The organism is Effusibacillus sp. SKA8, from assembly GCF_058273125.1.
Genome location: NZ_JBZCSF010000001.1, coordinates 56518 through 287203, shown reverse-complemented (window position 1 = coordinate 287203; position 230686 = coordinate 56518). Strand labels below are relative to the sequence as shown.

General features: G+C 54.1%; 226 protein-coding genes, 8 tRNA genes, 1 rRNA gene, 2 pseudogenes and 1 riboswitch (2 of these 238 running past the window's edge). Of the genes and pseudogenes, 29 read left to right on the top strand and 208 right to left on the bottom strand.

Going from position 1 to position 230686, the window contains the following annotated elements; translation table 11 throughout:
- The 20 genes from AC4ED1_RS01485 to AC4ED1_RS01390 all read right to left on the bottom strand — a co-directional run.
- Positions 1-59 carry the 5' end (the start) of a lipoate--protein ligase family protein gene (locus AC4ED1_RS01485; protein ID WP_490935622.1) on the bottom strand. Its footprint begins 769 nt before the window's first position, so the window shows 59 of its 828 coding nt (coding positions 1-59); it begins with the start codon at positions 57-59; the stop codon falls past the left edge of the window.
- A gap of 13 nt (positions 60-72) precedes the next feature.
- Complete coding sequence (gcvH, locus tag AC4ED1_RS01480; RefSeq protein ID WP_490935621.1) at positions 73-456, bottom strand: glycine cleavage system protein GcvH; 384 nt, start codon at positions 454-456, stop codon at positions 73-75.
- 93 nt (positions 457-549) lie between these two features.
- Positions 550-1590 carry an NAD(P)H-dependent glycerol-3-phosphate dehydrogenase gene (locus AC4ED1_RS01475; RefSeq protein ID WP_490935620.1) on the bottom strand — a complete coding sequence of 347 codons (1041 nt, stop codon included), beginning with the start codon at positions 1588-1590 and terminating at the stop codon, positions 550-552.
- Positions 1591-1612: 22 nt separating this feature from the next.
- Entirely contained in the window at positions 1613-2197 is a 585-nt protein-coding gene (gene plsY / locus AC4ED1_RS01470) for a glycerol-3-phosphate 1-O-acyltransferase PlsY (protein WP_490935619.1), read from the bottom strand.
- A 99-nt stretch (positions 2198-2296) separates the two neighbouring features.
- Complete coding sequence (gene der, locus AC4ED1_RS01465) at positions 2297-3616, bottom strand: ribosome biogenesis GTPase Der (protein ID WP_490935618.1); 1320 nt, start codon at positions 3614-3616, stop codon at positions 2297-2299.
- Positions 3617-3657: 41 nt separating this feature from the next.
- Positions 3658-5037, bottom strand: a complete 1380-nt coding sequence (locus AC4ED1_RS01460) for a DUF512 domain-containing protein (RefSeq protein WP_490935617.1) — start codon at positions 5035-5037, stop codon at positions 3658-3660.
- A 147-nt stretch (positions 5038-5184) separates the two neighbouring features.
- Positions 5185-5376 (bottom strand): capping complex subunit for YIEGIA, encoded by a 192-nt coding sequence (locus AC4ED1_RS01455; RefSeq protein WP_490935616.1) that lies wholly within the window; start codon positions 5374-5376, stop codon positions 5185-5187.
- Positions 5377-5381: 5 nt separating this feature from the next.
- A complete protein-coding gene (locus tag AC4ED1_RS01450) occupies positions 5382-6269 on the bottom strand; it encodes a YIEGIA family protein (RefSeq protein WP_490935615.1) in 888 nt (295 codons plus the stop codon).
- On the bottom strand, positions 6266-6901 hold the full coding sequence (locus tag AC4ED1_RS01445; RefSeq protein ID WP_490935614.1) for a YphA family membrane protein: 636 nt from the start codon (positions 6899-6901) through the stop codon (positions 6266-6268). The genes AC4ED1_RS01450 and AC4ED1_RS01445 overlap by 4 nt, the downstream gene beginning before the upstream one ends.
- An 81-nt stretch (positions 6902-6982) precedes the next feature.
- Positions 6983-8032, bottom strand: a complete 1050-nt coding sequence (gene fni, locus AC4ED1_RS01440; RefSeq protein WP_490935613.1) for a type 2 isopentenyl-diphosphate Delta-isomerase — start codon at positions 8030-8032, stop codon at positions 6983-6985.
- 19 nt (positions 8033-8051) lie between these two features.
- Complete coding sequence (gene rpsA / locus AC4ED1_RS01435) at positions 8052-9200, bottom strand: 30S ribosomal protein S1 (protein ID WP_490935612.1); 1149 nt, start codon at positions 9198-9200, stop codon at positions 8052-8054.
- Between the two features lie 129 nt (positions 9201-9329).
- Positions 9330-9923 (bottom strand): lysophospholipid acyltransferase family protein, encoded by a 594-nt coding sequence (locus AC4ED1_RS01430; RefSeq protein ID WP_490935611.1) that lies wholly within the window; start codon positions 9921-9923, stop codon positions 9330-9332.
- 1 nt (position 9924) lies between these two features.
- On the bottom strand, positions 9925-10617 hold the full coding sequence (gene cmk / locus AC4ED1_RS01425; protein WP_490935610.1) for a (d)CMP kinase: 693 nt from the start codon (positions 10615-10617) through the stop codon (positions 9925-9927).
- Positions 10618-10742: 125 nt separating this feature from the next.
- Positions 10743-11264 carry a hypothetical protein gene (locus AC4ED1_RS01420; RefSeq protein WP_490935609.1) on the bottom strand — a complete coding sequence of 174 codons (522 nt, stop codon included), beginning with the start codon at positions 11262-11264 and terminating at the stop codon, positions 10743-10745.
- A 105-nt stretch (positions 11265-11369) separates the two neighbouring features.
- The gene (gene ypeB / locus AC4ED1_RS01415) at positions 11370-12692 is read right to left on the bottom strand and encodes a germination protein YpeB (protein WP_490935608.1); all 1323 of its coding nucleotides are present in this window, start codon (positions 12690-12692) and stop codon (positions 11370-11372) included.
- 22 nt (positions 12693-12714) lie between these two features.
- Positions 12715-13476, bottom strand: a complete 762-nt coding sequence (gene sleB, locus AC4ED1_RS01410; RefSeq protein WP_490935607.1) for a spore cortex-lytic enzyme — start codon at positions 13474-13476, stop codon at positions 12715-12717.
- A 113-nt stretch (positions 13477-13589) separates the two neighbouring features.
- The gene (locus AC4ED1_RS01405) at positions 13590-13796 is read right to left on the bottom strand and encodes a hypothetical protein (RefSeq protein WP_490935606.1); all 207 of its coding nucleotides are present in this window, start codon (positions 13794-13796) and stop codon (positions 13590-13592) included.
- A 298-nt stretch (positions 13797-14094) separates the two neighbouring features.
- Positions 14095-15366, bottom strand: a complete 1272-nt coding sequence (locus AC4ED1_RS01400) for a Glu/Leu/Phe/Val family dehydrogenase (RefSeq protein WP_490935605.1) — start codon at positions 15364-15366, stop codon at positions 14095-14097.
- A gap of 122 nt (positions 15367-15488) precedes the next feature.
- On the bottom strand, positions 15489-16628 hold the full coding sequence (locus tag AC4ED1_RS01395; RefSeq protein WP_490935604.1) for a trans-sulfuration enzyme family protein: 1140 nt from the start codon (positions 16626-16628) through the stop codon (positions 15489-15491).
- Positions 16625-17785: a trans-sulfuration enzyme family protein gene (locus tag AC4ED1_RS01390; RefSeq protein ID WP_490935603.1), complete on the bottom strand. Its 1161-nt coding sequence runs from the start codon at positions 17783-17785 to the stop codon at positions 16625-16627. The genes AC4ED1_RS01395 and AC4ED1_RS01390 overlap by 4 nt, the downstream gene beginning before the upstream one ends.
- Before the next feature lie 153 nt (positions 17786-17938).
- A riboswitch (SAM riboswitch) is annotated at positions 17939-18075 on the bottom strand.
- Positions 18076-18316: 241 nt separating this feature from the next.
- Between AC4ED1_RS01390 and AC4ED1_RS01385 the strand changes: the two genes are divergently transcribed.
- From AC4ED1_RS01385 to AC4ED1_RS01375, 3 genes are all read left to right on the top strand, one after another.
- A complete protein-coding gene (locus AC4ED1_RS01385; protein WP_490935602.1) occupies positions 18317-19609 on the top strand; it encodes an MFS transporter in 1293 nt (430 codons plus the stop codon).
- Positions 19610-19715: 106 nt separating this feature from the next.
- The gene (comA, locus tag AC4ED1_RS01380) at positions 19716-20558 is read left to right on the top strand and encodes a phosphosulfolactate synthase (RefSeq protein ID WP_490935601.1); all 843 of its coding nucleotides are present in this window, start codon (positions 19716-19718) and stop codon (positions 20556-20558) included.
- A gap of 77 nt (positions 20559-20635) precedes the next feature.
- Positions 20636-21088, top strand: coding sequence for a DUF441 domain-containing protein (locus AC4ED1_RS01375; RefSeq protein ID WP_490935600.1), 453 nt, complete (start codon positions 20636-20638; stop codon positions 21086-21088).
- 85 nt (positions 21089-21173) lie between these two features.
- Here the strand turns inward: AC4ED1_RS01375 and AC4ED1_RS01370 are convergent, their stop codons facing one another.
- From AC4ED1_RS01370 to AC4ED1_RS01305, 14 genes are all read right to left on the bottom strand, one after another.
- Positions 21174-21770 (bottom strand): adaptor protein MecA, encoded by a 597-nt coding sequence (locus tag AC4ED1_RS01370; protein ID WP_490935599.1) that lies wholly within the window; start codon positions 21768-21770, stop codon positions 21174-21176.
- A gap of 99 nt (positions 21771-21869) precedes the next feature.
- A complete protein-coding gene (locus AC4ED1_RS01365) occupies positions 21870-22859 on the bottom strand; it encodes a substrate-binding domain-containing protein (RefSeq protein WP_490935598.1) in 990 nt (329 codons plus the stop codon).
- Between the two features lie 188 nt (positions 22860-23047).
- Positions 23048-23130 (bottom strand) — tRNA-Leu (locus AC4ED1_RS01360).
- A 232-nt stretch (positions 23131-23362) separates the two neighbouring features.
- A tRNA-Gln gene (locus tag AC4ED1_RS01355) sits at positions 23363-23437 on the bottom strand.
- A gap of 12 nt (positions 23438-23449) precedes the next feature.
- Positions 23450-23565 (bottom strand): 5S ribosomal RNA (gene rrf / locus AC4ED1_RS01350).
- Between the two features lie 6 nt (positions 23566-23571).
- Positions 23572-23647 (bottom strand) — tRNA-His (locus tag AC4ED1_RS01345).
- A gap of 25 nt (positions 23648-23672) precedes the next feature.
- A tRNA-Trp gene (locus AC4ED1_RS01340) sits at positions 23673-23748 on the bottom strand.
- A gap of 36 nt (positions 23749-23784) precedes the next feature.
- Positions 23785-23869: transfer RNA gene (locus AC4ED1_RS01335), tRNA-Tyr, on the bottom strand.
- Between the two features lie 7 nt (positions 23870-23876).
- Positions 23877-23952, bottom strand: a tRNA-Thr gene (locus tag AC4ED1_RS01330).
- A gap of 81 nt (positions 23953-24033) precedes the next feature.
- Positions 24034-24108, bottom strand: a tRNA-Asn gene (locus AC4ED1_RS01325).
- 206 nt (positions 24109-24314) lie between these two features.
- Positions 24315-26219 carry an ATP-dependent helicase gene (locus AC4ED1_RS01320; protein WP_490935597.1) on the bottom strand — a complete coding sequence of 635 codons (1905 nt, stop codon included), beginning with the start codon at positions 26217-26219 and terminating at the stop codon, positions 24315-24317.
- Positions 26191-26511 carry a hypothetical protein gene (locus AC4ED1_RS01315; RefSeq protein ID WP_490935596.1) on the bottom strand — a complete coding sequence of 107 codons (321 nt, stop codon included), beginning with the start codon at positions 26509-26511 and terminating at the stop codon, positions 26191-26193. Before AC4ED1_RS01315 ends, AC4ED1_RS01320 begins: the two co-directional genes overlap by 29 nt.
- On the bottom strand, positions 26478-27197 hold the full coding sequence (locus AC4ED1_RS01310; protein WP_490935595.1) for a hypothetical protein: 720 nt from the start codon (positions 27195-27197) through the stop codon (positions 26478-26480). The genes AC4ED1_RS01315 and AC4ED1_RS01310 overlap by 34 nt, the downstream gene beginning before the upstream one ends.
- 60 nt (positions 27198-27257) lie before the next feature.
- A complete protein-coding gene (locus tag AC4ED1_RS01305; RefSeq protein ID WP_490935594.1) occupies positions 27258-27722 on the bottom strand; it encodes a SprT family protein in 465 nt (154 codons plus the stop codon).
- A 67-nt stretch (positions 27723-27789) separates the two neighbouring features.
- Between AC4ED1_RS01305 and AC4ED1_RS01300 the strand changes: the two genes are divergently transcribed.
- A complete protein-coding gene (locus tag AC4ED1_RS01300; protein ID WP_490935593.1) occupies positions 27790-28476 on the top strand; it encodes a metallophosphoesterase in 687 nt (228 codons plus the stop codon).
- A gap of 5 nt (positions 28477-28481) precedes the next feature.
- Here AC4ED1_RS01300 and folE read toward each other — a convergent pair whose 3' ends face one another.
- The 3 genes from folE to AC4ED1_RS01285 form a co-directional block, all read right to left on the bottom strand.
- Complete coding sequence (folE, locus tag AC4ED1_RS01295) at positions 28482-29051, bottom strand: GTP cyclohydrolase I FolE (protein WP_490935592.1); 570 nt, start codon at positions 29049-29051, stop codon at positions 28482-28484.
- 115 nt (positions 29052-29166) lie between these two features.
- Entirely contained in the window at positions 29167-31638 is a 2472-nt protein-coding gene (locus AC4ED1_RS01290) for a transglycosylase domain-containing protein (RefSeq protein ID WP_490935591.1), read from the bottom strand.
- A gap of 312 nt (positions 31639-31950) precedes the next feature.
- Positions 31951-32148 (bottom strand): cold shock domain-containing protein, encoded by a 198-nt coding sequence (locus AC4ED1_RS01285; RefSeq protein ID WP_490935590.1) that lies wholly within the window; start codon positions 32146-32148, stop codon positions 31951-31953.
- A 102-nt stretch (positions 32149-32250) separates the two neighbouring features.
- Between AC4ED1_RS01285 and AC4ED1_RS01280 the strand changes: the two genes are divergently transcribed.
- Positions 32251-32853: a DsbA family oxidoreductase gene (locus AC4ED1_RS01280; protein WP_490935589.1), complete on the top strand. Its 603-nt coding sequence runs from the start codon at positions 32251-32253 to the stop codon at positions 32851-32853.
- 3 nt (positions 32854-32856) lie between these two features.
- Here the strand turns inward: AC4ED1_RS01280 and AC4ED1_RS01275 are convergent, their stop codons facing one another.
- The 4 genes from AC4ED1_RS01275 to AC4ED1_RS01260 form a co-directional block, all read right to left on the bottom strand.
- Positions 32857-33642 (bottom strand): SDR family NAD(P)-dependent oxidoreductase, encoded by a 786-nt coding sequence (locus tag AC4ED1_RS01275; RefSeq protein ID WP_490935588.1) that lies wholly within the window; start codon positions 33640-33642, stop codon positions 32857-32859.
- Positions 33639-34013, bottom strand: a complete 375-nt coding sequence (locus AC4ED1_RS01270) for a Lin0512 family protein (protein WP_490935587.1) — start codon at positions 34011-34013, stop codon at positions 33639-33641. The genes AC4ED1_RS01275 and AC4ED1_RS01270 overlap by 4 nt, the downstream gene beginning before the upstream one ends.
- Positions 34014-34089: 76 nt before the next feature.
- Entirely contained in the window at positions 34090-34761 is a 672-nt protein-coding gene (gene nth, locus AC4ED1_RS01265; protein WP_490935586.1) for an endonuclease III, read from the bottom strand.
- 153 nt (positions 34762-34914) lie between these two features.
- Complete coding sequence (locus AC4ED1_RS01260) at positions 34915-39492, bottom strand: glutamate synthase-related protein (RefSeq protein ID WP_490935585.1); 4578 nt, start codon at positions 39490-39492, stop codon at positions 34915-34917.
- A gap of 561 nt (positions 39493-40053) precedes the next feature.
- Between AC4ED1_RS01260 and AC4ED1_RS01255 the strand changes: the two genes are divergently transcribed.
- On the top strand, positions 40054-40392 hold the full coding sequence (locus AC4ED1_RS01255) for a hypothetical protein (protein WP_490935584.1): 339 nt from the start codon (positions 40054-40056) through the stop codon (positions 40390-40392).
- Positions 40393-40461: 69 nt separating this feature from the next.
- On the opposite strand, the gene AC4ED1_RS01250 is transcribed toward AC4ED1_RS01255, so the two are convergent.
- The 82 genes from AC4ED1_RS01250 to AC4ED1_RS00845 form a co-directional block, all read right to left on the bottom strand.
- Complete coding sequence (locus AC4ED1_RS01250; protein ID WP_490935583.1) at positions 40462-41055, bottom strand: MgtC/SapB family protein; 594 nt, start codon at positions 41053-41055, stop codon at positions 40462-40464.
- 95 nt (positions 41056-41150) lie between these two features.
- On the bottom strand, positions 41151-43535 hold the full coding sequence (locus AC4ED1_RS01245) for an FtsK/SpoIIIE family DNA translocase (protein ID WP_490935582.1): 2385 nt from the start codon (positions 43533-43535) through the stop codon (positions 41151-41153).
- A gap of 168 nt (positions 43536-43703) precedes the next feature.
- A complete protein-coding gene (locus AC4ED1_RS01240; protein ID WP_490935581.1) occupies positions 43704-43931 on the bottom strand; it encodes a YlzJ-like family protein in 228 nt (75 codons plus the stop codon).
- Positions 43931-44710, bottom strand: coding sequence for a ClpP family protease (locus AC4ED1_RS01235; RefSeq protein WP_490935778.1), 780 nt, complete (start codon positions 44708-44710; stop codon positions 43931-43933). The genes AC4ED1_RS01240 and AC4ED1_RS01235 overlap by 1 nt, the downstream gene beginning before the upstream one ends.
- A 136-nt stretch (positions 44711-44846) precedes the next feature.
- The gene (locus tag AC4ED1_RS01230; RefSeq protein ID WP_490935580.1) at positions 44847-46514 is read right to left on the bottom strand and encodes a ribonuclease J; all 1668 of its coding nucleotides are present in this window, start codon (positions 46512-46514) and stop codon (positions 44847-44849) included.
- Positions 46515-46768: 254 nt separating this feature from the next.
- Complete coding sequence (dapA, locus tag AC4ED1_RS01225) at positions 46769-47647, bottom strand: 4-hydroxy-tetrahydrodipicolinate synthase (protein ID WP_490935579.1); 879 nt, start codon at positions 47645-47647, stop codon at positions 46769-46771.
- Positions 47648-47682: 35 nt separating this feature from the next.
- Complete coding sequence (gene dapG, locus AC4ED1_RS01220) at positions 47683-48897, bottom strand: aspartate kinase (protein ID WP_490935578.1); 1215 nt, start codon at positions 48895-48897, stop codon at positions 47683-47685.
- Positions 48898-48909: 12 nt separating this feature from the next.
- Positions 48910-49947 (bottom strand): aspartate-semialdehyde dehydrogenase, encoded by a 1038-nt coding sequence (locus tag AC4ED1_RS01215; protein ID WP_490935577.1) that lies wholly within the window; start codon positions 49945-49947, stop codon positions 48910-48912.
- A gap of 30 nt (positions 49948-49977) precedes the next feature.
- Positions 49978-50571, bottom strand: coding sequence for a dipicolinate synthase subunit B (locus AC4ED1_RS01210; protein WP_490935576.1), 594 nt, complete (start codon positions 50569-50571; stop codon positions 49978-49980).
- A gap of 16 nt (positions 50572-50587) precedes the next feature.
- The gene (dpsA, locus tag AC4ED1_RS01205; RefSeq protein WP_490935575.1) at positions 50588-51466 is read right to left on the bottom strand and encodes a dipicolinate synthase subunit DpsA; all 879 of its coding nucleotides are present in this window, start codon (positions 51464-51466) and stop codon (positions 50588-50590) included.
- Positions 51467-51735: 269 nt separating this feature from the next.
- Positions 51736-52197, bottom strand: coding sequence for a dUTP diphosphatase (gene dut, locus AC4ED1_RS01200; protein WP_490935574.1), 462 nt, complete (start codon positions 52195-52197; stop codon positions 51736-51738).
- 73 nt (positions 52198-52270) lie between these two features.
- On the bottom strand, positions 52271-53479 hold the full coding sequence (locus tag AC4ED1_RS01195; protein WP_490935777.1) for a M16 family metallopeptidase: 1209 nt from the start codon (positions 53477-53479) through the stop codon (positions 52271-52273).
- A gap of 113 nt (positions 53480-53592) precedes the next feature.
- Entirely contained in the window at positions 53593-54522 is a 930-nt protein-coding gene (locus tag AC4ED1_RS01190; RefSeq protein WP_490935573.1) for a polysaccharide deacetylase family protein, read from the bottom strand.
- 86 nt (positions 54523-54608) lie between these two features.
- On the bottom strand, positions 54609-56828 hold the full coding sequence (gene pnp / locus AC4ED1_RS01185) for a polyribonucleotide nucleotidyltransferase (protein WP_490935572.1): 2220 nt from the start codon (positions 56826-56828) through the stop codon (positions 54609-54611).
- A 144-nt stretch (positions 56829-56972) separates the two neighbouring features.
- Positions 56973-57242, bottom strand: a complete 270-nt coding sequence (gene rpsO / locus AC4ED1_RS01180) for a 30S ribosomal protein S15 (protein ID WP_490935571.1) — start codon at positions 57240-57242, stop codon at positions 56973-56975.
- A gap of 75 nt (positions 57243-57317) precedes the next feature.
- On the bottom strand, positions 57318-57539 hold the full coding sequence (locus AC4ED1_RS01175; protein ID WP_490935570.1) for a hypothetical protein: 222 nt from the start codon (positions 57537-57539) through the stop codon (positions 57318-57320).
- A gap of 14 nt (positions 57540-57553) precedes the next feature.
- On the bottom strand, positions 57554-57784 hold the full coding sequence (locus AC4ED1_RS01170; RefSeq protein ID WP_490935569.1) for a hypothetical protein: 231 nt from the start codon (positions 57782-57784) through the stop codon (positions 57554-57556).
- A 144-nt stretch (positions 57785-57928) separates the two neighbouring features.
- Positions 57929-58876 carry a bifunctional riboflavin kinase/FAD synthetase gene (locus tag AC4ED1_RS01165; RefSeq protein WP_490935568.1) on the bottom strand — a complete coding sequence of 316 codons (948 nt, stop codon included), beginning with the start codon at positions 58874-58876 and terminating at the stop codon, positions 57929-57931.
- 11 nt (positions 58877-58887) lie between these two features.
- The gene (truB, locus tag AC4ED1_RS01160) at positions 58888-59802 is read right to left on the bottom strand and encodes a tRNA pseudouridine(55) synthase TruB (RefSeq protein ID WP_490935567.1); all 915 of its coding nucleotides are present in this window, start codon (positions 59800-59802) and stop codon (positions 58888-58890) included.
- Positions 59799-60773 (bottom strand): DHH family phosphoesterase, encoded by a 975-nt coding sequence (locus AC4ED1_RS01155; protein WP_490935566.1) that lies wholly within the window; start codon positions 60771-60773, stop codon positions 59799-59801. Before AC4ED1_RS01155 ends, truB begins: the two co-directional genes overlap by 4 nt.
- Positions 60774-60775: 2 nt before the next feature.
- Positions 60776-61129, bottom strand: a complete 354-nt coding sequence (rbfA, locus tag AC4ED1_RS01150; protein ID WP_490935565.1) for a 30S ribosome-binding factor RbfA — start codon at positions 61127-61129, stop codon at positions 60776-60778.
- 123 nt (positions 61130-61252) lie between these two features.
- Positions 61253-63682: a translation initiation factor IF-2 gene (gene infB, locus AC4ED1_RS01145; protein WP_490935564.1), complete on the bottom strand. Its 2430-nt coding sequence runs from the start codon at positions 63680-63682 to the stop codon at positions 61253-61255.
- Positions 63675-64001, bottom strand: coding sequence for a L7Ae/L30e/S12e/Gadd45 family ribosomal protein (locus tag AC4ED1_RS01140; RefSeq protein WP_490935563.1), 327 nt, complete (start codon positions 63999-64001; stop codon positions 63675-63677). Before AC4ED1_RS01140 ends, infB begins: the two co-directional genes overlap by 8 nt.
- Complete coding sequence (gene rnpM, locus AC4ED1_RS01135) at positions 63994-64272, bottom strand: RNase P modulator RnpM (protein WP_490935562.1); 279 nt, start codon at positions 64270-64272, stop codon at positions 63994-63996. Before rnpM ends, AC4ED1_RS01140 begins: the two co-directional genes overlap by 8 nt.
- A gap of 14 nt (positions 64273-64286) precedes the next feature.
- A complete protein-coding gene (gene nusA, locus AC4ED1_RS01130) occupies positions 64287-65369 on the bottom strand; it encodes a transcription termination factor NusA (protein ID WP_490935561.1) in 1083 nt (360 codons plus the stop codon).
- A gap of 43 nt (positions 65370-65412) precedes the next feature.
- The gene (gene rimP, locus AC4ED1_RS01125; protein ID WP_490935560.1) at positions 65413-65886 is read right to left on the bottom strand and encodes a ribosome maturation factor RimP; all 474 of its coding nucleotides are present in this window, start codon (positions 65884-65886) and stop codon (positions 65413-65415) included.
- A gap of 161 nt (positions 65887-66047) precedes the next feature.
- Positions 66048-70364, bottom strand: coding sequence for a PolC-type DNA polymerase III (locus AC4ED1_RS01120; protein WP_490935776.1), 4317 nt, complete (start codon positions 70362-70364; stop codon positions 66048-66050).
- 178 nt (positions 70365-70542) lie between these two features.
- The gene (locus AC4ED1_RS01115; protein ID WP_490935559.1) at positions 70543-71166 is read right to left on the bottom strand and encodes a glycosyltransferase family 2 protein; all 624 of its coding nucleotides are present in this window, start codon (positions 71164-71166) and stop codon (positions 70543-70545) included.
- Between the two features lie 78 nt (positions 71167-71244).
- Positions 71245-72954 carry a proline--tRNA ligase gene (locus tag AC4ED1_RS01110; protein ID WP_490935558.1) on the bottom strand — a complete coding sequence of 570 codons (1710 nt, stop codon included), beginning with the start codon at positions 72952-72954 and terminating at the stop codon, positions 71245-71247.
- Positions 72955-73062: 108 nt separating this feature from the next.
- Positions 73063-74214, bottom strand: a complete 1152-nt coding sequence (locus AC4ED1_RS01105) for a 1-deoxy-D-xylulose-5-phosphate reductoisomerase (protein ID WP_490935557.1) — start codon at positions 74212-74214, stop codon at positions 73063-73065.
- 8 nt (positions 74215-74222) lie between these two features.
- Complete coding sequence (locus tag AC4ED1_RS01100; RefSeq protein WP_490935556.1) at positions 74223-75020, bottom strand: phosphatidate cytidylyltransferase; 798 nt, start codon at positions 75018-75020, stop codon at positions 74223-74225.
- 13 nt (positions 75021-75033) lie between these two features.
- Positions 75034-75795 (bottom strand): undecaprenyl pyrophosphate synthase, encoded by a 762-nt coding sequence (uppS, locus tag AC4ED1_RS01095; RefSeq protein ID WP_490935555.1) that lies wholly within the window; start codon positions 75793-75795, stop codon positions 75034-75036.
- Positions 75796-75852: 57 nt separating this feature from the next.
- Positions 75853-76410: a ribosome recycling factor gene (gene frr / locus AC4ED1_RS01090; RefSeq protein ID WP_490935554.1), complete on the bottom strand. Its 558-nt coding sequence runs from the start codon at positions 76408-76410 to the stop codon at positions 75853-75855.
- Positions 76407-77135 carry a UMP kinase gene (gene pyrH / locus AC4ED1_RS01085; protein WP_490935553.1) on the bottom strand — a complete coding sequence of 243 codons (729 nt, stop codon included), beginning with the start codon at positions 77133-77135 and terminating at the stop codon, positions 76407-76409. The genes frr and pyrH overlap by 4 nt, the downstream gene beginning before the upstream one ends.
- Positions 77136-77232: 97 nt before the next feature.
- The gene (gene tsf / locus AC4ED1_RS01080; protein ID WP_490935552.1) at positions 77233-77883 is read right to left on the bottom strand and encodes a translation elongation factor Ts; all 651 of its coding nucleotides are present in this window, start codon (positions 77881-77883) and stop codon (positions 77233-77235) included.
- 155 nt (positions 77884-78038) lie between these two features.
- The gene (rpsB, locus tag AC4ED1_RS01075) at positions 78039-78740 is read right to left on the bottom strand and encodes a 30S ribosomal protein S2 (RefSeq protein ID WP_490935551.1); all 702 of its coding nucleotides are present in this window, start codon (positions 78738-78740) and stop codon (positions 78039-78041) included.
- 214 nt (positions 78741-78954) lie between these two features.
- Positions 78955-79425: an endolytic transglycosylase MltG gene (locus tag AC4ED1_RS01070; protein ID WP_490935550.1), complete on the bottom strand. Its 471-nt coding sequence runs from the start codon at positions 79423-79425 to the stop codon at positions 78955-78957.
- Positions 79422-79877 (bottom strand): hypothetical protein, encoded by a 456-nt coding sequence (locus AC4ED1_RS01065; RefSeq protein WP_490935549.1) that lies wholly within the window; start codon positions 79875-79877, stop codon positions 79422-79424. The genes AC4ED1_RS01070 and AC4ED1_RS01065 overlap by 4 nt, the downstream gene beginning before the upstream one ends.
- A 39-nt stretch (positions 79878-79916) precedes the next feature.
- Positions 79917-80225 carry a hypothetical protein gene (locus tag AC4ED1_RS01060; protein WP_490935548.1) on the bottom strand — a complete coding sequence of 103 codons (309 nt, stop codon included), beginning with the start codon at positions 80223-80225 and terminating at the stop codon, positions 79917-79919.
- A 46-nt stretch (positions 80226-80271) separates the two neighbouring features.
- Positions 80272-81690, bottom strand: coding sequence for a flagellar assembly protein A (locus AC4ED1_RS01055; RefSeq protein ID WP_490935547.1), 1419 nt, complete (start codon positions 81688-81690; stop codon positions 80272-80274).
- Positions 81691-81711: 21 nt separating this feature from the next.
- Positions 81712-82416 carry a FliA/WhiG family RNA polymerase sigma factor gene (locus AC4ED1_RS01050; RefSeq protein ID WP_490935546.1) on the bottom strand — a complete coding sequence of 235 codons (705 nt, stop codon included), beginning with the start codon at positions 82414-82416 and terminating at the stop codon, positions 81712-81714.
- A gap of 15 nt (positions 82417-82431) precedes the next feature.
- Positions 82432-82830 (bottom strand): hypothetical protein, encoded by a 399-nt coding sequence (locus AC4ED1_RS01045; protein ID WP_490935545.1) that lies wholly within the window; start codon positions 82828-82830, stop codon positions 82432-82434.
- A complete protein-coding gene (locus AC4ED1_RS01040; RefSeq protein WP_490935544.1) occupies positions 82827-83306 on the bottom strand; it encodes a chemotaxis protein CheD in 480 nt (159 codons plus the stop codon). The genes AC4ED1_RS01045 and AC4ED1_RS01040 overlap by 4 nt, the downstream gene beginning before the upstream one ends.
- Positions 83303-83923: a chemotaxis protein CheC gene (locus tag AC4ED1_RS01035; RefSeq protein ID WP_490935543.1), complete on the bottom strand. Its 621-nt coding sequence runs from the start codon at positions 83921-83923 to the stop codon at positions 83303-83305. Before AC4ED1_RS01035 ends, AC4ED1_RS01040 begins: the two co-directional genes overlap by 4 nt.
- Positions 83920-84411 carry a chemotaxis protein CheW gene (locus tag AC4ED1_RS01030; protein ID WP_490935542.1) on the bottom strand — a complete coding sequence of 164 codons (492 nt, stop codon included), beginning with the start codon at positions 84409-84411 and terminating at the stop codon, positions 83920-83922. Before AC4ED1_RS01030 ends, AC4ED1_RS01035 begins: the two co-directional genes overlap by 4 nt.
- Positions 84412-84427: 16 nt before the next feature.
- Complete coding sequence (locus tag AC4ED1_RS01025; RefSeq protein WP_490935541.1) at positions 84428-86518, bottom strand: chemotaxis protein CheA; 2091 nt, start codon at positions 86516-86518, stop codon at positions 84428-84430.
- A 13-nt stretch (positions 86519-86531) separates the two neighbouring features.
- The gene (locus tag AC4ED1_RS01020; RefSeq protein WP_490935540.1) at positions 86532-87611 is read right to left on the bottom strand and encodes a protein-glutamate methylesterase/protein-glutamine glutaminase; all 1080 of its coding nucleotides are present in this window, start codon (positions 87609-87611) and stop codon (positions 86532-86534) included.
- A 20-nt stretch (positions 87612-87631) separates the two neighbouring features.
- Positions 87632-88501: a MinD/ParA family protein gene (locus AC4ED1_RS01015; protein ID WP_490935539.1), complete on the bottom strand. Its 870-nt coding sequence runs from the start codon at positions 88499-88501 to the stop codon at positions 87632-87634.
- Positions 88494-89675: a flagellar biosynthesis GTPase FlhF gene (gene flhF, locus AC4ED1_RS01010; protein ID WP_490935538.1), complete on the bottom strand. Its 1182-nt coding sequence runs from the start codon at positions 89673-89675 to the stop codon at positions 88494-88496. The genes AC4ED1_RS01015 and flhF overlap by 8 nt, the downstream gene beginning before the upstream one ends.
- Positions 89675-91714 (bottom strand): flagellar biosynthesis protein FlhA, encoded by a 2040-nt coding sequence (gene flhA, locus AC4ED1_RS01005; protein ID WP_490935537.1) that lies wholly within the window; start codon positions 91712-91714, stop codon positions 89675-89677. The genes flhF and flhA overlap by 1 nt, the downstream gene beginning before the upstream one ends.
- Before the next feature lie 18 nt (positions 91715-91732).
- Positions 91733-92809, bottom strand: a complete 1077-nt coding sequence (flhB, locus tag AC4ED1_RS01000) for a flagellar biosynthesis protein FlhB (RefSeq protein ID WP_490935536.1) — start codon at positions 92807-92809, stop codon at positions 91733-91735.
- Positions 92806-93597 carry a flagellar biosynthetic protein FliR gene (gene fliR, locus AC4ED1_RS00995; RefSeq protein WP_490935535.1) on the bottom strand — a complete coding sequence of 264 codons (792 nt, stop codon included), beginning with the start codon at positions 93595-93597 and terminating at the stop codon, positions 92806-92808. Before fliR ends, flhB begins: the two co-directional genes overlap by 4 nt.
- 11 nt (positions 93598-93608) lie before the next feature.
- Entirely contained in the window at positions 93609-93878 is a 270-nt protein-coding gene (gene fliQ / locus AC4ED1_RS00990) for a flagellar biosynthesis protein FliQ (protein ID WP_490935534.1), read from the bottom strand.
- Between the two features lie 12 nt (positions 93879-93890).
- Entirely contained in the window at positions 93891-94643 is a 753-nt protein-coding gene (gene fliP / locus AC4ED1_RS00985; RefSeq protein ID WP_490935533.1) for a flagellar type III secretion system pore protein FliP, read from the bottom strand.
- A complete protein-coding gene (locus tag AC4ED1_RS00980; protein WP_490935532.1) occupies positions 94640-95203 on the bottom strand; it encodes a flagellar biosynthetic protein FliO in 564 nt (187 codons plus the stop codon). The genes fliP and AC4ED1_RS00980 overlap by 4 nt, the downstream gene beginning before the upstream one ends.
- Before the next feature lie 24 nt (positions 95204-95227).
- A complete protein-coding gene (locus AC4ED1_RS00975) occupies positions 95228-95590 on the bottom strand; it encodes a response regulator (RefSeq protein ID WP_490935531.1) in 363 nt (120 codons plus the stop codon).
- Positions 95591-95612: 22 nt separating this feature from the next.
- The gene (gene fliY / locus AC4ED1_RS00970; protein WP_490935530.1) at positions 95613-96905 is read right to left on the bottom strand and encodes a flagellar motor switch phosphatase FliY; all 1293 of its coding nucleotides are present in this window, start codon (positions 96903-96905) and stop codon (positions 95613-95615) included.
- Positions 96895-97893, bottom strand: coding sequence for a flagellar motor switch protein FliM (gene fliM, locus AC4ED1_RS00965; RefSeq protein ID WP_490935529.1), 999 nt, complete (start codon positions 97891-97893; stop codon positions 96895-96897). Before fliM ends, fliY begins: the two co-directional genes overlap by 11 nt.
- Before the next feature lie 52 nt (positions 97894-97945).
- Entirely contained in the window at positions 97946-98377 is a 432-nt protein-coding gene (locus AC4ED1_RS00960) for a flagellar basal body-associated FliL family protein (RefSeq protein WP_490935528.1), read from the bottom strand.
- Positions 98378-98382: 5 nt separating this feature from the next.
- A complete protein-coding gene (locus AC4ED1_RS00955; RefSeq protein WP_490935527.1) occupies positions 98383-98595 on the bottom strand; it encodes a flagellar FlbD family protein in 213 nt (70 codons plus the stop codon).
- 223 nt (positions 98596-98818) lie between these two features.
- Positions 98819-99640: a flagellar basal body rod protein FlgG gene (flgG, locus tag AC4ED1_RS00950; RefSeq protein WP_490935526.1), complete on the bottom strand. Its 822-nt coding sequence runs from the start codon at positions 99638-99640 to the stop codon at positions 98819-98821.
- Between the two features lie 77 nt (positions 99641-99717).
- Positions 99718-100104 (bottom strand): TIGR02530 family flagellar biosynthesis protein, encoded by a 387-nt coding sequence (locus AC4ED1_RS00945; RefSeq protein ID WP_490935525.1) that lies wholly within the window; start codon positions 100102-100104, stop codon positions 99718-99720.
- A gap of 16 nt (positions 100105-100120) precedes the next feature.
- Positions 100121-100525, bottom strand: coding sequence for a flagellar hook capping FlgD N-terminal domain-containing protein (locus AC4ED1_RS00940; RefSeq protein ID WP_490935524.1), 405 nt, complete (start codon positions 100523-100525; stop codon positions 100121-100123).
- Between the two features lie 12 nt (positions 100526-100537).
- On the bottom strand, positions 100538-101965 hold the full coding sequence (locus AC4ED1_RS00935; RefSeq protein WP_490935523.1) for a flagellar hook-length control protein FliK: 1428 nt from the start codon (positions 101963-101965) through the stop codon (positions 100538-100540).
- A gap of 68 nt (positions 101966-102033) precedes the next feature.
- A complete protein-coding gene (locus tag AC4ED1_RS00930) occupies positions 102034-103239 on the bottom strand; it encodes a magnesium transporter MgtE N-terminal domain-containing protein (protein ID WP_490935522.1) in 1206 nt (401 codons plus the stop codon).
- Positions 103240-103286: 47 nt separating this feature from the next.
- Positions 103287-103730: a flagellar export protein FliJ gene (locus AC4ED1_RS00925; RefSeq protein ID WP_490935521.1), complete on the bottom strand. Its 444-nt coding sequence runs from the start codon at positions 103728-103730 to the stop codon at positions 103287-103289.
- Positions 103727-105052: a flagellar protein export ATPase FliI gene (gene fliI, locus AC4ED1_RS00920; protein WP_490935520.1), complete on the bottom strand. Its 1326-nt coding sequence runs from the start codon at positions 105050-105052 to the stop codon at positions 103727-103729. The genes AC4ED1_RS00925 and fliI overlap by 4 nt, the downstream gene beginning before the upstream one ends.
- Complete coding sequence (locus AC4ED1_RS00915) at positions 105049-105849, bottom strand: FliH/SctL family protein (RefSeq protein WP_490935519.1); 801 nt, start codon at positions 105847-105849, stop codon at positions 105049-105051. Before AC4ED1_RS00915 ends, fliI begins: the two co-directional genes overlap by 4 nt.
- A complete protein-coding gene (fliG, locus tag AC4ED1_RS00910; RefSeq protein ID WP_490935518.1) occupies positions 105842-106855 on the bottom strand; it encodes a flagellar motor switch protein FliG in 1014 nt (337 codons plus the stop codon). The genes AC4ED1_RS00915 and fliG overlap by 8 nt, the downstream gene beginning before the upstream one ends.
- Positions 106856-106867: 12 nt before the next feature.
- The gene (gene fliF / locus AC4ED1_RS00905) at positions 106868-108394 is read right to left on the bottom strand and encodes a flagellar basal-body MS-ring/collar protein FliF (protein ID WP_490935517.1); all 1527 of its coding nucleotides are present in this window, start codon (positions 108392-108394) and stop codon (positions 106868-106870) included.
- Between the two features lie 45 nt (positions 108395-108439).
- A complete protein-coding gene (gene fliE, locus AC4ED1_RS00900; RefSeq protein ID WP_490935516.1) occupies positions 108440-108733 on the bottom strand; it encodes a flagellar hook-basal body complex protein FliE in 294 nt (97 codons plus the stop codon).
- 11 nt (positions 108734-108744) lie between these two features.
- Positions 108745-109227 carry a flagellar basal body rod protein FlgC gene (flgC, locus tag AC4ED1_RS00895; protein WP_490935515.1) on the bottom strand — a complete coding sequence of 161 codons (483 nt, stop codon included), beginning with the start codon at positions 109225-109227 and terminating at the stop codon, positions 108745-108747.
- Positions 109228-109229: 2 nt separating this feature from the next.
- Complete coding sequence (gene flgB, locus AC4ED1_RS00890) at positions 109230-109643, bottom strand: flagellar basal body rod protein FlgB (protein ID WP_490935514.1); 414 nt, start codon at positions 109641-109643, stop codon at positions 109230-109232.
- 263 nt (positions 109644-109906) lie between these two features.
- A complete protein-coding gene (gene hslU / locus AC4ED1_RS00885; RefSeq protein ID WP_490935513.1) occupies positions 109907-111295 on the bottom strand; it encodes an ATP-dependent protease ATPase subunit HslU in 1389 nt (462 codons plus the stop codon).
- 13 nt (positions 111296-111308) lie between these two features.
- Positions 111309-111851: an ATP-dependent protease subunit HslV gene (gene hslV, locus AC4ED1_RS00880; protein ID WP_490935512.1), complete on the bottom strand. Its 543-nt coding sequence runs from the start codon at positions 111849-111851 to the stop codon at positions 111309-111311.
- A 63-nt stretch (positions 111852-111914) separates the two neighbouring features.
- Complete coding sequence (gene xerC / locus AC4ED1_RS00875) at positions 111915-112853, bottom strand: tyrosine recombinase XerC (protein WP_490935775.1); 939 nt, start codon at positions 112851-112853, stop codon at positions 111915-111917.
- A gap of 104 nt (positions 112854-112957) precedes the next feature.
- On the bottom strand, positions 112958-114274 hold the full coding sequence (gene trmFO, locus AC4ED1_RS00870) for an FADH(2)-oxidizing methylenetetrahydrofolate--tRNA-(uracil(54)-C(5))-methyltransferase TrmFO (protein ID WP_490935511.1): 1317 nt from the start codon (positions 114272-114274) through the stop codon (positions 112958-112960).
- Positions 114275-114318: 44 nt separating this feature from the next.
- Positions 114319-116448: a type I DNA topoisomerase gene (gene topA, locus AC4ED1_RS00865; protein ID WP_490935510.1), complete on the bottom strand. Its 2130-nt coding sequence runs from the start codon at positions 116446-116448 to the stop codon at positions 114319-114321.
- Between the two features lie 221 nt (positions 116449-116669).
- Complete coding sequence (gene dprA, locus AC4ED1_RS00860) at positions 116670-117764, bottom strand: DNA-processing protein DprA (protein ID WP_490935509.1); 1095 nt, start codon at positions 117762-117764, stop codon at positions 116670-116672.
- 144 nt (positions 117765-117908) lie between these two features.
- A complete protein-coding gene (gene sucD / locus AC4ED1_RS00855; protein WP_490935508.1) occupies positions 117909-118841 on the bottom strand; it encodes a succinate--CoA ligase subunit alpha in 933 nt (310 codons plus the stop codon).
- Between the two features lie 23 nt (positions 118842-118864).
- Positions 118865-120022, bottom strand: coding sequence for an ADP-forming succinate--CoA ligase subunit beta (gene sucC / locus AC4ED1_RS00850; protein ID WP_490935507.1), 1158 nt, complete (start codon positions 120020-120022; stop codon positions 118865-118867).
- A 151-nt stretch (positions 120023-120173) separates the two neighbouring features.
- A complete protein-coding gene (locus tag AC4ED1_RS00845; protein ID WP_490935506.1) occupies positions 120174-120332 on the bottom strand; it encodes a hypothetical protein in 159 nt (52 codons plus the stop codon).
- A 429-nt stretch (positions 120333-120761) separates the two neighbouring features.
- On the opposite strand from AC4ED1_RS00845, the gene AC4ED1_RS00840 reads away from it, so the two are divergent.
- Positions 120762-121172, top strand: coding sequence for a hypothetical protein (locus tag AC4ED1_RS00840; RefSeq protein WP_490935505.1), 411 nt, complete (start codon positions 120762-120764; stop codon positions 121170-121172).
- Here the strand turns inward: AC4ED1_RS00840 and AC4ED1_RS00835 are convergent.
- Entirely contained in the window at positions 121159-121320 is a 162-nt protein-coding gene (locus AC4ED1_RS00835) for a hypothetical protein (protein WP_490935504.1), read from the bottom strand. The two genes, AC4ED1_RS00840 and AC4ED1_RS00835, sit on opposite strands and share 14 nt — an antisense overlap.
- A 101-nt stretch (positions 121321-121421) precedes the next feature.
- Between AC4ED1_RS00835 and AC4ED1_RS00830 the strand changes: the two genes are divergently transcribed.
- A complete protein-coding gene (locus tag AC4ED1_RS00830; RefSeq protein ID WP_490935503.1) occupies positions 121422-122960 on the top strand; it encodes a YifB family Mg chelatase-like AAA ATPase in 1539 nt (512 codons plus the stop codon).
- A gap of 65 nt (positions 122961-123025) precedes the next feature.
- Positions 123026-123340, top strand: coding sequence for a hypothetical protein (locus AC4ED1_RS00825; protein WP_490935502.1), 315 nt, complete (start codon positions 123026-123028; stop codon positions 123338-123340).
- A gap of 43 nt (positions 123341-123383) precedes the next feature.
- Here AC4ED1_RS00825 and AC4ED1_RS00820 read toward each other — a convergent pair whose 3' ends face one another.
- The 11 genes from AC4ED1_RS00820 to AC4ED1_RS00770 all read right to left on the bottom strand — a co-directional run bounded on the left by AC4ED1_RS00820 (position 123384) and on the right by AC4ED1_RS00770 (position 131978).
- Positions 123384-124172, bottom strand: coding sequence for an ABC transporter ATP-binding protein (locus AC4ED1_RS00820; RefSeq protein WP_490935501.1), 789 nt, complete (start codon positions 124170-124172; stop codon positions 123384-123386).
- Positions 124169-125167, bottom strand: coding sequence for a FecCD family ABC transporter permease (locus tag AC4ED1_RS00815; protein WP_490935500.1), 999 nt, complete (start codon positions 125165-125167; stop codon positions 124169-124171). Before AC4ED1_RS00815 ends, AC4ED1_RS00820 begins: the two co-directional genes overlap by 4 nt.
- Before the next feature lie 41 nt (positions 125168-125208).
- On the bottom strand, positions 125209-126165 hold the full coding sequence (locus AC4ED1_RS00810; protein WP_490935499.1) for an ABC transporter substrate-binding protein: 957 nt from the start codon (positions 126163-126165) through the stop codon (positions 125209-125211).
- A 109-nt stretch (positions 126166-126274) separates the two neighbouring features.
- Positions 126275-126640 carry a YraN family protein gene (locus tag AC4ED1_RS00805; RefSeq protein WP_490935498.1) on the bottom strand — a complete coding sequence of 122 codons (366 nt, stop codon included), beginning with the start codon at positions 126638-126640 and terminating at the stop codon, positions 126275-126277.
- A complete protein-coding gene (locus tag AC4ED1_RS00800) occupies positions 126637-126924 on the bottom strand; it encodes an EscU/YscU/HrcU family type III secretion system export apparatus switch protein (RefSeq protein ID WP_490935497.1) in 288 nt (95 codons plus the stop codon). The genes AC4ED1_RS00805 and AC4ED1_RS00800 overlap by 4 nt, the downstream gene beginning before the upstream one ends.
- Before the next feature lie 11 nt (positions 126925-126935).
- Positions 126936-128642 (bottom strand): TP0910 N-terminal domain-containing protein, encoded by a 1707-nt coding sequence (locus AC4ED1_RS00795; RefSeq protein ID WP_490935496.1) that lies wholly within the window; start codon positions 128640-128642, stop codon positions 126936-126938.
- A gap of 87 nt (positions 128643-128729) precedes the next feature.
- Positions 128730-129509 carry a ribonuclease HII gene (rnhB, locus tag AC4ED1_RS00790; protein ID WP_490935774.1) on the bottom strand — a complete coding sequence of 260 codons (780 nt, stop codon included), beginning with the start codon at positions 129507-129509 and terminating at the stop codon, positions 128730-128732.
- A 155-nt stretch (positions 129510-129664) separates the two neighbouring features.
- Positions 129665-130513: a ribosome biogenesis GTPase YlqF gene (ylqF, locus tag AC4ED1_RS00785; RefSeq protein WP_490935495.1), complete on the bottom strand. Its 849-nt coding sequence runs from the start codon at positions 130511-130513 to the stop codon at positions 129665-129667.
- A gap of 12 nt (positions 130514-130525) precedes the next feature.
- Positions 130526-131056 carry a signal peptidase I gene (gene lepB, locus AC4ED1_RS00780; protein ID WP_490935494.1) on the bottom strand — a complete coding sequence of 177 codons (531 nt, stop codon included), beginning with the start codon at positions 131054-131056 and terminating at the stop codon, positions 130526-130528.
- Positions 131057-131152: 96 nt separating this feature from the next.
- On the bottom strand, positions 131153-131500 hold the full coding sequence (gene rplS, locus AC4ED1_RS00775; protein ID WP_490935493.1) for a 50S ribosomal protein L19: 348 nt from the start codon (positions 131498-131500) through the stop codon (positions 131153-131155).
- 160 nt (positions 131501-131660) lie between these two features.
- Positions 131661-131978: a winged helix-turn-helix transcriptional regulator gene (locus tag AC4ED1_RS00770; RefSeq protein WP_490935492.1), complete on the bottom strand. Its 318-nt coding sequence runs from the start codon at positions 131976-131978 to the stop codon at positions 131661-131663.
- Positions 131979-132145: 167 nt separating this feature from the next.
- On the opposite strand from AC4ED1_RS00770, the gene AC4ED1_RS00765 reads away from it, so the two are divergent.
- Entirely contained in the window at positions 132146-133003 is an 858-nt protein-coding gene (locus tag AC4ED1_RS00765) for a carbon-nitrogen hydrolase family protein (protein ID WP_490935491.1), read from the top strand.
- A 33-nt stretch (positions 133004-133036) separates the two neighbouring features.
- Entirely contained in the window at positions 133037-133723 is a 687-nt protein-coding gene (locus AC4ED1_RS00760; RefSeq protein ID WP_490935490.1) for a GNAT family N-acetyltransferase, read from the top strand.
- Positions 133724-133891: 168 nt separating this feature from the next.
- Here the strand turns inward: AC4ED1_RS00760 and AC4ED1_RS00755 are convergent, their stop codons facing one another.
- Positions 133892-134365, bottom strand: coding sequence for a hypothetical protein (locus AC4ED1_RS00755; protein WP_490935489.1), 474 nt, complete (start codon positions 134363-134365; stop codon positions 133892-133894).
- Positions 134366-134513: 148 nt separating this feature from the next.
- Here AC4ED1_RS00755 and AC4ED1_RS00750 point away from each other — a divergent pair.
- The 3 genes and pseudogenes from AC4ED1_RS00750 to AC4ED1_RS00740 form a co-directional block, all read left to right on the top strand.
- Positions 134514-134891: pseudogene (locus tag AC4ED1_RS00750) on the top strand (transposase); the annotation flags it as partial.
- A gap of 259 nt (positions 134892-135150) precedes the next feature.
- The gene (locus AC4ED1_RS00745) at positions 135151-135723 is read left to right on the top strand and encodes an RNA polymerase sigma factor (RefSeq protein WP_490935488.1); all 573 of its coding nucleotides are present in this window, start codon (positions 135151-135153) and stop codon (positions 135721-135723) included.
- Positions 135720-136496: an anti-sigma factor domain-containing protein gene (locus AC4ED1_RS00740; protein ID WP_490935487.1), complete on the top strand. Its 777-nt coding sequence runs from the start codon at positions 135720-135722 to the stop codon at positions 136494-136496. Before AC4ED1_RS00745 ends, AC4ED1_RS00740 begins: the two co-directional genes overlap by 4 nt.
- Before the next feature lie 164 nt (positions 136497-136660).
- Here AC4ED1_RS00740 and AC4ED1_RS00735 read toward each other — a convergent pair.
- Positions 136661-138531 (bottom strand): annotated as a pseudogene (locus AC4ED1_RS00735) (UvrD-helicase domain-containing protein).
- A 231-nt stretch (positions 138532-138762) separates the two neighbouring features.
- Here AC4ED1_RS00735 and hyfB point away from each other — a divergent pair.
- Genes hyfB through AC4ED1_RS00695 form a run of 8 tightly spaced genes read left to right on the top strand, consistent with a single transcriptional unit; the run spans position 138763 to position 146702 of the window.
- Positions 138763-140793, top strand: coding sequence for a hydrogenase 4 subunit B (gene hyfB / locus AC4ED1_RS00730; RefSeq protein WP_490935486.1), 2031 nt, complete (start codon positions 138763-138765; stop codon positions 140791-140793).
- Between the two features lie 10 nt (positions 140794-140803).
- Positions 140804-141757 (top strand): respiratory chain complex I subunit 1 family protein, encoded by a 954-nt coding sequence (locus AC4ED1_RS00725; protein ID WP_490935485.1) that lies wholly within the window; start codon positions 140804-140806, stop codon positions 141755-141757.
- 13 nt (positions 141758-141770) lie between these two features.
- The gene (locus AC4ED1_RS00720) at positions 141771-142406 is read left to right on the top strand and encodes a hydrogenase (protein WP_490935484.1); all 636 of its coding nucleotides are present in this window, start codon (positions 141771-141773) and stop codon (positions 142404-142406) included.
- Positions 142407-142411: 5 nt separating this feature from the next.
- Positions 142412-143884 (top strand): hydrogenase 4 subunit F, encoded by a 1473-nt coding sequence (locus tag AC4ED1_RS00715; RefSeq protein ID WP_490935483.1) that lies wholly within the window; start codon positions 142412-142414, stop codon positions 143882-143884.
- A complete protein-coding gene (locus AC4ED1_RS00710) occupies positions 143884-145473 on the top strand; it encodes a hydrogenase large subunit (protein ID WP_490935482.1) in 1590 nt (529 codons plus the stop codon). The genes AC4ED1_RS00715 and AC4ED1_RS00710 overlap by 1 nt, the downstream gene beginning before the upstream one ends.
- Positions 145474-145512: 39 nt before the next feature.
- Positions 145513-145881: a 4Fe-4S binding protein gene (locus tag AC4ED1_RS00705; RefSeq protein WP_490935481.1), complete on the top strand. Its 369-nt coding sequence runs from the start codon at positions 145513-145515 to the stop codon at positions 145879-145881.
- A 4-nt stretch (positions 145882-145885) separates the two neighbouring features.
- On the top strand, positions 145886-146386 hold the full coding sequence (locus AC4ED1_RS00700; RefSeq protein ID WP_490935480.1) for an NADH-quinone oxidoreductase subunit B family protein: 501 nt from the start codon (positions 145886-145888) through the stop codon (positions 146384-146386).
- Complete coding sequence (locus AC4ED1_RS00695) at positions 146376-146702, top strand: ArsR/SmtB family transcription factor (RefSeq protein WP_490935479.1); 327 nt, start codon at positions 146376-146378, stop codon at positions 146700-146702. The genes AC4ED1_RS00700 and AC4ED1_RS00695 overlap by 11 nt, the downstream gene beginning before the upstream one ends.
- A 6-nt stretch (positions 146703-146708) precedes the next feature.
- Here the strand turns inward: AC4ED1_RS00695 and AC4ED1_RS00690 are convergent, their stop codons facing one another.
- The 5 genes from AC4ED1_RS00690 to AC4ED1_RS00670 all read right to left on the bottom strand — a co-directional run bounded on the left by AC4ED1_RS00690 (position 146709) and on the right by AC4ED1_RS00670 (position 152138).
- On the bottom strand, positions 146709-147803 hold the full coding sequence (locus AC4ED1_RS00690) for an S-layer homology domain-containing protein (RefSeq protein ID WP_490935478.1): 1095 nt from the start codon (positions 147801-147803) through the stop codon (positions 146709-146711).
- Positions 147804-147905: 102 nt separating this feature from the next.
- Positions 147906-148136, bottom strand: a complete 231-nt coding sequence (locus tag AC4ED1_RS00685) for a hypothetical protein (protein ID WP_490935477.1) — start codon at positions 148134-148136, stop codon at positions 147906-147908.
- Between the two features lie 10 nt (positions 148137-148146).
- The gene (locus tag AC4ED1_RS00680) at positions 148147-149238 is read right to left on the bottom strand and encodes a GerAB/ArcD/ProY family transporter (RefSeq protein WP_490935476.1); all 1092 of its coding nucleotides are present in this window, start codon (positions 149236-149238) and stop codon (positions 148147-148149) included.
- Positions 149239-149269: 31 nt separating this feature from the next.
- Positions 149270-150517 carry a Ger(x)C family spore germination protein gene (locus tag AC4ED1_RS00675; protein WP_490935475.1) on the bottom strand — a complete coding sequence of 416 codons (1248 nt, stop codon included), beginning with the start codon at positions 150515-150517 and terminating at the stop codon, positions 149270-149272.
- A gap of 22 nt (positions 150518-150539) precedes the next feature.
- Positions 150540-152138 (bottom strand): spore germination protein, encoded by a 1599-nt coding sequence (locus tag AC4ED1_RS00670; protein ID WP_490935474.1) that lies wholly within the window; start codon positions 152136-152138, stop codon positions 150540-150542.
- Between the two features lie 158 nt (positions 152139-152296).
- On the opposite strand from AC4ED1_RS00670, the gene AC4ED1_RS00665 reads away from it, so the two are divergent.
- From AC4ED1_RS00665 to AC4ED1_RS00655, 3 genes are read left to right on the top strand one after another with little or no spacing between them, the layout of a single operon-like run.
- Complete coding sequence (locus tag AC4ED1_RS00665; RefSeq protein ID WP_490935473.1) at positions 152297-153781, top strand: FMN-binding glutamate synthase family protein; 1485 nt, start codon at positions 152297-152299, stop codon at positions 153779-153781.
- 9 nt (positions 153782-153790) lie between these two features.
- The gene (locus AC4ED1_RS00660; protein ID WP_490935472.1) at positions 153791-155284 is read left to right on the top strand and encodes an FMN-binding glutamate synthase family protein; all 1494 of its coding nucleotides are present in this window, start codon (positions 153791-153793) and stop codon (positions 155282-155284) included.
- A gap of 55 nt (positions 155285-155339) precedes the next feature.
- Complete coding sequence (locus AC4ED1_RS00655) at positions 155340-156107, top strand: hypothetical protein (RefSeq protein ID WP_490935471.1); 768 nt, start codon at positions 155340-155342, stop codon at positions 156105-156107.
- A 16-nt stretch (positions 156108-156123) separates the two neighbouring features.
- Here the strand turns inward: AC4ED1_RS00655 and AC4ED1_RS00650 are convergent, their stop codons facing one another.
- From AC4ED1_RS00650 to thiO, 23 genes are all read right to left on the bottom strand, one after another.
- On the bottom strand, positions 156124-156870 hold the full coding sequence (locus AC4ED1_RS00650) for an exonuclease domain-containing protein (RefSeq protein ID WP_490935470.1): 747 nt from the start codon (positions 156868-156870) through the stop codon (positions 156124-156126).
- Positions 156871-156879: 9 nt separating this feature from the next.
- The gene (locus AC4ED1_RS00645) at positions 156880-157926 is read right to left on the bottom strand and encodes a DUF294 nucleotidyltransferase-like domain-containing protein (protein ID WP_490935469.1); all 1047 of its coding nucleotides are present in this window, start codon (positions 157924-157926) and stop codon (positions 156880-156882) included.
- A 132-nt stretch (positions 157927-158058) separates the two neighbouring features.
- A complete protein-coding gene (locus tag AC4ED1_RS00640; protein WP_490935468.1) occupies positions 158059-159456 on the bottom strand; it encodes an ammonium transporter in 1398 nt (465 codons plus the stop codon).
- Between the two features lie 44 nt (positions 159457-159500).
- Positions 159501-160088 (bottom strand): ANTAR domain-containing response regulator, encoded by a 588-nt coding sequence (locus AC4ED1_RS00635; protein ID WP_490935467.1) that lies wholly within the window; start codon positions 160086-160088, stop codon positions 159501-159503.
- Between the two features lie 235 nt (positions 160089-160323).
- Positions 160324-161538 carry an EAL domain-containing protein gene (locus AC4ED1_RS00630; protein WP_490935466.1) on the bottom strand — a complete coding sequence of 405 codons (1215 nt, stop codon included), beginning with the start codon at positions 161536-161538 and terminating at the stop codon, positions 160324-160326.
- A gap of 22 nt (positions 161539-161560) precedes the next feature.
- Positions 161561-163039 carry a methyl-accepting chemotaxis protein gene (locus AC4ED1_RS00625; RefSeq protein WP_490935465.1) on the bottom strand — a complete coding sequence of 493 codons (1479 nt, stop codon included), beginning with the start codon at positions 163037-163039 and terminating at the stop codon, positions 161561-161563.
- A gap of 125 nt (positions 163040-163164) precedes the next feature.
- Positions 163165-164400, bottom strand: coding sequence for a nitrate/nitrite transporter (locus tag AC4ED1_RS00620; RefSeq protein WP_490935464.1), 1236 nt, complete (start codon positions 164398-164400; stop codon positions 163165-163167).
- A gap of 101 nt (positions 164401-164501) precedes the next feature.
- On the bottom strand, positions 164502-165512 hold the full coding sequence (locus tag AC4ED1_RS00615; protein WP_490935463.1) for an anthranilate phosphoribosyltransferase: 1011 nt from the start codon (positions 165510-165512) through the stop codon (positions 164502-164504).
- Between the two features lie 45 nt (positions 165513-165557).
- Entirely contained in the window at positions 165558-165881 is a 324-nt protein-coding gene (gene nirD / locus AC4ED1_RS00610; protein WP_490935773.1) for a nitrite reductase small subunit NirD, read from the bottom strand.
- 24 nt (positions 165882-165905) lie between these two features.
- Positions 165906-168329 carry a nitrite reductase large subunit NirB gene (nirB, locus tag AC4ED1_RS00605; protein WP_490935462.1) on the bottom strand — a complete coding sequence of 808 codons (2424 nt, stop codon included), beginning with the start codon at positions 168327-168329 and terminating at the stop codon, positions 165906-165908.
- Positions 168298-170478, bottom strand: coding sequence for a formate dehydrogenase subunit alpha (gene fdhF / locus AC4ED1_RS00600; protein ID WP_490935461.1), 2181 nt, complete (start codon positions 170476-170478; stop codon positions 168298-168300). Before fdhF ends, nirB begins: the two co-directional genes overlap by 32 nt.
- A 277-nt stretch (positions 170479-170755) precedes the next feature.
- Entirely contained in the window at positions 170756-171412 is a 657-nt protein-coding gene (locus AC4ED1_RS00595) for a response regulator (protein ID WP_490935460.1), read from the bottom strand.
- A complete protein-coding gene (locus AC4ED1_RS00590) occupies positions 171384-172481 on the bottom strand; it encodes a sensor histidine kinase (protein WP_490935459.1) in 1098 nt (365 codons plus the stop codon). Before AC4ED1_RS00590 ends, AC4ED1_RS00595 begins: the two co-directional genes overlap by 29 nt.
- A gap of 66 nt (positions 172482-172547) precedes the next feature.
- Positions 172548-173651, bottom strand: coding sequence for a TIGR04053 family radical SAM/SPASM domain-containing protein (locus AC4ED1_RS00585; RefSeq protein WP_490935458.1), 1104 nt, complete (start codon positions 173649-173651; stop codon positions 172548-172550).
- Positions 173593-174102: a GAF domain-containing protein gene (locus tag AC4ED1_RS00580; RefSeq protein ID WP_490935457.1), complete on the bottom strand. Its 510-nt coding sequence runs from the start codon at positions 174100-174102 to the stop codon at positions 173593-173595. The genes AC4ED1_RS00585 and AC4ED1_RS00580 overlap by 59 nt, the downstream gene beginning before the upstream one ends.
- Positions 174103-174295: 193 nt before the next feature.
- Positions 174296-174985: a respiratory nitrate reductase subunit gamma gene (gene narI, locus AC4ED1_RS00575; protein ID WP_490935456.1), complete on the bottom strand. Its 690-nt coding sequence runs from the start codon at positions 174983-174985 to the stop codon at positions 174296-174298.
- Positions 174986-175000: 15 nt separating this feature from the next.
- Positions 175001-175558: a nitrate reductase molybdenum cofactor assembly chaperone gene (narJ, locus tag AC4ED1_RS00570; protein WP_490935455.1), complete on the bottom strand. Its 558-nt coding sequence runs from the start codon at positions 175556-175558 to the stop codon at positions 175001-175003.
- Positions 175506-177038, bottom strand: coding sequence for a nitrate reductase subunit beta (gene narH / locus AC4ED1_RS00565; RefSeq protein ID WP_490935454.1), 1533 nt, complete (start codon positions 177036-177038; stop codon positions 175506-175508). Before narH ends, narJ begins: the two co-directional genes overlap by 53 nt.
- Positions 177028-180714 carry a nitrate reductase subunit alpha gene (locus AC4ED1_RS00560; RefSeq protein WP_490935453.1) on the bottom strand — a complete coding sequence of 1229 codons (3687 nt, stop codon included), beginning with the start codon at positions 180712-180714 and terminating at the stop codon, positions 177028-177030. The genes narH and AC4ED1_RS00560 overlap by 11 nt, the downstream gene beginning before the upstream one ends.
- A 62-nt stretch (positions 180715-180776) precedes the next feature.
- Positions 180777-181991 carry a nitrate/nitrite transporter gene (locus AC4ED1_RS00555; protein ID WP_490935772.1) on the bottom strand — a complete coding sequence of 405 codons (1215 nt, stop codon included), beginning with the start codon at positions 181989-181991 and terminating at the stop codon, positions 180777-180779.
- A gap of 16 nt (positions 181992-182007) precedes the next feature.
- Positions 182008-183303: a NarK family nitrate/nitrite MFS transporter gene (locus AC4ED1_RS00550; RefSeq protein ID WP_490935452.1), complete on the bottom strand. Its 1296-nt coding sequence runs from the start codon at positions 183301-183303 to the stop codon at positions 182008-182010.
- A 542-nt stretch (positions 183304-183845) separates the two neighbouring features.
- A complete protein-coding gene (locus AC4ED1_RS00545; RefSeq protein ID WP_490935451.1) occupies positions 183846-184403 on the bottom strand; it encodes a hemerythrin domain-containing protein in 558 nt (185 codons plus the stop codon).
- A gap of 117 nt (positions 184404-184520) precedes the next feature.
- On the bottom strand, positions 184521-185669 hold the full coding sequence (gene thiO, locus AC4ED1_RS00540) for a glycine oxidase ThiO (RefSeq protein WP_490935450.1): 1149 nt from the start codon (positions 185667-185669) through the stop codon (positions 184521-184523).
- 252 nt (positions 185670-185921) lie between these two features.
- Between thiO and AC4ED1_RS00535 the strand changes: the two genes are divergently transcribed.
- The 3 genes from AC4ED1_RS00535 (at position 185922) to AC4ED1_RS00525 (ending at position 190671) form a co-directional block, all read left to right on the top strand.
- Positions 185922-187259, top strand: a complete 1338-nt coding sequence (locus AC4ED1_RS00535) for a radical SAM protein (RefSeq protein ID WP_490935449.1) — start codon at positions 185922-185924, stop codon at positions 187257-187259.
- 256 nt (positions 187260-187515) lie between these two features.
- Entirely contained in the window at positions 187516-188265 is a 750-nt protein-coding gene (locus AC4ED1_RS00530) for a YwiC-like family protein (protein ID WP_490935448.1), read from the top strand.
- A gap of 90 nt (positions 188266-188355) precedes the next feature.
- Entirely contained in the window at positions 188356-190671 is a 2316-nt protein-coding gene (locus AC4ED1_RS00525; RefSeq protein ID WP_490935447.1) for a nitric-oxide reductase large subunit, read from the top strand.
- Positions 190672-190732: 61 nt separating this feature from the next.
- On the opposite strand, the gene AC4ED1_RS00520 is transcribed toward AC4ED1_RS00525, so the two are convergent.
- The 35 genes from AC4ED1_RS00520 to AC4ED1_RS00350 all read right to left on the bottom strand — a co-directional run bounded on the left by AC4ED1_RS00520 (position 190733) and on the right by AC4ED1_RS00350 (position 221617).
- Positions 190733-191425 carry a Crp/Fnr family transcriptional regulator gene (locus AC4ED1_RS00520; protein ID WP_490935446.1) on the bottom strand — a complete coding sequence of 231 codons (693 nt, stop codon included), beginning with the start codon at positions 191423-191425 and terminating at the stop codon, positions 190733-190735.
- A 175-nt stretch (positions 191426-191600) separates the two neighbouring features.
- The gene (locus AC4ED1_RS00515; protein WP_490935445.1) at positions 191601-192032 is read right to left on the bottom strand and encodes a universal stress protein; all 432 of its coding nucleotides are present in this window, start codon (positions 192030-192032) and stop codon (positions 191601-191603) included.
- Between the two features lie 168 nt (positions 192033-192200).
- A complete protein-coding gene (locus AC4ED1_RS00510; protein WP_490935444.1) occupies positions 192201-192926 on the bottom strand; it encodes a SurA N-terminal domain-containing protein in 726 nt (241 codons plus the stop codon).
- Positions 192927-192955: 29 nt separating this feature from the next.
- Positions 192956-193312 carry a FixH family protein gene (locus AC4ED1_RS00505; protein ID WP_490935443.1) on the bottom strand — a complete coding sequence of 119 codons (357 nt, stop codon included), beginning with the start codon at positions 193310-193312 and terminating at the stop codon, positions 192956-192958.
- Entirely contained in the window at positions 193309-193980 is a 672-nt protein-coding gene (locus AC4ED1_RS00500) for an ABC transporter ATP-binding protein (protein WP_490935442.1), read from the bottom strand. The genes AC4ED1_RS00505 and AC4ED1_RS00500 overlap by 4 nt, the downstream gene beginning before the upstream one ends.
- The gene (locus AC4ED1_RS00495; protein WP_490935441.1) at positions 193977-194774 is read right to left on the bottom strand and encodes an ABC transporter permease subunit; all 798 of its coding nucleotides are present in this window, start codon (positions 194772-194774) and stop codon (positions 193977-193979) included. Before AC4ED1_RS00495 ends, AC4ED1_RS00500 begins: the two co-directional genes overlap by 4 nt.
- On the bottom strand, positions 194711-196084 hold the full coding sequence (nosD, locus tag AC4ED1_RS00490) for a nitrous oxide reductase family maturation protein NosD (RefSeq protein WP_490935440.1): 1374 nt from the start codon (positions 196082-196084) through the stop codon (positions 194711-194713). Before nosD ends, AC4ED1_RS00495 begins: the two co-directional genes overlap by 64 nt.
- Entirely contained in the window at positions 196081-196644 is a 564-nt protein-coding gene (locus tag AC4ED1_RS00485; RefSeq protein ID WP_490935439.1) for a hypothetical protein, read from the bottom strand. The genes nosD and AC4ED1_RS00485 overlap by 4 nt, the downstream gene beginning before the upstream one ends.
- 78 nt (positions 196645-196722) lie before the next feature.
- Complete coding sequence (nosZ, locus tag AC4ED1_RS00480; protein WP_490935438.1) at positions 196723-198582, bottom strand: Sec-dependent nitrous-oxide reductase; 1860 nt, start codon at positions 198580-198582, stop codon at positions 196723-196725.
- A gap of 16 nt (positions 198583-198598) precedes the next feature.
- Complete coding sequence (locus tag AC4ED1_RS00475; protein WP_490935437.1) at positions 198599-199039, bottom strand: c-type cytochrome; 441 nt, start codon at positions 199037-199039, stop codon at positions 198599-198601.
- 892 nt (positions 199040-199931) lie between these two features.
- The gene (locus AC4ED1_RS00470) at positions 199932-200222 is read right to left on the bottom strand and encodes an SEC-C metal-binding domain-containing protein (protein WP_490935436.1); all 291 of its coding nucleotides are present in this window, start codon (positions 200220-200222) and stop codon (positions 199932-199934) included.
- A 60-nt stretch (positions 200223-200282) separates the two neighbouring features.
- The gene (locus AC4ED1_RS00465; RefSeq protein ID WP_490935435.1) at positions 200283-201299 is read right to left on the bottom strand and encodes an AcrVA2 family anti-CRISPR protein; all 1017 of its coding nucleotides are present in this window, start codon (positions 201297-201299) and stop codon (positions 200283-200285) included.
- A gap of 150 nt (positions 201300-201449) precedes the next feature.
- A complete protein-coding gene (locus tag AC4ED1_RS00460) occupies positions 201450-202100 on the bottom strand; it encodes a zinc-ribbon domain containing protein (protein ID WP_490935434.1) in 651 nt (216 codons plus the stop codon).
- A gap of 144 nt (positions 202101-202244) precedes the next feature.
- Positions 202245-203963: a hypothetical protein gene (locus AC4ED1_RS00455; protein ID WP_490935433.1), complete on the bottom strand. Its 1719-nt coding sequence runs from the start codon at positions 203961-203963 to the stop codon at positions 202245-202247.
- 367 nt (positions 203964-204330) lie between these two features.
- Positions 204331-204417, bottom strand: a tRNA-Leu gene (locus AC4ED1_RS00450).
- A 153-nt stretch (positions 204418-204570) separates the two neighbouring features.
- A complete protein-coding gene (gene trmD, locus AC4ED1_RS00445) occupies positions 204571-205341 on the bottom strand; it encodes a tRNA (guanosine(37)-N1)-methyltransferase TrmD (RefSeq protein ID WP_490935771.1) in 771 nt (256 codons plus the stop codon).
- On the bottom strand, positions 205341-205868 hold the full coding sequence (gene rimM, locus AC4ED1_RS00440) for a ribosome maturation factor RimM (protein WP_490935770.1): 528 nt from the start codon (positions 205866-205868) through the stop codon (positions 205341-205343). Before rimM ends, trmD begins: the two co-directional genes overlap by 1 nt.
- Positions 205869-206015: 147 nt before the next feature.
- A complete protein-coding gene (locus tag AC4ED1_RS00435) occupies positions 206016-206243 on the bottom strand; it encodes a KH domain-containing protein (RefSeq protein ID WP_490935432.1) in 228 nt (75 codons plus the stop codon).
- A 28-nt stretch (positions 206244-206271) separates the two neighbouring features.
- Positions 206272-206535 carry a 30S ribosomal protein S16 gene (rpsP, locus tag AC4ED1_RS00430; protein WP_490935431.1) on the bottom strand — a complete coding sequence of 88 codons (264 nt, stop codon included), beginning with the start codon at positions 206533-206535 and terminating at the stop codon, positions 206272-206274.
- Between the two features lie 70 nt (positions 206536-206605).
- Complete coding sequence (gene ffh, locus AC4ED1_RS00425) at positions 206606-207967, bottom strand: signal recognition particle protein (RefSeq protein ID WP_490935430.1); 1362 nt, start codon at positions 207965-207967, stop codon at positions 206606-206608.
- A 30-nt stretch (positions 207968-207997) separates the two neighbouring features.
- Complete coding sequence (locus AC4ED1_RS00420) at positions 207998-208366, bottom strand: putative DNA-binding protein (protein WP_490935429.1); 369 nt, start codon at positions 208364-208366, stop codon at positions 207998-208000.
- A gap of 76 nt (positions 208367-208442) precedes the next feature.
- Positions 208443-209369, bottom strand: a complete 927-nt coding sequence (gene ftsY / locus AC4ED1_RS00415; RefSeq protein ID WP_490935769.1) for a signal recognition particle-docking protein FtsY — start codon at positions 209367-209369, stop codon at positions 208443-208445.
- A gap of 236 nt (positions 209370-209605) precedes the next feature.
- Complete coding sequence (locus tag AC4ED1_RS00410; RefSeq protein ID WP_490935428.1) at positions 209606-210004, bottom strand: YqzG/YhdC family protein; 399 nt, start codon at positions 210002-210004, stop codon at positions 209606-209608.
- 81 nt (positions 210005-210085) lie between these two features.
- The gene (gene smc, locus AC4ED1_RS00405; RefSeq protein WP_490935427.1) at positions 210086-213661 is read right to left on the bottom strand and encodes a chromosome segregation protein SMC; all 3576 of its coding nucleotides are present in this window, start codon (positions 213659-213661) and stop codon (positions 210086-210088) included.
- A 43-nt stretch (positions 213662-213704) separates the two neighbouring features.
- Complete coding sequence (rnc, locus tag AC4ED1_RS00400; RefSeq protein ID WP_490935426.1) at positions 213705-214394, bottom strand: ribonuclease III; 690 nt, start codon at positions 214392-214394, stop codon at positions 213705-213707.
- A 91-nt stretch (positions 214395-214485) separates the two neighbouring features.
- Entirely contained in the window at positions 214486-215730 is a 1245-nt protein-coding gene (gene fabF, locus AC4ED1_RS00395; RefSeq protein WP_490935425.1) for a beta-ketoacyl-ACP synthase II, read from the bottom strand.
- 144 nt (positions 215731-215874) lie between these two features.
- Positions 215875-216108 (bottom strand): acyl carrier protein, encoded by a 234-nt coding sequence (gene acpP, locus AC4ED1_RS00390; protein WP_490935424.1) that lies wholly within the window; start codon positions 216106-216108, stop codon positions 215875-215877.
- Between the two features lie 53 nt (positions 216109-216161).
- Positions 216162-216902, bottom strand: coding sequence for a 3-oxoacyl-[acyl-carrier-protein] reductase (gene fabG / locus AC4ED1_RS00385; protein ID WP_490935423.1), 741 nt, complete (start codon positions 216900-216902; stop codon positions 216162-216164).
- Entirely contained in the window at positions 216902-217843 is a 942-nt protein-coding gene (gene fabD, locus AC4ED1_RS00380; RefSeq protein ID WP_490935422.1) for an ACP S-malonyltransferase, read from the bottom strand. The genes fabG and fabD overlap by 1 nt, the downstream gene beginning before the upstream one ends.
- 12 nt (positions 217844-217855) lie before the next feature.
- Positions 217856-218842 (bottom strand): beta-ketoacyl-ACP synthase III, encoded by a 987-nt coding sequence (locus AC4ED1_RS00375; RefSeq protein WP_490935421.1) that lies wholly within the window; start codon positions 218840-218842, stop codon positions 217856-217858.
- Entirely contained in the window at positions 218839-219837 is a 999-nt protein-coding gene (gene plsX / locus AC4ED1_RS00370; RefSeq protein ID WP_490935420.1) for a phosphate acyltransferase PlsX, read from the bottom strand. The genes AC4ED1_RS00375 and plsX overlap by 4 nt, the downstream gene beginning before the upstream one ends.
- Entirely contained in the window at positions 219834-220418 is a 585-nt protein-coding gene (gene fapR, locus AC4ED1_RS00365) for a transcription factor FapR (protein ID WP_490935419.1), read from the bottom strand. The genes plsX and fapR overlap by 4 nt, the downstream gene beginning before the upstream one ends.
- A gap of 150 nt (positions 220419-220568) precedes the next feature.
- Complete coding sequence (locus AC4ED1_RS00360) at positions 220569-220760, bottom strand: alpha/beta-type small acid-soluble spore protein (RefSeq protein WP_490935418.1); 192 nt, start codon at positions 220758-220760, stop codon at positions 220569-220571.
- Positions 220761-220896: 136 nt separating this feature from the next.
- Complete coding sequence (gene rpmF, locus AC4ED1_RS00355) at positions 220897-221073, bottom strand: 50S ribosomal protein L32 (RefSeq protein ID WP_490935417.1); 177 nt, start codon at positions 221071-221073, stop codon at positions 220897-220899.
- A gap of 37 nt (positions 221074-221110) precedes the next feature.
- Positions 221111-221617: a YceD family protein gene (locus AC4ED1_RS00350; protein WP_490935416.1), complete on the bottom strand. Its 507-nt coding sequence runs from the start codon at positions 221615-221617 to the stop codon at positions 221111-221113.
- A gap of 126 nt (positions 221618-221743) precedes the next feature.
- Between AC4ED1_RS00350 and AC4ED1_RS00345 the strand changes: the two genes are divergently transcribed.
- The gene (locus AC4ED1_RS00345) at positions 221744-222964 is read left to right on the top strand and encodes a nucleotidyltransferase (RefSeq protein ID WP_490935415.1); all 1221 of its coding nucleotides are present in this window, start codon (positions 221744-221746) and stop codon (positions 222962-222964) included.
- On the opposite strand, the gene AC4ED1_RS00340 is transcribed toward AC4ED1_RS00345, so the two are convergent.
- The 8 genes from AC4ED1_RS00340 to AC4ED1_RS00305 form a co-directional block, all read right to left on the bottom strand.
- Positions 222957-224000, bottom strand: coding sequence for a SepM family pheromone-processing serine protease (locus AC4ED1_RS00340; RefSeq protein WP_490935414.1), 1044 nt, complete (start codon positions 223998-224000; stop codon positions 222957-222959). The two genes, AC4ED1_RS00345 and AC4ED1_RS00340, sit on opposite strands and share 8 nt — an antisense overlap.
- A 37-nt stretch (positions 224001-224037) precedes the next feature.
- Positions 224038-224835: a patatin-like phospholipase family protein gene (locus tag AC4ED1_RS00335; protein ID WP_490935413.1), complete on the bottom strand. Its 798-nt coding sequence runs from the start codon at positions 224833-224835 to the stop codon at positions 224038-224040.
- Positions 224836-224880: 45 nt separating this feature from the next.
- Positions 224881-225360 (bottom strand): pantetheine-phosphate adenylyltransferase, encoded by a 480-nt coding sequence (gene coaD / locus AC4ED1_RS00330; protein WP_490935412.1) that lies wholly within the window; start codon positions 225358-225360, stop codon positions 224881-224883.
- Positions 225357-225917 carry a 16S rRNA (guanine(966)-N(2))-methyltransferase RsmD gene (rsmD, locus tag AC4ED1_RS00325; RefSeq protein WP_490935411.1) on the bottom strand — a complete coding sequence of 187 codons (561 nt, stop codon included), beginning with the start codon at positions 225915-225917 and terminating at the stop codon, positions 225357-225359. The genes coaD and rsmD overlap by 4 nt, the downstream gene beginning before the upstream one ends.
- Positions 225918-226208: 291 nt before the next feature.
- On the bottom strand, positions 226209-226769 hold the full coding sequence (locus AC4ED1_RS00320) for a hypothetical protein (RefSeq protein ID WP_490935410.1): 561 nt from the start codon (positions 226767-226769) through the stop codon (positions 226209-226211).
- Between the two features lie 104 nt (positions 226770-226873).
- Positions 226874-228928, bottom strand: coding sequence for an ATP-dependent DNA helicase RecG (gene recG, locus AC4ED1_RS00315; protein ID WP_490935409.1), 2055 nt, complete (start codon positions 228926-228928; stop codon positions 226874-226876).
- 11 nt (positions 228929-228939) lie between these two features.
- Complete coding sequence (locus tag AC4ED1_RS00310; RefSeq protein ID WP_490935408.1) at positions 228940-230610, bottom strand: DAK2 domain-containing protein; 1671 nt, start codon at positions 230608-230610, stop codon at positions 228940-228942.
- Positions 230611-230620: 10 nt separating this feature from the next.
- On the bottom strand, positions 230621-230686 hold the 3' end of the coding sequence (locus AC4ED1_RS00305) for an Asp23/Gls24 family envelope stress response protein (protein WP_490935407.1). It continues 300 nt past the right edge of the window; only the last 66 of its 366 coding nucleotides appear in the window; its start codon lies off the right edge, out of view; the stop codon is at positions 230621-230623.

Below are 230686 nucleotides of genomic sequence, written 5' to 3'. Positions count from 1 at the left end.
AACGCCATGTTTTCCGCGGGCGAATAGCGGCCGGTCGGCAACAAACGCCAAGTCTCCAAACCGACCCCTCTGTCAGCCTTTGATCATTTCCGCGTATTGCTCGGCGCTCAACAAATTGTCGAGTTCGCCGGGGTCTTTCATCTCGACAGCGATCATCCAGCCGTCTTGGTACGGTGATTCGTTGACTTTCTCGGGGGAATCGGCCAAAGACTCGTTGACCTCGATAATCTTGCCGCTGACGGGGGCGTAAAGATCCGACACCGTTTTTACCGATTCCACCGTGCCGAAAGTGGAGTTTTGAACCACTTCGTCACCGACTTCGGGAAGTTCGACAAACACGATATCTCCGAGTTCCGACTGGGCGAAATCCGTAATTCCAATGTACGCTTTGTTTCCTTCGACACGAACCCACTCATGCTCTTTTGAATATTTTAGTTCCTGCGGCAAGTTGCCCATGCGGTTACCTCCTTACAACATGGATGTTTTACTCCGCGTTGGTTCAGCAAATTTTTGCTTCAGCCAAATTGTAACAGATTTTGCATCTGTCCGCTATGATTCCCAACTCATCGAAATCCGAGCCACTTCTTCCATTTCGTGGGTCTTTCCTCTGCCCATCAAATCCTCCACCGCCGCCCGCGGACTCTTGCCTTCAAACAAAACCCGGTAGATCTCGGATGTGATCGGCATCACCACCTGATGATTTTCCGCGAGCTTGCAGGCGGCTTGCGCGGCGTGAACGCCTTCGACCACCATGTGCATCCCCGCCAAAGCCTCAGCCAGCGTTTTGCCCTGTCCCAATTGATAGCCGGTTCTCCAATTCCGGCTGTGACGGGACGTGCAGGTCACAATCAAGTCCCCGATTCCGGCAAGCCCCGCAAACGTCATCTGGGCTGCTCCCAATTTGATCCCCAACCGCGAGATTTCCATCAAGCCGCGGGTCATCAAAGCGGCTTTTGCGTTGTCTCCGAATCCAAGTCCGTCAGACAACCCCACGCCTAGCGCTATGATGTTCTTTAAAGCTCCGCCAAGCTCGGTTCCCGTCACATCCGGGTTGGTATACACCCGAAAGTAAGAATTCATGAACAGGTCCTGAAACCATTCGGCGGTGGCCCGGCTCCTGCTTGCGACAACCACGGTGGTCGGACACCTGCGGGACACTTCTTCCGCATGGCTGGGACCCGACAACACCGCGAGATTTTTCGGATCCAAATGCGGAATTTCTTCCAGAACCACCTGGCTCATGCGTGCCTGGTTGTGCTTGTCTAGCCCTTTCGTCGCGTGTATGAACTTGGTGTCCGGCTTGATAAACGGAGCGAGTTGCCGCATCGTATCACGGAACGCCACGGACGGCACCACAACCAAAATCTGGCGATGCCTTCTGACGGCCTGTTCCAAATCGGCAGTCGGCAAAATCGATTCGGGCAGCCGAGCGCCAGGCAAATATTTTGAATTGGTGCGCTCTTCCAGAATTTCGTTCACCACTTCCCGCCGTCTCGCCCACATCGAAACTTTACAGCCGTTATCCGCCAACACCATCGCCAAAGCGGTTCCCCAACTGCCTGACCCAATGACTGCAACAGACTGATCCATAATCCCCTCCCGCGCCACACCGTTATCTGCCGACTCGGTTTTCTTTTCCCTGTAAGAGCCGGACAATGTTGGACCGGTGCCGCCAATACGACAGGATGGCCATGACAACCGACATCCAGAAAAACACCCCTGAATCTCCACTGACAAGGATCGTAAATGGCAGGGCCGTCAAAAACACCAGGGAGGCAAGCGAAACGATACGCGTCAGCAAAAGCAGCAGAATGGCAATGATCCCCGCGTAAAGAGCGGGAAGGAAAGCGACGCTTAACACGACACCGATCGTCGTCGCAACCCCTTTCCCGCCTCGAAAATCAAAGAAGACGGGCCAATTGTGCCCGACGATGGAAGCCAACCCTCCAATCGCCATCCCCGTTTCGGATCCTGTCAAGAGATAGCCTACAAAAACGGAAAGAACCCCTTTGAGGGCATCTGCGACAAAGACGATCGCGGCCGCTTGTTTTCCGAGCACCCGCAACGTGTTTGTCGCGCCGGCGTTGCCCGACCCGTAATTTCGGATATCAATTCCCGCTTTGTAGCGGCCGATCAAATAGCTGGACGAAATCGAACCCAAGAGATAACCGATCACTGCCGCGAAGAAGACCTGCACCCGTATCTCTCCCCCAAAATATTTATCCTCCAAACTGACGAACCGCTCCGCAGCATATTTCCAAATCCGTTAAGGGAGACCCAAAAGATATGTCCCGCGTCAATCTTTCGACTTTTTGCGAATGAACAGCCGGATTGGTGTCCCCTCGAACCCAAAGGCGTCCCGCAGCTTGTTTTCCAGGAACCGCTCGTAGGAAAAGTGCATCAGCTCCGGATCATTGACGAAAATCACAAACGAAGGCGGCTTCACCGCCACTTGCGTCGAATAGTTGATCCGCAGTTTACGGCCCTTGTCGGCCGGCGGCGGCGTCATCATAACCGCGTCCTGGATCACCGAATTCACCGTGGAAGTCGGGATGCGCGTCGCATGACTTTCGGCCGCTCTTGCAACAGCGTCAAGGATCCGCGGTACCCGCTGCTTGGTTTTCGCCGACACAAACAAAATCGGCGCCCAAGGCATGAAAGGAAATTCGCTGCGGATTTGCTGCTCGAACCGGTGTGCGGTTTTGTCGTCTTTTTCCACCAGATCCCATTTGTTCACGACAAATACCATGGCACGCCCTTCTTCCAGCGCATAGCCGGCAATCCGTTTGTCTTGCTCAATGATGCCTTCCGCCCCATTCAACACCAGTACGCAGACATCCGATCGTTCAATTGCCCGCAGGGCCCTCAGAACCGAGTATTTTTCGGTCGTTTCATAGATCTTTCCGCGCTTGCGCATGCCTGCCGTGTCGATAATGACAAAGTCCCTTCCTTCCCTTGAGAAAGGGGTGTCGACCGCATCGCGGGTCGTTCCCGCGACTTCGGACACCAGCACCCGTTCTTCCCCAAGAATTGCGTTGACCAGCGACGACTTCCCCACATTGGGCCTGCCGATCATCGCAAACTTAATCGTGTCGGGGCTGTATTCCTCTTCCTCCTCGTTGGGAAAGTGCTTGACAACCTCGTCGAGCAGATCCCCGATTCCAATGCCGTGTTCCGCCGCGATGGGAACCGGATCCCCCACCCCCAACTCGTAAAAATCGAACCGGTTATCCAACGTGTTGGGATTGTCCAGCTTATTGACCGCCAGTACGACGGGTTTTTGGGAGCGGAACAGAATTTCCGCCACCTCTTTGTCGGTGGCCGTGAGACCAGTTTGGCCGTCCACCAGAAAGATGATGACGTGCGCCTCGTTGATCGCCAGTTCCGCCTGTTCACGGATGCGCAACGCAATCTCGTCGTCGCTGCCGACTTCAATGCCGCCAGTGTCGATAATATGAAATTTGCGGTCCAACCATTCGGCACTCGAATAAATCCTGTCCCGTGTGATACCGGGTTTATCTTCGACAATCGCAATCCGTTCTCCTGCCAAACGGTTGAAAAGTGTCGATTTTCCGACGTTTGGTCGTCCCACGATTGCCACAACCGGCTTTGGCATAATCCGGATACCGCCTTTCCAAAAAAATTGGCCTGCAAGCGTTACATTGCGCCTGCACAGCCGAGCATTCCCGAACGCGGCAGAGTTGCTTCATAACGCCTGCGCGGCGGAAGATTTCCCGTTATCCCCAACGCACCTTTAATCAAGCCCGTAGCGTTGGCAGGGAGCACCAACACCGGCTTGCCCAATTCGGAAGATACCCGCTCAACCGTGTAATCGTCAAGGAAAACATCCGCATCATCTTTTAGCATGATATCCGGAATCATGACGATGTCCGCTGTGCAGGATTCTTTCAATTGAGCGACGATGTCGGACCCGGTAACAAGTCCGGCAACCGTCACCATGTGTCCGTAAAAGTCGTTTCGGATCACGTGCAGCTCCACTTTCAGGTTCTCGACCTTCTCCAAAAGTTCGATTCCGCGCCGGATGGTTTTGGCGGGAGAGACTGCCGTTACCACCGCGACGTGGCGGCGTTCGTCAAGCGCCGCCGGTATCTGCCGCTTGAGGTCCGCCAATTCGTCCAAAAAATTCCGGATCAAACCGACGCCGTTTTCCGTCTGCGCAAACTCGTCGTAACGATCCGCAGGCGGCACCTCGCGGTCGGCCAACACGTAAAATTCGTCAGCCGCATGAACAAACGAAGCTCCTTTTTCTGTCAGAAACCGTTTCTGCCAGGATTCCACCTGATCAATCACGCGGGCGGCCTCTTCCGGAGTCACGCAGCGAAGTTCCGCTAAGCCCCTGCGGTGCTTCGTCAGGCCCACCGGAACCACGGACAGCGTGCGGACATACGGCCAAAAAGGCGCCAGATCCCTGACTGTCCGCTCCAGTTCCGGCCCGTCATTTATTCCCGGACAGAGTACGATCTGGGTGTTCATCTCGATCCCGTGTTCCGCCAGATACGCGATTTGGGTCATGATCTCGCCGGCTTTTTTGTGTCCGATCATGAAGGTGCGAAGTTCCGGATTTGTGGTATGAACAGAAATATTCAGCGGCGACATCTTTAACTGGACAATCCGTTCCAGATCCGCCTGTTTTAAGTTTGTCAACGTCACAAAATTTCCATGCAAAAAAGAAAGGCGGTAATCATCGTCGCGCATATTGAGGGTGTGCCGCATATTGCCGGGAATCTGATCGACGAAACAAAACACGCACTTGTTATGGCACAGCTTGATGCGGTCGACAGTCGGATGTTCCCACTCGACGCCAAGCGACTCGTCATATCTTTTTTTTGCCTCGATCAGCCATTCTTCCCCGTTCGCCTTGAGGACTTCCAGTTCAATCAACTCGTCCGTAATCGCAAACTGATAATCTATGATATCCTGAATCGGCTGTCCGTTGATCGTTTTGATCTCATCGCCGGGTTCCAGTTCCAGTTCCTCCGCCAGCGAACCGGGACGGACGGCTTGAATTTTCGGCATGTTCTCACCCGCTTTCAAAACGTGGATGTTTGGCCACTTGAATTTATATTATCTTATAGAAACAGGGTGCAAGTCAATCTTACGTCTTACGCGTCTTACGCGTCTTACGCATCTTACGCCTTACGCTTTCTTTTTCCTTATGATTTTTTAATGGCGCACGACGATCATGATATCGGGTTTTACCTCATGAGCAATACCGTCGAGGATTTTTTCCAGGGTAAACGCCGTAAATTGAAGGTCCTCCTTGTCCGTCGCATAAAAAATGGGGCTGCTGCCGCCCACTTTTTCCGGCGATGTGGTCACGATCGCCAAAATGGTTTTTTCCAGAGTCGTTCCCATCCGTTTCACCTCAAGCGTTGTAAAACTTTCGACCTCAGCGGTTTCCGGATCGAATTTTCAAGCACCGGCGATCTCGCGATGATCGCTTTGGCCAGCTCGATGTCCTTTTCAAGCGGCAACAGAAAAAAAGCGATTCTCCCCGTTGCCAGATCCCTTTTCGACAAGGGGACGAAGGACGGGGTTCCGCTGTCGCGATAAATCCCCAGGACCGCCGCCACGTCATGATGGATCGCCTGCCGTTGCCCCAGATGGGCGAGTGTGGTTTTGCCATTGGCGTTTTTCGGTATCAGAATCAAACCGAGACCGTGTTCCAAAATATGTTTCTTCGAGTCTTCCAATCCGATATTCATGATGTGAATATCGTCCACGTAAAGATTGGGGCCGTCAAACCGCAAGCGACCCTCCTGAATATCCGCCACATCCTCCACAACATTGCCCGACATAAAGCGGACACTGACCGCAATGGCGATGAAACCGCCTATCAAACCTCCATACCAATTGAAAAAGTAGGTGGTGAGGGAAGAAACGAAAGCGGTAAAAATCACAAGATAATTTCTCCCCTCAAACACCATGGCAATCCCTTCTATGTACGTAACCCCCCGCGGAACGAGTTCGTTCTGGTCGACATTTGTCAGCATTTGCCGCTCCATGTTGCGGACATCGCGGAACTGCTGGGCAGCCAGCGCCAGAAACGTGACAGCCGTATAGTTTTTTTCAAAAAGGGACGGTACCGCTACCGCCCCCAAGCCTGACGCTATCACGCCCAACGCAATGTGAATGACGCGACCGGTCGGATACGTCGGATACTGACGATAATCGGTCCGCAACATATAGATTCTGGCAATGACCCCCAATATGACACCGACCAAAATCATTTTGGTATAAAGGCTCATACCGGATCTCCTTCCAGTTTCCCTTCCTGCCTGCGATTTGATTTCGCCAACACGTATCCGGCCGCTTGTGCCGCATGATCCGTGAGAAACGATGCAATCACGGCGCCGGCGACAAAATCCATCCATTCGGAACCGCCAAGATGAACCGCTCCCGTTCCATCCGGCAACCGGTTGTCGTAAACGGTTCCCGCCAACAGAATGGCCCCTGCGGCAGCGCTCAGGCAAAAAAGCGGCTCCCGCGAAAACAGATAGACGGTCAAAACGGCGGCAATCGGGTACAAATACTGTTCATCCAGCAAATAGAAAGCAGGATCGCGCGGGACCAAATTCATCAAGATCAGGCAACACGCCGCCGAAGTGATAATGGCTGATAAAAAATGGAGTTTCTGCCCCGGCTTTTGTATCGCTCCGGTATAGACGCCGAGCAACAGTGCGAGCAACACGGAACCGATGTTCACAATGAAACGGTGCACCGCAACATCCAGACAACCCAACAATCCCATTGACACAAAAAGCAAAACCCACTGCCGAGTCCGCAACCCGCTCCGCTCCGTGTACCGGGCTCCCCATCCGGTTGCAAACAAGATCGCCGCCACCGTGAACGTCATCAGACCAAAGACCCCAGGATTCATGCCTTTCCCTCCCTAACAGGTCATTGTTTCCCGCCACCTCCGACTCTATACTCCAACACAAAAAACCCCGTTTCCGGGGTCTTACGGCCTGCGTGCCATCCGGCGAAAATCGATTCCTCTCGCCTCGCACCAATCTTTGGTTTTCCCGGTCACCACGATCGGAACAGAAGTCAGTTGATCAATCGAAACACATCCCAACAGAGTCATCACCGTGCACAGCTGGTCGTGCCAACTCCGGATCGCGCCAATGACTCCCTTTACTCCTTGTTCCGTTAACAGCCGCAAAATCGGTCCCGCCAGGCCCACCGCTTTCGCTCCAAGCGCGAAACATTTCGCCATATCAAGCGAGTTGCGTATACCACCGGAAGCGATGGCCTGCAAATCGTCAAATTCCTGCAACTCCAACAGGGACACAACGGTCGATTGCCCCCAGCATGCCAAATGGGAGTACTCATGCAAACGCCGCCGCTGATTCTCAATGGCAATAAAATTGGTGCCGCCCCGTCCCCCCACGTCGACCACGGATACGCCAACGCTTCGCAGTTGTGCGTACGTTTCGCGGGACATCCCAAAACCGACTTCTTTCACGATCACCGGGACGCCAACCGCTTCCTTCACATGCTGAATCGCCTCCAGCATCCCCTTGAAATTCCGGTCTCCTTCAGGCATCACCAGTTCCTGTGGCACATTCAGATGCAATTGCAGCAGATCCGCTTCAATCATGTCGATCACGCGATTGGCGTCGTCAACCGAAGCGCCAGCGCCCAAATTGGCGATCACTATCCCGTTTGGATTCACTTCTCTGACGACCCGGTATGTATCGGCGAGCTCCGGATTCACCAGAGCCGCCCTTTGCGAACCGACAGCCAGTGCGACGCCGGCTTCCTTGGCCGCCTCGGCCAGGCCGATGTTGATGTCTTTTGTGAAAGCTGCGCCGCCTGTCATCGCATTAATAAAAATCGGCGAACTGAGAGCCAGCCCGCCGATATCGGTATTTAAACGACATGCATCGACACTCGCTTCCGGAAGTGAGCGGTGAACGAATTGCAAATCGTCAAAATCGGAGTCCGTAACCGTTGCGGATGACAGAGCCAATCTTACATGATCCGCCTTGCGATTTTCTCTCAGCACTGTAACCGCCACTCTCTGTTTACTGTTTTTTGAAAAGGTCTCCGAACATTTCGCCCAGAGTCACGCCGATCCTCTGGTTCTGCTGCTTTTCCACGTATTTATCCACTTCTTTGCGGCGTGTGTCGCCTTCCGCCTCGCGTATCGACAAAGAAATCCGTTTTTCTTGCTCGTTGACGTCAAGCACTTTCACTTTGACTTCCTGTCCGACTTCCAACACCTCTTGCGGCGTGGCAATATGGCGGTTGGCGATCTGTGAAATGTGAACGAGACCCTCGACACCCGGCTGGAGTTCAATAAACGCTCCGAAGGAAACGAGCCGTTTCACCGTTCCGGTGACTATGTCACCCGGGTGAAACCTGGAAGCGACTCCTGACCAGGGACCGGGTTGCGCTTCTTTGATCGATAAAGAGATCCGGCCTTTTTCGGGATCGACTTTTAACACTTTGACTTTCACTTGATCCCCTTCCTTTACGACTTCGGAAGGAGTTTCCACCCGGTGCCAAGCCATTTCGGAGATATGCACCAATCCGTCAATGCCGCCCAGATCGACAAAAACGCCAAAGTCGGTGATCCGGCGCACCGTGCCTTCACGGATTTCGCCGGGCTGGATGGAAGCGAGCAGGTTCTGCTTTTGCCGTTCGAACTCCTCGTCCAATACGGCTTTTTGCGACAGGATAACTTTATTTTCCTTACGGTCGAGTTCCACCACTTTGACGCGTAACGTTTTGCCTTTGTAATCGCTGAAATCTTCCACAAAGCGCCTCTCGACAAGCGAAGCCGGAATGAACGCTCGCACCCCCACGTCTGCCACAAGGCCGCCTTTTACAATTTCCGCCACTTTCACTTCAAACACTTCTCCGGCTTGCAGGCGTTGTTCCAACAAATCCCAAGCTTTCACGGCATCCACCGCTTTTTTTGACAGAACCAGCTTGCCTTCGTCATCATTGATTCGCAGCACCTTGACTTCGACTTCGTCCCCCTCCGATACGGCATCCGCCACGCTTTCGACACGAAGCGCGGACAGCTCCCCGATCGGAATCACTCCTTCATATTTGTAGCCGACGTCCACAATCGCCTGGCCGTCTTCGATTTTTGTAACTTTGCCCTTCACGACGTCACCTTTATTTAATGTCAAGACGTTTGTCATTTCGTTCATTTCTTCCACCATGAATTTTACCTCCCTGACCTGTGTCCCCAAACACGGATTAAATAATTTATTGGCAAGAATGAAGGCAGTGTATTTTGCTTTCATCCCCGTTCCCGGATCGTTTCAACTATAGGTAGTATGTAAATCGCGCTACCGTTCGATACTTTCGCTTGCCAATCTTCGAATGTGCTCCATAATCAGGTTGCTGATTTCTTCCAACACCACGGAACTGGATTTGGCGTCACGGTAACGGCTTAAATCGACAGGCGGACCGTATATGATTTTCGTCTTTCTGAACAAGCGGTAAGGTCCGATAATCGCCGCGGGAATCACCGTGGCTCCACTGCGGAGAGCGAAGAAAGCAGCCCCTTTTTTCGCCTGTTCAACCATTCCCGATTTGGCACGGGTTCCCTCCGGGAAAATTCCGACCATTCCGCCTTGTTTCAGCACTTCCAGCGTAGCGTTCAGCGCTTTGCGGTCGCTGGCGCCCCGTTTCACCGGGATCGCGCCAAGTTGACGAATCATCCACCCCAACAAAGGGATTCGGAACAGTTCTTCTTTCGCAAAGAAAGAGATTTTTCGATCTAGCCAGATTCCGACAGCGGGCGGATCCAGACTGCTGATATGATTTGCGCAGAGGAGCACAGGGCCTTCTCTTGGAATATGTTGCAAGCCTGTGATTTCCAGAGGAAACAAGATGGAATATAGAATTCGCAACAGCCCTCTAGCAAACGTATATAGCATTTTACTCTTCTCCCCGCTGTTTCGTGCCTGTTTGTGTCTGACAAATCGAAACGACCTTGTCGACAACCTGATCGATCGTCAGCCCGGTTGTGTCTATCAGATGGGCGTCATCCGCCATGCGCAATGGAGCAAACTCCCGCGTGCTGTCCAACTCGTCGCGCTTGGCAATGCTCGCCTTCAGTTCAGCCGGATCGACCGAAAAGCCATTGCTTGCCAACTCCTCCATTCGCCTGCGGGCCCGCTCTTCCAGCGATGCCGTAAGAAACACTTTCACTTCGGCATCTGGAATCACATGGGTCCCGATGTCCCGTCCATCCATCACAACGCCGTGCTGTCTCGCCATTTTTTGCTGAAGTTTCACCAACTGAGCCCGCACACCGGGAATGGCCGACACTTTCGAGACGTTGTCCGTCACTTCCTTTGAACGTATTCGATCCGTCACGTCGACACCGTCGATCCACACAAGCTGCCGTTCTTCCCCCGGCTCTAACACGATATGTAAACGGGAAACCATTTCAACCAAATTCTTTTCGTCCGTCAGATCAATTCCGGAGTCAAGCGCTTTCCAGGTGACCGCCCTGTACATGGAGCCGGTGTCGACATAGGGCAATCCCAATCGTTTGGCAACCCGTTTCGCCACCGTACTCTTTCCCGCTCCGGCCGGCCCGTCGATTGCAACACGTATTCCGTTCATTGCCGCGACCTCCCGCAGTACCCGCTGTCATGCCCCAAAAGGATCAAAGGCACTGAAATGCCAATGGCGTTATGAAAAGAAAGAGCAGGCAGCGCCCGCTCTCCCTCATACTACCATATGCAGGTTCAGTGTGCAAGGGAATAACTGTCAATCAACACCCGTTCGATAACGGCAGCATGGTTTTCGCTGGACTCTACCAAAGTTCCGGGAGTCGGACTGGTGATGGAAGGGTCATTATGGTCGATCTCAAAACGAAACACGCCGCTTTGCGCCGATGTATCAATCTCGATCCGGTCATTGTTCCTCACTTTGATCGTCACGCCGGACGGACCGATCTGCGCGACAGGCGTGCCGTTCACTTTCACCCAAGCCGACAATCGGCCGGCTTCGTTTAGTACCGAGCGTATCGCCAGATCCCGCGGGGGCGTGTTTTGCGGCAGCATTCGTCCGTCGCCTTGCGGGATTTTTTGTCCCTCCAAGCGGTCCGTCGGCGCAAAAGCCTGTCTGAACACAGGCAGCAAAAGGGCGGCCTGGCTGACGACAATTCCCATGAACCCAATCATTGCAAGCCGGTAAAGAAATCGTTCCCATTTTGTCGAAACGGCCAAAAAACGTTCTTCATACGGTTGCGGCCGGCGATATTCCATGGGTACACCTCCACGCTACTCATCGTATGCTCGTTCAAGCCGTTTCATACATTTTACTTGCCTGCGAACAGGAGCAAGGAATAACCCCGCTCCCTGCCACAGGACCTACAATTGCTTCAATTTCTCCACTTTTTCCTCGTCGCCGTTGTCAACGTTGATGTAAATGCGATACGTATCATGGTCCATCGTGCCGGTAAATTCATAAGTCAAAATTTCTTTGCCCAGATCGTTCTCGATTAGAGCCAGCGCCGCCTCCTGCACATCGGTATGTTGGGAGACGAATTTTCTCGCTTGTTCCTGCGAGAGTTTCGGTTTGCCGATGGATCTCTGCTTGTGGTGGAACAAATAATCCTGACCGTTAAACCCGATCACTTCCCCGTTGTCAAGGGCCACCTTGATGGAGACGGTGTCGGGATAGAGCAACACGTCTCCCTGTTTCGGGACAAAGGTGTAAACGGCCGTATTATCGATTTGCTCGCTTTTGGTCAGACTGAGGTTTTGGTATCCGTGATCGGCCAGCCACCGCTCGCCCTTTTGCTGACCGGTCACCAAATCCAAAGACGCGTCTTTGACTTCCCGGTCTTTTACCGCCCAGGTGACGTGGCCGCCTTTTATCGTCATACCCATATAGGATTTGGGACCGTTTGGTTCTTCGACCGTAATCGAATAAGCCGGATACTGCATTCCTTTGCCGTTTTTCTGCACCCTAATCCCTGAAGTGTCGCTTTTTCCAAGAAACGCCGCCGCTTTTCTGGCCGCTTCCTCTTCGGACACCTCGTTCCCCGATACATTGTTGATGTGCGGTTGGGTACGGGTTTTTGCGGCAGTCAGGGTATCGGACTGAATTTCCGGAAAATCGGACACTCTTTTTTCCATGGCCTTGAAGCCGTCAACAATCTGGTTGTCGGTTTTCTTGCGGGTTTGCGACAATGCCAGCTCCGCATCCATCCAGCGGAGATTGTGGGCCAGAACATCTGTTTGCAGTTTTTGCAAATCCTGTTTGATTTCACCCGCCTCGTTGTACAGGGTCTGCAGCGTTTTCCATTCGCCGGCGCCAAGCGGTTCTTTGCTCTGGTCGCGAATCGCCACCCGGTACGAGAACTCGCCGATATCCCGCAAAAATTCCTGCGTCCGATTAAACGGCATCATGCTTAACGGAAGCTGGCCGACATCCGATTGGGCGGCGTAAGAAATCCTCCAGATGTTGGACAGACAAGGGGTCAATTGGCGCTGGGTATTGATCGCCAACGCCTTTCCCAGTTCGTCATGCAGCACTTCCAAATTGGACGACAGGTCGTGAAACGCCCGCTGATACTGATTTTCCGCTTTCAGAAGCAGCGCCTGCTTTTGCTGATGTTCCCGGTATCCCCAAAAACCTGTAACGATCAGAGCCAATACGGCCGTGACGGTGATCATTCTCCTAACCATGGTAAGCCTCCTCGCACGAAACTTAACGGCAGAAAATATGTTTTCCGATTCTCTTGATCTGCGGGCGTGACCAAATCCATTTGGATGTTGCCGTCGCCGGATTGAAATAGTAGATCGCCCCACCGGAAGGGTCCCAACCGTTTAATGCGTCAATTACCGCTTTTTTCGCTGTTTGGTTCGGAGTCAACCAGATCTGTCCGTCGGCCACCGCCGTAAACGCACCGGGTTGAAAAATAATGCCGGGAATCGAATGGGGAAATTGGGGATGTTCCAGACGGTTCAGGATCACTGCCGCGACAGCCACCTGACCGATATAAGGCTCCCCCCGCGACTCGCCATAGACGGCGTTGGCCATGAGATTCAGGTCTCCCTGGGAGATCCGGCTTGAAGAATGCGCGATTGGAGCCGGGGAACTCCCTTTTCTTGCGGTTTGTCTATAGGGCGGATTCCAGGGATTGTAATTCGGTGTGGCGCGTACCAGCCTTTCCCTTGTATTGGTGCCGACCTTTCCGTCTACCCTCATCCCGAATCGGTATTGAAAATTGCGCACGGCCCAGTACGTCTGCCACCCGAAGATTCCGTCCACATTGCCTTTGTAAAAACCGAGGAGTTTCAACCGGCCTTGCAGTTCCCGGACGTCAATTCCCGTACTGCCTTTCACCAAGATCCGATTGGTAAAGGTCGGGACCGCTTTCCCATCCCATGGCTGCGGATTTGCATAAAGCACCGCAACAGCCAGGAATGCGGACACAACGGCTGCCAACACGCTCCATTTTCGCTTCATACGTTCCCCCTCCTGTGGAGATTTCTCCCTTGTATTTTGAGGAAGGGAATCCGCGATTATGCCCATTTTTGGAAGGAAAAAAAATACAGGAGCTGACGCTCCTGCCGAAGGTGTCACCGGAAAGTTTCGATTTCAAAATCCCGTTCGTTATCACATAAGCAACGCTTGAAGCCGGTGTCAATATGTCCCTTAAAATCGCGAGAACCACGAAGAATAAAGCTTTCGCCACATTTTCTGCAGCGGATGTGCACTTTCACGCGATTGTTGTTTTCCACAGCGGCATCATCTCCCTGCCATACGGATTCGACTCCCTCTCGCATAGGATGCCCCCTTTCCGCAAACTCCATAGCTCATTATTGTCAGACACCACGTCAGTTCATACTCATTGCGTCAATCTTTCGGTTTGAACGGAACGATTGCACCCCCGAAAATCTCGCGGTTTCCAGAAATCAAGACTGAAAACAAAAAACTCCCTCCCGTTTAATACAACATTCGCGAGGGGATACGATTTTCCTGCAAAATTTGACAATCCGTGCAAAATAAAAGGCCGGCACGTGTTCATACCGGCCTGGCGGAAAATTGTCCGCTTTCAATATCGCATCGCTTGCGCAGAGTCTTCTATACCCAACCCCGCAGTTTGCAGGCTTCCGCCATTCGGCGAATTCCCACCATGTACGCCGCCAAACGCATGTCGATCTTGCGGATCCGGGCGGTTTCGTAGACCGTGTGGAACGCCTTGACCAGGATTTCCTTCAGGCGCCTGTCCACTTCTTCTTCCGACCAATAGAGTCCCTGATTGTTTTGCACCCATTCAAAATACGATACAATCACGCCGCCAGCGTTGCCCAACACGTCAGGCACAATCAAAATTCCGCGCTCGGTGAGAATCTTGGTTGCCTCCAAGGTTGTCGGACCGTTGGCGGCCTCCACCACGATTTTCGCTTTGATGTTATGCGCATTTTGCGATGTGATTTGATTCTCGATTGCGGCGGGAACCAGGATGTCGCAATCCAGTTCCAGCAGCTCCTGGTTCGTGATGGTGTTCTTGAAAAGCTTGGTCACCGTGCCGAAAGAATCGCGGCGATCCAACAAATAATCGATATCCAGGCCATTCGGATCGTACAGGCCGCCGTATGCATCGGAGATACCGATCACCACAGCTCCCGCATCATGCATAAACTTCGCAAGATATCCGCCGGCGTTGCCAAACCCTTGGACAACCACCCGGGCGCCCTTCAAATCGATCCCTTTCACTTTGGCGGCCTCCTGGATCGCGATGGTCACGCCGCGTGCGGTTGCCGCGTCGCGGCCGAGAGAGCCGCCGAGCACCAGCGGTTTCCCGGTGATGAAGCCCGGCGAATCGAATTCGCGGATTCTCGAATATTCGTCCATCATCCAAGCCATGATCTGCGAGTTGGTGAATACGTCCGGCGCCGGGATATCCTTTGACGGACCGACAATCTGGGAAATCGCGCGGACATATCCGCGGCTCAAACGCTCCAATTCGCGGAACGACATCTCGCGGGGATCGCACACGATGCCGCCTTTTCCCCCGCCATACGGAAGTTGCGCGATGCCGCATTTCAAGCTCATCCAGATCGCAAGAGCTTTGACTTCTTCTTCCGTCACGTCCGGATGAAAGCGAATGCCACCTTTTGTCGGTCCGATCGCGTCATTATGTTGCGCCCGGTATCCGGTGAACACCCGGATCGAACCGTCGTCCATCCGCACCGGGATTCTGACGGTTAACATCCGTAGCGGTTCTTTCAGCAGCTCATACATTTCATCGCCGTAACCCAACTTGTTCAACGCTTCTTTGATCACCATCTGGGTCTGGGTCAGTACGTTCAAAGTCTCCCCTTGATTTTTCGCGCCGATTTGAATGCTCATCTTTTGACCACCTTTTTGCAAACAGTTAAAACAACGACATGCAAAAATAGTATAACCCGCCGCCTTTTAATATGAAAGCATGTCTTGCCAAAAATTCACGCTTCTTTTTTTGCTATCCGTAGCTATATTCCCTTGAGAGCCTGTTCGATATCCCCGATCAGGTCATCCGGATTTTCCAAGCCGACCGACAGCCGGAGCAGCCCGTCGGTGATTCCCCTCTTTTTCCGTTCGTCTTCCGGCATCGACGCGTGGGACATCCTGGCCGGATAAGATAAGATGCTCTCGACGGCGCCAAGGCTGACCGCAAACAGAGGAAGTTTCAGTTTCTCGACAAAGCGCCGCACCTGTCCGGCATCCGCCAGCTCAAAGGACAGAACCGCTCCGGGACCGTCCGCTTGCCGCATGTGAACTTCCCTGCCCGGATGATCAACGAGTCCGGGGTAATAAACCCGTTTTATTTTCGGGTGCTGCGCCAGATAATCCGCAACCGCGACCGCCGTTTCCTGGCTTTGCTTCATCCGGACCGGCAAGGTCTTGATCCCCCGCATCAGCAACCAGCAATCGTGGGGTCCCAAAACGGCGCCAAATCCGTTTTGAATGAGATAAATTTCGTTTGCCAGCGCCTCGTCCCGCACCGTCACCAGCCCGGCCACAACGTCCGAATGGCCGCCCAAAAATTTCGTCCCCGAATGAACCACCACATCGATTCCCAACTGGTGCGGCCGCTGCAAATAGGGAGACATGAAAGTATTGTCGGCGATGGTCAACACCCCTTTGCTCCTGGCGATAGCCGCAGCCCGCTTTAAATCGGTAATCCGCAGCGTCGGGTTTGAGGGGGTTTCCAGCAGCAGTGCCTTTGTGTCCGGGCGAATCGCGGCCTCAATCTGATCCGGGTCCGTCGCGTCGACAAAAGTCGTTTCAATCCCCAACCGCGAAAAAACCCGCGTCAAAGCGCGAAACGTTCCCCCGTAAATATCTTCGCCCGCCACAATATGCGATCCGGAAGACAAGGTAAGCAGGGCTCCGGTAATCGCGGCCATGCCGGAAGCAAAGGCAAAACCGTAGTTGGCCTCTTCAAGCCGGGCGATGATCTGCTCAAGCGCTTGCCGGGTGGGATTGCCGGAGCGGGCGTAATCGAATTCCGGCGCCGCGTCCCAATCGGCCTGATGAAAAGTCGAAGCTTGGTAAATCGGAACGCTGGATGCGCCGGTATTAGCGTCGATTTCAACGCCGGTGTGAACCGCCAAAGTGTCAAATTTCACTTGACAGCCACCCCGCTTCCGGCAGTTTCCAAAGCTTGCGCCAAATCTTCAATGATGTCCTCATGGTGCTCGATTCCGACGGAGAGACGCAGCAACCTGTCGGTGACTCCATAAGCTTCCCGGACTTCTTTCGGGATGTCAAAATGGGTTTGCCGCGCCGGATAGGTGATCAAGGATTCAACGCCGCCAAGGCTTTCCGCAAACGTGACCATTTTGACATTGGCAAGCAGCGGTTCGACCATCCTTTCATCCGCCACTTCGAAAGACAGCATGCCGCCATAACCGGACGATTGCCGTTCGTGAACGGATTTGCCCGGGTGACCGGGCAACCCCGGATAGTACACCCGAGTCACTTGCGGATGGCGGGACAACCATTCGGCGACTAAACGCGCATTTTCCTGATGCTTCTCCATCCGCAAGGCCAGCGTTTTCATCCCGCGAATCATCAGCCAGCAATCCTGCGGCCCCAGAACCGCTCCGATCGAATTTTGCAAAAAGAACAGCTTTTCGCCAAGCTCCTCATCCTTTACAACCGCCAGACCGCACAAGACGTCATTGTGACCGCCGAGGTATTTGGTGCCGGAATGCACGACAATATCCGCCCCCAGTTCCAACGGTCGCTGCAAATAAGGAGTCATGAACGTGTTGTCGACAATCGTGAGCAGTCCATGCTTGCGGGCAATGGCGGAACAACCGGCGATATCCGTGATTTTCATTGTCGGATTGGTCGGTGTTTCGATAAACAGCGCTTTTGTGTTTGCCTGCACGGCGGTTTCCACTGCCGCCAGGTCGCCGGTGTCGACATAGGTAACCGCAATGCCGTACCGGCGCAAAATTTGTTCCAACAGCCTGTAAGTCCCGCCGTACAGATCGTTTGACGCGATCAAATGATCTCCCGGTCCGAACAGCCCGGACAGGCAACTGATGGCCGCCATGCCGGAAGCAAACGCAAACCCCCTCTGCCCGTTCTCCAGTTTCGCAATCGCATTCTCTAAAACTTTGCGGGTGGGATTCGAGGTTCTTGTGTAATCGAATCCCGTGCTTTGTCCCAATGCGGGATGGGAAAATGTCGCCGAATGATGCACCGGCAGCGAAACGGCTCCCGTTGCCGGATCTTGACGGTTTCCAGCCTGCGCCAACCGCGTTTCAATCCGCATCTCAATTCCTCCCTTAAAACAAAACATGGATGTTTTACTCCGCGTTGGCCGCACAGATGCGGACGTTCTTGGCGGAGTGAGTTCGTAGCGGAGTGATTTAACAAAAAAAGTCTTTCTCCAAAGAGAAAGACCGGATGATTTCAGCAAGTCCTCCTCTTATCTGTCAGGAAAACATCCTGCAGGAATTAGCACCACAAATTCTGGCTTCGGTTTGAAAATCGTCCCCGAAAGACAAAATTCAGGTTGCCGGGCTTCATCGGGCCAGTCCCTCCGCCAACTCTGGATAAGAGCCATGAAATTTTTCAATTCCCGTTATAGAATACACTTTACTATGATTTATTCCGGTTCGTCAAGAGCAAACATTGCAGAGCAAACATTGCAGAGCAAACATTGCAAACAAACATTGCAAACAAACATTGCACGCTTGCGGGCAAAACATCGCCGCACGCGGATGGCTTGACAACAACTGCCTGCATCAACAAACAGACCGGGGACACACTACTTGTACAAAGAAGAAAGGACTGAAACAGAATGTCGCAAACGGCATCCGGCAGTTCCAAGCTTTCACTGCCGCCATTGATCGCTTTGGCAAGCGTTCCGCTGATTATGGTACTGGGGAACTCGATGTTGATCCCCATTCTCCCGACGATCCAGCAAGAACTTCACATATCCAAATTTCAAGCGAGTCTGGTTATCACTTTGTTTTCCATACCAGCCGGAATCATCATCCCGTTAGCCGGTTTTCTTTCCGACCGTTACAGCCGCAAAATTGTCATCATTCCCGCATTGATCCTGTACGCCCTGGGCGGCCTCATTGCGGGGCTGGCGGCATGGTTGCTGGCCAAACCGTTTACGGTTATCATGGCGGGACGAATCCTGCAAGGCATCGGCGCGGCCGGGACCGCACCCATCGCAATGGCTTTGGCCGGGGATATTTTTAAAGGGGGGAGCCGCAGCCAAGCGCTCGGCCTGATGGAAGCAGCAAACGGACTGGGAAAGGTGCTCAGCCCCATCCTTGGCGTGCTGATTGCGCTGATCATCTGGTACGCGGCTTTTTTTGCTTTTCCGGCCTTATGCATACCTGCTGCACTGGCGATTTGGCACTTTGTCAAAGAGCCGAAGAAACACGGCGAATCGCAAAAAGTAAGCCAATATTTGCATTCCCTCAAAACGATTTTCCGGCGCGAATGGAAATGGTTGCTCACCGCTTACTTCGCAGGTGCAAGCGCACTTTTTATCTTATTTGGGGTCCTGTTTTACCTGTCCCAAATTTTGGAGGACACTTATAAAATCAACGGCTTGCTGAAAGGCGCCATTCTTGCCCTCCCGTTGCTTGCCATGTCATCCGCCTCATATATAACCGGCTCGAAAATCAAAAAGAAAAAAGCGCTGATGAAGACTTTGATCGTAACGGGCATGTTGATGATCGCGCTGCCGCTGGCACTGGCTTCTTTCAGCAAAAACACCTATGTCCTGCTCGCTCTGCTGGTGGTAAGCGGGATCGGCACCGGTCTGGTGTTGCCCTGTCTGAACATGCTGATCACCTCAGCCGTCAATATGGAAGAACGGGGCATTGTCACATCTTTTTACGGATCGGTACGCTTCCTGGGAGTGGCGGTCGGTCCCCCCGTCTTCACTTGGCTGATGGAAATCTCCCCTGCCGTTATGTTCCTGGCGGTTGCCGGATTGTCCGTCGTATCCGCCGGGTTGTCCACGTGGCTGATCCGGATCCCCAAGGATGAACTCCCCCCTTCACCCGCTCCGGGTACCGTTCCCTCCGAAACGATCCGCAAGCGGTTGGCAAAAAGAAAAGCGCGGGCGTAACACCTACGTCCGCCTTTCGCATACGATAATGAAGCCCAGCCTGATGAAATCGCCCAGGCGATGAGACCCTGCGGGGATTCCCTGTGAAGAGAAAGGAGTTTTCAAAATGACCGATTTTCTGCCGCAAAAACCGTGGGATGCGGTCCTGACCGACCCCTTGCCTGGGAGAAACGTCAAGCCACGCACTTGCGGTTTGAGCATGGTGATCGATAAAGGTCTCGGGATCCGGGAAACCTTGGATCTCATTGAAATCGCCGGTCCCTACATCGATTTCTTGAAACTCGGCTTTGGCACGTCCATGCTGTATTCAAAATCCCTTTTGCAAAACAAAATCAACATCCTGCGGGAATATGACATTCACGTCTATCCGGGCGGGACGCTGTTGGAAGTGGCGGTTCTTCAGGGAAGGTGGAAAGAATTCTACCGCACGGCGAAAAAATTGGGCTTCACGGCAATTGAAGTGTCCGACGGGACGATCCCGCTCGCCCCGAATCTGCGTAAAGAATTGATCCAAGCGGCAAAAAACCTCGGATTCCTGGTCCTCAGTGAAGTCGGCAAAAAAGAAGCGGACGTACATCTGCCTGTTGACAAACAGGTGGAAATGATCCAGCGGGATTTGGAATGCGGCGTTTTTAAAGTGATCATCGAAGGGCGGGAATCCGGCAAGGCAGTCGGCATCTACGAAGCGAACGGCTCCATCCGCAAAGACGACATGGAGCGGCTGGTCGAAAAACTCGAGTCGTACGATTCCATCATTTGGGAAGCGCCTTTAAAACCGCAGCAGGAAGAGCTGATTGCACGATTTGGCGTCAACGTCAATCTGGGTAACCTTGCGCCCGAAGAGGTTCTGTCCGTTGAATCGCTGCGCAGAGGCCTGCGCAGCGATACCCTCCGACTGGCCATGCGAAGTGAAGCGGAGATCGATGAACCATTTCCCGCTGCATTATAGCAGATGCAGAAATTTGATCCGCATATGCCCCTTCACCTGTCCATATATTGTAGGGATAAGACAAGGGGTGGAAGTTTATGGTCGGGGAAATCATCCTGGTATTGCTGATTGTCGTCGGGATCGTCGGCAGGGCAAGCATTCTCGCAACCGCCGCAAGCGTGCTGCTGATCTTGAAACTGACCAATCTACAGCGGTATTTTCCGACTCTGGAAAGACGCGGGCTTGAACTCGGCCTGTTGTTTTTGATGATTTCGGTCTTGGTGCCGCTTGTCAACGGAAAAATTCAATCGAAAGAATTGTGGGGAACTTTTTTTACAATCCCGGGGGTATTCGCGTTGCTAGGCGGTATGCTTGCCACCTATCTCAACGGTCTGGGGCTTGCGATGCTGCGCCTGGAACCTCAATTGATGTTGGGGCTTGTGCTCGGGTCGATTATCGGCATCGTCTTCTTCAAAGGAATACCGGTGGGCCCTTTAATGGCAGCCGCGATAGCGGCCTTGTTGATGAAAATCTGTGAATGGTTTTCCTGAACGCACAAAACCGCGTACAAAAGACGAGTGCCGTTGAGCACCCGTCATTTTTTCACGCGATGTTTTGGTTTTCACCCGATGTTTTTTAAGAAAAATAACGGGTGAGAGTTTCAAGCGCCGTGTCGCGTACGATCAATTTTCCGTATTCATCGAGCACCGCTTTTGTCACATTCGACAAGGCCCCATATTCGTGAAAAATCGACCACAAAGCATCCATCTCTTCCTGATCGAGATTGTTTTCCTCGATGTAAAGGAAATAATGATCCTTGTAAAAATACAGAGACGTTTTCAGATCGAACGACGCGGAAACCACCTTTGCCGCCGACAGCGCATGTTCAAAGTCGTCAAACTCATATGTGATGGCAACGCAAGCGTCGACTGTAATGAGCGGCTCGTCCGATACGTTTTCCTCTCTATTTTTGTCGGTTTCATCCGGGACGGACGGAACTTGCGTGACGATTACGACCACGCCTTCCGTCGGCATGGTGAACGCTTCCACCGCAATCGGACCCATCACCTCAAAGCCGACTTCCAAATAGGCGCGTTCCATCATGTCCCAAAAAAGCTCTTGCACTTTCCGGCCGTTTTGCCATATTTCGTCCCGGTCAATTCCGCGCTCTTCAAGATCCTCGTAACTGATAAAGATCCTCACTTTATTGTGGCCAAGTCTTTCGACTACCATTCGAATCACTCCTTTCAATGGAGTTCTCTATACCCATTATGCTTATGCGACCGCGAAAAAACGGTGCTACTTGTGCGCCGGTCCGATTCGGAGCCAATCTTACGTCGACTTGCGAACCACCATGTCATGGGGCAGGATCACCGAAAACTCATCCACCGGTTCGTCATGGATCAGTTTCGTCATAAACCGCATCGCAACAGCTCCGATATCGTAAATCGGCTGAGCGATCGTTGTCAGTTCCGGCCGCACCATGCTTGCCAGCCGTGTATTGTCAAAAGCAACCACTTTCACCTGTTCCGGAACCCTAAGGCCCGCATCCAAACACGCGTGAATCGCCGCCACACCAAGTTCGTCGCTGACCGCCACCACGCCGTCCGGAAGCGGATTGGTTTTCAGTTCGTCCTGCAGGAGCTTGAGTCCGTCTTCATATCGGAGACTGTGACATTCGAGAATGCGCGGTTCAAGGCCCGCTTGCTCCATCGCTTGCAGATAGCCTTTTTGCCGCGGCTTGCCGACGACAGGATGATCGGCAGGAGCACTGAGCAGCGTCACCCGTCGGCATCCCCGCCCAATCAAAAAACGGGTTGCGTCAAAAGAAGCCCGCCGTCCGTTGATATTAACCGACGGAATTCGTCCTTCCGGATCGACAGTGGCACAAAGAACAACCGGTAACTGCGCTTGTTCAAACGCTTTTAACAACTCCTGCGTCAGATGGTCTCCCATGAACAGGATTCCGTCGACTTGCTTTTCCCACATGGTACCGATCAGGTCGACTTCTCTCTCCGGTTGTGCGTCCGAATTGCTGAGGATGACCTGATAGGCGTACATGGTCGCTATATCTTCCATGCCGCGTACCATTTCGGCGACAAAAGGAGCCGAAACGTCGGGAACAATGATTCCGATCGTTTTAGTCCGCTTGCTTGCAAGACCGCGGGCCACGGCATTCGGGCGATACCCAAGCGCCTGAATCGCATCGAGCACTTTTCTCTTGGTCTCTTCTTTTACAACGGCCGTGCCGTTAAGCACCCGGGAAACGGTTGCCATCGACACGCCCGCTTGTCTCGCGACATCATAAATCGTTACGCTCACAGTAACCCCACCTAGTTTTAGGATCGGCTTCGTGATGCATGCTAACTACCTACCACGGTTTACTTTTATCATAACATAAGACAACGCAAAAAACACAGGAACTTTAAAATCCCTGTGTACCGGAAATTTACGCGGTGCCATGGCCCCAAAAGCGACTTATTCTCCCCAGATAGTCATTCCTGAAATGGTGGTGCGGATGGAGGGACTTGAACCCCCACGGTTGCCCGCTGGAACCTAAATCCAGTGCGTCTGCCAATTCCGCCACATCCGCATCAGACAAACTTCTTCCCGTTTCATCGTTCCCATTTGCACAAGTCCCTGTCCTCATCTTCCCCCTGTCGCATCGCATTGCAATCCGTATGTTGGCGACGTAAAAGATATTATCACGGGCGGACATTATTTTGCAAGCCTGACTTATCGGTAAACAGATCCATTTTTCCAGGTGGCAACAAGAATCCCCTCCGTCGGCCGTCACCGGCTGATGAGGGGATTACATCCGTTATTGGCTGGGGAGGTAGGGATCGAACCTACGCATGACGGAGTCAAAGTCCGTTGCCTTACCGCTTGGCGACTCCCCAAAACAAGAATACGCCTAGCAACGACCTACTCTCCCGGGGCTCCGTGCCCAAGTACCATCGGCGCTGGAGAGCTTAACTTCCGTGTTCGGGATGGGAACGGGTGTATCCTCTCCGCTATTGTCACTAGACGAAAATGGGGTGAGTGATGGGAATCGAACCCACGAATGCCGGAGCCACAATCCGGTGCGTTAGCCACTTCGCCACACCCACCATGGATCAAATATTTGTTAAAAAATGGCAGGGGCAGCAGGATTCGAACCCACGACATGCGGTTTTGGAGACCGCCGTTCTACCAACTGAACTATGCCCCTATAGCATACCCCAAAAAGTGATGGTAAAAAACTATCTGGTGGAGGGAGAAGGATTCGAACCTTCGAAGGCGATGCCAACGGATTTACAGTCCGCCCCATTTGACCACTTTGGTATCCCTCCAAGAAACTGGAGCCAGCGACAGGAATCGAACCCGCGACCTACTGATTACAAGTCAGTTGCTCTACCTGCTGAGCTACGCTGGCAAATGCGGCTTTTCCCCGGATTCCCACCAAAGTGCCGGGAATACGCTTCCGCGCTTGCCCTCACTTTGGTGGGTTGTGTAATGGCTCCTCGAGTAGGGCTCGAACCTACGACCCTCCGGTTAACAGCCGGATGCTCTACCGCTGAGCTATCGAGGAACAATCAGGACACCGTGTAGAATACCACAGGGATCGGCTTATCGTCAAGCGAACGCGTCCGTTTCGGTTGTTTGACTGTTTCACCCCCGCTCCGGAAGCAACCTCCATAGGGACGGAATTTATGGTACCATGGACAACGAATCATCTCAACACGATTTTCGACTTCGAATCAAACAAAATTCCGCAAAGCGCCTTTTTATTCGACCCTATCTCGCGGTTACGCCGATTTCAGCCAGAAATGGACTTTGCTCGGCTTTTTCGCCCTGATATTTCTGCGGCGCGGACAAATACAGCCGCTCCTTCGCCCGGGTGATCCCGACATAAAACAACCGGCGTTCCTCTTCCAACGCTTCGTTGCGGTTCTTGTCCTTAAGCGATTTGCCGTGGGGAACCATGCCGTTGACCAGGCCGATCAAGAAGACGGTTCCAAATTCCAGCCCTTTTGCTTTGTGCAAAGTCATCAACTGGAGCCCAAACCCGGACTTGGCAGATTGCCGCAGGACTTCTTTCACCTTGTCGACATGCCGCAAAAAATCGCTCAACGTTTCAAACGAACACACTGCCTGTTCCAAAACCTCGACCGGCTCGAACACATACTCCTTATTCTGCCCCGTACGGCGTGCATAATCCTCCAGAAATTCATTGTAACCTACCTGTTTTCGGATAAACCGCAAAGCCTCGCGCGGTGTCATGGACGCAATTTTTTTCAAATCCCAAGCCAGTTCTTCCAGTTTCCTGCGTTTCCAACTCTCCAACCCGGGCAGTTCCGCCAAGAGTTGCAGGCATGAACCGCCAAAACCGCGCATTCCGGCGGCCAGCCGCGGCATCCAGGCATCCGGATATATATAGCGTTTAGGCCGGTTTATAATTTGCGCCAACGCATCGAGATCGTCGGGATGCAAAGCGAGCTGAAAATAACTTAAAATGTCGCGGATCTGCCACTGTTGATAAAAACCGCCTTCCGAATCCCTCATGCAAAAGGGAATCTCCCGCCGGACCATTTCGTCCACCAAAACGTGCGCCTGAATGTTGGTGCGGTACAAGACCGCGATGTCGTCAATGCTTTCGCCGTTCTGCAGACTTTCTTGGATGCGTTCCAAGACGAAGGCAGCCTCTGAACGCTCGTCAGCCGGCCGTTGGACTACAGGCGGTTCCCCTTGCCTGCCGGTACCGTATAAATTTTTCCATTCCCGTTTCCGGTTGCGGTTGATCACTGCCAGAGCCGTTTCGATAATGGCGTCGGTGGAGCGGTAGTTTGTCGCCAGAATCACTTTCTTCGCTGCCGGAAACTGCTCCTGAAATCCCAACAGAAAATCAACGCGCGAACCCCTGAACCGGTAGATCGACTGGTCGTCGTCGCCAACAATGCACAACTCTTTGTCGTCCGCCAGAATTTTCAGCACTTCATATTGCACAAAATTGGTGTCCTGGAATTCATCGACCAAAATGTGCCGGTACCTGCCGGCATATTCCTGCCGGACGTCCGGTCGGGTCGTCAATAACCGGTGGCATTCCACCAGGATGTCGTCATAGTCCCAGCGGCCGTTCGTTTTTTTCCAAGCCTCATATCGTTCGTATCGTCTTTTAAAATCCCGGTATTCTTGCTTTTGGGCCTTGATTCTCTCCGGGAGGATCAGGTTGTTCTTGCAAAGACCGATTTTTGTCAAAAGGTCCCCGGCTTCTTCCTCATCTCCGTTTTGTCCTTCCGCGCGCAAAAGTTCCCGGACGACTTGCCGCTGTTCCCTTTCCTCAAGCAGTTTTGGCACATTGCCGTATGCGCGGAGCAAAATGCGGAGAAACACTGAATGAAATGTCCCCGTATCGCAAGAATGCGCCCGCAATTTTCCGATCCCGGGGAGACCCGCAAGCCGATTGCGCATCTCTGCCGCCGCCGCTTTCGTAAACGTCACGATCAGAATGTCCTGCGGCTGCACCTTCGCAACTTGCATCAAATAAGACGCCCTGCAAGTCAGCACGGTCGTTTTTCCGCTGCCCGGACCGGCAAAGACGACAAGCGGCCCGCCAACATGGGTGACCGCTTCTTTTTGGGCGGGGTTTAACACGATTCCCGCCTCTTTCAATTCACCGAAAAACTTGTCTTGTTCGTTCATCTTCGAACTTGGTTACCCCCAAAATCGTTTCAAAACCGGAATCTTCCCATTTCCGAACAAAGCCGTTCAGCAAACGAACGCGTTCCAGCAGGAGCCTTCTTTCTTCCAACAACTCGCCGATTCCCGCCAGGTCCTCCCGCTCGAAAAGTTCCACCGCCAGATCCGGCAGCTCCGCAAGCCGCCGTTCCCAATTCTGAACGATCCTGCGCAGGCGGTGAAACCTTTCGTGCAGACGGTCCCCCACAATTTGCGAGACGGCTACACGCTGACGGGTTCTTTCTGTTGACTCCATTTGGCCACCAGTTCCTGAAGGTCGTTCATCAAACCGGCAATCCGCTTTTTCTCTTCCATCAACCGTTCAATCGATTTCAAGTCTTCCGAATTGAATTTTTCCACCACTTCTTGCGGAATTTCCCGACTTCTCTGCTGCAGTTGCGACATATATCCTTCCAGTTCCGCCGCGATTTGCGCCACCAAGTCCGTCTGATCGCTCATGACAGGCTCCTCCTTTACCATCTGTACAGATTCGTTTATCGTATCCAAATCCCATTCGGTCAACACCCATTCGCCGTCTTCCAGCCTTGCGAATCTCCAGTCCCTTTCCAAATCGACTCTTGACATCAATTCCCCTTTGCTCCTGTGCGTCCTTTGCTGCAGCAAGCGGAGAATTTCCCCCTGCTTTAACGGACAACGGCGAATTAAAAAAAGGTTGTATACTTCATCATGCAACACATCATGTTCCGTTTTCCGCAGTGTCCAATTCGTCCCTTCCGAAACGAAAGCGCCATGCGGCGCCCGCAGAGCCTTTTGGACGCGCGTTCTGAGGTTTTCCCTTGAACGCGGATCGCGGAATGCGTACTCTTGCGTCAAAGCGGTTTCCAGTTCCTCCTCCGACAACGGACGCGCGTTTATATGCAAAATTCGCTTGAGAGCCCCTTCCAAACTGTAGCCCAGCGACCACATCACCTGTTGCAGCACGATAGCCCCCCTCGCAAAAAGTTTCGTATCCCTCTTCGACAAAAAACCGGGAGAATCCTTCTACGGCGGGCTGTTTTGGGAGATCAATCTGAGGCGTCCCCGGCATGCTCCGCAGCAATATCTTCGTGTATCGATTTTTCGCTTCCGCCGATATTGCATTTCGCACGCGACACATTTGTAAACATACCGGAACGTTGCATTCCGGCGCGCCCCCGTGTCTTTGCAGTACCGGCTCCCGCCCACCTGTTGCAACAAATTCTTAAAATCCGCGTCTTTGTGTCTGAACCCTTTACCCTCAAGATGCAGGTGATAATGGCAAAGTTCGTGCTTGATGATCCCGATCAGTTCGCCAATGCCGTGGATTTGCAACTGTCGGGGGTTGATTTCGATCTCGTGGGATCCCAAAAGATAGCGCCCTCCCGTGGTTTGCAGGCGGGAATTGAACCGGGCCGAATGGCGGAACGGTTTGCCGAAACTGGTCAACGACACAGTTTCCACCAAATGTTGCAGCTCTTGATCCGTCATACCGCATCCTCTTACTTTTTTCAAAATAAAAAATCATGTACAATCGGAAATGAAAGGGTGTGTACAGTTGCGTATCTTTGCTTTGGGCGACCCCCATTTGTCATTTTCCGTGGACAAACCGATGAGCGTTTTTGGCAGCCGGTGGGACAACCATCCCGCGAAAATCCGGGAAAAATGGAGCAAAACGGTCACTCCTGACGACTGGGTGCTGATTCCCGGGGACATTTCATGGGCGATGCGCCTTGACGAAGTCAAACAGGATTTGGAATTTCTCGGACAACTGCCGGGAAGAAAAGTCATCATTCGCGGCAATCACGATTACTGGTGGTCCACCATCTCAAAAGTCCGCAAGATTCTGCCGCCAACGATGCATGCCCTGCAAAATGATTCCATCCGCATCGGTGACATTGCGGTCTGTGGAACGCGGGGCTGGAATTGCCCGGGCGGCCACGATTTTGATGACCACGATCGGCTCGTTTATGAACGGGAAGTGGCCCGCCTTGAACTTTCGTTGAAAAGCGCCGACCCCCATGCGAAAGAACGGTGGGTCATGCTGCATTATCCACCGACCAACGAAAAACATCAAGCCTCCGGATTCATCGACGTAATGCGACAGTACGAAGTGTCTGTCTGCATTTACGGCCATCTGCACGGCAATGGGCACCGTAACGCATTGCTCGGCGAACGCTTCGGGATTCGCTTCCATCTCGCGGCATGCGATTTTCTGGATTTCAAACCGCTCCAAATCCGCTAAAGGTCTTACTGGCATTGGCGGATCAGCGACAACACTTCTTCCCGGGCGTCCTTGTCCCGCTGGTAAATCCCCCTTACGGCGGTTGTGATCGTCCGACTGCCGGGCTTGTTGACGCCCCGCATCGACATGCACAAATGTTCCGCCTCGATCATCACGACAACGCCGTGAGCCTCCAGCTTGTTCATCAGAGTATCCGCAACGGTGGTGGTGATCCGTTCCTGCAATTGCGGCCGTCTCGCGACGGTTTCCACCAGGCGTGCCAGTTTGCTGAGTCCTGTGACACGGCCGTTTCTTGGCAAATATGCGACATGCGCTTTCCCAAAAAATGGGACGAGATGATGTTCACACATCGAATAAAACTGAATGTCCCGCACCAATACGACTTCCTCGTGCAATTCGTCAAAAATCGCGCTTAATTCGTCTGCCGGATCTTTATGTAAACCAGAGAACACTTCTTCATACATCCGGGCCACCCGTTTCGGGGTGTCCAACAATCCTTCGCGGTCCGGATCTTCCCCTATCGCTTCAAGGATCATGCGCACGGCTTGTTCCAGCTTGGCCTGATCAAATGACATGTTCATACCTCCAACCAGATGCGACATCGTTCAACAATTTGTCCAGATCACTATATCATAATTATTCTAAACTGTCTAAGAAGGAAAGACCCCCGACTCGCATCGGGGATCCTTGCTACCTGCCGGTTGGGTTGCCGGTTCCGGGAACGACCAGCGTGCCGCCGGAGTTTCCGCCGGTCTGGCCCGCGGGCGGGCCGCCGTTGCCGCCAGAAGTTCCTCCTCCGCCCGAACCGCCCGGTGTTCCCCCGGTTCCTCCCGGAGTACCGCCGGATGTCACCCCTGTACCACCGGAAGTTCCTCCCGAGGCATTTCCGCCCGGTGTTCCCCCGGGTCCGCTGCCCGTCCCGGTTCCCGGTGTTCCGGGTTTGACAGGATCGAGGGGTTTTTCCTTATCGTTTTGGTCCTGTTTTTTCTCGGTCTTGACCGCGATTTTGTTGGACTCCGCCAGCTGTTTCGACTTGTTGTTCGGGTCTACGGCACTGATTGCGTAGTAATAGGTTTTCCCTGGCTGCACGTCCGTATCGACAAAAACTGTAGCGTCCTTCGTTTCAAAAAGCGGCAATCCCGCTTCCGGATGTTCGATATTTTCCACCCGGAACACATAATACACAGCGTCTTCTTTTAACTTGTTCCAGCTCAACATGACGCTTTTCCCGTTCCATTCGCCGGTGAGCTGAATCGTTTGCGGTTCTTCCTTCTTCTCTTCGGCCGGCAGCGCTGAAAACGAACCGGCAGGATATTTCTTGAGCGCCTGCGACATCACGCGGCTGAAAAGCTGGGCCGGGTAACTGCTGGCGGTCATTTGCCTGCTATCCTTCAAAACATGCTGATTGTCCGGCTTGTCAAACCCCATCCAGACGGCCGCCACCATTTCCGGAGTGTAGCCGACAAACCAAGCGTCCCGGTTCGCCCCCAACATATTTCCGTACTCCGTGGTGCCCGTTTTTCCCGCTACCTGGCGACCGGCTATGACAGCCTTCGTACCGGTCCCTTCTCTGACGACAACCTGCAGGAGAGATGTAATCGTATGGGCGGTCGATTCGTTCATCACCTGAACCGGTGCCATCGTTTCCTGCGCCAACACATTGCCGGATGCCGTTATAATTTTCTGGATCGCATGCGCTTCGATACGCTGCCCTTTATTGTCAAAAGCTTGGTAAGCGTCTGCCATGTTGAGCGGCGATACCCCTTCTTCGAACCCGCCGATGGCGATGCCCAATCCCACATCGTTTTTATGGAACGGGATGCCGGCTTTTTCGGCAAATTTTTTCCCTTTATCAATTCCAATATCGTGCAGGACCTGAACAGCCGGAATATTGAATGACCATTTGATCGCCTCCCGCATCGTCACCTGATCGCCACGGGGAATTTGCTTGTGATCGTCCCAGTCCTGCGGTGCATAGGGCGGATTGCCGAAGGATGTTCCCTTTTTGTCGTTCAACAGCGTAGACGGGTTATAGGTTTTGGGATCCAAGTCGATCGCCGGCCCGTAAGCGATCAAAGGCTTGATTGCGGAACCGGGCTGCCGTTTGATCTGGAAGGCGCGGTTCAGGTTCATGAAAGAATTCGGATCCCTGCCCCCCACGAGAGCCCGGATTCCCCCTTTTTTCGGGTCGACAAGCACCATCGCGCTCTCCACACGCACATTGTCAGGAGCATTGGGAGGAAAATTTGCCGCGTTTTGAAATTGCGCCTCGACGGCCTGCTGGGCATCGACATCGAGATGGGTATAAATCTGCAAGCCGCCCCGTATGACCTGCTCCCTCGGGATTTGGTACCGTTGTTCCGCTTCGTGCAAAACATATTCCACGTAATGCGGGTATTTAAGGCTGCTCGGGTCTCTTTTCTTGTAGTCTTCCGTGACTTTTTCCTGCTTGGCTCTTTCCGCTTCCTCCTGGGTGATGTACCCTTCCTTCACCATGTTGTCGAGTACGATCGCACGCCGTTTCAAGGCCTCGTCCAGATTATTGTAATAATAGGACGGCGCTTGCGGCAATCCCGCGAGAAAAGCGGCCTCACCCAACGTAAGCTGAGTGGCGGAATGATTGAAATATATCTTGGCTGCCGCTTCGATTCCCAAAGCTGACGGGTGAAAATTCACTTTGTTCATGTACATTTCCAAAATGTCGTCTTTGGTGTACTGCCGTTCGATTTGGGCCGCCAGCGCAATTTCCTTGATCTTGCGAGTGAAGGTCTTGTCTTGGTCGAGAAACGCATTCCTTGCCAGCTGCTGCGTAATTGTGCTGGCGCCCTCCGCTTTGCTGCCGGAAAGAAGATCCCTGTAAACGGCCCGTAAAATCGAGCGGTAACTGATTCCGTTATGTTCATAAAATTGACGGTCTTCAGTGGCGATAATCGCCTGTTTGACATATGGTTTCAAATTGTCGTAGTCCACCGGACGCCCTTTGTCCAACTGCAGTTCGGTGGCGAGTTTTCCGTCTTTATCGAAAATTTTGGTAACCGTATCAGGCATTTCCAACTTGGCAGGGTCAAGTGCGGGCAGCGCAATCGCACAACCGACGCCCAGCACGATTGTTCCCGCGAAAATCAAAGCGAGGACAATGCTGCGAACAACTTTTTTCCCCATTCCCGTCTCACCTCTCCCAGCCATTCTACTGCATTCCGGCCCATCCTTCGAATCCCCGGACCGCCCAATATTTCTTCAATCTCGCGATATTTCGCCGTATTCTCTCATTTAAGCACGTTCTTGCTTTGTTGACAACCGGCAACCGGCAACGCGGAAAAAACGTCCCGCATCATAACGACTCGTTTCGGCTACACTCTCCCCGTTTTTCTTAAATCGTTTCCATCCGGAAATCAAAACCCCGAATCGCAACGATTCGGGGCTGTCATTTTCACTTACCCACCCATACAAGGAAAGTAAGCGATCGTTTTCGGTTTACAGTTTTACCACGTTCGCAGCCTGCGGTCCACGGTTCCCTTCAACGATGTCAAAAGAAACGAGTTGACCCTCCTCGAGAGTCTTGAAACCTTCAGCCTGAATTGCCGAATAATGGACAAACACGTCGCCGCCGTCTTCACGCTCGATGAAACCGTAGCCTTTTTCAGCATTGAACCATTTTACTTTTCCTTGCATGGGAAACCTCCTAAAGGTACATTAAAAATAAGATGCTACACCAAATATTCTACCAACTGCAAGAATCGAAGTCAAATTCGGATTACGGGGGAAGATTGCTTTATGGATCATCGGTTAACCTATTTTTACGATTACAATTGCCCTTATTGTTACCTTAGCCACGTGATGGTTGATCAATTGTTGCAAGAATTTCAAATCGAAGTGGAATTGGTCGCCTGGAAGCTGCCGGACAGCGCCGAAGTCCCCCCAAAACCCGCAGGCTACAGGGAAACGGGCATGCGGATGGCAACGGAAATGGCAGCAAAACTCGGAGCGCCAATCCGTTTTGATTCCCCCGCTACGGGAACCCGCGCCGCCCATGAGGCGACCAAGATCGCATCTTTTATGGGGTGCGGGTTCGCATACAGCCGGGAAGTGTTTCATCGCAAATGGGGACAAGGCGAAGACATATCAAACCGCGAACTGTTAATCGAAATTGCGGGTCAGACGGGGCTCGACCGGGAGCAATTCGGAGCGGCGCTGGCAACACGGGAAGGACGGCAGGCGGTTGCAGCAGATTTTGCGCGAAGCGCCCTGGAAAAAATCTGGACGATCCCGTCTTTCAAGGCTCATGGCGTGGAAATTCAAATCCACCACTTTAAAGACATGCCTACATTGGAACAATTTCGGAATTTTGTCAAGCTAGGGAAATCTTTTCTGGTTTGAGCTTTATTTCTGTTTGCGGTAAAATCTGCCGGCTCCACGGGCGAAAGCTGTGGGCATCAGCGCTTTAAACTTCAGAAGCGGCGCGATGCTTCCGGGAACCATCACCTGTGGGATTTCCTGCTCAACGGCCCGCACGATCGCTTGTGCCACCTGTTCCGGTTTTAGCATAAAACGCTGGGCGATTTTCGGAATTTTGTTCAGATCCGCCCGGTCGAAAAACGGGGTATCCACCGGTCCCGGATTGACGGTTGACACTTTGACCCCATAGTCGCGCACTTCTTCTCGCAACGCCTCTGACAATCCGATCACGGCAAATTTTGTGGCGGCGTACCCACCGTGCGTCGGCGCCGCCACAAAACCGGCCATGGAGCCGACGTTGACCACACAGCCCGATTTTTGCCGTACCATGTGCGGAACGACTGCCTGGATACAACGGACCGTCCCGAAATAATTGACGTTCATCATCGCTTCGATGTCCCGCATGTCAGCTTCCAAAACCGGTGCAAAAATGCCGAAACCGGCGTTGTTTACCAGTACGTCGATCCGCCCGTAACAATCCAACACCTTTTCCGTCATGGCCGTAACGGAATCCGGATCGGCAACGTCAACGGGTACGGTCAAACATTTTCCGCCGCTGTTTTGAATCGTTTCCGCCACCTCCCGGAGTTTATCGTCCGAACGGGCAGCTACTGCCAGCAAGGATCCTTTCGCCGCGAACGCAAGCGCCGCCTCCCGCCCGATGCCGCTGGAACTTCCGGTAATCAAGACAACCCTGTCCCTGACATTCATATTGATTCACCTTTGTCATAACCGACTTCAACCGCCGCGTTCACGACGTACACCTGGTCGGTGCGGTCCCCTTTGTCGGGCAGAATGACTCCGCTTGCACACAACAGCCCGCCCGGAACCACTTCAACCGACACATGGCCGTAGGGGAAAACGGCCTTGACCCGCTCGATGTCCACCTTGTCGGCATCAGCCGGCACGCCCAGTTTGACGCGCACTTTCATGTTGTTGATGTCCTGGCCGGGTAGCAGTTCCCTGAGACCTGGCATTGAATTGTGCTGGATCGCGTTTCGTGCGGCCCGCACACAAGCGACTGTAATGTCTTGCCCGTGCAAATCCACACCCATGCCGATTTCAACAAACATGACTTTCATACCTGTACAGCCTCCCGAATCGAACAAATGTCTCGCAAATGTCTCGGTTTCAGCAAAAAACATCGCCCTATCCGCGTCACGCCTGGTTCCGCCTGTCAGCCCTTCGCTTTTTCCTCTTGTCCTGCCGCTTGTAGTATGCGCAGATTTCTTGCATCGGACAAATCTGGCATTGCGGATTGCGGGACGCGCATACCCTTCGTCCGTGCCAAATCAGCGCATGGTGGACGAATGTCCATTTTTCCTTGGGCAGCTTTTTCATCAGGTCCTTTTCGGTAGCAAGGACATTCGCCGCTTTTGTCAGCCCCAGCCTGTGCGCGAGACGGTTGACGTGGGTATCGACTGCGATGGCAGGTACCCCAAACGCCGTACTCATTACGACATTCGCCGTTTTTCTCCCGACTCCGGGCAGCGCCACCAGAGCGTCGTAGTCGCTTGGCACCTCTCCTCCGTATTTTTCAGTTAAAATCCTGCACGTTTCAAGGATATGCCTGGCTTTCGAACGAAACAAGCCGATTTTGCGGATTTCTTTCGCCAGTTCCTCCTGTGTCAATGAAAGGAAACTTTCCGGTGTCGGATACTTTGCAAACAAATCCGGCGTGATCTCATTGACAAGCTTATCGGTCGATTGCGCTGACAAAATGACCGCGATCAACAGCTCGAAGGGATTGCGGTGAACGAGCTCGCAGCTTGCGTCAGGATACAGATTTTCCAGGTGTTGCAACAGGATAGGGATCTCAGTCTTTTTCATACTGTAAGTTTGACCCAAAGGAAGATTTTTTGTCAATCACCCGGTTACAATTTTGTTCGGTACGGTACATATGCGGATGTTTGATGGCGGCTGTCCGCAAACGATTTTGACGTGCCAAAGAAAAAAGACGGCATTATACCGTCTTTTCCTGAATTATTCGGTCGCGATGTCTTGGTCGGTTTGATCGACACCCGGCTTGATCATCATAAAATGATGTTCTGGTTGTTCCAGCAAAGCTTCCACCTGATCGGCTTCCTCATCCTGCCCGCTTTTTCTCAGTTCTTTGACATAGGTGCCAAGCAATTCCACAATATCCCGTTTGCCCTGTACATCCAGTTTGAGAAGCGACACCTTGGCGCCTTTTGCAATTCTTCTGCGCAGCGCCCCTTCATCCAGCCCCATCTCGGGCTGTACACGCAAGTATACGACACCGCCCGTCATCCCGGAGCAAATCCACGGACCCGGGTCACCCAGCACGACAGCGCGGCCGTTTGTCATATACTCAAACGCGAATCCTTTAATATTCGCTCTCGCTCCAATCGTTCCAAGGGAGTCATCAATTGGTTCTTTCAATTGACCGCCAATTACAATATCCGCGCCGGACAAACGGATGCCCGCTCTGGAATCGGCGTTGCCCTGAACAAGGAACAATCCGCGCTGAGCACCGTATGCAAGCCCTTTTCCGACGGAACCATCGACGAATTTGCCATACTTGTTCTTGCCTTTCAAAACGATGATCTTGCCGCCGTAAGAGGTTTTTCCGACGCCATCCTGAGCGCCGCCTTGAATCCGGATATGCACTCCGGTCGCGTTATATGCGGCAAAACCGTTTCCACCGACAGATCCGTTGTCAAAATTGACTTTTGCCTTCTTGAATGACGTGATTTCACCCCGATTTTTACCGCGGGTGACCGACCCGGACAGATAGCTGCCGACGACCCGATCATGCGCCGAGGTTGTACCGGCGTGACGAATCACGGAATCCGAACCGGCCGCAACTTCCATCACCGTTTCCATCGCCAATCGCTCGGTCAGAGAATTGATGCCGACCGACGACAGCCGCAGTTCGGGAACCCCTTTGAGAGCCGGTGTCTGCATTTGCACAGGCGCCAACAGGTCAGACAGGTCTACGCGATCCAATTCGCGAGTCTGTTCAAGCAAATCCGATCTTCCCACCAGATCCTGCAAGCGTTTCGCACCAAGCGCTGCGGTAAGCTGCCGCAAATGTTCGCCGACGCCGTTGAAGTAACCGACCAAGCTGGATACAGCCAGATCGAATTCGCGCGGTTTGAACATTTTCAGGCCTTTCTCTTTCGCTTCTTCGACCGATTCCATCTGAGTGGCGATTCCGACCGGACACGTATCCTTGTGGCAAGAACGGCAGCTGATACAGCCGATTGCCACCATCGCCATCGTTCCAAAACCGACGCGATTGGCTCCCAGCAGGACCATCTTCAGCACATCCGCCCCGGTCTTGATGCCGCCGTCCGCCCAGATCTCGACTTTATCCCTGAGGCCGGACTCCACCAGCTCTTTATGGGCCAGTTTCACGCCAATCTCCACCGGCAGGCCGACATATTTCAGCGCGTGGGCACGAGCGGCTCCAGTTCCGCCGTCGTATCCGCTCAATGTAATGATATCCGCCCCTGCCTTGGCAATCCCTACGGCAATCGTCCCGATACCCGGCACCACAGGCACTTTTACCGACACCCGCGCTTGCGGGTTGGCCGTCTTCAACTCGTCGATCATTTGCGCCAAATCTTCAATCGAATAAATGTCGTGGTTGTTCGACGGCGAAATCAGGTCCGTTCCCGGTTGTGCATTACGGGCTGCAGCGATCTTGTGGGTGACCTTCGAGCTCGGCAAGTGACCACCTTCGCCGGGCTTTGCGCCTTGACCGATCTTAATCTCCAATAAATTGGAGGAATTTGTAAGCTCGATGTTTACGCCAAAACGCCCCGATGCAATCTGCATACCCCGATGTTTCGGGTATTTTCCAATCAGATCTTTGATTTCTCCGCCTTCACCGTTCATGGAAATCATGTTGAGCCGGTAAGCCGCTTCCGCATACGCACGGTAGGCCGTCTCGTTCTGGGATCCGAACGACATCGAAGCAATCAGGAACGGCAGGCTGTGTTCGCCGATTGTAATATCGACTTCGGAAGGATCGACCTGCGTGTCATCGTCAATTTTGAGATCCAGCAGATGGCGCAGCGAAATCGGGTTGGAAGCTTCCAACTCGGCCATTTTGTCGGCAAAGGCGGAGAAGGGCTTCAAACCTTGCGCAACGTCGCCCGCCAATTTCCAAATCCGCGGGAAATAGTGGAACGTTTTCGCCACTTTGGCGGCAGCTTCACCGTTGGCGATTTGCAAGCGTTCCTCCGAATCGGATTGCAGTTCGTTCCAACCAAGTCCGGCCCGTTCGGAACCGAAGAAGTTTTTCGTACCCAATACATCCGCAATCTCCGGCCGGATGCCGATGGAGGAGAACAGCCGGTCGTAACCGCGAAGCTCGTGAATGCCCAGTGTGGAAATCACTTTTTCCAGACCTTTGTGCAACGCCTGGTACAGATTTTTGATTCCCGCATGCGATTCGACTAAGCTTGCCATTTCCCACATCATATAAGGATTGACCGCGTCCGCTCCCAATCCGATGGCAACGACAATGTCGTGCAAATTGCGCACGGCGCCGGAACGCAAAACGATCGACGTGCGGCGGCGGAGATTCTCCGCACCCGCAGCTACCGGATATTCTTTCAAAGCGTTATGAATTGCCGACACCAACAGAGACGGATCGATATATCCGTTGCCGTGACGGAAGACAAACCGGTCGTCGATCACCAGCAGGTGCGCCCCTGCGACAACCGCTTCCACCGCTTCCGACCTGAGCCTTGCAACGGCGGTTTTGACGGTTTCCCCTTCCCGGTACGCCGCATCCATCACAAAAATCGAGTACGGCCCCGCGTTAAACTGGTGCAGCAAGTCTTCGAACAGGTAAGTTCCGAGTTCGTGCGCCATCGGCCGGTATACGTCAAGCGCCAAAGGAGACGCGTTGCGGTGTCCGCCCAGCAGCAAAGGAGTGTGAAGCTCAAGGCGGCGGATTACGTGTTGGTCGTGACCGCGCAGGGAAGGACGCGGACCCAGCACGACGCGGGTCGAGAAATGTTCGATTTCCCGCTCGCGGTCGATTGCCGGGTTGGTTACCACCGCCACCGTTTCCTTGAAGTAATCGGCGACGTTTTGCCGCTCTCTGGAAAGAGCAGCCAACGGACCGTCAAATCCCAGGGAGCGGATCGGTTCCGCACCGGTGCTGGCTTCTTGTTCAATCAACTCGAGATCTGACGCATCCCAACCGAAAGCGGCCAGCAGGCGGTCTCTGGTTTCGGCATCGTCCGCTCCCGCTCCGGTCTTTATCGGCAACAAAAATTCGCCTTCTCCCCACTCCAAGGCGGGAGTGCCAAAACCGATCGCCTTTCCGAAATCCTTGAACTGGTAGCGCTGTTTGGCCGATGCAAGGACGATTTGCTGCAGCTCGTGATAAGGAATCACAGTAACCGTGCGGCCCGCCCGGTCAATCCGCACTCCCACTTTTTCCCCCGGCGCGATCGATTTCGGATCGTCGACCATATCGGTGACCGAAACGACTCCCTGCTCGGAAGAGAAGTAAAGTGATGTTTCCGTTTCCACCATCCACAGCGGACGAAGCCCCAGCGCGTCAACCGAATAGAGACATTCATCCCCGTAACGGGAGACGATCCCGGCAGGTCCTTGCGCGAAGGGCCCCCATGCCGAACGGAAAAACATATACAAATCCTGCAGATCTTTTGAAAATTTTTTGATTTCGTTGAGGATCGGCGGAAAAATCATCTCCAGCGCCTCGAAGAAACCGATCCCGTATTTGTGGATCATCCCTTCGATCGTGCGGTTCATATCCTGGGAATCACTGCCGCCGTCAACCAGTTGAATGCCAAGCATTTCCGCTTCTTCGCGCAGTTTTTGAATCGTGTTGATTTCCCCGTTATGCCCCAGTATCGAGAACGGCTGAACGCGTTCAAACACCGTCGTCGTATTGGTCGAATACCGGTTATGGCCGATGCTGATCGCCGAACGGCAGTCCTTGTTTTGCAGATCCGGGTAATATTCCGGCAAGATGTTGGCCGAACCCCGCACTTTATAAATTGTGATATGGGAACTCAGCGAAACGACATGGAACGGCAATTCCGCCTCCACTTTGCACTGCAGTTCAAACAACAGGCTCTCCAGTTCCCGGCCGGATTTTTCTTTATGGTACAGCGCAAACTGGACAAACAAAGGCTCATCCGCCCGTCCCTGCGGGCCAAGGACATCCGAATTGACGTTTCCTTCCGTCCAAAGAAGAACGGCAAGTCCCGCCTCCTCGCAAAATTCACGCAATTTTTGCACCCAAAGCTCACTGTTGTGCTTTTCTTCCTTCAAAAGAAAGAAATGCCCGACAACAAATCCCGGCTGTTCCGCCAGGTTCGCCGGCAAGTCCTGACGAACCAGATTTTTCGCCCACAGCTTGCGGGGGATGTCCATCTGAATGCCGCAACCATCTCCTTCACCTTCGACAAAGCCGGCACGGTGAGACATTTGAATCAGCGCATCAAACGTTTTTTGGATGTTTTCATGGGTTGGCGTTCCGTTTTTCTCGATAACGGATACTATGCCGCAAGCATCGTGTTCTTCTCTGATTCTCCGATTTCTCCACACAGGTTCCACCCCCACTGTCTGTCTAAACAAAAAAGACCCCGCGCCAAAAACGCAGGGAACCTCTCCGCCGGGTCTTTTATCCCCACGGTGTAGCCAGAATGGCTCTGGCTTGCCCCGCTCGGTCCTGTCCCGTAAGGGTCGGATCCCTAGGTGCACTTCCACTGTTTAAATAAACTATACAACATAATGAATGATAATACAATACAATAATTTTGATGGAATTGTGATTTTTTGATCCATATATTTTAGCGCGTTTTAGATCAACCTGATGAAAGCGCTATCAATGGACTATTTAAGCCAAAAATGGATCAGTCCATTTAATCCATTTTTCAAATCCATTGGCGGTTTACCCCTCTGTTTGACCCTCCGCTTTGGACTCGTTGTGAAAAACGTGAGCGAAGACAACGGTATGCACATTGAAACAGAACACGTTGCCACAGAGGATGCGGGAGGTATATGCTCCCGCAAATGCGCATATGATGGATTATGAGTCTTTTTCGGGGGCTCATTGGGTTGCCGGCGGGAACTGACAAACAGATAATATAGAAGAGGTGTTGAAAAATGATGTCAGGTTCCGAAAGCGAAAAAGAAGTGGCCAAAGCGTTCCTGCAGTTGGACTTTTACCTGAAAGCTCTGCGATTGCCATTCACCGTCAAGGATTTGTACCGCCGGGCCTACAAAAAGCGTCTCGGCGATTATTATTACGACCGATGGATCGATCTGCTCGCCGAGGATCCGGAATTCGAAACGGCTCTGGAAGAACCTTTCACCGCTTATACGATCATTCAAACCCTGAAAGAACACGGTCACGAACCGGTCATTTACGCCCTCTACCGGTTGACGCGCCGCATGGAAATCGGATATTCGCACGCATATGTTATAGGGATCACACAGGAATAAAAAGGCCCGTCGTACAGGGGCCTTCTTTTGTGTTTGCTTTCAGCTTGCGGCGCATGAAAGAAATGGTGTTCACCGCTGCGGTTTGCGGGAAATCCGCCGGTATCCGTGCCGCACACCGGGTTGTCCGAGACTGCGGGTGCGCCGTGTATAGCGTTCTTCCAATTCGAGAACACTCGTGTTGTTTTTTTTCGGCACGTTTTTCCACTCGGAGAAAAAACGCGGAAACAAATGGTGAAAATCGAGTATCACATAGGCGAACAATGCGGCCACCAGTGCAGGAATATACATTCCCGCCGCCAACATCAGGCCGATCGCGCTTGCCGTCCACATGCCGGCCGCCGTCGTCAGCCCTTTTACCTGCGAACCGTTTTTAATGATGGCCCCGGCACCCAGAAAGCCTACACCCGCAACAACTTGGGCCGCAATGCGGCCTGTATCCTGAAACGCCGATCCCAGCGCGGGAAATCCGTAAATGGAGGCCAAGCCGAAAAGACAGGAACCGAAACACGTCAGCGTGTAGGTCCGAAAACCTGCCCCTTTTTGATGGTTCAAGTCTTTGAAACGGCGTTCCCGTTCCAGTCCCATAACCGCTCCGGCAAGGAACGCCAAAAACAGCCGGAGCAAAATGTCTGTCAACGTTTCGGGAAACCATTGAGTGAACATCACATGACCCGCCTTTTTCTTTTTATCGTACTATTCGTCCGGCACCAACGGATTCCTGTTCCCTTTGCCTGTGCGAAACAGCCGGCCGCTGGACTCTATGGCAGCCCATTGCGTTGCATCGCTTCCCATTGTTCCTTCGTCAAGATGACCTCCCGCGGTTTGGATCCCTCAAAATGCCCCACAATTCCCCGTTCCTCCATCTGATCGATCAGCCGGGCGGCCCGGGAGTACCCGACTTTCAGCCGCCGTTGAATCATGGAGACGGACGCCTGTTCCGACTCGACAACGAGTTTGACCGCTTCCCAGAAAAGCGGGTCCAGGTCCGCATCATCCGCGGCTGTTTCGTCTTTCGGCGCCGTCAGGTCAAGATGGTAGGCGGCAGACTGTTGATTTTTGGCGTATGCGACCAGCCGTTCCACCTCGGTTTCCGACAAAAAGGCACCTTGCAGCCGGATGGGCTTGGATTCTCCCACCGGCAAATACAGCATGTCGCCGCGGCCCAGCAATTTTTCCGCCCCTCCCATATCGAGAATCGTTCGCGAATCCATCTGGGAAGAGACGGCGAACGCGATACGGGACGGGATGTTCGCCTTGATGACGCCGGTGATGACGTCGACCGAGGGACGCTGCGTCGCAAGGATCAGGTGTATGCCGGCAGCCCGCGCCATTTGGGCCAATCGGCAAATCGCATCTTCCACGTCAGCGGGAGCGACCATCATCAAATCGGCCAGTTCGTCGATAATGACAACGATGTAAGGCAAAGGCTGTTGCGTCCGTTCCCGCATGATCGAGTTGTACCCTTCGATGTTGCGGGTGCCTGCTTCCGCGAACAGCTCATAGCGATGCTCCATTTCCTGCACCACTTTTTTCAGGGCGTAAGCGGCTCGCCGCGGGTCGGTGACCACCGGCGCCAGCAAATGGGGAATGCCGTTGTAAACGTTCAGTTCCACCATTTTCGGGTCAATCATGATAAATTTCACTTCGCTCGGCTTGGCCTTGTACAAAATCGATGTGATGATGCCGTTGATGCAAACCGATTTACCGGACCCGGTTGCCCCCGCCACCAAAAGATGCGGCATTTTCGCGAGGTTGCCAACGATCGGAACACCGGAAATATCCCTCCCCAACGCGATCGACAATTTTGACGGGGCGGACTGGAATTCGGTGGATTCGATCACTTCCCGCAGCGTGACGATCGCCACTTCCCGGTTGGGCACTTCGATTCCGACCGCCGATTTTCCAGGAATCGGCGCTTCAATCCGAATATCCCTGGCGGCAAGCGCCAACGCCAGATCATCGGCCAGATTGACGATTCGCGCCACTTTGACGCCAATCGCCGGTTGGATTTCGTACCGGGTTACCGTTGGGCCGCGGTGGGCTTCCGTGACTTTCACCTGCACTCCAAAACTTGCAAGGGTTTCCTGCAGCTTCAGCGCATTGGCCTCCAAATCCCTGCGATCTCCGCCCACTCTCGGCCCGTAAGGAGCTTCCAGCAGCGTCAACGGCGGAATTTCGTAACTGCCGTCTTGCGTTTGCATTTCAAGCACCAGCGGATCCGTGGTCTCGTAATCGGGAACCGGTTCTTTTTGCAGTTTCGGGAGCTGCCGTTCTTTGTACCTGACGGTGATCTGCGCCGGAATCGAATCGCTTGCCGCCGGCCGCTTTTGTTGATTTTGCGTGTTTTCCTCCATCCATTGGTCGGCGAAATCTTTGATTTTCAAAACCGTTTGCGCATCCGGCTCCGCCTCCGCCGTTGCGGCAACTGTCCGTTCAACGGCGGTAACCGTTTTCCTGGCGTTGGCTTTCCGGTTCGTCTCCGTTTCGGATGCGTCCCGTTTCAAAAGTTTCCAGGCTTCTTTCATTTCTGACCCGATTTTGCCGAGCCGGAAGGCCATCGCCCGAGGGATTTTGCCCAACACCGCCACCATCGATTTGCCGGTGATCAAAATCAGGGAAATCGCTCCGGCGATCGTCAGAACAAACAAAGTTCCGGCCGAATCGAACAATTTGCGCATGATCGTGAAAACCAGGTACCCGACCAATCCGCCGCCCGCACTCCTCGGGGCTGGAGCGGTCGATCCGGTAACCGTGCCCGCAAAAGCGTCATGCAGGGTTCGGATTCGTTCGGTCGTTATTTTAAATATATCCGGTTCGGACGCGGAATAGGACTTCAAAGACGTGTAGAGGTTCAAATGGCTCCAAGTAAGCAGCACCACCAGCAACAGAAAAAATCCCGTCAGCCGGAAAGATCCGCGCGGCAGTTGCCGTTTGACCATCATGTACAAAGCGGCGCCGGTTAAGTACACACCGATCATCCAGTGCCAATCGCCGGCTGTCCACATGAACAGGTATGCGATCCCTTTTCCGACCCGTCCCATTCCGGCCAGCGCCAGACCGGCGACAGCCAACAGGAACAGTCCGGCAATTTCGTGTTTGATCGTTTCTTTCACGCGAGCTGTCCGGCTTTTTTGCTTCCCCATGTTTCTCTCTCCCAATCAAGAAACTCCGCCTTTGCCAGGCGAACGAAAGGTCAATACCTTGCAAAGAAAGAGCACCCGGAGGGTGCTTTGTACGATCCATCTTAAGTAATTCTTTCTTCGCAAAACTTTATTTTCCTGCAGAGCGAAAACATTTCAACGGGATTCGGATTATTTTGGCCGCCCAAACAACGGAACCAGCGAACCTGGAGCCAGTTCGGCTTTCAGGTAATCGTAAGGGTCTGGAGACAACAGTCGCACCACTTTGCCATATCCCTGTCCGGCAGGCTCGACGACCATTTTCACCCCCCGGTATTCACTCTCGATCCAATTGAACTGCATCGAATCATATCCTGCAAGAACCGTTTCCAGCGGAATCGCCGTCCACAGCACTGACATTATTGGACAACCCCCGTTGTTTTGTTCTGCCGGTGCTTCTCAATCAGCTGATTGAGCTTGTTGATCGCTTGTCCAAGCCCGCCGATCTCGTCGATCAGACCGTATTCAACCGCATCCTTGCCGACAACCGTCGTACCGATGTCGCGGGCCAGTTCGCCCGTTTTCAGCATCAGTTCCCTAAACTTGCTTTCGCTGATCCGGGAATGTTTGGTAACGAACCGGATCACGCGCTCCTGCATTTTTTCAAGATACTCAAAGGATTGAGACACCCCGATCACCAAGCCCGTCAACCGGATCGGATGAATGGTCATCGTCGCCGTTTCGCTGATAAACGAATAGTTGGAGGCCACCGCGATCGGAACGCCGATCGAATGGCCGCCGCCCAGGACAAGGGATACCGTCGGTTTCGACAAGGAAGCGATCATCTCCGCAATCGCCAAGCCCGCCTCGACGTCTCCCCCCACCGTGTTGAGTATAATCAGCACCCCTTCGATTTTTTCGCTTTGTTCCGCTGCCACCAGCTGCGGAATGATGTGCTCGTATTTCGTTGTTTTGTTCTGCGGCGGCAAAACGATATGACCCTCCACCTGTCCGATTACGGTAATGCAAAAAATATTCGTCTCGTCGCTGGTTACCACGCGGGTTTGGCCCAGATTTTCGATATTTTCGAGGGTGGGATCCGCTTTTCCCTCTTTCGGTTGCGTGGGCTGTATGGGTTGCGAGGGCGCTGCAGGCTGCATCGGAGCCAGCGGCGGTTCCGGTGCGGGCGGCGTATCCATCCGCGGAAACATCGGGTTCTGATTGCGCATGCGACTGTCACTCCTTCGACACGTTTCGGGTCTAGTATGATTCACACGCCTCAAACGCATGCAAAAAAGCCTGATAGTTCCCCTATCAGGCTTGTCTGATTCGAGTCTAGACTTCCATGATAATCGGCAGGATCATCGGCCGACGGCGGGTCTGTTCATACAGATAGCGCCCTAATGCGTCTCTCACGCCATTTTTTAAGGAAGACCACTCGTTGACGTTTTCCGCCACCAATTTGCTGAGCGTCTGCATGACGATTTTGTTCGCTTCATCCAGCAGTTCCTCCGATTCCCGCACGTAAACAAAGCCGCGGGAAATAATATCGGGACCGGACAAAATCGTGCCGTCCTGTTTCGAGAGGGTGACAACCACCACAAGGATGCCGTCTTGCGAAAGCAGTTTCCGGTCTCGCAAAACGATATTGCCGACATCCCCGACCCCCAAGCCGTCGATCAAAACGGTTCCGGCGGTGTATTTCGGACCCAAACGCCCTTTTCCGCCTTGAAACTCAACCGAATCCCCAATATCGAGGATAAAAATGTTGTCAGGGTTGACACCGGTCGCGACAGCCAGCTCGGCATGCCGCTTTAACATGCGGTATTCGCCGTGAACCGGAATGAAATATTTGGGGCGGATCAGGTTCAGCATCAGCTTGAGCTCTTCCTGGCTGCCGTGACCTGACACATGGATGCCGGAGACAGACTGGTAAATGACGTTGGCGCCAATCCGGAACAATTGATCAATTGTACGGGAAATGAATTTTTCGTTGCCTGGAATCGGGGAAGATGCAATGATGACAGTATCCCCCGGCATGACTTCCACTTTGCGGTGCGTTGCACGCGCCATCCGGGTCAGGGCGGACATCGGTTCCCCTTGGCTGCCGGTGGAAAGAATCGCGATCCGGTCTGCAGGCAGCTTGTTCACTTCGTCCAGATCGACAAGCGTTCCCGGTTTGATTCGCAAGTATCCAAGATCGTGGGCAATCGTGATGTTGTTGACCATGCTGCGGCCGACAACGGCAAGCTTTCTGCCGAATTTCTCGGCAGCGTCGACAATTTGCTGAATCCGATGCAGATTGGAAGCGAAAGTCGCAATGATGATGCGCCGTTCAGCCGTGGCAAAACAATCGTGAATCGTCTGCCCCACCACGCGTTCCGACATCGTGTATCCGGGACGCTCGGCGTTGGTGCTGTCGGACAACAACGCAAGCACCCCTTTTTCCCCGAGTTCCGCAAGTTTGAAAAAATCGGCGGGGCGTCCGTCTACCGGCGTATGATCGAACTTGAAATCGCCCGTATGAACGATCACGCCTTCCGGCGTATCGACCGCAAAACCGACCGTGTCCGGAATGCTGTGATTATTGTTAAAAACGCTGACTGAAAACTCTCCCAATCGGATCACGCTTCGGTTGGTAATCACGTTGAGTTTGGTCGTTTCCAGCAAACCGTGCTCCCGCAGCTTCCCTTCCACCAGTCCCAGCGTAAGCTTTGTTCCATAAACCGGAACATTGATGTTTTTTAAAAAATAAGGGAGTCCTCCAATATGGTCTTCGTGGCCATGCGTCAGGAAAACTCCCCGGACCTTTCCCTTATTCTCAATCAAGTACGTGATATCAGGAATGACAATGTCGATGCCGAGCATTTCCTCTTCCGGAAACTTGAGTCCCGCATCAATCACGATGATGTCGTTGCCATACACATAAGCAGTCATATTCTTGCCGATCTCTCCGACTCCGCCCAACGGGATGATCGACAATTTGTTATGTGCCTTGCTCAAAACCACACCTCCATGTTCAGTTGTAAATTTGTTTCGTACATTTCCTCGATCTTTGCCCCAGTTCGTGTTCACCAAACCCGCACCAGTCACTTGCCATCATTATACATGAATCCCTGTTGCTGACACAAGGTTCTTTCGACACTAGTATGCACAGTTGCAACGGCCGTGACGAAAGCAAAAAAAGAGCCTGTGCGCAGGCTCAAACTCATTCCGCCAACTTCCGCCAAACGGGTAAATATCGGAATGTTTCAGCGTCACTCTGCCGGAATCCGATCAAGCAGTTCGCGCAGAATCCCGATCATTTTTTCGTCCGCTTCCACCAGCGGCAAACGGACTCCGCCGGCAGGAATGCCTTTTAATGCCAAGGCCGCTTTGACGGGAGCGGGGCTCGGCAGCAAAAACAACGCTTCGAAAATCGGCAGCAACCGGTTATGCCACTCCACGGCTTTTCCCGTATTCCCCGCGACAAACGATTCGATCAACTGTTTGATCTGCAACCCCACCACATGGGAAGCGACCGACACCACTCCGTAACCGCCCAGCGCCAAAAACGGAAGCAGCGTTTTGTCATCGCCTGTATATACCGTAAACCCTTCCGGTTTGTTGGCGAGCAGTTTCAAGACTTGATTGAAATCCCCCGTCGCTTCTTTCATCGCGACGATGTTTGGAATCTCGGCCAGCCGCAATTGCGTTTCCACTTCGATGTTGACGGAACTCCGCCCCGGAATGTTGTAAAGCATATTCGGGAGCGGTGTCGCTTCGGCGATTGCCTGGAAGTGTCGGTACAAACCTTCCTGCGAAGGCCGGTTGTAGTAGGGAGCGACCACAAGCAGCCCGTCAACCCCGCACTGTTCCGCCTCTTTGGAGAGACGAACGGATGCCGCCGTATCGTTGGTTCCGGTACCGGCGATCACCTTGCCCCTGCCGTTCACCAGTTCCACCACTTTTTTGAACAGCCGCAATTTTTCTTCGTGTGAGAGCGTCGGAGATTCACCCGTCGTACCGGCCACCACGATGGAGGTGGTCCCCGTGTCCAACAGGTGGTTCACCATTTTCTCCAGCCGGCCGTAATCAATTTGCAAGTCATCGTTGAAAGGTGTGACCATGGCGGTCACGATTCTGCCAAAATCCAATACGTCCACCACCTAAACAAATACTGTAGCAGCAACTATGCGTGCAGGTTGAATTTTTTATGGAGGGCACGCACAGCTTTCGCCATGTCTTCTTCCCGCACCAGACACCAAATGGTGGTATGCGAGTCTGCCGATTGGAGGATTTCGATGCCTTCGGCTGTCAACGCATCCAAAATCATGGCCATCACGCCCGGCACTCCCGCAATGCCGGCCCCCACCGCGGACACTTTGGCACAATCGGATAGCAGTTCCGGCTGAAAGCCGAGTTCCCTGAGAATCCGGGCCGCCTTTTCACTGTCCCCGTTCGCAACCGTAAAGGCCACACCGGCAGGCGTCACGGAAATGAAATCGACGGAAATGCCGTTATCCGCCATCGCTTTGAATACTTTCAACTGATTGCCTCCGGTCGGCGGACAGGCGACTTTGATCTGCGTTAAGTTCGCGGTTTGCGTGATCCCCGTCAAAATCTGGTCCCGCATTGCCCGGGATTCCAGCCGGTCCGCTTCGGCCTGGCTGACGATCAACGTGCCTTCATCTTTTGACAGGGTGGATCGTACACGCACGGGAATATTTTTCTGCATGGCGATTTCCACCGACCGCGGATGGATGACTTTCGCGCCTTGATGAGCCAGGTTGCAAATTTCCGTATAGGTCACGGTGCGCAGTTTTTTGGCGTCGCTTACGATGCGGGGATCGGCCGTCATAATGCCGTCAACATCGGTAAAAATGTCGACGATTTCCGCGTTTAAAGCAACTCCCAGCGCCGTCGCGGTGGTGTCGCTGCCGCCGCGGCCCAAAGTGGTGATGTCGCCGTTTTCCGTTGCGCCTTGGAAGCCAGCGACAATCACAACCTTGCCTCGTTCCAATTCCTGTACGATGCGTGCCGGGTTGACCGTGATAATTTGCGCATTTGAAAATTCGTCATTGGTCAGAATGCCCGCTTGCGCTCCCGTTAAAACGCAATTATCGTATCCGCGGCCGCTCAGCATCGAGGAAAAGACAACGGCGGAAATCAGTTCGCCGCAGGACATCAGCAAATCGCGTTCGCGTGCCGCGCATTTTTCCTGCGGATCCAACAAACTCAGCAGCGTGTCGGTCGCGTAAGGTTCGCCTTTCCTGCCCATCGCCGAAACGACCACAACCACCGAATAGCCGGCTTTTAACGAGTCTTCTACATGCTCCATCGCAAGCGTTCGATTCTCTCGGGTTGCCACAGAGGTCCCGCCGAATTTTTGAACAATGATGCGCATGGAAACCCTTCTTTACTTTGATTTTACCATATGTTCAGCGATCTGCACCGCGTTTAAGGCGGCGCCTTTCAAGACGTTGTCGGAAACGATCCACATGTTCAGGCCGCGCGGATGGAACAAATCGCGGCGAATCCGTCCGACATACGTGTCGTACTCCCCTTCGGCATCGATTGCCATCGGATACTCCTGTTCTTTCAAATTGTCGACCACTTTGACGCCCGGAGCGGATTCCAGCAGCAAACGCACCTCCGAAAGGTCGAAGGGCTTGCGCGTTTCCACGTACACCGCCTCGGAATGGCCAAAAAACACGGGAATCCGGACGCAAGTCGGAGTGATCTGAATCGAATCGTCGCCGAAAATTTTGCGGGTTTCGTTGACCATCTTCATCTCTTCGCGGGAAAAACCGTTTTCCTCAAACACGTCGATCTGAGGGATTGCGTTAAATGCGATTTGATGATATTTCGGCAGAGATTTCACCGGCAACACCTTCGGGTTCGCCGGTTCGCCGGCGAGAACCGCCCGCGTTTGCTCCCGCAATTCGTCGATTGCCGCCTGGCCGGAACCGGAAACCGCCTGGTAGGTGGAAACAACGATTCGCTCGATCCCGTATGCGTCATAAATCGGTTTTAAAGCGACCACCATCTGGATGGTGGAACAGTTCGGGTTGGCGATGATGCCTCTGTGCTGCGAAATGGTATGGGCGTTGACTTCAGGTACCACGAGAGGAACTTCCGGGATCATCCGGAAGGCGCTGGTGTTGTCGATCACCACCGCTCCCCGTTCCACCGCCGCGGGTGCCAGTTTTTCGGAAATCGAACCGCCGGCGGAAAAGAGGGCAAAGTCAATCCCGGTAAAAGCTTCCGGAGTCGCTTCTTGAACGGTGTATGTTTTGTCTTTGAAGGTCACCTGTCGCCCCGCAGATCTGGCCGATGCCAGAGGTCGCAGTTCTCCGACCGGAAAATTGCGTTTTTCCAGCGTCTCCAGCATCTTTTGTCCAACCGCGCCTGTAGCCCCAACCACTGCCACATTGTAAAGCTTTTTCCTCTCCATCGTAAGCAGCTCCTTACCCAATTCATTTGCTTATTGTTTATATCTTTCGATCAAAACCGGCTGAAGTTGCTTCTTCTCCAACGCAGCTTCCAGTGTGGCGTACACGAGATCCATTTTCGCCACAAGCGAATTGATTTTATTGAACGGATCGTCCTGTCCAAATGGTACCATAAAAATATTCTTTGCGGACATTAATTTTGCGATGTTCGACAGGTTGAGACCCAGACCGTCGTTTGTGGAGATGGCGAGCACCACAGGGCGGTCGTTTCGCATCGTGGCTTTGGCGGCCATCAGGACGGGAGAGTCTGTGATCGCGTTTGCCAGGCGGGCAATCGTGTTGCCGGTGCACGGCGCAATCAGAACCGCGTCCAATTTCTTGCTGGGACCAAGCGGCTCCGCCTCGACGATCGTGGTGATCGGCTTTTGACCCGTAATCCGTTCAATTTCGGCGACCCAGGCGTCCGCTTCGGCAAACCGGGTACTGGTCGTTTGTACGGTATAGGAAAGAATCGGAACTACGGTTACACCCATTTCGACGAGATTTTTTAACACCGGACGGATTTCGCCATAGGTACAGTGCGAACCGGTAATCCCGAAACCGACTGTTTTGCCTCTCAATTCCATGTTGTTACCTCCAGGATTATGCGTGATCCAAAACGAGACGGCAGATTGTTCTCGCGATAATCTGTCCCGCTGTTTTAGGCGCAACGATTCCTGGCAAACTTGGAGCAAGCAACGCTTTGATTCCCCTTTTTTCGGCAAACCGAAAATCCGTGCCACCGGGACTTGAGGCGATGTCGATGATGACGCACGATTTTCGCATGCGTGACAAAACTTCCGAAGTCAGGATCAAGGCCGGGATGGTATTGAAAACGATATCGGCGCTTTGCAGTTCGGAAGCGATGTTCGACAAAGGAAAGGCTTCAAATCCCATTTCAAAAATTCTCGCCAGATCGGCTTCTTTGCGGGCGCCGACTTTGACCCGGGCGCCGATGCCTCTCGCCATCCGGGCGATCGTCATGCCGCAGCGGCCGAATCCGAGAACCGTCACATCGGAACCGTGGATGGTAAAGTCGGTATTTTCCATTGCCATCTGAATGGCTCCTTCGGCAGACGGAATCGAATTCAAAATCGCCACTTCGTCAAGCTCCATCAGCTTGATCAAACGCAAGCCGTGGCGGCGGCACGCTTCCGTCAGAGCGGTCCGCGAAATCCCGGTAAAAATCTTGCATTTTTTGGGAAGATTTGAAAAATGATCGTCGGTTAAAGCAACCGGCCGTGCGGAATATTTGGAAGCGATTGTCCAGTCGTCGCCCATGCCGGTGACCGGCAGGATCAACGCGTCCAAATCCCGCAAAATTTCCGGCGACAAGTCGGCTTTGACCGCATCGGCCACTTTAAATTCCAGGTCGTCAAATCCGATCAGGTACACGGTGGCGTCCAAGTCCAGGGCATGCTGAATCACTTGAATCATTCGCGCATCCCCGCCGGCAAGCGCCATCTTTATACCTGTTAGCATGGGTGCTTTACCCCTTTCAAATCATTGTACGCAAAACCTGTGAAATTTCAAGGTAAATCCGTTTTAACCAAAAGAAAAACGGGCTTGCTCCTTGCCAGATCGATGCACGTGCTACATCCTATGCAGAAGCCCGGATGTCTGTTACCGCACGGGGTGTCAGAAGATTTCCGGATCCCTTGCGCGATCGAAGTCGATCAGAATCACAACAAAAAAGACCGCCCTGTTGGGCAGCTTTTTGTTATCGATCCCTCCGATATTTCCTTCCAAAGTCATTTTCCCGTCGAGCCGAATCCGCCGGGGCCCCGGTCGGTCGGCTGCAGTTCGCCTACGACTTTCAGTTCCGCTTGAAAAACCGGTACAATCACCAGTTGAGCGATCCGGTCGCCGGGATTCACAACGTAGTCGGACGCTTCCTCGTTCAACAAAACGCATTGGATTTCACCCGTATAATCGCTGTCAATAACCCCCACGGAGTTTGCCAAATTGATCCCGTGTTTGGTTGCCAGCCCACTCCGCGGGAATACCAGCCCGACATACAGCGGGGAAGGCAGTTGAATAGCAATGCCGGTCGGGATGCGGGCTTTTCCCCTGGCCGGAATCAACAGCGATTCTTCAATGCAAGCGCACAAATCCATCCCCGCCGCACCGGGAGTCGCATAGTAAGGCAAAGGAAAGCGATTCCCGATCAGCGGTGACATTTTTTTGACTAAAACCACAAGTTTGTTTTCCACCAGCGACACCTCACATTTCCCGCAACGGGAAAAAGCTTCGAAACTTCCGGATACTTTACGGAAAATTTTTCAATCACTCCGGAAGCTTCAGGTCATCAAAGGGGCCGATCGCGGACATCGCCAGCGGGCCGCCGCACACCCGTTTGGCGATCTCACGGATCGAATCCGGCGTCACCTCATTGATCCGGCGAATCGTTTCATCAAGGGGAATTTGCTTGCCGAGTAGTAACTCGTTTTTCCCCAAACGGCTCATGCGTGAACTGGTGCTTTCCAGCGACAGCATGAGCGAACCTTTGACCTGTTCTTTTGCCTTGCGGAGTTCCTCCACAGTAACCCCTTTCGCGGCAAGATCAGACAGAATCTTGCCGATCAGGTTGACGACTTCCTGCGCCTGATCGGGAGAAGTGCCGGCATACACGCCGAAAGTTCCGCTGTCGCGGTAAGAAGAATAGAAACTGTACACCGAATACGCCATGCCCCGTTCTTCCCGGATTTCTTGGAACAATCTCGAACTGGAGCTGCCGCCCACAATGTTGTTTAGCAAAATAAGGGGGTACACCGACGGATCATCGAAGGCGAATCCTTCGGAAGCCAGACAGATGTGAGCTTGTTCGGTCTCTTTTTGCCGGATCCGTTTATTGGCCCGGAAAACGGGCGGAAACTGTGGAACTGCGGCCCGCTGCCCGCCCAAACCGGCAAAAAATCGCTCGGCCGCTTTGTGAACCGCATCCGCTTGCACGTGGCCCGCGACGGCAAGCACCATATTGTCAGGCGTGTAATGGTCGCCAAGGTAGGTGACCAGATCGTCTCTGGAGAACGCCAGAAGATTTCTCTCCTGCCCTAAGATCGCAAATCCCAGGGTATGATCCGGATACATGGCGGATGCCAGCAAATCATGCACCTGATCGTCCGGTGTATCCTCGTACATCTTGATCTCTTCAATGATGACTTTCCGTTCTTTCGCCAACTCCTCCTGGGCGAACTTTGAATTCAGCAGCATATCGGCCAATGTGGCCAAAGCCAGTTCAAAATGTTCGTCCAAAACTTTGGCGTAATAGCACGTGTATTCCTTCGATGTGAACGCATTGACCTGACCGCCGATTCCGTCGAACAGTTCGGCGATCTGGCGGGCCGTCAGCTTTTCCGTTCCTTTGAACATCATATGTTCGATGAAGTGCGACATGCCGTTGGTCGATTCGCTTTCGTAACGTGAGCCCGTGCCGATCCACACTCCCAAAGAAACGGATCGCACGGAAGGAATTTCTTCCACGACGAGCCGCATGCCATTTGACAATCTTCCGGTATAGAACAAAACAATCCTCCTCTTAACACTGCCTCCCATCAACTATAGCAAAGGAAGGCACTTCCCACAATGCAATTTATTCCACTTGCAATTTATTCCACTTTACGGACAGGTGACAGGAGTTCGCTGACCGTAACGAGTTGAAACCCCCTTTTTTTCAACTCTGGTACCAGAGTACGCAAAGCGCCAAGGGTCGGTTCAGTCGGATGCATGAGCACCAACGCGCCGTTTTTGGCTTTCAGCAAAATGCGGTTGACGATTTGTTCGCGTGGAGGCCGCCGCCAATCGACGGTGTCAAGCGTCCAAAGAACCGTCCCCATCCCTTGTTCCCGGGCGATTTTAACAGTTGTGTCGTTGTATGAGCCGGATGGCGGGGCAAACCATTTGCTTCTCACACCCAGCGTTTTTTCGATCTCTCTTTCGGTTTTCACGATCTGCTCCCGCTGGCGTTCGGCCGACAGCGCCGCCATATCCGGATGCGTGTAGGCGTGATTGCCGATTTCATGTCCTTGTGCGGCGATTTTTTTGGCGGTATCCGGATGTTTCGCCAGCCAGGAACCGTCCAGAAAAAAGGTGGCTTTCGCTTGATTTTCCTGCAACACCTGCAGAATGCCGTCTATGTATTCGGTCCCCCACGCCACGTTAACCATCAAAGCGATTTCGTTCTTTCCGGGATTGCCTTGGTACACGGGCAGATTGGGAAAATCACTCATTTTGACTTTCGGCGGTATCTGTTTGTACACGTAGGAAACCGCCGTTTGACCGCCGTTTTTTTGCAGGTTGGCCCAAGTGGCGTCCACATCCACTTCCACACCATTCAGTTCGGGGATGACATTCGGTTTTCCCGCCCTGCTGATTACCGCGTCAATCGGAGGTTTGTAAAGTTTGACCGCCTCACGCCGCAGTTCCTCGCGGGTCGGCGCGTGATTCGCAATCCCGACCGGGCTCCGACCATCGCCCAAAGTTTGAATCCCGACAATTCCCAATAATGCCACCCCAAGGCCGACAGCCATCAATCTCATAGCAAACTTCCCCCTCTTTCATCCGAATTACGGATTTATTGTGCGCAAAAAATGAAAAAAGAGCCAGTACGCTGACTCTTTTCCGGTTATTTTCCGTGTTCCGAACGGCGGGGTTTGCTGTCCCGGTCGCGATCGCCGCGGTGACGGCCATCCCGTTCCTTTTTCGGCCCGGCGAAAGGCGAATCTTCCGGCGGCTCGCCCCGCAATTCGCGGAGTGCGGCTTTCCGCGAGAGATTGACGCGCCCCTGCGGGTCGATTTCCGTTACCTTTACCATAATTTCGTCCCCGACTTTCACTACGTCTTCAGTTTTGTCCACCCGGTCTTCCGCCAGGTGCGAAATGTGGACCAGCCCTTCCTTGCCGGGCAAGACCTCAACGAAAGCGCCGTATTTTTCAACGCGGGTCACGCGGCCGTTGTAGATCGCTCCCACTTCCACCTCGCGGACGATTCCCTCGATGATTGCGCGGGCTTTCTCGCCGGCTTCCATGTCGGTTGTCGCGATATAAATGCGCCCGTCTTGCTCGATATCGATTTTGACCCCGGTCTCTTCAATGATTTTGTTGATGACGCGGCCGCCCGGGCCGATCACTTCCCTGATCTTGTCGGGATGAATCTTCATCGTGATGATCCGCGGCGCGTACTTGGACAATTCCGAACGCGGCTTGTCGATGGTTTCCAGCATTTTTCCGAGGATGTGCATCCGTCCCCGATGGGCTTGTTCCAGCGCTTGCTTCAGGATTTCGCGGTTCAAACCCTTGATTTTGATATCCATCTGCAACGCGGTAACCCCGTTGGCGGTGCCCGCGACTTTGAAGTCCATGTCGCCCAAGTGGTCTTCCATGCCTTGGATATCGGTCAGAATCGCAAACCGGTCACCTTCGGCAACCAGTCCCATCGCAACGCCGGCAACAGGAGCTTTAATCGGCACCCCCGCATCCATCAAAGCCAGGCAGGACGCGCAAATGCTCGCCTGCGAAGTCGAACCGTTGGATTCGAGAACCTCCGACACCAAGCGGATTGTATAAGGAAACGCATCTTCGGACGGAATAATCGGTTCCAGCGCACGCTCGCCAAGGGCTCCGTGGCCGATTTCCCGGCGGCCGGGGGCACGCAGCGGACGCGCTTCGCCGACGGAAAACGGCGGGAAGTTATAATGGTGCATAAATCGTTTGGATTCTTCCAGATCGAGACCGTCAAGGATCTGAACATCGCCCAAAGCGCCGAGGGTACAGACGGACAACGCTTGGGTTTGCCCGCGGGTAAACAACCCGGAACCGTGGGTGCGGGGCAGAACCCCCACTTCGCTTGTGATCGGACGAACTTCATCAAGCGCCCGTCCGTCGGGACGAATACCTTCAAAGATAATCGCCCGGCGAACTTCTTCCTTCACAATGTTATACAAGACCTCATTGATATCGGCGATTTGCTCTTCCGTCAGTTCCGGATTCCGCTCCTGAAAATGCGCCACCATCTCCTCTTTGACGGCGTTGATCGCATCTTCGCGGGCCTGTTTTTCCGGCGTGCGGATGGCGGCTTTCAGCTTGTCCGTCGCATATTCCCGGACTTGTTGATCGATCGTTTCGTCGACGCTGTGCAACGCGACTTCCATTTTCGGTTTGCCGACCGCCTTCTGGATTTCCTCCTGGAACGCGATCAATTTTTTGATCTCTTCGTGACCGAACATGATCGCTTCCAGCATGACGTCCTCCGGGACCTCGTTGGCGCCGGCCTCCACCATCACGATCGCGTCTTTGCTGCCGGCGACAGTCAAATGCATGTCGCTTTTCGCCTCTTGTTCGACGGTAGGGTTAATCACAAACTGTCCGTCGATGCGTCCGACGATCACGCCGGCGATCGGCCCGTCAAACGGGACATCCGAAATCGTCAGCGCAACAGAGGTTCCGATCAGCGCGGCAATTTCCGGCGCACAATCCTGATCGACCGACATCACGATATCGACAATTTGCACGTCGTTGCGAAACCCTTCGGGAAACAGCGGCCGGATCGGGCGGTCAATCAGGCGGCTTGCCAAAATCGCTTTTTCGCTCGGACGGCCTTCCCGTTTGATAAAGCCCCCCGGAATTTTCCCGACCGCGTACAACCGTTCTTCATAATTGACCGTCAGCGGGAAAAAATCGAGATCCTTCGGCTCCTTCGAAGCGGTTACGGTTGCCAGCACCGCGGTGTCTCCATAGCGCACCATCACGGCAGCGTTTGCTTGTTTTGCGTATTTTCCCGTTTCAATCGTTAACTTTCTGCCTGCCAGTTCCGTTTCAAACACTTGCTGTACCTCGCTTTGTTGCATGTCAGGCAATACGCCTCCCTTCTTCACCACTCATGAACCATCGGGGAAAAATATGTACACGAACATATCAATTTCGGCATATCGACAGTATTTCCTTCTTTTTTATGCAAAAAACAAGAAGCGGGCAACGTTCCCGCTTCTTGGCTATTTCCGCAGGCCCAATTTGTCGACGATCGCGCGATAGCGGTTGACATCCTTCTTGCGAAGATAGTTCAACAAATTCCGGCGATGCCCGACCATTTTCAAAAGACCACGACGGGAATGGTGATCCTTCTTGTGGACGCGCAGATGGTCGTTGAGGTAGTTGATTTTGTTCGTCAAGATCGCGATTTGCACTTCCGGCGATCCGGTATCGTTTTCGTGAACTTTGAACTGGTCGATCAGTGCTTGCTTTTGTTCTGCAGACAACGACATGTGCGTCACCTCCTTTTTCCCAGTTTATCCCCCCGGCCCCGAAACCGTCGAGGTACTCGATATCCGAGCAGAGGTTCATTTTCCGATGACGGTAATGACGAGTCTTCCCTGAGCGATGTCTTTCGCCACAATGTCGAATGTGCGCCCGGAAACTGACAGGAACCCGCGAAAACGGGTCGCCACCGGTATGCTGCCGGGGATCTGATTAGCAGCCCGGACGATGTCCTCCACCCGAATCCCCCGCTGCCGCTCCTCCTGCAGCCTTTTCCTGGCATGAACCGTGACGAGGACTTTCATGTCAGACCTTCATGTCAATTGAACAGTTCCGTGGAACCTTCAAACTGACGGTCCGCCTCGACAAAGAGGGAAAACAGAGTATCCTGAAACGCAACCAGATACGGGTCCCGAATTCCGCTCTTGCGGTACAATTTGACCATTTCCCGGTTTAAACGCTGAAACTCTTCGCTGATGCAGATCCGGGCCACTTCCCTGCACAAATGGAAAAGACGAGCATCACGAGCGTCAACGGACGGGTATTTCACGGCACGTACCCCCTTACAGCCAAGATGTGCTGTCAAGAAAGGTGCTCCGCCAATACCGGATTGTAGTATAGCATAGATTGCAAAGGGAGTAAACAGACAGCACTCGATTGCTTCAAGTCTATGCCCTTTTTCCGTTGTCCTATGCTATGGGACAGTGGATAATCTCCGTTTCGCCTCCGCCGCATCCGCGTGAATTTGATCGATCAATTCCCGGGCGGAATTGAATTTTTTTTCGGAACGGAGAAAGTCGAGAAATTCGATTTTGAGCCGCCGTTGATACAGATCGCCGGAAAAATTGAAAAAATGGGCTTCCAGCGTCACTTGCCGCTCCGCATCGTGAAAAGTCGGCTTGTATCCGATATTCATCAGGCCGTACAGCACCTCGCCGGTTTCCGTCACCCGCCCGCGGATTAAATAAACGCCTGTGCGGGGGAGCACAAAATTGCAGGAAAGCTCGAGATTGGCTGTAGGAAACCCGAGCAGCCTTCCCCTGCCCTCGCCGTGCACCACTTTACCGAGGATTTCATAAGGTTTTCCCAGCAGTTCGGACGCGAGTTTCACTTCCCCCAGCAGCAGTTTCTCGCGGATAAAGGAGGAAGACACTTTTTCCCCATAGAGATTGACCGCCGGTACAACGTGAACGGACTTCCCCGCTTTTTCCGCCAACTCCCGCAACGCAGCCGCATCCGCCCGGCCGCCGGCGCCGAACCTGTAATCAAACCCGACCACGATTACCGCCGCGTTCATCCGGAAAAGAAAACCTTCGGCAAATCGGCTGGGCGATATGGCGGCAAATTGCCGGTCAAAATGGACCACATAACAGATTTCGACGCCCAGTTCTTCAAACGTACGCAATTTCACCGGCAACGGAGTCAGCAGTTGGTCGAAATTTGCCCCCGCTCCTAGCACTTGCCGTGGATGCGGGTCAAATGTCATAACCGCAAGTTGCACGCCTTTTTCCCGAGCGATTTTTTTCGCGTCCCCGATAATTTGCCGATGTCCCTTGTGTACCCCGTCAAAATTGCCCAGCGCCATCACGCTCGGTTCGAATGATTGGTTATCCGGAACACCCGCAATTCGAACTGTCTTCACCGTTGCGCCTCCTACTCTTTGAACACTTTCTCCGGCTTTGTCCAGACGGTTTGCCCGTCAACCCCGACAACGCGGTAGATGGCCAGCAACTGGCCAGAAGGGGTTTCGATCCGAACTCGCTCCCCCGTTTCCGGCACCCGGCTCCCGACCGGAAATGCCATTTCCATCCCGTTTTGGACCCGTCTCACCTGTTTGTCGCCGACAGCATACACGGGAAAGTTCCGAACCGCAACCGACGCGGAAAGCAGTAAGCGTTCAATGCCGCCTTCCGATTGCGCCCGCTCGATTTCTTCCAGCGTATGGGACATTTCCAGGGTAAAAGGCCCTGATCGGATGCGGGTAAGCGCCGACATGTGGGCCGGTATGCCGAGTGTTTGCCCGATATCGTGGCACAGCGTGCGGACATACGTCCCTTTTGAACATTCAACCCGGAAACGCACCCGCGGGTGATTTTGCTGCAATTCCATGGCGAAAATTTCCAGCGAATGGATGGTCACCCGCCGGGGTTTCAGAACGACCGTTCCCCCCCGTCTCGCCAGATGGTAGGCACGCTTTCCGTCAACCTTGACCGCGGAATACGCAGGCGGAATCTGCTCGATTTCGCCGTGAAACTGTGAAAACGCGCGGCGAACCTGTTCTTCGTTCAACGACACGGTTTCCACACGCTCCAGAACCGTGCCGGATGCGTCCTGCGTATCGGTCGAGAAACCGAAGGTCACTTCCCCGATGTAGGCTTTGCTTTGGTCAAGCATATATTCGGCGATTCGGGTAGCACTCCCGACGCAAAGCGGAAGGACGCCGTCAACGTCCGGGTCCAGGGTCCCCGTATGGCCGATTTTTTTCATGCCGAGAATCCGCCTGACTCTGCCGACGACTTGGTGTGAACTCATTCCTTTCGGCTTGTTGACAACCAAAATTCCGTTCATGATCGCAACGATTCGCTCACTTTCGCAAGCACATCGGACACAACCTTGTGGACCGGTCCTTCCAGCGTACACCCGGCAGCGCGGGCGTGCCCGCCCCCACCGAAAGAAAGGGCGATTTCTCCGACATCGACCGCATATTTGGAGCGAAAACTCACTTTAACCGATCCGTCTTTTTTTTCCCGGAACAAAATCCCGACTTCCGCCCCCTGAATATTACGGGCGTAACTGACAAGCCCTTCCGTGTCCTCATCGGCGGCGCCAAGCCGGTCAAGCAGATCCCGCCCGACCACCATCCACGCCACCCGGCCGGAATCGTCCCGCCGCAAAGAGCCCAATGCCTCGCGGATCAATTGCACCTGTCCCCAGGTCAGCGCTTCCAACACGCGTTCCGCGATGTCATAGGGAGAAACCCCTTGTCCGAGCAGGTCAGCAGCGATGGTATGCACTTCCGCCGTCGTGTTGCTGAAGCGGAATCCGCCCGTATCCGTAAGGATTCCGGTATAAAGGCAAGTCGCCATCCGCCTGTCGATCCCGATATCCATGAAACGGGCAAGATTGTACACGATTTGGGACGTCGCAGCCGCATCCAGATCCACCAGATTGGCCTGCCCGAAAAAATCGTTGGTCTTATGGTGATCGATATTCAAAATCGCGGTAGCCGGTTCGACCAAATCGGCGCATCGCCCGAACCGTTTCATATCGCCGCAGTCAAGGGCGACCACATTGGAAAACCGCCGTCCTATCCCGGACGCCAGGCGAACTTCCCCGGCCATCGGCAAAAAGGAAAACTTCTCGGGAATCGGTTCCTCAACCGCGATCACAAACCGCTTCCCGATCGTTTTCAAAAGATGGGCAAAGCCAAGTGTGGAACCCAGTGCGTCCCCGTCGGGCTGCACGTGCGTCAACAGCAAAAAATCGTCGCGTTCGCAGATAAACCTGTCCGCGTCCCGCATCATTCGCTCCCTGTCCAATGCTAGTCCCTCCCTTCGGAACTGATATCCCGCAGAACCTCCTGAATCCGGGTGCTGTACTCGAGGGAAGTGTCCAATTCAAAAATCAGTTCGGGCGTCAGACGCAACCGGATACGGCGCCCCACTTCGCTGCGGATAAAGCCGGTCGCGTTGCGCAAGGCTTTTAACGACTCGGTTTTCTGTTCCTCCGAACCGAGAACGGAAACATAAACCTTGGCGATTTGCAGATCGCCCGTCACTTCCACATCGGTCACCGTGACAAACCCGATGCGGGGATCTTTCAGCTCGTTTTGGATAATGTCCGAGATTTCTTTTTTCAGTTGCTCACCCACGCGGCCCACTCGGATTTTCCCCATAAAACACACCTCCTGGCAAACACTGAAAGAGTCGTTTGCAACGAACACACTTTTACGGATGACGAAGCGGAGGAACCCGGCACCATCTTGGCGGCTCAACCGGGCAAAAACCGGCTTGCCGCGTTATTGAACTTTGATCGCTTCCATCACAAACGCTTCAATGATGTCGCCTTCCTTGATGTCATTGAAATTCTCCAACGTCATTCCGCATTCGTAACCGGCGGCGACTTCGCGGGCATCGTCTTTAAACCGTTTCAAGGATTCGAGCTTTCCTTCGTACACCACGATCCCGTCGCGGATCACACGCACTTCCGCATTGCGGGTGATCTTGCCCTCCGTCACGTAGCAGCCTGCAATCGTGCCGATCTTGGAAACTTTGAACGTCTGACGCACTTCCGCACGGCCAACGATCACTTCCTTATATTCCGGATCGAGCATCCCTTTCATGGCGGATTCCAGTTCCTCGATGACATTGTAAATGACCCGGTACAAGCGAATGTCGACGTTTTCCGACTCCGCCATTTTTCCGGCGTTCGGTTCCGGCCGGACGTTAAACCCGATCACAATCGCATTCGATGCCGTTGCCAGCAAAATGTCCGATTCGGTAATCGCGCCGACTCCCTTATGGATGACGCGAACCCTCACCCCGGACACGTCGATTTTCTCGAGCGACCCGGTCAAAGCTTCAACGGATCCCTGCACATCCGCCTTGATAATGACGTTTAATTCCTTGACTTCCCCTTCTTGAATTTGTTTGTACAGATCTTCAAGCGTGACCCGGCTTTGTGCGCCAAGCTGCTCCTGACGCTGCTTGGCAATCCGTTTCTCGACCAGCGCTCTCGCTTTGCGCTCATCGTCGTACACGACAAACAGATCCCCGGCACTCGGAACGTCGTTCAGACCCAGAATCTCGACAGGTCCGGACGGCCCCACCTCTTTCACGCGGCGCCCCTTGTCGTTCACCATGGCACGCACCTTTCCGAACGTCCTGCCGGCTACGACGATGTCTCCGACTTTCAGCGTGCCGTTTTGCACCAAGACGGTTGCGACGGGTCCGCGCCCTTTGTCCAGTTCCGCCTCAATCACGGTACCGCGCGGCCTTGCGGTCGGATCGGCTTTTAACTCGGCGATTTCCGCGACCAACAAAATCATCTCCAGAAGATTTTCAAGACCTTCCTTTTTCTTCGCGGAAATCGGAACAAAAATCGTATCGCCGCCCCATTCTTCGGCAACCAAGCCGTATTCGGCCAACTCCTGGCGCACCCGGTCAGGGTTGGCGTCAGGTTTATCCATTTTGTTGATCGCCACGATAATCGGAACGTTGGCCGCCTTCGCGTGGTTAATCGCTTCCACCGTTTGCGGCATGACCCCGTCGTCGGCCGCCACCACAAGCACGGTGATATCGGTTACCTGCGCACCGCGGGCACGCATTGTCGTAAAGGCGGCATGGCCCGGCGTGTCCAAAAAGGTGATTTTCTTTCCGTTGATTTCCACTTGGTAAGCCCCGATGTGCTGGGTAATGCCGCCGGCTTCCTGGGCGGTGACGTTCGTTTGCCGAATGGCGTCAAGCAAAGTTGTCTTCCCGTGGTCCACGTGGCCCATGATCGTTACGATCGGCGGACGTTCCACCAGCTTTGCCGGATCCGCTTCCTCAATCAGCATGTCAAGCGCTTCTTCGTCAACCGGTTCCTTGACCACCACCTCGATGCCGAAATCTCCGGCGACCAATTCGATTGCATCGGTGTCGATCTCCTGGTTGATCGTCGCCATGATTCCCAGAAACAACAGTTTTTTAATCACTTCCGACGGCTCGCGTTTGATCAGTTTCGCCAACTCGCCGACCGTCATCGGGCCTTCCACTTCGATTTTTTTCGGCCCTTCAGGCTGTTTCGGAGCTTGCACCTGCGCCGGCTGGCGGTTTTGATTGCCCTTGCCTTGGCGTTGCCCACGGTTGCTTGGAAGTCCGAAGGCTTTACGGTTCTCTTTGTTGCCCTGCACGTTTTGTTTCGGCTTTTTGTGAATGCGTTCCTCCCGGACAAAGGAACGCGTATCGTCCAACACTTCCTCGACGATCGCGCTCGCCTTTTGGGCATGCGCCACCGCTTGGCGGAGGCGGTCGGCTTGCTCCTGCTTGTGGCCTTGCGGGCGATTGTCCGGGCCCTGGCCTTGGCCTTTGCGGGACCCGTGCGGCTGTTTGGTCTGCTTCCGGGACTGCGCCTGATGTTCTTTGCCACTGCCCTTGTCATGACTCTGCGGCGGCTTGGCGTGAGCTTTGTCCGAACCTTGCCGGCCTTTCGCCTGCACCTGCCCCTGTATGCGTTGCTCCTGTTTTTGTTCCGCTGCCCGTTTCTCCTTGCCCGGCTCCTGAACCGCTTTCTCTCGTGAACGGTTCCGCAGATCCGCCATAAAACCTTCGACGGCGGAAATCATTTCCGGGTCCATCACGCTCATGTGATTGTTCACTTTTATGTTCAACCGGCTCAAAATCGTAATCAGTTCTTTGCTCGACATATTCATCTGTTTGGCGTACTCGTATACGCGCAATTTACTCACATGTTTCACCCCCGATTTGTTCCCTTGACAACTGCAAAATCCGTTCTGCAAATCCTTTGTTGACAACCACCGCGACAGCCCGTTCGATTTTGCCTAGCGCCCTGCCGAGTTCCGCTTTCGAACCGACTTCCACGACCGGAACCCGATAGGTGCGGCATTTGTCCAGGTACTTCTTCTTCGTGTTCACGCCCGCATCCCCGGCAATTACGGCCAACTGCGCTTGCCCTGAACGCACCCGGGCCAAACACGCCTCGTCTCCCGTTACAACCGCTCCGGCACGCATCGCCAGACCCAACAAGTTCAACAGCCGGTCATTCATCCGACTTCACCGCGCCCAAATCCTTTTCAAGTTGTTGGTACACTTCGTCCGACACATTCGTTTTCAAAGAGCGGTCGAGTGCCTTTTTCTTTCTCGCGATTTTGAAGCACTCGACATTTTTGCACAAATAAGCGCCTCTTCCCGCTTTCTTTCCGGTCGGATCGAGAAACACCCGATCATCCGGACTGTGAACGACGCGGATCAATTCGCGCTTCGGTTTCATTTCCTGACAGCCGACACACTTGCGAAGAGGGACTTTTTTCTGTGCCATGCTAACCCCTGCCTTTACTCTTCAACCTCGTGCCCGACCTTGAGCTCGGATTCCTCGGATGCCCTACCGACTTGGGATTCGCTTTTGATATCGATCTTGCAGCCGGTCAACTTCGCGGCGAGCCGGGCATTTTGCCCTTCTTTTCCGATTGCGAGGGACAATTGGTAATCGGGAACGATCACACGGGCAATTTTTTCGGTTTCGTCGACATTCACTTTGATCACTTTGGCGGGAGACAGGGAGTTGGCGACAAATTCGGCCAGATCGTTGCTCCACCGGACGATGTCGATTTTCTCGCCCCTCAATTCGTTGACGATCGCTTGCACCCGTGTGCCGCGCGGACCGACGCAAGCCCCTACCGGATCGACATCGGGGTTTTTCGTGTAGACCGCGATTTTGGAGCGCTGGCCCGCTTCCCGCGAGACGGATTTGATCTCGACCACGCCTTCGTAAATCTCCGGCACTTCCAATTCAAAAAGCCGTTTCAAAAGTCCCGGGTGGGTGCGGGAGACCAGCACCTGCGGCCCTTTTGTGGTCTTTTCAACCTTGGTGATGTAGGTCTTGACGCGGTCGTTTTGTTTGAACTTTTCGCCCGGCATCACTTCCGTAAACGGCAGCACCGCTTCGACTTTGCCGAGATCCACGTAATAATTCCTTGCGTCCTGGCGCTGTACGATGCCTGTGACGATATCGTCTTCCCGGTCGACAAATTCGGAATAGATCAAACCTCTCTCCGCTTCCCGGATACGCTGGGTGACAACCTGTTTCGCGGTCTGCGCGGCGATTCGCCCGAAGTCCCGGGGCGTGACTTCAATCTCGACGATATCCCCGAGCTGCAGACCTGGGTTGATTTGTTCCGCCGCGTCAAGGGAAATTTCTAGCCGGGGATCTTCTGGTTGCTCCACCACCTGCTTACGTGCGAACACTCTGACGTCCCCCGTCTGTCGGTTAATGTCGACCCGAACGTTGGCCGCCGAGTTAAAATTCCTTTTATAGCCGGAGATCAACGCGGCTTCGATGGCGTCGATCAGCACGTCTTTTTTGATTCCTTTTTCTCTCTCAAGCTGTTCCAGTGCCTCGATAAAATCCAAGTTCATAGAACCGTTTCTCCTCCTTTGGTTCAGAATGATAACTGCATTCTTAAAAAATGACGGACAACCGGGCACTCGCGATCTTGTTGACCGGAATCCCGTATTGTTTGCGAACCGTTTTTTGCAACTCGGCAAGCACCAGCAGCTGACCGTCATACGAAATTAGCTCGCCGTCAAACTCTTTTTTCCCTTCGACCGGCTCGTAAGTCGTGATATGTATCCGTTTGCCGACCGCTCTTTCAAAATCGGCCGGTTTCTTCAGCGGCCGTTCGGCACCGGGCGAGGAAACCTCCAGAAAGTAGCTGGTCGGGATCGGGTCAACTTCGTCCAGTTTCACCGACAACGCCTCGCTGACCCTGCCGCAATCCTCAATATCCACTCCGCCGGGTTTGTCGATGAACACGCGGAGGTACCAGTTCGCTCCTTCCTTTGCGTACTCGATGTCAACCAGTTCCAGCCCTTCTCTGTCGACAATCGGCGTGACGAGTTGTTCCACGATGTCTACAACTTTCGGTTTGGACATGTAACCCCTCCTGAGACTTGATACCCCTTATAGAATATCGAAAGAGTGGGTTTCCCCACTCTCGAAGACCGATAATATCACCCAGTTTACTTAATATAATATAACACAGTCACGGATGGCGTGCAAGGTCTGCCCGGAATTGTGTTGCCTGAAATTGTCCCTCAGAACAAACTCAACTGATTGGTTTCCGGAAGCTCTTTCAGGCAGCCGAATTCCTGCAGCAACTCAATTACGGTTTTCGACGCCCGGGAACGCTGCTGCAGATCTTCCACCGACAAGAACGGCCCCTGCTCGCGGGCTGCCACGATCCCCCTGGCCGCCGACTCGCCGACGCCGGCCAGAGCCCCGAAGGGCGGCAGCAGACCGTCCTCCATCACGATAAATTTCGTCGCGTCCGACCTGTACAAGTCAAGAGGATAGAACTTGTATCCCCTTGCAGTCATCTCAAGCGCCATCTCCAATACGGTCAGCAGCGCTTTTTCTTTGGGAGCCGCGTTGATTCCTTTCGCTTCGATTTCCTCGATCTTCTTCCAAATCGCTTGATAGCCCTGGCACATCAACTGCAGATCAAAGTCGTCCGCACGAACGGAAAAATAGGTGGCATAGAATTCCAGCGGGCGGTACACCTTGAACCAGGCGATCCGCACAGCCATCAAAACGTAGGCGGATGCATGCGCTTTCGGGAACATGTACTTGATTTGCTTGCACGACCAAATGTACCAGTCGGGCACGCCGAACGACTTCATGTATTCCTCGTCTTCCGGCGACACCCCTTTTCCTTTCCGCACCGATTCCATGATTTTGAACGCTCGTCCGGGTTCCAGTCCTTTATAGATCAAATACACCATGATGTCGTCGCGGCACCCGATCACATCCGACAGTTTGCAAACCCCTTTGCGGATCAACTCCTGCGCGTTGTTCAGCCAGACGTCGGTGCCATGGGACAGCCCGGAAATCTGGACGAGTTCGGCAAAGGTGCTCGGCTTGGTGTCTTCCAGCATCTGTCGCACAAACTTGGTGCCAAATTCGGGAATTCCGTAGGTACCCGTCTTGGAACGGATCTGTTCCGGCGTGACACCGAGCGCTTCCGTGCCGCTGAACAACGACATGACTTTCGGATCGTCGACAGGAATCGTCTTCGGATCGATCCCCGTCAGATCCTGCAACATCCGGATGACGGTCGGATCGTCGTGGCCGAGAATATCAAGCTTCAGCAAGTTGTCGTGAATCGAATGAAAGTCAAAATGGGTCGTCCGCCATTCGGAACTGCTGTCATCCGCCGGATACTGGATCGGACAGCAATCGTAAATCTCCATGTAGTCGGGGACGACAATAATGCCGCCGGGGTGCTGGCCGGTGGTCCGTTTGATGCCGGTACAGCCGTTTACCAACCGGGTCACTTCCGCGCTTCGCAGGTTCAGCCCTTTCTCTTCCGCATATTTCTTGACGTAGCCAAATGCGGTCTTCTCCGCCACGGTGGCGATCGTGCCCGCCCGGTAGACATGGTCGGCGCCGAACAATTCCTGCGTGTACTTGTGGGCGCGCGGCTGGTATTCGCCGGAGAAGTTCAAGTCAATATCCGGCACTTTGTCCCCCTTGAAGCCGAGGAAGGTTTCAAACGGGATGTCCTGGCCGTCTTTTTTCAGTTTGACGCCGCACTTCGGACAGTCTTTATCGGGCAGATCGTACCCCGACCCAACCGATCCGTCCGCGATAAACTCACTGTATTTGCAGGACGGACAAAGGTAGTGGGGCGGCAGAGGGTTGACCTCCGTAATCTCCGAAAAAGTGGCGACCAGCGAAGAGCCGACCGATCCCCGCGATCCCACCAGATAGCCGTCCGCCAGGGATTTTTTCACCAATCGCGAGGAAATCAGGTAAATCACGGCAAACCCGTGGGTGATGATCGAATTCAGTTCTTTTTCCAGACGCTTTTCCACAATTTCCGGCAGCGGATCGCCGTATAACCGCCGCGCCGTTTCATAACACATGTTGCGCAGCTCGTCATCGGCGCCTTCAATCACCGGCGTGTACAGTTTGTCCGGTATCGGACTGACGTCCTCGATGCGGTCGGCAATCCGACGCGGGTTGTCCACCACCACCCGTTTGGCGGTTTCCTCCCCGAGATAGGAAAAAGCGTCCATCATCTCATCGGTGGTCATAAAGTACAACGGCGGCTGGTCGCCTGCCTGCGCGTCGCCGACAGACTGTAGGAACACGTCGCGGTAGATTGCGTCTTCCGGATTGAGAAAATGCACGTCTCCCGTCGCCACCACCGGTCTGTCCAACTGGTTCCCGATTTCGATGATTTGGCGGTGATAGTCTTTGATCGACTCCAGGGAAGAAACCGACTCGTTTTTCAACAAAGGCTTGTAGTGCTCCGGCGGTTGAATCTCGAGGTAATCGTAGAACTCTGCGATCTCCGCCAATTCTTGCCGGTTTTTGCCCCGCAGGATCGCCTGGAACAGTTCCCCCTGCTGGCAGGCGGTCCCGATCAGCAGCCCTTCCCGGTATCTCACCAGCAAGCTGCGCGGCACCCGGGGCACGCGATAGAAATGGTTCACATGGGATTCGGAAACAATTTTGTACAGGTTCTTCAAACCCGTTTTGTTTTGCACCAGAATGGTGGCATGGAACGGACGCATCCTCGAATAGTCGACATCCCCGTCGTTTTCGTTCAACTGGGACAACCGCTCGATCCCCTGTTCCTTCAGGTCTTTCAGCATGTGCTGAAACACCTTCGCGGTTGCCACCGTATCATCCAGAGCGCGGTGGTGGTTGACGAGTTCGACGTTGAATTTTTGCGTCAACGTTTTCAACCGGTAGTTTTTCTCCGCCGGATAGAGTTTGCGGGCAAGCGGCAGCGTGTCCAGCACCGGGTTGGTCCATTCCGGCATGCCGATGCGGGCCGCGCAGACCGAAAGAAAGCCGAGGTCAAACTCCGCGTTGTGAGCGACCAGTACCGCGTCGCCGACAAACTCCCGGAACTCGCGAAGCGCCTCCGCCAGCTTCGGCTTGCCTTTTACCATTTCGTTGGTGATACCGGTCAACTCCGTAATCTTGGGGGTGATTTCGATTTCCGGGTCGATCAGGGTCGTCCACTCGCCGATCATTTCCGGCCCTTTCATCTTCACCGCGGCAATTTCGATCAACGTGTTTTCCGCCGCGTTCAGACCCGTCGTTTCCGTGTCAAACACGACATACGGCGTCTTGTCGTTCATGGGATAATCATTGCTTTCGGTCAGTTTATAGATGATCGGCACGCCGTCGTCCACCACGTACGCTTCCAGCCCCAAAATGCACTTGATGCCCGCTTTTTTGGCGGCGTTGTACGCTTCCGGGAACGACTGCACGACGCCGTGATCCGTAACGGCGATCGCCGGATGTCCCCATTTGGCGGCTTGTTTTACCAGGTCGCCGACGGCCGTCACACCGTCCAGTGCGCTCATCTGCGTATGCAGATGCAGTTCCACCCTTTTTTCTTCCGCCGTATCCTTGCGCGAGGGCGGCTCGCTCTCAAACAGGTCCTGGACGATGAGCACAAGCTCTTTGGCAAAGGTGTCAAATTGAACGGACCCCCGCACCTGGACCCATTTTCCGTCCGCAAGAAGCTTCAGGCTATCCAACATCTTTCCCTCTTTGGCAAAGAGCTTGCACATGATCGAATCGGTGAAGTCGGTGACATTAAACTGGAAAAGGGTCCGTCCGCTGGCAAGTTCCCGCATTTCCACCCCGAACACTTTGCCCTTGACCGCAACTTTTCGCATTTCATCGCCGATCAGCCGGATTTCGGTAAGCGGGTCGTCGATCTTTCTGCCGATCGCCAGCTTTTCCGGCGGCAAAGCGTCCGGTTCCGCCTGCGAAACTTTCTCTTTTTCCTCATCCAGAGCCTTTGCCTGCCGTGCCTGTTCGACCAGAAGCTGTTCTTCCTCGATGTTTCTCTGGCGAATCAGTTCGACTTTTGCCTGCGCTTGCTCGTCCAGGCGGAACCGAAATTGAACCTGTAGCCCCACTTCATCGCGGAACCACTTCTCAAGCGCCGAGGAAATCCCCTTTTTCTGCATGTGTTCGACGGAAAGATGATTGATGAGCGCAAGCGTAATCTGATTGCTGCTCACTTCCCGTTCCGCTTGCCGCAGCGCACTGGCGCAAACCGGGTCGGTTGCGCACACCCCATCGACCGCCAGATTCCAGTACGCGTCAATCCATTCTTCCAGCTTCTCAACCTCGGCCGGATACCGGAACCGGGTGACGATTCTGGCTTTCAACGGCAGCCGGTTTTGCAGTCCTTCCACAAATTGCCGGTAAACCACTGGCGGCAACCGGTCCGGACAAGCGAGGCAGACAGCCACTTGTTGTTTGGAGCGCGACACGACGACTTTTTCAATCAAGATTTGTTGCGCGTGTTGACCGACTTCCGGTTCTACCCACCCTAACATTTCAGCAAACTCGGAAAGACGTTTTCCGTTTGTTTCCAACAAACTCAATGGCCAGACCTCCTCCTGAAAAACCGCCTATGCAACAATGCCGAAGGATTCGTGTGTCCATGTGCGAACCGCCGGCAGACAGCCGTCCATGACCGCAACGCCTGCATTGGCGCATCCGTAGGCATTACTTTGGCGGTGCCCCAGCCCCGGGCAACAGTGCGCAAGTTCACTATTTGCCGAGCACTCGCAAGATCTCCCAGTACATTTTGAGACGAGCGGCAACCCCCCGGGCCAGCCCCAGCTTTTCTTCCTTCATCCGCTGCGTCACATCCTGCAGGATGACTTCCGCAACGGGCAGTTGCAAGCGTTTTGCGTGACTCGTTAACGCCAAATCGACTCCATAGCGGGTTTTGTCCAACCCAGGCAGGCTCTCCAGCAGTTCCCGGCGCAAAACGCGCTGGCCGGTGATGGAAGGAGCGATTTTTTGCGCCCAGTCGGTACGGAAACGGCCGGAAGCGAATATCCCTATCGACATCGCCGCTTCCCCGTTCAACACCGGTTTGCCGAGGGCCCGCACATGATGTTTTTGCAATCCGACCAAGTCGGCGTCCAACAAGGTGAGAAAAGGGGTCTCGCTGGCCTTGAGACCGGCAGCGATGGCCCCTCCTTTTCCCTGATTGCGTTCCAAGCGGATGACCCGTACCCCGAAGGCGGCCGCCACTTCCGCCGTGCGGTCGCCGGAACCGTCATCCACCACGATGATTTCCTGAAAATCGGGCATATCCGCCACGACATGCAACACGCGAGCGATATTGGCAGCTTCGTTGTATGCGGGAATGATCAACGTGTTCACGTTGCAGCCTCCTGTCGGAAACGATTAGTAATTGTTTCCCCCATACAACGGTGTTTTAATCCTTGTACCATCCAATTTTTACCTGCTGTTGTTCACCAGTTCGGCGATCCGGGCAAACGCTTCTTCCACCGCAAGTTCCTGCTGTGCGGGGTTCGCTCGTTCTTTATATTCGACGCGCCCTTCGGCAGCTCCTTTTCCGACCGTCACGCGAACCGGAATTCCCGTTAAATCGGAATCTTTGAATTTCACGCCGGGACGTTCGTCCCTGTCGTCCAGCAGGACTTCAATGCCGGAAGCCTGCAGCCGGGCGTACAATTCTTCCGCCACTTTCATCTGCACTTCGTCTTTCACGGAAACGGGGATCAGATGCACATGGAAAGGCGCAACCGACATCGGCCAGACAATGCCGTTTTCGTCGTGGCTTTGTTCGACGATCGCAGACAAGATCCGGGAGATGCCGATTCCGTAACAGCCCATAACCATCACCTGTTCCTTGCCGTTGGCGTCAAGGTATTTGGCACCCAAGATCTCGCTGTACTTGGTTCCCAGTTTGAACACATGGCCAACTTCGATTCCTCTGTAAAATTTGAGGGTTCCGTCACAGCGCGGACAAGCGTCGCCCTCGGTCACATTGCGGAAATCGCCAGTCCGTTCCAGCGGAAAATCAACACCCGGGCGGACATTCTTCAGATGGAAGTCTTTCTCGTTCGCGCCTGTGATGCCGCTTGGCATGGCGGCAACTTCGCGGTCAACCAAGACCGGAACGGACAAACCGACAGGACCGGCGAATCCCACCGGCGCACCCGTCACTTTTTGCGTGGTCTCCGCATCGGCCAACTCCACATGGATGGCGCCAAGGTAATTTTTCACCTTTACCTCGTTGACTTCATGATCGCCGCGCACCAATACGGCAACCGGCTGGCCATCCGCCAAGTAGATCAGCGTTTTGACCAACTGCCGGGGGTCAATCCCGAGCGACCCGGTCAATTGCTCGATGGTGGAAAGGCCTGGCGTATGGAACTTTTCGCGCTCGCTGACCGCCGCTTCGCTGTATTCCCGCTTTCCGGCGCCCGCCTCCGCCTTCTCCAGATTGGCCGCATATTCGCACTTTGTACAAACCGCAATCGTGTCCTCGCCGATATCAGCCAGCGCCATAAACTCGTGGGTGCCTCCTTCGCCCCCGATCGCGCCTGCATCCGCTTCAACCGCGCGGAAATTCAAACCGCATCTGGTAAAAATCCGGTTGTAAGCTTCGTACATCGACCAATAGGACTTGTCCAATCCTTCCCAATCCAGATCGAAGGAATAGGCATCTTTCATCAGAAATTCCCGGCCCCGCAACAATCCGAAACGCGGCCGGCGCTCATCCCGGAATTTCGTTTGAATTTGGTAAAGGTTCATCGGCAGCTTGCGGTAGGAACGAACCTCGTTGCGGACCAGTGTGGTCACCACTTCCTCGTGGGTGGGCCCCAGGGCAAACTCACGGTCGTGGCGGTCGCGAAGCCGGATCAATTCAGGGCCGTAGACCTGGTAACGACCGGACTCCTGCCACAACTCGGCGGGTTGCATCGCCGGCATCAAAATCTCCTGCGCCCCTGCGCGGTCCATCTCTTCCCGCACGATCGCTTCGACTTTTCTTAATACGCGCCATCCCAAAGGCAAGTATGTATAAATCCCCGCCGCCAACTGCCGAATAAATCCGCCTCTGAGCATCAGCCTGTGGCTGATCGCTTCCGCTTCCGCCGGGGCTTCCCGGAGAGTCGGCAATAAAAAGGTGCTTTGTCGCATGTTCGAACCTCCCTTAAAACATGGATGTTTTACTCCGCTGTTGCGGCGGCCACCGATGGCCTGGTGTCGGATACGCCGCACGGATGCGGCGGTTGTATTGTCTTTCTTTTACGTCAGGGCCAACTCGCGCGCGGTTCGGCGAGCCCAGTCGTCGTAATGCAAAATGTCCTCCAGCGTCGGATCGGATACCGGAGCGTGCCGTTCGATCACGGCCTGCAAAGTTCTCTCAATGTCGAGGAAGCCGATTTTCCCCTGCAAAAAAAGATCCACAGCCGCTTCGTTGGCCGCGTTCAGCACCGCAGGCAAACTGCCGCCCGTTTTCCCGACTTCATAAGCCAGACCCAGAATCGGAAAACGGACCAAATCCGGTTCGAGAAACGTCAATGTTCCGACCGCCAGCAGATCCAGCGACGGCCAGTCGGCTTTCAACCGGCGGGGATAGGATAACGCATACTGGATCGGCACCCGCATGTCCGGCGTTCCCAACTGGGCCAAGACGGAGCGATCCTGGAATTCGACCAGGGAATGGACAATGCTTTGTGGATGGATCAGAACTTCAATCCGCTCGTAAGGCAAACCGAACAGCCAGTGGGCTTCGATCACTTCCAGCCCTTTGTTCATCAAGGTGGCCGAATCGACTGTGATCTTGGCGCCCATCGACCAGTTGGGGTGAGCCAAAGCGTCCGCCGGGGTTGCGGCAGCCATTTCTTCTCTCGTCTTGTCGCGGAACGCGCCGCCGGAAGCGGTCAGCAGAATCCGTTTCACTTCCTTTGCCGTTTCACCGTGTATGCATTGAAAAATGGCCGAGTGCTCGCTGTCAACCGGAAAGATTCGCGAGCCGGTTCGCGCCGCCAAACCGGTTACCAGATGTCCCGCCGCCACCAGAGTCTCTTTGTTTGCCAGGGCAATGTCCTTGCCGGCCGCAATGGCGGCCAGAGTCGGCCGGAGCCCCAGCGTTCCGACAACCGCCGTTACGACGATATCCGCATCGTCGCAGCCGGCTACCGCGTCCAGCCCCGCTGGTCCCACCTCGACTTTCACCCGGTTGCCGAATCTGTTTTTCACTTCGGCTGCCAAATCGGGAGTAGCGACCGACACCAGGGCAGGATGAAATTGTTCAATCTGCCGGAACAACTCCGCAAGATTCGATCCGGCGGCCAAGGCTGCCACCTCAAATTCCTCCGGGTGGGCGGCCACCACCGCCAAAGTCTGCGTGCCAATCGAACCGGTAGACCCTAATATCGCCAGCTTTTTTGTCATGTGACACCTCAAACCTGCACTTTCAGAACAAGTACAAGAAGATGATACGCGATAGGCGCCGCAAATAGCAAGCTGTCAAACCGGTCGAGCACTCCTCCGTGCCCGGGCAAAAGCGAACCGGAATCTTTCACGTCCATGGATCTTTTGATCCCCGATTCGACAAAGTCCCCGATTTGACCCGCAACCGAAACCGCCAGCGCAACGGCAATCCACTGTCCGACCGGCGCCGCTCCTTTCGAAGCAAAAAAGAAAACGGTTCCGATCAAAGCGGCTGCCGCAAGTCCGCCAACCGTGCCGGAAACAGTTTTATTCGGAGAGATCGCCGGCCAGATTTTCGGACCTTTCAATGCGCGTCCGACAAAATAGGCGCCGCTGTCGGTGGCCCAAATCGTGAACAGGACAAACAGGAACAACAAAAGCCCGTCCGGCAGGTCTCGCAATCTCACGGCATAGTGCAGGGACAATCCGATGTAAAGGGTGCCGACAAGGATATGGGACATATCCCGGAAGGTATAGCGGTTTTTCATGACAACGCTCATAAACAAAAACCCGTAGACGATCCACAGCAGCATGGCGGGCTGGGATTGCAGCCACTCCATCCCGTGCAAAAGCCACGTTTCCGTCAGAACAAACCCGGCCAGCGAAGGGATTTCAAAATAACCGTATCCCTTCATGCGGAGCAGTTCGGCAAATCCGATCAATCCCAGCAGGGAGATCAAACCGGCAAACCAACTCCCCCCCAAAACGACAACCGTCAAAAAAGCGGCACCGCCAATGATGCCAGTCAGAACTCTCTGCAACAACATCCCCGGCTCACTCCTATTTCAGTCCGCCAAATCGTCGGCCGCGTTTTTGGTAGGCGCGAATCGCTTCAAAAAAGTGTTCCCGTGTAAAATCGGGCCAAAAAATATCGGTGAACCAGAGTTCCGTATAAGCGCACTGCCAAAGCAAAAAATTGCTCAGCCGCAATTCGCCGCTCGTCCGGATCAGCAGATCCGGATCGGGGATCCCTTTGGTCAACAGGCGGGAATTGACGGTTTCTTCGTGAATCTCCTCAACGAAAAGAGTGCCTTTGCGCACATCTTCCGCAATCGCTTTGATCGCTTCGATGATTTCGGCGCGGCTTCCGTAATTCAATGCGATATTCAACAACATCCCGGTATTGGCCGCCGTTTTTTCCACCGCTTCGTTGACCGATTCCTGCGTATGGGCGGGCAGGGCCAAGACATCGCCGAGAATTTGAATCCGGACATTATTCTGGATCAGACTTTGCAATTCCGATAAAAGAAATTCCTGCGGAAGCCGCATCAGGAAATCGACTTCCTGTTCAGGCCGCTTCCAATTCTCCGTCGAGAACGCGTAAAGCGTTAAAATTTGCACCCCGATCTCATTGGCTGCCTGCGTGATCTCTTTGACGCTTTTCATGCCGGCCCGGTGACCCGCCACCCGCGGCAGGCCCCGTTTTCTGGCCCACCGCCCGTTGCCGTCCATGATTACCGCGACGTGGTAGGGAATCCCTTCCGCGGAGAGTTCCTGCAGCCCGCTTGTTTTTTTGCGCTGAATCAAATCTTTGAGGTTCATCGTCGTCAGTCCCCCGGAATAGAACTAACCCCCCTTGGGGAAGGGGGTTGATCGAGATTACACTTCCATAATCTCCTGTTCCTTGGTTGACAGGGCTTTGTCGATTTCTCCGATATATCGGTCTGTCACGTTTTGAACTTTTTCCTGTGCCCGGCGGCTTTCGTCCTCCGAGATTTCGCCCGCTTTCTCAAGCTTTTTGATCTCCTCGTTGATGTCCCGGCGGATGTTGCGAACCGCCACCCGCGCTTCCTCCGCCATCTTCCGCGCCACTTTCGCCAATTCTTGCCTTCTTTCTTCCGTGAGAGCCGGAATGGCGATTCGGATTACAGACCCGTCATTTGTCGGTGTCAATCCCAAATCCGCTTTCAGAATCGCTTTTTCGATCTCCGCCAACGCCCCCTTATCCCAAGGAGTGATGACAAGCAGCCGCGGATCGGGAGCACTGATGCTTCCCAACTGGTTGATGGGCATGGCGGAACCGTAATATTCCACCTGCACTTTGTCGAGGATGGCCGGGTTCGCCCGTCCGGCGCGAATTGTGGCAAACTCCTTCTTCAGATTGCCGATCGCTTTGTCCATGCGTTCCTCCGTCTTTTTCAGCAAATCGTTTGTCATTTTTGTCCCCCCCGTACGACAGTTCCAATTTGTTCCCCCAGAATGGCCCGTTTGATGTTGCCTTCTTCCGAGATATTAAACACGATGATCGTCATATGATTGTCCATGCATAGCGAAATGGCGGTGGAATCCATTACGCCAAGCCCCTTGTTCAACACCTCTAAGTAAGACAGTTCCTGATACTTGACCGCATCGGGATTCGTTCGCGGATCTGCATCATACACCCCGTCCACCTTGTTTTTCGCCATCAGGATCACTTCGGCCTCGATCTCGGCGGCGCGGAGAGCGGCGGTGGTGTCAGTCGAAAAATACGGATTTCCGGTACCGGCGGCAAAAATCACCACACGCTTTTTTTCCAGATGGCGAATCGCGCGTCTGCGGATATACGGTTCGGCTACTTGGCGCATTTCGATCGACGTTTGGACGCGGGTCTGAACGCCAACCTTTTCCAGCGCGTCCTGCAAAGCCAGAGCGTTGATCACCGTTGCCAGCATCCCCATATAATCGGCCGTTGCCCGGTCCATGCCCTGCGCGCTGCCGGCTACACCGCGCCAAATGTTGCCGCCTCCGACGATAATCGCAACTTCGGTTCCGAACTCGACGATTTCTTTGATCTGGGAAGCGGTGGAATTGATCACCGCGGCGTCAATCCCGTATCCGGCCGAACCTGCCAGCGCTTCACCGCTTAACTTCAGCACCACTCGTTTGTATTTCGGTTGAGGCATCTTCCATCCTCCACTTCATTAAAGTTCTACAAAAAACAAGCCACTCCTGCACCAAGCTGGAAAAAAGGGAACACTTTTGTGTTCCCAAGAGGCGATGTCAGATTTTTGCTTGCGCCATAACTTCTTCCACAAAGTTGTCCTGCTTCTTTTCAAGCCCTTCTCCCATCTCAAACCGAACGAAGCGGCGGATCGAAATGTTTTCGCCGATTTTGGCGATTTTTTCATTCACGAGTTCCTGGATGGTCTGATCCGGATTTTTCACAAACTCTTGCTCCAGCAGGCAAACGTCCTTGAAGAATTTGCCGATTCGGCCCTCCACAATCTTGTCGACGATGTTGGCCGGTTTTCCTTCGTTGAGGGTCTGGGCCCGCAGGATCTCTTTTTCCTTTTCGACAACGTCGGTCGGAACCTCTTCACGCCGGACGTATAAAGGTTTCGCAGCCGCAATGTGCATCGCGACGTCTTTTACGAAGGAACGGAATTCATCCGTTTTCGCCACAAAGTCGGTTTCGCAGTTCACTTCCACCAATACGCCGATCTTACCGCCCATATGTATATAGGATTCAACGATACCTTCCGCAGCGATCCGGCCGGCTTTTTTCGCCGCTGCGGCAAGACCTCTCTCGCGCAGCAACTCAATGGCTTTCTCCATGTCGCCGTTGGCATCGGCAAGAGCTTTTTTGCAATCCATCATACCCGCACCGGTTCTTTCGCGAAGCGCTTTTACATCACTAGCAGAAATACTCATCGTTCAGAGCCCTCCTTCATGTACAGTCATTTCCATTTATCGGCGGCGCCATTAAAAAATCCGCAGTTCCGGGATCTTGGCGCCAATGAATGCGCGAAACGTGAAAAAAGGGTGCGAGGGTCGTCCAACCCTACCGCACCCCTCATGAACCTTTTTTACGCAGTTTGTTCGTCGTTGCCTTGAGTACCTTCGATGATCGCATCCGCAATTTTCGCGGTCAACAGCTTCACCGCGCGAATCGCATCGTCGTTGCCCGGAATCACATAATCGATTTCATCCGGATCACAGTTAGTGTCGACGATTCCGACGATCGGGATTCCCAATTTGCGGGCTTCCGCAACGGCGATACGCTCTTTGCGCGGATCGATGATAAAGAGTGCGCCAGGCAAACTCGTCATGCCTTTAATGCCGCCGAGGAACTTTTCAAGGCGTTCCATTTCTTTCTTGAGCTGAATCACTTCTTTTTTGGGAAGAACGTCAAACGTGCCGTCTTCCTGCATGCGTTCCAGCTCATGCAGACGCTCAATCCGCTTGCGAATGGTGCCAAAGTTGGTCAGCGTGCCGCCCAACCAGCGCTGGTTGACATAGAACATGCCGGAACGTTCCGCTTCCTCTTTGACGGAATCCTGAGCTTGTTTCTTGGTTCCGACAAACAGCACGGTCTTGCCTTCAGCGGCAAGGTCGCGAACGAAATTGTACGCTTCCTCGACTTTCTTAACCGTTTTCTGCAGGTCAATGATGTAGATTCCGTTGCGTTCGGTGAAGATGTAGCGAGCCATCTTGGGGTTCCAACGGCGTGTCTGGTGACCGAAGTGAACACCCGCCTCCAACAGCTGTTTCATGGAGATGATCGCCATATCCTCTACCTCCTTTCGATGGTTGATTTCCTCCGCTGCCTTCATCCCGCGGAAAACAACGCACAGAGTCGGCGTTGCACCTTTCTCGCAGTCCCTGCAACGTGTGTATTAACACCAAGTGATACTATACCACAGCGGACAAACGCCGCGCAAGAAAAACCGCAGAAAAAATCAAGCCGCAGCAAGCTGGCCGCAACTGAAACACAACCGATCGTCACTGCGGCTTTCCGGAGGTAATGATCCGCAAAATCTGCTCATACTCCCCTTTTGCCGGCAACTCGTAAGTTCCGCTTCGGATTTGATTGACTTTCCCTTGGGCTGCGTTCAAAAACGCGTCGGCATCCGTGATCACGCCGTTTTTCACCAGCATTTCCGCAATCTGGGAAGCAACCATGCCTTCTTTGATTTCAACTGTCACTTTGCCCAGTGAGGTGCCGGCGTCATTGTTTTGTGGTTGGGCCGAAGACAGTTGCTGATTGCTTTGGGGCGAAGGCGCCAAATTCGTTGGAGATTCAGGTGAAGGCATCCGATTGGTGGGAGCGGGCGCGGCAACTTGCGGAGCGGGAGGCATGGCCTGTGATGTCGGTTCCGGTTTGGGATTTGTCAAATCGGAAATTCCGAATAAACAGGAGGCCACCAACAACCCTGTGCCAAATCCGTACAGAAAGTTGCGATTTTGGATCATGCGGTGTTCCCCTGTTTCGCCAGATTGAGAACCATTTGAATCTCTCCCATGCCGATACCGGTAGCTTTCGAGATTTGTTCCGGTGAGCGCCCCTCTTTCGCCATCGTGACGACACGGCTGTAGTGCTCGTTGAACACAATCGCCGGGGTTGCTTCCGATTCCTGGCACTCCCGGTTTTCGCTCTTTTGCAGCAACTGCCCGACTTTTTCTTCCAATTCGCCGATCCGTTCCCTGTTTGCGGCGATTTCTTGCCGCAACTGGTTTTTCAACTGTTCAATCGTCTGCAGAAGGTATTGATTTTCCTTCTCTAATTCGTCCATAAATTCTTCCAAGCTTGCCTCCAGTTCTTTGTCGGGAAGGGCAGTTGCCGGTTCCGGTTTTCCTTTTAGAGCCGCGTAAAGCACAACCCCGATTCCAAACAGGGACACGAACCAAAACATCTTGATGTCCAAACCAAATCTCTCCTTTTGATCAGAGCCGTGATGATATGTTCATCCCCGTATGTCAACATGCTTGCCTTTGAATGGATGGGGCGATTGCGATTGCGCATGCTGCTCCTTGGCCCCCTGTTTCCGCTGCCGGTTTTTTCGCGGCGAACGGGAATGTTCTTTTCGCTCGGAAACAGCCTTGCTTTCATCAGGGCTGTTCGGCCTTCTTAAATCCCTCTCCGCTTGCTTTTGCGCTGCCAGTCCGAAGCTCATTTGCTGGTTCAAATGATGTTGCTGCAGTTGCTGCTGGATCTTAGCCGCTTCCGTGACTTTTGGCAAAGCGATTTGAAGCTCGATATTGCGGCTTGTCATCCCGCTCACCCCGTCAGCAAAATGTTGGACATCACCAAACTGAAGCCTACAAAGGGATCGTCCGCACCTCGGCATCATTGATCACGAATGAAACCCGCGAAATGGCATCCCGTACATAGTACACATAGTTGCTGATTGTCACCTTTACGCCGGGATGAACCGTTTCAAACACGTTCACGCGGGCGCTCTTGATGTCTTGCAGCGCGACTTCAATCTCCGATCGGCGCATCAGCAGATCTTCCTCTTCCACCCGGTAATGTTCAAGGGTCAACCGCAATTTTTGCAAAAGCGCCTTCTTGTCATCCGGAAGATTGCCGCCGATGCCCCCCATATTCTCAAGCAACGCGATCGCTTTTTGCGTTTTGTCAATCTGCTTGGATAGTTCTTTCAAAGATTCATGGATGGACGCCAGTTCCGCCCGCAGGTGCGGGTGAACGCCGACTTCCACTTCGGTCGGGGTCGCCATCGGTGAGCCCAGCACGCGGGTGACCACTTCTTCCCCGGCTCTTACGATGCCGCCTACGATCACCGCTTTGCGCCCGTCCATGATCACTTTGGCACCGGCGCTCACCTGGCTGTGCATGATGCTTTCTCCCACCATGCAATTACCGCCGACATCGACAATCGCGCTTTGGATAAACAGCGTTTTCAGATTTCCGCCAGCCCGGATCCGGCCCTTGTTCCGCCCCTGGACACCGCCGCGTATCGTCACGTTGCCACCGGCTTCGATCAGCGCGGCATCCATATACCCGTGAATCTCGACATCCCCCTCGGCTTTGATTTTGAACCCGGGCTGAACGTTGCCCATAATGCGGACGGAACCGCTGAATTCGATATTGCCAACCGAGAAATCCACATCTTTTTGCACAACGTATTCGTCAAACACATGAATTTTGTTATCCCGCGGCGAATAGGTGACATGTCCGTCCGTTTCTGCAATAAGGCTGCAACCGTCTGCGGCGACGGACGTGTTGCGGCCTTGCGGCAGACGATGGTCGCGCCCCCGTTTGGCAGGGATTGTGTGCCCGTTGACTCCGAGGCCGTCCTGACCGTCGGTCGGGGGGACACGCGTAGCCAATACCTGGCCTTTCTTGACCAAATTCACCGATCCCATGTCAAAATAATCGACGCGCCCGTTTTCCAAGACTTTCGGTTTGCGAACCCCATCTTGTTCAACGTATATCTCGATCCGCGCATCCTCGCCCGCAACGGGTTCCCTACCTCTCGCGACTCGCACCCGTTCTTTCAGATAGGAGGCAGGACTCATAACGATCTGCTGGCAGAGAACCGTATCAATTCCAAACTGGATGCCGGTGCTGCGGAGATAATCCAACAGTCCGTCCAGCGTAAGGGTAACTTCTTCAGGCGGAGCAGATTCCAGCAGAAGGCTTCCGTAAAGGCCTCCTTCCTCCAGGATGACTTTGGCGTTTTGACTCCACCAGTTCTTTTCCGAAACCGTTTCCATGGCGGTCCTCCCCCATCCCTTTTACATAAAATCCTGTTTCCTCCGACTGAGCGCGCCACGCAGCCTGTAAATCGCCTTGGTGTGCAACTGGGAAACCCGCGATGGGGTAACTTCCATAATTTCGGCAATTTCTTTTATGGATAACTCTTCATAATAATACAACGCCACGACCAATTTTTCCTTCTCGGGCAACCGGTTGATCGTCTGTTCCAGGAGCGACTTCAACTCTTCGCGGGTAACGCGAGAACTCGGGTCTTCCGCCGTCGGATCCGGAACGATCTCGTAAACGGTCTGGTCCTCACCGGCCGCATGAAACGTTTCCTCCAAAGAAATGACAGCACCCATCGAAATTTGCGCGATCCTTTTGCGAAATTCTTCCGGACTGATCCCCATATAAGCCGCCACTTCTTCGTCCGAGGCAGAATCCGACTTTTGCGATTCCACCGCCGCGTAGGAGCGCTCGATTTCTTTCGCCCACTGCCGCACTTGTCGCGGCATCCAGTCCATTTCACGGAGTCCATCGAGAACCGCCCCACGGATTCGCCAAGTGGCAAACGTCTCAAACTTGACCCCTTTTTCCGGTTCAAACCGCTCGATGGCGCCGATCAAGCCGATGGTGCCCATACTGATCAAATCTTCCCGGGAAAGGTGAGCAGGCAACCCTTTCGCAATGCGACCGACGACTTGGTGAACGAGAGGCAAGTACTTTTCGATCATCTCGTTCATCTGCGCCCACCTCCGTTACTCCTTCATGGCTCGCACTGCCTGCACCACTTTCTCGATCCGCTCTTCTCCAAGGTCATCCCGCTTCCCGATTACCCAGGGGCGAAAATCGTCGGGAGAAGGCGGCGCATCAAAGTGTTCCGCCGGCAGCGACACGTCAAAGCGGGTTCCCGCCACAGCATTCTGCTCCGGATCTTCCTGTGGCTGAATGGATGGAGCGAAAGTATCGCCAACGGGAAACAGAGACTGCGTGATCAAAGATAAGAGAAAAATGAGGATAAACCCTATGAGTCCGCGTTTGAAACTGGTAACAAGCAGGTTTCCGCCCGCCCAACTCGCAAGGAACGCAACCGCAAAGCCGCATGCTCCGGCCACCCACAAAAACCGGTTGAAAAAAAAGTGTCGTTCTTTCTTCATATGACTTTAACTCCTTGCGAAACCGTCCGAATCGTCAACGTTCCGTCCGCAGCGGAAAAATCGATTGTTCTTCCGGCATTACCGCCCGTATCTTCCGCCCGGATCGGAATCCGCAACAGCTGCAGCGCTTCTTTCACCGCATCGACATTGCGCGGGCCAACACGCATCAGGTCATTCTGGCTCAAATTCGCAAACATCTGGGCGCCACCGGCAATTTTTGCAATCATCCGGCTTACGCTTGCGCCTCTCTCCTGCATCTGTCTGACAAGCAGCGGAATCGCCGTGTCGGCGTATTTGGCAGGATTCTCTACACCCGGTTTTCCGGCAGCCGGGAGCATCACGTGCGCAAGTCCCGCAACTTTCACCGTCATGTCGATAATCGCGACGCCGACGCAGGAGCCAAGTCCGACCGTACGAAGAATATCCGGGTCACAGGCAACATTGAGATCGGCCATTCCGACTTTCACGATATTCAAGCGTAATCCACCCCCAACGCTCGAAATATCGTTTCCACTGAACCCGGATCGGGAAGAAAGAAAAAGTGGCTGTCCACATTCTTGTCTCCCTGCCAGAACTCGGTATCCACCACAAGCGCCATATCGCTGTACATGCCGACGTGCATGACGGCGATATTCAACATCGCACCCGCCATGTCGATGGCGATTGCGGGCACGGAAGCGTGGATGTTCGCCTTTGTAAAATCGGAGAACGCCGAGAGATAGGAACCGCCCAAGATGTTGCCGATTTCCATCAGCGCCGACAGGTCCATTTCGGAAAACCCGTCTTGCCCCGGATCATAACCGGTTAAAATGTTCAACAACATTTTGGCGCTCTCCACTGTCAGCATCAGGAACATGCTACCCGGGATGTCGCCTTCCACCCGGAGAAACACGCCCACGACAAGCTGTTCGGCCCCTCCGATTACCTCGTCGATTTTCTGCAACGGCACGACATGGACGCGGGGGACGTTCATGTCGATCTCTTTCCCCATCATCACCGAAAGGGCCGTGGCTGCGTGACCCGCACCGATATTGCCGACCTCCCGCAGCGCACTGAGTTGAAAATCATTCAATCTTAACAACGGATCGTTCATTTCCGGGTCTCCATCTCGTTGAGTTGCTGCAGTTCTTCCGCGTTGAGGACTTTGTCAAGGTTCAGCAGGATCAAAAGCCGGTCGTCCAGCTTCGCGACCCCCTCAAGATACGCCGCGCGGATGCCTCCCACAACTTCGGGTGGCGGTTCGATGGCATCCGTTCGAATGTCGATCACATCATTGGCCGAATCGACAATCAGGCCGACTTCCATGTCTCCCACCGCCACAATGATGATCCGGGTCGTATCGGTATAGTTTTCCTCTCCAAGGCCAAAGCGCTTTTTCAAATCAATGATTGGCGTGACAACACCGCGAAGATTGATAACCCCTTTGACAAACCCGGGCGTTCTCGGCACTCTGGTGATGCGCTGCATACGCTCGATCGACCGCACCTGGTTGACCTCGACGCCGTATTCTTCTTCCATAAGCCGAAATACGATATACTTGTTTTCCTGCACGCTTTTTTCCGTTTCTTGTTTGTCAAACATCGCAAGAAGCCTCCTTTTAAGGGATCAATGCATTGCAATCGAGAATCAGCGCAACCTGCCCGTCGCCAAGAATTGTGGAACCGGAGATTCCGAAGATGCCGCCGGAAAGATACTTGCCCAAAGACTTCAGCACCACTTCCTGTTGTCCGATAAAAGAGTCGACAACCAATGCGGCGAGTTTGTCCCCCTTGCGGACGATCACAACGTTTTCCTCGTCGCTCAGCTTCGGCTCCAGACGCGGGATGGAAAACATCTCTTCCAGATAGACGAGCGGAACAACACGCCCGCGGAAGTCCATCACCGACTGTCCGTGCACGCTCTTGATCTCCGAACGCTTCAAATTGGCCGTTTCAATGATGGAAGTAAGCGGGATCGCATATTTTTCCTCGCAGATTTGGACGAGCATCGCCTGGATGATGGACAGGGTCAGCGGCAGTTGAATGATAAACTTGGTGCCTTCGCCCAGTACGGAATTGACAATCACCCGGCCGCCGAGAGACTCGATTTTGCTTTTCACCACGTCAAGCCCGACGCCGCGGCCCGATACGTCGGAGATTTGCTCCGCCGTGCTGAAGCCGGACCGGAACAGAAAATCAAACACTTGCTCATTGGTCAGGCTCTCGGCGCGCGCCGCGTCAACCAGCCCCCGCTCGATCGCCTTTTGCAAAATCTTCTGGCGGTTGATGCCGCGTCCGTCTTCCGAGATTTCGATGAATACGTGGTTGCCGGAATGATAGGCGATCAACTGCAGCTTTCCGACTTCACTTTTACCCGCTTGAATCCGTTCTTCCGGCGTTTCCAGGCCGTGGTCCAAAGCGTTGCGCAGCATGTGGACAAGCGGATCGCCGATTTCGTCGATCACCGTGCGATCGAGTTCGGTCTCGGCTCCCAGAATTTCAAAATCGACCTTTTTGTTCAGCTCTTTCGCCAAATCGCGAACCATTCGCGGGAACCGGTTAAATACGGTTTCCACCGGCACCATCCGGATCGTCATCACAATGGATTGCAGATCGGTGCTGACCCTTGACATATGCTCGACCGTTTCGATCAGTTCGGGATTGTTGATTTCGCGCGCAATCTGTTCCAGGCGCGTCTTGTCGATGACGAGTTCGCTGAACAGGTTCATCAACACGTCAAGCCGTTCAATATCCACACGGACTGACTTGCCAGCGGAGAGCTTCTTGGCGTCCACTTGCCCCTTGTTGTTGGCCGCCGGCGCTTTCCCGTTGGATGCGACCGGCGCTTTCCCGTTCACCCCCGCGGCAGGCGGAGTTGCAGCCGTCGGCGGCGCTGTTGCGGTTGCGGCAGCCTCCGCAAGAGCCGCTTCTTGTTCCACCTGCTGAGCCACCAGCATGTCGGCAGTGATCTTCTTTACCTCAACCAGAGCGACTTCCGATATTTGAAGAGCTGCCTGCTTAACGGTTTCCTCATCGGCGTCGGTGACCAAAACCACCTCGAATTCATAATCGAACTTTTCCTCTTCGATGTCTTCCACGCTGGGAACCGACTTAATAATCTCCCCCAAGTTTTCATATGCATTGAATACCATGTAAGAACGTGCGGCGCGAAGGACACAGGATGGGTCGAGGACGACGCGAACGGAGTAAACAAATTTGCCGTTCGCCAGAGATTCCCTCAGTACCGTGTGTTCATACTGATTAAACGACATTGCGCTTGGAGCGGCGCTGCCGCCTTCGGTAACCGAAGCGGATGCGGCGGCCGGTTTCCCTTCGATCACGGCCGTGAGATTCTTGATGATTTCTTCGATCTCAACCGATGTATCCGTTCCGCTTTCGATAATGGCCGCCAGTTGGGATTCCAAAATGTCGACACAGCGGAACAAAACATCCATCACTTCGTCGGTGACCGGGAGTTTGTCGTTGCGCATCAAATCCAACCCGTTTTCCATCTCGTGGGTCAAATGGGCCATTCTTTCAAAGCCCATGGTTGCCGCCATCCCTTTCAGCGTATGGGCGGAACGGAAAATCAGATTGACGATCTCAAGATCTGTCGGGGATTGTTCAAGCGCAAGCAAGTTGTCATTGATCGCTTGCAGGTGTTCTTTCGATTCTTCAATGAACATTTCCATATACTGATTCATGTCCATTTGGAATCACCTCCTACTTCTTTGCAAAACTCAGGATTTGCCGGGCGACATCATAGAGCGGCACCACCGCGTCCACGCATCCGGTTTCCGCCGCCGCCTTCGGCATCCCGTATACCACACAGGTTTCTTTTGCTTCAGCGATCGTTTTCCCGCCGGCTTGCTTGATCAATTTCAATCCTTCCGCCCCGTCGTTGCCCATTCCGGTTAAAATCACCGCTTGCACCGCCACGCCTTGCAACGCCGCAACGGAACGGAACAAATTGTTGACCGCCGGACGATGCCCGCCGACCGGAGGGGTTTGATCAAGCTTCACCACATAACGGTTTCCTGACATCGCGACTTCCATATGATAGTTTCCCGGCGCAATGTAGACATGACCCGGTTCGAGTTCTTGGCCTTGTTCCGCCTCGTGTACGCGGAGCGCACACATCTGGTCCAGCCGGTTGGCCAGCGACTTGGTGAACCCCGGCGGCATATGTTGAACGATCACAACCGCCGCCTTCAAATCGGCCGGCAAACCGGTCAACACGGTTTGCAAAGCCCGGGGGCCGCCGGTGGAAGTGCCGATGGCAATGATTTCTTTTAACTTTCCGGTTCCGGAGATACGGGGGGATGGGTCCTGTCTCGGCGCTTGCGAAACGCTTGTCACCTTCGTCAAGGTGGGAATTTTCGGATTTGCAAGCAGTTCTTTTTTCCGTTTGCCGGCCGCTTTCACCTTTAAAACCAATTCATCGGTGACTTTGGCCAAATCCAGCGAAATGCTTCCGGACGGCTTCGGAATGAAATCAAAAGCGCCCAACTCCAGCGCCCGGATCGTATAATTGGCCCCGGATGTCGTCAAACTGCTGAGCATGATGACAGGCAGCCGGTAAAGTTCAAGGATTTTTGGCAGGGTCTCCAAGCCGTCCATCACCGGCATTTCAATATCCAAAGTCACCACATCCACTTGCTGTTGCGACAACACATCCAAAGCATCCTTGCCGTTGCGGGCCGTAGCAACCACTTTGATTCCCGGATCCGTCTGCAAAATGTCGCTGATGACACGCCGCATGAGCGCAGAATCGTCTACAATCAGCACCCGTATAGGTTCCATCGGTGTCCCCCCAAAATCCACTAGTTGCGAAAAATGTGCGTCAATTTGGACAGAAAAGCCGCAATCCCTCTCCCGCTGTTTTGAGGTCCGGTCGTGATCTTTAACTGGTTTCTGACAAGTTGTTCAATGCATCTAGCAGCCGTGGACTCCGGATAACGAATCAAAAACGGAACCTGCTCTTTGACCGCTTTTGACACCTTGGGGTCGTCAAGCACATAGCCGAGCGTCTGCAAGTCCAAATTCAGAAATTTTTTCGCGGCAAGGGCGATTTTTTCGGCCGCTTGTTTCCCTTCCGTCAAGGAGGACGCCCGGTTGATCACCAACTGGATGTTTGCCTTCTCGCCGCGTATTGTCACCACTTTGATCAAAGCGTAAGCGTCCGTAATGGCGGTAGGCTCGGGAGTGCTTACCACGATCACATCGTCGGACGAAAGGATAAACCGCAGGGTGCCTTCGTTCAGCCCGCCCCCCGTATCGATGATCAGATAATCGGCAATCCCTTGCAGTTCTTCCATTTGGTGGATCAAATAATTCAACTGTTCCGGCCGGAGATGCAAGAGGTCTTGCAGCCCCGATCCGCCGGCGATAAACTGAATCCCATACGGTCCATTCTCCAATATTTCCCATATGGTCGCCCTTTTCCGAACCAGATCCGCCAGCGTCAATCGGGGAGATTTTCCCATCAGCACGTCAATGTTGGCAAATCCGACGTCCGCATCAAGCACCACCACTTTTTTTCCCAACTGGCTGAGACCGAGGGCAAAGTTTAGAGAAAAATTCGACTTTCCCACCCCCCCTTTTCCGCTGGTGACGGTGATCACCCGCGTTTCCGATTGCCTTGCATTCCTGCCGGAAACCAACTGCCGAAGGCGCTCCGCCTGATCATGCATAGGGTTTCTCTCCCACTACCAGTCTGGCGATCTGATCGGGTGTGGCGATCTCGATGTCATCAGGAACATTCTGGCCCGTCGTAAGATACGCGAGCGGTTTTTTGAAACGATGCGTCAGGTTGTAAATGGCACCATAACTGTTGGTTTCATCCAATTTGGTGAAAATGAACTTGTCGATCGCGACACCTTCAAAATTCGCCACAATGTGTTCCAGATCTGACGCTTTTGTCGTAAGCGACAACACGAGACACGTCTCATCGGGCTGAGAAGCTTTTAGGAATTCGTTCAATTGGTCCACAAGCGCGGTGTCGCCGTAATTCCGGCCTGCAGTGTCAATCAAAATCAAATCCCGGTCCTGCAACTTCTCGATCGCCTGTCGAATCTCTTCCGTCGAAAACACCACTTCCACAGGCAGCTGCAAGATGTTGGCATACGTTTTGAGCTGCTCCACGGCCGCGATCCGATAGGTATCGGTCGTGATAAACCCCACTTTCCGCTTGTTTTTAAGCAACTCGTTGGCCGCAATCTTCGCGATGGTTGTTGTTTTGCCGACGCCAGTCGGTCCGACAAACGCGACAATCCTCGAATCGGGAGACAGTGGTGTCGGCAGAACGGTGTCATGAATTTCCTTACTTATTAAGTTTATTAACAGATGTCGAAATTCCTGCTCTTCCAGTAAATGAATTTCGTCGTTTTCATAAAGAATCTTCATGACTAAAGTTTCGGCCAATTCAGGAGCCACATCGTTCGCCACCAGTTCGGATCTGATTTTTTGAATGGAGCCGGGCAACACCTCAGGAGTTTGCCGGAGAACTTTTGTTAAAATCCCGCGCAGTTCCTGAACTTCTCTTAAAATTTCGGTTTCCGAACCGGAAGAGGACACGTCGTTCGATTCCTTTACCGGCGGCTGAATGTGGGAACGGACCGCCTTAACCGGACTTTGTGTGGTCGCCGTTTGTGCCGCCGGACGTTTTTCGGCCGCCTTTTTCCGGGGAGCGGATTCGTTGTCATTTACGGCAGCGACCACTTCCAGTTGGCTGACGCTGAACAAGCCAAGGAAACCGCGCTGTTTGATTTTCTTGGAACTGAGTATGACAGCGTCATGACCCAAATCCTGCCGGATCTTTGCCAGCGCTTCAGGCATGTCTTTGACCACATACCGTTTGACAATCATCAGATGTTCACCGTCCCTCCGCTTTTAACCTCTATGGATGGATCCAATTCGTTATATGACAGAATGGGCACATCGGGCAGCGCCCGCTCCAGCAGCCGTCTCACGTGCATGCGGATATTGGGTGACGTGAGAATGATCGGGGTATGGCCGGTTGCCATAACATGTTGAATCTGTTCGTTGACAGATTGATAGATTTTTTGGGAAACCGACGGATCCAACACCAGATAGGAGCCTTGTTCCGAATGCTGAATATGGTCGACAATTTCTTTTTCCACGGCGGGTGACAGGGTGATCACCGTCAGCGGCTGTCCGGGAGTCCGGTACTGCTGGGTAATCTGTCTCGCCAGGGCGGTTCTTACGTATTCGGTCAAGAGATCGGAATCTTTGGTATACTGAGCCGCATCCGCCATGGTCTCGAGGATCGTGACCAGATCCCGGATAGAGACTTTTTCCCGCAACAGATTGGCCAGGACTTTTTGGATATCGCCAACGGTAAAGACCGCCGGAACCACTTCTTCCACAAGCGCCGGATAGTGGTTGCGGAGGGAGTCGATAAGCTGTTTCGTTTCCTGCCGCCCCAACAGTTCGTACGCGTGGCGTTTCAGAATTTCCGTCAAATGGGTGGCCACGACAGACGGTGGATCGACCACGGTATACCCCGCCATTTCGGCCGTTTCTCGCATCTCCTCGGCAATCCACAATGCCGGCAGGCCAAAGGCGGGTTCCTTCGTTTCGATGCCAAACACATTCGGGTCGTCAATGCCCGGACTCATCGCCAGATAGTGGTCAAGCATCAGTTCACCCCTAGCCACTTCGTTGCCCTTGATTTTGATGACGTATTCGTTCGGACGAAGCTGGATGTTGTCGCGAATCCGGATGACAGGCACGACAATGCCCAGTTCCATGGCGAGCTGTCGGCGGATCATAATGACGCGGTCCAGCAGGTCTCCGCCTTGATTCGTATCCGCCAGCGGAATCAAAGCGTAGCCGAATTCAAACTCGATCGGATCGATATGCGTCAAATTCATGACACTTTCCGGACTGCGCACTTCCGCCTGTTCTTCTTCAGCTACCTGTTCCTGCAATTTGATTTCTTCAACCGCCTTCGTTTGCTGGATACGGAATCCGCCGAACGCCACAAGCGCAGCAATCGGAAGCGTCCGGAGCGGGCCGATCGGAGTGAAAAACCCGAGCAGCACGATCATCCCGGCAACGATGTAAAGCATGCGCGGATAAGCCAGAATTTGCTTCATCACGTCCTGGCTCAAATTGCTTTCCGATGCCGCCCGCGTCACAACGAGTCCGGTCGCTGTCGAAATCAACAGGGCGGGGATCTGGGAAACCAAGCCGTCCCCTACGGACAGCAGGGTGTATTGCTGCATGACCTGCGTAAAGCTTAATCCCTTGTTGTTCATCGTCATCCCAATGATGAAACCGCCGATGATATTGATGATCACAATGATGATGGATGCGATGGCGTCCCCTTTTACAAACTTGCTGGCTCCGTCCATCGCCCCGTAAAAGTCCGCTTCCCGCTCAATCGTCTTCCTGCGCTCACGCGCCTCTTTTTCCGTAATAAGCCCGGAGTTGAGATCCGCGTCGATACTGATCTGCTTCCCCGGCATCGCATCAAGGGTGAAACGGGCAGCCACCTCCGCCACCCGCTCGGCGCCTTTCGTAATGACAATAAATTGAATGATCACCAGAATCAAAAACACGATAAATCCGACGACCGCGTTGCCGCCAACGACAAAATCACCAAAGGTGTGAATGACGTTGCCCGCTTCGCCTTTACTGAGAATCAAACGGGTGGAGGAGACGTTCAGTCCCAGCCGGAACAAAGTGGTGATCAGTAGCAGCGCCGGAAAAACGGCAAACTGCAGCGGCTCCTTCGTATTCATCGCGACCAAAAGAATCGTCAAGGAGGTGGCAAGATTGATGATGAGCAACAGATCGAGCAGCCATGTCGGAAGCGGGATGACCATCATCACAACGATCCCGAGAATTCCGAAAATGACTGCCAAATCGGACATCTTCATGCGCTCTTCCCCCCTTGCCTACACTTTTCGTTTCAATCTGTACACATAAGCCAGCACTTCCGCGACAGCCTGGAACAATTCCGGCGGGATCGACTCCCCAATTTCGACTGTCCGGTATAACGTTTGCGCCAAGGATTTGTTTTCAACAAGGACTACGCCGTTTTCACGGGCGATTTGCTTGATTCTCTGCGCGACTTCGTCGATTCCCTTTGCCAGCACGATCGGAGCTTCCATCCGCTCCCCGTCATACTGGATCGCCACCGCAAAGTGCGTCGGGTTGGTGATTACGACGTCCGCCTTCGGCACTTCCTGCATCATGCGGCGCATCGCCATCGCTCTTTGCCGTTCCTTGATTTTCCCTTTGATTGTGGGGTTCCCTTCGGTCGTTTTGTATTCCTCTTTGACTTCTTCTTTGCTCATTCGCAAACTGCGTTCATGGTCATACCTCTGGTAGAAAAAGTCGAAAATCGCCAGCGCAAGCAGGAGAAGTGCAGCCTTCCACATCACGGTGAACGTGATGCCGCCGACAGCGCCGAGTATGTCTTGCGTTTCCATCCGGGTGAGATTGGACAGGTTGTTGATTTTCCCGATAATGGTGTCGTAGACGATATACCCGAGGAGCGTCACTTTCATCAGCGATTTGAGCAATTCGACAAAGGTTCGCTGCGAAAAGATCCTTTGAAATCCCGCAATCGGATTGATTTTTTCGAGTTTCGGAACAACCGGTTCCAGCGTGAAAATACCGCCGACTTGCAGGTACGACGCCAGGAATCCCACCGCAAACACAACGGCGACAATCGGCAGAGCCAATTTGGCTGTCTCAAGCAGCGCTTCCGTAAACAGCCGGCTTGCATTCCCTTCGGTCAACAGCAAAGAAAGATTGGTGGTAAAGCTGATTTTCAAATAGGTGAACAAATTGTCTATATAAAACCCGCTCAGCAGTTTGATGACCAGGACCGACCCCAACAGGATCAGCGCGGAAGACAGTTCGGGACTTCGCGGAATCTGCCCTTTTTTGCGGGCTTCCTGAAGTTTGCGGGGCGTCGGTTTTTCCGTTTTCTCTCCGGCGAACTGTTGCAGATTCCATCTGATCATGCCCGGCCTCCCAACAACTGCAGAAGCGAATCCACCTGTCTGAACAGAAGGTGAAACATATCCTGAAAAAAGTAGATCAACACCGGCACAACAAGAATCATCATAAAAAGTCCGAGCAGCAATTTGACCGGCAGGCCCACGACGAAAATGTTCATTTGGGGAACGGTTCTCGCCATGATCGCAAACCCGACATCGGTCAGAAACAAGGCCGCGACAACCGGCATGCTGATCTTTACGGCTATCAAAAACATCACGGAGAACGCTTTGAAAAAAAATTCCAGCAGCCCCTCCGTCATCACAAACGCGCCGGGCCGGACAAACCCGAAACTTTGAATGACGGCGGTAATCAAGCCGAAATGTCCGTCAAGGCCCAGAAACAACAGCAGGGCCAAAATATTTTTGAAACTTCCGAGAATCGGAATGTGAGTCCCGAACTGCGGATCAATCACGTTTACGACCGAAAACCCGATTTGCATGTCGATAAACTGGCCCGCCACCTGAGCGGCGGAAAACAGCAGCACACAGATATATCCGATCACAAGCCCGATCAGCACCTCTTTGACAACGGCTACTATGAGCAGGATCGGACTGGCAAACAGGTTCTCCCCTGTTTCCAGAGCGGGAACGGAGGGAAGCGCGATCAGGCTGACGAAGAACGCGAGCCCGATTTTAAAATGAGCCGGCACCCCGCGCATCCCAAACACCGGCGCCACGAGGAACATGCTGCCGACACGGGTCAAAATCAGCAAAAACGTCTCGACCTGTACGAGCAAAGCTGCAAAACTCACCGCTACCTCCGCTACCTGACGAATTGCATTAGGTTCCCCATGATTCCGTTTGTGAAATCGAGGAGAACCGAAAGCATCCAGGGGCCGAACACCGCAAGAGCGACGATGACAGCCAGGATTTTGGGGATAAACGACAAAGATTGCTCCTGCACCTGCGTGGTCGCCTGCAAAATGCTGACGATCAATCCAACGACCAAACCAAGGATTAAAATCGGCGCCGAAATTTTCAGGGTGGTTAACAGGGCCTGCTGCCCCAGTTGGATCACAAACTCGGTTCCCATGCCTCACATCTCCTACTGATAACCCTGAAGTAACGATTTCACTACCAAGTACCATCCGTCGACCATCACGAACAGCAGAATCTTAAAAGGAAGAGAGATCATAATCGGAGGCAGCATCATCATCCCCATCGACATCAGGGTGGTGGACACCACCAGGTCAATGATCAGAAACGGAATGAAAATCATAAAGCCGATCTGGAATGCGGTTTTCAGTTCGCTGATCGCATAGGCCGGCACCAGGGTTGACAACGGGATTTCCTCCACCGTCGCCGGGACAGGGCTCTTGCGGTATTCAAGGAACAGCCGCAGATCCTTTTCGCGTGTCTGTTTTGCCATAAAGTGTTTAAACGGGATGGCCGCCTGTTCAAAGGCCTGCGTCTGCGAGATCTGACCGGCCAAATAAGGCTGCAGCGCCTTTTGATTGACTTCCGACAAGGTAGGAGTCATCACAAACAAAGTCATAAAAAGCGCCAATCCGATCAACACCTGGTTCGGCGGCATTTGTTGGATCGACAGGGCGTTGCGGACAAATGACAGAACCACGATGATCCGCGTAAAACACGTCATCAAAATCAAAATGGCGGGCGCAAGCGACAGTACCGTCAAAAGCAGGATGATCTGCACGCTTGTCGCGACGCTTTGCGGATTATCCGAAGTTTTTACATCCACATTGATGCCCGGTATCCCGATCCCTTCGGCAAACCCCGTACCCGTATGCATCCATAGCGCAAACACTACCAAGAGGAGCAATGTCTTTTTTGTCATCGGTTATCAGAGTCCCATTCCCGAATCTTCTTCCGTTGATCTTTCAATTGTTGCAGTTTCGCCTGCAAAGCTTCAGAGAACGCGGGAGTCTCCACTTCTTCGCCAAGGTCCGTTTTTCTTTGGATCGGCAACCACTTTGGTAACCAGGCGGGAAGCTCCGGGCCGGCAGGAGCCGGAGTCCGGGCTTTGATCTTGTCGACCAATTCTTCGTCCGTGATCACGTCCAGCAATGTGACGTCCTCTCCCACGCCGAGCACATAGACGCGATCCTCAAACGACACCATGTGAATCGTTCGGTTTGTTGAGAGCGGGTGGACGGAGATCGTACGCATTAAGGGATGCACTCGGCCCGCGTTGGTCTTTTGCGCCAGAAAGCGAATCAACAAATAAATGACGGCGGCCACCAGGCCCAGCGCAACGATCAGCTCGACGATTCCAAGCAGCAACGGCCACCCGCCGCCAGCGCCCGCTCCGGGTGTGGCCGGTTGTGGACCGCCACCTTGACCGCCTCCGCGTTTTATCATGTCTTCGACGCTATCACCAAGTGCCAACAAGCGCACTGCCCTGTCCCCTTTCAACGCTGCCTAACCGATTACCTTTTTGATCGCTTCAAGGACGCGTTCCGCCTGAAACGGTTTCACGATAAAATCCTTCGCTCCCGCCTGGATGGCGTCGATTACCATCGCCTGTTGCCCCATTGCGGAACACATGATCACCTTGGCGTTCGGATCGAACTGGCGAATTTCTTTTAAAGCTCCAATCCCGTCCAGCTCGGGCATCGTAATGTCGAGGGTCACAAGATCAGGGTTCAATTCCTTATACTTGACAACCGCCTCTTTTCCGTCCTGCGCTTCCCCGATAACCTCATAGCCGTTTTTGGTCAGGATCTCCTTGATCATCATCCGCATGAATGCCGCATCGTCCACCACGAGAATTTTTTTGCCCATTTTTCCAGTCCCCCTGTCCAAATTATTGAAGTTTCGAAATTCGCTCCGCCGGAGTGAGAATATCGGTAACGCGAACCCCGAAGTTTTCATCGATGACCACAACTTCGCCTTTTGCGATCAATTTGTTGTTTACCAAAATGTCAACCGGTTCCCCGGCGAGTTTGTCCAATTCGATGATCGAGCCGGGGCCAAGTTCCAGGATTTCCTTGATCTGCTTGCGCGTTCTTCCCAACTCAACCGTAACTTGCAACGGAATATCCAGCAACAGATTCAAGTTTCCGCTGCTGATCACGGAAGTGTCAGCCGGAGACGCGTCAAAAGCCGCAAACTGAACCGGCTGAACATTGACCGCAGGTGCCGCCATATGGCCGGCAGGAGGCATGCCATATGCACCCGCAGGCGGATATCCGCCAGGCATTCCCATTCCATGCATACCCGGCGGCGAAACGGGCGGATAGTAGGCTGCCGCTGGCTGGTGATACCCCGCTTCAACCGGTTGTGGTGACGCTGCCGCAGCCGGTTGTTGCGGAGTTGCGGCTGCCGGTTGCTGATAAGTGGCAGCGGCCACTTGCGGTTCCGCAGCAGAGGGTGCCGGTTCCGAACTTGTCGCCGCCGATGTCTGAGCGGCTTCCTCCGGGGCGCTCTTGCCGGTCAGTTTTGCAAGCATCGTTTTCGCAAAGCTGATCGGAACGAGCTGCATAATATTGGAATCGATCAGATTTTCCACCAGCAAACGGAACGAAATCTTGACCAGCACTTCGTCGGTCGGAAAAAGCTCAGCGGTGCGCTGCTCGTCAAAGGACAATACCTCCACATGGGGTGGGGTGATATTCACCATCATGTTAAAAATCGTGGCCATTGAGGTGGCTGCCGACCCCATCATTTGGTTCATCGCTTCCGCCACGGCGCTCATATGCAATTCGTTCAGTTCGCCGGGTGTCACCTTGCCGTCGCCGCCCATCATCAGGTCGGCGATCACCTGCGCGTCTTCGATGCGGATGGCCAGTACGTTCGATCCGACGAAACCGTCCGTATAATCCACCTTGATGACCACATGCGGGATCGGCAAATCATGCTGCAACTGTTCTCTTTTCACAATCTGCACGTTGGGGGTGGTAATCTCGACCTTGTGTCTGAGCAACGTCGAGAGAGCGGTCGCTGCCGTACCAAAGGAAATGTTGCCGATTTCCCCCAGGGCGTCGCGTTCAAATTCATTCAAATAGTCATCTATGTTGGGTTCTTGTTCGTTTTCACTTGCGCTTTGCCGCAAAAGCGCATCGATTTCTTCTTGTGACAGGAAATCGTTACTTGTCACCTTCCATCACCCCTTCCTCAAGAACTTGAGTTATTTGCACCGCGATCTTGCCCCGGCTGATGCCGGGTTGTCCGAGAAATTTCCGGTTCTCCCCGACCCTGATCTCAATTTTCTGGTTGATGTCATTGTCGAGCTTGATTACGTCCCCTACCGCAAGTTGCAGAAATTCGCCAACGCTGATTTCGGAGGACCCCAGCACCGCCGTGATCGGCAGCAGCGCTTTGTTCAACGATTGCCGGAGCGCTTTCAGGTCTTCCGAATTGTCGCGCGGTTTTTTCATGTTCATCCAATAATGGGCGGACAATTTCGGCATGATCGGCTCCAAAACCACATGCGGCATGCATATGTTAATCATCCCGGTCGTTTCGCCGATCTTGGAAGACAGGGAAACAACCGCAACCGTTTCATTCGGCGAAACCAGTTGCATAAACTGGGGATTGACTTCCAACATTTCCAATTCGGGATCCAGATCGGCAATTCCTTTCCAAGCCTCGCGAAAATATTCGAGCGCTCTCCCAAACATTCGCGTCATGACCGTGGTTTCAATCTCTGTCAGGGTTCGCACTTCTTCCTGCCCGATTCCTTGTCCCCCCAACAACCGGTCCAGCATCGCATACGCAATATTCGGGTTAACTTCCATCACAAACTTTCCGTCCAAAGGATTGACGCCGAAGACGTTCAAAATCGTAACTCTCGGTATCGAACGGATAAACTCCTCATAGGGCAACTGTTCCACGGAAACCACCTGGATCTGGACATAGGAGCGTAACTGTGCAGAAAAGTATGTTGTCAATAAGCGAGAAAAATTTTCAAAAATCCGGGTCAAACTGCGGATTTGATCCTTGGAAAAACGCATGGCCCGCTTAAAATCGTAATTGCGGATCTTGCGCTCCGTCTCTTCCTTCCGGATCTCCTCCGCTGACAGTTCGCCGGATGACAGAGCGGCCAGCAGAGCGTCGATTTCACTTTGCGACAATACTTCTGCCATTCACAGTCACCTCCTCGCCTTGTTCCTGCAACGTATTCCCTCTATCATGCTATTACTGTACGACAATATCCGTGATGTAGACGTTCGTGACTTTTCCTTTTTGCAAATACTTGTTGATTTCGTCTTTGATCCGTGTACTGAGTTGTTGATACCCTTTGTCATTTTGGATATCGATGTGCGTCGTCGAGTGGAGAATCTGGTTGATCGTATCTTTCACCTGAACTTTGCGAAGCCCCAACTCTTCGACGGTCTTGGCCGAATCCGCCTGTAAAGTGATGCCGATCTGGATCAGGCTGGAACCGGAGAGATTGGTCGTGATCTTGTCCACCACATACTGTGCCGCAGCCAATTCCTGAGCGGAGGGAACCTTGGGTTTCGCTTCCGAAGACTTGAGATATTGAAAGCCTACAAGGGCCACAACTCCCAACATCGCAACGGATATGATGATGATCAGCGCAAAGTTGAACAGCTTATTCTGAAACAAAACGATCACCCCGCATTCTGACGGACTTGCAAGCCAATCAACCCGATGGTCTTGTAATATTCGGTGATCATGCGCACCACCTCGTCCACCGGTTCTTTGACAACGATTTTTTTGTTGTTGACCAAGGTAATCACCGTATCCGGCGTCGCCTCCACCACTTCAATCAACGTCGCGTTGAGCATTAGTTCCGCGCCGCTGAACCGCGTCAACCGTATCATCTTCTCTCACCTCGGGTATGCAAGGAAGCAGCCGGGCCGCTCCTCACTTCCTAGTAAACTTTTGAACCGCAATGGTTAAACCCTGGTACGATCCCCTTCGGAACACCGGCCCCGGAAAAACGTTCGTTGGTTTGACTCGCCTTGGAAAAGGGAGCCCCGCAAGTGACAAAAGTCCAAGTCGCAAGTGACTTTTGTCCCAAGTCACTTAACGGGGCTCTCTACTTTATCGCTTCAAGTTGACAAGCTCCTGCAAGACTTCGTCGGATGTCGTGATAATCCGCGTATTGGCCTGGAATCCGCGCTGCGCCACGATCATTTCGGTGAATTCGTTCGAAAGATCCACATTGGACATTTCAAGCGCTCCGACGATCAAGTTGCCGCGCCCTCCGGTTCCGGCGATGTTGCTAGCTGCTGCCGGAGCAGCGCCGGAGTTAGCAGTAGGTACATAAAGATTTTGTCCCCTTTTTTCTAAGCCCGCCGGGTTCGCAAACTTAACAACCTGAATTTGTCCTGCGGTTACAGGGGTGCCGCCGCCGGAGGGGATATAAGTAACTATACCTTTTTCATCGATCTGATATGACTGAGCGTCTTCAGGTATTGTAATTGGACTCCCGGATATACCTAAAACTTTCATTCCGTTGGGATTTACAAGCGCTCGTTGCGCAGGGGGGCCACCTGTGCCTGCGTCAAGAAGAAAGTTTCCAGCACGGGTATAATAAGGATTTGTACCATCGGTTACAGCAAAAAAACCTTCTCCGTTGATCATTAAATCAGTCGGTACATTCGTAGTCTGGGCGCTTCCTTGCGTATGAACCGTGTCAATTGAGGAGATAGCCGTCCCCAAACCGATTTGTTTCGGATTGATCCCACCAAGTGCTCCGGGCGCAGCCGCACCGCCCACCGTCTGGCTCAAGATGTCTTTAAAAGTTACACGTCCTGCTTTGAAGCCGAAGGTATTCACGTTCGCGATGTTATTGCCGATTACGTCAAGCTTGGTCTGAAAGTTGCGCAAACCGGAAATTCCGGAATACATGGCACGAAGCATTCTTCATTCGCCTCCTCGTCGTGTGGAACGCGTCAGTCGGTCGGCGTTCCCGTGGACCTCCACCAAGTGGGCCGGTCCTATAAAATCATGGCACTGTCAATGTTGGTAAACACGTTGTCCCGCATGGACCGCTGGTCCACCGCCGTAATGATGGTGCGGTTGGGAACATTGACGACAAAAGCGGTGCCTTTATACATGATCAGCGATTCCCGTCCGCCTTTGGCTGCCACCCGGTCGATCGCCTCGCCAATCCGGCCCAGGTCCGCGTCGTTCAGGCGGATGTCCCGTTTTTCCAGCCGCTGTTTCGCGTGATTGGAAACAATCACATTCGTCTTCTTGAGCTGTTTTTCAAGTTGTGCCCGAAACTCCCCAGGCTTCACCGCGGGCTGTCGTGTGGCCGCTTTCCCAGGTGTCCCCGCCACCGGCAGCGGACCGCGAATCCCCAACAACCACTCTCGGTTCATCCCGCCACCTCGCTTTTTACTTTGTGACTTTCACTATATCCTCGAGCGCGACCAGTGCGGAATCGACTTTTACCTGCATCACTCCATCTTTCATTTCGGACCCGACAACCGTGCCCTGAACTTCGTTTCCTTTTGCATCCCTATAGGTCACCGTAGCGCCTAACAGATCGGTTACCACGCCGAGCCTGTACACTTTTTGCAGTTTGTCCAGATTTGTCGCCACATTGGCCATCTGCTCCAAGGCGCTGAACTGGGCCATCTGCGCAATGAACTGCTGGTCTTGCATCGGAGCCAGCGGATCTTGATACTGCAACTGTTTCAACAGCAATTTGAGAAAATCGTCTTTTCCCAGTTGCTTCGGCCCTGTGCTCTGTACGGTCGCAGCGCCGCTGCCAATGCCGCTTGCCGCATTTACGCTCATCGCGATCACCTCCTACGCCACAACATCAATTTGACCGTTTCCGATCCCCGCGCCCCCGGTTTGATACGGAACAGGTTCATCCAGCTTGAATACCGCATCGGCATACCGGGCTTTACGCGAGGTTTGCGCTTGCCCGTCCCGCTGCGGCTGCTGTTTTTGACCGTCAAACATTCCCTGGCCGCCGCTTAAGGAATTGGGCGAAGCGGACGAAACCACTTCCACCCGGTTGACTTGCAGTCCTTGCGATTCAAGCTGCTGCTTCAACGCACCGAGTCCTGCGTCCAGCAGATGCCGGGCATATTGCGTGTCTGCAGCCAGTTGCAATGCAAGCCGGCCGTTTTCGCCTACGATCCGCACATGCACTTCACCGAGCCCTTCGGGCAGCAACGTGATTCGCATTTCATTCGTGCCGCCGCGTTCGATCAACGTGGCCTGCTTGACCACGATCGAGGGAAAATCGGCTTTAAACTGTTCCACCGAAACGCTCGCGTGCGCAGGGCGGGCGGGCAGGTCGAAATCAACCGAATGACCAGCCTGTGATGCGGATGCCGGGTTCAAAAGACCGATTTGAACAGATGGCATCTGCTCGTTTGCCGTCCGGGCGGATGCCAAGTTTTCGGCAACACTTGTCGGCAACGGTGCGGCAGCGGTCTTGAATTGCCATGCAGCCGTTTCCGCTGCCAACTCCTTCCCGGAGTTTGACTGACCCTGCTTGTCCGGTTGAGCGGCTGCAACCTGCAAATTTTGCAGTTCCGGACGAATCTGCGTCGCTTGCCGCGCCAGCAGATCCTCCACCCGTCGTTCCGTCTTCACAACGGAAGCAAGGAGTTGCCCCCCGGACCATGCGGGAAGCTGCGGCGCCTCCTTGGATGCGATCGAACGTTGAACCGATTGAATCAAATTCTCGAGCGCCTCTTTGAGGCTCAGTCCTTCTTTGCCCATCGAATCTTTGATGCTCTTCAAGGCGTCAGCCAACGAAACGTCCGCTCGCTTCAACAAAGAAACGAGAGCGGTTCCCGCTTGTTCCGCGCTTTCGGACACCTTGGCGCTTTTATTATTTTGGAGGACATAAGTCCCCACCGCCACCGGCAGTCCAGCCATCCCTGCTTGTCCTGTCGTCGCCCCTACGGTTTGAACGGCAGAATCCGGAACAAGCGCTGCGGAATCCGGGATGTCCAACGAATTCGCCTGGACGCCGGTTTGATTGGGTGAAAACCCCAGAAAAGCCAGCAATTCCGCCAACTGCTCCGCGTTCAAGCCGGAAAGCAGACGCAACAACTCGCTCCAATCGCCGTCCGCATTTTGCGTTTGCGTGAATTGCTTCGCCAACAAAGTCTGAAACGCTCCCGGCACAGCCGGCGCATTCGGGGACTGAGCGGAACTTGCAGTTTGTGTCTGGCCTCCCGTCACCTGCAAAAGCAAATTTCCCGTCATGTTCATCCTTCTCACCTCCTTTCCAAGTCAAAGCGTGGTATGTGCCTATGGTGCAAAGCCGCAAATTGGATCAATTAGCGCTCAAGCAATTTCGCCGCAGTCTGCGGATCCAGTTCTTTCATAATATCGATCCGGCTCCACGAATCCATCCTCTGAATAATCGCTCTTGCCTGCGCAAGCGGAAGTTCCTTGATGATCTTGGCCGCCTTATCCGCCTCCATGCTTGCGTAAAATGTTGCTTTGTCTCTCCAATAACTATCCGACATCCGACCGGTATAATCCTCCATCGTTTCGAAACGCGCCGCCAGTTTCGGGTCCATTTTCGCCAAAATCTGCGCTTTCTGGTCCAGGCTCATCGCGTCCAGATGGATTTTAGCCTCGCTAAACGGCAGCTCCGCGAGGATTGCGGCCGCTTTGTCCGGCGCCATTTGGCTGTACAACGTCTGCGGCTTTTGCGGCTGCTGCGGTTGACCCGGCTTCGACGCATCGGCGACCGCTTTCGTCTGATCTTTTACCTGATCGGATTCCAACTGCGCCGCAATTTTAGGGTCCATTTTTTCAAGGATCGAGGCCCGCGTTTCCGCGTTCATCCCCGCCAAGATCGCCCTTGCTTCCCCAACCGGAATCTGCGCCAGGATGGCGGCCGCTTTCGCGGGAGACATCGAACCGTACACCTTCGCTTTCTCGGTTGAAAACGGACTCGCCTCCCCGTTTGGCGTACCCCCGCCGGATTCCAGCGCAGCCACGATTTTCGGATCCATTTTCTCAAGGATGTTCGCCTTGATGTCCGACTTCATCGCGCCAAGAACTTCCCTCGCTTCTTGCGAAGGGAGTTTGGAAATGATGGCGGCCGCGTTTTTCGGCGACATTTCGCTGTAAATTTTCGCCTTGGTTTTCAGCAGTTCGACGGCTGCCTGGCGGTCTTCCGCCTGCTTTTTTTCGGCGTCCATTTTCTGCAGCAGTTTCATGAGTTCGCTGTCTTTGGCATCCAGATCCTGTTGCAGCGTTTCATTCTTTTCCCGGGTTGTTCCCAGGGCTTTCGTCACCTCGTCCAATTGCGCCTGCAGTCTGCTGATCTCCGAGCGTTCTTGCTTGGTTGCCTCGTCGGGCGGCACGATCGAACTGAGACCCGGGGTGTGGCGTGCGATGGACAGCAGTTTGCCGGATACGTCGTAACCCATGAATTGCAGGACAAGCCCCACAATCAAACTGGTGAACAGAAGTGGAAGGATAATGATATAAAACAACCACTCCATTCTGCCGTATGTTCTTTCTTCCATCTTCACCCGCTCCTTCCCGGAGTCGGGATCGGTAGGCAACCGCAGCTTCAGCTTTTGTGCCGCCTGTTCCGCAATCCCAACTCGTCCAGTTCCGCTTGTTCCCGTTTCGACATTTCCCGGTTGAGGATCTCCAACCGTTTCTGCTGCAGGCGTTTCCAGGTTTCCTCGTCCTGTTGGCGCTTCACCAATGCTTCTTGACAAGCCGTCACCGCTTTCGACAATTGGTGACAAGCGGTTAGTTGCTCTTGAATCCGCTGCCGTTGGTTTTCATGCCACTCCGTCCAACTGCGCAGCTCCGCCACGGACAAACCGGACGACTGCCTGTGCTGGAGATCCGCTAGCGACAGTTCAAACTCCCTTTGCATGTGGAGCAAAGTCGACTCGGCAGCCTGCCGTTTCTGCACCGCGTCGACAAACGACCATTCCGCCTGTTTCGCCAAGGTTTCCTTAATGGAACAAATCTTTTTTATCGAACGCAAGGGAAGGCTCATACCTCAATTCCTCCAAACACCTGTACCAATTCGGAAACGGTGGATTCATAATCCGATTTTTCGTGAACCGCCTGCATGACAAACCGGTTCATCAGATCGTGGTATTGGATCGCCAGATCGATCACACGGTTGGAGCCCGCCTGATAGGCTCCGATGTGGATCAGGTCCTCCGCTTCCCTGTATGCCGCCGTCAATTTCTTAAAAACGGCGGCCGCTTTCAAATGGTCAGGCGCTGCCAAGTCGTTCATCACCCGGCTGACGCTGGCCAATACGTCAATCGCGGGAAAATGGCCTTTGTTGGCCAATTGGCGGGACAACACGATATGTCCGTCCAGAATGCCGCGAACGGCATCCGCTATAGGATCGTTCAAATCGTCTCCGTCAACGAGTACCGTGTAAAAACCGGTAATCGTTCCCACAGGTCCCGTTCCGGCACGCTCCAGAAGTTTTGGCAGCACCGCAAACACGGACGGGGTGTATCCCTTTGTCGCCGGCGGTTCACCGACCGCCAAGCCCACTTCCCTTTGCGCCATCGCAAAACGGGTCACCGAATCCATCATCAAGTTGACATGCAACCCTTGGTCGCGAAAATATTCGGCGATCGTCGTGGCGACAAACGCCCCTTTGATGCGAACCAGAGCCGGCTGATCGGAAGTGGCGACCACGAGAACCGACCGCGCCAATCCCGCCTCTCCAAGATCCTTTTCGATAAATTCGCGGACTTCCCTGCCGCGCTCGCCGATCAAGGCGATAACGTTCACGTCCGCCGACGTGTTGCGGGCGATCATGCCGAGCAGGGTGCTTTTTCCGACTCCGCTTCCCGCAAAAACGCCGATCCGCTGTCCCCTGCCAACGCTGAGCAGGCTGTCGATGCATTTGACGCCGACGCTTAACGGCGAACGGATCGTGGGACGAACCAAGGGATTGGGCGGCTGGTTGTCGGTTGGCTTTTCTTCCATCGGCGGCAGGGGGCCCAAATCGTCCAGCGGTTGTCCCACGCCGTTGAGAATTCTGCCGAGCAGCGGTTTGCCGACAGAAACCTGCAGGGCTTTCCCGGTGCCGCGCACTTCACTGCCGGGCGCGATCGCCCCAACGTCGTCAAGGGGCATTAAAAGAACCCTGTCTTCGCGAAACCCGACCACTTCCGCCATGCAGGGCGATTTGCGGTTGACGGGATAAATCCAGCAGATATCCCCGACTTTTGCAGCCGGTCCATGGGATTCGAGGGTCAACCCGATGACCTGCGTCACCCGGCCGAGATGGACAAACCGGCCGGTCCGATGGACGACATCCAGATAGGTATCCAATGGAAAGGGTCTCATTGCAGCAGGGTTGCCGCCGTTTCCAACAACGCCTGTTTCACCTCGTTCAACTGCGTCTCGATCCGGGCGTCGACCGCTCCTTGCGGAGTCCGCAGGACACAGCCGCCTTTTTCGATGGTGGAGTCCGCCACAAATTGAAGTTCGAGTTTTACCGCATATTGGGCAGCCAATTCGTCTTTCAAATTCAGCAGTGCCGGAACGTCTTCTGGATTGGCATAGATTTCGACCCGCGATCGGTCCACCAATTCAGCCAGTGCGTTTTTGACGGTATTTGCAATCCAAGCGGAATCGACTGCCAGTTCCTGACCGATAATCCGCCGCGCAATCGCGCAGGAGAGTTCGAGCAGCTGCTGTTCGGACTGCAGGAGATAGGTTTTTCTCTCCACCTCGAGTTGGCGAATCGTCGCAAGAGCCTGATCAATCATTTGCCGGTACAGATCCCGACCTGCCGCTTCCCCCTCTTCAAAGCCGATTCGGTAACCGTGATGGCGGGCCTCTTCCGTCACTTGTGCAACCCGCCCTTCCGCCTCCGCAACCATCGCAGCCGCCTGCCTTGCCGCATCTTCCAGCAAAGCTTCCGCTTCCCGACGGGCTTCCGCCAACATCCGCTCCGCTTCTTCCCTGGCTCGTTCAAGGATTTCGCCGGGAGGGACTGCCGCGTTTTGCTGCTCGCCGTTTGCATCACCACCCGGATTGCCGGCACCTTGGAGCGGAGCCGCATACGTTACAACCGGCACCGTGTGTAAGGTTCGTCGCCCGGCAACCGTCGCAAAAGGGGACTTTATGATCTTAGACAACGATGTCGTCGCCTCCTCCACGTGCGATCACGATTTCTCCGCTTTCTTCCAACCTTCTGATCACGCCGACGATCCGCTGTTGCGCTTCCTCCACGTCACGCAGCCGGACGGGTCCCATATATTCCATATCCTGCTTGAAGGTCTCGGCCATTCGTTTCGACATGTTTCTGAAAATGAGCTCCTGCACTTCTTCGCTGGCCACCTTGAGCGCCAACTGCAAATCGGAAGTTTCCACGTCGCGGATGACTCTCTGAATCGAACGGTTGTCGAGCAGAACAATATCTTCGAACACAAACATCCGTTTCTTGATTTCGTCGGCCAACTCCGGATCCTGCAGTTCCAAGGCTTCCAGGATCGTCTTCTCGGTGGAGCGGTCGACGCCGTTCAACACCTGGACAATCGCGTCAATGCCGCCGCCCGCCGAGAAATCATGGACGGTCATCTGCGAAAGTTTCGACTCGAGGACCCGCTCCACTTCGCTGACAACTTCCGGCGACGTTCTGTCCATCAACGCGATGCGGCGGGCTATGTCAGCCCGTGACTCCTGGGGCAAGGAGGACAGAATCATCCCCGCCTGAGCCGGCTCCAGATAGGACAAAACAAGGGCAATGGTCTGCGGATGCTCGTTCTGAATAAAGTTGAGGATCTGGTTGGGGTCGGCCTTGCGTGCGAACTCAAACGGCCTTACCTGCAAAGAGGCGGTCAGCCGGTTGATAATATCGATCGCCTTTTGGCTTCCCAACGCCTTTTCCAACACTTCCTTGGCGTATTCGATACCGCCGGTGGAAATGTATTCCTGCGCCACACAGATCTGGTGAAATTCCTCCAGCACTTCTTCTCTTTGCGCATAATCGATTTTTCGGACGTTGGCGATCTCAAGCGTTAACTGTTCAATCTCGTCATCGCGCAGGTGTTTGAAAACCTTCGCCGAAATTTCCGGCCCCAACGCGATGAGCAAAACAGCCGCTTTCTGGCGACCGGACAACTTCTGATGCGTACGCGCCACGTCAGGTCACTCCTAATCTTCTGCAAGCCAGGTTCGCAGCAAATTTGCAAACTCTTCCGGTTTCTGGTTGATCATCTTCTCAAGCTGTTTTTTGATCTGGCTCTGGGATGTTTCTTCCGGAATCGGCGTCAGGGTGACAACCGGAACCGGTTTGATCTCTTCTTCCTGTTCTTCTTCGCCTTTGCGTCTGCGTGCGATTGCATACGCTCCGCCGCCGAGCAGCAGGAGCCCCGCCGCAATCCCTCCGATAACCCAGGGATTTTCATACCACGCGGCTTTTTCAAAGGGGTTGGGCGGCGTTTGGAATGTGCTTCCCATAACCGTTATATCAGCGTTGTTTTGTCCGTCATTTTTGTAACCGATCGCCGTTGCGACCAGATTTTGAATATCCTGTTTCTGTTGAGCGCTGACTTGCCCGTTGACCAGAACGGAAACCGATACTTTGTTGATTTTGAAAGCCTGCCCGACCGTCTGGATGATCGCTTTATTGAGTTCGTAATTGGTGGTCTGGGAACGTTTTTCGCCGTTGCTGGTCGTACCGGAGGCGGTTTTGGTCTGGGCGTTCACATTGTTTGTGCCATTTCCCGCCACACCACCGATTGACGCCGCGTTCTCGAACGTTTCGCTCGTCTTTTGTTCGGAACGGACCATTCCCTGGTCGCTGCCCTGAATCGGTGGCGAATACTGTTCATCCGTCCGCTGCACCTGATCAAAGGAAACCTCCGGGTTTACGATCACTTCCACATTGCCGTATCCGTACATTTTCTCGAGAGCGCCGCGGATCTTTTTCTCGTAGTCCTGCTGAATCAGCTTGCGGACCTCAAGTTCTTTCGCCGCTGCCGGCCCAAGCCCTTTGCTTCCGGCAACCTGGCCGTCATCCAAAAGCTGCATGCCGTTTTGGTCAACAATCGCAATGTTTTCCGGCTTCAAACCCTTGACCGAACCGGCGACCAGCCGTTGGATGCCAATTACCTGCTCTTGTTCCAGCTTGGCGCCCGGAGCCATTTTTACAAACACGGATGCCTTGGCGTCCTGCAGGTTATCCCGAACGAACAATCTCTGTTCCGGCATGACAATATGCACCCTTGCATCCTCTATTCCCTTAATTGAACGGATCGTGTTGGCGATGCTTCCCTGCAAGGCGGTCAGGTATTTGACATCGAATTCCTTTTCCGTCATGCCACCGATGCTTCTATCATTAAAGATCCCGAAATCAATGTTGCCCGACTTCGGGAGGTTGTTCATCGCCAGTTGCACACGAGCTCTGTCGGCGTATTCTTCCGGCACCAACACGGTTGTTCCCTGGATTTTGTTCGGTATCTTCATCTCGTCTAACTTAGCGACGATTTCACCCGCCGCGCCCGCTTCAAGATTCGAATAAACCGCTACATAGTTAGGGCGAAACGCGAACCAACTGAGAAGCGCAACGGTGACGATAAATACGCCGCCAGCAATCAAAAGATTCCGCCGCTGGTGAGGCTGCAACTGTTTCCAGAATCCAGATATGCGTTCCACAATTTCACGAATCCGTTGGTTCACACTGTCACCTCATAACCCGCTGTTTAGGCACGTCCGCTGCCACGATCACATTTGCATCCGCATAATTTCCTGGTATGCCTCAATCGCTTTGTTCCGCACCTGTACCGTTAACTGAATGGCAAGCGACGCTTTTTCGCCGGCAATCATCACCGTATGGAGATCCGCCCCGGCCCCCGCCGCCAATTGCTGGCCCATTTTTGCCGACTCAATTTCCATGTCGGCCACCTTGTTCAGCGCCTCTTCCAGCATCGCAGAAAAGGAGGGGCCGGCAGACGGCGCTTTCGGAGACACCGTTTCGGAAGCGGAAACGGGCGACAGATTCGATACGCGATCAATCATCGTTTATCCTCCTATTTTCCGATCTCAAGCGCCTTCAACGCGATTCCTTTCGCGGCGTTGACGGCTGTTACGTTGGCTTCGTACGCTCGCGATGCGGATATCATATCCACCATTTCCGTCGTAATGTCCACATTCGGCATTCTCACATAGCCGTACATCGGGTCCGCCGGATCCTTAATCGCATCAGGGTGTTTGGGATCGTAGACCAGTTTGAACGGCGTTTCCTCGTCTTTTTCAACTGCGGAAACCTGCACCCCTTCCCCGGGCGCCTCCAGTTGCTGCCGAAACACGGAAGCAAACGTTCCTTCCCGTTGAATCGGCTTAAAAATCACCCGCTGCCGCTGATAGGGGAGATAGACCCCCGGACGATCCGGATCCTGCACCTGCGAACGGGTGGACTGCGCGTTGGCGATGTTGTTGGCGATCACATCCATCCTTAGCCGTTGAGCGGTAAGCCCCGTAGCGCTTATGTTAATCCCGTCAAACAACCCCATGTTTAACGGCCTCCTTGAATCGCCGCGCGAAGTTTGGCGATGTGTCCGTTTAATTGTTGAACCAATGCGTTGTATTTGAGTTGATTGACCGCAAGCTGGGTCATTTCGGAATCGATGTCGACGTTGTTCCCGTTGTTGTTGACGGCTGTCGATTCCTCGACGATAATTTGCGGCTGAATCCGGTTAAAGGGTTGCGTCCCGATCGGAATATGACGCGGATGTGTCGTCGTCCCGGGAATGGAACCGGAATTGTCGTTGAGGTACGCTTGCAAAGCGGACTCAAAGGAAATGTCACTGCGTTTGAAATTCGGGGTATCCAGATTGGCGATATTATTGGCCAACACTTTTTGCCGCAGACTTGCCGCATCTAGCGCCCGCTCGTAAATCTGCATCGATTTCGTATCAAAAAAACTCACCGAAATCTCCCTCCAACGAGGATTTTGTCCTTAATATTTCTACTTCGTCAGGATCAAGCAGAATCCTGCAAGCTTCGCCAACAATCGATAAAAACATAAATGATTGAACCGCCAAACACCACTATACAAATACAACTATAATTTGTTTATTGTTATTTTAATATAGGTCTATCGTCATAATTCCTGCCCAATCTTCGAAAAACAAAAATAAAAAAACACCCTTCAAACAACATCAGGGTGTCTGTTGCCAAGCTTTACATATTTTACAAAATATACTGGCTCATGTCGCGGTTTTTTACGATATCCGCCAATTTTTCTTCCACATAAGCCGGGGTGATCACAATTTTTTGCGGACCGATGTCGGCGGCTTCGAAGGACAGGTCTTCCAAAAGTTTTTCCAACAAAGTGTGCAGACGGCGGGCGCCGATGTTTTCCGTTTGCTGGTTGACGACGGTGGCAAGTTCGGCGATTTTTTGGATCGCCTCATTCGTGAACTCAACCTCAATCCCTTCCGTTTTCAGCAAGGCGGTGTACTGTTTGGTCAACGCGTTCTGGGGCTCCGTCAGAATCTGGCGAAAATCCTCCGCCGTCAAGCTTTGCAGTTCGACCCGAATCGGAAACCGCCCCTGCAATTCCGGGATCAGATCGGACGGTTTCGAGATATGGAACGCCCCCGCCCCGATAAACAAAATGTGATCCGTTTTGACCGGACCGTATTTGGTCATTACCGTCGAACCTTCCACAATCGGCAGAATGTCCCGCTGCACGCCTTCCCGGGACACATCGGGTCCACGGTGGTCTTTTCCGGCAATCTTGTCGATCTCATCGATAAAAATAATCCCGGATTGCTCGGCGCGGCTCACCGCTTCTTGCGTGACCTCGTCCATGTCGATCAGCTTTTGCGCCTCTTCCTGAATCAAAATCTTTCTGGCATCCTTGATGGGAAGCTTACGCTTTTTCCGGCGCTTGGGCATAAGATTTCCGAGCATCTCCTGCATGTTCATGCCAATCTCGTTGTTGCCTCCGCCGCCGAACAGATCAAACATGATCGGCGCGGAATCCTCCACGTCGATCTCGACGATCGTCTCTTCCAGATCTCCGCGTGCAAGCGCAGCCCGGATGTCCTTGCGGCGCATCCGGATATATTCCGGTTCGGCCGACGGTTCCTGCTGCTGTTGGGCAGAACCCTGAAACAGCAGTTCAAAGGGATTTTTAAACTGTTTTTCCCTGGCCGGATCGGGCACCAGTATGTGCACCAGCCGTTCTTCCGCCAACTGACGGGCGCGGTCTTCGACGTGAGCCATTTTTTCCTCTTTCACCATGCGGATCGCCGTCTCCACCAGATCCCGCACCATCGCTTCCACATCGCGCCCCACATACCCGACTTCGGTAAACTTGGTGGCCTCCACTTTCACAAACGGAGCCCCCACCAATTTGGCGAGCCGCCTGGCGATCTCAGTCTTCCCGACACCGGTGGGACCGATCAGCAAAATGTTTTTCGGCGTCACTTCGTCACGCAGCTCTTCCGGCAGAAGACTGCGACGGTACCGGTTCCGCAGTGCGACTGCCACCATTTTTTTCGCCTGCTTTTGACCGACGATATATTTGTCCAATTCAGCCACGATCTGTTTCGGAGTCAGATTCCCCTTCATTCCGCCGCCCCCTTTACTCGATCTCTTCCACGATGATGTTGGAGTTGGTATACACGCAGATCTCCGCCGCGATTTTCAACGCTTCGTTCGCGATTTCCCTCGCCGACAAAGCGGAATGCCGCACCAGGGCGCGGCCGGCCGCCAACGCGAACGACCCGCCCGATCCAATCGCCAAAATGCCGTCGTCCGGTTCGATCACTTCCCCGTTGCCCGAGATCAAAAGCAGATGATCTTTGTTCATGACGACCAGCATCGCTTCCAATTTGTGAAGGATTTTGTCGGAACGCCATTCCTTCGCCAGTTCAACGGCCGCCCGCTGCAGATTGCCATGATATTCCTCGAGCTTCGCTTCAAATTTTTCGTAAAGCGTGAATGCGTCCGCAACCGAACCGGCAAAACCGGCCACCACTTCTCCCCGGTACAGCCGGCGGACTTTCTTCGCTTTGTTTTTCATGACCATGCTGTTGCCAAACGTAACTTGTCCGTCCCCGGCCATGGCCGATTTTCCGTTGTGCCGGACGGCGAATATCGTCGTCCCATGAAAACCGTTGTTCATACTGGCTCCTCCTTGTCTCACACCCGCTTCTTCAACCGGCCCGCTTCACTTTGATGGGACACTCTATGCTCTTGGGTGTGCATTCATATATACGCGCAACAGTTTCTCTTTAGTCGTGTGCGTATAAATTTGTGTGCTAGACAGGCTCACATGCCCCAGCAATTCCTGCACGACGCGCAGATCGGCTCCCTCATCCAGCATGTGCGTGGCAAAGGTGTGCCGCAAATTGTGCGGGGATACGGAGAGTTGCCCGGCCACCTGTTTGATGTATTTGTCCACGATTCGTCTGACCGATCTGACCGATAAGGGTTCGCCCCGGTAATTCAAAAAAAGGGTTTCCTGCCCGGGACTCGTTCCCTTTGGCTGCAGCAACAGCGGCCTGCCTCGCTCGAGGTACAACCGAATTGCTTCGCACGCCTTCCGGCCGAGAAGAACGATCCGCTCCTTCGCTCCCTTTCCGAACACACGTGCCATTCCCATTTCCAAATCGACATCCTGGAGCGTCATTCCCACACATTCACTGACGCGAATGCCGGTCGCATACAACGTCTCCAGAATCGCCCGGTCCCGCATTCCGAGCGGACCGTCAAGCGGCGGCGCTTCCACCAGCTTTTTCGCTTCTTCAATGTAAAGAAATTTCGGCGCCCGCTTTTCCAGCTTCGGTGTGGAAACGGACTTTGCCGGATTGGTTTCGACAATTTCTTCCCGCACGAGGAACTCGTACAAAGACCGCAGGCAGGACACCTTTCGCGCCAAAGTTTTGCGGGCCGCTTTCGCCCTATACAAACGCGACAAAAACGTCCGAATCGTGACATGCGTCACGTCTCCGAACGTTTCAATCCCTTCTTCCGCCAAAAAACCGCAAAATTGTTCGAGATCGCTTTGGTACGAATCGATCGTATGCGGCGAAGCGTTCTTTTCGACGCGCAGATATTCGAGAAAAAGATCGACCGCTTGTTGGTTGTTCACAAACTCACCTTCCAAACCGCTTTCCCCGTCCATATCCCAATCGTAGCACAGCCGGCAAAGCGGGGCAAGAAAGGGCATTGCTTCCCGTCACTTTCAGGATGCGGCTTTCCATCGCCGCTCCGGGGTCGCTCCCCACTTCACCTGCCGGACATCCCGGCGATGAAACCGGACAGAACGGCCAGCGCCCGCTCGGAGATCCTTTCGTTTTTCAAACGCTTGTCCCGAATGTTCCCGGCAAGCGGCGGCAGCAGTCCGAATGTCGCGTTCATCGGCTGAAAATTGTCCGGTGCGGCGTGCGTGATATAATAGGCAAGCGATCCGATCGCCGTTTCCCGCGGAAACACCAGCGGCTGCAGCCCCTGCGCCAGCCGGCCGGCGTTGATGCCCGCAATCAAACCGGAGGCGGCCGATTCCACGTAGCCTTCCACTCCGGTGATCTGGCCGGCGAAAAACAGCGTGTCCCGCTTCTTGAATTGATACGTTTGCCGCAAAACTTTCGGCGAGTTGATATACGTGTTGCGGTGCATCACGCCAAATCTTGCAAATTCGGCGTTTTCAAGGCCCGGTATCATCCGAAACACGCGGGTCTGCTCTCCCCATTTCAGGTGGGTTTGAAAACCGACAATGTTGTATAACGTGGCGGCCGCGTTATCCTGGCGCAATTGCACAACAGCAAACGGAATTTTTCCGGTCCTCGGGTCAGGCAGCCCGACCGGTTTCAGCGGGCCGAACAGCATCGTCTGCCGCCCGCGTCTGGCCATGACCTCGATCGGCATGCACCCTTCGAAATAGATCTCTCTTTCAAACTCTTTCAGCGGAGCCGTCTCCGCCCCGATCAACGCTTCATAAAAGCGGTCGAATTCTTCCTCCGTCATCGGGCAATTGATGTAAGCCGCTTCCCCTTTGTCATACCGGGAGGCGAGGTAAACTTTCTCAAAATCGATCGAGTCTTTATGCACAATCGGTGCCGCCGCGTCATAAAAATACAGATAATCTTCCCCGGTCAACCGCCCGATGGACCGGGACAGCGGCAGTGAAGTCAACGGCCCCGTCGCCACCACCACAATTCCGTCTTCCGGCACTTCCGGAATCTCTTCCCGCACCACCTCAATCAAAGGATGGCTGGTCAACCGCTCGGTAACCTCGCGGGAAAACGATTCCCGGTCGACGGCCAGCGCTCCCCCCGCCGGAACCGCCGTCTTGTCCGCAGCCGCCAAAATGACCGAATCCAGTCTTCTCATCTCTTCCTTTAACAGGCCGACCGCATTGGCAAGACTGGCTCCCCGCAGGGAATTCGAACAAACCAGTTCCGCAAAATTTCCGGAGATATGAGCGGCGGTCCTGACTTTTGGGCGCATCTCAAACAAGCGCACCTTCACGCCTTGTCGCGCGATCTGCCAGGCCGCTTCCGAACCCGCCAAACCCGCTCCGACCACTGTGACAGAGTCTGCCATGCAAATCCAATCCTCCCGTACCTCCAGGTGAAGCATCCGCCAGGTCAAGCTTCGCCCGCTTCCCTTTTAACCGCGGGAGAAGGCGTTTCCTGATGGGCGCATTCCGGGTTGGAGCAGACCCACGTTTCCTTTCCTTCCCCCTTGCCGGCCCGCTTGCTGACAAGCGGCATTCCGCATTCCGGGCAGGCTTTCCCGACCGGGCGGTCCCATAAGATAAAATCGCATTTCGGGTAATTGTTGCATCCGTAAAACACGCGGCGCCTTTTGCCGTGGCGTTCCACCAGCCGGCCGTCCTTGCATTTCGGACAGGCGACCCCGACTTCCTTCAAGATCGGCTTGGCGTTCCGGCATTCCGGGAATCCCGGACAAGCGAGAAATTTCCCGAACCGCCCATGCTTGTAAACCATCATGCGGCCGCATTTTTCGCATGCGACATCGGACACTTCGTCCTGCAGGGCGACATGCTTCATCTCCTCCTCGGCCACTTTCAGGTCTTTCTCAAAATCCCTGTAAAAATCATCCAGCATCTTCACCCAGTCGACCTGCCCCTCTTCGACACCATCCAAGCTCTCTTCCAGGTGGGCTGTAAACTCCACATCGATGATTTGGGGGAAGAATTCTTTCATCATCGCTACGACGATTTCGCCGAGTTCCGTCGGCACAAACCGCTTGTCTTCCAGCAGCACGTACCCCCTTTTTTGGATGGTCTCCAACGTGGGAGCATAGGTGCTGGGGCGCCCGATCCCCAGTTCTTCCATCGTTTTGACCAGGCGAGCCTCCGTGTAGCGCGGCGGCGGCTGGGTGAAATGCTGCTTCGGGTCGAGCTTCGGCTCCCGCAGTTTTTGCCCTTCCTCAAGCGGCGGGAGGAACTTGTCGTCCTCCTCTTTCCCCTCATCGTTCCCTTCAATGTATAAGGTCATGAACCCGGGGAACTTCACCTTCGAGCCGGTCGCCCGGAACACCGCGTCGCCCGCCTGAATGTCGACGGTCATCGTGTCAAGGACAGCCGGAGCCATCTGCGAGGCGACGAAGCGCTCCCAGATCAGCCGGTACAGGCGAAGCTGGTCGCGGGTCAACCAGTCTTTCAGCTTATCCGGATGCAGGTTGACCGAGGTGGGGCGAATCGCTTCGTGGGCGTCCTGCGCCCCTTCTTTTGCCGTATACTGGCGTACGCTGGCCGGGTAATAGCTGTCGCCGTATTCCCGCAGGATGAATTCTTTCGCTTCCGCCTGCGCCGTGGGCGATACGCGGGTTGAGTCGGTTCGCATATAAGTGATCAGACCGACCGTTCCTTCCGCTCCGACATCAATCCCTTCATACAATTGCTGGGCGATGGACATCGTTTTCCCCGCGCGGAAATTCAGTTTCCTGGCCGCTTCCTGCTGCAGCGTGCTGGTGATAAACGGCGGCGCGGGATTCCGTTTCCGCTCGCTTTTCTTGACTTCAACGATTTCATACTCGGCGCCGCGCAGGTGCTCCAACAGCCGCTTCACTTCCTGCTCGTTGCGAAGCTCCGCCTTTTCGAGCTGCTTTCCCTTGCGGTAGCCGTGGAACTTCGCTTCAAACTTCTGCTTTTCTTGCTGAAAAACAGCCGTCACAGTCCAGTACTCTTCCGGTTTAAAATTGCGGATCTCATTTTCCCGGTCCACGATCAGACGAACCGCAACCGATTGCACCCGTCCGGCGGACAGCCCCTTTTTCACCTTTTTCCACAAAAGGGGAGAGATCTGATACCCGACAAGCCGGTCGAGAATTCGCCTCGCCTGCTGGGCGTTGACCAGATCCATGTTGATTTTTCGCGGATGCTGGAAGGATTCCCTGATCGCATCCTTTGTAATCTCGTTAAAAACGACACGGCACGCCTGGGACGGATCAATCTCCAAAATGTTGGCCAGATGCCAGGCGATCGCTTCCCCCTCCCGGTCGGGGTCGGCCGCCAGGTAGACGGCTTTCACTTTTTTGCTTTGTTCACGCAACTCCTTCAAAATATCGCCCTTGCCACGAATCGTGATATATTTGGGCGAAAAACGGTCTTTAATGTCGACTCCCAACTGGCTTTTCGGCAAATCGCGCACATGTCCCATCGAAGCTTTCACAATATATTTTTTACCGAGATATTTCCCGATGGTTTTGGCTTTTGCGGGAGACTCCACAATCACAAGATAGTCGGCCATTTCGGTCTCCTCCTTTCGCAGTGTGACTGGCCCGCCGGCAGCGGCTGTGCGTCCTGCTCGCCCGTCCGCCGCATGACCGCGGCGCGATGCGGACGGAGAGAAAGAAGCGGCTGGAAATACGTATATGGCTTGAAAGATAGTGTATGGTGTGAAAATAAGTATATGTAACTTTTTCCGTCTTTTGTCATGTTTCTTATACTAAACCGCCTGCATGTTTATTGTCAAACATCCCATCTCATATACATCTGTCCCGGCATCTGTTTGACAAGCCCCTTCAGTTCCATCTCAAGGAGGACCCGGTGGAGTTCCCCGCGCGGCAATTGACTGATTCGCAGCAGTTGGTCCATATGCACACTCCCGTAACCGATGATCTCCAGCAGCCGTTTTTCACAGTCGGTCAGGTGAGTTTGTTGGAATGACGCATGACCGTCAGGATTTGTTCGCCACTCCGGATATTCCTCCCAAATGTCGTCGACACGGGTGACCATTGTGGCGCCCTGACGAATCAGCTCGTTGGTTCCCTGGCTGAGCGGAGATGTGATCGGTCCGGGTACGGCAAACACATCGCGGTTTTGTTCGAGGGCAAGGTCAGCCGTGATCAGGGAGCCGCTTTTGCGTGCCGCTTCCACAACAAGCACTCCCCGGGAAATTCCTGAAATGATACGGTTTCGAACCGGGAACATGCCGGGGTGAGCGTCGGTCAGGGGATGAAATTCGGAGATCAATAGACCCTGCCGGCTGATGCGGTTTGCAAGGCTTCGGTTTTGCGGCGGATAGACCCGCAAAATGCCGCCCGCCAACACGGCGATCGTGCGCCCGCCGGCGTGCAGGGCGGCTTCATGGGCAGTTGTGTCGATCCCCTTTGCCAAACCAGACACAATCGTCACTCCGCCCGCAGCCAGTTCCGCGCACAGCTTTTTTGTCACCAGTACTCCGTAATGGGTGGGGTTGCGGGAGCCGACGACGCTGATCGCTTTCGCATCGGCGGGGGAAAACCGGCCTTGCGCGTAAAGGATGAGCGGAGGATCGTAAATTTGCAGCAATGCCTGGGGATATTCGGGATCGTTTGGGTCGAGCGCTCGGATCTCATGTCGCTTGAGCAGAGCGGCTTGTTCTTCAAACGAATACGTTTGCCTGGAAATCAGAATCTCCTGCACAATCTTGTTCGGGATGAAAGGCGTTTGCAACAATTCCGTCTCGGAAGCTTCCCAAACCGCTTGGGCGCTTCCGAACTGTTCAAGCAGTTGCCTGCAGCGTGCGGCTCCGATTCCCGGAACGCTCATCAACCATTGAACGTATTCTTTTTCGGCACGCACTCGCACACACCTCGGTCGAATATTTTTGGGGTCCCGGCAAAGTACTTAAAGCACTCGGAAAGTACTCGGAGAAGTTTCAAAGCTTTTCGTCGCTTTGCCGGGAAAAATTTAAGGGAGACTTGGCAGTCTCCCCCGCGGTGCTGTTTATTTCTTCGTGATGACTTGTTCGAGCATGCCTTTCTCTTGCAAAAGTTCGACAAGAGTCGACCCCATCTCGGAAGGTGTCGGCGCGACGCGGATGCCGCATTCTTTCATTTTAGCAATCTTTTCCGCCGCAGTTCCTTTTCCTCCGGAGATGATGGCGCCCGCGTGGCCCATCCGTTTTCCGGGCGGCGCAGTTACGCCGGCGATAAAGCCGACAACCGGTTTTTTCATGTTCGCCTTGATCCATTCGGCCGCTTCCTCTTCAGCGGTTCCGCCGATCTCGCCGATCATGATCAGGGCGTCGGTATCCGGGTCGTCGTTGAACATTTCGAGAACATCGATAAATTCGGTCCCCTTCACCGGGTCGCCGCCGATTCCGACGACGGTGGACTGACCGATACCGCGGTTGGACAGTTGGAAAGCGGCTTCGTATGTGAGGGTTCCCGAACGGGATACGACTCCCACCCGTCCCGGCGTATGGATGTATCCGGGCATGATCCCGATTTTGCATTCACCCGGTGTAATGACACCCGGGCAGTTCGGACCGATCAAACGCGTGCGTTTTCCTTCCATGAAACGTTTAACCTTTACCATGTCCAACACGGGAATGCCTTCGGTGATACAGATCACAAGATCGAGGTCCGCATCGACCGCTTCCATAATCGCGTCTGCCGCAAATGCCGGCGGGACATAGATGACGGATGCGTTTGCGCCCGTTTTTTCCTTCGCTTCAGCAACCGTATCGAAAACGGGAATGGATACGACTTTGCCGCTGTCAAGCGTAATATCCACGTTCGTGCCGCCTTTGCCCGGGGTTACCCCGCCGACCATTTGCGTGCCGTATTCAATCGCCTGCCGGGTATGGAACAAACCGGTGGCACCCGTGATCCCCTGCGTGATGACTTTTGTATCTTTATTGATCAAAATGCTCATTGCGATTTCCCTCCGTCCCCGAATTATTTCACGAGACCAACAATCTTCTCCGCAGCATCGGCAAGAGAGTCGGCCGCCACGATGTTAAGTCCAGATTCGTTCAATTTCTTCTTGCCAAGCTCGACGTTGGTTCCTTCCAGACGAACCACGAGCGGCTTGTCCAATCCGACTTCCTTCGCAGCCGCAATCACGCCGTCGGCGATCACGTCGCATTTCATGATGCCGCCGAAGATGTTGACCAGAATCCCTTTGACATTCGGGTCGGACAAAATGATTTTAAACGCCGCCGTCACTTTCTCGGTGGATGCGCCGCCTCCCACATCGAGGAAGTTGGCCGGCATGCCGCCATAATATTTGATCGTGTCCATCGTCGCCATCGCAAGTCCGGCGCCGTTCACCATGCAGCCGATGTTGCCGTCGAGCGCAATGTAGGACAGGTCGTACTTGGACGCTTCGATTTCCTTCGGGTCTTCTTCGTCCAGATCGCGCAGTTCCAGAATGTCTTTATGCCGGAACAGCGCGTTGGAATCAAAATTCAACTTCGCGTCAAGCGCCACCACCCTGCCGTCGCCCGTGACAACGAGCGGATTGATCTCCGCAATCGAGCAATCCTTGTCGACAAACGCCTGGTACAAGCCCATCATGAATTTGACCGCCTGGTTGACCAGTTCCCGCGGAATGTTGATGGCAAATGCCAGTTTCCGGGCCTGGAACGGTTGCAAACCAACCGCCGGATCGACGACTTCCTTAAAGATCTTCTCCGGGGTTTTCGCGGCGACTTCCTCAATCTCCGTACCGCCTTCCTCGGACGCCATCATCACGACGCGGCCGGTTGCGCGATCGACAACAACCCCCACGTAATACTCTTTCTTGATATCCGACAATTCTTCGATCAAAAGCCGCTTGACGACTTTGCCTTCGGGCCCCGTCTGGTGGGTCACCAGCGTCATCCCCAAAATTTGTTCCGCGTATATACGAACTTCATCAAGATTCTTGGCGACTTTTACGCCACCTGCTTTGCCGCGACCACCGGCGTGGATCTGCGCTTTGACGACAGCTTTTCCGCCAAGTTTTTCAGCGATGCGAACCGCTTCGTCAACCGAAAAAGCGACTTCGCCTTGCGGAACGGTCACCCCGTATTGCCTGAGCACCGCTTTTCCTTGATACTCGTGGATATTCATCTCCCTGCCTCCTACCAAAAAATAAAATCAAAACAAAGTTTGAATAGAATATGACAATCTTTTTCTAATTCAATACTATAACACACATTTCGGCCCTGAAAAAACAAAAATGTAAGCGAATACAAATTTTCCGACAAATGCGGCAAATTCCTCATTTATACTTCTGCTCGCTTTCGTACTTGATTTTTGCCTGACAGGCCGGACAGATGTAGACGTGCTTCTCCTTTGCCGCATGCATTTGCTCAACATCGCTGTCTTTGGCTTCCGTCCTGGCTCCGCACAAACTGCATCGAAGAACGTACTCCGACATGATTTTTCACCCTTTCTCTCGCATATGTACTCTCGCATACGCATAGTATTGACAGGCTCCCGGCATTCTTTTCAAAAAAGGGAATGTTATGTATATTCAATTTAGAACAATTCCAACGACAGAGGAGCTCACGTCGTATGACGGGCCATAGCCACCCTTCCTAAATCATAAAACGAATTTCGGTAACGCGCCACTGGTACCGAATGCCCAGCTGAACCGGCCGGGATACCGGACGCCAAGCCACGCACCGCCTGTTCGCAAAAAACGCCAGAAGACAAATAATGTAAAATCGGTTGTCAAAATCGAGTTTGTAGCCGCCGATCCGGATACGCCGGCGTCGTTCGGGTTTAAAAACCTCGTTGCGGAGAAAGAACTTTGAGAAACGGCTTCAATTTTGTTATAATATTAAGCAAGCAGAGGGGAAGGCAGATGGATCATTGCTGCGGATTGACCATGGTCGCACGGCTGCAAAACGTTCTTACCGAAGCGTCGGTCTTGATGCAAGACGTTCCCGTTCTTTTCTGCCCGACCTGTCAGCAAAGCTTCATAGCCCCCGAAATCGAGCTGGACTACCAGTTATTCGCCCATTACTGCGCGACGGACGGCCTTCGTTTCGCCAGTCTGGCCGACGCGGTCGGCGACGAGAAAATTTTCCGGATTCTGGAACAATATCCGGAAGACGTGCGAGTGTTGAACGGGCAACGGGTCGTTCGGGAACAAATCGACACCACGCTGGACTTGCTCAATTTGGCCAAACAGATCGGCGATCGCGATTGGCATGAAGAGCTGTTGCAGCGGCTTCAGATGTTCCGCAGGTTGTCCAGCGTCAATCGACTGTGAAATCGCCGTAGATTTTCCCGTCTTCGTAATCTTTGATGCGGTTTTTGTAGACAATCAGGTTATGGACTTTTAAAAACGACTCAAAATCTTCTTCGCTCATGGCAGCCACCAACCGGTTGCCATCCTTCCTTTCAAATCCCCATTTCACGTACGAATCATCCCGCAAATCATTCAGATTGTCACTGTATATCGAATACGCGAATCACGTTTTTATGTAAACGGTAGAACCGGAAGGAGGTTTTCCAAATAATGTATGCTTCAGTAAACGGAATCGCCCTGTTAGGAATCCGCGGCGAACGGGTCACCGTGGAAGTCGATGTCAGTAGCGGGCTGCCCTGTTTCGAATTGGTCGGTTTGCCCAGTTCTTCGGTACGGGAGGCAAAAGAACGGGTCCGGGCGGCTTTGCGAAACTCCGGGTTTGAATTCCCCCTCGGCAGAATCACGGCCAATTTGGCCCCCGCCGACCTGCGCAAAGACGGTCCCGGGTACGATTTGTGCCTGGCTCTTGGCATCCTCGCGGCAAACGGGTCGCTTTCCCGCGAACGGTTGCAAACACCGGCGGTGATCGGGGAATTGTCGTTGGACGGATGCGTACGCGCGGTGCACGGGGTGCTTCCGATGGTGGCAGCCGCCAAGGAAGCCGGATTCGGCGAAGCGATTGTACCCGCCGGAAACGCACGGGAGGCGGAACTCGTGGAAGGGATTCGGATTGTTCCCGTCCGCCAGTTGACCGATGCAGTTTCTTATCTGCAAAGCGGTCAACTTCCGGTCTATCCGCTGCTCCCACCCGCCGCCGCGCCATCCCCCTGCCCAATGGAAGACCTGTCGGATGTGAGGGGGCAACTCCACGTCAAACGGGCACTGGAGATTGCCGCATCCGGCCACCACAACCTGCTGTTGGCGGGACCGCCTGGCTCCGGCAAAACGATGCTCGCCCGCCGCCTCCCTTCCATCCTGCCCCCCTTGTCGCATCGGGAATCCCTGGAAGTCACCATGATCCACAGCGCCGCCGGGATTCTGAAAGAAACCGCTGGCCTTCTCCTGCAGCGTCCGTTTCGAACGCCGCATCACTCCATCTCCACCGCCGGACTGGTCGGAGGCGGAACCATTCCAAAGCCGGGCGAAGTGTCCCTCGCCCACTGCGGGGTCCTGTTTCTCGACGAATTTCCCGAGTTCAGCAAATCCTCCCTCGAAGTTCTGCGCCAGCCGCTGGAAGACGGCCAGGTCACCATCGCCCGGGCCAACGCGACGGTAACCTACCCGTCCCGTTTTCTCCTGATCGCCGCGATGAATCCGTGTCCATGCGGCTTCTTCGGGCAAGACGACACCTTCGGGGAGACGCAATGCACATGCAGCCCAACGCTCGTTCGCCGTTATCGGAACCGCATTTCCGGTCCGCTGCTCGACCGGATCGATCTGCATGTCGAGGTGCCCCGCATTCCCTTCACCGACATGCATCACCCCGACTCGCCGGAAACTTCCGCCCAAATCCTGGAACGCGTGAAACGGGCACGCGCCATTCAGATGGAACGCTTCCCGGACCGCGGCAACCCGGCCAACTCAACGATGACGGCGGCCGAGACACGGCGGCACTGCCCTTTGACGAAAGAGGCGGCCGGTCTGCTCCGACAAGCGTTTGAAAAATTGGGGTTGTCCGCCCGCGCCCATGACCGCATTTTAAAAGTGGCCCGGACCATTGCAGACCTGGAAGGCGAGGAAACCATTCAGAGCCATCATGTTGCGGAAGCGGTCCAATATCGGAGCCTCGATCGGAAATATTGGGGATAGCGGAATGCAGGACAGACCCTCCTGCCTGACGAATAGTAGGTTAAGCTTGGGAAGGAGGCGTTCTGATGGCGAAGCGGCAACCCGGCATGAATCTTCCTGCGGTACTTAAAGCGTTTGCTTGGCTGGACGTGTATCTTGACTCCATTCAGGTTGAGGTGGGAGTGTCTGACTTGTACCATGCGGTATACGGTCACGAATTGCCTCCGGTTCAGATCGACATCTCCGACAGCGAACCGATGCTTTTGTTCGAACTCTGCGAACTCCTTGAGAAAAACGGCTATCAGGATTTGGTGTACGAATTTTTCTCGGTGTTGATGGACAACCAGATCGAGGTCGCGTCCTGGACCCCAAACGATGTACCGGACCGCAAGCCGAAATGAAGGAGAACACGAATTCCCTCAACCGCTGCTGTTTGAGGGATTTTTACGCATTGGGAAAAACCGGTTTCGGGGTCACCACAATCTGCGGAACCCCCACTTCCGGAACGTCGACGACCGTGATCCGCACACCGAACACTTCCTCCAACCGACGGGAATGGAAGACTTCCTGCGGCGTTCCGAACTCCACCATCCGGCCGTCATCCAGCAACAAGAGGTGATCGCAGTATTGGGCGGCCAAGTTCAAATCGTGCAGGACCGCCACCCAGGACAGCCCGTTTTTTTGCTCTCGCTTCAAAAGCGTCAGCAGCTCCAATTGATGAAACAAATCGAGATACGTAGTCGGTTCGTCCAGCAACAGAAGTTCCGGCTGTTGCGCCAACACTTGGGCCAAGAACACCCTTTGCCTCTCCCCGCCGCTGATCTCATCAAGGTAGCGATTGCGCAGATGCCAGGTGCAGGTGCGTTCCATGCTCAATCGGCTGATCTCGTGGTCAATCGGGCGTTCCGTTTGAAACCGCCCCAAAAACGGGTAACGTGCCAGCATCACCGTCTCGTAGGAAGTAAATTGCGCCGACGCAGCCGCGATTTGCTGCATGAAAGCCACCCTTCTGGCAAGCTCTTTTTTGCGGTAAGCATGGATCGCTTTGCCATAAAAACAGGCCTGTCCCGCCGTCGGCGCCAGATGCCCTCCCATCACCTTCAGCAATGTCGATTTTCCCGCGCCATTCGGGCCTATAATCCCCACACTTTGCCCTTTTGACAAAGAAAACGTCACTTCTCGCAAAACCGGCTTTCCTTGCAGCGTCACGGATACATGTTCGAGCCGTATCAAATCGTCCCCCTCCTGCTTCTTTGCAACTGCCACGCGAAAAAAGGAGCCCCCGCCGCAGCCGTCACAACACCGATGGACAGTTCCAGCGGGGACAATACGGAGCGGGCGATCGTGTCGCACAAAACTAGAAAAATCCCACCCGCCAAAGTCGCCAGCGGAATCAGCACCCGATGGTCCGTTCCCGCCGCCATGCGCACGGCATGCGGAATCACCAGTCCGACAAACCCGATCATCCCGGCGGTCGAGACGGCGACAGCCGTCAACAAGGAAGCGGTCAACAGCAGAACCCATTTCGTTCGCTCCACATGCACCCCAAGCGACGCCGCTCCCTGTTCTCCCATTGTGAAGGAATTCAGTTCGCGGCTGTAAGACCAGATCACCGCAAATCCAACCAGAAAAAACGGGAGGACTGCCGCACCGTGTTCCCATCCCCTGAGCGAAAGGCTGCCAAGCAGCCAGAGAACGATTTGCTGGGCTTTGTTGCCGGGAAGCATCGTCAGCGTAAACGTCAATATCGCACCCAGGAACGAATTGACGACCACGCCTGCCAGAATCAGCGTTTCCGTTTTGAGCTTGCGGCCGGTTCGTCCAATCCAGAACACGGCCAAAATTGCAAGGACAGCCCCCGCAAACGACAGAACCGGCACGGCAAGCATCACGGACAAAACGAGGCTTGCGCCGAAACCGATGGCAACGGCCGCCCCCACGGAAGCGCCTGCGGAAACCCCGAGAATATAAGGGTCGGCAAGAGGATTCCGCAGGACGCCTTGAAACGCGACTCCCGCCAACGACAGGGAAGCGCCGACCAGGATGCCCAACAGCACACGCGGCAGCCGGATTTTTCCAAGGATCGCCGCTTCCGCTTCCGTCCAGTTTGGCGCGACGAGGGAATCGCCAAACGGAAGCTGGTTGACGACAAACGCGATGGAGTGTGTGAACGGAATATGGGTGCTTCCTACCGACATCCCGAAACTGGCGCTCGCGATTAGCAGCAAAAGAAGGACTCCGGTTCCTGTGACAAGTTTACGGGTATTCATCATTTAAACAAGTCCGGGTGAATCGCCTTCGCAAACTGTTCCAGCCCGTCCGCCAGACGGGGCCCCGGCCGCGACACCAGATTGGTGTCGACGGCAATCACCCTTTTTTCTTTGACTGCGGAAATCTGATCCCATCCCGGACGGCTCGCCATTTCCCGTTGGACGTCCGCCGTTGCGCCGTGAGTCGAGATGATCACCTGCGGGTTTTTGGCTACAACTTGTTCCGCACTGATTTTTACCCAGCCGTTCAGATCGTGAAACACGTTCCTGCCGCCCGCCAGCGCAACCAGTTCATCCATGAAAGCCCCTTGCCCCGCCGTGTACAGATCGGGAGCGGGAAACACCTCCACATAGACAAGCGGCTTCGTTTCGTCCGGAATTCCCTGCAGCTTTGACCGGACAGCCGCCGTTTTCCGCTCCATCTCGGCGACGACCGCTTCCGCTTTGGCTGCCGAGTTGGTGATCTTTCCGATCTCCCGGATGCACCGCTCCACTTCCGCGACCGTTTTCGGTTCGACCGTATAGACGGTGACTCCCAGTTTCCGGAGCGCTTCCACCCCCGTCTTGTTGGCGCTCGCTCCTCCGATCACAAGATCCGGCTTTTGTGCCACCACCTTTTCGATGTCGGTGTTGAGATCGCCGATCACCGGCTTGGACTTCGCTTCCGCCGGATAGTCGGACCAGCGGTCGACCCCGACGATTTTGTCCCCGAGTCCCAAGGCAAACAGGATTTCCGTATTGCTCGGCACAAGTGAGACAATCCGCTTGGGTTCTTCTTGAATGGTCACTTCAGTACCGGTTGCATCTTTAACCGTCAGCGGGTACACGGTTTGTCCGGGGGACTTTGTACCGCTCCCGGCGGGCTGCTGCTGGGCAGGCAAGGCATTGGAATCGCAGCCGGTCGTCACAGTGGCCGCAAACGCCAATCCCGCCAAGACTGTCAGCAGTTTCTTCATGCCATTTCCCCTTTCCTGACATCTCTCGCAAAAACAACAATCCCCAACCGGCGGTGAGGGGCAACAAGATTTTCGACCTGTACGTGCCGCATCCATGATCTAAAAGGATCTAAAAGGCGTTCTCGATATGTTCAAGCACCGGATCCTGTCCGTCCCCGTACACCTGTATGCTGATCATATCAAACCGGAAACGCGACGCGCAAACGCGGTTTGCCGCCAAAAAAGCGGCCGCCACCTGCCGCACCTTTTTCCGCTTGCGCCAGTCGACCGATTCGGCGGCTGTGCCAAAGCGGGTGGAAGACCGCGAACGCACTTCGACAAATACCAGACAAGCGCCGTCTTGCGCCACAATATCGATCTCTCCCGCGCCGCATCGCCAATTCACCGCAAGAATCCGCCACCCTTTCGCCTCAAGGTGCCGACGGGCGGCCGCTTCCGCCTGCCGCCCCTTCTCGACGCGCCTGTCTTTCCTCATGGCTCCCCGGCCCTTTCGCTTGATTTCCGCTCCAAACGCTCCACAAACACCAAAATCTCCGCAACCACCTGATACAGTTCCGGCGGGATTTCCCGGCCAATATCGAGCGCAAGCAGCGTCTCGACGAGCACCGGGTCCTGATAAACCGGAACCCCGTTTGCCTTCGCAAGTTCAATGATGCGCTGTCCGACTTCCCCTCTCCCTCCGGCCACCACCCGGGGGGCCTGGTCTTTGTCGGGGTCATAGGAAAGCGCCACTGCCCGATTCGGTTCCGTCTTTTTCATCCGGCTCCCCCTCATATTTTCAAATCGAGTGTTCCGCCCGTGACAAGAACGGGAAATTGGGCAAACGGGCTGACCGGGTTCGCCGCCCCTGTCTCCTTGCGCACGGCTCCCAGCGAATATCCCGCCTGCAGCAATCCTTCACGCAAGCGGGACAAATCCTCTTCCCCAAAAGTCAGCCGTTCCGCGTCCTGCAAGACAAAACGAAGCGATACCATCCGCTCCACAATCTGCACGTGCAGCCCCAATTCGCCAAGAGCGGGGAACTGCAGATGGAAATACAGAAAACAGTTGTAGGGGTCGAGGCGCTTCCCCCTTTTTTTCCGGGTCAGCAAATGAATCTTTGCATCCGCCGTTTCTTTTCCGACGAGAATCGGCAGCGACAAGAATTGATAAAAAAACGGACTCGGGTCGTCTTTTGCGGAAACCATCAGCTGTTGACCGGTCAGATGATGCACCGCCTGTTGGACAGCTGCATCCGCAGGGTTTGCGTCGAGTTGGGCAAGCAGCCAAGATTTCAACGTATCGGCCGCAATCGCTTCCGGCGCATTTTTCAAAAGGGGTAACAGTTGTTCGTGTGACAGTCCCAGCCGGTTGACGACAGCTTGCACCGTAAGCCCGCGTTCCTTTGCCGGCAGCTCTGCCAGACGTTCAAGCCGCAGCAGGATCTCCCGGATGGGAAAGCTTGCCTGATCGCTGCCCGGCTGGCCGGCACTTGCCTTGCCGATGTTGGCTTCGCCAATTCCTTCCCGGGCGGAAGCTGCCTCCGCAATCCCCTTCTGCGCGGCGGTTCCCGTTTCGGCAGATGGCGCTCGCAGAAGAGCGTTTTCTTGAGCGGCTATTTCGGCCGTGTTAGCTTGAACGGCCCCTGTCTGAGCCGCATGTACCGGAACGACGTTTGCGTTGTTGCCCGCGCTTGGGAGACGGGCAGACAGTGTGGGGGTGCCGTTTGCAAAAGCGGCGTCGCCGTCGGCTGGCGTTTCGATTCCCCGGCTTTCCCGATTTTCCAGTACCCGCAGCAGAATTTCGCTGAAAGGAGGCCCGTGCCACAAAGTTTTCATCGCCTGAAAAGCGGCCGCAGTCAACGGAATGTTTTTGCGGACCATCTGGACCAACGTGTCCAACGAGGCGGCCGTACGGAGACTCTCTGTCCGGACCTGGGCTTCTTGCGCCGATGATGCGGCTTCGGAACCAATCTGTCCGGCTTGTCCGGCCGATTTGTTGAGCTCCGGGAGTTCCTGCCGCGTTTCTTCATACAACGCTTCGATTGTGCTGACAAGCGACGGAGTCACCGATATTTCCGACGCCAATAGCCTGACGGCAATCTGCCGGGTGACCGGGGTGTCTTTCAGGCCCAGATTTTGCAGCAGTTTTCCGACGGATTGCGCCGTCGGTTTGGCTACCCCCATCGTTTGCAAGAACTCCGCCTTCGGTTTGTCCGACGGCCGGCCGTTGGCGAAAGGGCTGACTTTCAATTCCAGCATGCCGTTTTCCATGGGGCCAATCACGACAAGCGGCACCACGGCGCCTTTCGGCAATTGCGTCTCCAACTGGGCATGAACGGTCTGCCCTTTGATCTGAAACACCGCGGTGCGCTCATCCAGGATTTCCAGCAATGTCGCCTGTACCACTTCACCGATCCTGAGTTCCAATCCTTGTCGGGACGGAGCCGCACGCAGCGTCTGTCCCAGGGCTTGCATCAACGAAGGCCAGAAGTTCAACACGCCTACCTCCTCTCCTTTGAATTTCGCTCCGGCCCATCCGGAACTTCCACACGCCAAAAGAAGCGGCTCCCTCTCCCCCGGCAATCATGCCAAGCCAAGGACTTCGGCAACCGGAGCGAACGAACGGCGGTGTATCGGGCAGGCGCCGTATTTTTTCAATGCGGCGAGATGTTCGGGGGTGGCGTACCCCATATGTTTTTCAAAGCCGTACTGCGGATAGGCCCGGCCATATTCTTTCATCAAATTGTCGCGCGTCACTTTGGCGAGAATCGAGGCGGCCGCGATGGAATGGCTTTTGGCGTCCCCTTTCACAATCGGAAGCTGCGGAACCACCACTTGCGGAATCGTAACCGCATCGTTCAGCAGGTGATCCGGTTCCGTTCCCAGATCGCGGATGGCCCGCCGCATCGCCTCGTAGGTCGCCTGCAAGATATTGTATGTATCGATATAATCCACATCGACAATCCCGATCCCGCATGCAACCGCTTTGTCGCGGATGATGTGGTACAGGGTTTCCCGCTCGTCTTCCGTCAACTGCTTCGAATCGTTCAAACCGGGAATTTCAATGCCAAGCGGCAGTATGCAAGCTCCCGCGACCACCGGCCCCGCCAGCGGGCCGCGTCCCGCTTCGTCAACACCGGCAATCATTTGAAAGCCCTGCGCCGCCAAAGCCCGCTCGTAATTCCAAAGCTGCGCCAGACGCATTGCTTCCCCTTGCAAGCGGGCGCGTTTTTTCAGGTAGGATTCGGCCAGGGCCCGTACGCCTGCCCGCGAGTCTTGCCGAAGTTGGTCCAGGGTCCGGTCGGAAATGCGGGTTTGGCTGGCAAGCCAGGCTCGAATTTGTTGGATCGAATACGTTCTCAAATCGTTCATACAAAATTCTCTCCTTCGTAATCTTATAAAACTTCGGCATTTGCACCCGGACTTCCTGCCAAAAGGAAAATACATGAAAAACGAATATCCCGCACCACTTGGTAAAGTGATACGGGATGGTTTGCGGCAACCCTGTTCAGGCTGGTTTACGGACGCTCAAGCGAGATTTTGCCGAGCATGCCGGCGCGAAATTCGCGCAGGATCAGATTGCAGGCGGCGATTTCGTCAATCACGCCGCCGGTTCGCACCAAACCTCTTTTCTTTCCGATCGCGAGAACCGTGTCCCACGGTTCGGCAGGCAGGGCATCCAGCTTGTAGCGATTCTCCAATACGCCCGGGTACGTTTCCCGCAACCATTTCACCAAAAAAAAGGCAATGTCCTGCAGGTCCGTTTCCAGAACCTCGTCGCGAATGGCACCGGTCAGCGCCAGCCGGATTCCCACTTCCGGATCTTCAAATTTCGGCCAGAGAATGCCGGGCGTGTCGAGCAGCTCAAAATCTTTGCCGACTTTGATCCATTGCTGCGCTTTCGTAACCCCCGGCTTATCCCCGGTTTTTGCGGCGTTGCGTTTGGCCATCCGGTTGATCAAAGCCGACTTGCCGACATTTGGGATTCCGAGAATCATCGCCCGGATGGCACGCGGGCGAATCCCTTTTTTCAGCAGCGCTTCCATTTTCGGCGCGACCAACCGTTTCGCTTCCGATTCGATCTTCCGCAAACCTTCTCCCGCCGTGGCAACGACCGGGACCGCAGGCGTCCCCTCTCTTGCAAAAAACGCCACCCATTCTGCCGTGATCGCCGGGTCGGCCAAATCCGCCTTGTTCAAAAGGACGATGCGCGGTTTTTGTTGGGTGATCTCCCGCATCATCGGGTTTCGGCTCGAGAGAGGAACCCGCGCGTCCACCAATTCGTACACGATGTCGACCAGCTTCAGTTTTTCCGCAACTTCCCGCCGCGCTTTCGCCATGTGTCCGGGAAACCACTGGATGGTCATCCGACTTCCTCCTTACTTAAACGGGAACAACTTAAACTTGTCAGGTGGCCAAAACACAAGATCCGCCCGGCCCACCACCAGATCGTAAGGAACGAATCCGACAGTGCCGTCCCGGCTGTCCTTCGAGTTGTTGCGGTTGTCACCCAGTACGAATACTTTTCCTTCCGGAACTTTCACAGGCCCGAACGAACCGTTCGTCGGTTCCCCCAAATAAGGCTCTTCCAAGACATTGCCATTCCGGTACACCTTGCCCCCACGGATCTCAATGGTGTCTCCCGGCACGCCGATCACCCGTTTGATGAAATCCTTCGATCTGTCAGCCGGATATTGAAACACGATTATGTCGCCATGCTCGGGTTTATGCAGCCGGTAGACCAGTTTGTTCACAATCAGCCGTTCCCGGTCTTTCATGGTGGGCATCATCGATTCTCCGTCGACGAGGAACTGGGCAAACACGAATTGATGGATGCCAAGTGCAAGAATGATGGCCAGCCCAAGCGCTTTGATCCATTCCCAGGTCTCATTGGTTGTACGTTCTGACATAGCGTCCCCCTCCTGCCCGAGTCTCCAAAAACGATATGTACCGGTATGTCCCGATTATGGGAAAAGGGACTTGCGTTTGACAAGTCCCCCGAATTGTTAGCGAACCTCTTTGATGCGAGCGGCTTTACCTGTGAGATTGCGCAGGTAGTAAAGTTTTGCGCGGCGTACGCGACCGCGGCGCGAAACTTCGATTTTTTCGATCTTCGGCGAATGGATCGGGAATGTGCGCTCCACGCCGACGCCGTACGAAATCTTGCGAACCGTGAAGGTCTCGGAGATTCCGGAGCCGCGGCGCTTGATGACGACGCCTTCGAACACCTGAATGCGTTCGCGGTTGCCCTCTTTGACCTTCACATGAACTTTCACGGTGTCCCCCGGACGAAAGCTCGGTACATCCTTGCGGATCTGTTCGTCCGTGATCTGACGGAGAAGTTCCTGATTCATCTGTCTATTTCCTCCTTCCCTGCAGACGTTCATATCATTTTCGCGAAATGACAGCGGACCGTCTTGATCGACAAATGACATTTTACCACAGGAGATTTGCAAAGACAACCGACACGCTGCAGAATGCCGCATTCACAACGGCAACCTGCGGTTGATAAAGTCATACCCGTTCCTTATGCCTTCTTCCCCACCGGGACATGACATCTAAAACTTCCTGTACGGTCTGGCCGTATTCCGTCAAAGAATATTCCACTTTGGGCGGTATCTGGGCATATACATGACGATGGACGATCCCATCCCGCTCCAGTTCCCGCAATTGCTGCGTCAACATTTTTGAAGTAATCTCGGGCATCTCACGCCTCAATTCGCCAAACCGTTTGGTTCCCTCCTGCAGATGGCAGAGAATCACCGGTTTCCATTTTCCCCCGATCACCTTTAGTGTGGTTTCCACCGCCTGTTTGAATTCCGCATCTCCCATGCCGAGAATCTCCCCTTTGGTATGTTCCAGGATACTAAATTACAGAAAGGTATGTACTTGCTCCCGAAATATAAAATACTCAATAATAACGATATCGTTCCTTATTAACTTATATCCGTTGCGGTTATAATGACAAGATCCTACCGCTCGGCAAAAAGGAGGAGCTTATGAAACTGAGAGTCTCAGCGGTTCAATACCATCTTCATGCGATACAGAGTTTCGAAGAGTTTGCCAGGCAAGTGGAACATTATGTGAAAACGGCTGAAGAATTTGCTGCGGATTTTGTGTTGTTTCCCGAATTTTTCACAACTCAGTTAATGTCGATCGGCAATGGGCAAAAACAATCTTTGTCAATTCAGGACCTGCCCGATTTTACAGAGCAATACCGTTCTTTATTTACAAATCTGGCCAAACAGACCAACATGCATATCGTGGCGGGAACCCATGTCATCCGGAAAGGGGACAAACTGTACAACGTCGCCCATTTGTTCTATCCGGACGGAAAAGTCGCCGAACAGCCGAAGCTGCACATCACGCCGACGGAGGTCAAGGAGTGGAACATGTCCCCCGGCGAAAGCATTCAGGTGTTCGAGACGGAGAAGGGCACGGTTGCGCTGCTGACCTGTTATGACATTGAATTTCCCGAAATCGTCCGGATGGTCAGGGCCAAGGGGGCGGATGTCATTTTCTGCCCTTCTTGCACCGATGACCGGCACGGCTTCTACCGGGTGCGTTATACCAGCCACGCCAGGGCGGTGGAAAATCAGGTGTATGTGGTCACCACGGGTACGGTCGGCTCCCTGCCCACTGTCGATTTTATGCGGGCGAATTACGGTCAGGCGGCAGTGATCACCCCGAACGACATTCCCTTCCCACCCCGCGGCATCCTGGTGGAAGGGGAAATCAACCACGACATGGTGGTGACGGCCGATTTGGATCTGGAACTGCTGTATCAGGTTCGGGAGAGCGGGTCGGTGACCACCTGGCGCGATCGCCGGACAGATCTGTATCCCGACTGGCAATAAAAATCGGACAGCTTCCAGGAAGGAGGGATTCACATGTACCGGAAGGAATTCTTTGTGTTCGACCAGGATCGCCCGGTTCCGGCCGTGATTCGGAATTACCGGGAACAGGATTTTGACAGCCTGATCCGTATCCAGCAGGAAAGCTTCCCGCCCCCGTTTCCGTCCGAATTGTGGTGGAACACGGAACAGTTGAAAAACCATGTGACGCTGTTCCCGGAGGGAGCCTTGTGCGTCGAGGTGAACGGGGTGGTGGCCGGCTCGATGACCGGCCTGCTGGTGGACTTTGATCCCAGCCATCCGGAACACACATGGGAAGAGATCACCGATGGCGGGTATATCCGCAACCACACCCCGCACGGAAACACCCTGTATGTCGTCGATATCAGCGTGCGCCCCGCCTACCGAAAATGGGGGCTGGGAAAATGGCTGATGCTCGCCATGTATGAAGTGGTGGTTCACATGGGCTTGGAACGGCTGCTTGGCGGGGGAAGAATGCCCGGCTATCACAAAAAGGCGCATGAGATGACGGCGGAACAGTATCTCGAAGCGGTGGTAAAAGGCGAGCTGAAAGATCCTGTCATCACCTTCCTGCTTCGCTGCGGCCGGACCCCCGTCCGGGTGATCCCCAACTATCTGGAGGATGAGGAATCCTGCAATTACGGGGCACTGATGGAATGGAAAAATCCGTTTCGCACCACAGAATCCCGACAAGGAGCGTGATTTGGATGGAATATCGGAGAATTACAAGTAATCGAATAGCAAAGGGTGAAATTAACCTCCAATTCCACATTTATCGTGGTTTTGGAGGTTTTTTCGTACATGTTTTGGGATTCACTCATTCGGGCCTGTTCTTTTGGGCCAGCTCCTGGAACGGATTTTTACCAGAGCTTACTTGGCCGTAAATTTGATCGTTTGCTGGGAAGTGCCTTCGACCAGTTTGTGGTCGTTTCCGTGGAGGCTGATGACCAGGGTATGGAGGCCCGGTTTGACATCTTTCAGGACAATGTTGTCAGCGTCTTTCACCACTTTTTGCGCCAGCTTCGGGTCTTTCGGGTCGCTGTCCAACCAGATGTGGATATGCCCTTCACCGGCTTTCGGCTCTTTGCTTTCCGCAAAGTTCACCAGTTTGAAATCGGTAAGCACAACTTGAATCTTCACATCTCCCGCTTTCACCGTATCCCCCTCTTTGATTCCTTCCACTTTAAAGGAGGGTTTTTTCGCTTCGGGCGCCGCTGCAGGCTGCTGTTGATCGGACTTCGGAGCGGATGTTGGAGCGGGTGCCGTCGACTTTTCGCCACCGCAACCTGCCAATCCCGTCAATGCCAAAACCGATGCCACTACGGTCAACCATTGTTTTTTCATCCTGAACTCTCCCCTTTTTTTAAAATGAAAAATTCGTTTTCACTTAGATAACGCCAGAAACAAACAACCGGTTCGAAGTATGTTATAATCCCGAATTTCGAAAGTGGCATAGCTTGAAATTGCTAAAAAAGTGCCCTAATCTTTGGTAGAAGCGATCGTCACCAACTTGGATTGGTCACCGATTGATATCTGGCGGTTCTACAACCAACGGGCATATGTAGAGAATTCGATCAAAGAAGCCAAGAACGGGTTCTCCATACATGCGATTGCAAGTTCCGATTTTGAAGCCAATGAAGTCGACATGCTCATCAAGCTTTTCACCTATAACTTGTTTCAACGCTTCAAGAAAGACTGTTGTGATCCCCTCCACCAAGGGTTTACGATACAACGGTTCCGTCAGGACTTTCTACGAGTGGCAGGGATATTGGTGAGTCACAGCAGGACCGTGATCCTCAAGATCGCTGACTCTTTCAGCAATCGTTGGATCTTGGAGCAGATGATGGTAAGGGTAGCCCAATTGGAGTGAATTGGGAAAAAACTGAATGGAAACTACGAGAGCCCGTATTGGTGGGGAGGGGGAAAGTGTGCCCAAAAACGAGAAATAATTACCATATCATGTAAAAACGCTTCCAGTTTGCAGACCAACCCACAAATTCCCATTCGAATCGAGGCTCTCTATAATGGGCTTTCGAAATTTGGGATAATTTTTTGTGAAAAAAACCGAATCAGAGAATCAATCGTATCTTTATCATAGAACGGTTACTGGAAAAGGGGTCTTTTGCCGCATGTCTTTGGTATCTGAGGAAGTAATCCTGCGCCGGATGCAGCAAGGTGACGGGGACGCTCTGGAAGATTTGTATGACCGATATGCATCCCTTGTTTACTCTCTCGCGTTGCAAGTTACGAAAGATCCGCCGCTTGCCGAGGAAGTGGTGCAGGATGTATTCACGAAATTGTGGGTTTCACCCGATCTGTATCGGACCGAACGGGGACGGTTTTCCAGTTGGCTGCTGACGGTAACCCGCAATATGGCAATCGATTTGTTGCGCAAAAGGGCAAGAAAATCCCGTTACACCATCCTGCCTCCCATGGAATTCAACAAGATCGGCGATGACAGATCCATATCGCAGCTGGAGGGTTTGGAGCAGGAGGAAACGGCGTCCGCTCTGCGATCGGCGATTGCCGAACTGACGCCGGAGCATCGCATCATACTGGAGCTCGCCTATTGGGAAGGCCATTCGCTGACAGAGGTGGCGGAACTGTTGATTTTACCGGTTGGAACCGTAAAGAGCCGTCTTCATGCCGCCTTAAAGACTCTTCGCAAACAAATGCAGGAATGGAAGGAGGATCGGATATGAAGGAAACCGAACATGCCGTTTGTTCCCGAACGCTTGCCTACTTGCTCGGGCAACTGCCGTCCGAGGATCAGCAGGAATATGAATCCCATCTCCCGGAATGCGGAGATTGCCGGCAAGAAATCGCCGAACTCCAACAGGTGGTCGATGCTCTTCTGTATACAACGGCTGAAGCGGCTGTCCCTGTTGATCTGAAACGGAAAACCTTGCAGGCGGCCTTTCGAGCCAAAACCCCTGCCAACCGGCAAGCGAATGCACAGGAGGCGTCGACTTCCGTCAAAAAAGCAACAGCATGGCAAAATTTTGTCGCGAACCGATACGGCAAGATCGCAATCGGAACAGTGGCGGCGCTCACCCTTGGCCTGGGCCTTTCGGTCTGGCAAACGGTGCATTTCAAGAACCAATTGCAGGCAGACAACCGGTTCCCTCCATCGCTCACCAACGTAAATCGTTCCTTTCCCCTCTATTTGACGGCAGATAAGGGCAAAGTTTCGGGATATGCTTACCTGACGGAAACATCGACAGGAACGCAACTCGTGGTGCACGTGCAGAATGTCCCTCCTCTAAGCGGACAACAAGCCTATCAGGTATGGCTGATCAAAGACGGACAGCGACAAAACGCCGGCACGTTCCGGGTGAATGAGCAGGGACAAGGCGTTCTGGTGTTCTCGGCAGGAAACACCCCGCCCGATTTTGACAATATCGGTATTACCCGCGAGCCGGATGCCAACGGCACATCGCCGCGCGGCCCGAAAGTGCTGGGCACAAAGCAATAGATGCAATGGCAGCGCCGTTTCACAGCCGGTTGCAACTTCGCCGCGGTCGGTTGCCGCTTTTGTAGCGGCTGTGGGATTAACCCAAAAAAAGGGCTGGCATTTTGCGCCGGCCCTCAACTTTTTGTTTATTCCAACTCCCTTATATAGTATCCTCCCCTAAACCTCTACTTCCCCATCACCCGCAGCTTCGTCAGCTTCGGTTTCACTCTTTTCGTACCGTGCTTCGACTGAAACGTAATCTCGAGTTCCAGTTCGTCGTCCTGGCCGGATATGTCCATCACGACTCCGACGCCGTATTGCGGGTGGCGGACCCGAAGTCCCACTTCCCAGCGGGGCACCACCTGGAAGTCCGCCGCGGATGTTTCCACCAGTTCTTCCGGCAGTTCGGACAGAAACCGGGACGGGTCGTTCATCTGCAACTGCCCGAAAATCGTCCGTTCCGTGCAATAGGTGATATGCAGCTTCTCCTGCGCCCGCGTGATCGCGACATAACAGAGGTTGCGCTCTTCTTCGATGCCTTCGGCCGTATCCAGCGAACGCGCATGGGGAAAAATCGACTCCTCCGCCCCGACGATGAACACCACCGGGAATTCCAATCCTTTCAAAGCGTGCATCGTCATCATGTGCACCGCTCGGACATCAACAGATGAAACTTTTTGACCGCTTCCGCCGCCTTCCCGCCAAGCCCCGCTTCATCCGCTTTCCCCATCGCTTCCAGCAACGTCAGCCCGTTGTCGTGGGCAAAGTCCAGCAAACGCTTGATCGTGCCCTCGCCGATATTGCGCTTTGGCACATTGACGATCCGCAAAAGCGAAATCTCGTCCTGCGGATTGGAGATCGCTTTCAGATACGCCATCACGTCCTTGATTTCCCGGCGGTCGTAAAACGTCATGCCGCCGATGATCTTGTAAGGGATTGCCGCTTGCAAAAACGCTTCCTCGATGGCGCGGGATTGGGCGTTGGCGCGGTACAAAACGGTGCAGTCCCGAAACTGTCCGCCGTTTCCGACATGCTCCTGCACTTTGGCGATCACGTATGCCGCTTCGTCCGCCTGGTCAAGGGCGGCATAGACCGAGATTTTCTCTCCCTGCCCTTTCGCCGACCAGAGATTTTTGTCTTTGCGCCGCGAGTTGTTGCGGATGACGGCGTTGGCCGCGTTCAGGATCGCGCTTGTCGAGCGGTAATTTTGTTCGAGTTTGATGACACACGCCTCCGGATAATCCCGTTCAAAGTTCAAAATGTTCGAGATATCCGCCCCCCGCCAGCGGTAAATCGCCTGGTCGGAGTCTCCCACCACGCACAGATTCCGGTATTTTTGCGCCAGCAAGCTGACCAGTCTGTACTGCGCCCGGTTGGTGTCCTGGTATTCGTCGACATGGATGTAGCGAAACTTTTCCCGGTAGGATTCCAGCACATCCGGCTGCTCTTCGAACAATTGCACCGTCTTAAAAATCAAGTCGTCGAAGTCCATCGCGTTGATGCCGTTCAGTTTATGCTGATACTCCCGGTACACATTGGCCGCAACGGCGTCTACCAATGACTTGCCCGCCCTTTTTTTGAATTCGTCCGGGCCGAGAAGCTCGTTCTTGGCGGCGGAGATCTTCCAGTGAATCAGCGACGGGTCAAACTTTTTCATGTCGTAATTGAGGTCCAGCATGCACTGCTTGATCGCCGCCATCTGGTCATCGGCGTCCAGGATCGAGAAATTGTTTTCATACCCGAGCCGTTCCGCTTCCCGCCGCAAAATCTTTACACACATCGAATGAAAAGTGCTCATCCAGATGTCGCCCGCCGCCTCTCCCACCAACTTCACGACGCGTTCGTTCATCTCTTTCGCCGCTTTGTTGGTGAACGTAATCGCCAGAATATTCCACGGCTGAACCTTGCGCTGCGCCATCAGATACGCGATTCTCCGGGTCATCACACTCGTCTTTCCGGAGCCCGCGCCGGCAAGAATCAACAAAGGGCCTTCGGTGGTTTCGACGGCTTTTCGCTGTTCGGGATTCAAACCTTTGGTTATGGAATCCAAATCCATCTTGAACGGTTGCTCTTGAGAAGCCATAAAACCTCCATCTCTGATAAAAGAAGACTTGGCATTCAGATATGACAACTGATAGGGTAGCATGCCTGCCTGCGAAGAAACAAGGGGAAAAAGCCGCAAACATACTCTCCCTTTTCTAGCAAATTATGATTTGCAATCAAGATAGAAAATCTGTATATTTAAATAATCAGAGATTCAGCAATATACTTCGATGGGGGTACTTGCATGCAAGAATTGGATTTGGAATCGTTTCTTTTTCGCTTATCCCTGGTCTTTTTCTTGTCAGGCGGGTTCGGTGCCGTTGTTGCACACCGGAACCCGAAGATCGCAAACTTTGTTTCCCATTTAGGAGGTTTTTTGGGGGGACTCGCAGGGGCGTTCGCCGCGATTCGCGTATTGGTCTTTCAGAAAACCGTTTCGGTTTCCGCCTGGCACGTTGTACCGGATGTCGCTCTGACATTCCGGATGGATTCCCTATCCGCATTTTTTTTGCTGATCATTTCGGTTATGGCCGCAATCGCTTCTGTCTATTCCACCGGGTATGTGACTGAATACTACGGAAAGAAAAATGTGGGATTGCTGGGGGCGGGTTTTAACCTATTTTTGCTTTCCATGGTGGCAGTCGTCACCGTCGACAACGGATTTTCCTTTTTACTGGCATGGGAACTGATGTCACTTGTTTCTTTCTTCCTGGTGATGTTGGAGCATGAGAAACCGGAAGTTCGCCAGGCGGGATTTGTTTATGTTGTCATGACACACTTCGGAACGGTCTTCATCATTCTCTCGTTTCTGGCTTTGTTCCTATTTGCCGGCAGTTTTGAATTTGCGGCGTTCCGGCAGGTCTCCTCCCAATTGTCCGCTTCGTTCAAAAACCTTGTTTTCCTGATGGCACTTATCGGTTTCGGCACAAAAGCAGGCATGATTCCGCTCCATATCTGGCTGCCGAGAGCCCATCCCGCGGCACCTAGCCATGTGTCCGCTTTAATGTCGGCGGTGATGATCAAGACCGCCATTTATGGGTTACTGCGGGTGAGTTTTGACTTTTTGGGTGGCGGACCCGCCTGGTGGGGGGCTGTTGTCCTCGGCTTTGGAGCGCTTTCCGCTTTGCTCGGAATTTTGTACGGATTGGCCGAAAATGACATAAAACGCTTTCTTGCGTACAGCAGTGCCGAAAATATGGGAATTATCTTCATGGGAATCGGAACTTCCCTGCTTTTCGATTCCTATCAACATCCGGTTTTGGGGGCGTTGGCCCTGACGGCGGCTCTTTATCATGCGATGAATCACGCGATCTTTAAAGGATTGTTGTTTATGGGAGCCGGAGCGGTGCTTTACGCGACACATACAAAAAACGTGAACCAGTTGGGAGGGCTGATTCGGCGTATGCCGTGGACAGCGGGGCTGTTTTTGCTCGGAGGGATGGCGCTCTCCGCACTGCCGCCGTTTAACGGTTTTATGAGTGAATGGGCGACTTTCCAATCTCTGCTGCATCTCGCATTTGACCTGGAAAATTCATGGTGGAAAGTGATCGGCGGCCTGTCGGCTGCAGTTCTTGGACTGACGGGGGCTTTGGCGGCAGGCGGCATTGTCAAACACTTTGGAACCGCATTTCTGGCAATGCCCCGCACGAAAAAGGCGGAACAAGCGCGGGAAGTTCCCGTCTGTATGCGCCTTGGCATGGCACTATCAGCGATCGCCTCTCTGGTTTTTGGGATTTGGCCGGGAGTTGCCTTACGAATCACCGAGGGGATCATTGAAAGGCACTTTGACACAAAATTAACGGGAGATGTCATTTTTTATATCCCGTTCGCGGGAGGTGCAGGGGAAGCGCTATCGCTTGGTGCGGTTCTTCCGGTTTTCCTGAGCCTGTTGCTTTTGAGTTTCCTTTTCCTTCGCTTATGGGTTGGGAAAAGCAGAAATCGGATCGATGAAACCTGGAACTGCGGGGTACCGCTGCAACCTTCGATGGAGTATACGGGTACCTCGTACTCTCATCCCGTCTTAATGATTTTTCAATGGCTGTACCGTCCACGGCGGCAGGTGCAGATTCGCGGCGAATACGCGTACTATCCGAAGCGCATCCACCACCGCCTGCAGGTGCAGTCGGTGATTGAAGCCAAACTGTACCGGCCGCTGGTTCAAATTGCGGTTTTCCTGTCGCAGCGGGCCAGAACGATTCAGAGCGGGAACCTGCAAAGCTACCTGGCCTATATGGTCGCCACACTCATTCTTTTCTTACTATTTGCGGTCCGGTAGGTGAGAGCAAATGACAGGACATATTGGATTGACGATCGGCTGGACGTTTCTGCAGGCGGTTCTGCTGCTTCTGGTTGCTCCGCTGCTTCAGGGAATCATCAAAAAGAGCAAAGCCCGTTTACAGAATCGCATCGGTCCGAGCGTGTTGCAACCGTACTATGATCTGGTGAAATACATGAAAAAGGATGCGGTCATTTCCCGTCACGCCTCCTGGCTGACAGTGGCCACCCCTTACATCGTGTTTACCTCCATCCTAACAGCCGGACTTCTGGTGCCGACTTTTTTGGCTGATACCCCCCTAGGGTTTGTCGGGGATCTGATCCTGCTCGTCTATTTGTTTGGTTTGGCCCGGTTTTTTACGGCTCTAACCGCTCTTGACGCGGGAAGTTCTTTCGGCGGAATGGGATCGAGCCGGGAAATGGCTTTGTCCGCCATTGCGGAACCCGCCTTGTTGTTGGCTGTTTTTGCCGTACTGCTGTCCGGCGGAACGACGAAACTCAATCAGTTGATCCAAGCGCTTGCTTCGCACGGATGGAATTGGAGCGAACCTGCTTACGCGCTGGCCTTTTTGGCAATGTTCATCGTGGTGATTGCCGAAACAGGCCGGATTCCGGTTGACAACCCGGACACTCACCTGGAATTGACGATGATTCATGAAGGAATGCTGCTGGAATATTCCGGACGCTATCTGGGCTTGATGATGTGGGCGGCGCAAATCAAACAATTGTTGATTTTGAGTCTTTTCGTCAATCTTTTCTTTCCTTGGGGACTGGCGGCGGACTGGAACGCAGGCGGAATCCTCCTGTCGTTCTTGCTTTACCTGCTGAAACTCGCTGTACTGGGGATTTTGTTGGCATGCATCGAAACTCTTTATGCGAAAATCCGTATTTTTAAGGTTCCCAAATTGCTGGTTTCCTCGATGATCCTGTCGATTCTGGCGATTCTCATTCGGATAGCGGAGTAAAGGAGGGGCAGAAATGGAGCAAATCATCGCCATCCTATTGCTGGTCAGCGCATTGATGTTGTTCCAAATCCGGAAAATCAGCGATTCGGTCGGCATTCTGGCGTTTCAGTCGGTCATCCTTTCGATTACGGCAGGTGCAATGTGGTACAAAACGGGCATCACTCATCTGCTGACCGCGGCGGTTCTTACCTTGTTGGTAAAAGCGGTTGTGATTCCATACATTCTGCGGTACACCATCAAAAAGATCGATATCAAACGGGAAGTGGACCGTTTTACGTCCAAATACGTCGCTTTGCTGATTGGACTGGCATTGTCGGCGGCGGGGTTTTACCTCACATCCCGCCTTCAGTTGCCCGGTACGGAACATGGGGAACCCTACCTTGCGGTTTCGATCATTCTCATTTTTCTGGGGACTTTTATTATGATCGATCACAAGAAAGCGATTATGCAAGGGGTCGGACTGATCACCATTGAAAACGGATTGTTTTTGGTCGCTGAGTCGCTCAGTTACGGAATGCCGCTGATGGTTGAACTGGGAATCTTTTTCGACATGCTTGTGACCGTAGTCGTGATTGGCATTTTATCGTTTCGCATTCATTCGACTTTCGAGAGTTTAAATACGGAAAAGATGCGGAATTTGAAGGGATGACGGAAATGGGCTGGATCTGGACGTTGTTGGGACTTCCTCTGGTAACAGGGCTTTTGGCCTGGAGGATCAAAAACCAAAGCGCCTGTGAAAAGGTACAGGCGGCAGGCGCATTCCTGATGCTGTTGGCCGGTCTCGCGACCGCTTTTCAAGTGCTGACAGGTTCTCCGATTGCAGGGGGGAACGGATTTGTCTATGTCGATGCCTTGGGTGCGTTCAATATTTCGTTGATTGTTCTGGTTGGCTTTACCGCCGCCCTTTATTCGGTTGGCTATATGCGGCACGAAATCAGCGAAGAGGTCATTACACCGCGGCAGTTTCGCCTCTACTACTTATGGTTCCACCTGTTTTTATTTACGATGCTAGCTGTCAGCGTCGTGAACAATCTGGGGCTGCTGTGGGTAGGAATCGAGTTGACCACGCTGGTCTCGGCGTTATTGGTCGCTTTTTACAAAAAAGGAACGGCTCTGGAGGCCGCGTGGAAGTATCTTATTATCGGCAGCGTTGGCATCGCGTTTGCCCTTTTGGGGATTATTTTCATCTACCTGTCGGGGATTCATTTTCTGGGAGAAGATCCCCGGGCTTTAAACTGGAGCGTCTTAAGTCAAGCAGCCGGACATCTGAATCCGCAATGGATTTTGCTTGCCTTCATCTTTGTATTGGTGGGGTTTGGAACAAAGGCAGGTCTCGCTCCCATGCACTTCTGGCTGCCGGATGCACACAGCCAAGCGCCATCGCCTGTGAGCGCAGTGTTGTCCGGGGTATTGTTAAATACTGCGCTCTACGGGATATTCCGCGTATTTTCCATAGCGAATACAACCCTTGGCGGGAAAGCGGCTCCATTTTTGATCTTCTTTGGTCTTCTGTCGATTGCCATTACCGTCCCCTTCATCCTGGTCCAACACGACCTGAAACGGATGTTGGCGTATTCAAGCGTGGAACACATGGGAATCATCACGCTGGGGGTCGGGATTGGCGGAACTTTGGGATACTACGGGGCCTTGCTCCACATGTTCAATCATTCGATGGCAAAGTCCCTCCTGTTCTTCTCGGCGGGAAACATCAATCAAAAATATCATTCAAAACGGATGGACCGGATCTCGGGAATTCTTCAGGCAATGCCTGCAACGGGCGGTATGTTTCTGATTGCGGCTTTTGCCATCACAGGGGCTCCTCCCTTTAATATTTTTATCAGTGAATTTACCATTATGACGGCCGGGTTTACAGGAGGTTATATCTGGGCAACCGTTCTGTTTGTTCTGTCGGTTGTGCTGATCTTTGCCGGCATGATCTACTACGTTGTCAAAATTGCCTTTGGCGAAGCCCCTGCCAAATTGGAAAAGAAAGAAATCGACCGCTGGTCAACGGCCGCCCTTTTTATCCCGTTGGCGATGGTTGTAATCTGCGGACTGTATGTCCCGCCTTTCCTGAGCGACACGATCCATCAGGTGTCTGAGGTCTTACAGGGGGTACACCGATAATGGAAAAAAACAAAAAACAGCTGATTTCAAGAATCAACCAGCAATTGGGCCGGAAACTGCTGTCCGTCGATGGCTGCACGCAGAACGAAACGGTTATCATGATAGAAAAAAACGACCTTCCCGCAGTTTGTCGGTTTCTCCGCAAAGAAAAAGGGGGACGGTTGTTTACGATGGTCGGCAGCGACGAACGGAATGTAACAGGTTCCTTTGCGTTGTATTATGTGTTTTCGTTTGATCAGTTCCATCATTTCATTACCGTCAAAACTTTGATCGATGAACCGGATCCCACCTTTCCGTCTGTCGCAACCGATTTACCTGCGGCAAACTGGTATGAGAGAGAGGTCAAAGACTTGCTGGGGCTTCGGCCGCAGGGACATCCGGACCCGCGACCGCTTGTCCTGCACGGAGACTGGCCGGAAGAACTGCACCCCCTGCGCAAGGATTTTCCGATTCAGATGAAGGTGCCAAGGGTGCAAAGCCGTGAAGACTTCATGCGATACGAGGGAGAAGACGTCACAGAAATTCCGGTGGGTCCCATCCACGCGGGAATCATTGAACCCGGCCATTTTCGGTTCGGTGCGGTCGGCGATACCGTTTTGCATCTGGATGCAAGGCTTTTCTATACGCATCGCGGTCTGGAAAAAGCCAGTGAAGGCATGCCGTTGCGGAAAGCGTTGTTTTTGGCGGAACGGATTTGCGGGGTGTGTGCTTTGTCGCACGCGGTTTCTTTTGCCCAGGCGGTCGAAACTGCGGGGCAGGTGGAGATTCCGCCCCGCGCCAAGTATTTGCGGACCCTGTTTTTGGAATTGGAACGTTTGTACAATCATATCGGGGATGTTGGGAATGTGTGCGCGGGATTTGGGTTTGCCGTCGGGATCAGCCAGGGGGCAAGGCTGAAAGAAGAACTGTTGCAACTCAATGAACGGATCGCTGGCCACCGCTATTTACGGGGGATCGTGGAACTTGGCGGCACAAGGATTGACTTGACGCCGCAAGATTGTGCGGATATTCGGGCAACTCTGCAGAAGATCGAGGGGGAATTTAAAGAGCTTGTAGAGATTCTGCTTTCGCATGAAATCGCTGTGAACCGGATGGCGACTACCGGAGTGCTTACCCTTGAACAGGCAAATGATATGGAAGTTGTAGGCGTTGCGGCAAGGGCTTCCGGCAGAAACACGGATGTGCGGCGCGACCAGCCTTACGCTGCCTACGACCGGGTCAAATTTGACGTTCCAACTTATCAGGAGGGTGATGTTTTGGCAAGAGTCCGGGTTCGGATAGATGAAATCTTTCAATCTTTTTCAATCGTCCGCCAAGTGTTGGATCAGCTTCCCGGCGGAAATGTCGCAGCCTCGGTTCCGGAACTTCCGCCCTATCAATGGGCGATGGGATGGACAGAGTCCCCGCGGGGAGAGACCGTGCATTGGCTGATGATTGGACCGAAGCAGACCGTGTACCGATACCGGGTTCGTTCTGCGACATACAGCAACTGGCCAGCCGTCCCCCTTGCGGTGACTGGAAATATTGTCCCGGATTTTCCGTTGATCAATAAAAGTTTTGAGTTGTGCTACGCGTGTTGCGACCGATGAAATGTACCGATCATGAAAGTGTAAAAGGAGTGAGGAGCGATGTTTGACATATTTCGGAAAATCTTGCGAACCGGGACGGTAACAAAAGAAATGCCTCTGGAAGCGGCTCCTTCCCGGTTCCGTGGCAAACCGGTTTTTGTATCAGACGAGTGCACCGATTGCGGAGCATGTGCCGCGTCTTGCCCAACAGGGGCCATCCAATTTCATCAAGAAAATAATTTTTCCGAGCTTGTGTTGTCTTACTCCAAATGTATATTTTGTGGGATTTGTGCGGAAGTTTGCGAAACCGGGACGATTCAAACGACGAATGAATACCGCCTTGCAACGAAAAACAAGCAAGACTTGATTCAAACCCTACGGGTGTCCGGAAAACCTTTGAAATTGGCGCCTGTTGGAAAGGAAGTATGATACAATGGGGAATGGCAAAGGGCAAGACATGGATTTGGGAACGAAACTGCAAACGAGAATCAAAGAAGTTCTGGGGAAGTCGCTGCATATCCGGCATGTGGATTCGGGTTCTTGTAACGGATGCGATTTTGAAATGAGCGCCTTATTGAATCCCATCTATGACATTCAGCGGTTTGGCATCGATTTTGTGGCTTCCCCCCGGCATGCGGACATGTTGATGGTTACAGGAGGGGCCACACGGCATCTCGAAGAAGCGCTTCGAAAAACTTATCACGCCGCAGCAAATCCCAAGATGGTCGTGGCAATTGGGGCATGCGCCTGCGGAGGCGGGATATTCGGCGAAACCTATGCCAACCACGGCGGGGTGGATAAAATCGTACCGGTATACGTCTATGTGCCTGGATGTCCCCCGCGTCCACAGGCAATGCTTGATGGAATCCTTCAGGCGTTGGACCAGTATGAAAAACTTTCAAAGATGAACGGGGGGATGGAAGTTGAATCTTGAACTGCAGCAATTCAAAGCGGATTTTTTTAAAGCTTTGGGGCATCCTTTGCGCATTCGCATCCTCGAATTGTTGTCGGAAGGAGATAAAAATGTGAATGAGCTCCAGACATTGATTGGAAGCGAAGGTTCCACAGTTTCCCAACAACTGGCTATTTTGCGTAATAAAAACATTGTTTACGGGACAAAGGATGGGAATAAAGTCACCTATTCGCTGCGGGATCCCATGATCAAAGAATTGCTAGCCGTTGCCCGTCAAATTTTTAACAACCATCTGATCGATACGATCTCTATGCTGGATAAGTTCAACGAAGAATAAACACGCTCACCTTTCAAGCCTAAGCCTGTCGAGCATGCGCTGGACCACGGCCACGGCTTCGGCTCTGGTAGCCGGGTTGTCTGGTTTAAACGAACCGTCTTCGTATCCTCCGACGATTCCCGAATCGCTGGCGACTTTCACATATCCTCTCCACTGTTCGGGAATCCGCATCATATCGGTAAAGAAATCGCCGCTCGAATTGGAGATGAAGGTGTTCTTGGCTCTCCCCTCCATACCGGCCGCCCGAACGGTGAACACAGCCAATTCCTGACGGGTGATGTTTTTGTCCGGCTCAAATTTTTGGTTTGGATAGTCCGCCGGATCGATAATTCCCTGTTCGATTGCCGCCTGAATCGCTCCTTCCGCCCAGCCGGCGTCGTCAGTAAAGACCGACGCGGGTTTGCCCGTTGTTTCCAATGGCAGCGCCTTTGCCAACATCGCTATGAATTCGGCCCGCGTGATGTTGTTGTCAGGTTTGAAGGTTCGGTCCCCATAACCGTTGACGTAGCCGTTGTGAGCCGCCCGCAAAATCGCGTCTCTCGCCCAGTGATCCGCAATATCGACAAAAGGCAGGCCCGGAAAAGGCACATCTTCCGGTGGGGTGGTGGGCGCCGCCGGCAGGGCGGGGGAATTTTCGCCGAGTACCTTCGCCATCTCCCGTTTTAATTCTTCAAGCAATGTTTCATAATTTTTGCTCTTCATCCTTTTTGTCTCCGGGTCCCATTGATACACCATTTTATCCATGATGCGGCCCGGCTTTCGCAGGATCGTAAAGTAAAAATTCGTCTCGGAAGCAAGGTCGAACGAGTGTGTGATCGTGATCCCCCCTTCGCCTTCGTAGACGGTGTAATCGCCCTTTTGAATCCGCCAGAAATATTCCGGCGGGGCTTTTGGAAGCGTCACTTCCAATTCGCCTTCCCGGAACCTTTTCCGCATCGGTTCCGCTTTCTCCATGTATTCGTGCACGAATTGATATTGTTTTTCCGAAATATCCGGATTGAATCGCTTAAACGTATCGGACAATTCCGCATGAGCTGGCGTACTCGCGGCCGTCACCGCGGCGGCCAGCAGAAACCCCATCGCTTGTCTCATACGCTCCATCCCCATGCGCTCCATTCTCTTTTTCAACCTGCGTTTTTGCAATTTTACTGCCGTTTATTACAAGTTTACTATGCAACCGTTTCCTTGGCAAATTCGCTCCGATTACTTCTGAAGAATCATTTTCCCGATCGGCTCAAACACCGCCCGCAGTGGAATCGCCGGGCTCGGAACCTCCACGCCGGCGATCAGCAGGGAGCCGATGACTGCCGCCAGTCCCATTAGGACGCCATATACCGCGGCTTCCTTTTTTTGTCCCTTTGCAAGCAACGATCGCATTTGGACAAAGGATGCCACGCCAAGCAACAGGAGAAAGCCGATCATCTGTCCCGTCATTTCTTTCACCTCATGTCGTTTTTCTTCGCTTCAGCGAATCGATGAGCAAAAGCGCCGTGGGGATGAGATTGTGCGTAACGAAAGCCATGACCGGGAATGTGTACGTCACGAGTTCCAGCATATCCGCCGTGTTTTTGGTAGCCCAGATTGTTCCGATTGAAGTCAGCACAGCAAGCGGCACGACCACCACGCGGTAATCCGGGACTCCAAAAAGCTGGCTGACACAGAGGCAGGAAACAAAAAACAGCAGCGACTCCTTTAGAAAGAGTCCAAGGGTCCAGGCGGAGACAATCACCGGATCCATCCGTTCCAAAAAGTCGGCAACGCTGATAAACCGTATGACTTCAAAGTAAGGATAGATAAACTTGGGAGTCAATCCCCCAAATATCAGGAACGACTGTAAAGTGACCGTCGTCAGCACCAAGGCGATCACGCCGACAGCAACCAGCGACACCTTGCGCCCTTCCCCCGGCTGGTTCAGATAAGGCAGAAGAAATCCGATCACAAAAACTTCGCCCATCCACCCGGACGGCATAACCGCGCCTTTTAACACCGGAAGTATTCCTTCCGCCAGGACGGGTTTCAACCGGTTGGGATCCATGTCGGGCAGCGATAAAAGGAAGAAAGGGACCAAAAAAAAGACCAGCATGGGAACCAGAGACTGGCCGCACCGGGCGATCACCTCGACTCCGCCATAAGCGGCAACCGCGCAAACGCTGATAAACAGCGCGATCTCCACCAGCATGGGCGTACGCGGCAACGCGCTTAACAGAATAAAGTCCGTATGCTCCCGGGTGACGATAAAACAGAGCCAAAAAATCAAATGAAACGAAAAGTAGAGGGCCAGCAGGGTACCCGGCCATTTCCCAAGAATCTTAAAACCGTATTCCACCAGCGACATTCCGGGATACCGGTTCGCCAAAGCGGTCATCACAAGAACGCTCCAAATCCCCGTTATCGAAGCGGGAACCATCGACAGCCAGGCATCCTGCTTGGCAAAGCCTGTGATCACCGCGGGAACGGAGAAAATCGCCGTCGCCGTCACCAGCGGAATCAATAAGAGACCCAACTGGACGCCAGAAATCTTTTCCTTGACCAGCATTTTCTGTTTCCCCCTTCCGTGCCCGGCACGTCTATTGCTTTTTCACTTCCGTTTCCCTCAGATGCAGGGAAGGACCCGACATGCCCGTCCGCAGGATTCGGAGATCGGCCGCAACGGAAATCTCCGTTTCTGGAAACTTCTTCTCCCATTGTCCCTTCAGGGATTTCCAGCGTTTAGGGGCTGCCCGGTAAATCTCCTGGCCAAACCCGAATACGTCCGCCGCATACTCCCCTTGTGCCTTTGCCAGAGTTTGCCGGACGCGTCCTTCAACCCGCTTTTTCATAGCCTTTTCCACAGCCTGGATGTTTTTCGTTTGGCTCAAATCCAAATTGGTGTTGTTTTCATGAACCACCACGTCCCCCTTTAGCTCCACGTCGATTTTGACTCGGTTCCCGCGCACTTCCGGCCTGATCTTCCGTTCCGCCTTGATCAGTTCAACGCTGACGTTTCCCCGGCCCTCCGGCACATATTCCGTGATGCTCGCACGCTTCAGTTTTCCCGTCATCCAAAGCAATCCCCTTGTCTCTTCATCGTCCAAATAGCCAACCAACTTAAGGTGTTTAAAAACGGCGGTCGCGGAAAGCCTGTAAAACCTGGATTCCTGATTGCGATCCCGGCCCGTTCCCCGGCCTGATTCCCGCGCTTCCGGCTGAGCAACCGTTTCGAGCGCCCCCGCCACCGGCACAATTCCCTCCCCGGATGTCATGAGCACAAAATCCCGCAAGGTGACGACCGTACCGATCCCCAACCGCTCCAATTCCCGTACAGCTTCGACAGGAATGCGTTCAAAGGGGTGGTTGACCTTGATCAACTCCGCCGCCTCCCTTCCCTTTGCAACCAGGATATAGGTCCGTAGCCGGCTGGTCGGATCGCGGCCGAGCGCATCCAGGACGTCCTTGATCCCGTGCCTTGCCAACCTTTCCCCAATGATGACGATCCTGCGGTGAGCCTTAAAAATCCTGCGGGAGAGACTCTCCTGAATCTTTTGCTCCAGATCGTGGGTGTCCCGTCCGACTGCCGTTGCGACAAAGAAACTCTGTCCCATTCTGCCCCCCGCTCCTCCTCCGCCGCCTCCCCCTCCTCCCTGCCCGCCTGCCATCCCCGCCGCTCCGGCAGGGATGGCGACCTGGATCGTTGCCCGCAATTGCCCTTCTTCCGTCAGATCAAATGCCGTCCCCATCAAAAACGCAATGTCGTTGATTTCCGTGCGGTCCCAGCAGCCGGTTGTCACAAGTGAAGACAAGAGCAACATGCAGCCAATGGCCCGTTTCACCTTCATGTTTCCTGTTCCTTTCCGATCGTTATTCTTCTTCCGTGTTGCGGCTGCCCGGTTTCGGATCCGGTCCTTGCCCCCGCGGAATCCGCAGCGGATTTTTGTAGGCTGTCAGCCGCGGCCGCAGGTGCATGGTCCATAAGGGAGCCCGGACGAATACGTCTTTCCATTCCTGAAGCGTCAACGGCGCCACCGGCGAGAAATACGGAATGCCAAAGGAGCGGAGGCTTGCCAGATGGACCAGAATCGCCAGCAGCCCGATCGTGATTCCGTACAGTCCGAACGTTCCGGCCAGAAGAATCATCGGAAACCGCAGGATCCGGATGGCAATTGCAAAATTGAAACGGGGAATCGAGAAAGACGCGATTCCCGTAATCGCCACGATAATTACCATCGGCGCGGAGACGATTCCCGCTTGCACGGCCGCCTGTCCGATGACCAACGCCCCCACGATGCTGACCGCTTGCCCGACCTGTCTCGGCAGACGTACCCCTGCTTCCCGCAATGCTTCAAAGGTAACTTCCATCAGCAAAGCTTCCACCAGCGCCGGAAAGGGAACCGCTTCCCTTGCCGTCGCAAAGCTCAGGAGCAGATTGGTCGGAATCATCTCCTGGTGGAAAGTGGTGACCGCCACATAAAGGGAAGGCAGCAGCAGCGCAATAAACAGAAAAAGAAAGCGGACCCACCGGATGAAGTTGGCGATGAACATCCGTTCATAATAATCTTCGCCCGCCTGCAAAAAACCCCAGAACGTCATCGGAACGACCAGTGTAATCGGACTTCCATCCACAAGAATCGCAATCCGCCCTTCCAGCAAATTCGCAACTGTGTAATCGGGCCGTTCCGTCACCAGCATCTGCGGAAACGGAGTGTAGGTCTGGTCTTCGATGAATTCCTCGATAATTCCCGATTCGTACGCTCCATCCACCCGAATCCGGGCAAGCCTCTTGCGGACTTCCGCCACAACCGAATCGGTCGCAATCCCTTCAAGATAGACGATGATCACATCGGTTTGCGAAATCTCTCCGATCGTCAAAGCCTCCATTTTCAGCCGCGGCGTCCGCAGTCTCCTGCGGATCAGGCTTGTGTTGGTCCGGATGTTTTCCGTGAACGCTTCCCTCGGTCCGCGGATAACCGTTTCGGCGGCGGGCTCTTCAATGCTTCGCGTCTCCCAGCCCCTGATGCTCGAGATTAAAGCTCTGCTTTCCCCGTCAATCAATATGGTAACATCGCCGCTCAGAACTCCCCGGACAATTTCGGATACCTTGGTCGACGCCTTCATCTGCCCGATGGCGACAAGCTGTTCTTCCAGAATCTGTACAACCCGCTCCGCCGCGCCAAACTGCTGCTGCAGCCCCTCAAACAGCAAAGGCTTCAACAGGGCCACGTCCAGTTGTTGCTGATCGACCAGACCGTCGACATAGATCACAAGGCCTTGGATTTGCCCATGAATTTTGATCGGCCGGAACACGATGTCGGAACAGTTTTTGAATATGTTTCGCATTACGAGTTCATTGTTCTGCAGGCTTGTGCCGATCTGTTCGTCCAGTGAAGTCAAATCCTCAAGTTCCTGAAACTTTTTCGGATAGACCGGCTTCCCGCGCTTCCGCTTCGAAAATCGATCCATGCAAGCCTCCCGGGTCAATGCGGAATTTGGATATAGCTTTCCAATCCCGGATAAGTTTATACAAGCAAGAAAAAGCGAGATAAAAAAGAATAAGTTGCACATAATAAGAGACAAATGCATCAACGCAAACAGAAAACGTGATCAAACGAGGGAAGCAAATGAACGTCAGTTGGTTGTCGCTGGTGGCCGGCACATTTGCCGGAACGCTTTTTGCCCTGCTGGTTGCGGGACTGTTATTCGTGTTTTTCGCAAGGCCTTTGCTGAAATGGGGGATGGGCCACTTCCTCAAACGGCTGATGTCCGACCGGTATGCGGAAAACATTTGGGAAATGATGACCGCAATGACCCGCATTCCGCCGACTACAGTGGTTGAAAACAGCCTGCGTTCCGAATGGGGGACGGTCATTGAACGGCCTTTCGGAAGTCCGCGCAAATTTCTCAATTTTGACGGTCTGGTCTTTTCCCCCGCGCTGCTGGCCGTATTGCCCGCCCATCTGAATACGCCGGTCAACACCAAAATTGTCATCGGCCCCATGGCAAAAAAACCGTTAACCCTTGACATTCCCTTGCTCATGGGAGCTATGGGATATGGCATCGGAGTCAGCGCAAAGACCAGAATCGCGATCGCAAAAGGGACGGCGGCGGTTGGGACCGCCACCAACACGGGCGAAGGGGGTTTTTTGCAGGAAGACAGGGCGCACGCCAAGTATTTGATCTACCAATACCATTCCGGACATTGGACAAAGGAGTCGGACATCCTGAAGCAGGCCGACGCGATCGAAATCCACATCGGGCAAGGAGCGACAGCCGCCGCGGCCAGCTTTATCCCGCCCGAATACATGCCAGGCAAAGCGCGTCAGATTTTGGACGTGCCGCCGGGCAAAACGGTCGTGATTCCCTCCCGCCATCGGGAAATCAATCGGCCGGACGATCTGAAATCCCTCGTGCACCGGCTGCGCGAGGTCACGGACGGAATCCCGATCGGAGTGAAAATCTGCCCCAGCATCGAACTGGAAGACGATTTGGAAATCGCCGTCCGGGCAGGCGTCGACTTCATCAATATCGACGGGGGACAGGCCGGAACCAAAGGCGGTCCGCCGATTTTGGAGGACGATTTCGGCCTTCCGACCATTTACGCCCTGTGTCGGGCTGTCGACTTTCTGCAGGAGCGCGGTGTAAAAGGAAAAATCAGTCTCCTGGTCGGCGGAGGCTTCGCCACGCCCGGGGATTGTCTGAAGGCTCTCGCCTTGGGCGCCGACGGGATCTGCCTGGGAACCGCCGCCATATGGGCGATGACTCATACCCAGGTAACAAAATCGTTGCCGTGGGAACCGCCGACACAACTGCTGTTTTACCCCGGCATTTTGACCGACCGGTTCGACGAAATGCAAGGGGCAAAGAGCCTCGAAAATTTTTTCAAGTCTTTCGTCGAGGAGATGAAAGTCGGAATTCGCGCGCTCGGAAAAAATTCGGTGCGCCAGGTGAACAAGAGCGACCTGGTCGCTCTCGACGAATGGACCAGCAAAGTGACGAAAGTTCCTTTGGCTTACGGGGCTAGCAATGCCCCAAAAACCAAAACGGATTTCAAAATCCGGCATTTTCGAAGGATCAAAACAGGAACACACACTAACCAGCAGATGTGAGGAACGCCGATGACAAGCGCCAATTGGTTTGTTTTCCTGACCGGATCGTTTATCGGGGGACTCTTGTCGGTCATTTTTCTCGGCATGATGGGGATTCTGTTTGCAAGACCCGCCATCAAATGGGGAACGGGTCTGTTTATCAAACGGATTATGAAAGACCGGTATTCCGAAAACTTGTGGGAAATGGTGACGGCGATGACCCGGATAAGTCCGCGGATCGTTGTTGAAAACAGCCTGCGTGCCCATTCGGGAAAAGTCATCAAACGACCCTTTGGCACCCCGCGCAAATTCCTCAATTTTGACGGACTGATTTTTTCCCCGGCACAGTTGGCCACGTTACCTGCCCATGAGGACACGCCGGTCGACACAAAAGTCATCATCGGTCCCCAAGCCAAAAAACCGTTACAGCTTGACATCCCGTTGCTGATGGCCCCCATGGGATACGGAGTTGCGCTGAGCGAAAAAGCGAAAATCGCAATGGCAAAAGCGATGGCCGCCGTGGGCAGCGCTTCAAATGTGGGGGAAGGAGCGTTTTTAACGGAAGAAAGGCGGTGTGCCAAGCATCTCATTCTGCAATACCACCCGGCCCATTGGACCAAGGAACCGGAAATCCTTAAGCAGGCGGACGCGATTGAGATCTACATCGGAAGAGGGGCGACGGCGGGCATGGGAACCTATACTCCGGCTGAACTGATCAAAGGCAAAGCCGCGCAAATGATGCATATTCCGCCGGGGGACCCGTTGCTGATCCCCTCCCGTCACAAAGGCTTCAACAGTCCCGAGGATCTCAAATATATGGTGCGAAATCTCCGGGAAATCACAGATGGGGTCCCGATCGGGGTCAAGATCGGAGCCAGCCATGCATTGGAAGAAGAACTGGAAATCGCCATCCGGGCCGGCGTCGATTTTATCACGGTCGACGGCGGACAGGCCGGCATCAATGAATCCGCCCCCATCTTGCAGGACGATTTTGGTCTTCCAACGATTTACGCCTTGTCCCGCAGCGTTCAATATCTCAAAAAGCGGGGGGTCAAGGACCGGATCACCCTGATTAGCAGCGGCGGATACACCAATCCCGGCCAGTGCCTCAAAGCCCTTGCGTTGGGGGCCAATGCGATCTATATCGGAACTGCCGCTCTCTGGGCCATGGCGCATACCCAAATTACAAAAGCCGTTCCCTGGGAGCCGCCGACGGAAATCGCCTTTTATCCGGGAAAACTGACGGACAAGTTAAATGAAAAGGAAGCCGCCAAAAGCCTGGAAAAATTTTTCACCTCTTGCATGGAAGAGATAAAGGTTGCAATCCGGGCGCTCGGGAAAAATTCGCTGCGTCAAATCAACAGCCGCGATCTGGCGGCGCTCGACGAATGGACAAGCAAGGTGACAAACGTCCGTCTCGCTTACGATTCCGGCGGCAACCCGGCTGCAAAGACAAAAGCGTTTCAGCTGAAAGAATTCCGGCGGACAAAAAAAGTAAGCAGGGGGAATTTGCCAGACAGATAACGGTATGGACGCCGGGGTAGCGGGGAAATTCTAAACCGAAAAAGGAGGGGTCCGCTTGGATCAGGATATTATCAATCGCACATGCCGGTCCTTATCTCTTCCCTTGCATGCCTTAATCCACGATTCGATCGCGCAGGCGCTGAGCTTGTCCCATGTATCCCGCGATACCTCGCTGCAGATCCTGGAGGCGATTCCCAAGATGCCGCTGGATCCGGAAGAACAAAACGAGCTGCAAAACGCGGACGGTGCAATCGAGCTGGAAGACAGTTTCGGCTCGGGAACCTATTTTGTCGTAGATGCGGGTTCACAAGAAGCGTTCGTGTTCACCGAGAAACGAAATGCCGATTACATCTCGCAACTGACCAACGGCCAGGCAAAATCCGGGTTCCAATCCGAATCCCAAACGCAGTCCCAATCGCTGCATGAGCAAGGAGGTTCGCAAACCCAGGACCGGAACCGGCAACCTCAAGCTGACGAGCAGGATTTGCTGGCAAAACTGCTGTTGCTCGAATCCCTGAAGGAAAATCAGCAGAAAAACAAGCGAGGGGTTGTAAAAGTTGGACAAAAAAACAAGCAGCAGGAGCAGTCGAATCTGATGCAGCAGATGGCGTTGCTGGACCTACTGCAGCAAGGCGATCTGAAGGACAATCTGGACGAATTGCTTAAGAGCCTGCAAACCGCCTATTTGCTCAAGCAGTTCGGACAATTGGCGGAAGCCCGGAAACAAAACCAGAATCAGAAACAGCAGCAACAAAACCCGCAAGGCCAGGAATTGCTGCAGATGCTTCAGGGTTTGCAGTTGGCGAATATGCTGCAGCACTGAATCGTGCGCCCGTTTTCTACGCTCGTTTCGCCAATACGATTTGCTCGTACAAATCGCCCAATGTGGCGACCCCTTTTTGTAATGCTTCGCCGATCTGGATTTTCCAGATACTGGCTGTCATTCTGGCATCGCCGATCGCCGTGTGCCGTCCTTCAACCGGGATATTGTACGCTTTGAGGAGATCATCCAGGCTGTACCGGTTCCATCTTGGATGCAGCCATTTCGCCACATCGTAGGTATCGATTACCCGGTGCGTCAGATGGGTACGTGATTTGCGCCACAACGCCGCGTTCAAAAACCGGACATCGTGGCTGGAATGATGCATGACCAGTACGCTTTCTTTTGCGAACTCCAAAAATCCCGGCAGGAGGTCCGCAATCGAAGGTGCTGCCGCCACATCCTCGTTGCGAATCCCGGTAAGCTTGGCGACAACCGGCGGAATCGTTCTGGCGGGTTCCGGGCGAACCAGCGACGCAAACGTTCTGTCCGGCAGGATCCGATCCCCCTGCATTTCGACCGCTCCGATTGAAATGATCGCATCCGTATTGGGATTAAAACCGGTCGTTTCCGTATCGACAACAACAAACCGCGTTTCGCGCAGCGGCGCGTCCCACGCTTCCTTTGTCCTGGCTTCTTTTAACAAGTGACGGATCAAGGCTTCCGCTTGCATCTCTTCGCGTGAAGTTGCCGCGGTAACCGACAGCAGATTGGAAGCCCGTGACTGCAGAAAACGGCGAAAAAATCCGATTCGATTTTGCTCCATATTCCTCACTCATTTCGGTTTGCGAAAATGCTTGGAAGAAAATCTCTGCAAATATTTGGCGGTCTTCATCGCCTCTTTGAGAGTCTCGATCTCGCCTGCCGACAAAGAATCCGGACATACGTAGTTGCTCCAGAGCCGATGTCCGGCGAACGTGCGGAAAGCTTCCGTCACCCGCCTGGCCAGCGCTTCGTCCCATACGGCCATCGCCTTCAACTCCGTGATCCGTTCCTCGGTCGCAGCGGCGCCAATCCCGCTCGCCACCGCCCAAAGCCTCGTGAGCTTCACAACTTGCAGGTATCCGCCTTCTTTGATGTTTAGCTCCCCTTTGTGATCCCCCTGCCGTTCGACCAGCAACCGGTCCAAAAAGTCCAGAGGAATACGATCGGCCAGACCATGCTCGACAACCTGCCAATGGACAAAGGAATGGTGCCGGATCCGTTCCACCAGCTCTTTGCGCAGCTGGACGGCCAATCCGGCGTCGCCGTGGACGGCGCGGATATCCGCCATCATCATCAGGAAACGGGTATTGGTCCAATCCGGGAAGTTCGAATAGGATTCGATATTTTGCCGCCATCCGTGCAGAGACACATTCCACCGCTTGTTTGTCGCCATGACGAATCCGGAGCAATAAGGGTATCCGATCCCGGCCAAACGGGTTACAGCCCGTTCCGCCAGCGTTTCAAAAAAAGCGGCCTGTCTTTCGGACGCCCCCGCATCCGTGTCATCCAGGTACACCAACGCATTATCCTGATCCGGATGCAAAGTCTGTTCCCTTCGTCCGCCGCTTCCCAACAGCAGCCAGCAAAACGGGGATGGCGGCGTTCCCAAACCGGCGCTCTCCATATCGGCCAGCACCAGTTCGACGGTGCGGGCAATCAGCTTGTCATGCCATTCGTTTACAGAAGAAAGTATCCGGCAGGAACCGACCCCTTGATTTCTCCATTCGGCGGCAACGGCAGGCATCCGGTCGTGAATCGCCCGCAACTCGCAAAAATCAGCCGCATTCTCGATGTCTCGCAAGATTTGTGTCAACTCCGGTTCCCGGTCCCACTGCACCCCATCACTTCCTTTCCAACAAGTCCTTGCCGATTCGCCTGCGGCGGACATTAAAAATTAAAAACAAGGGAAAACGGGGCAACCGAAGTTACCCCTGAAAACGTCTCTTTGCCAAACCCGCCATATTTCCGATCAATGCGCTTCGGCATGCCCTTTTCCGTACGTTCCGCCGTGCGGAAGCTGTTCCGGGTAACCCGACGAGCCGTGTTCGCTGATATCAAGGCCGATAATCTCCTCTTCACGGCTGATGCGCAAACCGACCGTTACCTTGATCAGATACATGATGATAAACGAAACGACAAATACATACGCGAACGCCGCCGCCACTCCCACAAACTGCACCCAGAGTTGTTCCCATCCGGCGCCGTAGAACAGCCCCGGCTTGCCGACACCCAATTTTTCAACCAGATCGGGTGCCGCAAACAGCCCCGTGGAAAGGGTCCCCCAGATTCCGGCAACCCCATGCACCGAAAACGCCCCGACCGGATCATCGACTTTCAAGACACGGTCAAACAACAGCACCGAGAATACCATAACAATCCCTGCAACCGCGCCGATCACCACTGCCGCCCAGGGTTTGACAAAGGCGCAGGAAGCGGTAATCGCGACCAGGGCGGCCAGAACCCCATTTAACATGTAGCCGATATCGGGCTTGCCAAGGACCGCCCACACCGTAAACAAAGCCGCCACCGCGCCGGCTGCCGCCGCGAGATTCGTCGTCAAGGCGACATAAGGGAAGAAAGCGCCGTTTGCCGCCATGGTCGAACCGGGGTTAAACCCGAACCAGCCGAACCAGAGGATGATCACGCCCAATACGGAATACACCGTGTTATGGCCGGGAATAATGTTGGAAGTGCCGTCTTTGTTGTATTTGCCGATCCGCGGTCCCAACAGCAGAGCACCCACCAACGCTGCGGTGCCGCCGACCAAGTGCACGACGGTGGAACCGGCAAAATCCTGCATGCCAAGGCTCGACAACCAACCGCCGCCCCATACCCAATGCCCGATGACCGGATAAATGATGGCGATAAACAAGGCGCCAAACACAAAGTAGACGATCAACTTGGCACGCTCGGCGATACCGCCCCAGAAAATCGCCAGGGAGACACCTGCAAACACGACCTGGAACAGAAACTTCGCGCCAAGCGGCACATTGGCCCAGGAAAGGGAAGCGAACACGTCATTGACCTGATCGTCCGCCACATTGAGGAACCAACCGCTGGTCCCCATAAAACCGTTCCCGACACCAAAGGTGATGGCAAAGCCCACCGCCCAGAAAACGAGTGTGGTAATCGCGAAACTAAGGACGTTTTTGCCAGCGATGTGGCCCGCGTTCTTCATACGGGTGGCACCCGCTTCCAGCAGGGCAAAACCGGCTTGCATGAAAAACACTAGCACCGCAGCCACCACCACCCAAACGGCGTCAACGGCCTGAATCGCGTCCTTGACGGTCGGTTCCTCGCCCGCCGCCAATGCTTGCCCGGCGAAAGCAAACAGAATGAACGACAGCATTGTCAAGATTTTTTTCATGTGTTCCCCTCCATTCATTCACATCAGCCCAATAACGTCAACTTTCATGACATACCTTTCAAGTTTTCCAAAAGCAACACACTTTCCGCGATCTGGACCATGCTCTTTCTGCGGTTCATCGCTTCGCGCCGGATTCGCTCGTACGCTTCCGCCTCCGACAGCTTGAACCGGTCCATCAGAATCCCTTTCGCCCTTTCGATCTTTTTGCGGTTCTGCAGATGAATCGCCGCCTGATGGGCTTTTTTCCGGTACAGGTTTTCCCGTTGCCAGCTGGCGATCGCCATTTTTATCGCACAAACGGCAGCCAGGGAGTCAACCGTAGGCGCAAGGATCCCTTTGGCCCCCGCTTTGACGGCATGGTCCGTGATTGCCTCGTCCAACCGGGCCACCGCCCACAGCACGGGACCCTTTTCTTCCTGCACAATCGCCCGTGTCCAATCGGCCATGTCCGCGAGATCATCCATCAGGATCACAAACTGCGTATGGGACCGAAAAAACGGCGCGGGCGCACTTCGGGAGATTTTGCAAGGAACCTGGCAAAAACGAAAACTATAAGGACTGCTTAACAAGATACTTTCCAGCCAGCCGGCCAACCGCTTGCCGGAACCTACGACAACAGCTTCCCCGCGCACCTGCCTCCCCTCACACTTCCCACACTCCTTTGCGTTAATTTTTCTAACACAATTGATTTATAACTGTATTGTATGCAGTTTGGGTAAAATATTCAAACCCTTTATGTAAGATAATATTACACATTATCCGCAAAAGAAATCGTTTTCACTGTTTTTTTCTCTGTTTTTCGTATTGCGTTACTTTTTATTACACGCTTCTGACTTGGGCCGGTTTACGTTGATTCGGATGTTTCCCTTATTCGTCCATAGACATGTCCAAATCCATAAATATGTAAAAGCCGTTCCCGAGCGGCCGGGAGTATGTCCGAATGTTGCGGGAACTGTCCAAATCCGCGTACTCCTGCGACAAAATCCCCTGCTGTTGGTGTTTCATCAGAAGAATGTTGGGGACAAAATAGGGGCGCCAAATCCAGTTGGTTCCCCGAAACGACGGTTCCCGCCGCCACTCCCCGTTAACGAGTTGATAGTTTGACGAGATTTGGTAGCCGTTTTCCCGGCAAATGTACATTCGGATACACTGGGTACTTACCGCCGGAATCAATTGTTCGAGCAACCGGTCCGCGTCCTCCGATGTCGCTATGGATGAGCGGTGGGGAATCGCCCCGGCCAAAAACTGATTCAGCCGTTGGTCGATGGCATACAATTCCGAATATCTTACAAACTCCCTATGGGCGAACGCATCAGTCTCTTCCCGCAGCATCGATTCAAACGCCAGTTCGGGAAGCAAATCGGAAAGCGCCTGGGAAAAGAGAAACCCTTGGACATAGCGTGCTCCTACCGTAAGCGCATTGCGCAAATCCCGTCTGGTTTCGATGCCCTCCAGCAGCAATGAGGCGCCAATCTGGGTTGCCAGAACGGAAAATGACCGCAACAAAGCGGAATACCCGTCATGGGCGCCACTCTTTTTGACAATGTTCAAATCGATTTTCAGGATTTTCGGACGCAGCAGGGCGATCCGGTCAAAATTGCTGAATCCGCTGCCGACATCGTCGATCGCAATCGTACATCCCGCCGCGCGGTAAATTTCAATCGCGTCCGCCAGTTCTTCCGGATTTCCGGCAAAGTCTTCTTCGGTAATTTCGATGACAACCCGCTCCGGCGCAATCTTGTATTTTTCCAGCAACCGCAAAGTGGGCGGAAGCTCTTTCCCCATCCTTGAATGACGGAGTATCCAGGACGGTTTTAAATTGATGAACAAAAGCGGGTTTGCTTTGCTGCCAGCAACATGCCGAAAAGCCCTTTCCCTTATGATCCGATCCGTGTGGATATGAACCGACTCGGGAATCTCCGGGCTTTGGAAAAAAGGGCCCAGACTGTGCGCGACGTTTCCGCTAACCTTTCGCCCCAAAACCTCATAACCGGCGATTTTCTGGGTCTGCAGCGAAACGATCGGTTGAAAAAACGGAATGATTTCCCGCTCTTCAGGCGCGGTGAAACGCAAATCCAGCATAAAGCCACCTCCGGGATAGTCATTACGATTCATCAAGCTTTAGCCAACCGATCCCAACATCCATGACTTCCTTAAATTTGCTCCGCCCGCTGCGAACCAGATTGTAACGGGCCTGCTCGGCCTGTCCCTGCAACATTAACCGGGCGTTGGTCTCTTTGATTGCGCTGAACTCGTTCCACGCTTGCTCGAACTTTTCAAAGAAAAGCAGATCCCGCTCGTCCGACACCATATCCTTGACTTTGGCCAACGCCTGGCGCAGTTCTGTTTCCACCCGGTTCTTTTCCTCGTTTAATTGCTTAATTGTCGCCAAATCTTCGGAATTTACCAATGCCACCATAATGCCGCGAATTTCCAGGGCCTTTTCCAACACTCCCTCGATTGCAAGCTGCGTTTGGTTCATTTCCCGAAAATCGGGCAGTTGAAACTGGGAGACAACCGATACCAGCGTCCGGTTCCGGCCGACGGTAGACCTGATAATCCGGTCCAATCTTTCCATGTTCGCCTGCTGTTCTTCCGCGGCCGCCAGCACCTGTTCGCCGGCGGCTGCGATCTGCTCGATAACGGCTGAAGAATGATTTAGCGAATCGGTGATCCGGTCGGCGCTCTCGGCCAAATGCCCCACATCCGCCCGGGCGCCTTTGGCTTCACCTGTAATGCGGACCAGCGACTGTTGGATATTCCCGTAAGCTGCGCTGGCTTCCGCAATCCGGGCCGATCCGGAAGAAGCGAGCCGGATGCCGGACGATATGTTGTCGGCCGCATGCCGGATCCGTTCTTGCAATTGACCGAGCAGGCCGTTGATTTTTTCCGTCGCCTGTTTCGACTGGCCGGCCAGTTTCCGCACTTCGTCGGCCACCACGGCAAATCCCTTGCCGTTTTCTCCGGCTCTTGCCGCTTCGATATTGGCGTTCAACGCAAGCAGATTGGTCTGATCGGAAATATAATTGATCAACTGGGTGATTGAGGAAATCGATTCCGACAAGTCCTGCAATTGCCGTATTTCTTCCGCAACCTCGCTGTTTTGTCTTTCCAGATCTTCCATGCACCGGACAGCCGTCATGGCTGACGACAACCCGCTCGAAACGGCTGCCTCCGCAGCAAGGCAGGCCTCGACAATCCGATCGTTTCGCGCGACCAATCCCCGTATGTGGCCTTGGATTTTCTCCATCTCCGCCGCCGCGTGACTCGCCTCTTCCGCCGAACCCTGAATTCCTGTCGCCAATTGATTCATCGTCTCCGCAACCGTCTGCACTTCCTCCACCATTTTCGCCGACACGGACGCGAGTTCGTGCATGTTGGAGTCGACATTTTTGGCTGTTTTGCTTACGATCCGCAGCAGGTTCTGAAACGTCCGGATCGTTTTATGCAGAATTTGGCGGAAAGGATGGCCCCGTTGCACGGAGTCCGGCAAGGCAAAACGGATGCGCAAATCGCCGTCTCCTAATTTTTCAAATATCTCTTCCAAAAACCGGTTATGTCTCCAAAGCGGAAAAAACCGCACTATGCCTCTTCCCCCCTTTTGCTTTTCGAAACAAAGGCGGCCAAGCAAATCCGGCCTGCAAGCACAAACTTCGGGGAAACCCCGCCCACCTCCGGAGGCGCGGGGCTTCCCCGATTGATCGAATTTTATTGCCCGACTTCGTGGCTGACCGACCCCACACGCACTCTGCCGCCTTCGCCAATCCACGCTCTTTTCCATTGTCCCTGCACCACGCCGACAAGCACTGTGCAGCCGAGTGCGATGCCGCTTAAAATCAGGAAGCCAGGGGTGAAAGAACCGGTTGCCAGCTTCAGGTTGCCCAGGATCTTCGGCAGGAAATAGCCGCCCAGACCGCCAGCCGCGCCAACAATTCCCGTGATGACCCCGATCTCTTTCTGGAAGCGCTGGGGAACCAGCTGGAACACGGAACCGTTGCCCATCCCCAAACACATCATGGCTACGAACAACATGACGGTTGTCAGCGAAAGAGCCGGCAATGTCGAAATCCCCGCCATCATCAGGGCCACGACTGTATACAGAATAAGAAGCATCCGGATGCCGCCGAGTTTATCCGCCAACCAGCCGCCAACCGGGCGGAAGAAACTGCCGGCGATCACGCATAGCGTCGTAAAGTCTGCCGCTTTCACCGGACTCAAACCGTACTGGGTGTTGAAGAAAATGGTCAGATAACTGGCCATTCCGACAAACCCGCCGAAAGTGACGCTGTAAAGGATGCAAAACAGCCAAGTATCCCTTTGCTTCAACACCTGAACGTAATCGGCAAACCGCTTGGGCGCCGGTTGATTCGGACTGTCCTTTGCCATGAGCGAAAAAGCGATAAAGGTAAGGACAACAGGAATCAGGGCAAACCCGAACACCACATGCCAGTCTCCATAATATTGCGCGATCCGGTTCGCAAACAAAGTCGTTATGATCGTGCCGCTGTTTCCCGCACCCGCGATTCCCATCGCCAAACCTTGATACTGCGGCGGATACCAACGACTGGCCAACGGCAGGGCCGCGGCAAAACTGGCCCCGGCTACCCCCAACAATAAAGCGACCGGATACAGCTCGGTTAAACTGCCGACAAACTTCCATCCCCAGATCAGCGGAACCATGGTGACGATCAAGCCGATTTGCCCCGTTTTTTTCGGGCCGATGTGGTCGGTCATCCAGCCGAGCACCAGGCGCAGAATCGAGCCGCCCAGCACCGGTAAGGCAACCAGATTCGCCTTTTGTGCGGCGTCCATTTTAAATTCGTTCGCGATGATGACCGCCAACGGTCCCAGGAGCACCCACACCATAAAACTGATGTCAAAATAAAGGAATGCGCTAAACAAAGAAGGCGCGTGTCCGCTTTTCAAAAAGCTTTGTTTGTCCATGCCAATTCCTCCCGTTTTGCTTGATTATGCAAATAAAAGCCCCTGTCCAAAAAGACAGAGGCTTCGTTGCCTGAATCGTGTCGCCGCTGACACCATAAACGTCAAAATCCGACTTGCCACTCAGTGAATTTCTCCCATGCCTTGCCCGAATCCAATATGGATTGGGCCATTTCAATCCCTTCCCCGATATTCCGCGCCCGTTCCGTCAGCCACAAACGAAGGCCGCTGTTTAAGAGAACCATCTTGCGGAATTCGCTTGCTCCCTGCAAAACGCCGGAAATGCGGGCGGCTTGCTCCGCGGCGGGCAGCTTGACCGGTTCGGTGTCTTCATACAGTCCGTATTTTTTCGGGTCGACCAAATGTTTCTCCGCCGTCCCGTTTCCGATGACATAAACGGCGGAAGGACGGTTGGTCGGCACATCTTCCGACCCGTCGATGCCCTGAACGACCATCCCTTTGCGATACCCGAGTCTGACCGTCAAATCTGCCGCTTTTTCCAGTGCGGTCGTGTGGAAAACCCCCGCGATCAGATAATCAGCCCCGGCCAGGTTCAAAAATTTCTCCACGGTGTTCAACAATGTCCGCACTCCCAGTTCTTCCCGGATCTTGCGAAGCCGGTAGAGCGGCGGACAGAAACGCTCCGTGTCGATGAACGCAACGTTCTTTTCGTCAATCATATTTGCGAGTTGTTCCCTGTCCGCGTCGACAGGTACACCCGATTCCTGCAGGATCTCCCGCAGGCTCACCCCGTATTTGGGCGGCAGGGAGGCACTCCCGTGCAGCACGACCGGAACTCCGGCAGCGGCCAGCACGACTGCCGCGGGAATTGTTGCGGCAAAGGACTTCCCCCTCCCGTCATAGGGACCGGCGCAGTCCAGCAACCCTTGTTTGCGATGGGGAACGGTTTTGGACCTTTCCCTGCCCGCCTCGACAAACGCAAGCAGTTCGTCGATTGTTTCCTCTTTCACCCGCTCCCCGATGAAAAACGCGCCGACTTGGGCATCGGTCGCCGCGCCGTCGAAAATCCGGGCAGCCGCCTCTTTCGCAGATTCGAACGACAAGTCCTTGGCACCTTTCTTGCCACGCCCTACTTCCTTAATAAATTCCTGCATGTTTTCCCGTCCTTTCCTCCGATTGACGGGAGGCTGTCACCTTCCCTACATACTGATATACACTTTCCCGTCGATCGTGTCCACTTTGTAGGTGGTGACGCAGCCGGTGTCCGGCGCCTGCACCTGGCCGTCCTGCAGGCTGATTTTCCAGTCATGCAGCGGGCAGAAGACGTATTTTCCCGCTACGATCCCTTCCGCCAGCGGCCCGCCCCTGTGCGGGCAACGGTTTTCCACCGCCCGGATTTCGCCGTTGCTCAGCCGAAAGATTGCAATTTCATGCCCATTGAGTTTCACGACCCTTCCCGTTTGCGCGGGAAGGTCCTCCAACTTTGCCACTTCCACTTTCTGCGGCGTTTTCACGGCTTCCATGCTCTTCATCCCGAATTTCCTCCTTTATGCCAATACCGGCAGTTCTTCATAGAGCGCGCGGGCTTCCCGATCCTCAACGATCTCTTTCCAAGGATCCCGCAGCACCGACAACGCCACATCCATACGCTCGTTCAACTGACGGCGGGTTTCCGGATCTCCCAGCACCTTCTGGATGGTTGCCAATCCGACACGTTCCACCCAGTGGGACGTGCGTTCGCCGTAATGTGCGTCCTCCCGGTAATACTGGAGGAACGCACTCGTCCATTCCATCACTTCCCGATCGGTTTTCACTTTGCAAAGCAGGTCGCCGCCCCGCAGGTGGACACCGCCGTTGCCGCCGACATAGATCTCCCATCCGCCGTCGATGCCGACCACGCCGACATCCTTAATCCCCGATTCCGCACAGTTGCGCGGACATCCGGATACGGCCATCTTCACTTTCGCCGGGGTGTTGAGTCGCTCGAATTTCTTTTCGATGTCGATCCCCAGCTGTATCGAGTTCTGTGTGCCGAAGCGGCAGAAGTCGCTGCCGACGCACGTTTTCACCGTCCGGATCGCTTTTCCGTACGCAAAACCGGATGGCATATCCAGATCCGCCCAGATTTTCGGCAGGTCTTCCTTCTTGACGCCCAGCAGGTCCAGCCGCTGGCCGCCGGTGATTTTTACCAGCGGAACCCGGTACTTTTCGGCGACTTCCGCGATTCGCTTCAGTTCGGCAGGCGATGTCACGCCGCCATACATGCGGGGAACGACCGAGTACGTGCCGTCCTTCTGGATGTTGCCGTGCATGCGCTCGTTGACAAACCGCGATTCGCGCTCATCCGCATGGTCTTCCGGCCACAGCATGTTGAGGTAATAGTTGAGCGCCGGGCGGCATTTCGAGCAGCCCTCCGGCTCGTTCCAGCCAAGTACGTACATGACTTCCTTCACACTGGTCAAGCGTTTTTCCCGAATCTCGGCAACCACTTCATCGCGGCTGAGGGGGGTGCAGGAACAGATCGGCTCCCGCTGGGGCGCCGCCGGAGCTTCATCGCCGAGTACGCTTTGCAGGATTTGTGCAACCAGCGGTTTGCAGCCGCCGCAGGAGCGGGAAGCCCCGGTGCACGCCTTGATCTCCTCGACCGAACTCAGTCCCCTTTCATGGATCGCTTCTACGATTGCGCCCTTCGACACCCCGTTACAGCCGCAGACAATTTCGTCCGCCGACATGGCCGCCACCGCGTCAACGCCGGAAGCCGCACCGGCAGACGCCGGATTTTCCAGGATCGCAACCCGTTTAACCTGCAGCACATCGGTTTGGTTTCGCATCATTTGCAAAATGCGCGAACTGTCGCTGGTGTCACCGAACAGTACGGCTCCGACAATCCTGTTGTCCCTGACCAACAGTTTCTTGTAGATTCCCGCAAATTCGTCATGAACGCGGATCGCCCTCGCATTGGGACTGTCCATGAACTCGCCGGCGGAAAACACATCCACACCCGAAACTTTCAGCTTCGTATACACGATTGAACCTTCATACGGAGCGGTCTCGATGCCGCAAATCCGCTTCGCCAGCACTTGCCCCTGCTCAAACAGGGGGGCCACCAACCCGTAAACGACACCCCGGTGTTCGGCGCATTCCCCCACCGCATACACATTGGGAACGCCGGTTTCCAGGTAATCGTTGACCACAATCCCGCGGTTGACTTCGATCCCGCTTTCCTTCGCCAACGCCACATTGGGCCTGATGCCGACCGCCATCACGATCAGGTCGGCCGCTTCAACGGTCCCGTCTTTGAAACGCAATCCCGTCACGCGTTCGTTGCCGAGAATCTCTTCCGATTGCTTTTCCATCAAAAAGCGCATGCCTTGCCGTTCCAATTCTCGTTGCAGCAGCTTCGAGGCGACGGGGTCCAACTGCCGCTCCATCAGATTGTCGAAAATATGGACGACGCTGACTTCCATTTGCAGGTTCAAAAGACCCCGGGCCGCTTCCAGTCCGAGCAGGCCGCCGCCGATCACAATCGCCTTTTTGTACTTGCGGGAAGTCTCGATCATCGCTTCGCAATCCTTGATGTCCCGGAAGGCGATGACGCCCTCTTTGTCCGCTCCCGGCAGCGGCAGCATGAACGGAAGGGACCCTGTCGCCAAAATCAAGTCGTCATACGCCTCCACGATTCCGCAATCGGTGTACACCCGGCGCTGTTCGGTGTCGATCTTCGTCACCGTCCGGCCGGCATACAGCTTGATTTTGTTTTGTTCATACCAATCCCAGTCGTTTAAGACGATATCGCGGATATCCGCGTCCCCGGCAAGTACGGAGGACAGCAAAATCCGGTTGTAGTTCGGATGCGGCTCGCTGCCGAAAATCGTAATTGCAAACCGGTCCGGCGCCAGCTTCAGGATTTCCTCGACGCATCGGACGCCCGCCATTCCGTTACCGACCAAGACCAATTTTCGCTTGTTCATGTTCCCTCTCCCCTTCACGCTCTGTTCCGATTTTTCTGAACGAAACGGCACTGATCTTAAATTCCGGCATCCGGGACTCCGGGTCCAGTTCCGGGTTGGTCAGCAGATTGACCGATTTTTCTTCCTCCCAGTGAATCGGGACGAACAGGGTATCCGGCCGGATGGTCTCCGTGATTTTCACCCGGTAGTTCGCTTTTCCCCTGCGGGTGGAAAGTTCCACCCAGTCCCCGTCTTCAATCCGGTTTGCCGCCGCCGTCTCCGGATGTATCTCCACATACGGTTCCGGTTGTCTCGCATTCAGCGACACCGTCCTGCGGGTCTGTACCCCTGTCAGGTAATGGCTCAGTACCCGCCCGGTTGTCAGGTAATAGGGATAGTCCGCATCCGGCAGTTCTTTCGCTTCCCGGAACCGAACGGGATGAAAAACCGCCTTGCCGTGCGGATGGGCAAACCGGTCGGCAAACATCCGCTCCGTGCCCGGGTGGTCGTCGCTGGGACAAGGCCAGAAGACCCCTTTTTGCCGTTCGATCTTGGCGTAGCTGATGCCGGAATAGTCCGCCCGCCCGCCGGCGCTGGCCAAACGGAGCTCTTCAAAGATGTCTTCCGGCGATTCGTAAGCAAAGAGTTCCTTTTTCCCAAACCGCTTTGCAAGATCGCACAAAATCTGCCAATCCAGCCTCGCCTGGCCCGGCGGGCGCTGCGCCGCCCTCCGCAGGATGACGCGGCCTTCCAGGTTTGTCAGGGTCCCTTCGTCTTCCGTCCAGGCGGAACCGGGCAACACGATATCGGCCAGTTTTGCCGTTTCGGTTAAAAAGAGATCGACAACAACCAGGGTGTCAAGCCCGGCGACCGCCTTTTTCACCAGATTGCCGTTGGGACTCGAAACGACGGGATTGGACGCCATCAGAAACAGCCCCTTGATCTCCCCGCGGGACATCGCTTCAAACAATTCATAGGCAGACTTTCCTTTCCCGGGCAATTCGTGCTCGTCGATCCCCCAGACGGAGGCGATATATTTCCGGTGTTCCGGGTTTTCGATGGATCGATACCCGGGCAATTGATCCGACTTCTGACCGTGTTCCCGTCCTCCCTGCCCGTTGGCCTGGCCGGTGATCGCACCGTAGCCGCAGGCGGGCTTTCCGATTTTTCCGGAAGCGAGAACGAGATTCAGGCAACTGAGCACGTTGTCGACTCCCCTCGCCTGCTGCTCGATCCCCCTCGCCGTGTACAGGATCGCGGTTTCCGCCTCGCCGTACCAACGGGCGGTCTGTATGATGTCGTCCACAGGAATTCCCGTAATCCGCGACACTTTTTGCGGCGTGCAGTCGCTGACCGCCTGTTTGACCTCCGCGAATCCGACTGTTCGCTCCGCGATAAAAACGTGGTCAATCAGATTCTCCCCGATCATCACATGCAGAATTCCGTTCATTAGCGCCAGGTCAGTGCCCGGCTTGACGGGAAGATGCAGGTCGGCGATCTTCGCCGTTCCCGTTTGGCGCGGGTCGACCACCACAATTTTCGCCCCGTTTTTCTGCGCCTGTCGCAGATAGGGCATCAACGTCGGCTGACACTCGGCAATGTTGGCTCCGACAATCAGGATGAATTTCGCCAGCGGGATGTCATGGAGGGGAATGGTCATGCCCCTGTCCAAACCGAACGCCTTGTTCATTGCCGCGGCTGCCGACGACATGCAGTAGCGCCCGTTGTAATCGATATTCCGGGTCCGCAGTGCCACCCGGGCGAATTTTCCCAGGAGATACGCCTTTTCATTCGTCAGCGAACCTCCGCCGAACACCGCCACCGAGTCGTTTCCATACTTCCTTTGCAGAGCGCGGAACCGTTCGGTGACCGCGGCCAGCGCTTCATCCCAGGTCGCCATGGTCAGTTGCCCATTTTTCCGGATCAAAGGCATCGTCAGCCGCTCCCAGTGCCGCGCATGCTCATGCGCTACAATTCCCTTGGGACACGCTTTGCCTGACGCAACGGGAAAGTCCTTAATCGGCTGCACCCCTGTCACCTTTAATTGAACCGGGTCGACGCGAAGTTCGATCGCACACTGCATGCTGCAAAAGCAACAGTGACTGGCAATCCCGATTTCGCTGCCCGGCCGGTCCACTCTGGCTTGAAACATTTGAAGCAGCTTTTGCATTTCGCGGCCTCCCCTTCATTTCATTGCGTTGAAAAAGCGGTTTCTCACAAGCCCTCGCAAAACTTTCGGCTTTCTGAACGGGAGGGCCCACAGTTCCAGCAGATGGAATAACCATGTCAAGTTCCATTACATTTATGACCATTGTAGTCAGAATAAAATAACACGGCAACACTTCATGTTAGATTTCATGACATAAAATACTCAAAAAAACAGCATCACCTTTCGGTTGATGCCGTTGCAAAACCAATTCCATTGTGCCGTCCCGCGAAAGACCGGATCAATCAAAATCCAGCAAGCCTTTTTTCAACGCGTACCGAACCAGTTCGGGACGGGTTTTCAAATGCAGTTTTTCCATGATCTTCGTCTTGTGGGTCTCGATCGTCTTCACCGAAACCACAAGCTGTTCCGCGATTTCTTTGTTCGAATATCCTTTGGCGATCAGGGCCAAAATCTCCTGCTCCCGGTCCGTCAGCACATTGTAATTGTCAATCTCTTCACCCTTTTGAACGCGCTGCAAAAATTCCTGGATCAGAGATTTCGCGGCTGACGGATGGAGGTACGCCGCCCCTTGCTTGACCGTCCGGATCGCGGCAAGCAGGTCCATATCCGGCGCACTTTTCAAAATATACCCGGATGCGCCAGCCTGCAAGACGCGGAACAGGTATTCCTCGTCGTCATGCATCGTCAATACGAGAATATCGATCTCCGGAGCCTCCTCTTTTAACCGGGCGGTGGCGGACAAGCCGTTTTCTCCCGGCGGCATGCTCAAATCCATCAGCACGATGTCGGGCCGTAGCGCCAGCGCCTTTTCGACAGCTTCCCTTCCGTCTGCCGCCGTATCGACCACCTCCATATCGTCCTGCGCGTTGATCAGCATCGCAAGGCCGGATCTGACAATGGCGTGGTCATCTGCGATAAGTACCCGGATCGACATGGAGCGGCTCCCCCTTTTCCGTCACTGGAATACTCACATGAATCAAGGTCCCCTGTCCCGGCCCCGATTGAATGTCGACGCTGCCCCCCAACAGGTGGGCTCGCTCACGCATTCCGTACAAACCGAGTCCGCTTCCCTGCACCCGGATCTGACTCGGGTCAAACCCCCGTCCGTCGTCTTTGACCGCCAGCTGCACAAGGCTACCGGAATCCTCGAGGCGCACGATGATTTTGTTGGCGTCCGCGTATTTGGCCGCGTTCGTCATCGCCTCCTGGCAAACCCGGTACAAGGCGGTTTCAATCGACGATGCGTAGCGGCGTTTCTTGCCAAGAACCACAAATTCGGTCTCAATGCCGAAGGTTTGTTCAAACCGTTTGATGTAAGAACGGATCGCCGGAATCAGACCCAAATCGTCAAGCGCCGACGGACGCAGCTCAACCGCCATGTTCCGGACTTCTTCCAGCGCCCGCAGCGTCATCTGCTGTACATCCGACAGATGGTTCTTGACCGTCTCTTCCAGCTCCAACTGGTTTACCACTTTCAGTCCCACCAAAATGCTGTACAACGCCTGTCCCACACTGTCGTGCAGATCGCGGGATACGCGTTTGCGTTCCTCTTCCTGGGCCTGTATCACATAGTTGGTCATCATCCGCTGAAAACGTTCCCGTTCCATCCGCTGCTGTTCGGACATATCGCGCAGAATCACGACCATGACTTTCTTGTTCCGCTCGGCTAAGTGGGTCGAACTCGCCGCGACAGAAAATTCCCGGCCGTCCTTTGTTCGGATGGTCATTTCAAAGGAAGGCACGTTGGCAGACCTTTTGGCAAAACAATCGTCGCAGGAGGCTTCTTCGACGCCATTCGCCATTCCTCTGCAGATTTCGCAAAAGTGGATTTTCCCGACCAACTCCGCATAACTCCAGCCGGTCATTTTCAAAGCCGCCGGGTTGGCCTGCGCCACAATGCCGTCTTCATCGACAACCAAAATCGCATCTGTGACATTGTTGAAAACCGACTCCAGAAACGAGGCCGAGTTTTTGGCCGTTCCAATGTTTCGCACCGAAGCCATCGGCAACTTCCCCTCTAGTTATTGTACCATCCCTTTTATTATACCGTTAGCGCCCGGTCAGGGGAACTAGATGACGGCTTTGTTGTAATTTGGCGGAATATAGGTACAGTAGGGCTCGCTTGCCAGATAGTCTCCCGTCACCGCATACGCCCGCGCGCGCGAACCGCCGCAAACATTGCGAAACGGGCATACCCCGCATTTTCCTTTGTAATTGTCCGGATTGCGCAGCGCTTTGAAAATCGGCGATTCCCGGTAAATCTCCACCAGCGACCGCTCCCGCACATTGCCGGTATAAACGGGCAAAAATCCGCTGGGGTACACGTCGCCGAGATGGGAAACAAACACGAACCCGTTCCCGTCATTGACGCCAAACATTGGACGGCCGATTCCATCCTCCGTCTGGCCGTTGTTGCGTTGTACACCGATCAAATTCATGCGGGAAAGAGACTCGCCCTCTTCCTTTCGCCGCTGCATCACCACGCGGCGGTAGTGCTGCGCGGCGGTCGTTTTGATGTCGAACGGAGCGGTCTTTGACAGATCGTACAGCCAATTGAACACCCGTTCGTGCTCTTCCGGCGAGATCATGTCCTCCATCTTGCCGCGGCCGGTGGGAACAAGAAAGAACACGCTCCACAGCACGGCTTTCAATTCCTTCATCCGTTCCGCCAAACGCTCCAAGTCATGCAGGTTATAGCGGCTGACTGTGGTGTTGATTTGAATCGGCAGGCCCAACTCGTGCAGGTATTCAATCGATTGGAGCGTACGGTCAAACGACCCCGCCACCCCGCGAAACGCATCGTGAATCTCGGCATTGGACCCGTCAAGGGAAAAGGCCCAGCGGGAAAGACCGGCCTCTTTTGCCCGCCGCATCGCCTCCTTCGTGACATGCGGCGTCGCGCTCGGCGTCATCGAAATTTTCAGTCCTTTGTTCACTCCGTACGAAATCAAGTCATACAAATCCTGCCGCATCAACGGGTCCCCGCCGGTGAAGACCACCACAGGGTCACCGAACTCTTTGATCTGATCCAGCAGCCGGAATCCTTCTTCCGTTGTCAGCTGGCGAGGATCCGGTTTTGGCTCCGCTTCCGCCCGGCAGTGCAGGCAGGCAAGCTCACAGGCTCTCGTGACTTCCCAGATCACGATAAACGGTGAATGTTCGAACGGGCGCATTTTGCGATCCCCCTCTTTGCTGAAACATGGTTCCGATCTGTTCCGCGACGTTCATGACCAATTCCACGACTTCGTCTTCAAATGCCCGAGGCTGTCTGCATCCCACCAACAACACACCCATTACCCTCTCGTCGATCGTAACCGGAACGCCGATGACCGCTTTCAAATTTTCCGCCAGCAGAATCGGGTATTCCCGCGGATCGTCACCGCTTTTCGGCGAGAAAGATTCCAGCACCATCGCGCGGCCGGAGCGCATCACCTTGCCGGCAATGCCTTTTCCGAGCCGCAAGGTAATTCTTTTATAGCGTTCGTTCCGGCTGCCGGAAGCGTATTTCCAGCGAATCGTCTGCTCCTTCTCGTCGGCCCAGGCAAGAGCGGCAAAGTCAGTGGCTGTCAGACGCCTCAGTTCACTGAGACTTGCCTCGATGTCCCCTTGTAGGCTTCCCATCATCTGTTGCCTCCATATCTTTCATTTCTTTGAACAGTCTGCCATCTGCATCTTTTGCTTTTTTCTTTAGTCTAACTTGCAACGCGCTTTGGGTGTTATAGGGGAATTCCCTTAGTTCGTTTTCGGAACTCCCTTATTTTTTCATACCTTCAAAAAGAATCCCCGGCAGTCAAACGTACCGGGGATCGGCATACATTCAGATTTGATGGGTGTTACGGCTTCTGTACACAATATAGCTGCGGCGAAAATAAGCCAACGGAACGCTCCACACGTGAACCAGCCGTGTAAACGGCCAGATTCCGAAAACCGCAAAGGCCAAAACCACATGCAATTTAAAGAACAGCGGCACATCACGCATCAGCGACGGGTCGGGCGTAAAGGTCAGAATCCCCCTGATCCAGGGCGCCAGAGTCTCCCTGTAATCGTAACTGCCAACCAGATTGGTGCCGATCGTCGCCAGCACTCCCATACCGATGACGATCAACAGCAGAATCCCGACCAAAATATCGCTGGCGCTGCTCGTCACCCGCACGCGTTTCACACTCAACCTGCGGACCAGCAGGATAGCAATGCCCGCAAGCGTCGCAATTCCCGCCAAACCGCCGCCATACACGGCTCCCGCATGATAAAGATGTTCCGGGATGCCCATGCTTTCCGTAACGCTTTTCGGTACGAGCAATCCGACGACATGCCCCAAAAAGACCGCTGCGATTCCCAGGTGGAACAGCATGCTTCCCCAGCGCAGGCTTTTCTTTTCCAAAAATTCGCTGGATTTTGCCGTCCACGCAAGTTGATCCGTATTGTAGCGATAGATATGCCCGACGACAAAGATCGTCAGCATCATATACGGATAGATGACCCACAAAAATTGGCTTCCGAAATTCACAACGCCACCTCCCGCTTACTTGAGGATCAGGTCGGACGCGAGAAGACACGCCTGCATGACCCATGCGTACGGATTTTCCGTTTTTTCCAGTTGGACCTGCAGATTCTCCATCGGTTTGCGGAAATCCCGCAGAACCTTCTTTGCCGCATGATCCGGAGCCACCGCGGCAAACTCCAGCAGTAAAGGCAAGTAATCCGGCAGTTCGTCGGCGGTGATTTCAAATCCCGCTTCCGCGTAAAATTCCTTCAGCCTGACGAGGATCGCTCCCCTCTCCCGCTCTTCCCCCATGGCGGAATAGGTCAGATACAAAGCCGCGTTTGGGTTAAAATCGAACGTTTCCACGTACCTTTGCGCCAGTTGGTCGATTTCTTCGCTTTCCAGATAGGCGAGAAACCGCTGCAGCGCTTCCCTTGCCTGCGGGTGGGCAATTTCGCCCACTTCCGCACGCAACTCGCCGATCTGCAGCCATTCCGCGTCCGGATACTGCAGCAACAGGGAAACAAGCTGCAGCAAACGCCGGTTATCGTCCGTCTTTGCCGTCAAAGGAGGGATAGAAATACACGTTGTCTCCATAGTAACCTCCCACTTCGCAAGAATTGCAGCTTCCGGCCAAATCATAACCGGCCATTCCCTGTTCGCTGTAAAGATTCATGACATGCTCTTTGTGGGCGGGAGGAATCACAAACCGGTCCTCGTATTTCGCGACAGCCAGCAAGCGGTACATTTCCTCGGCCGCTTTTGCCGTCATTCCCGCTTTTGCGATCAGCTTCGGATCGGTTTCTCTGCCGGTCTGGAGGGAACGCATGTGATAACGCATGGTCACCATTTTGTTCAACGCGTTTTGGATGACAGCCGTGTCTCCCGCCGTCAGCAGATTGGCCAGATACTGAATCGGAATTCTCATCTGTTCGATCGCCGGGAAGATGTCGTCCGGATCAAAATGGCTGCCTTTCCCTTCAAACACATTCATAATCGGGCTTAACGGCGGAACGTACCAGACCATCGGCAAAGTGCGGTATTCCGGATGCAAAGGCAGCGCGACACCGTATTCGACGGCAAGTTTGTAAACCGGCGACCTGCGGGCCGCTTCCAACCAGTCTTCGGAAATGCCGTCACGCCGCGCCTGTTCGATTACCGCAGGGTCGTTCGGATCCAGGAACAAGCTCAACTGTGCCTTGTACAGATCTTTTGTGTCAGGGGCCGATGCGGCTTCTTCGACGCGATCCGCATCGTACAAAAGAATCCCGATGTAGCGTATGCGACCGGTGCAGGTTTCCGAGCAGACGGTGGGCAGCCCCGCTTCGATTCTCGGAAAACACAGTGTACATTTTTCCGCTTTTTGCGTTTGCCAATTGAAATACACTTTTTTGTAGGGGCAGCCCGACATGCAGTAACGCCAGCCGCGGCACGCCTCCTGGTCGACCAGCACGATACCGTCTTCATCCCGTTTGTACATCGCCCCGGAAGGACAGGACGCGACACAGGCAGGGTTCAGGCAATGCTCGCAAATCCGCGGCAGATACATCATAAACGCCTGTTCGAATTCGAGACGGATCGCCTCTTCCATGGCAACCGCGTTGGGATCGCGGCGTCCCGTGACATGAGCGCCGGCCAAATCGTCTTCCCAGTTCGGCCCCCACTTCAGGTCCATATACTCGCCCGTCAGCAGCGATTTCGGGCGAGCAACCGGCTGGTGCTTCCGCTCCGGGCTACTGGTCAGATGTTCATAGTTGTAGGTCCAGGGCTCGTAATATTCGTCGATAGTCGGCAAATCGGGGTTGTAAAAAATTTTCGCAAGCGCCAGCTTGTTGATTTTGCTGCCCGAACGGAGTTCCAGCTTGCCGTTTTTGCGCACCCAACCGCCCTTATATTTTTGTTGGTTTTCCCATTCGACCGGATAACCGACGCCCGGCTTCGTTTCCACGTTGTTAAACCAGATGTATTCCGCACCCGGACGGTTGGTCCAGGTGTTTTTGCAGGTTACGCTGCACGTGTGGCAGCCGATGCATTTGTCGAGATTCATGACCATCGCGACCTGCGCCTTAATCTTCAAGCCAGGACACCTCCTTCATCTTGCGGACGGCCACATAGAGGTCCCGCTGATTGCCGATCGGACCGTAATAGTTGAATCCGTAACTGAGTTGCGCGTAGCCGCCGATCACCTGGGTCGGTTTGATGTGAATCTTGGTCGGACTGTTGTGCGTGCCGCCGCGTTCCCTTGTGATGTTGGAAGCGGGAACGTTAATGTGTTTGTCCTGAGCGTGGTACATAAACATCGTCCCGCGCGGCATCCGGTGGCTGACAACCGCCCTGGCGGCCACCACGCCGTTGCGGTTATACACTTCCACCCAGTCGTTGTCCCTGATACCGGCTGCTTCCGCGTCTTTGTCGTTGATCCACACGTTCGGGCCGCCCCGGAACAAGGTCAGCATGTGCAGGTTGTCCTGGTAGGTGCTGTGAATGTTCCATTTGCCGTGCGGCGTCAAATACCGCAAAGTGATGGCGTTTCCGTCGGCGGCAGGTTGCGGGTCGCGGGGCGCAAACACCATTTTCGGCAGGGTCGGTTTGTAAACCGGCAGCCCTTCCCCGAATTCCAGCAGGATTTCGTGATCGAGATAGAAGTGCTGGCGCCCCGTCAGGGTCCGAAACGGCACCAGCCGTTCGATGCTTGTGGTAAACGGCGAATAGCGGCGATCTCCTTTGTTGGAACCGCTGAATACCGGAGTCGGAATCACCTGTTTCGGCTGGGCGGTGATGTCGGCAAACGTGAAACGCTCCGCCGCCCGTTCTTCCGCCAAATCTTTCAGTTGCATCCCCGTTTTCTTTTCTTCCGCTTCCCACGCCTTCATCGCTACCTGGCCGTTTGTCGCGCTGGACAGGGTGAGAATCGTTTCCGCCGCCTGCCGGTCGGTCTCAAGCCTCGGCATGCCTTGCGAAACACCCGGTTTTTCCACGACTCCGTTGATTTTTTTCAATTGTTCGTACTGTTCTTTGACAGAGAAAGAGATCCCGTGCGCTCCGATTGGGTTTTTCTCCACGAGCGGCCCGAGGGAAGTAAACTTGTCGTAGATTTGCGTGTAATCGCGTTCCACCACGACAAATTTGGGCATCGTCTTACCCGGAATCGCTTCCGTTTCTCCCTTTTTCCAGTCGAGCACTTTCCCGAAAGGTTGCGCCAGTTCATCCGGCGAATCGTGCAACAATGGCACGGCAACGATGTCTTTCTGCGGTTTCGGCAGATAGGTTTTGGCCATTTCGGAGAAGGTCCTGGCCAATCCCTTGAAAATATCCCAGTCCGACTTCGTTTCCCACGGCGTCGAGATCGCAGGGTTAAACGGATGCACGAACGGATGCATGTCGGTGCTGCTCAGGTCGTGCTTTTCATACCAGGTCGCCGCCGGCAGCACGATATCGGAATAGAGGGCATTGCCGGCCATTCTGAAGTCGAGGCTGACCAGCAGGTCAAGCTTGCCTTCCGGCGCCTTGTCCCGCCATTTTATTTCCTGCGGTCGGCAGCCCGTGTTTTCCTCGGACAGCAAGCCGTTGGAAGTGCCGAGCAGGTGCTTCAGGAAGTACTCGTGCCCTTTTCCCGAACTTGAAATCAGGTTGGACCGCCATACGAACAGCCCGCGCGGGAAGTTTTTCGGATCGTCCGGGTCTTCAATCGCAAACCGCATGTTTCCGCTTTTCAATTCATCCGCAACATAGCGAACGATTTCTTCCGGGGCGGTTGCGCCTTTTCGCTTCGCCTCTTCGAACAACCGGAGCGAATTGCGGTCGAATTGCGGGTAAGAGGGCAACCAGCCCAACCGGGCCGCCAATACGTTGTAGTCGGCGGAATGTTGGTATCTGGGTTTGCCGACGGTTGCCGCCGCAAGCTCGTCCAGCGGCAGCTCGTCGTATCGCCACTGATCGGTCGCAAAGTAATAGAAGGAAGTCGCGTTTTGCAGCCGCGGCGGCAGCGACCAGTCACGGGCGAAAGCGATGGTTCCCCAGCCTTCGATCGGCCGGCATTTTTCCTGTCCGACGTAATGGGCCCACCCGCCGCCGTTGACGCCCTGCGAACCGGTCAACAGCACCAGGTTCAGAATCGCCCGGTAGATCGTGTCGCCGTTAAACCAGTGGTTGACGCCCGCACCCATGATGATCATGGAACGGCCTTTCGTATCAACCGCGTTCTGTGCGAACTCGCGTGCGATCCGGGTCACCAGTTTACGGTTCACGCCCGTATGCCGCTCTTGCCAAGCCGGTGTATACGGTTTCGGATCGTTGTAGTCGATCGGATAATCGCCGGGTAACCCGCGGCCGACGCCGTAGTTGGCAAGCATCATGTCGAACACGGTCGTCACATACAGCGTCTCACCGGCTCGCGCAATTTTTTTCACAGGAACGGAGCGGCGGAACGTCCTGCGACCGGAATCGTCAAAACACGGAAAATCGAGATAAACGATTTCGTCTTCATTTCCCAAAAGCGACATTGCGGGATCGATCGGCTGCCCCTGCTCGTCTTCCGGCTTCAGGTTCCACTTGCCCGGATCTCCCCAACGATGTCCGATGCTGCCGTTTGGAACCGCCAATCGCTTGGTTTGCCGATCCAGCACCACCGGTTTCCAGTCCGGATTGGCAAGTGGCAACCCGAGGTCGCTCGCCAGCAGGAAGCGGTCGGAAACGAACGAGTCCCCTTGTTTTTTCAACGTGACCAAATACGGCAGATCGGTGTATCGTTTGGCGTACTGGGTGAAATATTCCGTTTGCCGCTCGACATAAAACTCCTTTAAAATGACATGGGTCATCGCCTGCGCCAGGGCGCCGTCCGAGCCGGGCTTCGGCGCCAGCCAATTGTCCGCAAACTTGACGTTTTCGGCATAGTCGGGACTGACGGCGACGACCTTTGTGCCCCTGTATCGCACCTCGGCCATGAAGTGGGCATCCGGCGTGCGGGTCATCGGCACATTGGAACCCCACATCATGATATAGCCTGCGTTGTACCAGTCGCTGCTTTCCGGCACGTCCGTCTGTTCGCCCCAAATCTGCGGAGACGCCGGCGGCAGGTCGGCATACCAATCGTAAAAGCTGAGCATCGGCGATCCGACCAGCGACAGGAACCGGGCACCCGACGCATAACTGACCATCGACATCGCCGGAATCGGAGTGAATCCGGCAATCCGGTCGGGACCGTAGGTTTGAATCGTATAAATCATCATGGCGGAGATGAGCTGATTGATTTCCCCCCAGGAAGCGCGGACAAATCCGCCTTTGCCGCGGGCGGCTTTATATTGCCGGGCTTTCTCCGGGTCTTCGACAATGCTTTTCCAGGCCTCGACCGGATTTTGGGTCAGTTGCAAAGCCTCTCGCCACAACTTCAACAAGATCCCGCGGATATACGGATATTTGACGCGCAAAGGGCTGTACACATACCAGGAAAAACTGGCGCCGCGCGGACAGCCCCGCGGTTCAAACTCCGGCATGTCAGGTCCCGTGGAGGGATAGTCGGTCTGCTGATTCTCCCAGGTGATGATCCCGTCTTTGACAAACACTTTCCAACTGCACGAACCCGTGCAGTTCACCCCGTGGGTGGTACGGACCACCTTGTCGTGCTGCCAGCGACGGCGATACACTTTTTCCCACTCCCGGCTTTGGGGAGACAATTGGCTCCACCCGCCGGAATAGTGTTCGCTCGGCTTGAGAAAACGCAGTTTCCTGAATAACGGTGAAGACTTTTTCCGCATGCTTCGATCTCCTTTCCGATTTTCGGAACCGTCTGACGATCAGGGATCGTTTTAAGAATCTTTCATGAAATTTTCCCGTTCACAAAAGTACCCTGCTGTGCGGTTTCCCTGTGCCAAGAACGCTTGAGTCCGATGATGACCAACAACGCGACCAGGTAGGTGGCGGCAATCCACCAGAAACCGTACGAATAAGAATTGGTCAAGCTCTTTAAAGTGCCGAGTATGTTCGGCAGGAAAAATCCGCCCAGCCCGCCGGCGGCGCCGACAAACCCGGTCATGATCCCGACTTCTTTCGGAAAACGGGTTGGAACCACCTGAAACAACGCTCCGTTGGACAAACCGAACAGCATCAGCGTGACAAACAGCAGTGTCAACGCGACATACACCGGAGGAAGCAGCCCGACAAGCAACAGCGCAACCGTCACTGCGGCGTACAGTTTTGTCAACAGATTCATTCCGCCAAAACGGTCCGCCAGCCAGCCGCCGATCGGCCGCACAAAACTCCCGGCAAACACCACCAGCGTGACAAAGTCTCCTGCGGTCACCTTGCTGACCCCGTATTGATCGACAAAGAACAGGCTGAGATAACTGGTCATTCCGACAAACCCGCCGAAAGTCAGGCTGTAGAAAAAGCTGAACAGCCAGGTTTCCTTGTGTTTCACAATCGACAAATAAGCTCCCGCAGTCTGCGGTTTTTGCGCGTTCGGGCTGTCTTTCGCGAAGATCACGAACACAATGAACGCGACGGCCAGCGGAATCAACGCCAGGCCGAACACGCCGTGCCAGCCGATGGCTTCCGCCAGCCGGGGAGCGAACAGCGTGGCAAGCACGGTGCCGCTGTTACCCGCTCCCGCGATGCCCATCGCCAAGCCCTGATGTTCGGGCGGATACCAGCGGCTTGCCAGCGGCAAAGCCACCGCGAAACTGGCTCCCGCCACACCCAGCAAAAATCCGAATGCGTGCACTTCGCTCAAACTGTTGCCAAATTGCCACCCCCAGAAGAGCGGTATCATCGTGACGATCATGCCGATGATGCCCATCCGCTTGCCGCCGAAGCGGTCGGCCAGCAATCCCATCGGGATTCTGAGCAGCGCCCCTCCCAAAACCGGAATCCCTACCATCAGGCCTTTTTGCGCCGGAGTCAAGTTGAACTCCTGCACGATAAAGGTAGAAGTGGCCCCCAACATCACCCAGATCATGAAACTGATGTCAAAGTACAGAAACGATGCGAGCAGCGTCGGAAGATGACCGCTTTTTAAAAAGCTCTTTTTCGCCAACATCCGGGATCTCTCCTCAGCATTTGATTTCGGCGTTCTTGCGAGCGTACCAGAACCAGGTGATAAAGAGACTGATCAGATAATAGGCGATGAACGCGTACAGGGCCGCATGCGGTGAGCCTGTGCTGTTAATCGACCACCCGAAAGACTTCGGGATGAAGAATGCGCCGTAAGCCGCGATCGCGGAAGTGAAACCGAGCACCGGAGCCGCTTCCTTCGGGTCAAAGATGATCGGAATCATGCGGAACGTCGAACCGTTTGCGATTCCGGTCGTCAGAAACAAGACCATGAACATCAGGAAAAATCCCGTAAAGTTATGCGCATCCATGAAGTGGATCGCCCCGAAGGTGGCGACGATCATCACGATGATGTCCCAAAACGTCACCCGGGCACCTCCCACTTTGTCTGACAGCCACCCTCCGACAGGCCGAATCACCGCCCCGACCAACGGCCCGAGAAACGCGTATTGCAGCGGGTTGACTTCAGGAAACTGCGACTTGATCAGCAGCGGAAAAGCCGCCGAATAGCCTATGAACGAACCGAAGCACATCGTATACAGCCAGGTCATCAGCCACATGTGTTTCCGCTTGAAAATGACGAGTTGTTCTTTTACGGATGCCCGGGCGGTCTGCAGATTGTTCATGCCAAACATCGCCGCGATGGTGGTCAACAGAATCGGAATCACCCAGACGAAGGCGGCGTTTTGCAGCCATACTTCTTTGCCGTTTTTCATCAGTTGGGGGCCGCCGGCCACTGCGCCAAAAATGCCGGACGTGATTACGATGGGAATCAGAAACTGGGTCACACTCACACCCAAGTTGCCAAGACCGGCGTTTAATCCCAAGGCGGTTCCCTTCATTTTCTTCGGGAAGAAAAAGCTGATGTTGGCCATCGACGAAGCGAAGTTGCCGCCGCCAAAGCCGCACAGTGCGGCAAGAATCGCCATCTCCGTGAAAGAAGTGGTCGGATCCTGCACCGCCATGCCGATTCCGATCGTCGGCAGCAGCAAGGTGGCCGTGCTGAACACTGTCCAGTTGCGCCCACCGAAGATCGGCACCACAAACGAGTAAAAGATCCGCAGCGTGGCACCTACCAATCCGGGCAGCGCCGCAAGCGTGAACAATTGTTCGGTCGTAAATTTGAATCCGACGTTATTGAGATTGACCGCCACTGCGGACCAGATCTGCCACACGGCAAACGACAGAAGCAAAGCCGGTATCGAGATCCACAAGTTGCGATTGGCGACTTTTTTCCCTTCCGTCGCCCAGAATGTCGGGTTTTCAGGGTCCCAACGCACAGACAAATTGGCCATCGCGCCTCTCCTCCAAATCAATTCCAGGATGGTTTCAAGCTGAATCCGGATTCTTGGCTCTTATTCTAGTACGGACACAAAAATCGGTAAGTCGGGAGTCTCCCTGATTCTGCAACAGGGAAATCCCCGAATTTGAAAAACAGCCTTCTTCCCGCAAAAAATAAGCAAATCCCGTAAATCTCAAGGTTTGCAGGGTTACAATCCTTACATTCGTTCACCGATTTTTAAAAATAAATCTTACTATTTTTTCCATTCTGCCGCTATTTGTGTCTGAAATGGTATCGAAAAATTCCCTTCGGATATAAATTTGTCACTTTATAACAAGAATTGATCGCGAAAAAGAAAAACTACCTTGGCAAACGGATTGCAAGATGGAAATCAGTCAAACGTTTCCGTTTCCCGGATGAAAGGTTGTAACATCCAAGTCGCGTCTTATGGCCCCAAAAAAGAAAGACTGTTGATTGACTCAACAGTCGCGGAAAATTCGTTCCTCGTTTGTTCATTTTAGTTCACGGATATTAGTTCACGGATGCGGATGCCTTTTAGCGGGGTTTCCTCTGTTGGACGATCGCCAAAAGTTCCTGTTTTTCTTGCTCCGTCAACACTCTTTCCGCCATGGGGAACAGAACGCTTTCTTCCTTCATGAAATGTTCCAGCAAAATATTGATCGCCGTCAGCAAAGGTGCCGTAACGGCTTGGACCTGCTCCCGGCCCGCCGCTTCTCCGGTTTCGGCGGCTTGTTGTTCAAACAGGGCCAGATTTCGCTTTGCTTCAGCATGCTCATATTCCATCACGGCGATCGGTCCCTGCTCGGTTCCGATATGCCTGCCGAGGATCGGGAAAAGGCCGCCTTCTTCTTTTTCCGAATGGATGTCCAGTTCCTGTTTAAACTTGCTTTCCAAAGTTCTCAATTCCTGCAGGCCGGAAAACCGCTCCTCCTCGGCAGCATCCGCTAACCGCTTCGCTTTTTGGACAAGCTGGTGCATCTGTTCGCGCAACGGCGGATGTTCATCAAATAATTGGCGGAGCGCCGGACAAAACGATACAACGCCAGGTCCTCCCAAGTGTCCCAAGCATCCCCCGCCGTTTGTTCCAAACATTGCGATCACTCCTCAAAATACGATTTTATACGATGTATTGTACGTCTTTTTTTCAGTAGCTACTGTTAAATTTGTCACAGATAATCAGTTTTTCATACACGATCGGCGTTTCCAGACTTACTCTGATTCCCGGGAAGCTTGATCAAACCGGTGCCCTTCCGGCGAAAACGGATACCAGTCAATCGGAGACGGTTCTCCCGCAATGATCGATGCGACGACTTCGCCGGTTATGGGAGCCAGCAGCGTTCCCTTGCGAAAATGTCCCGTTGCCGCAATCAGGTTTTGCCAACCGGTAACAGGGCCGAGAATCGGTTTCAGGTTGGGATTGCCCGGCCGCAATCCGGCCCACGTATTGACAAACACCGCTTCCTTCAGCGCCGGGACCAAGGTGCATGAGATGTCGTGCAAAGTTTTAATCGCCTCCACCCTGGTTTCCTTGTCGTAGCCGACCTCTTCTTGCGTCGCTCCGACAAGTACCGATCCGTCCTTCTTGGGAACGAGATAACATTTTTGAACGAAGACCGACTTTCGTAACGGAGTTGCTGTTGAAAGCCTGGCGAAATAGCATTGCCCTTTCACGGGAAACACCGGTAGCAAGATGCCAAGCGGCTTGAGCAGGGCGGAACTCCAAGCCCCGGCGGCAATCACCACCGTGTCTGCGGTAAACCGTCCGGCAGGCGTGTCTACGCCCTTTACCCGATCGTTCTCCACTACCAATGAGAACACGGGCGTTCTCTCGAAAAATCGGGCTCCCCGCATTTCCGCCGCAACGCAGAAAGCCTTCGTCACTTTATAACTGTTGACCTGATGGTCGCCCACAATATGGATACCGCCGCACAACGACTCCGCAAGCAGGGGTTCAATCTCCTTCAAATCATGGGAATCCAGCCACTCGACTCGCTGCCCCATCCCGCGTGCCCACTCCCACTTTCTGCGCAAATCCCGTACCTCTTGTTCGTCCCTCGCGACCCCCACCAACCCTGATGTCAAATATTCGATGTCGATTCCCGTTTCTTCAAGCAACACTTGCGCCAAATCCGGGTATCTTCGCTGGCTGGCCAAGCACAAATCGACCAGCGGACCGGGAGCGTCCGTCTCCATCATCGCTCCCAAAATCCCGGCTGAAGCCGACGAAGCTTCGCTTCCGATCAAAGAACCGTCAAAGACGAAACAACCGATGCCTTTGCGACTTAAATGATAAGCGATGGAACATCCGATGATCCCGCCGCCCACAAGGATGACGTCGGTATGTTTCCTTTCGTTCACCACATTTCCCCCTCTCTCACACATTCAATTCCGCCCGCCGTGTTTTCGGCAGACAGTACGGCAACCGCCTTTATTGTACTGAAACATCCTGCGGCACACAGTGAGTTTTTTCACACCGGGCGGATTCCCCAAGCCGAATCAATTTGTGTCTGATTTGTGATTTTCCGTAGTGCACTCTTGCCAGCACCCGCCGCTTTTCCTATTCTGGAAATGGTTGCCGGAACAATTCGCAAAGGAAAGAAGGTCGTGCTCTTGAAGCAAACGAATCGCTGGGTGCCTTCCCGCTTCAACGCAATCTCGCATACAAAGTCCGGCGAACTGGTTCTCTACAACAGTTACACAGGGGCCATCGCCGCCGTCTCTCCCGAAGAAAAACCGGAGGTTCTCGCCGCTTTAAGCAGGCAAGCCGCACAAGAAGAATTGCCGGAGACATTGAAAATGATGGCCGAATCGGGGTTTTTGGTCCCGGATCAGGCGGACGAAGACCTGCGGGCGAAATTCCTGCATCAGTCTTTCCACCGCACCGACTCCATGCACCTGATCGTCATGCCTACAGAAGCCTGCAATTTTCGCTGCACATACTGCTATCAAACCTTTCCGCACGGCAAAATGACGAACGAAACAAAGACCGGATTGCAGCGGCTTGTCGCGGAGAAAGCCCGCTTTTTAAAAAATCTGACCGTCAGTTGGTTCGGCGGCGAACCGTTGTTAGCCCCCGATGTGTTGGGCGAATTGTCCGAATCCTTCCTGGCCGCAGCCAGAGCGCACGGAGTGGAGTATACGGCCGATATCGCAACAAACGGCTATCATCTTGCGCCCGATCTCTTCAAACAGTTGCTGGAGTGGGAGATCAAGCGTTTCATGATCACCGTCGACGGTCCGGAAGCGGTTCACGACAAGCGGCGCCCCCTGCTCGGAGGGGGAAAAACCTTTGCGCGAATCGTGGAGAACCTCAAACGTCTGCGGCAATTGGACGATCCGTTTGAAATTTGCCTCCGGGTCAATTTTGACAGGGACAATCTTGCCGCCGTTCCCGTATTCGTTCGCTTCCTGAGCGGACTTTTCGCACACGACGGCAGATTTCAAATTTTCTTCCGGCCTGTGGGACGATGGGGCGGACTGAACGATGACCGGTTGCCCGTCTGTGACCGCCGGACTGCCGAAACAAAAATTTGGGAGTTCACCGAAATGGCATTGCAGCAGGGTCTTGCGATGAGCTCGGTGGTCGAGCATTCGCTGCTGCCGGGCGGCTCTGTCTGCTATGCGGCCAAACCGCATTCGCTGGCGGTCGGCGCCGACGGAAAGCTCTATAAATGCACCTGCGCATTGGACGAAGAAGTGAACCGGATCGGCCGCCTGCTGCCAGACGGATCGGTTGTAATCGACTACGACAAATTGGCCCTTTGGGTCAGTTCCGGGGATGACAAAGACCCGGTATGCCGCGCCTGTTTTTACAGGCCTTCCTGTCAGGGCAACCACTGCCCGCTGTACAGGATGAAAGCAGGGTTGCGTCCCTGTCCCTTTGAAAAAAGAAAGATCCGAAAAGTGCTGAGTTTGATCTGGCAAAATCACACCACAGCAGGGAGGTGAACAGCATGCGCGTTCTGCGTCCGGCCATTTCCCCCGTTGCCGCCACCGCCGGCAAATTGGTCAAGTCCGTGCCGGGAAATCTCAACTAGCAAAAACGATCGAAAAAACTCCGATGCTTGTTTTGTCCATCGGAGTTTTTTCTTACTCAAATCCGATCAGTCCCACCCCCAGATCCGGTCAGCCCCGATTGCCCGTGACAAAAGTCACTTCGAACGGATCTTTGTTGTTGTAGAATCGAGAGAGGAGGGGTGACAATATGAAGATCCTGCTGCCTAGGGAACACGGCGCCTGGGGTATGCTGTTCGCCCCCTTGCTCGTTGGGATGTTCGCGGGGGAAGCAAACGGCTATCATGTTCTGTTGTTTCTCGGCATGCTCGCTGTCTACCTTGCAACATACCCGTTAATCCAATGGGTCAAAAACCCCAAACGCAATTCGGAACTGAAAGGCTGGTTCGTCGGTTACGGAGCGGCCGCCGTTGTACCGGGACTCCCGCTGTTGTTCAAATATCCCGGGTTGATCTGGTTGACGCTGCCGGCCGGAGCGCTGCTTTGGGTCAACATACGGTTTGCGATCCGCAAAATGGAGCGCCACATGCTCAATGACTTGGCCGCCATCGGCGGTCTGTCGTTCGGGGGAGTGGCCGCTTATTATGTCGGCGTGCAGGCGTTTGACCTGAAAGCGTGGTTGGTAGGGCTGTCGTGCCTGCTGCTGTTCTTCGGCAGTGTACTGCATGTCAAGAGCTTGATCCGGGAAAAAGGAAACCGCACCGTAAAAACCGTTGCCAACCTGTACCACGCCGCATTGGTGCTGTTTCCGATCCTGGCGCAGCTCGCGTATCCGGAACTCCTCCCCTATGGGTGGATGGCGCTGGCCTACGCTTTTTCCGCGGTAAAAGTCTGGCTCACGCCGTTTCACTCCACTCTCCGCCCCTTGACGATCGGAATTCTGGAAATCGCCAACACCGTCTGGTTTGTGATGGCCGCCAGTCTTGTATTCGCGTTATGACAAAAATCACAGTTCCGTTTGACTGTTCTCACAGATCGTTCCTTTCGTCTCCCGTAAGATAATGCCAGGAGAACGAAAGGAGGAATTATTATGAAACCCGAACTGGGGGGGCCAAGACCGGGTCTTGGCAAAAAAACCAATTCCATTTTAAAGCAAGTTCTTATTTTCACACTCATCGTAAGCTTTAGCGTCTTGCTGCTCGGCGGGTTTGCGGTTTACAAAAACACCGCCCCCGAACCGAAACGGATCGTCAACCCGGACGGCCAAGTGGTTACCACGTACGAGCAGATTAAAGGCGGTCAGGCGGTCTATCAAAAATACGGCTTGATGGACTGGGGGACCACACTGGGGCACGGTTCTTATCTCGGGCCCGATTTTACGGCCGAAACGCTCCATGTGTACTTGACCGGAATGCACCAATATTACGCGAAAAATCTTTACAAAACCGACTTCGACAATTTGAAGCTGGAAGAGCAAAACCTGATCGTTGAAAAAGTAAAGAAAGAAGTCAAGGAAAACCGTTACGACAAAGCGACCGACACGTTGAAACTGACTCCGGCTCAGGTTGCCGGTTTGGAAAAGGTGCGTGCTTATTACAAAGAGAAGTTCACAAACGGAGATTTCAAAGCGGGGCTTCCGAAAGGGTTGATCCGGGAAGAGCACATGCCCGCAAAAGACCGCGCGTATGTTGCGGAAGGGGATCAGCTCAAACAACTTGCGGACTTCTTCTTCTGGACCGCCTGGCTTTCTTCCACCAACCGTCCCGGTTTGGACCACACTTACACCAACAACTGGCCGTATGACGCACAAGCGGGGAACGTCCCGTCCTACAGTGCCGTCTGGTGGAGCACAGTCAGCGTCGTATTGTTGATCCTGTTCACGGGAGTGATCCTGTACTTCTATAAACGTTACAATTTTGAAATGGAAGAAGCGTACGAACCCGGAAAGTTTCCGAAACTCTCGTTAAAAGATTTACCCCTTTACCCCAGCCAGCGAAAAGCGGCCAAATATTTTCTTGTCGTAAGCCTTTTGTTTCTCGTCCAAGCGCTGCTCGGCGCGGTGCTGGCCCATTACTATGTTGAAGGCAACGGTTTTTACGGGATGGACATTTCCGCACTGCTGCCGTTTAACATCGCAAAAGGGTATCACTTGCAGTTGGCGATTTTCTGGATCGCGACCGCTTGGCTGGCGATGGGAATCTATGTCGCTCCGCTTGTCAGCGGCCGGGAACCCAAAGGGCAGGGGCTGCTGGTCGACATCCTGTTTTGGGCGCTGATCGTGGTCGTAGCCGGCAGTATGATCGGCGAATGGCTCGGCGTGAAGGGATATCTTGGAAACCTGTGGTTCTTGCTGGGATTCCAGGGGTGGGAGTATCTCGAACTCGGACGCATCTGGCAAATCCTGCTGGCGGCCGGTCTCGCCATCTGGTTGTTTATCGTCGGGCGCGGTTTGAAAGACGCTCTCAAATCGGAAACCGACAAAGGCGGATTGGTTCACCTGCTGTTCTACAGCTCGATTGCCGTTGTGTTTTTCTATCTCTTCGCGTTCTTCATCAATCCGGGAACGCACATCACATACGCCGACTATTGGCGCTGGTGGATCATTCACCTGTGGGTGGAAGGAATTTTTGAAGTTTTCGCGGTTGTCGTGATCGGCTTCCTGATGGTGCAAATGGGGCTTGTGACCAAGCAATCCACCGTCCGGGCGATTCTCTTCCAGTTTATTATCCTGCTTGGCAGCGGTGTGATCGGAACCGGACACCACTACTACTGGATCGGGGCTCCCGACCTCTGGATCGCGCTTGGCGCCGTGTTCTCGGCTCTGGAAGTGATTCCGTTGACGCTCTTGATTCTGGAAGCCTGGGGCCAATACAAGATCATGCGAGACGGCGGTGCGGACTTCCCGTACAAAGGCTCTTTCGCCTTCCTCATCTCGGTCGCCATCTGGAACCTGGTCGGTGCCGGTGGGCTCGGTTTCCTGATCAACATGCCGATTGTCAGCTACTTTGAACACGGGTCGCAGTTGACGCCTACCCACGGTCACGGCGCAATGGTCGGGGTATACGGTTTCTTCTCCGTGGCGGTCATGCTTTACACGATGCGCAATCTTGTCAAACCGGAAGCTTGGAGCGAACGGTTGGAGAAATTCTCCGTCTGGGCTCTTAACATCGGACTTGCCGGAATGATCATGATTACGCTGCTGCCGGTCGGATTCCTGCAGTTGAAGAAAGCCTACGAAGAAGGATTCTGGGCCGCCCGTTCCTTTGAGTTCTATCAGGACGCAACCGTAAATCTGCTGCTGTGGCTGCGGATCATCCCCGACTCGGTCTTCCTGCTCGGAATCATTCCGCTGGTGCTGCTGATGTTCAAAGGCATCCGCAACCTCCGTCCCGACGGCAAAAACTAACGTTACACCGAATCGAACTTGCGCAACCGGCTTGCAAGCCGGTTCTTTTTTTCGGATCTCATCAGATCCGTAACTGCTTTTCCAAACGGTCAATGTGGAGCCGCAAATGGTGATCCGCAGTCGTCTCCAGCGCTTTCGCTTTTTTCAATTGACTCAAGGTGCGGCTTACCGTTTCCCGCGATGTGCCGATCATGTTGGCCAGTTCCTGATTGGTAAACGGCACGTTCAACCGGACAAACTCTCCCTCCGGCACGCCGTGCAAACGGGACAAACGGATCAACAACAGCACAATCCGACCGAACGTGTCATGCAGCACCATTTCTTCCAGCCGGTCCTGCAGTTCAATAATCTTGTTTTCCATAACGGTCAGCAGTTTCAGGCTGAGCGCGGGATTCGATTCCAGGAGACTCCGGAAACGGGCGGTCGGCAAGGCGAACAAAACCCCTTTTTCAATCATGACGGAATGGGCGGGATACACCGTCTGGCGAAAAATCCCGATATGCGGAAACATATCCCCCGCCTGCAGGACATTCACGATCTGCTCGCGCCCCTGATCGTCCGTGCGGTAGATTTTGACTTTGCCGCTGGCGATAAAGTAGACGTACTCAAGGGGTTCCCCCTGCATAAACACGATCATTCGTTCCATTAACGTTCTGCTGACCAGAAGTTGGTCGATCTTTTCCAGTTCGTCCTTATGCAAATCCCGGAAAAACGGAATCTTCTTTAACAATTCCAACGAGACGTGCTTTTCCAATCGGCATTCTCCTCACGGTTACTTGTTCCATTTTTCATATAGACACATCCGGAGCGGATTTGCAACGCCCTTTCCGCCGCAAAATCAAGTTTTGCCAAAAACAAAACAGCGTCCAGATTTGGGCGCTGTCCCCGACAGACACTTGGATCGAGGTTGTTCTCTCCGCCTGTGTACGCTAGCGGACGATCAAGACGGAACAGGGGGCGTGATGCAGCACTTTGGCGCTGACGCTGCCAAGCAGAACGGACGACACCAAGCCGTGTCCTTCGCTTCCCAACACGATCAGATCATAGTTCCCGACCGTCGCCTCCCGGCAGATGACTTCGGCGGGATTGCCCGTGACAGTCTGGCAGGTGACGCGTTTTTGATCCGGGAACTGTCTGCACGCTTCCGTTGCCGGAGTTTCCTCCGGCATTTCAAATTCGGCCTGTTCGTAAGCGACAGGCAGGTAGCCGTTCACATCCGGAACCGTTACCACATAAGGGCGATACACATGCAAAACGGTGAACTGAGTTTCCGGCAATTCACGATAGGTTTGAACCGCCCAAGCGACCGCTTTCTGCGACGCCTCCGAGCCGTCGACCGCCAGCAAGACACGTTTAAACATGCAACAGTCTCCTTTCACTCCCTAAAAGGTTGAGTCCGATTGCCATCTTCCATCGACGATTTGATTTTGTACATATTTTACAATAAACCGGAATCTGTTTGCAAAGGAACTGTCCGAGCATGCAACCGATCATTTTTTCATGTCATTTCATCCTGAAGCAGCCTCCCGTCAGTTTTTGGCTTGTTGCGGAAAAGTGATCGTAAGCGATCCGATCTGTGATTGTACCAGTTCTTCGTACAGTTTTCTCGCGTCAAAACGGATTTCCCTGTCGCTTGCGTCCGGTTTCTCTTTTCTTACTCTGTCGATCACATCCTTCTGCACCTTTCCGGACAGGACGAGCAGTTCCGCCCGTTCTTTCAGGCGGCGCCAGAATTGATCCTCGCCGTATCGTTGAATCAACTCCCGCGCAACGGGATGCACTTCATACAGCTTTTGGCTGTCGGCGATCTCTTTTGCCAGTTCTTGTTCGGACGCGGAATACCCTTTCTCTTTGGCTAGCAGGGCAACCGCGTGCAGGCGAATGACTTGTGTCAGGAGCGAGTTTTTGTCCTTTTCCTCCCGCAGCATTGCATCCCATTTTTCCATCGCTTGTTTCAACTCTTCGCCCTGCAGCGTTTGCTTGTCGGCCTCCCGGTAGATCTCGATCTGGATCCGGTTGACGTATTCATAGAAAGCCAGATCGTCGGCGGTGATTTTGATATCGTTGACCGTGGCAATCGGTTTTTCCGTTTGTGCCGCACCGCCTGCCTGCACTTGATTGTCTGCCTGCGCCGTCTGGCCGCTCTGCGGGGAGGTTGCGGCCGCACCTCCCCGGTTTCCGGCACAGCCTGCCAGCAGCAAGCCGCACGACAACAGCAGGACACCGCCGCTGATGCAAGAAAATCGTCTTCTCATGACCGTTCCCCTCTTTGCCTGCCGGTTCGTCACTGTTTAACCGTAAATGTCACAACCTGTTCTTTCTGTTCACCGCCTTTGCTCATCCGCAAGTTGGCGATCCATTCGCCGCCCATCGGCAGTTTCGCTTTTCCTTCATAGGTGCCGTTGCCGCGGTCGGTGAATTGCACCTCGATTTTGCCGTGATCCATTTTTTTCATTTCCAGCGAAGCTTTCACCTGCAGCCCCGAAACCGGCTGCCCGTTTTCCTTGATCGCGAGTTTGAGCGGCACTTCCTGTTCCGGCTTGTATTGCGGAGCTTCCTGCACTTCCGCCTCCCATTTCGCCGAACTGCAGCCGGTTAGCAACAGGCCCGCCAGCATCAGGCATGCCAAAATTTTTTTCATAGTGCTGAACCTCCCACCGCAAACTGCTCGCAAAATTCGTTCACCGTGTACTTGTCGAGGGTTCCGTCCCGCAGATAAGCGACATGCGTGCAAACCTGCCGAATTTCGTCGATATGGTGGGACGAGAAAAAGATCGTTTTCCCTTCCAAAGCTTTGAGAATGCCGAGAATCTCCTTGCGCCCCACCGGGTCCAACCCGCTTGTCGGTTCGTCGAGAATCAGAATCTCCGTCCCGTAGTAGAGCACAATGCCGAGCCCCAGCCGCTGCAGCATCCCTTTCGAATACCCTTTGACCGGCTGCGAGCGATGCTCCCACAAACCGACCAAGCGCAGGCTCTCTTCCATTTTCCTTTCGTCGGGCGGGTGATTGCCGAGGGTCGCAAAAAACTGCATGTTCTCCTCGCCGGTCATCTGCGGATACAAATTGAATTTTTCCGGCAAGTAGGCCACAATCTTTTTCCATTCCTGTCTGTAATGCGGGATGCCGTTGAAGCTGGCCGTACCCCGCTTGACTGGAAGCAAGCCGAGCAGCGAATGGAGCAAAGTTGATTTTCCCGCTCCGTTGCGGCCCACCAGCGCGCAGATCTCGTTTTTTTCGATGACGAGATTGACCTGCCGCAGGACCTCCTTTTTCCGGTATGACTGGGTCAAATCTCTAATTACGATCATGCTCTCTCCCCCCTTGAACGAAGCCAGACGCCAAGCCCGAACGAGATCCCCGTCCAGACGACCAGATCGATCAGTAAAAATTTGGCGGGAGCGAGCCACACCATTTTCTGCATCAGCCGTGACAAATGATTCAACGGAAACAGGCCCAGTGCCGTCTCCAGATAAAAATGCAGGGCGTGCAGCGGATCCAGGAAGTAAAACAGCGAGAACACCCGGATATTGTCATAATTGACGGCAGGAAGGGAATACAGGAACCCGAGATCGAGCAGGAACACAAACAAAAACCAGGTAAAAATGTTCGCTCCGGCCAACTGCATCCGGGTGCCGCAGACACTTCCGAGAAACAGGCCGATCTGGTTGAACACGACGAGCAGCACCGTCACCGCGAGCAGAAAAGCGAGGAAAGCGGCCGGGTGAAACGGCAGAACCAGTTTCATCGGCAGCGCAAACACCAGATACCACCCGCCAAACACCAGCAAGGTCACGGTTTGTACCGCCGCGCTTTTTTTCAACAGAAAACTGCCGTAGGATTCCTTTTTCGTGACCAGCATCATCAGAGTTTTGTGCTCTTTCTCCTGCATGACGGAAAAAGAAGCAAGAAACAAACTCAACAAAGGGATCAAATACACGTTCATCTCATACAAAGACAGCAAAAAGACGGCAAACCCCTGTTCGGACGGAAAAGAGCGGGATTGCAGCAACACGGTGGCCGATACCAGCACGACCATGCTCAGCGCAAGCCATAACCCTTTGCCCCGGGTTTGTTCCTTCCATTCTTTCCAGATATATGCCATCGCCTGCTCTCCCTCCTTTGCCGCATCCAGACCGCCGCGCCGATCACCAGCAAAAATCCGGCCGGCCAGACGACCGACATTCCGGACTCGCCCGGCTCCAGCAGCGGATAGGAATCGCTGAACATCACTTCCTGTTTTTTCAGGATTTGCTCCGTCTTTTCGTACACGGAAACTGCTGGACTGTGCAAAAACAGGTACAAAAGCTCGTTTTCCTTCAGCAATTTGTGCAAAGAAGACGTATATTCAACAGGGGTGTCCCCGATCCCGTCCCGGTTTAAATCCAGCAACGGAACCTCATGTCCCCAATAGTTGCCCCTCCGGTTTTCGCTCCACTTGTTATCGCGTTGACCGCCGACGGAAATGACCGGGACCGTATTGGAGAAAAACCGGTTTTCCGTGAAAACAAGATGGTTGCAACTTGCCCACACTTCAACCCCGACCTGATTGTGGGCAAATTCGTTGCCGACAAACCGGCTGTTTTGTGACTGGTCCAGAAACAGCGCCCGTTGGTTTTGGAAAAAGCGGTTCCCCTCCACCTGCACGTCTTGCGCCTCTTGCAGCAACAATCCAAACGCCTGCGTTCCCTCGCTAAACGAAAACTCATTTTCCTTAAGTTCAAGGCGCTTCGACAGCATGATCGCCGCTCCGCCGGTGTTCCCGGTGAAAAGGTTGCGGTAAAATTGGTTTTCATCCGCGTACATGTAATGCAGCCCGTAGCGGGTGTTGCGAATCTGATTCGCTTCAACCCGATTGCCGTCGGCGTAATAAAAGTAGATCCCGTCCCTTGTGCCCTTGATCACGTTGTTGACCAGCTTGTTGCGGTGGGAATGGAGCAACTGGATGCCGTTTCCCTGATCGGCGATTTCGTCGTTGCCAAGTCCCGTCACTTCCACATGGTCGATTTCGTTGTCGCTCGCGTTCAGCAGATACACGCCGTGGTACGAATCGGAAATTTTCAGGTCCTGCAACCGCGTGTGATCGGCCATCACTTTGACTGCGGCGTACTCTTCGTCAGAACTCCTGTTAAAACCGCTGTGTTGGATTGTGAGGTTTTCCAATTGCACACGGGGCGCCTGAATCGTAATCACGTTTCCCTGTCCGTCTCCCCTGATCATAGTGCTACCCGAACCCCGAATGGTAAGCGGCTTCGCTATCACGACATTCCCCTCGTACGTCTGATTCGGCAAAGTGAGAACTCCATTCTCGGGTGTGGCATCCACAAGTGCCTGTAGCGGGCTTTCAGCCGCCGCATACGGGACACCTCCCAGCCAAACCAACACCCCCGCACACAAAGCCGCTGCTTTTTTCATCTCCTGCGATCCCTCCAAAGCAGCAGCAACATCAGCAAAAACGACAAGCCGGCCAGAAATGAGCCGTATGTGAAATAACTGTGGGTAATAAAATTCGCCAGCCGGTTTTCGCCGAGAATCGGCGGTACAAACGGCTTGATCTTGATGGGCGCTTTCGGGTCCAGATGGGTGCCGAAATCAGCGAGCCACCGATGGATGTCATAGAGTCCCAAAACGGCTCCCGCAAGGAAAATGCCGATCAGCACATACAGCAACGTCCTGTTGCGGAGCCAGGCGACAATCAATGTCAGCAGCGCCATGCCGCCGATCAGATACGGCAAAAATTTCAGTTCCGGAAACGATTCCTCGCTGAATTCTTTCATCCCGATATAATGGTTCAGCCCGTTGATGATGTCGATCCGTCCGTCCAGTTTGTAAGGATAGACAATAATGTCAAGTCCCTCCGGATACTGGGGCGCGATAAAATTCATCCCCCACCAAGGGAAAAACAGGGACGCCACCAATAAAGCGGCCGCGACCACCAATCCGATGGCGGAAGAAACGGAAAGCTGTTTCGACATGACGGTGTCGCCTCCAATTTCTGAAATTTGAAAAGGGTATCAAAGCCGATACCCTTTTCGATTTTCCAGCTTCCAACATTATTTGGGCTCAACCAACAGATAGCCGGTCATTTCCTGGTGCAAAGCCGAGCAGAAGTTCGTGCAATAAATCGGGAACGTGCCCGCTTTATCCGCCACAAACTCCAGGGTCTTCGTTTCACCCGGCTGGATCTCCATATTCAGGTTGTAATTATTGATTCCAAAACCATGTGTAATGTCCTCATCCATGTCCAGATTCGTGATATGGAAGAATACATGATCGCCCTGTTTTACCGTCAAAGCGTCCGGCCGCTGCGCTTTCGCATCGAAGATAAACTTGGAGCGCATCGCGATGCCGTACACATGAACCTCATTGCCCTTCCGTTCAATATGAGCGGCCTTCTGATCGTAAACGGCAAGCGGATTCTTTTCATCCTTCGGATAGACATTGATCGTCTTGATCTTGTCCGCCTTGATCATCTGCGCATAGTGCGGTTCCGGGTCAACCGGGATTTCTGCGACAACCTCCATCTTATCGCCCGAGATATCGATCAACGATGCCGATTCCGGATGGGACGGGCCGACCGACAGGAACATGTCTTTCGACAGTTTGTTGTGCACCACGATCCAATGTCCCTTCGGACTTGCCGAGTCTCCTTCCGCGGCGGCGAGATGGCCGGGCGAATAGTGTACGGGCACGCGGTCTACCACTTCACCCGTAGCGTATTTCCACTTGACGACTTCGGAAGAGATAAACATGGTCGTGTACGCAAACCCTTTGTCATCAAACTGGGTGTGCAGCGGTCCGAGCGCGTTTTCCGGGTTGACTTCCCGCTCCATGACAGCATTGTAATCGAGCACCGGAATCCCGTACTTTTCGCCGACAAACTTCTTATTTTTGATCGCCTCAAATGTTTTGTCGAACGAAAAGACGGTCATCAGCGGGGCCAGTTTGCCGGAAGCGATATAGTATTTGCCATCCGGGGAAACGTCCACTCCGTGCGGAGACTTCGCAACAGGCACCAAATAGATTCCCGTTTTCAGTTTCGCCGGGTCAATCATTTTAACGCCGTTCACGTTGTCGGCTTTTCCTTCATTGACAGCTTTTTCGAGCTCTTTCCAGTTAAAGAGGATAATGTAGTCTTTGTCATTCTGGGAAGCGTTAATTTCCAGGTTCGTGGTAGCTTCTTCCGTATTGTAAGTGGTCAGCACCGCCCAATCTGCGGACCCCTTTTTCCCGGCATCGGACAAATCATAGTTCCAAGGCGGCAGCATCACTTGATAAGCAAGCTCCAGCTTTTGTTTTTGTTCGTCAAATTTAATGGCCGACATAACTCCTTTATATTTCGTATGGAAATCATCCAAAGGAGCATAGTCACGATTCAAAGGGACCGGGAAACGGGTCGGCAGGAACAGATATTCCGTGTTTTCCGTTACGAATGCGGCGCAGTGAGGACCGCTCGTGTTCGGTGTCTGGATTATGTCTTTCACGGTAAATGTTTTCAGATCCATAACTGCCGCACGGTTGTTGGCAACATCTGTGGCAAACATATATTTCCCGTCATACTCGCCTTTCGTTTCGGAGAAAGCCGGATGATGGAAATCGCCCCAAGTATAGCCGCCTAACATTTTTTTGCTTTCCGCGTCAAAACCGTAACCGGTCGCGGGATCGGGAGAAAATACGGGCACCGTCCGGATTTTGCGCATGGAAGGAACCCCATACACAAACAATTGGCCGGAGTGTCCGCCGGAAGCGAATAAGTAATACTCATCTTTTTGTCCGAAAGGTACGTACATTTTCTCCGCCTTGCTGTTTGCCGCCGTGGATTTCGGGCCTACCGTCGTAAATTCCGCGAAAAAAACGGTAGCCACCAAAAATCCGGCCACTAACCCCGATACAGCCGGAATCGCTTTCTTCATTCCTATCCCTCCGTCCTCATTTCTTTTCGGAAGCGGCTTTCAGAGCGGCGATGATCGCCTTTCTCTCATCATCCGTCAACGGTTTGCTGCCAAGAACCCCCGACATGACGGCAGTGTCCGGTTTTTTCAGAAACTCTTCGAGCGACATGCCGTGTTTTCCCGGAACGTTCGTGTACGCCTGGGACAGGTCTGGACCGGTGGCTCCGCCCTGCACGTTCAGGGCTGACACCGCATGGCAGCCGGTGCAGCCGCGCTGCGCAAAGATTTCTCCCTCCTTTGAAGCGACCGGTTTTGCTTCGGAAGCGTTCGGATTTGCGCCCCCTTGGCCGTTTTGTGTGGTTTTTTCCGCGTTGTTGGCGACTTTTGCCGCGGGAGGTTGTTTGTGCCAAACCAAATACCCTCCGCCAAACGCGACAGCAAAGCACAGCAAAAAGATGACAATGCTGTCTTTTTTCAAATCGCAGCCTCCTTTCTGTCTTGATGTTGGCTTTCTTGATGTTGGCTTTTGCAGCCGGCAAGTGAAAATTGTCGCTTACCTTATTACATTATGGTATTGGCAGACTTTGGCCGGTGGTGATTTTTATCACACTTCACAATATCTACAAATTAAATTGTTTAATTTTACATTTAAAATGATTGTTATCATTGAATCACAAGAATGACAAAAAATACGGAACCCAGGTGGTCGAGGTTACAAAGTTTTTACTTGCATTCCCAGAGTCCGCAACAAGCTGGTACACAACAGTACCGAACATTGAATATTCGGTAATCACCATTCCAGCACCAGGCCGATCGACTCATGACACTGTTGCAAATCCCAATACCTTCGGGTTTCTGATCTCAGGCTCTCCTCGTCCATCGTACACCTTAGCGCATTGACTTAGCTCTTAGTAACTGGTAAACCTTCTCAAAGTCTGTTCTGCAATAAAGAACTTTTACAAATGTAGGGAAAATTCCTTCTCCTTGGTATAAAGATTTGCTGCAGTTGGGTTTATGTACAAAATAAGTCGTTTTTTGCACGTCCGATTTGCCCGCGCGGAATAAGGGCTTTCGAAAGGAGTCGAAGGTGCATGGCAACGCCCGGAGATTGCGGCGGCCGTTTTTTTGTCATCGGCAAGTCAAAGTGGAAGGCCCGACATGCCGTTCAAGCCAATCGATAAGCGGCTGCGTCTGCCTTCAGGCGCTTAACGTATCCGTCATTACATCCGAATGTTCAGGTCAGAGGTTCAGCAGCATCGGAAGTTCAGTCCTGTGGAAAATATGAGGATTTTTTCGTAGCTTGCTGTTTATGCAAAACAAGGAACCCTTAAAGTGGGTTCCTTGTTTTTTCGGCAAAGAGCTTCATCTTGTCATCTTGTCTCAAATTCGGCAATAAACTTGTCCAAATCGAAATTTTTCATCTTTTTTCCACAGCAGAATTTATATTTATCACCGCTGCCGCATGGGCATAAATCATAGACACTGGCCGGGCTCATTTTTTCTTTCAGGGCTCTCTTCAAGTCGGTCAAATCCTCGGAATATTCGAAACCCATGATAAACTTCCAACCGAAATGGTCGCAGATTTGAGCAACCTTCCGCCCTTTCTCTTCCGTTTTCACCTTTACGATAATAGGACGCTGGTCCGAACCGAGTGGAAGCATGATCATTCTCCTTTCCTTAAATAAAGATATCCGCGGGCCCAACAACATGTGGTCCGCTAATTAAGGCTTTTCCTCTACTGAATAAATTCGGCCTCGTTCAGGCAATCCCTTGTCCTGTCGAACGAGCACGGGCATAATCCATATCAGCTTCCGTTCTTTCAGTTCCGGGCCGCATGCCTGATTCCTCCAATGGCCTCTTCTCCAATGGGCAGTCAATTCCCGGCCGGTCGGGACCACGGTGACCCGATCGCTCGCCGAATGTTTTCCGCAAAACTTCACTTTGCTGTAGCCCCTTGAGAGCAATTCGGCAAGCACTTTTTGGCGGCTGCTTTTGTTGGTCGCTTTGTTCAACCTCTCCAGCAGTTCCTGTGGCGTGTCGTCAGGCCACCGCTCTTCGGTATCGTCCATATAAGAGGTGATATAGCAGAGGCCGTTGATCACAAGCCGAAGCGCTTCCTTGAAGACGTCAAATCCTTCCCGGATTTCAGCCGCTTCCAGCTTTGACGAGTGATGCGTGTTGTCGCGCACTTCGATGGAACGGCCGTCGATTTCGTAAATGCCCGATTGATCGGGAAAGCCGCTCCTGTCACGGGATTGGAGTTCTTCCTCCAGCGCCTCCGCAACAACGGTTGCCACCGACGCATCCGGCCGATCCAAAGCAAGCGGCAAATAATAGTATCGATCCGGATTGGTGATCCAGTTGGTCCGATCCCGGTAATCCACATCATGGCGGATGGTCGAGAGGATGATTTGCAGCGGCATACCGGGCAAAACGGATATGTACGCCCCATCCACAAAACTCCCATCTCCCCACAAATCCAAATCCGTTTGTTTGCCAAAGCTCATATAAAAGGATTTGTAAGGGAAAGAGAGCGCAGACACCGGCACCTCGTCAATATCGGTCTGCCTGAATTGTTCGACCATCTCCGGTTCAAAATGAAAGATATTCCGTCCGTGCACGGCAAATACGGCGTAGTGAATAGCATAGTTGATTTCTTTGGAAATGAGGCGTGTGTCGGCAGGCCTCTTTTCAAAGGGCAGTTCGCTTACATCTTCGTTATACTTTTTCATGATCATTCTGGCTATCTCATTAAGCTGCTCCAAAGAAGGCATTCCATCGGAAACGTGATTTCTGAAATAGTTTACAATCTGCTTAGTAAAAGGTCTCGAATGCCTGTACCGTTCCGGATGGTATCGTAACATCCTGTCTCCTCCCGCTCTTCCTGACTAGAAATCATCGTCAACATCTTCCGCAAAGCCGATCCCCATGCGTTCTAGCCATCGCTTCTCCCGACATTCCGGACAACGCTTCGGATCGTCCCATCCACGCTTGGCAAAATATTTTTGCTCCGATGCTTCGAAAATGAACCGATTTCCGCATTCCCAGCATTTGAGCCGAACCGGTTCGTAAATTTCAAGACTTGGCGCTGTCAGATTCAATTCTTTACGCCAGGCAAGCAATACACTTTCTTCACGACGCTTCCATAGCACCTTCAATTCGGGAGCGAGAAACAGATTCTTGTTGAAACGGAAACCGCGAATGTTTCGCAAGTGAGGAGTTTTGCCGCAGTCTATCGCATCGCAAGGATAGCGGGCGGGGCACTCGCGTTTGTGACAAATTCGGCCAAGGTATTTTCTGTCAGTTGCGAATATGAATACCTCCCAGGCATGCGTGGTGGATGAGATTTGCCGGCAAAACCGCGCAAGTTGCGGAATCTCGTCCAGATTAGACAAAACGACAGCCAGATCAATGTCGCCGGGATAGGGATCGCCGGCTGCCATCGACCCGCACAGGACAACTTCCAGGACCGAGGCCAGATTTTTCGCTTTATTGGCAAACTCTTGTGCCGCTTGAGTAAACCGAATATAGTCACTCATACATGCTTCATTCCCTTTACGAGAATACCAAATGGCAAGGCTCGTTTCAACAAACTTTATCGATTTCATAATCAACAGAATCGTCAGCTTCGCCCGTCAAACAAGTAAAGCTTGAATGCCATCCTGCAACGACAACCTGCTTCATCATCTTGTTCCTTTTGCCGATGCGCCCGACTCGAAAATCTTCGACCTTTGCATAGCCGCGGAAACCTCGTTTCTGAAAGCGCTATGCCGCGGGTACTTGCTTCTATACTTTTCAATCAGATTGGCGCCAGCTTGCCTCTCTCCCCTGTTCGCCAAAGTCTCGGCCATCGCGACCAACAACCCCGCCGCTTTATGATAGCTCCCCCGATGCTGGTTGCCCACAATCGCGTCCACTCTTTTTCCGACCTCGTCCATGCACCATTTCAAAAAAAACTGCTCCTGCTCTCCGGTCAGCGCAATCGTTGTTATCGTATGTTCAATAACGCTCCGATACTTCCCGATATACTCCGCGCCGCCATGACCGCTTGTTTGTCCGATCGCATCCTCCCATTGCTTGAGCAGAACCTTCGCGCTCTCTCCCCCTTTGGACAACACGATCATCAGATAAGCGACCATTACAGGCTTAGGGTTGTCGCTGTTGCTCCATCCAAGCGGACCCGCCTTGCGACAATGTTCAAATACCTCCTCATATTTTCCCGCCAACAGCAACGCATTAAAAAAGACTCCGTCCTGCACGTAAGCCATATGCCGCTCGCGATTGTAGCCATTGTTCGAGAGTGTCCCGCTGCTGCTTCGAAGTTCCGTCATCCTCTGCTCCGCTTCCTCGCGAATCTCTTCAAAGCAACCGCATTCAATGGCCGTCGTATACAAATCAACCAAACGTTCCATGGAAGGGGACGAGTAAAAGCTCTCTTTGTGCCCCTCCAGCTTTAACTGCGGGTCATCCTGGCTCTCACCGAGTTTCGCAATGACATCCGCGACCTCCGCCCTAACCGTGTAGTCCCGTGGAATCCTGGACAGCCCTTCCCGGGCCACCCGGATGATCGCATCCATGTCGCCTTCCGCCTCCAGGGCCCTTATCCAGTCCATATAGGCCAAGGGATACGTTGCCGCATATTCCCTTGCGAACTCGGCAATCGCCGGCACGCCGCCTTTCATGAAAACCGCTTCCCTGAGCCACTCGCTGACCTGCCAGTGACCTTGATTTTTCAAAAATTCAATCCAATCTGCCAAAAAAACGTCAAAATCCGGCAGCGAAACGTCTAATGCGCCGGTAATGCTTTTTAGCGTAACGCCTGAGCCCAGATACCCGTATCTTTTCATCGCATTGTATAGCGAAGCCGGCCGTTGTTCCGGAGCTGAATTCATATAGACACAGCGGAGAAAAAGGGCAACCTGCTCGTCCAGATCGACCTCCAGCATGTTCGCGTAGTCCGTTCCGGGAAGATGTCCCGGCTCTTCGCCCATCTCCAGTACGCCGAACAATTTCAGATAAGCTTCTTCCGCGGACGCGTAATCCCCTTGCAGCAGCAGGCTTTTCGTTTGCAGGAAAAAGCCGTCCATTTCCCGCGCCCAGCTTTCGTTGCCCCAGTCCCGCTCTTCATGGATATCTTCATCCCACCCCCATCCGTCGCAATACTCGCCATCTTCCACTCTTTGGGCAAAAGCTTCTATCTCCTCAATCAATCTGGTCGCATCCGGAAGAGCTTCCTGCTTCCCCCGCTCACGGGGGATCAATTTGTTCAGAAATGCTTGTCTTTTGGATAAAGGCTCTTCACTGGCCCAATACAAGATCAGGTCCCGGAAATCATCTGCCGTAAACCGGCTTATACGCGTCCGTACCTCTTCGATAAACTCCTTGTAGCTCAGTGCAGCCATGCTCAAGCTCCTTTCTTATATGCTCGTCCGTACGGATATGCGCCGGAGGCGACGGAGATCATCGCCCTGTACGGGTACTGCTTATAGTCATATTGTATCAAATAAGTAAATAAAGCCACCAACATAGATCGTTGAATGGCTTGAGCTTTTATTCATGCTTGCTCCAAAGCTGTGGCGATTATCAATGCATCCGGAGTTTTGAGCCTCCGTCCTTTGGCCTTTTGATCTCGACGGATTTTCCCTGCTAATCGTGGGATTATTGTTCAGCCGTTTCCTTGTCCAGCTTTTTCGAGATCATGCCCGAGCACCTCCGGTACGCAACAGAAGCCCTAAGGACAAGTTATCCTTAAGAGCTTCGTTGCGTATTTGGTGCCGGCGAAGGGACTTGAACCCCCACTCCCTTGCGGGAAACGGATTTTGAGTCCGTCGCGTCTGCCAATTCCGCCACGCCGGCAAATGAAACCGGGCTTGCCCGTTTCGAACATCGATTATGATATCACGAATTTCCGCCGTTTTCAATGTTTTTCCCGGCTCCAAAAGAACCAATCGGGAACCTACCGCATATTCTACATTGGGGTCTCCTCCAAAGACGGCGCAGGGATACAGATCATGGTGTCCGCGGAGGGGACCCGCGGTTTTCGGAAACGGTTTCTGCGGCGATTTCTTTCAACCATTCCCGGTCCTGTTCGGTCAAAACGGCACGCTCCAGCAGATCGGGACGCCGCAGATAGGTGCGGCGCAACGACTCCCGCCGGCGCCATTGCTCAATTTTCTCATGATGGCCGGAAACCAGGACATCCGGCACTTTCCAGCCGCGAAATTCATAAGGGCGCGTGTAATGAGGATGTTCCAGCAGGCCGTTGCGGAACGAATCGAGTTCCGCCGATCTGTCGTTTCCGAGCACCCCCGGCAGCAAACGAACCACCGAATCGACAATCGCCATCGCCGGGATCTCCCCTCCCGTCAGCACATAATCGCCGATGGAGAGTTCGTCGGTGATCAAATGCCGGCGGATCCGTTCGTCATACCCTTCATAGTGCCCGCAGATCAGGATCAGATGCTCTTCTTTCGCCAGTTCCAAAGCCAATTCCTGCGTATAAGGAACCCCTTGCGGACAGGTGAGGATAATTCTCGGTTTTGCCCGGTCAGGTTCAATCAGCGATTCCACCGCGGCAAAAATCGGTTCCGGCTTTAATACCATGCCGCCTCCTCCGCCGTAGGGAGTATCATCCACCGTATGGTGCTTGTTTGTGGAAAATTGGCGGAAATCGATAACGCGGACCTCCACAGTCCCGGTCGAACGGGCGCGGCCGATGATGCTCTCGGAGAGAACGCCCGTAAACATGCTAGGAAACAACGTGAGAATGTCGATTTTCATCAATCCATCAAACCTTCCATCAGATGAACGCGAATCAACTTGTTCTCCACATCGACTTCTTTCACGCAATCGGGAATCGCCGGCAACAGGATGTCTTTGCCCTTCGGGGGTTTTACGACATAGACGTCATTCGCTCCCGGCTGCAAAACCTCGACCAGTTCCCCCAATTCCTGCCCTTCTTCGGTGACTACGCGGCAGCCGACCAACTGGTAAATGTAGTGGCTTCCTTCAGGCAGCGGCGCCAACTCCGATTCCGGGACTTTCAGTTCGCCGCCTTTGTATTTTTCCACGTCATTGATGGAAGGATGGCCGACAAATTTCAGCAGATAAAAACTTTTATGGACGCGGGCCGACTCGACAATCAGTTCCACCGGCTCCGGAAAGTTCGGATGGACAAGCAAAAGCCTGGAGCCTTTCACAAACCGTTTTTCCGGAAAATCGGTGTGGCTGATCACCCGGACTTCGCCCCGGATGCCTTGTGTGTTAACGAGAGATCCGACTCGTATCAATCGTTCCTGCAAAACCATCACATCCTTCTGTACAGCATAACCGTTTTCCCTGCCGTTCTCAATTCGGGGGATCCGCAAAATACCCGATAACTCTCTCCGAAGCTTCCCGCACTTTGCGGAGTTAAGAAAAATGAGGGCCGGGAACCCTGTGATTTCCGGCCCTTTCTACATGATCTCGACGGTTACCCGCTTGTCTTCCTGCAAGGCGGCCGCCGCCACGACAGTCCGGATCGCTTTGGCAATCCGTCCCTGTTTGCCGATGATTTTTCCGGCATCACCCTGTGCTACAGTCAATTGATAGACCACATCATGATCTCTCGTCGATTCTGTGACGCGAACTTCGTCAGGGTGATCCACGAGCGCTTTGGCAATAAGTTCAACCAACTCTTTCATCAGCCAGCCCTCCATGAATGGAATGGACTTACTTCATCTCGTGAACTTTCTTCAGGATGCCGGTCTTGCTGAACAAGCTGCGAACGGTGTCGGACGGTTGCGCACCGTTTTTCAGCCATTTGATCGCTTTCTCTTCGTCGATGTTGATCTGAGCCGGCTGCGTGACCGGGTTATAAGTACCGATCTCCTCGATGAAACGGCCGTCACGCGGAGAGCGGGAATCAGCCACAACAACGCGGTAGAAGGGAGCTTTCTTGGCACCCATGCGCTTCAAACGGATTTTCACTGCCATTTGCATTTCACCTCCTGGTCAAAGTCAAGTTAGTATTATATCCATTCATGCCCCAAAAGGGAATGCATGGTTAAAACGGAAACTTGAAACCGCCAAACCCTTTTTTCCCTTTTTTCTTGCCCAGTTTCTTGGCAAGTCCGGGGAGCTGTTTCATCATTTTTTGCATCTCGGCGAACTGATTCAGCAGACGGTTGACTTCCTGCACGGAAGTTCCGCTGCCCGCCGCGATTCGGCGCCGGCGACTGGCGTTCATGATCTTCGGGTCCCGCCGCTCCCGGGGCGTCATCGAGCGGATGATCGCCTCGACGCGGGCGATTTGTTTGTCGTCGATGTTGACGTTTTGCAGCGCCTTGTGGCTGCCAAAACCCGGAAGCATCCCGAGCAGGTCTTGCAGAGGTCCCATTTTCTTGATCTGCTGCATTTGTTCCAGGAAGTCTTCCAGCGTGAATTCCCCGCTCATCAGCTTCTTGCCCGCTTCCTGCGCTTTCGCCTGGTCGACGTTCGCCTGCGCTTTTTCGATGAGGCTTAAGACATCCCCCATGCCGAGAATCCGGGAGGCCATTCGGTCGGGGTGGAACGGTTCCAGCGCATCCAGCTTTTCGCCCATCCCGGCAAATTTGATCGGCGTGCCCGTCACCGACCGAATCGAAAGTGCGGCGCCGCCCCGCGTGTCCCCGTCCAGCTTGGTCAGGATCGTGCCTGTGATGCCAAGCTGCCGGTGGAAGGTTTCGGCCACATTGACCGCGTCTTGGCCGGTCATCGCGTCAACCACCAGCAGGATCTCATCCGGATTCACCGCTTCCTTGATCCGTTTCAACTCGTCCATCAAGGTTTCGTCGATATGCAGACGGCCGGCGGTGTCGATCAATACGTAATCGAACCCGTGCAATTTTGCGTGGGCCACCGCGTTCTTGGCGATTTCAACAGGGCTTACCCGATCGCCCAGCGAGAACACCTGGGTTTTCACTTGCTCTCCCAGCACCTGCAGCTGCTTGATCGCGGCCGGGCGGTAGATGTCGCCCGCCACCAGCAGCGGATAGCGATTTTGTTTTTTCAGGAGGTTGGCGAGTTTCCCCGTCGTCGTGGTCTTGCCGGCCCCTTGCAGGCCGACCATCATCACGACTGTCGGCGGCTTGGCCGCCTGCGCGATCCGGCTTTGCGTTCCTCCCATCAACTCCGTCAACTCATCGTTGACGATCTTGATGACCTGCTGGCCGGGCGTCAGGCTTTGCAGCACTTCCTGGCCGACGGCTCGTTCCCGGACTTTTTCGATGAACTCTTTGACGACTTTAAAGTTCACGTCCGCTTCCAGCAGCGCCAAACGAACTTCCCGCAGCGCTTCTTTGACATCGTCTTCCGTCAGCTTTCCCTTGCCGCGCAGGCGCTGGAAAGTCTCCTGCAGCCTGCTCGACAATCCTTCAAAAATCGCCATGGGCCCCCTCCTCTCCTGGATTGTTGCGCGTCAGCTTTCGTCTTCGTCCGATCCGGTTTCCCCGTCGTTTAAAAGCAACCGGATATAACCGGTCAACTCGGCCTTGAGAGCTTCGTCCACAGGCAGGCTCCGCACTTTCTCCGCCAGTTCGCCGCACCAGCGAATCCGGTTCGCATGCCGTTCGAGCAGCCGCAATTTCTGTTCGTATTCTTCCAACTGCAGTTCGGAACGGCGGAGGTTGTCGTACACCGCCTGCCGGGAGACGTTATACTGTTCTGCAATTTCCGCCAACGACAGATCGTCGTAATAGTACAGTTCCATAAAAGTGCGCTGCCTCTCGGTCAGCAACGCACTGTAAAAATCGTATAACAGGTTCATGCGTGTGGTTTTCTCAAGCATTTGACCACGCCTTCCGCCTGTCAAGATATATACCTTTACAGCACAAACCTCATAATACTGGAACCGTTAAAGAATGTCAAGAATCACTTTGTGAGGAGTCAAATAACGCTTCGACAAACTGGTTCGGGTCAAATTCCTGCAGGTCGTCGATTTTCTCGCCGAGGCCTACGAATTTCACCGGAATTCGCATCTGGTGGCGAATCGCGATGACGATGCCTCCCTTCGCGGTCCCGTCCAGCTTAGTCAGAACCAGGCCGGTGACCCCCGTCGCTTCGCCGAATATTTTCGCTTGCTGTAGAGCGTTCTGACCGGTCGTCGCGTCAAGCACGAGCAGCACTTCGTGCGGCGCATCGGGAATTTCCCGTTTTAACACACGATAGACTTTGTTCAGTTCATCCATCAGGTTGGTCTTGTTATGGAGACGACCGGCCGTGTCGACGATCAAAACATCCGCTTTGCGCGATTTCGCCGCCTGTACGCCGTCATAGACGACGGCCGCCGGGTCCGATCCCGCCTGATGTTTGATCACATCCGCCCCGACGCGCTGCCCCCAGATTTCGAGCTGTTCGATCGCGCCGGCCCGAAAGGTGTCTCCCGCCGCAAGAATAACTTTTTTGCCTTCCGTTTTCAATTTGTGGGCGAGCTTGCCGATGGTGGTGGTTTTCCCGACACCGTTTACACCCACGATCATGACCACCGTCAGGCCGGAAGGGTTGAGGTTTAGCGCCACCGTTTCCATCCCCATCAATTCCGCCAATTTTTCTTTTAGCACCGGCTTCAGATCGGCCGCATTCTCAATCCTTCGCTTTTTCACTTCGGCGCGCAGTTCTTCCAGCAAAGACATCGCAGTGTTGACGCCGACATCCGCCATGATCAACTGTTCCTCAAGTTCTTCGTAAAACGCCTCGTCGATTTTCCGGCGATTAAAGACCGCCCCCACTTTCTCCAGAAACGAGTCGCGGGTCTTGCTCAACCCTTCTTTAAACTTGCTGAAAAATCCCATGTTCATCCCTGCCTCGTTTGCGCTGTCCAGCAATTTGAAGCGGACCCGAGCCGCTCAGGTCCGCCGTGTTGTTCACCTCATAAATTTAATTATATCTCTTTTTCGCCATACAGAACAACAAGAAGACACGGAAGTCTGGCATGGACTTGGTGGGGCATAGGCTGGCATGGGCACCTGCCAAGCCGTTTCGTGATGAGCGGCGATGGTTCCGCCGAAATCGCCGTTTTTTCGAAGGACTACCGCTTTGTTTCCTGAAAAGTGACTGACACGACCCGCTCGCTGGATGTCTCAAACACAATCCGCACATAAACGCCCCATTCCCGGTTGCCGTTCTTGAGCCAAAGCTTGAACGTTTCCTCGGTCGTAGCCGATGATTTCGTTTGGCGGCCGACGTGCCGGTAATCGACGATCGCCGCACCGGGATATTTTTTCTTCGTCTCCGCCATCGCCAGCCTTCCCCACTTCGCATAGGACGGTTCCGTTTGCGGCATCGCGTGGCACGTATCCGCCATCGCTGCAGCCGCCGGTCCCGGCACAGCCAAAGCCACCGCCAACAAGACCCGGCTGCATCGTCGCTGCAACGCAAACCGCCACCTTTTATAAGGTCGATACAAGCAGCTTTGAATCCGGTGCACGGCGTCACCTCCTCCCTCCTAGTCTTCCGCAAAGGGTAAAGAGGCTATCCTCGCTCCGTTTGGAACAAAAAGTCCGCCGGCTTATGCGGTCTGAATCTCTTGCCGCTCCACCAGCCTGACGGAAATCAGCTTGGAAATGCCGGATTCCTCCATCGTCACGCCGTACAGAACGTCCGCGTGTTCCATGGTGCCTTTCCGGTGCGTGATGCAGATAAACTGCGTCTGGGCCGAAAATTCCCGCATATATTCGGCAAAACGGCTGACGTTCGCTTCGTCCAGCGCCGCTTCCACTTCATCCAGCACGCAGAAGGGAACCGGCTTGACGTGCAAAACCGCAAACAGCAGCGCCATCGCGGTCAACGCCCGTTCTCCGCCGGACAAAAGCCCCAGATTTTGCAATTTCTTGCCGGGAGGCTGCGCCACAATATCAATCCCGGTGGTCAGGGGATTGTCCGGATCCGCCAAAATCAGGTCTGCCCGCCCGCCGCCAAACAAACGGCTGAACACGTCATGAAACTGTCCGCGGATCGCTTCAAACGTCTCCGTAAACCGTTTGGACATCTCGCGGTTAATCTCGGCGATCACTTCGTTCAGTTTGTCCCGCGCTTCCAGCAAATCATCGCGTTGTTCCGTCAAGAAGCCAAGCCGTTCCTGCATTCGGGCGTACTCTTCGATCGCTCCGAGATTGACCTCGCCCAGCGCCTCGATGCTCCTGCGCAAATCGGCCGCCTGCCGTTTGGCGTCCGGCACGTCTTCCGGTACCGGATACCGCTCTTTTGCCAATTCAAAGGAAATGCGGTAATCTTCCGCCAGCTTGGCAAGAGCGGTGTTCAACTCCACATCGAGGCGGTTGATTTTCACTTCGATCTGGTGCAGTTGATTCTCCAGATTCTTGAGCACCAGCCGGGCTTCCCGCACCTTGTGTTCCTCGTCGGCCATCTTCCTGTGAAGTTCCTGCTTGCGGGCCAGTTCTTCCTCCAGCGCTCGCTGCGCTTCCGCCCGGCGCTGTTCCAAAAGCGTCAACTGTGCCGCCGCTTCCTCCAATTCCGCTTGCGTCCGCTCGATTCGCTCCCGTGTTGCTTCTAGTTCGCTCCGCTTGTCTTGCAATTCGGACAGCACCGCCGCCCGTTCTTTTTCGATCCGGGCCACGTTCGCTTTGGTCGACGCGATTTCCTGATCGAGCGCCGCCAAGCGCACCTTGAACCCGGTGACTTCTTCCGAGATATCCGCTTGGACGCTTTGCTGTTGCTTCAACAACGCTTGCGCCTGATCGACTTGCGCCGACAACTCCTTGACCCGTGCGTCCAATGCCGCAAGCTCCGCTTGCAGCGCCTCCTCCTTGCGGTTCCAGCCGGACAGTTCCTTTTCGAATTGCTGATGTTCCAGGGTCACAAGCTGCAACCGCTCGTTGACCGACCGTTTTTGAACTCCCAATTCACGCGTTTGCGCCTCCAGCGAGTGAATCTGCGCGCGCTCTGCTTCGAGCTTTTGGGCGGTTTCGTTCAACTCCACCTCCGTTTGACGCGCCATTGCTTCAAACGTGTCCAGCTTGTGCTGCACATCCGCCAGCTGCATTTGCAAAGAGGCGATCTTTTGTTCCATCTCTTCGATTTCCCGTTGACGCCCGAGCAGGCTGGTGCCTTTTTTCTGCTGGCTGCCCCCGGTCATTGCGCCGCCAGGGTTGACGACATCGCCGTCCAGCGTCACGACGCGGACACGGTACTGCAGCAGACGGGCCAACGCGTTCGCGTCGGCGATGGTTTTCGCGATCACCACCTGTCCCAGCAGATATTCCGCAATCGGCCGGTACTTTTCGGCAAACCGGACCCTCTCGGCGCCGATTCCGATGTAACCCGGGTGCCCTTCAATGGCAGTTCGCTCGTTTCTCCCGAGCAGCCGTCCGCGCATGACGTCAAGCGGCATAAAGGTCGCCCGGCCGCCACCGGTTTGTTTCAGGAAAAGGATCGCGTCACGGCCGGCTTTCTCCGACTCGACGACAACGTTCTGCAAAGCCCCGCCCAGTACCGTTTCAATTGCCGTCTCATACTGCGCGGGCACGTGCATCAACTCCGCGACCGCCCCGCAAATGCCGACGACGCGACCTTTGCCGGCCGCCTGCAAAATGGTGCGGACGCCTTGCGAGAATCCGCCGTATTCCTGCTGCATGTCTCGCAGCAATTCATACCGCGATTGAAAAGACGCTTTCTCCGTCTGAAGCTGGCGAAGCGCCGCAAGCAACCGCTCCTTCTCTTCCGTGCGGCCGGCGGCGGATCGCCGTTGTTCCTCGAAACGCTTCTGCAGCGCCTGTTCCTGCCTGCGCCGTTCGCTGAGCGCGGACTCGCTTTCAGCCAGGGATTCGTCCAACGCGACGATCCGCTCCCGCAGTTCCGCCTCGTCTTCCCGCATCTTTTCAATCCGCCGGAGCAAGCTGCTTTTGTTCGCTTCAATGTTTTTCAACTCGTTTCGTTTCCCGGCCGTTTCGTTCAGTTGTTCGATCAAATCCGCTTTCAGCCGCTCGATTTCCGCTTCCAGTTCCCCCCGGTCCACAAATCCCTTGGCGCTGTCCAGCTTCTCGTCCAGTTCGCGCCGGATTCCGTCCCGCTCCGCCGTCAGCCTTGCTAGCTTGTCCGTTTCCTCCGTCAACTGCCGCTCTTTTTCCTGCAGGTCCCCCTCAAGCTTGGCGATGGCCGACTGCAGCTCCGCCTGCCCGGCCTGCAGGTTCCCGTGGCGTTCCTGCAGTATTTCCCGGCGCCCTTCCGCCTTTTCGTATTCGGCCACCACTTCCACATGCTTTTTGTTGCTGGCCTCCATCATCTTGTCGAGTTGTTCGGCCTGCCAGCGCAACTGCTCGTAGCGGGACTCCTGCCCCGCCACAAGAGCCGTTTGTGCCGCCAGTTCGTCCTCTAGTTTGGCACCCTGTTCTTTTTCCTGTTGCCAACGGGCATGCAGTTCTTCAATATCATGAACACACAAGGCGATTTCCAAAGTTTGCAGGTTCTCTCTCAACCGCTTGTACCGCTTGGCGGTCTCCGCCTGTTCGAGCATCGGTCCGATCTGGGTTTCCAACTCCCCGATAATGTCCCCGATGCGCACCAGGTTGGCCGCCGTTTCCTCCAGTTTCTTTTCCGCTTCCCGTTTTCGCGCTTTGTATTTGACGATTCCCGCCGCTTCTTCAAAAATGCCGCGTCGATCTTCCGCTTTGTTGGAAAGAATCTCGTCGATCCGTCCCTGCCCGATGATCGAATAGGCCTCTTTCCCAAGACCCGTGTCCATGAACAGTTCCACAATATCCTTCAGCCGACAGGCCTGCTTGTTGATAAAATACTCTCCCTCGCCGGAACGGTATACGCGGCGGGTGACGGTCACTTCGTTGTAGTCCAAAGGCAATGTGCCGTCGCTGTTGTCCAGTGTCAGCGACACTTCACAGTAATTGACCGGCTTCCGCGTGTCGCTGCCAGCAAAGATCACATCCTCCATTTTGGCACCGCGCAGGCTTTTGGCGCTCTGTTCGCCAAGCACCCAGCGGATCGAGTCAGAGATATTGCTTTTGCCGGAACCATTGGGCCCCACCACCGCTGTCACGCCGGGAACAAACTCCAGTTCCGTGCGGTCGGCGAACGATTTGAATCCCACGATTTCCATCCGTTTCAGATACAAACGAACACCACTCCCGATTCCTGACACATTATCCGGTTGCGGTTTAACGTCCCAATAGGGTCAGCGTATCGTGCGCCGCCCGTTGTTCCGCTTCCTTCTTCGAGCGGCCCGTCCCTTTTCCGTATGGAATGTCATTGATAAAAACCTGCGAGACAAATTCCCGGTTGTGGGCAGGTCCCCGCTCCTCAAGAATTCTGTAAGACAAAACGCCAAGACCTTCACGTTGCACATGCTCCTGAAGCAGCGTCTTGAAGTCAGAGAGCAACAGGCCGTGCACGTTTTCCAGCTCCGGCAACACGTAAGTCTGCAAAAACGATCTCACCGCCTCCAGCCCCTGGTCCAAATACAAAGCACCGACAAACGCTTCAAACACATCCGCCAGCAAAGCCGGCCGCTTCCTTCCTCCGGATAGTTCTTCCCCCCGCCCCAGGCGGATGTACTTGTTGAAATGGAGTTTTTCCGCGAACTTCACCAACGACGGCTCGCAGACGATCGCCGCCCGCATCCGCGTCAATTCCCCTTCCGGCAAGGCCGGGTAACGGGCAAACAAATACTCGCTGACTAACAGTTCCAGTACGGCATCTCCCAGAAACTCAAGCCGCTCGTTGTCCTGTCCGTTCTCACCGCGATGTTCGTTGCGGTAAGACGCGTGGGTGAACGCTTGTTTTAACAAAGCAAGATTGGAAAACCGGATACCGAGGGATTGTTGCAACAAATCGAATTTCCCAGCCACAATTCTCACCTGTGATTGATCAGCGTAACGCCCCGGCGGCAGCCCCTCGCAAAAAACGGATGCCCCCGGCCGGGGCAGAAATCGGTACGAATCACTCTTCATATTTTCGAAATAGGATCGACGCATTATGCCCGCCGAATCCCAAAGAGTTGGACATGGCGACGTGAATCTCTGCCGGACGCGCCTTGTTCGGGACATAATCCAAATCGCATTCGGGATCCGGATTGTCGAGATTGATGGTCGGCGGCAGGATTTGATCCTGAATCGCTTTGACGCAGGCGATGGCTTCGACGCCGCCGGCGGCTCCCAGCAGATGGCCGGTTACCGACTTGGTTGAGGAAACAGCCAGTTTGTAAGCGTGATCGCCAAACACTCTCTTGATCGCCATCGTCTCGTATTTGTCGTTGTAGTCGGTTGAAGTCCCGTGGGCGTTGATGTAATCGACGTCTTCCGGCCGGATGCCCGCATCGCGAATCGCTTCGCGCATCGCTCTGGCCGCTCCGGCTCCTTCCGGGGCTGGCTGCGTGATATGATACGCGTCGCCGCTCATGCCATAACCGATAATTTCGGCGTAAATCGGCGCACCCCGCCGCTTGGCGTGCTCCAGTTCTTCAAGTATCAGGATGCCGGCTCCCTCGCCCATGACGAATCCGTCGCGGTCGCGGTCAAACGGACGGCTCGCCTTTTCCGGCGCGTCGTTGAAAGCGGTCGCCAGCGCTTTCGCCGCCGCGAATCCCGCAATCGCCATCGGCAGCACGGTTGCTTCCGATCCTCCCGTAATCATCACGTCCGCTGCGCCGCGCTCAATGATCTTGTATGCGTCGCCAATCGCGTTGGTGCCGGTCGCGCAGGCGGAAATGGGGGACGAGTTGGGGCCTTTCGCCCCGAGCATGATCGAAATCTGTCCGGAAGCCATATCGCCGATCATCATCGGGATAAAAAACGGCGAGATCCGGCGGGGGCCTTTTTCCAACAGGATTTGGTGCTGCTCCATCAGTGTTTCCAATCCGCCGATGCCGGAACCGACATATACGCCGATCCGCTCGTCATTTTCTGCCGTGATTTGCAACTTGCTGTCTTCCAGCGCCATTTTGGCGGCCGCCACCGCGTATTGGGCAAACCGGTCCATCCGGCGTGCCTCTTTCTTGTCAATATAATTCTCAGGGTTAAAATCCTTCACTTCCGCCGCGATTTGACAAGGGTATTCGGAAGCGTCAAAGCGGGTGATCCTGCCGACGCCCGATTTTCCGGCAACAAGGCTGTCCCAGAACGTCGCGACGTCATTGCCGACAGGGGAGATAACCCCCATTCCTGTCACAACCACTCGTCTTCTCATGTGGGAAATCACTCTGCCTTTTTAAAAAATGGACGATCAATTGTTCATCATGTATGCTCAAGTCCTCGGCAAGGGAACGCTGATTGTCGTAGTCAGAGTCCCGAGGAAACCCGCGGGACTCTGGGGTGTGCAAGACGACGGAGATTACGCCTTATGGGATTCTATGTATTTTACAACTTCCCCGACGGTGGTGATTTTCTCCGCGTCTTCGTCTGAGATTTCCAAATCGAACTCATCTTCCAATTCCATCACGAGTTCCACAACATCGAGCGAGTCCGCTCCCAGATCATCTTTAAAAGAAGCTTCCATCGTTACAGCCGATTCGTCAACACCCAAACGGTCAACGATGATTTTCTTCACGGTGTCAAAAATTGACATGCCTTTCACCTCCTCTTCAGAGTATACACGATTCCCGCTCCGAAGTCAGCTTTTTACATGACCATGCCGCCGTCCACGGTCAAAACTTGCCCCGTAATGTAAGACGCTTCGTCCGAGGCAAGGAACGCGACCGCTCTGGCGATATCTTCCGGGTCGCCCATCCGCCCGAGCGGAATCTGCTTGCCGAGGGATTCTTTCATTTCATCATTCAGTACGGCCGTCATATCGGTCCGGATATACCCTGGAGCGACCGCGTTGACCGTAATGTTGCGGGATGCCAGTTCCCGGGCGTTCGATTTGGTCAAACCGATGACGCCGGATTTGGCTGCCACGTAATTTGCCTGTCCCGGGTTGCCTGCCAGGGCGACAACCGACGTCACGTTCACGATCCGTCCGTAACGCTGCTTCATCATCACTTTTGCCGCCGCTTTTGTGCAATTGAAAACGCCTTTCAAATTCGTGTCGACCACAGTGTCCCAATCTTCTTCTTTCATGCGGATCAACAGATTGTCCCTGGTAATACCGGCATTGTTGACAAGAATATCGAGCCGGCCGAACGTTTCCGTTGCAAAATTGACGATTTTCTCCGCGTCTTCCGCTTTCGCCACATCCCCCTGCACAGCGGCGGCTTCCCCGCCCATGGCACGGATTTGGGCCACCACTTCTTCAGCGGCTGCCTGATTTCCTGCATAATTGACTACCACTTTCGCGCCGCGTTCCGCCAGCAGCATTGCAACCGCCCTGCCGATGCCGCGGGAAGCGCCGGTTACCAGCGCGACTTTTCCCGTAAACATTAGGATTCCCCCCTTAAGACAGAAACCGTTTTTTCAAAAGTGGCCGGGTCCTGAATCGACAAGGTCGGCACACGCCGGTTCACTTTCTTGATCAGCCCCGACAACACTTGGCCCGGGCCGATTTCGACGAAGCAATCGACGCCTTGTTCCAACATGAACCTGACGGATTCCTCCCAAAGAACGGAGGATGCCACCTGTTCGTAGAGAGCGCCGCGGATCTCACCAGCCGAGATGACCGGTCTGGCGGAAACGTTGGCAATCACCGGAATTTTCGCGTCGCGAACCGTTATCCCGCCCAGCACATTTACCAGTTTTTCGGCGGCAGGCTGCATCAGGGAGCAGTGGAAAGGACCTGACACGACGAGCGGAATGATGCGCATTCCTTTTTCCGCAAGACGCTCACCGGCCATTGCCACCGCTGCCGCTTGTCCGGAAATCACAACCTGACCCGGACAGTTAATGTTTGCCAGTTCAACGACACCCGCCGTTTCCGACACTTGTTCGCACACCGCCCGGATGTCGGCCTGATCGCCGCCGATCACTGCAGACATTGCTCCCTGACCGGCGGGTACCGCTTCATCCATCAGTTTGCCGCGAAGGTGCACCACCCGCACGGCATCGGCGAAATCAAGCGCGCCGGCGACAACCAGCGCGGAATATTCGCCCAGCGAGTGTCCGGCAGTGTATGCGGGGACGAATCCCTCTTTCTCAAACACCCGGTACAAAGCGATACTGGTTGTCAGGATCGCCGGCTGGGTATAATAAGTCAACCGCAGCCGCTCTTCGGGTCCGTTAAAAATGATGTCGCTCAGAGCGAATCCCAGCGCTTCATCCGCTTCTTCAAAAACAGCCCGGGCTTCCGGGTACAGATCGGCCATTGCTTTGCCCATGCCGACCGTTTGCGCCCCTTGCCCCGGAAAAACAAACGCCAGTTTTGCCATTCTCCCGCCTCCTTACCAGCGAAGGGCGGCCGCGCCCCATGTTAACCCCGCGCCAAAGCCGACCAACATCAGCAGGTCGCCTGCTTTAAATTTGCCCATGCGGTTCGCTTCATCCAACGCGACCGGAATCGAAGCGGACGACATGTTGCCGTAACGGTCCACATTCACGATCACTTTGTCCTCCGGCAGTCCCAGACGTTCACGGGCGTAATCGATAATCCGGATGTTCGCCTGATGCGGGACGAGGAAATCGACATCCTCTTTGGTCAAACCGACTTTTCGCAGCACGTCTTCCGTCGCCGTATTCATCACGCGCACCGCGAATTTAAACACCTCTTTGCCGTTCATGCTGATCGTGTGCTGTCTGTTCAAGACCGTCTCCTGGGTGGCCGGATTGCGCGAACCGCCGGCCAGTTGCAGCAATTGCTCGCCGCCGCTGCCGTCCGCCCCCAAATCGAAGCCGAGAAAACCGCGCCCTTCCGGAACCTGTCCCAGCACAACCGCACCGGCTCCGTCCCCAAACAGGACGCAGGTGTTGCGGTCGGTATAATCGGTGATCTTCGACAGCGTATCGACTCCGATCACCAAAGCGTTTTTGACCGCTCCCGTCTGGATCATCGGGACCGCGCACGACAACCCGTACAAAAACCCGCTGCATCCGGCGGACAGGTCAAACGCTCCCGTTTTCTTGATCCCGAGCCGTTCCTGTATGAGACATGCCGTCGCCGGGAACATGTAGTCCGGCGTCACCGTCGCGCAGATGATCATGTCGATGTCCTCCGCGTCGATCCCCGCCTCCGCAATCGCTTTGCGGGCAGCCGCAACGGCCAGATCGGAGGAAGCGGTATTTTCATCAGCGATTCGCCGTTCGCGGATACCCGTTCTCGATACGATCCATTCGTCGGACGTGTCGACCATTTTTTCAAGATCCGCGTTTGTCAGCACCCGTTCCGGGAGAGCGGAGCCGGTGCCCAGAATTCCTACGTGAATTTGTTTCATCTCTTTCCATCCTCTCTTACGCCCATGCGTATCTGGTCCAACACGCCGTGGAGCAAAAATTGGCGCCCCTGGTGAATCGCCATTTCAAACGCCCGTGCGCTCGACGAGCCGTGCGCTTTGATGCACACCCCGTTAACGCCCAACAGCGGCGCGCCGCCGTATTCCGCATAATCGAATCTTTTCCTGAACCGTTTGAGAGCGGGCTTTAACGTTAAAGCCGCCAGCTTTGACACGGCATTCGCCGTAAACACCTCTTTCAAGGCCTCAAACATTCCAAGCCCCATGCCTTCCGCCAGCTTCAACATGACATTTCCGACAAATCCGTCGCACACCACCACGTCGCAGACACCGTTGAGGATGTCACGCGATTCCACGTTGCCGACGAAATGGAAGTCCCTGTTCTCAAAAAGCGGATAGGCTTCCTTCGTCAGTGTATTGCCTTTGCCGGCCTCCGTGCCGACATTGAGCAGTCCGACGCGCGGCTGTTCGATGGACAGCACGTATTTGGCGTACAAATTCCCCATCACCGCGTATTGCAGCAAATTGTCCGGGTCCGCATCCATGTTGGCACCCACATCGAGCACCATGACGCCTTTTCCGTCAAAAGTCGGCCACACGGAGGCCAGCGCGGGCCGTTCAATCCCTTCCACCCGTCCGATCACAAGCAATCCGGCCGCCATTAAAGCCCCGGTGTTTCCGGCCGACACAAACCCTTGCACCGCCCCGTCTTTCACCATACGAGCCGCCGTTGTGAGAGACGCGTCTTTTTTTCGCCGGACCGCGCGGACCGGTTCGTCATCCGGCGTAATGACTTCGGTTGTATGTACGATCTCGATGTTCGGCGGAATCCGATTCCCCAACACGGTTCGGATTGCCGGTTCGTTCCCTACCAAAATCAACTCGAGATCCGGATATTTTTCCGAGGCTTGCAAGGCTCCCTTGACGATTTCGCCGGGGGCGTTGTCTCCTCCCATTGCATCAATTGCCAGTTTCAAGACTCCATTCCTCCAATGACTGAACCGCGTTCAAATTTTACGACTGTGAATTCCCCGGAAAAAATGATATCCTCGCCGACGCGGGTCGTGACGTGAACTTGCGCCCGGTCAGGCTTGTTGGAGGTGACAACGGCTTTGCAAACCAAACGCTCCCCAAGCCTCCCCGGCCGCACAAAACGCACCTTTGCCGTACGCGTCAACACCACATCGGCATCGATCACGGCAACCGCCAGCGAATTGGCCTGCGCGAACAGATGATGCCCCCGCACGATTTTGGTCTTGCTGAAGACGTGTACCGGTTCAATATCAAAAATCGAGATTGCCATTTCATTCAGGTTCAGTTCAATCAACTGCCCAATGATCTCCCCGCCCTCAAGCGAACGCAGTTCGCTCTGCTTGGTCTCGGCGACAGCCTTGATTCGTTCCCTGAGCTCTGGAATTCCGAGGGCGAGCCGGTCAAGCCGAATCGTCTGGATGCTGACATCAAAATGTTTCGCCAAGTCCTCGTCCGTAACAAACGGTTGTTCTTCCAACAACCGCAACAGCGCCGCTTGACGTTCCTTCTTGCTCATGCCGGCCATTGGCAGCCCTCCAGGACAGTCTGCACGATATTAGCACCTAGTGCTAATAACAGTATATAGTGAATGGTCGAATCATACAACCTGAAGAAACAATTTGGAAAAAAAGCAAAGCCCCCAAGTGGGGGCTCGTCTTACAGACGGTATTGATATTTATTGACGACCAGCAAGAGCTTGTTCAGCGAATTTTACCAAACGCTTCGTGATTTCCCCACCTACCGAACCGTTTGCACGGGAGGTGGTGTCGGCTCCCAAGGTTACACCAAACTCTTGGGCGATTTCATATTTCATCTGATCCAGAGCCTGGGCGGCACCTTGAGCTACATAGTTGTTGTTGGCTGGCATCGGCGGTTTCCCTCCTTTCCAGTGGTGTATCATTACGTTGCGCAAAGGCGGAAATGTTTATGACTAGCAATTTTTGGGCTGTTCAAATTACTAGCCAACAAAAAAAGAAGTCCCGTCCAGGACTTCGTTTCCGGAATTACTCGGCTTCCACAACCGCGCGGCCTTTGTAGTAGCCACAGTTTTTGCAGACACGGTGGGCCAGCTTCAACTCATTGCACTGCGGGCATTCTACCATGCCGGGAACTGTCAACTTAAAATGGGTGCGACGCATGCGCTTGCGAGTTTTCGATGTGCGTCGAAACGGTACTGCCATGTGTTCCACCTCCTTGAGCCAACTGCCTGCGTCCCGTTCAATCTTCCGATTTCAATAGCTTGGCCAAATCTGCCAGGCGCGGATCCATGCGTTCCGCCACGCATTGACAGACCTGTTCGTTGCGATTGCTGCCGCATACCGGACACAAGCCGGCACATTCGTCCTTGCACAGGGGAATATACGGCATCGCGAGCAGGAGTTCCTGTTCCAAATACGGATCCAAGTCAATCGTGTCACCCGTTACCGGAATCCGCTCGTCCGCTTCCGGTTTCCCGGTTTCAGTTCGGACAAACTGCAGCGAAAAACCGGCTGCGAGCTCCTCTTTGAAATCCGTCAGGCAACGGGAACAACGGTAGATAACGCAACTGCTTAAATTCCCGTTGACCGTAAGGGTATCGGAAACCACCTGGGCGTGCAAGTCCACAACAATCGGGTCAAGTGCGGTTACCTGTCGATTTTCCCTAACCAGATTCGGCATTTCAATCGTCTCCCGCAAATGGACGCCCTGTTTCTTGTCGTGAACGTCCCGCCACAGCAGCTTCAACGATATCACCTCATTAAGCAACGAATTTCATTATATCGACTCGCCGGTAAATTGTCAAACCGGCAACCGGATTGCTATAATAGCGAAAAATTATCAATCACCTGTCAATTTAGCGGGAGGCTTTCCATGCGCGTCGCCGGAGTCGTTGTCGAATACAACCCTATGCATAACGGACATTGCTATCATCTCCAACAAACGAAAAAAGAAACGGGCGCAGACGCGATTGTGGCGGTCATGAGCGGCGATTTTCTGCAACGCGGCGAACCGGCCCTCCTCAGCAAATGGGCACGCGCCGAGATGGCATTGCGAAACGGCGTCGATCTGGTGCTGGAACTGCCGGTCGTATACAGCACGCAAAGCGCCCGGCTGTTCGCCTTTGGTTCCGTCGCGACACTTCACGCGCTGGGGATTGTCGATATGTTGTGTTTCGGCAGCGAAAAAGGGGACATCCACTCGCTTTTGCAGCTTTCCGCCATCATAGCGGACCCGCCGCAGCCGTTGCGGAAAGAACTTGAACAAAATCTGGAACGCGGCTTGTCCTATCCGGCCGCCTTTGCCGCCGCCCTACACTCCCATGCCCGGCAAACGGGAGAACTCGACCCGGATGTCGTCAATCATCCGAACAACATGTTGGGGCTTGAGTACCTGCACGCGTTGCAAAAACTGAACAGTTCCATCCGGCCGCATACGATCCGGCGCATCGCGTCCGGTTACCATGACATGGTTTTCGAACACGCGGCAATTGCCAGCGCCACCGCGATCCGAAAAGCCATCGCCAAAAACCGTTCCGTGGGTTCCTATCTCCCTTCCTCCAATCTGGAAATCTTGCAGCGGGAATTCGACCAAGGGCGGGGACCCGTGATATGGGATTCCTTCACCCAGCCGTTGTTTGCGATGATCGCCCGGTCCACCGCCGAAGAATTGCAAACCTACGCCCATTTTGACGACGAAGGATTGGCATCGCGCGTCATTGAAGCCCTGCCTAAAGCATCCACCGCGACCGATTTGATCTACAGAGCGAAAACGCGCCGCTACACATGGACGCGCATTCAAAGGGCGCTGACGGCGCTTTTGCTCGGGCTTGACAAAACGGCACTCGCCGCGCTTGCTCTGGAAACCGGCCCGGATTCCATCCGCGTGCTCGGCTTCACGGAAAAAGGACGCACCCTCTTGAAACAGAGCGCGTCCAGTGCAAAACTGCCGATCTATACCGGGATTTCCAAAGACATTCCGGCAATGATGCAATACAACATCCGGGCATCGGTGATCCATTCCCTTGGTTTTCTGCGACGCGATGCGGCCAACAGGATACGGGAAGCGCATGTGCCTGTCCTTTACGTCAAATAGCCGGTTCCGACCGATCAACCCCGGAACGGCTTTGTCTGCCCATCGCGGGAAGACTCTTCAGGTAATCGACCGCCTCCGCAAGATTTCGCACCGGAACGATTTTCATGCCGGTTCCGGTCGCCGCCGCTTTTTCCCTGGCGAGCTTGGTGTTTGTGTCTTTTTCCGGATCGACGTCGGCCGGGGTAAAAAAGATTTCGGCGCCTTTTTCAGCGGCGGCGACCACTTTGTGCTGGATGCCTCCGATTTGCCCAACCTTGCCGTCGGGATCAATGGTGCCGGTCCCCGCGATTTTATGCCCCTTGGTCAAATCGCCCGGCGTCAACTGGGAAACGATCTCCAGCGCGAACATCAGCCCCGCCGACGGACCGCCGATCTTTTCCGTTTGGAAATCGACTTTTAACAGGTTCTCAACTTTTTGTTTGGTGATCAGGTCGACCCCCAAACCCGCCCGCGGCAACGGATTGCCTTTCGGATCGAGGAGTCGCACCAACTCGATCTGTTCCGTTTTGGTCTCCTGTCCGCGAAGGAACTGCACGCTGACGTGCTCGCCCGCTTTTTTGCCGCTCAAATACCCGATCAAATCGTCCCGTTTCGCAATCGGTCGGCCGTCCACACGCTCGATCAAATCGCCCGGTTTCAGGACGTCTTTCGCCTTCGAATAGGAGGCCACGCTGCTGACCACCACCCCCAGATACCTGATTTCCACAGGCATGTTGAGATACCGCATCGCCGCGACAATCGCGTTCTCCTGGGAGGAACTCATCATGTGCTGCAGCACTTTCTGATATTCTTCATCCGGCATTCCGCCGTCCACGCTCTCTTTTTCGACGATCTGGCGGTTCGGCATGACCGCCCCGTACGCCAGATAATAGATATTCCGCACAGGTACGGTGAGGACGGTGGTCAGCATCAGCGCCCCTTTTTCATCCTTATGGCCGCCCGCCACGGACAACATCGGTTGCAGTTCCTCGGCCGAACCCGGTTCAAAAACGTAGTAAGGCAAAGGAATCAACCAGGTCAGAAGAAGGAGCAGCACGGCGCCAACCCGCCGTAATTTGCTTTTGGATGCGAATCTAGCCCCCAACCGCTTGTTCCCCTTTCCAGTTTTCAATCGTGTGCCGTATGTGATCGAGCACTTTTGCTGCGGCTTTGCGGCCTTCCTCAATGCACTCCTCGACCTGGACGAAGGCGGTTGTGGAAATGTGTCCCACATTCGGGCGGATGACGATGTCCGCATCCAAAATCCTCGTTTTCAGGATTTCCCGCTCCATAATTTCGATCGATTGGAAAAATACGTCAAATATGCTTTTGACGGGCAATACTTTATCAAAAAGGCCGACATCCACGGCGATGACGAGATCGACTGCCAGTTCCCGGCAAGGGGTCACCGGTACCCGGTCGATGACGCCGCCGTCAACAAGCACCCGGTTGTCGTACACATAGGGGACGAACACGCCCGGGATCGAGATGCTCCCGCGGACCGCCTTGTACATGGGGCCCTGCCGGAAGACGACCCGCTCCCCTTTCTCAACGTCTGTGGCTACGATCGCCAGAGGCACTTTTCCGTCCTCGATGTTCATGCCCTTCGTCAAGAAGCGGATCATTTCCGTGATTTTGTTTCCGAGGACAAACCCCAATTTCGGAATGGTAAAATCGATCCAATGTTTCCGCTTGAGGCTCGTCGCTAGCATTTCCATATAACGCGTTTCCATACCTGACGCGTAAAAAGCGCCAATCAAGCTCCCCATGGAACTGCCCGCGACCGCGTCAATCGGAATCCCCGCTTCTTCCAATACCTGGATCACCCCGATGTGTGCAAATCCTCTCGCTCCTCCCGCCCCAAGAGCCAATCCGATTTTCGGCATGGTCATGGAGACAGCCCTCCTAGCGCATGTTAAACTGCACTTGCCTTGCATTTACACCTGATACGCGACTTTTAACGCCCGCTCGACATGAGCCGGCACAAAATCGGAGATTATGCCGCCGTGGCGTGCGATCTCTTTGACCAAGCTAGAACTGATGTACGAATACTTGGCATTCGTCGGAACAAAAACAGTCTCCGCAGCGGGATACATCTTCCAGTTAATGTGCGCCATCGCCAGTTCGGACTCAAAATCGGACACCGCCCGCACCCCTTTGACGATAACCTGGGCGCCTTTTTCCCGCAGATAGTGAACCAAAAGACCCGGAAAACTGTCGACTTCGATGTTGGGAATGTGCCTGACCGCTTCCCGGATCAGGTCCAATCTCTCTTCCACCGTAAACAACGGGTTTTTGTGCGGATTGACCATCACCGCGATAATCACCTTGTCAAAAATTTTGGCAGCCCGCTCCGCAATGTCGAGATGCCCCAACGTAATAGGGTCGAAACTGCCGGGATATACCGCAATTTTCATACAAACGTTCCTTTCTTGTAGAAACTGACCGCCGTGTCACCGTATGTAACGAATTTCCAGCGAAAAAAGGACTCAATCCGTTCCGGCAGTTCCCTGCCGGCGCTGTGCTCCGCCACGATCACCGCCGTTTCCCGGACCAGATCCTGCCGGATCAGCGCCGCCGCCAATTCCGGAATCACGTGGAAATGATAAGGGGGGTCCAGAAACACGAGATCGAAACATTCTTTCTTTTTTGCCAGGGTGGAAATCGCTCTTCGCGCGTCGCTCCGGAAAATTGACGCGCGGCTTTCCAGACGGCAAGCCTCGATATTTTTCCTCGCCACCTGCAGCGCTTTCGGATCCCGATCAACAAAAACGGCGCGATCCATTCCGCGCGACAGCGCCTCGATTCCGAGCGAGCCCGTTCCGGCAAACAAATCCAACACACTGCCACCGCCAAAGTACGGGCCGATAATGTTGAAAATCGATTCTTTCACTTTGTCGGTCGTCGGGCGTGTGGACTGGCCCGGAACCGCAGCCAGGCGCCTGCCCTTCAAATCTCCCGCAATGACCCGCATCGGCGACTTCAACTCCTTGTGTTTTACTTTACCACAAGATGCCAGCCCATCAAAGTCACGCACGAAAGGAAACATCTACGGAAGGAAAAAATTTTTCTAACAGCAGTATATTTTGCCGCAGGACGGTGCAAGATAGTGATAGCAACGGCGCGAGCCGTTGCAGGCAACCGCGGAGAAGACTTGGGTTTTCCCATAAGCTCTTCCTCCGGTTTCTCCTCTCCCAGTCTCTGGAAACAGAGACAAAAACCCGCGTATACCCGGACGCGGGTTTTTGTATTGTGGCGGAGTTTTTTACGGCAGTTCGTACACCCAAGTGTTTTTTTCCGGCTGGTCGCTTTGCGTTTCGTTTTGTTTCAGAAACCGGAAAAATTCGGCAACCCCAAAGCCGTTGCCGGCCAAAACGCTTTGCGCCATCCGCTTCTGGTGGTCAACGCCAAGCGATGTGCCAAGCAGCAGATGATTGTCCGCCGTGACGTGAATGCTGGCTTCGGCAACCGGCACCCCCGCTTTGTATACCGCAAGCGTATACTTATAGGCGATTTCGCGGGCCAACCGCTTCTTGTCCGGTTCGCCGCTGGCACCGATCTCCCCGGTGGCAGACAGGATCAGTTTTCCGTCTTTCGTCTCGTCAAAGAGTACGTCGGTGATATAAGGCACCGCCCCCACTTCTTTCAAAACCCGCTGTTCTTTCTCGCTTAAAACAAAAGTGCGGCCCTCGCCGTCTCCTGCCCGGCCGGGATCGGCTGCGGGGCTTTGCGGCCACCACCGCCATCCCTGCGGCAAACCGGCGGTCAGAACCGCTGCAATGAGCAGCAGCAAAATGATCGGCATATACAATGACCGGCGCTTCATAGCGTCTCCCCCCGGTTTGAAGTGCGGGAATCTTCCCGTACAAGCCTATGCGCCGGGACAAACGATAATGCCTGCAGGGCGTGGAGCGCGGGCGATGCGGCGTTTCAGTCCCGAATGGACGATTTCAGGACTTTTTCATTTTTTAAGTACTCAACAAGACTGCGATACTCGGGCAGAAGCCAGAAATCTTTCGAGTTTACCAATTGCTGCGCTTCCATGCGTGCGATTTGCATGATGCGGGCGTCCGCCACCAGATCTCCCAACCGAAATTCCGGCATGCCGCTCTGGCGGATGCCAAAAAACTCTCCCGGCCCCCTGAGTTCCAAATCCTTCTCGGCCAACAGAAAGCCGTTTTGCGTCGACACCATCGCCTGCATGCGTTCGATTCCGGCCTCGCTGACCGGGTCTGCGATCAGGATGCAACTCGATTCATGTTTGCCGCGTCCCACCCGGCCCCGCAGTTGATGGAGCTGGGCCAGCCCGAACCGGTCCGCGTTATAAATCACCATCGCGGTCGCATTCGGCACGTTAACCCCCACTTCGATCACCGTTGTCGCTACCAGCACCTGAATTTCATTCGCCTTAAACGACCTCATGATCTCTTCTTTCTCGCGGGGCGACAACCGCCCGTGCAGCAACCCCACCCGAAAACCGGCCAGCGGTTCCAGCAGCCGGTTGTAAAGATCCACCGCATTTTCCACGCCTTCCATTTTTTCCGATTCCTCAATCAACGGCGCGACGATGTAAACCTGCCGCCCTTTTGCTAGTTCGCCGCGCAAAAAGCGGATCACGCGTTCTTCCTTGTCGGAGGTCACCCAACGGGTGTGGATCGGCTTGCGGCCTTCCGGCATTTGGTCCAGCACCGAAACGTCGAGATCGCCGAACAGGGACATCGCCAGCGTCCGAGGGATCGGGGTAGCCGACATGAACAGCACGTCAGGGTGATGCCCTTTTTGCCGAAAAATCGCCCTTTGTTCGACACCAAACCGATGTTGTTCGTCCGTTACCACCAGACTTAGATTGGCAAACTCCACTCCTTCTTCCAACAGCGCGTGGGTACCGATCACAATGTCCGTTTCCCCCCTGCCGAGCTTGTCCAATAGCTCTTTGCGTTCCTTCTCCTTCACGCTGCCGGTCAAAAGACCGATGCGAAGCCCCAGAGGTTCCAGCAAACGAGCGGCCGATTCGTAATGCTGCTCGGCCAGGATTTCCGTAGGAACCATCATCGCCGCTTGATAGCCGGACAGGTACGCGGCGTACATCGCACAAAACGCGACGATGGTTTTGCCGGAGCCAACGTCCCCTTGCAGCAAACGATTCATCGGGCGCGGCGAGCGCATATCGAGCAGAATTTCGCGAATCACCCTTTTTTGTCCGGCAGTCAATGCAAACGGCAAAACGCGGAGAAAATCGGCCCACTGCCCTTTGGTAAAAGCGTGCGCCACACCTGGCCGGTCATGTTTGTGCAAATGGCGAAACGCCTGCAGTTTCAACTGGAACAAAAAAAACTCCTCGAACACCAAGCGCCGCCGGGCTTGCCGCAAAGCTTCCCCGTCTTTCGGCAGATGAATCTGCAAGAGCGCGTCGCTCTTCGGGATCAACTTGTACTTTGCGATGAGGCTGTGGGGAAGGATTTCGGGAATTTGCGGCGCAAACCGTTTTAACGCTTTGCTGAGGATCGATCGCAGCACCTTCGGGGTAAGTTCGCCGCGCACTTCATAGATCGGGACAAGCCGATTGCTGTGGATCGACTGCCCGGTTTGCCCGAATTCGTAATGGGCGACCGCCAGACTTCGGCGTCTGGCGTCATATTTGCCGGTTAACGTGATTTTGCTTCCCGGCCGCAGTTTGTCGCGGAGAAACAGTTGATTGAACCAGACCGCCACCATCGGCGTCCCGTCATCCGTTTTCACTTGCACCGTCATGACCGATCTCCGCCCTTTGTGACGCACCTCTGGCGGAGCCTGCACAACCGCCTGCACGGTGACGCGGGTGTCGTGCTCCAGGGATTGTCCCGGCTGAACGGTGCGGTCTTCATAGCGAAACGGATAATAGTGAATCAGATCTTCCACCGTATAGACGCCAAGCCGGGCCAGATCCCTCTCCCTGGAGGGACCCACCCCGGCGATATGGCTGACAGGAGATTGCAACGAAGTCATCGCCACTCGACCTACTCAACAGAAAATAGATACGGATACAGCGGTTGTCCGCCGTAATGCAGCTCAAACTCGCAGTTTTTAAACCGCTCGGCCAGCAAGTGAACCATTTTTTCGGCCTGCTCTTTGGCAATCTCTTCGCCGTAAAAAACAGCGATGATTTCGGATTTGTCGTCGACAATTTTCTCAAGCAGGGAAACCGCCGTCAACTCCAGCTCCGACCCGACCGCAACCACTTCACCTTCCGCCAGCCCCATATAGTCTCCTTCCTTGATGTCAAAATCCTGGAAACGGGAGTCGCGGACGGCGCGGGTAACTTGTCCCGTCTTGATTCGGTTCGCGGCTTCTTTCATTCTGGTTTCGTTGACGTCCGCACCATGATCGGGATCAAAGGCGAGGACAGCCGCGATCCCCTGCGGGATCGTCTTGGTGGGAATGACGTGGATCCGCTCGCCCAACACCGCTTTTGCCTGTTCGGCGGTCATCACGATATTGGAATTGTTGGGCAGCACAAAAACATGATCCGCATTCAGGTTTTCCGCAGCCTTGACGATGTCCTCCGTACTCGGGTTCATCGTTTGGCCGCCCTCCACAATCTGAGCCACACCGAGACTCTTAAATATGTCGGCCATTCCGGAGCCGGCCGCAACAGCCACAAAACCGTAAGGCTGGCGCCCTGCAGGGGAAACCGGTCCGGTTTCGTCATAATCATTTTTCAGGTTGTGATGCTGCTCCGTCATATTGTCGATTTTGATGCGTGTCAAGGCACCGAAATTCATCGCTTCTTCCAGCACCTGCCCCGGACGGAGGGCGTGGATATGAACTTTAACGAGATCGTTGGCCGCCACTACAAGCATCGAATCCCCGTATTTCAGCAGGGCGTCGCGCACCCGTTCCTCCACATCCCGTTCCGAATCCGGCGGTTGCTCCAAACGGATGATGAATTCCGTGCAGTACCCGAACTCTTCCGCCTGCTCGACAAACGCCGCCCGGGGACCCGGCATTCCGTGCGGAATCGGTCCCGTGACAGGCACATCCTCAATCGACGGCGGTTCCTTGATCCGCTCTTCGCTCAAAGCGGCAAGAAACCCTTGAAAAATATACACAAGGCCTTGTCCGCCCGAATCGACCACGTTTGCCTGCCTGAGCGCGGGAAGCAGATCCGGGGTTTTTTGCAGGGAACGTTCCGCTTCCCTCACTGCGGCTGCCATGACGGACCGGATCGTCGCGTTCCCGGAACGTGCCGCTTGCACAGCCGCTTTCGCGGAATCTTTCGCAACGGTCAGGATCGTTCCTTCCACAGGCTTGACCACCGCGTTGTAGGCGGTCGTCACCCCGGATTGCAAACTCTCCGCAAACAGCTTGGCATCCGCCTGCTCCGTCTTTGATACCGCTTTCGCAAAACCGCGAAACAATTGCGACAATATAACGCCCGAATTGCCGCGGGCGCCCATTAACAAACCGGTGGCCAGCGATTCCGCCACTTTATTTAAAGGCTGGTTCGCCGCTTTCCGCATTTCATCGACCCCAGACGCAAGCGACAGGCTCATGTTCGTGCCCGTGTCGCCATCCGGGACGGGAAAAACATTTAACGCGTTGACTTTCTGTTTGTTGCTCTCGAGGCTTTGGTGTCCGGCAAGCACCATTTGCACAAACAGCGCACCGTCCAAATGCTTGTGCTCCATAGTATCCTCCTTACCTGTCGCCATTCACCCGGACGCCCTGAACAATGACATTGACCTGATCCACTTCCACTCCCAG

Excerpts from the sequence above, each read along its gene's own strand:
- AC4ED1_RS00335 (WP_490935413.1), bottom strand. The coding sequence starts at position 224,835 with ATGACCATGCCGAAAATCGGATTGGCTCTTGGGGCGGGAGGAGCGAGA.
- AC4ED1_RS01215 (WP_490935577.1), bottom strand. The coding sequence starts at position 49,947 with ATGGAGAGGAAAAAGCTTTACAATGTGGCAGTGGTTGGGGCTACAGGC.
- AC4ED1_RS01210 (WP_490935576.1), bottom strand. The coding sequence starts at position 50,571 with ATGGAATTGAGAGGCAAAACAGTCGGTTTCGGGATTACCGGTTCGCAC.
- ffh (WP_490935430.1), bottom strand. The coding sequence starts at position 207,967 with ATGGCGATTTTTGAAGGATTGTCGAGCAGGCTGCAGGAGACTTTCCAG.
- AC4ED1_RS00825 (WP_490935502.1), top strand. The coding sequence starts at position 123,026 with ATGGCGAAGCGGCAACCCGGCATGAATCTTCCTGCGGTACTTAAAGCG.
- rplS (WP_490935493.1), bottom strand. The coding sequence starts at position 131,500 with ATGAATCAGGAACTTCTCCGTCAGATCACGGACGAACAGATCCGCAAG.
- AC4ED1_RS01475 (WP_490935620.1), bottom strand. The coding sequence starts at position 1,590 with ATGGATCAGTCTGTTGCAGTCATTGGGTCAGGCAGTTGGGGAACCGCT.
- AC4ED1_RS01455 (WP_490935616.1), bottom strand. The coding sequence starts at position 5,376 with ATGGGAACGACTCTGGAAAAAACCATTTTGGCGATCGTGACCACATCG.
- AC4ED1_RS00460 (WP_490935434.1), bottom strand. The coding sequence starts at position 202,100 with ATGAGTGACTATATTCGGTTTACTCAAGCGGCACAAGAGTTTGCCAAT.
- rimM (WP_490935770.1), bottom strand. The coding sequence starts at position 205,868 with ATGGTTTTGCAGGAACGATTGATACGAGTCGGATCTCTCGTTAACACA.
- AC4ED1_RS01450 (WP_490935615.1), bottom strand. The coding sequence starts at position 6,269 with ATGAGCCTTTATACCAAAATGATTTTGGTCGGTGTCATATTGGGGGTC.
- AC4ED1_RS01320 (WP_490935597.1), bottom strand. The coding sequence starts at position 26,219 with ATGAACGAACAAGACAAGTTTTTCGGTGAATTGAAAGAGGCGGGAATC.
- AC4ED1_RS00770 (WP_490935492.1), bottom strand. The coding sequence starts at position 131,978 with ATGGGAGATGCGGAATTCAAACAGGCGGTGGAAACCACACTAAAGGTG.
- AC4ED1_RS01190 (WP_490935573.1), bottom strand. The coding sequence starts at position 54,522 with ATGAGATTGATGGCTGTCGGCCTTGGGGTGGCATTATTGGGAATTGTC.
- ftsY (WP_490935769.1), bottom strand. The coding sequence starts at position 209,369 with ATGGGATTTTTCAGCAAGTTTAAAGAAGGGTTGAGCAAGACCCGCGAC.
- AC4ED1_RS00740 (WP_490935487.1), top strand. The coding sequence starts at position 135,720 with ATGAAGGAAACCGAACATGCCGTTTGTTCCCGAACGCTTGCCTACTTG.
- AC4ED1_RS00435 (WP_490935432.1), bottom strand. The coding sequence starts at position 206,243 with ATGAAAGAGTTGGTTGAACTTATTGCCAAAGCGCTCGTGGATCACCCT.
- AC4ED1_RS00375 (WP_490935421.1), bottom strand. The coding sequence starts at position 218,842 with ATGAAACAAATTCACGTAGGAATTCTGGGCACCGGCTCCGCTCTCCCG.
- flhA (WP_490935537.1), bottom strand. The coding sequence starts at position 91,714 with ATGAAGATGTCCGATTTGGCAGTCATTTTCGGAATTCTCGGGATCGTT.
- AC4ED1_RS00530 (WP_490935448.1), top strand. The coding sequence starts at position 187,516 with ATGAAGATCCTGCTGCCTAGGGAACACGGCGCCTGGGGTATGCTGTTC.
- AC4ED1_RS01270 (WP_490935587.1), bottom strand. The coding sequence starts at position 34,013 with ATGAAAGTCATGTTTGTTGAAATCGGCATGGGTGTGGATTTGCACGGG.
- fliM (WP_490935529.1), bottom strand. The coding sequence starts at position 97,893 with ATGGCAGAAGTATTGTCGCAAAGTGAAATCGACGCTCTGCTGGCCGCT.
- AC4ED1_RS00590 (WP_490935459.1), bottom strand. The coding sequence starts at position 172,481 with ATGGCTTCGGTGCGAAACATTGGAACGGCCAAAAACTCGGCCTCGTTT.
- AC4ED1_RS00810 (WP_490935499.1), bottom strand. The coding sequence starts at position 126,165 with ATGAAGAAACTGCTGACAGTCTTGGCGGGATTGGCGTTTGCGGCCACT.
- trmFO (WP_490935511.1), bottom strand. The coding sequence starts at position 114,274 with ATGGCAGACTCTGTCACAGTGGTCGGAGCGGGTTTGGCGGGTTCGGAA.
- cmk (WP_490935610.1), bottom strand. The coding sequence starts at position 10,617 with ATGAACGGAATACGTGTTGCAATCGACGGGCCGGCCGGAGCGGGAAAG.
- xerC (WP_490935775.1), bottom strand. The coding sequence starts at position 112,853 with ATGGACGGGGAAAGCGGTTTGGAAGGTGAGTTTGTGAACAACCAACAA.
- flhB (WP_490935536.1), bottom strand. The coding sequence starts at position 92,809 with ATGATCAGATGGAATCTGCAACAGTTCGCCGGAGAGAAAACGGAAAAA.
- truB (WP_490935567.1), bottom strand. The coding sequence starts at position 59,802 with ATGAACGGAATTTTGGTTGTCAACAAGCCGAAAGGAATGAGTTCACAC.
- AC4ED1_RS01110 (WP_490935558.1), bottom strand. The coding sequence starts at position 72,954 with ATGCGACAAAGCACCTTTTTATTGCCGACTCTCCGGGAAGCCCCGGCG.
- AC4ED1_RS01055 (WP_490935547.1), bottom strand. The coding sequence starts at position 81,690 with ATGGAAACGGTTTCGGAAAAGAACTGGTGGAGTCAAAACGCCAAAGTC.
- AC4ED1_RS01290 (WP_490935591.1), bottom strand. The coding sequence starts at position 31,638 with ATGGGGAAAAAAGTTGTTCGCAGCATTGTCCTCGCTTTGATTTTCGCG.
- AC4ED1_RS00550 (WP_490935452.1), bottom strand. The coding sequence starts at position 183,303 with ATGGCCAATTTGTCTGTGCGTTGGGACCCTGAAAACCCGACATTCTGG.
- AC4ED1_RS00805 (WP_490935498.1), bottom strand. The coding sequence starts at position 126,640 with ATGAGGAAAGACAGGCGCGTCGAGAAGGGGCGGCAGGCGGAAGCGGCC.
- AC4ED1_RS00765 (WP_490935491.1), top strand. The coding sequence starts at position 132,146 with ATGAAACTGAGAGTCTCAGCGGTTCAATACCATCTTCATGCGATACAG.
- AC4ED1_RS00515 (WP_490935445.1), bottom strand. The coding sequence starts at position 192,032 with ATGTTTAAACGTGTCTTGCTGGCGGTCGACGGCTCGGAGGCGTCGCAG.
- AC4ED1_RS00925 (WP_490935521.1), bottom strand. The coding sequence starts at position 103,730 with ATGAGCCTTCCCTTGCGTTCGATAAAAAAGATTTGTTCCATTAAGGAA.
- AC4ED1_RS00505 (WP_490935443.1), bottom strand. The coding sequence starts at position 193,312 with ATGAAAAAAATTTTGGCATGCCTGATGCTGGCGGGCCTGTTGCTAACC.
- AC4ED1_RS00545 (WP_490935451.1), bottom strand. The coding sequence starts at position 184,403 with ATGTTTGGAACAAACGGCGGGGGATGCTTGGGACACTTGGGAGGACCT.
- AC4ED1_RS00685 (WP_490935477.1), bottom strand. The coding sequence starts at position 148,136 with ATGACGGGACAGATGATCGGCTTTCTCCTGTTGCTTGGCGTGGCATCC.
- flgC (WP_490935515.1), bottom strand. The coding sequence starts at position 109,227 with ATGGGGTTGTTTGACGGGATTAACATAAGCGCTACGGGGCTTACCGCT.
- der (WP_490935618.1), bottom strand. The coding sequence starts at position 3,616 with ATGCCAAAGCCGGTTGTGGCAATCGTGGGACGACCAAACGTCGGAAAA.
- fliE (WP_490935516.1), bottom strand. The coding sequence starts at position 108,733 with ATGATTGATCGCGTATCGAATCTGTCGCCCGTTTCCGCTTCCGAAACG.
- AC4ED1_RS00725 (WP_490935485.1), top strand. The coding sequence starts at position 140,804 with ATGACAGGACATATTGGATTGACGATCGGCTGGACGTTTCTGCAGGCG.
- AC4ED1_RS01405 (WP_490935606.1), bottom strand. The coding sequence starts at position 13,796 with ATGCGAGAGGGAGTCGAATCCGTATGGCAGGGAGATGATGCCGCTGTG.
- uppS (WP_490935555.1), bottom strand. The coding sequence starts at position 75,795 with ATGAACCTCAAAGATTTGATTCAGCGCAAAAAAACAAGCGGGCTGCAG.
- dapG (WP_490935578.1), bottom strand. The coding sequence starts at position 48,897 with ATGCGCATCATTGTTCAAAAATTCGGCGGGACCTCTGTGGCAACCCGA.
- AC4ED1_RS01100 (WP_490935556.1), bottom strand. The coding sequence starts at position 75,020 with ATGTTGTTGCAGAGAGTTCTGACTGGCATCATTGGCGGTGCCGCTTTT.
- fliI (WP_490935520.1), bottom strand. The coding sequence starts at position 105,052 with ATGAGACCCTTTCCATTGGATACCTATCTGGATGTCGTCCATCGGACC.
- comA (WP_490935601.1), top strand. The coding sequence starts at position 19,716 with ATGACCGATTTTCTGCCGCAAAAACCGTGGGATGCGGTCCTGACCGAC.
- acpP (WP_490935424.1), bottom strand. The coding sequence starts at position 216,108 with ATGTCAATTTTTGACACCGTGAAGAAAATCATCGTTGACCGTTTGGGT.
- rbfA (WP_490935565.1), bottom strand. The coding sequence starts at position 61,129 with ATGGGGAAAATCCGAGTGGGCCGCGTGGGTGAGCAACTGAAAAAAGAA.
- AC4ED1_RS00640 (WP_490935468.1), bottom strand. The coding sequence starts at position 159,456 with ATGAAAAAAATCTTGACAATGCTGTCGTTCATTCTGTTTGCTTTCGCC.
- AC4ED1_RS00615 (WP_490935463.1), bottom strand. The coding sequence starts at position 165,512 with ATGCAGGAATTTATTAAGGAAGTAGGGCGTGGCAAGAAAGGTGCCAAG.
- AC4ED1_RS00470 (WP_490935436.1), bottom strand. The coding sequence starts at position 200,222 with ATGCTTCCACTCGGTTCGGACCAGCGTCCTATTATCGTAAAGGTGAAA.
- AC4ED1_RS00580 (WP_490935457.1), bottom strand. The coding sequence starts at position 174,102 with ATGATGGGAAGCCTACAAGGGGACATCGAGGCAAGTCTCAGTGAACTG.
- AC4ED1_RS01315 (WP_490935596.1), bottom strand. The coding sequence starts at position 26,511 with ATGGAGTCAACAGAAAGAACCCGTCAGCGTGTAGCCGTCTCGCAAATT.
- rpsA (WP_490935612.1), bottom strand. The coding sequence starts at position 9,200 with ATGGTGGAAGAAATGAACGAAATGACAAACGTCTTGACATTAAATAAA.
- AC4ED1_RS00830 (WP_490935503.1), top strand. The coding sequence starts at position 121,422 with ATGTATGCTTCAGTAAACGGAATCGCCCTGTTAGGAATCCGCGGCGAA.
- topA (WP_490935510.1), bottom strand. The coding sequence starts at position 116,448 with ATGGCCGACTATCTTGTGATTGTGGAGTCTCCCGCAAAAGCCAAAACC.
- sleB (WP_490935607.1), bottom strand. The coding sequence starts at position 13,476 with ATGAAGCGAAAATGGAGCGTGTTGGCAGCCGTTGTGTCCGCATTCCTG.
- AC4ED1_RS00675 (WP_490935475.1), bottom strand. The coding sequence starts at position 150,517 with ATGAAGGTGAAACGGGCCATTGGCTGCATGTTGCTCTTGTCTTCACTT.
- nosD (WP_490935440.1), bottom strand. The coding sequence starts at position 196,084 with ATGAAAAAAGCAGCGGCTTTGTGTGCGGGGGTGTTGGTTTGGCTGGGA.
- AC4ED1_RS00485 (WP_490935439.1), bottom strand. The coding sequence starts at position 196,644 with ATGTCGAAACAGCTTTCCGTTTCTTCCGCCATCGGATTGGTGGTCGCG.
- nth (WP_490935586.1), bottom strand. The coding sequence starts at position 34,761 with ATGAAAAAGACTGAGATCCCTATCCTGTTGCAACACCTGGAAAATCTG.
- nusA (WP_490935561.1), bottom strand. The coding sequence starts at position 65,369 with ATGAACTTGGATTTTATCGAGGCACTGGAACAGCTTGAGAGAGAAAAA.
- AC4ED1_RS00760 (WP_490935490.1), top strand. The coding sequence starts at position 133,037 with ATGTACCGGAAGGAATTCTTTGTGTTCGACCAGGATCGCCCGGTTCCG.
- fapR (WP_490935419.1), bottom strand. The coding sequence starts at position 220,418 with ATGGCCGGCATGAGCAAGAAGGAACGTCAAGCGGCGCTGTTGCGGTTG.
- coaD (WP_490935412.1), bottom strand. The coding sequence starts at position 225,360 with ATGAAAATTGCGGTATATCCCGGCAGTTTCGACCCTATTACGTTGGGG.
- AC4ED1_RS00940 (WP_490935524.1), bottom strand. The coding sequence starts at position 100,525 with ATGAGCGTAAATGCGGCAAGCGGCATTGGCAGCGGCGCTGCGACCGTA.
- AC4ED1_RS00690 (WP_490935478.1), bottom strand. The coding sequence starts at position 147,803 with ATGGAGCGTATGAGACAAGCGATGGGGTTTCTGCTGGCCGCCGCGGTG.
- narJ (WP_490935455.1), bottom strand. The coding sequence starts at position 175,558 with ATGGAGACAACGTGTATTTCTATCCCTCCTTTGACGGCAAAGACGGAC.
- fdhF (WP_490935461.1), bottom strand. The coding sequence starts at position 170,478 with ATGCAAAAGCTGCTTCAAATGTTTCAAGCCAGAGTGGACCGGCCGGGC.
- AC4ED1_RS01400 (WP_490935605.1), bottom strand. The coding sequence starts at position 15,366 with ATGAGCATTCAAATCGGCGCGAAAAATCAAGGGGAGACTTTGAACGTA.
- AC4ED1_RS01375 (WP_490935600.1), top strand. The coding sequence starts at position 20,636 with ATGGTCGGGGAAATCATCCTGGTATTGCTGATTGTCGTCGGGATCGTC.
- hslU (WP_490935513.1), bottom strand. The coding sequence starts at position 111,295 with ATGAAGGGGAATCTGACTCCGAAACAGATCGTGGCTGAATTGGACAAA.
- AC4ED1_RS01020 (WP_490935540.1), bottom strand. The coding sequence starts at position 87,611 with ATGGAACCTATACGGGTGCTGATTGTAGACGATTCTGCGCTCATGCGG.
- AC4ED1_RS00310 (WP_490935408.1), bottom strand. The coding sequence starts at position 230,610 with ATGGAGCACAAGCATTTGGACGGTGCGCTGTTTGTGCAAATGGTGCTT.
- AC4ED1_RS00700 (WP_490935480.1), top strand. The coding sequence starts at position 145,886 with ATGGGGAATGGCAAAGGGCAAGACATGGATTTGGGAACGAAACTGCAA.
- AC4ED1_RS00650 (WP_490935470.1), bottom strand. The coding sequence starts at position 156,870 with ATGGAGCAAAATCGAATCGGATTTTTTCGCCGTTTTCTGCAGTCACGG.
- AC4ED1_RS00525 (WP_490935447.1), top strand. The coding sequence starts at position 188,356 with ATGAAACCCGAACTGGGGGGGCCAAGACCGGGTCTTGGCAAAAAAACC.
- AC4ED1_RS00465 (WP_490935435.1), bottom strand. The coding sequence starts at position 201,299 with ATGATCATGAAAAAGTATAACGAAGATGTAAGCGAACTGCCCTTTGAA.
- AC4ED1_RS01070 (WP_490935550.1), bottom strand. The coding sequence starts at position 79,425 with ATGATCCAAAATCGCAACTTTCTGTACGGATTTGGCACAGGGTTGTTG.
- frr (WP_490935554.1), bottom strand. The coding sequence starts at position 76,410 with ATGACAAACGATTTGCTGAAAAAGACGGAGGAACGCATGGACAAAGCG.
- folE (WP_490935592.1), bottom strand. The coding sequence starts at position 29,051 with ATGTCATTTGATCAGGCCAAGCTGGAACAAGCCGTGCGCATGATCCTT.
- AC4ED1_RS01035 (WP_490935543.1), bottom strand. The coding sequence starts at position 83,923 with ATGAACGATCCGTTGTTAAGATTGAATGATTTTCAACTCAGTGCGCTG.
- AC4ED1_RS01045 (WP_490935545.1), bottom strand. The coding sequence starts at position 82,830 with ATGAAGAAAGAACGACACTTTTTTTTCAACCGGTTTTTGTGGGTGGCC.
- AC4ED1_RS00595 (WP_490935460.1), bottom strand. The coding sequence starts at position 171,412 with ATGTCGATCCGGGTACTTATCGCAGATGACCACGCCATTGTCAGATCC.
- rimP (WP_490935560.1), bottom strand. The coding sequence starts at position 65,886 with ATGTCCAAACCGAAAGTTGTAGACATCGTGGAACAACTCGTCACGCCG.
- AC4ED1_RS01195 (WP_490935777.1), bottom strand. The coding sequence starts at position 53,479 with ATGCGGCTCGTCGTGGAAGAAATTCCTTCCGTGCGATCCGTTTCTTTG.
- dpsA (WP_490935575.1), bottom strand. The coding sequence starts at position 51,466 with ATGCTAACAGGTATAAAGATGGCGCTTGCCGGCGGGGATGCGCGAATG.
- hyfB (WP_490935486.1), top strand. The coding sequence starts at position 138,763 with ATGCAAGAATTGGATTTGGAATCGTTTCTTTTTCGCTTATCCCTGGTC.
- AC4ED1_RS01030 (WP_490935542.1), bottom strand. The coding sequence starts at position 84,411 with ATGTTTGACAAACAAGAAACGGAAAAAAGCGTGCAGGAAAACAAGTAT.
- pyrH (WP_490935553.1), bottom strand. The coding sequence starts at position 77,135 with ATGCCTCAACCGAAATACAAACGAGTGGTGCTGAAGTTAAGCGGTGAA.
- AC4ED1_RS00455 (WP_490935433.1), bottom strand. The coding sequence starts at position 203,963 with ATGGCTGCACTGAGCTACAAGGAGTTTATCGAAGAGGTACGGACGCGT.
- fliP (WP_490935533.1), bottom strand. The coding sequence starts at position 94,643 with ATGACAAAAAAGACATTGCTCCTCTTGGTAGTGTTTGCGCTATGGATG.
- AC4ED1_RS01370 (WP_490935599.1), bottom strand. The coding sequence starts at position 21,770 with ATGGTAGTCGAAAGACTTGGCCACAATAAAGTGAGGATCTTTATCAGT.
- nirD (WP_490935773.1), bottom strand. The coding sequence starts at position 165,881 with ATGGAAGCCGTGAAAACGCCGCAGAAAGTGGAAGTGGCAAAGTTGGAG.
- fabD (WP_490935422.1), bottom strand. The coding sequence starts at position 217,843 with ATGGCAAAACTGGCGTTTGTTTTTCCGGGGCAAGGGGCGCAAACGGTC.
- AC4ED1_RS01015 (WP_490935539.1), bottom strand. The coding sequence starts at position 88,501 with ATGCATGATCAGGCGGAGCGCCTTCGGCAGTTGGTTTCCGGCAGGAAT.
- AC4ED1_RS00360 (WP_490935418.1), bottom strand. The coding sequence starts at position 220,760 with ATGCCAGCCAACAACAACTATGTAGCTCAAGGTGCCGCCCAGGCTCTG.
- AC4ED1_RS00345 (WP_490935415.1), top strand. The coding sequence starts at position 221,744 with ATGCGCGTCGCCGGAGTCGTTGTCGAATACAACCCTATGCATAACGGA.
- ypeB (WP_490935608.1), bottom strand. The coding sequence starts at position 12,692 with ATGGTTAGGAGAATGATCACCGTCACGGCCGTATTGGCTCTGATCGTT.
- AC4ED1_RS00800 (WP_490935497.1), bottom strand. The coding sequence starts at position 126,924 with ATGAAAAAGACGGAACCGAATCGGGCAGTGGCGCTTTCCTATGACCCC.
- trmD (WP_490935771.1), bottom strand. The coding sequence starts at position 205,341 with ATGAAAATCGACATTCTCACGTTGTTTCCTAGCATGTTTACGGGCGTT.
- AC4ED1_RS01140 (WP_490935563.1), bottom strand. The coding sequence starts at position 64,001 with ATGAATGACCGGCTGTTGAACTTGTTGGGTCTGGCGATGCGTGCCGGA.
- rnpM (WP_490935562.1), bottom strand. The coding sequence starts at position 64,272 with ATGGCACAGAAAAAAGTCCCTCTTCGCAAGTGTGTCGGCTGTCAGGAA.
- AC4ED1_RS01385 (WP_490935602.1), top strand. The coding sequence starts at position 18,317 with ATGTCGCAAACGGCATCCGGCAGTTCCAAGCTTTCACTGCCGCCATTG.
- AC4ED1_RS01305 (WP_490935594.1), bottom strand. The coding sequence starts at position 27,722 with ATGACGGATCAAGAGCTGCAACATTTGGTGGAAACTGTGTCGTTGACC.
- AC4ED1_RS00745 (WP_490935488.1), top strand. The coding sequence starts at position 135,151 with ATGTCTTTGGTATCTGAGGAAGTAATCCTGCGCCGGATGCAGCAAGGT.
- ylqF (WP_490935495.1), bottom strand. The coding sequence starts at position 130,513 with ATGACCATCCAGTGGTTTCCCGGACACATGGCGAAAGCGCGGCGGGAA.
- rsmD (WP_490935411.1), bottom strand. The coding sequence starts at position 225,917 with ATGCGGGTCATTGCGGGAGATTTGAAGGGCAGGCGCCTGGCTGCGGTT.
- AC4ED1_RS01390 (WP_490935603.1), bottom strand. The coding sequence starts at position 17,785 with ATGCGGATTGAAACGCGGTTGGCGCAGGCTGGAAACCGTCAAGATCCG.
- AC4ED1_RS00715 (WP_490935483.1), top strand. The coding sequence starts at position 142,412 with ATGGGCTGGATCTGGACGTTGTTGGGACTTCCTCTGGTAACAGGGCTT.
- AC4ED1_RS01025 (WP_490935541.1), bottom strand. The coding sequence starts at position 86,518 with ATGGACATGAATCAGTATATGGAAATGTTCATTGAAGAATCGAAAGAA.
- AC4ED1_RS00720 (WP_490935484.1), top strand. The coding sequence starts at position 141,771 with ATGGAGCAAATCATCGCCATCCTATTGCTGGTCAGCGCATTGATGTTG.
- pnp (WP_490935572.1), bottom strand. The coding sequence starts at position 56,828 with ATGCAACAAAGCGAGGTACAGCAAGTGTTTGAAACGGAACTGGCAGGC.
- AC4ED1_RS00670 (WP_490935474.1), bottom strand. The coding sequence starts at position 152,138 with ATGGATCGATTTTCGAAGCGGAAGCGCGGGAAGCCGGTCTATCCGAAA.
- AC4ED1_RS00680 (WP_490935476.1), bottom strand. The coding sequence starts at position 149,238 with ATGCTGGTCAAGGAAAAGATTTCTGGCGTCCAGTTGGGTCTCTTATTG.
- AC4ED1_RS01285 (WP_490935590.1), bottom strand. The coding sequence starts at position 32,148 with ATGCAAGGAAAAGTAAAATGGTTCAATGCTGAAAAAGGCTACGGTTTC.
- AC4ED1_RS00660 (WP_490935472.1), top strand. The coding sequence starts at position 153,791 with ATGACAAGCGCCAATTGGTTTGTTTTCCTGACCGGATCGTTTATCGGG.
- AC4ED1_RS01105 (WP_490935557.1), bottom strand. The coding sequence starts at position 74,214 with ATGACAAAAAAGCTGGCGATATTAGGGTCTACCGGTTCGATTGGCACG.
- rpsO (WP_490935571.1), bottom strand. The coding sequence starts at position 57,242 with ATGTCGTTGTCTGCAGAACAAAAGCAAGCACTGATCGACCAGTTCAAA.
- tsf (WP_490935552.1), bottom strand. The coding sequence starts at position 77,883 with ATGAGTATTTCTGCTAGTGATGTAAAAGCGCTTCGCGAAAGAACCGGT.
- AC4ED1_RS00420 (WP_490935429.1), bottom strand. The coding sequence starts at position 208,366 with ATGCTTGAGAAAACCACACGCATGAACCTGTTATACGATTTTTACAGT.
- AC4ED1_RS00755 (WP_490935489.1), bottom strand. The coding sequence starts at position 134,365 with ATGAAAAAACAATGGTTGACCGTAGTGGCATCGGTTTTGGCATTGACG.
- lepB (WP_490935494.1), bottom strand. The coding sequence starts at position 131,056 with ATGTCAGAACGTACAACCAATGAGACCTGGGAATGGATCAAAGCGCTT.
- AC4ED1_RS01255 (WP_490935584.1), top strand. The coding sequence starts at position 40,054 with ATGATGTCAGGTTCCGAAAGCGAAAAAGAAGTGGCCAAAGCGTTCCTG.
- rpsB (WP_490935551.1), bottom strand. The coding sequence starts at position 78,740 with ATGGCGATCATCTCCATGAAACAGCTGTTGGAGGCGGGTGTTCACTTC.
- AC4ED1_RS00935 (WP_490935523.1), bottom strand. The coding sequence starts at position 101,965 with ATGAACATGACGGGAAATTTGCTTTTGCAGGTGACGGGAGGCCAGACA.
- AC4ED1_RS00665 (WP_490935473.1), top strand. The coding sequence starts at position 152,297 with ATGAACGTCAGTTGGTTGTCGCTGGTGGCCGGCACATTTGCCGGAACG.
- flhF (WP_490935538.1), bottom strand. The coding sequence starts at position 89,675 with ATGATTGTCAAACGGTATGTGGTCAAAGACATGCCTGAAGCGCTGGCA.
- AC4ED1_RS00840 (WP_490935505.1), top strand. The coding sequence starts at position 120,762 with ATGGATCATTGCTGCGGATTGACCATGGTCGCACGGCTGCAAAACGTT.
- AC4ED1_RS00495 (WP_490935441.1), bottom strand. The coding sequence starts at position 194,774 with ATGGCATATATCTGGAAAGAATGGAAGGAACAAACCCGGGGCAAAGGG.
- flgG (WP_490935526.1), bottom strand. The coding sequence starts at position 99,640 with ATGCTTCGTGCCATGTATTCCGGAATTTCCGGTTTGCGCAACTTTCAG.
- AC4ED1_RS01175 (WP_490935570.1), bottom strand. The coding sequence starts at position 57,539 with ATGAAAGTCCTCGTCACGGTTCATGCCAGGAAAAGGCTGCAGGAGGAG.
- rpmF (WP_490935417.1), bottom strand. The coding sequence starts at position 221,073 with ATGGCAGTACCGTTTCGACGCACATCGAAAACTCGCAAGCGCATGCGT.
- fliQ (WP_490935534.1), bottom strand. The coding sequence starts at position 93,878 with ATGGGAACCGAGTTTGTGATCCAACTGGGGCAGCAGGCCCTGTTAACC.
- AC4ED1_RS00500 (WP_490935442.1), bottom strand. The coding sequence starts at position 193,980 with ATGATCGTAATTAGAGATTTGACCCAGTCATACCGGAAAAAGGAGGTC.
- AC4ED1_RS00955 (WP_490935527.1), bottom strand. The coding sequence starts at position 98,595 with ATGATACGGTTGACGCGGTTCAGCGGCGCGGAACTAATGCTCAACGCG.
- AC4ED1_RS00975 (WP_490935531.1), bottom strand. The coding sequence starts at position 95,590 with ATGGGCAAAAAAATTCTCGTGGTGGACGATGCGGCATTCATGCGGATG.
- sucC (WP_490935507.1), bottom strand. The coding sequence starts at position 120,022 with ATGAATATCCACGAGTATCAAGGAAAAGCGGTGCTCAGGCAATACGGG.
- AC4ED1_RS00320 (WP_490935410.1), bottom strand. The coding sequence starts at position 226,769 with ATGAAGCGCCGGTCATTGTATATGCCGATCATTTTGCTGCTGCTCATT.
- fabG (WP_490935423.1), bottom strand. The coding sequence starts at position 216,902 with ATGTTTACGGGAAAAGTCGCGCTGGTAACCGGCGCTTCCCGCGGCATC.
- sucD (WP_490935508.1), bottom strand. The coding sequence starts at position 118,841 with ATGAGCATTTTGATCAATAAAGATACAAAAGTCATCACGCAGGGGATC.
- AC4ED1_RS00845 (WP_490935506.1), bottom strand. The coding sequence starts at position 120,332 with ATGTCGGAGTACGTTCTTCGATGCAGTTTGTGCGGAGCCAGGACGGAA.
- AC4ED1_RS00510 (WP_490935444.1), bottom strand. The coding sequence starts at position 192,926 with ATGAGAAGACGATTTTCTTGCATCAGCGGCGGTGTCCTGCTGTTGTCG.
- rpsP (WP_490935431.1), bottom strand. The coding sequence starts at position 206,535 with ATGGCAGTGAAAATCCGTTTGAAGCGCATGGGTGCCAAGAAAGCTCCC.
- nirB (WP_490935462.1), bottom strand. The coding sequence starts at position 168,329 with ATGAACAAGCGAAAATTGGTCTTGGTCGGTAACGGAATGGCGGGCGTC.
- AC4ED1_RS00560 (WP_490935453.1), bottom strand. The coding sequence starts at position 180,714 with ATGCGGAAAAAGTCTTCACCGTTATTCAGGAAACTGCGTTTTCTCAAG.
- AC4ED1_RS01240 (WP_490935581.1), bottom strand. The coding sequence starts at position 43,931 with ATGTCAGTGCTGTGGACGGCGATTCCGCTGGAAACGGTTCTTGCAGGA.
- AC4ED1_RS01050 (WP_490935546.1), bottom strand. The coding sequence starts at position 82,416 with ATGAACGAGATGATCGAAAAGTACTTGCCTCTCGTTCACCAAGTCGTC.
- AC4ED1_RS01235 (WP_490935778.1), bottom strand. The coding sequence starts at position 44,710 with ATGGATACGCCGCCCGCACCGGAACCGCCGCTGGCTCCGATGCAGCCT.
- AC4ED1_RS01430 (WP_490935611.1), bottom strand. The coding sequence starts at position 9,923 with ATGCTATATACGTTTGCTAGAGGGCTGTTGCGAATTCTATATTCCATC.
- nosZ (WP_490935438.1), bottom strand. The coding sequence starts at position 198,582 with ATGAAGAAAGCGATTCCGGCTGTATCGGGGTTAGTGGCCGGATTTTTG.
- AC4ED1_RS00620 (WP_490935464.1), bottom strand. The coding sequence starts at position 164,400 with ATGGACAAACAAAGCTTTTTGAAAAGCGGACACGCGCCTTCTTTGTTT.
- AC4ED1_RS01420 (WP_490935609.1), bottom strand. The coding sequence starts at position 11,264 with ATGGAATATCGCCGGCCGCAACCGTATGAAGAACGTTTTTTGGCCGTT.
- AC4ED1_RS00945 (WP_490935525.1), bottom strand. The coding sequence starts at position 100,104 with ATGAACCGAGAGTGGTTGTTGGGGATTCGCGGTCCGCTGCCGGTGGCG.
- AC4ED1_RS01445 (WP_490935614.1), bottom strand. The coding sequence starts at position 6,901 with ATGAATCCTGGGGTCTTTGGTCTGATGACGTTCACGGTGGCGGCGATC.
- fabF (WP_490935425.1), bottom strand. The coding sequence starts at position 215,730 with ATGAGAAGACGAGTGGTTGTGACAGGAATGGGGGTTATCTCCCCTGTC.
- AC4ED1_RS00705 (WP_490935481.1), top strand. The coding sequence starts at position 145,513 with ATGTTTGACATATTTCGGAAAATCTTGCGAACCGGGACGGTAACAAAA.
- AC4ED1_RS00710 (WP_490935482.1), top strand. The coding sequence starts at position 143,884 with ATGGAAAAAAACAAAAAACAGCTGATTTCAAGAATCAACCAGCAATTG.
- AC4ED1_RS01280 (WP_490935589.1), top strand. The coding sequence starts at position 32,251 with ATGGATCATCGGTTAACCTATTTTTACGATTACAATTGCCCTTATTGT.
- AC4ED1_RS01250 (WP_490935583.1), bottom strand. The coding sequence starts at position 41,055 with ATGTTCACTCAATGGTTTCCCGAAACGTTGACAGACATTTTGCTCCGG.
- AC4ED1_RS00930 (WP_490935522.1), bottom strand. The coding sequence starts at position 103,239 with ATGGAAGAAAGAACATACGGCAGAATGGAGTGGTTGTTTTATATCATT.
- gcvH (WP_490935621.1), bottom strand. The coding sequence starts at position 456 with ATGGGCAACTTGCCGCAGGAACTAAAATATTCAAAAGAGCATGAGTGG.
- AC4ED1_RS01275 (WP_490935588.1), bottom strand. The coding sequence starts at position 33,642 with ATGAATGTCAGGGACAGGGTTGTCTTGATTACCGGAAGTTCCAGCGGC.
- hslV (WP_490935512.1), bottom strand. The coding sequence starts at position 111,851 with ATGAACAACGGTTTTCATGGGACGACGATATTCGCCGTCCGGCACAAC.
- AC4ED1_RS00630 (WP_490935466.1), bottom strand. The coding sequence starts at position 161,538 with ATGCTGGATTTGCGTTTCACCGCGCCTGAAGAGCGGGAAATCATTCCG.
- AC4ED1_RS00585 (WP_490935458.1), bottom strand. The coding sequence starts at position 173,651 with ATGCGCCCGTTCGAACATTCACCGTTTATCGTGATCTGGGAAGTCACG.
- recG (WP_490935409.1), bottom strand. The coding sequence starts at position 228,928 with ATGACTTCGTTGCAATCTCCTGTCAGCCATATCGCCGGGGTGGGTCCC.
- AC4ED1_RS01460 (WP_490935617.1), bottom strand. The coding sequence starts at position 5,037 with ATGCCGAAAATTCAAGCCGTCCGTCCCGGTTCGCTGGCGGAGGAACTG.
- AC4ED1_RS01060 (WP_490935548.1), bottom strand. The coding sequence starts at position 80,225 with ATGACAAGCCGCAATATCGAGCTTCAAATCGCTTTGCCAAAAGTCACG.
- AC4ED1_RS01245 (WP_490935582.1), bottom strand. The coding sequence starts at position 43,535 with ATGGGGAAGCAAAAAAGCCGGACAGCTCGCGTGAAAGAAACGATCAAA.